Origin of the sequence: Pedobacter cryoconitis (genome assembly GCF_014207135.1) — a bacterium.
Classification (GTDB): Bacteria; Bacteroidota; Bacteroidia; order Sphingobacteriales; family Sphingobacteriaceae; genus Pedobacter; species Pedobacter cryoconitis_D.
Genome location: NZ_JACHCC010000004.1, coordinates 57,672 through 288,357, shown reverse-complemented (window position 1 = coordinate 288,357; position 230,686 = coordinate 57,672). Strand labels below are relative to the sequence as shown.

208 protein-coding genes and 1 tRNA gene (2 of these 209 only partly in view) are annotated in these 230,686 nt (G+C 40.2%); 116 read left to right on the top strand and 93 right to left on the bottom strand.

Annotation, left to right across the window (positions count from 1 at the left end; translation table 11 throughout):
* Nucleotides 1-100, top strand: the final stretch of a protein-coding gene (locus HDF25_RS08900; RefSeq protein ID WP_184624394.1) for a M20/M25/M40 family metallo-hydrolase. The gene continues 1,214 nt to the left of window position 1, outside the view; only the last 100 of its 1,314 coding nucleotides appear in the window; its start codon lies beyond the left edge, outside the window; its stop codon occupies nt 98-100.
* Here HDF25_RS08900 and HDF25_RS08895 read toward each other — a convergent pair.
* Both HDF25_RS08895 and HDF25_RS08890 read right to left on the bottom strand, forming a co-directional pair.
* Entirely contained in the window at nt 97-606 is a 510-nt protein-coding gene (locus HDF25_RS08895) for a GNAT family N-acetyltransferase (RefSeq protein WP_184624393.1), read from the bottom strand. The genes HDF25_RS08900 and HDF25_RS08895 overlap by 4 nt on opposite strands.
* Nucleotides 603-1,166: a thiamine pyrophosphokinase gene (locus HDF25_RS08890; protein ID WP_184624392.1), complete on the bottom strand. Its 564-nt coding sequence runs from the start codon at nt 1,164-1,166 to the stop codon at nt 603-605. The genes HDF25_RS08895 and HDF25_RS08890 overlap by 4 nt, the downstream gene beginning before the upstream one ends.
* A 212-nt stretch (nt 1,167-1,378) precedes the next feature.
* On the opposite strand from HDF25_RS08890, the gene HDF25_RS08885 reads away from it, so the two are divergent.
* The 6 genes from HDF25_RS08885 (at nt 1,379) to HDF25_RS08860 (ending at nt 10,104) form a co-directional block, all read left to right on the top strand.
* Entirely contained in the window at nt 1,379-2,488 is a 1,110-nt protein-coding gene (locus HDF25_RS08885; RefSeq protein ID WP_184624391.1) for a sensor histidine kinase, read from the top strand.
* Between the two features lie 6 nt (nt 2,489-2,494).
* On the top strand, nt 2,495-3,250 hold the full coding sequence (locus tag HDF25_RS08880; protein WP_184624390.1) for a LytR/AlgR family response regulator transcription factor: 756 nt from the start codon (nt 2,495-2,497) through the stop codon (nt 3,248-3,250).
* Between the two features lie 118 nt (nt 3,251-3,368).
* Nucleotides 3,369-4,538, top strand: a complete 1,170-nt coding sequence (locus tag HDF25_RS08875; protein ID WP_184624389.1) for an efflux RND transporter periplasmic adaptor subunit — start codon at nt 3,369-3,371, stop codon at nt 4,536-4,538.
* 51 nt (nt 4,539-4,589) lie between these two features.
* The gene (locus HDF25_RS08870; RefSeq protein WP_184624388.1) at nt 4,590-7,730 is read left to right on the top strand and encodes an efflux RND transporter permease subunit; all 3,141 of its coding nucleotides are present in this window, start codon (nt 4,590-4,592) and stop codon (nt 7,728-7,730) included.
* Nucleotides 7,731-7,740: 10 nt separating this feature from the next.
* On the top strand, nt 7,741-9,153 hold the full coding sequence (locus HDF25_RS08865; protein WP_184624387.1) for an efflux transporter outer membrane subunit: 1,413 nt from the start codon (nt 7,741-7,743) through the stop codon (nt 9,151-9,153).
* Nucleotides 9,154-9,258: 105 nt separating this feature from the next.
* Nucleotides 9,259-10,104, top strand: a complete 846-nt coding sequence (locus HDF25_RS08860) for a YitT family protein (protein WP_184624386.1) — start codon at nt 9,259-9,261, stop codon at nt 10,102-10,104.
* 33 nt (nt 10,105-10,137) lie between these two features.
* Here HDF25_RS08860 and HDF25_RS08855 read toward each other — a convergent pair whose 3' ends face one another.
* Nucleotides 10,138-11,532, bottom strand: coding sequence for a S41 family peptidase (locus HDF25_RS08855; RefSeq protein ID WP_184624385.1), 1,395 nt, complete (start codon nt 11,530-11,532; stop codon nt 10,138-10,140).
* Nucleotides 11,533-11,752: 220 nt separating this feature from the next.
* Here HDF25_RS08855 and HDF25_RS08850 point away from each other — a divergent pair, with 220 nt between their 5' ends.
* From HDF25_RS08850 to HDF25_RS08835, 4 genes are all read left to right on the top strand, one after another.
* A complete protein-coding gene (locus HDF25_RS08850) occupies nt 11,753-12,067 on the top strand; it encodes a hypothetical protein (protein WP_184624384.1) in 315 nt (104 codons plus the stop codon).
* Nucleotide 12,068: 1 nt separating this feature from the next.
* On the top strand, nt 12,069-12,398 hold the full coding sequence (locus tag HDF25_RS08845) for a hypothetical protein (protein WP_184624383.1): 330 nt from the start codon (nt 12,069-12,071) through the stop codon (nt 12,396-12,398).
* Nucleotides 12,398-13,531: a glutathionylspermidine synthase family protein gene (locus HDF25_RS08840; protein WP_184624382.1), complete on the top strand. Its 1,134-nt coding sequence runs from the start codon at nt 12,398-12,400 to the stop codon at nt 13,529-13,531. The genes HDF25_RS08845 and HDF25_RS08840 overlap by 1 nt, the downstream gene beginning before the upstream one ends.
* Nucleotides 13,532-13,636: 105 nt before the next feature.
* The gene (locus HDF25_RS08835) at nt 13,637-14,320 is read left to right on the top strand and encodes a glycoside hydrolase family 25 protein (protein ID WP_184624381.1); all 684 of its coding nucleotides are present in this window, start codon (nt 13,637-13,639) and stop codon (nt 14,318-14,320) included.
* Nucleotides 14,321-14,332: 12 nt separating this feature from the next.
* Here HDF25_RS08835 and HDF25_RS08830 read toward each other — a convergent pair whose 3' ends face one another.
* Nucleotides 14,333-16,330 (bottom strand): ATP-binding protein, encoded by a 1,998-nt coding sequence (locus HDF25_RS08830; RefSeq protein ID WP_184624380.1) that lies wholly within the window; start codon nt 16,328-16,330, stop codon nt 14,333-14,335.
* 83 nt (nt 16,331-16,413) lie between these two features.
* Here HDF25_RS08830 and HDF25_RS08825 point away from each other — a divergent pair, with 83 nt between their 5' ends.
* From HDF25_RS08825 to HDF25_RS08810, 4 genes are all read left to right on the top strand, one after another.
* Nucleotides 16,414-16,800: a hypothetical protein gene (locus HDF25_RS08825; protein ID WP_184624379.1), complete on the top strand. Its 387-nt coding sequence runs from the start codon at nt 16,414-16,416 to the stop codon at nt 16,798-16,800.
* A 298-nt stretch (nt 16,801-17,098) separates the two neighbouring features.
* A complete protein-coding gene (locus tag HDF25_RS25825; RefSeq protein WP_260409344.1) occupies nt 17,099-17,317 on the top strand; it encodes a hypothetical protein in 219 nt (72 codons plus the stop codon).
* Nucleotides 17,318-17,417: 100 nt separating this feature from the next.
* On the top strand, nt 17,418-19,775 hold the full coding sequence (locus tag HDF25_RS08815; RefSeq protein ID WP_184624377.1) for a TonB-dependent receptor: 2,358 nt from the start codon (nt 17,418-17,420) through the stop codon (nt 19,773-19,775).
* Between the two features lie 69 nt (nt 19,776-19,844).
* Nucleotides 19,845-20,345 carry a DUF3347 domain-containing protein gene (locus tag HDF25_RS08810; protein ID WP_184624376.1) on the top strand — a complete coding sequence of 167 codons (501 nt, stop codon included), beginning with the start codon at nt 19,845-19,847 and terminating at the stop codon, nt 20,343-20,345.
* 46 nt (nt 20,346-20,391) lie between these two features.
* Here the strand turns inward: HDF25_RS08810 and HDF25_RS08805 are convergent, their stop codons facing one another.
* Nucleotides 20,392-21,111 carry a DUF6515 family protein gene (locus HDF25_RS08805; protein ID WP_184624375.1) on the bottom strand — a complete coding sequence of 240 codons (720 nt, stop codon included), beginning with the start codon at nt 21,109-21,111 and terminating at the stop codon, nt 20,392-20,394.
* 108 nt (nt 21,112-21,219) lie between these two features.
* On the bottom strand, nt 21,220-22,380 hold the full coding sequence (locus HDF25_RS08800) for a hypothetical protein (RefSeq protein ID WP_184624374.1): 1,161 nt from the start codon (nt 22,378-22,380) through the stop codon (nt 21,220-21,222).
* Between the two features lie 225 nt (nt 22,381-22,605).
* On the opposite strand from HDF25_RS08800, the gene HDF25_RS08795 reads away from it, so the two are divergent.
* Entirely contained in the window at nt 22,606-23,367 is a 762-nt protein-coding gene (locus tag HDF25_RS08795; protein WP_184624373.1) for a hypothetical protein, read from the top strand.
* A 251-nt stretch (nt 23,368-23,618) separates the two neighbouring features.
* Here HDF25_RS08795 and HDF25_RS08790 read toward each other — a convergent pair whose 3' ends face one another.
* From HDF25_RS08790 to metG, 4 genes are all read right to left on the bottom strand, one after another.
* Nucleotides 23,619-23,873: a hypothetical protein gene (locus HDF25_RS08790; RefSeq protein WP_184624372.1), complete on the bottom strand. Its 255-nt coding sequence runs from the start codon at nt 23,871-23,873 to the stop codon at nt 23,619-23,621.
* A 473-nt stretch (nt 23,874-24,346) separates the two neighbouring features.
* Nucleotides 24,347-25,252, bottom strand: coding sequence for a hypothetical protein (locus tag HDF25_RS08785; protein ID WP_184624371.1), 906 nt, complete (start codon nt 25,250-25,252; stop codon nt 24,347-24,349).
* A 395-nt stretch (nt 25,253-25,647) separates the two neighbouring features.
* A tRNA-Arg gene (locus HDF25_RS08780) sits at nt 25,648-25,719 on the bottom strand.
* A 4-nt stretch (nt 25,720-25,723) separates the two neighbouring features.
* A complete protein-coding gene (metG, locus tag HDF25_RS08775) occupies nt 25,724-27,832 on the bottom strand; it encodes a methionine--tRNA ligase (RefSeq protein WP_260409343.1) in 2,109 nt (702 codons plus the stop codon).
* Between the two features lie 40 nt (nt 27,833-27,872).
* Between metG and HDF25_RS08770 the strand changes: the two genes are divergently transcribed.
* Nucleotides 27,873-28,772, top strand: a complete 900-nt coding sequence (locus HDF25_RS08770; RefSeq protein ID WP_184624369.1) for an LD-carboxypeptidase — start codon at nt 27,873-27,875, stop codon at nt 28,770-28,772.
* A 73-nt stretch (nt 28,773-28,845) separates the two neighbouring features.
* Here the strand turns inward: HDF25_RS08770 and HDF25_RS08765 are convergent, their stop codons facing one another.
* The 7 genes from HDF25_RS08765 to HDF25_RS08735 form a co-directional block, all read right to left on the bottom strand.
* Entirely contained in the window at nt 28,846-30,321 is a 1,476-nt protein-coding gene (locus HDF25_RS08765) for a SusD/RagB family nutrient-binding outer membrane lipoprotein (protein ID WP_184624368.1), read from the bottom strand.
* Between the two features lie 18 nt (nt 30,322-30,339).
* The gene (locus HDF25_RS08760; protein ID WP_184624367.1) at nt 30,340-33,573 is read right to left on the bottom strand and encodes a SusC/RagA family TonB-linked outer membrane protein; all 3,234 of its coding nucleotides are present in this window, start codon (nt 33,571-33,573) and stop codon (nt 30,340-30,342) included.
* 421 nt (nt 33,574-33,994) lie between these two features.
* Nucleotides 33,995-34,513 carry a lipid-binding protein gene (locus HDF25_RS08755; RefSeq protein ID WP_184624366.1) on the bottom strand — a complete coding sequence of 173 codons (519 nt, stop codon included), beginning with the start codon at nt 34,511-34,513 and terminating at the stop codon, nt 33,995-33,997.
* A 14-nt stretch (nt 34,514-34,527) separates the two neighbouring features.
* Nucleotides 34,528-35,187, bottom strand: coding sequence for a DUF5011 domain-containing protein (locus HDF25_RS08750; protein WP_184624365.1), 660 nt, complete (start codon nt 35,185-35,187; stop codon nt 34,528-34,530).
* A 21-nt stretch (nt 35,188-35,208) separates the two neighbouring features.
* Nucleotides 35,209-36,699 carry a SusD/RagB family nutrient-binding outer membrane lipoprotein gene (locus HDF25_RS08745; protein ID WP_184624364.1) on the bottom strand — a complete coding sequence of 497 codons (1,491 nt, stop codon included), beginning with the start codon at nt 36,697-36,699 and terminating at the stop codon, nt 35,209-35,211.
* Nucleotides 36,700-36,710: 11 nt separating this feature from the next.
* Entirely contained in the window at nt 36,711-39,893 is a 3,183-nt protein-coding gene (locus HDF25_RS08740; protein ID WP_184624363.1) for a SusC/RagA family TonB-linked outer membrane protein, read from the bottom strand.
* Nucleotides 39,894-40,174: 281 nt separating this feature from the next.
* Nucleotides 40,175-42,658 carry a M14 metallopeptidase family protein gene (locus HDF25_RS08735; RefSeq protein ID WP_184624362.1) on the bottom strand — a complete coding sequence of 828 codons (2,484 nt, stop codon included), beginning with the start codon at nt 42,656-42,658 and terminating at the stop codon, nt 40,175-40,177.
* Nucleotides 42,659-42,795: 137 nt separating this feature from the next.
* Here HDF25_RS08735 and HDF25_RS08730 point away from each other — a divergent pair, with 137 nt between their 5' ends.
* Entirely contained in the window at nt 42,796-44,097 is a 1,302-nt protein-coding gene (locus HDF25_RS08730) for a UDP-N-acetylmuramoyl-tripeptide--D-alanyl-D-alanine ligase (RefSeq protein WP_184624361.1), read from the top strand.
* A 246-nt stretch (nt 44,098-44,343) separates the two neighbouring features.
* Here HDF25_RS08730 and HDF25_RS08725 read toward each other — a convergent pair whose 3' ends face one another.
* The 3 genes from HDF25_RS08725 to HDF25_RS08715 are packed head-to-tail and all read right to left on the bottom strand — an operon-like array spanning nt 44,344 to nt 47,370.
* On the bottom strand, nt 44,344-44,826 hold the full coding sequence (locus HDF25_RS08725; protein ID WP_184624360.1) for a gliding motility lipoprotein GldH: 483 nt from the start codon (nt 44,824-44,826) through the stop codon (nt 44,344-44,346).
* Nucleotides 44,813-46,219 carry a stage 0 sporulation family protein gene (ricT, locus tag HDF25_RS08720; RefSeq protein WP_184624359.1) on the bottom strand — a complete coding sequence of 469 codons (1,407 nt, stop codon included), beginning with the start codon at nt 46,217-46,219 and terminating at the stop codon, nt 44,813-44,815. The genes HDF25_RS08725 and ricT overlap by 14 nt, the downstream gene beginning before the upstream one ends.
* 2 nt (nt 46,220-46,221) lie before the next feature.
* Nucleotides 46,222-47,370 (bottom strand): ATP-binding protein, encoded by a 1,149-nt coding sequence (locus HDF25_RS08715; RefSeq protein WP_184624358.1) that lies wholly within the window; start codon nt 47,368-47,370, stop codon nt 46,222-46,224.
* A gap of 39 nt (nt 47,371-47,409) precedes the next feature.
* Between HDF25_RS08715 and ruvX the strand changes: the two genes are divergently transcribed.
* The 9 genes from ruvX (at nt 47,410) to HDF25_RS08670 (ending at nt 55,316) form a co-directional block, all read left to right on the top strand.
* Nucleotides 47,410-47,826, top strand: a complete 417-nt coding sequence (ruvX, locus tag HDF25_RS08710; RefSeq protein ID WP_184624357.1) for a Holliday junction resolvase RuvX — start codon at nt 47,410-47,412, stop codon at nt 47,824-47,826.
* Between the two features lie 8 nt (nt 47,827-47,834).
* The gene (locus HDF25_RS08705) at nt 47,835-48,470 is read left to right on the top strand and encodes an O-methyltransferase (RefSeq protein WP_184624356.1); all 636 of its coding nucleotides are present in this window, start codon (nt 47,835-47,837) and stop codon (nt 48,468-48,470) included.
* Between the two features lie 2 nt (nt 48,471-48,472).
* Nucleotides 48,473-49,186 carry a glucosaminidase domain-containing protein gene (locus tag HDF25_RS08700; protein WP_260409342.1) on the top strand — a complete coding sequence of 238 codons (714 nt, stop codon included), beginning with the start codon at nt 48,473-48,475 and terminating at the stop codon, nt 49,184-49,186.
* Nucleotides 49,186-50,022, top strand: coding sequence for a glucosaminidase domain-containing protein (locus HDF25_RS08695; RefSeq protein ID WP_184624355.1), 837 nt, complete (start codon nt 49,186-49,188; stop codon nt 50,020-50,022). Before HDF25_RS08700 ends, HDF25_RS08695 begins: the two co-directional genes overlap by 1 nt.
* 49 nt (nt 50,023-50,071) lie before the next feature.
* On the top strand, nt 50,072-50,824 hold the full coding sequence (locus HDF25_RS08690) for a hypothetical protein (protein WP_184624354.1): 753 nt from the start codon (nt 50,072-50,074) through the stop codon (nt 50,822-50,824).
* Nucleotides 50,821-51,144, top strand: coding sequence for a hypothetical protein (locus tag HDF25_RS08685; protein ID WP_184624353.1), 324 nt, complete (start codon nt 50,821-50,823; stop codon nt 51,142-51,144). Before HDF25_RS08690 ends, HDF25_RS08685 begins: the two co-directional genes overlap by 4 nt.
* Nucleotides 51,145-51,191: 47 nt before the next feature.
* Nucleotides 51,192-52,211, top strand: a complete 1,020-nt coding sequence (locus HDF25_RS08680) for a DUF3078 domain-containing protein (protein WP_184624352.1) — start codon at nt 51,192-51,194, stop codon at nt 52,209-52,211.
* A gap of 104 nt (nt 52,212-52,315) precedes the next feature.
* Nucleotides 52,316-53,656 (top strand): signal recognition particle protein, encoded by a 1,341-nt coding sequence (gene ffh / locus HDF25_RS08675; protein ID WP_184624351.1) that lies wholly within the window; start codon nt 52,316-52,318, stop codon nt 53,654-53,656.
* Between the two features lie 121 nt (nt 53,657-53,777).
* Complete coding sequence (locus HDF25_RS08670) at nt 53,778-55,316, top strand: YifB family Mg chelatase-like AAA ATPase (protein ID WP_184624350.1); 1,539 nt, start codon at nt 53,778-53,780, stop codon at nt 55,314-55,316.
* A gap of 76 nt (nt 55,317-55,392) precedes the next feature.
* Here HDF25_RS08670 and HDF25_RS08665 read toward each other — a convergent pair whose 3' ends face one another.
* Nucleotides 55,393-56,235, bottom strand: a complete 843-nt coding sequence (locus HDF25_RS08665) for a M57 family metalloprotease (RefSeq protein WP_221450880.1) — start codon at nt 56,233-56,235, stop codon at nt 55,393-55,395.
* 238 nt (nt 56,236-56,473) lie between these two features.
* Nucleotides 56,474-57,310, bottom strand: a complete 837-nt coding sequence (locus HDF25_RS08660) for a M57 family metalloprotease (RefSeq protein ID WP_184624349.1) — start codon at nt 57,308-57,310, stop codon at nt 56,474-56,476.
* Between the two features lie 97 nt (nt 57,311-57,407).
* Here HDF25_RS08660 and HDF25_RS08655 point away from each other — a divergent pair, with 97 nt between their 5' ends.
* Entirely contained in the window at nt 57,408-60,248 is a 2,841-nt protein-coding gene (locus tag HDF25_RS08655) for a S8 family peptidase (RefSeq protein ID WP_184624348.1), read from the top strand.
* A gap of 34 nt (nt 60,249-60,282) precedes the next feature.
* Here HDF25_RS08655 and HDF25_RS08650 read toward each other — a convergent pair whose 3' ends face one another.
* Together HDF25_RS08650 and HDF25_RS08645 are read right to left on the bottom strand one after the other, a co-directional pair.
* Nucleotides 60,283-60,543, bottom strand: coding sequence for a hypothetical protein (locus tag HDF25_RS08650; protein WP_184624347.1), 261 nt, complete (start codon nt 60,541-60,543; stop codon nt 60,283-60,285).
* Nucleotides 60,544-60,593: 50 nt separating this feature from the next.
* Nucleotides 60,594-61,178 carry a TlpA family protein disulfide reductase gene (locus HDF25_RS08645; protein WP_184624346.1) on the bottom strand — a complete coding sequence of 195 codons (585 nt, stop codon included), beginning with the start codon at nt 61,176-61,178 and terminating at the stop codon, nt 60,594-60,596.
* 109 nt (nt 61,179-61,287) lie between these two features.
* Here HDF25_RS08645 and HDF25_RS08640 point away from each other — a divergent pair, with 109 nt between their 5' ends.
* The gene (locus tag HDF25_RS08640) at nt 61,288-63,366 is read left to right on the top strand and encodes a S9 family peptidase (RefSeq protein WP_184624345.1); all 2,079 of its coding nucleotides are present in this window, start codon (nt 61,288-61,290) and stop codon (nt 63,364-63,366) included.
* Between the two features lie 70 nt (nt 63,367-63,436).
* Here the strand turns inward: HDF25_RS08640 and htpG are convergent, their stop codons facing one another.
* Nucleotides 63,437-65,326 carry a molecular chaperone HtpG gene (htpG, locus tag HDF25_RS08635; RefSeq protein ID WP_221450879.1) on the bottom strand — a complete coding sequence of 630 codons (1,890 nt, stop codon included), beginning with the start codon at nt 65,324-65,326 and terminating at the stop codon, nt 63,437-63,439.
* A gap of 131 nt (nt 65,327-65,457) precedes the next feature.
* On the opposite strand from htpG, the gene HDF25_RS08630 reads away from it, so the two are divergent.
* The 4 genes from HDF25_RS08630 to def all read left to right on the top strand — a co-directional run bounded on the left by HDF25_RS08630 (nt 65,458) and on the right by def (nt 69,569).
* Nucleotides 65,458-66,438, top strand: coding sequence for a DUF2157 domain-containing protein (locus HDF25_RS08630; RefSeq protein ID WP_184624344.1), 981 nt, complete (start codon nt 65,458-65,460; stop codon nt 66,436-66,438).
* Nucleotides 66,435-67,628, top strand: a complete 1,194-nt coding sequence (locus HDF25_RS08625) for a hypothetical protein (RefSeq protein ID WP_184624343.1) — start codon at nt 66,435-66,437, stop codon at nt 67,626-67,628. The genes HDF25_RS08630 and HDF25_RS08625 overlap by 4 nt, the downstream gene beginning before the upstream one ends.
* A 50-nt stretch (nt 67,629-67,678) precedes the next feature.
* Nucleotides 67,679-68,908: a M16 family metallopeptidase gene (locus HDF25_RS08620; RefSeq protein WP_184624342.1), complete on the top strand. Its 1,230-nt coding sequence runs from the start codon at nt 67,679-67,681 to the stop codon at nt 68,906-68,908.
* Nucleotides 68,909-69,005: 97 nt separating this feature from the next.
* On the top strand, nt 69,006-69,569 hold the full coding sequence (def, locus tag HDF25_RS08615) for a peptide deformylase (RefSeq protein WP_184624341.1): 564 nt from the start codon (nt 69,006-69,008) through the stop codon (nt 69,567-69,569).
* Here the strand turns inward: def and HDF25_RS08610 are convergent.
* The 3 genes from HDF25_RS08610 to HDF25_RS08600 are packed head-to-tail and all read right to left on the bottom strand — an operon-like array spanning nt 69,566 to nt 71,623.
* Complete coding sequence (locus HDF25_RS08610) at nt 69,566-70,213, bottom strand: hypothetical protein (protein WP_184624340.1); 648 nt, start codon at nt 70,211-70,213, stop codon at nt 69,566-69,568. The genes def and HDF25_RS08610 overlap by 4 nt on opposite strands.
* A 54-nt stretch (nt 70,214-70,267) precedes the next feature.
* On the bottom strand, nt 70,268-70,513 hold the full coding sequence (locus tag HDF25_RS08605) for a NifU family protein (protein WP_184624339.1): 246 nt from the start codon (nt 70,511-70,513) through the stop codon (nt 70,268-70,270).
* Nucleotides 70,514-70,546: 33 nt separating this feature from the next.
* Entirely contained in the window at nt 70,547-71,623 is a 1,077-nt protein-coding gene (locus HDF25_RS08600; protein WP_184624338.1) for an Mrp/NBP35 family ATP-binding protein, read from the bottom strand.
* A 118-nt stretch (nt 71,624-71,741) separates the two neighbouring features.
* On the opposite strand from HDF25_RS08600, the gene HDF25_RS08595 reads away from it, so the two are divergent.
* From HDF25_RS08595 to HDF25_RS08585, 3 genes are all read left to right on the top strand, one after another.
* On the top strand, nt 71,742-73,907 hold the full coding sequence (locus HDF25_RS08595) for a transglycosylase domain-containing protein (RefSeq protein ID WP_184624337.1): 2,166 nt from the start codon (nt 71,742-71,744) through the stop codon (nt 73,905-73,907).
* Nucleotides 73,908-73,911: 4 nt separating this feature from the next.
* Nucleotides 73,912-74,454: a hypoxanthine phosphoribosyltransferase gene (gene hpt / locus HDF25_RS08590; protein ID WP_317618192.1), complete on the top strand. Its 543-nt coding sequence runs from the start codon at nt 73,912-73,914 to the stop codon at nt 74,452-74,454.
* 79 nt (nt 74,455-74,533) lie between these two features.
* On the top strand, nt 74,534-75,193 hold the full coding sequence (locus HDF25_RS08585) for a phosphatidylserine decarboxylase family protein (RefSeq protein ID WP_184624336.1): 660 nt from the start codon (nt 74,534-74,536) through the stop codon (nt 75,191-75,193).
* Nucleotides 75,194-75,266: 73 nt separating this feature from the next.
* Here the strand turns inward: HDF25_RS08585 and HDF25_RS08580 are convergent, their stop codons facing one another.
* From HDF25_RS08580 to HDF25_RS08535, 10 genes are all read right to left on the bottom strand, one after another.
* Nucleotides 75,267-77,144, bottom strand: coding sequence for a beta-N-acetylhexosaminidase (locus HDF25_RS08580; RefSeq protein WP_317618191.1), 1,878 nt, complete (start codon nt 77,142-77,144; stop codon nt 75,267-75,269).
* Between the two features lie 158 nt (nt 77,145-77,302).
* Nucleotides 77,303-77,650 (bottom strand): 50S ribosomal protein L19, encoded by a 348-nt coding sequence (gene rplS / locus HDF25_RS08575; RefSeq protein ID WP_041883657.1) that lies wholly within the window; start codon nt 77,648-77,650, stop codon nt 77,303-77,305.
* A gap of 164 nt (nt 77,651-77,814) precedes the next feature.
* Nucleotides 77,815-78,087: a hypothetical protein gene (locus HDF25_RS08570; protein WP_184624334.1), complete on the bottom strand. Its 273-nt coding sequence runs from the start codon at nt 78,085-78,087 to the stop codon at nt 77,815-77,817.
* A 164-nt stretch (nt 78,088-78,251) separates the two neighbouring features.
* Entirely contained in the window at nt 78,252-78,929 is a 678-nt protein-coding gene (trmD, locus tag HDF25_RS08565; RefSeq protein WP_184624333.1) for a tRNA (guanosine(37)-N1)-methyltransferase TrmD, read from the bottom strand.
* Between the two features lie 11 nt (nt 78,930-78,940).
* Nucleotides 78,941-79,468, bottom strand: a complete 528-nt coding sequence (gene rimM, locus HDF25_RS08560; RefSeq protein WP_184624332.1) for a ribosome maturation factor RimM — start codon at nt 79,466-79,468, stop codon at nt 78,941-78,943.
* Between the two features lie 89 nt (nt 79,469-79,557).
* Nucleotides 79,558-80,112 carry a 30S ribosomal protein S16 gene (locus HDF25_RS08555; RefSeq protein ID WP_184624331.1) on the bottom strand — a complete coding sequence of 185 codons (555 nt, stop codon included), beginning with the start codon at nt 80,110-80,112 and terminating at the stop codon, nt 79,558-79,560.
* Between the two features lie 118 nt (nt 80,113-80,230).
* The gene (pfkA, locus tag HDF25_RS08550) at nt 80,231-81,214 is read right to left on the bottom strand and encodes a 6-phosphofructokinase (protein ID WP_184624330.1); all 984 of its coding nucleotides are present in this window, start codon (nt 81,212-81,214) and stop codon (nt 80,231-80,233) included.
* Nucleotides 81,214-82,914, bottom strand: a complete 1,701-nt coding sequence (locus HDF25_RS08545) for a protein-disulfide reductase DsbD family protein (RefSeq protein WP_184624329.1) — start codon at nt 82,912-82,914, stop codon at nt 81,214-81,216. Before HDF25_RS08545 ends, pfkA begins: the two co-directional genes overlap by 1 nt.
* Nucleotides 82,915-83,116: 202 nt before the next feature.
* Nucleotides 83,117-83,566 carry a protein-disulfide reductase DsbD N-terminal domain-containing protein gene (locus tag HDF25_RS08540; RefSeq protein WP_184624328.1) on the bottom strand — a complete coding sequence of 150 codons (450 nt, stop codon included), beginning with the start codon at nt 83,564-83,566 and terminating at the stop codon, nt 83,117-83,119.
* A gap of 40 nt (nt 83,567-83,606) precedes the next feature.
* On the bottom strand, nt 83,607-84,380 hold the full coding sequence (locus HDF25_RS08535; protein ID WP_184624327.1) for a biotin--[acetyl-CoA-carboxylase] ligase: 774 nt from the start codon (nt 84,378-84,380) through the stop codon (nt 83,607-83,609).
* A 44-nt stretch (nt 84,381-84,424) separates the two neighbouring features.
* Here HDF25_RS08535 and rsfS point away from each other — a divergent pair, with 44 nt between their 5' ends.
* The 4 genes from rsfS to HDF25_RS08515 all read left to right on the top strand — a co-directional run bounded on the left by rsfS (nt 84,425) and on the right by HDF25_RS08515 (nt 88,777).
* Nucleotides 84,425-84,799 (top strand): ribosome silencing factor, encoded by a 375-nt coding sequence (gene rsfS, locus HDF25_RS08530; protein ID WP_184624326.1) that lies wholly within the window; start codon nt 84,425-84,427, stop codon nt 84,797-84,799.
* A 35-nt stretch (nt 84,800-84,834) separates the two neighbouring features.
* The gene (gene ftsH / locus HDF25_RS08525) at nt 84,835-86,928 is read left to right on the top strand and encodes an ATP-dependent zinc metalloprotease FtsH (protein ID WP_184624325.1); all 2,094 of its coding nucleotides are present in this window, start codon (nt 84,835-84,837) and stop codon (nt 86,926-86,928) included.
* Between the two features lie 57 nt (nt 86,929-86,985).
* A complete protein-coding gene (locus tag HDF25_RS08520) occupies nt 86,986-87,630 on the top strand; it encodes a lactate utilization protein C (RefSeq protein ID WP_184624324.1) in 645 nt (214 codons plus the stop codon).
* Between the two features lie 64 nt (nt 87,631-87,694).
* Nucleotides 87,695-88,777, top strand: a complete 1,083-nt coding sequence (locus HDF25_RS08515) for a 3-oxoacyl-ACP synthase III family protein (protein WP_184624323.1) — start codon at nt 87,695-87,697, stop codon at nt 88,775-88,777.
* On the opposite strand, the gene HDF25_RS08510 is transcribed toward HDF25_RS08515, so the two are convergent.
* From HDF25_RS08510 to HDF25_RS08470, 9 genes are all read right to left on the bottom strand, one after another.
* On the bottom strand, nt 88,774-90,279 hold the full coding sequence (locus HDF25_RS08510; protein ID WP_184624322.1) for a tetratricopeptide repeat protein: 1,506 nt from the start codon (nt 90,277-90,279) through the stop codon (nt 88,774-88,776). The genes HDF25_RS08515 and HDF25_RS08510 overlap by 4 nt on opposite strands.
* A gap of 130 nt (nt 90,280-90,409) precedes the next feature.
* Nucleotides 90,410-91,153: a zinc ribbon domain-containing protein gene (locus HDF25_RS08505; RefSeq protein ID WP_184624321.1), complete on the bottom strand. Its 744-nt coding sequence runs from the start codon at nt 91,151-91,153 to the stop codon at nt 90,410-90,412.
* Nucleotides 91,154-91,397: 244 nt separating this feature from the next.
* Nucleotides 91,398-93,806 (bottom strand): outer membrane beta-barrel family protein, encoded by a 2,409-nt coding sequence (locus HDF25_RS08500; protein WP_184624320.1) that lies wholly within the window; start codon nt 93,804-93,806, stop codon nt 91,398-91,400.
* Nucleotides 93,781-94,905 (bottom strand): PepSY-associated TM helix domain-containing protein, encoded by a 1,125-nt coding sequence (locus HDF25_RS08495; RefSeq protein WP_184624319.1) that lies wholly within the window; start codon nt 94,903-94,905, stop codon nt 93,781-93,783. Before HDF25_RS08495 ends, HDF25_RS08500 begins: the two co-directional genes overlap by 26 nt.
* 63 nt (nt 94,906-94,968) lie before the next feature.
* Nucleotides 94,969-96,216, bottom strand: a complete 1,248-nt coding sequence (locus HDF25_RS08490) for a DUF4374 domain-containing protein (protein ID WP_184624318.1) — start codon at nt 96,214-96,216, stop codon at nt 94,969-94,971.
* 57 nt (nt 96,217-96,273) lie between these two features.
* Nucleotides 96,274-98,718 carry a TonB-dependent receptor gene (locus tag HDF25_RS08485; RefSeq protein WP_184624317.1) on the bottom strand — a complete coding sequence of 815 codons (2,445 nt, stop codon included), beginning with the start codon at nt 98,716-98,718 and terminating at the stop codon, nt 96,274-96,276.
* Nucleotides 98,719-98,925: 207 nt separating this feature from the next.
* Complete coding sequence (locus tag HDF25_RS08480; RefSeq protein ID WP_184624316.1) at nt 98,926-100,125, bottom strand: hypothetical protein; 1,200 nt, start codon at nt 100,123-100,125, stop codon at nt 98,926-98,928.
* A gap of 9 nt (nt 100,126-100,134) precedes the next feature.
* Nucleotides 100,135-100,788 carry a hypothetical protein gene (locus HDF25_RS08475; RefSeq protein WP_184624315.1) on the bottom strand — a complete coding sequence of 218 codons (654 nt, stop codon included), beginning with the start codon at nt 100,786-100,788 and terminating at the stop codon, nt 100,135-100,137.
* Between the two features lie 67 nt (nt 100,789-100,855).
* Nucleotides 100,856-101,410 carry an RNA polymerase sigma-70 factor gene (locus HDF25_RS08470; RefSeq protein WP_184624314.1) on the bottom strand — a complete coding sequence of 185 codons (555 nt, stop codon included), beginning with the start codon at nt 101,408-101,410 and terminating at the stop codon, nt 100,856-100,858.
* A 208-nt stretch (nt 101,411-101,618) separates the two neighbouring features.
* Here HDF25_RS08470 and HDF25_RS08465 point away from each other — a divergent pair, with 208 nt between their 5' ends.
* Both HDF25_RS08465 and HDF25_RS08460 read left to right on the top strand, forming a co-directional pair.
* Nucleotides 101,619-104,051, top strand: a complete 2,433-nt coding sequence (locus tag HDF25_RS08465; RefSeq protein ID WP_184624313.1) for a phosphocholine-specific phospholipase C — start codon at nt 101,619-101,621, stop codon at nt 104,049-104,051.
* A gap of 22 nt (nt 104,052-104,073) precedes the next feature.
* Nucleotides 104,074-105,696, top strand: coding sequence for a beta-N-acetylhexosaminidase (locus tag HDF25_RS08460; RefSeq protein WP_184624312.1), 1,623 nt, complete (start codon nt 104,074-104,076; stop codon nt 105,694-105,696).
* Nucleotides 105,697-105,838: 142 nt separating this feature from the next.
* On the opposite strand, the gene HDF25_RS08455 is transcribed toward HDF25_RS08460, so the two are convergent.
* From HDF25_RS08455 to HDF25_RS08445, 3 genes are read right to left on the bottom strand one after another with little or no spacing between them, the layout of a single operon-like run.
* Nucleotides 105,839-106,936, bottom strand: coding sequence for a Nif3-like dinuclear metal center hexameric protein (locus HDF25_RS08455; RefSeq protein WP_184624311.1), 1,098 nt, complete (start codon nt 106,934-106,936; stop codon nt 105,839-105,841).
* Nucleotides 106,933-107,295, bottom strand: a complete 363-nt coding sequence (locus HDF25_RS08450) for a TM2 domain-containing protein (RefSeq protein ID WP_184624310.1) — start codon at nt 107,293-107,295, stop codon at nt 106,933-106,935. The genes HDF25_RS08455 and HDF25_RS08450 overlap by 4 nt, the downstream gene beginning before the upstream one ends.
* Nucleotides 107,288-107,641 carry a DUF2752 domain-containing protein gene (locus tag HDF25_RS08445; RefSeq protein ID WP_184624309.1) on the bottom strand — a complete coding sequence of 118 codons (354 nt, stop codon included), beginning with the start codon at nt 107,639-107,641 and terminating at the stop codon, nt 107,288-107,290. Before HDF25_RS08445 ends, HDF25_RS08450 begins: the two co-directional genes overlap by 8 nt.
* A gap of 51 nt (nt 107,642-107,692) precedes the next feature.
* Between HDF25_RS08445 and mfd the strand changes: the two genes are divergently transcribed.
* Nucleotides 107,693-111,034: a transcription-repair coupling factor gene (mfd, locus tag HDF25_RS08440; RefSeq protein ID WP_184624308.1), complete on the top strand. Its 3,342-nt coding sequence runs from the start codon at nt 107,693-107,695 to the stop codon at nt 111,032-111,034.
* A 10-nt stretch (nt 111,035-111,044) separates the two neighbouring features.
* Nucleotides 111,045-111,257, top strand: coding sequence for a DUF3820 family protein (locus tag HDF25_RS08435; RefSeq protein WP_184624307.1), 213 nt, complete (start codon nt 111,045-111,047; stop codon nt 111,255-111,257).
* A gap of 8 nt (nt 111,258-111,265) precedes the next feature.
* Here HDF25_RS08435 and HDF25_RS08430 read toward each other — a convergent pair whose 3' ends face one another.
* Genes HDF25_RS08430 through HDF25_RS08415 form a run of 4 tightly spaced genes read right to left on the bottom strand, consistent with a single transcriptional unit; the run spans nt 111,266 to nt 113,844 of the window.
* A complete protein-coding gene (locus HDF25_RS08430; RefSeq protein ID WP_184624306.1) occupies nt 111,266-111,913 on the bottom strand; it encodes a hypothetical protein in 648 nt (215 codons plus the stop codon).
* A gap of 5 nt (nt 111,914-111,918) precedes the next feature.
* Entirely contained in the window at nt 111,919-112,728 is an 810-nt protein-coding gene (locus tag HDF25_RS08425; RefSeq protein ID WP_184624305.1) for a phosphatidate cytidylyltransferase, read from the bottom strand.
* Nucleotides 112,725-112,934 carry a DUF2007 domain-containing protein gene (locus HDF25_RS08420; protein WP_184624304.1) on the bottom strand — a complete coding sequence of 70 codons (210 nt, stop codon included), beginning with the start codon at nt 112,932-112,934 and terminating at the stop codon, nt 112,725-112,727. The genes HDF25_RS08425 and HDF25_RS08420 overlap by 4 nt, the downstream gene beginning before the upstream one ends.
* Nucleotides 112,915-113,844: a CPBP family intramembrane glutamic endopeptidase gene (locus tag HDF25_RS08415; RefSeq protein ID WP_184624303.1), complete on the bottom strand. Its 930-nt coding sequence runs from the start codon at nt 113,842-113,844 to the stop codon at nt 112,915-112,917. The genes HDF25_RS08420 and HDF25_RS08415 overlap by 20 nt, the downstream gene beginning before the upstream one ends.
* A gap of 54 nt (nt 113,845-113,898) precedes the next feature.
* On the opposite strand from HDF25_RS08415, the gene dusB reads away from it, so the two are divergent.
* Together dusB and apaG are read left to right on the top strand one after the other, a co-directional pair.
* On the top strand, nt 113,899-114,906 hold the full coding sequence (gene dusB, locus HDF25_RS08410; RefSeq protein ID WP_184624302.1) for a tRNA dihydrouridine synthase DusB: 1,008 nt from the start codon (nt 113,899-113,901) through the stop codon (nt 114,904-114,906).
* Nucleotides 114,907-114,939: 33 nt separating this feature from the next.
* Complete coding sequence (gene apaG / locus HDF25_RS08405; protein WP_184624301.1) at nt 114,940-115,326, top strand: Co2+/Mg2+ efflux protein ApaG; 387 nt, start codon at nt 114,940-114,942, stop codon at nt 115,324-115,326.
* Here the strand turns inward: apaG and HDF25_RS08400 are convergent.
* A complete protein-coding gene (locus HDF25_RS08400) occupies nt 115,323-116,018 on the bottom strand; it encodes a zinc metallopeptidase (protein WP_184624300.1) in 696 nt (231 codons plus the stop codon). The two genes, apaG and HDF25_RS08400, sit on opposite strands and share 4 nt — an antisense overlap.
* Nucleotides 116,019-116,325: 307 nt before the next feature.
* On the opposite strand from HDF25_RS08400, the gene HDF25_RS08395 reads away from it, so the two are divergent.
* Nucleotides 116,326-117,648 (top strand): DNA recombination protein RmuC, encoded by a 1,323-nt coding sequence (locus tag HDF25_RS08395; RefSeq protein ID WP_184624299.1) that lies wholly within the window; start codon nt 116,326-116,328, stop codon nt 117,646-117,648.
* On the opposite strand, the gene thiL is transcribed toward HDF25_RS08395, so the two are convergent.
* A complete protein-coding gene (gene thiL, locus HDF25_RS08390; protein ID WP_184624298.1) occupies nt 117,643-118,683 on the bottom strand; it encodes a thiamine-phosphate kinase in 1,041 nt (346 codons plus the stop codon). The two genes, HDF25_RS08395 and thiL, sit on opposite strands and share 6 nt — an antisense overlap.
* A gap of 40 nt (nt 118,684-118,723) precedes the next feature.
* Nucleotides 118,724-119,716: a quinolinate synthase NadA gene (nadA, locus tag HDF25_RS08385; protein WP_184624297.1), complete on the bottom strand. Its 993-nt coding sequence runs from the start codon at nt 119,714-119,716 to the stop codon at nt 118,724-118,726.
* A 398-nt stretch (nt 119,717-120,114) separates the two neighbouring features.
* Between nadA and nadB the strand changes: the two genes are divergently transcribed.
* Both nadB and HDF25_RS08375 read left to right on the top strand, forming a co-directional pair.
* On the top strand, nt 120,115-121,701 hold the full coding sequence (gene nadB, locus HDF25_RS08380) for an L-aspartate oxidase (protein WP_184624296.1): 1,587 nt from the start codon (nt 120,115-120,117) through the stop codon (nt 121,699-121,701).
* A gap of 10 nt (nt 121,702-121,711) precedes the next feature.
* Nucleotides 121,712-122,221, top strand: coding sequence for a gamma carbonic anhydrase family protein (locus HDF25_RS08375; protein ID WP_184624295.1), 510 nt, complete (start codon nt 121,712-121,714; stop codon nt 122,219-122,221).
* Between the two features lies 1 nt (nt 122,222).
* On the opposite strand, the gene HDF25_RS08370 is transcribed toward HDF25_RS08375, so the two are convergent.
* From HDF25_RS08370 to HDF25_RS08335, 8 genes are all read right to left on the bottom strand, one after another.
* A complete protein-coding gene (locus HDF25_RS08370) occupies nt 122,223-123,863 on the bottom strand; it encodes an Ig-like domain-containing protein (RefSeq protein WP_184624294.1) in 1,641 nt (546 codons plus the stop codon).
* A gap of 143 nt (nt 123,864-124,006) precedes the next feature.
* Complete coding sequence (mnmG, locus tag HDF25_RS08365; protein WP_184624293.1) at nt 124,007-125,869, bottom strand: tRNA uridine-5-carboxymethylaminomethyl(34) synthesis enzyme MnmG; 1,863 nt, start codon at nt 125,867-125,869, stop codon at nt 124,007-124,009.
* 139 nt (nt 125,870-126,008) lie between these two features.
* Nucleotides 126,009-127,883 (bottom strand): ABC-F family ATP-binding cassette domain-containing protein, encoded by a 1,875-nt coding sequence (locus HDF25_RS08360; protein ID WP_184624292.1) that lies wholly within the window; start codon nt 127,881-127,883, stop codon nt 126,009-126,011.
* A 545-nt stretch (nt 127,884-128,428) separates the two neighbouring features.
* Nucleotides 128,429-128,881 (bottom strand): rRNA maturation RNase YbeY, encoded by a 453-nt coding sequence (gene ybeY / locus HDF25_RS08355; protein ID WP_184624291.1) that lies wholly within the window; start codon nt 128,879-128,881, stop codon nt 128,429-128,431.
* Between the two features lie 10 nt (nt 128,882-128,891).
* Entirely contained in the window at nt 128,892-132,206 is a 3,315-nt protein-coding gene (locus HDF25_RS08350; protein WP_184624290.1) for a hypothetical protein, read from the bottom strand.
* Between the two features lie 159 nt (nt 132,207-132,365).
* Nucleotides 132,366-132,557 carry a cold-shock protein gene (locus HDF25_RS08345; RefSeq protein WP_037441187.1) on the bottom strand — a complete coding sequence of 64 codons (192 nt, stop codon included), beginning with the start codon at nt 132,555-132,557 and terminating at the stop codon, nt 132,366-132,368.
* A 95-nt stretch (nt 132,558-132,652) separates the two neighbouring features.
* On the bottom strand, nt 132,653-133,594 hold the full coding sequence (locus HDF25_RS08340) for a hypothetical protein (RefSeq protein ID WP_184624289.1): 942 nt from the start codon (nt 133,592-133,594) through the stop codon (nt 132,653-132,655).
* Between the two features lie 128 nt (nt 133,595-133,722).
* Complete coding sequence (locus tag HDF25_RS08335) at nt 133,723-136,239, bottom strand: zinc-dependent metalloprotease (protein ID WP_184624288.1); 2,517 nt, start codon at nt 136,237-136,239, stop codon at nt 133,723-133,725.
* Between the two features lie 166 nt (nt 136,240-136,405).
* On the opposite strand from HDF25_RS08335, the gene HDF25_RS08330 reads away from it, so the two are divergent.
* Both HDF25_RS08330 and HDF25_RS08325 read left to right on the top strand, forming a co-directional pair.
* Nucleotides 136,406-137,731 (top strand): D-alanyl-D-alanine carboxypeptidase/D-alanyl-D-alanine-endopeptidase, encoded by a 1,326-nt coding sequence (locus HDF25_RS08330; RefSeq protein ID WP_184624287.1) that lies wholly within the window; start codon nt 136,406-136,408, stop codon nt 137,729-137,731.
* A gap of 101 nt (nt 137,732-137,832) precedes the next feature.
* A complete protein-coding gene (locus tag HDF25_RS08325) occupies nt 137,833-139,011 on the top strand; it encodes an MFS transporter (RefSeq protein WP_184624286.1) in 1,179 nt (392 codons plus the stop codon).
* Nucleotides 139,012-139,015: 4 nt separating this feature from the next.
* Here the strand turns inward: HDF25_RS08325 and HDF25_RS08320 are convergent, their stop codons facing one another.
* The 3 genes from HDF25_RS08320 to HDF25_RS08310 are packed head-to-tail and all read right to left on the bottom strand — an operon-like array spanning nt 139,016 to nt 142,277.
* Nucleotides 139,016-140,242: an alanine dehydrogenase gene (locus HDF25_RS08320; protein ID WP_184624285.1), complete on the bottom strand. Its 1,227-nt coding sequence runs from the start codon at nt 140,240-140,242 to the stop codon at nt 139,016-139,018.
* A gap of 53 nt (nt 140,243-140,295) precedes the next feature.
* Entirely contained in the window at nt 140,296-140,712 is a 417-nt protein-coding gene (tsaE, locus tag HDF25_RS08315; RefSeq protein ID WP_184624284.1) for a tRNA (adenosine(37)-N6)-threonylcarbamoyltransferase complex ATPase subunit type 1 TsaE, read from the bottom strand.
* 11 nt (nt 140,713-140,723) lie between these two features.
* The gene (locus HDF25_RS08310; protein ID WP_184624283.1) at nt 140,724-142,277 is read right to left on the bottom strand and encodes a bifunctional response regulator/alkaline phosphatase family protein; all 1,554 of its coding nucleotides are present in this window, start codon (nt 142,275-142,277) and stop codon (nt 140,724-140,726) included.
* A 105-nt stretch (nt 142,278-142,382) separates the two neighbouring features.
* Between HDF25_RS08310 and HDF25_RS08305 the strand changes: the two genes are divergently transcribed.
* From HDF25_RS08305 to HDF25_RS08275, 7 genes are all read left to right on the top strand, one after another.
* Nucleotides 142,383-143,612, top strand: a complete 1,230-nt coding sequence (locus HDF25_RS08305) for an HD domain-containing protein (protein ID WP_184624282.1) — start codon at nt 142,383-142,385, stop codon at nt 143,610-143,612.
* 136 nt (nt 143,613-143,748) lie between these two features.
* Nucleotides 143,749-144,795, top strand: a complete 1,047-nt coding sequence (gene lpxD, locus HDF25_RS08300) for a UDP-3-O-(3-hydroxymyristoyl)glucosamine N-acyltransferase (RefSeq protein ID WP_184624281.1) — start codon at nt 143,749-143,751, stop codon at nt 144,793-144,795.
* A 26-nt stretch (nt 144,796-144,821) separates the two neighbouring features.
* Nucleotides 144,822-146,234, top strand: a complete 1,413-nt coding sequence (locus HDF25_RS08295) for a bifunctional UDP-3-O-[3-hydroxymyristoyl] N-acetylglucosamine deacetylase/3-hydroxyacyl-ACP dehydratase (RefSeq protein WP_184624280.1) — start codon at nt 144,822-144,824, stop codon at nt 146,232-146,234.
* A complete protein-coding gene (gene lpxA / locus HDF25_RS08290; RefSeq protein ID WP_184624279.1) occupies nt 146,231-147,016 on the top strand; it encodes an acyl-ACP--UDP-N-acetylglucosamine O-acyltransferase in 786 nt (261 codons plus the stop codon). Before HDF25_RS08295 ends, lpxA begins: the two co-directional genes overlap by 4 nt.
* Nucleotides 147,017-147,024: 8 nt before the next feature.
* Complete coding sequence (locus HDF25_RS08285) at nt 147,025-147,639, top strand: ATP-binding cassette domain-containing protein (RefSeq protein ID WP_184624278.1); 615 nt, start codon at nt 147,025-147,027, stop codon at nt 147,637-147,639.
* A gap of 155 nt (nt 147,640-147,794) precedes the next feature.
* Entirely contained in the window at nt 147,795-148,355 is a 561-nt protein-coding gene (gene efp / locus HDF25_RS08280; RefSeq protein ID WP_184624277.1) for an elongation factor P, read from the top strand.
* 111 nt (nt 148,356-148,466) lie between these two features.
* Nucleotides 148,467-149,027, top strand: coding sequence for a 5-formyltetrahydrofolate cyclo-ligase (locus HDF25_RS08275; RefSeq protein ID WP_184624276.1), 561 nt, complete (start codon nt 148,467-148,469; stop codon nt 149,025-149,027).
* Here the strand turns inward: HDF25_RS08275 and HDF25_RS08270 are convergent.
* Both HDF25_RS08270 and HDF25_RS08265 read right to left on the bottom strand, forming a co-directional pair.
* Nucleotides 149,024-149,794 carry an exodeoxyribonuclease III gene (locus tag HDF25_RS08270; protein WP_184624275.1) on the bottom strand — a complete coding sequence of 257 codons (771 nt, stop codon included), beginning with the start codon at nt 149,792-149,794 and terminating at the stop codon, nt 149,024-149,026. The genes HDF25_RS08275 and HDF25_RS08270 overlap by 4 nt on opposite strands.
* Nucleotides 149,795-149,823: 29 nt before the next feature.
* Nucleotides 149,824-150,546, bottom strand: a complete 723-nt coding sequence (locus HDF25_RS08265) for a peptidylprolyl isomerase (protein ID WP_184624274.1) — start codon at nt 150,544-150,546, stop codon at nt 149,824-149,826.
* A 170-nt stretch (nt 150,547-150,716) separates the two neighbouring features.
* Here HDF25_RS08265 and HDF25_RS08260 point away from each other — a divergent pair, with 170 nt between their 5' ends.
* The 13 genes from HDF25_RS08260 (at nt 150,717) to HDF25_RS08200 (ending at nt 164,709) form a co-directional block, all read left to right on the top strand.
* Nucleotides 150,717-151,118: an HYC_CC_PP family protein gene (locus HDF25_RS08260; protein ID WP_184624273.1), complete on the top strand. Its 402-nt coding sequence runs from the start codon at nt 150,717-150,719 to the stop codon at nt 151,116-151,118.
* A gap of 83 nt (nt 151,119-151,201) precedes the next feature.
* On the top strand, nt 151,202-151,738 hold the full coding sequence (locus HDF25_RS08255; protein ID WP_184624272.1) for a heavy-metal-associated domain-containing protein: 537 nt from the start codon (nt 151,202-151,204) through the stop codon (nt 151,736-151,738).
* A 6-nt stretch (nt 151,739-151,744) separates the two neighbouring features.
* Complete coding sequence (locus tag HDF25_RS08250) at nt 151,745-152,557, top strand: hypothetical protein (protein WP_184624271.1); 813 nt, start codon at nt 151,745-151,747, stop codon at nt 152,555-152,557.
* Between the two features lie 4 nt (nt 152,558-152,561).
* Nucleotides 152,562-153,071, top strand: a complete 510-nt coding sequence (locus HDF25_RS08245) for a DUF3347 domain-containing protein (RefSeq protein WP_184624270.1) — start codon at nt 152,562-152,564, stop codon at nt 153,069-153,071.
* 73 nt (nt 153,072-153,144) lie between these two features.
* Nucleotides 153,145-153,717, top strand: coding sequence for a YceI family protein (locus HDF25_RS08240; RefSeq protein WP_184624269.1), 573 nt, complete (start codon nt 153,145-153,147; stop codon nt 153,715-153,717).
* A 78-nt stretch (nt 153,718-153,795) separates the two neighbouring features.
* A complete protein-coding gene (gene ygiD, locus HDF25_RS08235) occupies nt 153,796-154,623 on the top strand; it encodes a 4,5-DOPA dioxygenase extradiol (RefSeq protein WP_184624268.1) in 828 nt (275 codons plus the stop codon).
* Between the two features lie 83 nt (nt 154,624-154,706).
* Complete coding sequence (locus HDF25_RS08230) at nt 154,707-157,061, top strand: S9 family peptidase (protein WP_184624267.1); 2,355 nt, start codon at nt 154,707-154,709, stop codon at nt 157,059-157,061.
* Nucleotides 157,062-157,198: 137 nt separating this feature from the next.
* Nucleotides 157,199-157,744, top strand: coding sequence for a peroxiredoxin (locus tag HDF25_RS08225; RefSeq protein ID WP_184624543.1), 546 nt, complete (start codon nt 157,199-157,201; stop codon nt 157,742-157,744).
* A gap of 72 nt (nt 157,745-157,816) precedes the next feature.
* On the top strand, nt 157,817-158,401 hold the full coding sequence (locus HDF25_RS08220; RefSeq protein WP_184624266.1) for a carboxymuconolactone decarboxylase family protein: 585 nt from the start codon (nt 157,817-157,819) through the stop codon (nt 158,399-158,401).
* A gap of 137 nt (nt 158,402-158,538) precedes the next feature.
* Nucleotides 158,539-159,150 carry a TetR/AcrR family transcriptional regulator gene (locus HDF25_RS08215; RefSeq protein ID WP_184624265.1) on the top strand — a complete coding sequence of 204 codons (612 nt, stop codon included), beginning with the start codon at nt 158,539-158,541 and terminating at the stop codon, nt 159,148-159,150.
* A 35-nt stretch (nt 159,151-159,185) separates the two neighbouring features.
* The gene (locus HDF25_RS08210) at nt 159,186-160,559 is read left to right on the top strand and encodes a TolC family protein (RefSeq protein WP_184624264.1); all 1,374 of its coding nucleotides are present in this window, start codon (nt 159,186-159,188) and stop codon (nt 160,557-160,559) included.
* A gap of 17 nt (nt 160,560-160,576) precedes the next feature.
* Nucleotides 160,577-161,650, top strand: a complete 1,074-nt coding sequence (locus HDF25_RS08205) for an efflux RND transporter periplasmic adaptor subunit (protein ID WP_184624263.1) — start codon at nt 160,577-160,579, stop codon at nt 161,648-161,650.
* Nucleotides 161,647-164,709, top strand: coding sequence for an efflux RND transporter permease subunit (locus HDF25_RS08200; RefSeq protein WP_184624262.1), 3,063 nt, complete (start codon nt 161,647-161,649; stop codon nt 164,707-164,709). Before HDF25_RS08205 ends, HDF25_RS08200 begins: the two co-directional genes overlap by 4 nt.
* A gap of 40 nt (nt 164,710-164,749) precedes the next feature.
* On the opposite strand, the gene HDF25_RS08195 is transcribed toward HDF25_RS08200, so the two are convergent.
* The 5 genes from HDF25_RS08195 to HDF25_RS08175 form a co-directional block, all read right to left on the bottom strand.
* Entirely contained in the window at nt 164,750-167,338 is a 2,589-nt protein-coding gene (locus HDF25_RS08195) for a phosphoenolpyruvate carboxylase (protein ID WP_184624261.1), read from the bottom strand.
* A 232-nt stretch (nt 167,339-167,570) separates the two neighbouring features.
* Nucleotides 167,571-169,118 carry a DHA2 family efflux MFS transporter permease subunit gene (locus HDF25_RS08190; RefSeq protein WP_184624260.1) on the bottom strand — a complete coding sequence of 516 codons (1,548 nt, stop codon included), beginning with the start codon at nt 169,116-169,118 and terminating at the stop codon, nt 167,571-167,573.
* 5 nt (nt 169,119-169,123) lie between these two features.
* Nucleotides 169,124-170,188 (bottom strand): HlyD family secretion protein, encoded by a 1,065-nt coding sequence (locus HDF25_RS08185; protein WP_184624259.1) that lies wholly within the window; start codon nt 170,186-170,188, stop codon nt 169,124-169,126.
* A 19-nt stretch (nt 170,189-170,207) separates the two neighbouring features.
* Nucleotides 170,208-171,503, bottom strand: coding sequence for a TolC family protein (locus HDF25_RS08180; protein ID WP_317618190.1), 1,296 nt, complete (start codon nt 171,501-171,503; stop codon nt 170,208-170,210).
* Nucleotides 171,504-171,520: 17 nt separating this feature from the next.
* Nucleotides 171,521-172,141: a TetR/AcrR family transcriptional regulator gene (locus HDF25_RS08175; RefSeq protein ID WP_184624257.1), complete on the bottom strand. Its 621-nt coding sequence runs from the start codon at nt 172,139-172,141 to the stop codon at nt 171,521-171,523.
* A 177-nt stretch (nt 172,142-172,318) separates the two neighbouring features.
* Here HDF25_RS08175 and HDF25_RS08170 point away from each other — a divergent pair, with 177 nt between their 5' ends.
* Both HDF25_RS08170 and HDF25_RS08165 read left to right on the top strand, forming a co-directional pair.
* Nucleotides 172,319-172,501 carry a hypothetical protein gene (locus HDF25_RS08170; protein ID WP_184624256.1) on the top strand — a complete coding sequence of 61 codons (183 nt, stop codon included), beginning with the start codon at nt 172,319-172,321 and terminating at the stop codon, nt 172,499-172,501.
* Between the two features lie 14 nt (nt 172,502-172,515).
* Nucleotides 172,516-173,076 (top strand): DUF2911 domain-containing protein, encoded by a 561-nt coding sequence (locus tag HDF25_RS08165; RefSeq protein WP_184624255.1) that lies wholly within the window; start codon nt 172,516-172,518, stop codon nt 173,074-173,076.
* A gap of 58 nt (nt 173,077-173,134) precedes the next feature.
* On the opposite strand, the gene HDF25_RS08160 is transcribed toward HDF25_RS08165, so the two are convergent.
* The 4 genes from HDF25_RS08160 to HDF25_RS08145 form a co-directional block, all read right to left on the bottom strand.
* A complete protein-coding gene (locus HDF25_RS08160) occupies nt 173,135-173,602 on the bottom strand; it encodes a hypothetical protein (protein ID WP_184624254.1) in 468 nt (155 codons plus the stop codon).
* On the bottom strand, nt 173,599-174,180 hold the full coding sequence (locus HDF25_RS08155; protein ID WP_184624253.1) for an RNA polymerase sigma factor: 582 nt from the start codon (nt 174,178-174,180) through the stop codon (nt 173,599-173,601). The genes HDF25_RS08160 and HDF25_RS08155 overlap by 4 nt, the downstream gene beginning before the upstream one ends.
* 52 nt (nt 174,181-174,232) lie before the next feature.
* Entirely contained in the window at nt 174,233-174,559 is a 327-nt protein-coding gene (locus HDF25_RS08150; RefSeq protein WP_184624252.1) for a DMT family transporter, read from the bottom strand.
* A gap of 73 nt (nt 174,560-174,632) precedes the next feature.
* Entirely contained in the window at nt 174,633-175,199 is a 567-nt protein-coding gene (locus tag HDF25_RS08145) for a Crp/Fnr family transcriptional regulator (protein ID WP_184624251.1), read from the bottom strand.
* 115 nt (nt 175,200-175,314) lie between these two features.
* On the opposite strand from HDF25_RS08145, the gene HDF25_RS08140 reads away from it, so the two are divergent.
* Nucleotides 175,315-175,668, top strand: coding sequence for a DUF6249 domain-containing protein (locus tag HDF25_RS08140; RefSeq protein ID WP_260409340.1), 354 nt, complete (start codon nt 175,315-175,317; stop codon nt 175,666-175,668).
* Nucleotides 175,669-175,671: 3 nt separating this feature from the next.
* On the opposite strand, the gene HDF25_RS08135 is transcribed toward HDF25_RS08140, so the two are convergent.
* From HDF25_RS08135 to HDF25_RS08125, 3 genes are read right to left on the bottom strand one after another with little or no spacing between them, the layout of a single operon-like run.
* Nucleotides 175,672-176,103, bottom strand: a complete 432-nt coding sequence (locus tag HDF25_RS08135; RefSeq protein WP_184624250.1) for a hotdog fold thioesterase — start codon at nt 176,101-176,103, stop codon at nt 175,672-175,674.
* Nucleotides 176,100-176,603 (bottom strand): DinB family protein, encoded by a 504-nt coding sequence (locus HDF25_RS08130; protein WP_184624249.1) that lies wholly within the window; start codon nt 176,601-176,603, stop codon nt 176,100-176,102. Before HDF25_RS08130 ends, HDF25_RS08135 begins: the two co-directional genes overlap by 4 nt.
* Nucleotides 176,584-177,798: a sensor histidine kinase gene (locus tag HDF25_RS08125; protein WP_184624248.1), complete on the bottom strand. Its 1,215-nt coding sequence runs from the start codon at nt 177,796-177,798 to the stop codon at nt 176,584-176,586. Before HDF25_RS08125 ends, HDF25_RS08130 begins: the two co-directional genes overlap by 20 nt.
* Nucleotides 177,799-177,887: 89 nt before the next feature.
* Here HDF25_RS08125 and gltX point away from each other — a divergent pair, with 89 nt between their 5' ends.
* The 8 genes from gltX (at nt 177,888) to HDF25_RS08085 (ending at nt 187,328) form a co-directional block, all read left to right on the top strand.
* Complete coding sequence (gene gltX / locus HDF25_RS08120; RefSeq protein ID WP_184624247.1) at nt 177,888-179,396, top strand: glutamate--tRNA ligase; 1,509 nt, start codon at nt 177,888-177,890, stop codon at nt 179,394-179,396.
* A 63-nt stretch (nt 179,397-179,459) separates the two neighbouring features.
* Nucleotides 179,460-180,302 (top strand): neutral zinc metallopeptidase, encoded by an 843-nt coding sequence (locus HDF25_RS08115; protein ID WP_184624246.1) that lies wholly within the window; start codon nt 179,460-179,462, stop codon nt 180,300-180,302.
* 129 nt (nt 180,303-180,431) lie between these two features.
* Nucleotides 180,432-181,556, top strand: a complete 1,125-nt coding sequence (locus tag HDF25_RS08110) for a hybrid sensor histidine kinase/response regulator (RefSeq protein WP_184624245.1) — start codon at nt 180,432-180,434, stop codon at nt 181,554-181,556.
* A gap of 17 nt (nt 181,557-181,573) precedes the next feature.
* Nucleotides 181,574-185,164, top strand: a complete 3,591-nt coding sequence (locus tag HDF25_RS08105; RefSeq protein ID WP_184624541.1) for a response regulator — start codon at nt 181,574-181,576, stop codon at nt 185,162-185,164.
* Between the two features lie 20 nt (nt 185,165-185,184).
* On the top strand, nt 185,185-185,556 hold the full coding sequence (locus tag HDF25_RS08100; protein ID WP_184624244.1) for a two-component system response regulator: 372 nt from the start codon (nt 185,185-185,187) through the stop codon (nt 185,554-185,556).
* Entirely contained in the window at nt 185,557-186,384 is an 828-nt protein-coding gene (locus HDF25_RS08095) for a CheR family methyltransferase (protein ID WP_184624243.1), read from the top strand.
* Nucleotides 186,384-186,947 carry a chemotaxis protein CheB gene (locus HDF25_RS08090; protein ID WP_184624242.1) on the top strand — a complete coding sequence of 188 codons (564 nt, stop codon included), beginning with the start codon at nt 186,384-186,386 and terminating at the stop codon, nt 186,945-186,947. The genes HDF25_RS08095 and HDF25_RS08090 overlap by 1 nt, the downstream gene beginning before the upstream one ends.
* A gap of 12 nt (nt 186,948-186,959) precedes the next feature.
* Nucleotides 186,960-187,328 (top strand): response regulator, encoded by a 369-nt coding sequence (locus tag HDF25_RS08085; protein ID WP_184624241.1) that lies wholly within the window; start codon nt 186,960-186,962, stop codon nt 187,326-187,328.
* A 66-nt stretch (nt 187,329-187,394) separates the two neighbouring features.
* Here the strand turns inward: HDF25_RS08085 and HDF25_RS08080 are convergent, their stop codons facing one another.
* Nucleotides 187,395-189,083 carry a dipeptidyl-peptidase 3 family protein gene (locus tag HDF25_RS08080; protein ID WP_184624240.1) on the bottom strand — a complete coding sequence of 563 codons (1,689 nt, stop codon included), beginning with the start codon at nt 189,081-189,083 and terminating at the stop codon, nt 187,395-187,397.
* Between the two features lie 112 nt (nt 189,084-189,195).
* Here HDF25_RS08080 and HDF25_RS08075 point away from each other — a divergent pair, with 112 nt between their 5' ends.
* Nucleotides 189,196-190,029, top strand: coding sequence for an N-acetylmuramoyl-L-alanine amidase (locus tag HDF25_RS08075; protein ID WP_411267906.1), 834 nt, complete (start codon nt 189,196-189,198; stop codon nt 190,027-190,029).
* Between the two features lie 254 nt (nt 190,030-190,283).
* Here HDF25_RS08075 and HDF25_RS08070 read toward each other — a convergent pair whose 3' ends face one another.
* Nucleotides 190,284-191,945, bottom strand: coding sequence for a glutamine--tRNA ligase/YqeY domain fusion protein (locus tag HDF25_RS08070; RefSeq protein ID WP_184624239.1), 1,662 nt, complete (start codon nt 191,943-191,945; stop codon nt 190,284-190,286).
* Between the two features lie 79 nt (nt 191,946-192,024).
* On the opposite strand from HDF25_RS08070, the gene HDF25_RS08065 reads away from it, so the two are divergent.
* From HDF25_RS08065 to HDF25_RS08030, 8 genes are all read left to right on the top strand, one after another.
* Complete coding sequence (locus tag HDF25_RS08065) at nt 192,025-192,444, top strand: cobalamin B12-binding domain-containing protein (RefSeq protein WP_184624238.1); 420 nt, start codon at nt 192,025-192,027, stop codon at nt 192,442-192,444.
* Nucleotides 192,445-192,447: 3 nt separating this feature from the next.
* Nucleotides 192,448-193,230, top strand: coding sequence for an enoyl-CoA hydratase/isomerase family protein (locus HDF25_RS08060; RefSeq protein ID WP_184624237.1), 783 nt, complete (start codon nt 192,448-192,450; stop codon nt 193,228-193,230).
* Nucleotides 193,231-193,398: 168 nt separating this feature from the next.
* Nucleotides 193,399-194,805, top strand: coding sequence for a sigma-54-dependent transcriptional regulator (locus tag HDF25_RS08055; protein ID WP_184624236.1), 1,407 nt, complete (start codon nt 193,399-193,401; stop codon nt 194,803-194,805).
* A 210-nt stretch (nt 194,806-195,015) separates the two neighbouring features.
* Nucleotides 195,016-195,282 carry a YtxH domain-containing protein gene (locus tag HDF25_RS08050; RefSeq protein ID WP_184624235.1) on the top strand — a complete coding sequence of 89 codons (267 nt, stop codon included), beginning with the start codon at nt 195,016-195,018 and terminating at the stop codon, nt 195,280-195,282.
* A gap of 23 nt (nt 195,283-195,305) precedes the next feature.
* Complete coding sequence (locus HDF25_RS08045) at nt 195,306-195,686, top strand: phage holin family protein (RefSeq protein ID WP_184624234.1); 381 nt, start codon at nt 195,306-195,308, stop codon at nt 195,684-195,686.
* Nucleotides 195,670-196,107 carry a hypothetical protein gene (locus HDF25_RS08040; RefSeq protein WP_184624233.1) on the top strand — a complete coding sequence of 146 codons (438 nt, stop codon included), beginning with the start codon at nt 195,670-195,672 and terminating at the stop codon, nt 196,105-196,107. Before HDF25_RS08045 ends, HDF25_RS08040 begins: the two co-directional genes overlap by 17 nt.
* A 231-nt stretch (nt 196,108-196,338) precedes the next feature.
* The gene (locus HDF25_RS08035; RefSeq protein ID WP_184624232.1) at nt 196,339-196,860 is read left to right on the top strand and encodes a TlpA family protein disulfide reductase; all 522 of its coding nucleotides are present in this window, start codon (nt 196,339-196,341) and stop codon (nt 196,858-196,860) included.
* Between the two features lie 107 nt (nt 196,861-196,967).
* Entirely contained in the window at nt 196,968-197,798 is an 831-nt protein-coding gene (locus tag HDF25_RS08030) for a KilA-N domain-containing protein (RefSeq protein ID WP_184624231.1), read from the top strand.
* Between the two features lie 63 nt (nt 197,799-197,861).
* Here the strand turns inward: HDF25_RS08030 and aspS are convergent, their stop codons facing one another.
* On the bottom strand, nt 197,862-199,607 hold the full coding sequence (aspS, locus tag HDF25_RS08025) for an aspartate--tRNA ligase (RefSeq protein ID WP_184624230.1): 1,746 nt from the start codon (nt 199,605-199,607) through the stop codon (nt 197,862-197,864).
* Between the two features lie 147 nt (nt 199,608-199,754).
* Between aspS and HDF25_RS08020 the strand changes: the two genes are divergently transcribed.
* The 5 genes from HDF25_RS08020 (at nt 199,755) to HDF25_RS08000 (ending at nt 204,048) form a co-directional block, all read left to right on the top strand.
* Complete coding sequence (locus HDF25_RS08020; RefSeq protein WP_184624229.1) at nt 199,755-200,312, top strand: RNA polymerase sigma factor; 558 nt, start codon at nt 199,755-199,757, stop codon at nt 200,310-200,312.
* Nucleotides 200,302-200,844: a hypothetical protein gene (locus tag HDF25_RS08015; protein WP_184624228.1), complete on the top strand. Its 543-nt coding sequence runs from the start codon at nt 200,302-200,304 to the stop codon at nt 200,842-200,844. The genes HDF25_RS08020 and HDF25_RS08015 overlap by 11 nt, the downstream gene beginning before the upstream one ends.
* On the top strand, nt 200,841-202,088 hold the full coding sequence (locus tag HDF25_RS08010) for a hypothetical protein (protein ID WP_184624227.1): 1,248 nt from the start codon (nt 200,841-200,843) through the stop codon (nt 202,086-202,088). The genes HDF25_RS08015 and HDF25_RS08010 overlap by 4 nt, the downstream gene beginning before the upstream one ends.
* Nucleotides 202,089-202,165: 77 nt before the next feature.
* Complete coding sequence (locus HDF25_RS08005; RefSeq protein ID WP_184624226.1) at nt 202,166-202,948, top strand: TerC family protein; 783 nt, start codon at nt 202,166-202,168, stop codon at nt 202,946-202,948.
* Between the two features lie 44 nt (nt 202,949-202,992).
* Nucleotides 202,993-204,048 carry a nucleoid-associated protein gene (locus HDF25_RS08000; RefSeq protein ID WP_184624225.1) on the top strand — a complete coding sequence of 352 codons (1,056 nt, stop codon included), beginning with the start codon at nt 202,993-202,995 and terminating at the stop codon, nt 204,046-204,048.
* 38 nt (nt 204,049-204,086) lie between these two features.
* On the opposite strand, the gene HDF25_RS07995 is transcribed toward HDF25_RS08000, so the two are convergent.
* Both HDF25_RS07995 and HDF25_RS07990 read right to left on the bottom strand, forming a co-directional pair.
* On the bottom strand, nt 204,087-204,998 hold the full coding sequence (locus HDF25_RS07995; RefSeq protein ID WP_184624224.1) for a bestrophin family protein: 912 nt from the start codon (nt 204,996-204,998) through the stop codon (nt 204,087-204,089).
* An 83-nt stretch (nt 204,999-205,081) separates the two neighbouring features.
* Nucleotides 205,082-206,269 (bottom strand): class I SAM-dependent rRNA methyltransferase, encoded by a 1,188-nt coding sequence (locus HDF25_RS07990; RefSeq protein WP_184624223.1) that lies wholly within the window; start codon nt 206,267-206,269, stop codon nt 205,082-205,084.
* A 92-nt stretch (nt 206,270-206,361) separates the two neighbouring features.
* On the opposite strand from HDF25_RS07990, the gene HDF25_RS07985 reads away from it, so the two are divergent.
* From HDF25_RS07985 to HDF25_RS07975, 3 genes are all read left to right on the top strand, one after another.
* Complete coding sequence (locus tag HDF25_RS07985) at nt 206,362-206,697, top strand: tRNA-binding protein (protein WP_184624222.1); 336 nt, start codon at nt 206,362-206,364, stop codon at nt 206,695-206,697.
* 5 nt (nt 206,698-206,702) lie between these two features.
* Nucleotides 206,703-207,176 (top strand): nucleoside deaminase, encoded by a 474-nt coding sequence (locus tag HDF25_RS07980; RefSeq protein ID WP_184624221.1) that lies wholly within the window; start codon nt 206,703-206,705, stop codon nt 207,174-207,176.
* 79 nt (nt 207,177-207,255) lie between these two features.
* Entirely contained in the window at nt 207,256-207,861 is a 606-nt protein-coding gene (locus HDF25_RS07975; protein WP_184624220.1) for a superoxide dismutase, read from the top strand.
* A 68-nt stretch (nt 207,862-207,929) separates the two neighbouring features.
* On the opposite strand, the gene HDF25_RS07970 is transcribed toward HDF25_RS07975, so the two are convergent.
* Nucleotides 207,930-208,862, bottom strand: a complete 933-nt coding sequence (locus tag HDF25_RS07970; RefSeq protein ID WP_184624219.1) for a hydrogen peroxide-inducible genes activator — start codon at nt 208,860-208,862, stop codon at nt 207,930-207,932.
* 58 nt (nt 208,863-208,920) lie between these two features.
* Nucleotides 208,921-209,850, bottom strand: coding sequence for a GDP-L-fucose synthase family protein (locus HDF25_RS07965; RefSeq protein ID WP_184624218.1), 930 nt, complete (start codon nt 209,848-209,850; stop codon nt 208,921-208,923).
* Nucleotides 209,851-209,990: 140 nt separating this feature from the next.
* Between HDF25_RS07965 and trmB the strand changes: the two genes are divergently transcribed.
* From trmB to polA, 6 genes are all read left to right on the top strand, one after another.
* Nucleotides 209,991-210,641: a tRNA (guanosine(46)-N7)-methyltransferase TrmB gene (trmB, locus tag HDF25_RS07960; protein WP_184624217.1), complete on the top strand. Its 651-nt coding sequence runs from the start codon at nt 209,991-209,993 to the stop codon at nt 210,639-210,641.
* Nucleotides 210,641-210,970, top strand: coding sequence for an MGMT family protein (locus HDF25_RS07955; protein WP_184624216.1), 330 nt, complete (start codon nt 210,641-210,643; stop codon nt 210,968-210,970). The genes trmB and HDF25_RS07955 overlap by 1 nt, the downstream gene beginning before the upstream one ends.
* 18 nt (nt 210,971-210,988) lie before the next feature.
* Nucleotides 210,989-211,330, top strand: coding sequence for a carboxymuconolactone decarboxylase family protein (locus tag HDF25_RS07950; RefSeq protein ID WP_184624215.1), 342 nt, complete (start codon nt 210,989-210,991; stop codon nt 211,328-211,330).
* Nucleotides 211,331-211,335: 5 nt separating this feature from the next.
* The gene (locus HDF25_RS07945; protein ID WP_184624214.1) at nt 211,336-211,899 is read left to right on the top strand and encodes a DNA-3-methyladenine glycosylase I; all 564 of its coding nucleotides are present in this window, start codon (nt 211,336-211,338) and stop codon (nt 211,897-211,899) included.
* A complete protein-coding gene (locus HDF25_RS07940; protein ID WP_184624213.1) occupies nt 211,899-212,594 on the top strand; it encodes a type II CAAX prenyl endopeptidase Rce1 family protein in 696 nt (231 codons plus the stop codon). Before HDF25_RS07945 ends, HDF25_RS07940 begins: the two co-directional genes overlap by 1 nt.
* A gap of 106 nt (nt 212,595-212,700) precedes the next feature.
* Complete coding sequence (polA, locus tag HDF25_RS07935; protein ID WP_184624212.1) at nt 212,701-215,514, top strand: DNA polymerase I; 2,814 nt, start codon at nt 212,701-212,703, stop codon at nt 215,512-215,514.
* Nucleotides 215,515-215,584: 70 nt separating this feature from the next.
* Here the strand turns inward: polA and HDF25_RS07930 are convergent, their stop codons facing one another.
* From HDF25_RS07930 to HDF25_RS07915, 4 genes are all read right to left on the bottom strand, one after another.
* Nucleotides 215,585-216,262: a metal-dependent hydrolase gene (locus tag HDF25_RS07930; RefSeq protein ID WP_184624211.1), complete on the bottom strand. Its 678-nt coding sequence runs from the start codon at nt 216,260-216,262 to the stop codon at nt 215,585-215,587.
* An 18-nt stretch (nt 216,263-216,280) separates the two neighbouring features.
* A complete protein-coding gene (locus HDF25_RS07925) occupies nt 216,281-216,586 on the bottom strand; it encodes a YbaB/EbfC family nucleoid-associated protein (RefSeq protein WP_184624210.1) in 306 nt (101 codons plus the stop codon).
* A gap of 64 nt (nt 216,587-216,650) precedes the next feature.
* Nucleotides 216,651-217,730 carry an NADH:flavin oxidoreductase/NADH oxidase gene (locus tag HDF25_RS07920; protein WP_184624209.1) on the bottom strand — a complete coding sequence of 360 codons (1,080 nt, stop codon included), beginning with the start codon at nt 217,728-217,730 and terminating at the stop codon, nt 216,651-216,653.
* A gap of 85 nt (nt 217,731-217,815) precedes the next feature.
* Nucleotides 217,816-218,970, bottom strand: coding sequence for a M28 family metallopeptidase (locus tag HDF25_RS07915; RefSeq protein WP_184624208.1), 1,155 nt, complete (start codon nt 218,968-218,970; stop codon nt 217,816-217,818).
* Nucleotides 218,971-219,397: 427 nt separating this feature from the next.
* On the opposite strand from HDF25_RS07915, the gene HDF25_RS07910 reads away from it, so the two are divergent.
* The 11 genes from HDF25_RS07910 to HDF25_RS07860 all read left to right on the top strand — a co-directional run.
* Nucleotides 219,398-220,102: a GNAT family N-acetyltransferase gene (locus tag HDF25_RS07910; protein WP_184624207.1), complete on the top strand. Its 705-nt coding sequence runs from the start codon at nt 219,398-219,400 to the stop codon at nt 220,100-220,102.
* Between the two features lie 50 nt (nt 220,103-220,152).
* The gene (locus tag HDF25_RS07905) at nt 220,153-221,346 is read left to right on the top strand and encodes an argininosuccinate synthase (protein ID WP_184624206.1); all 1,194 of its coding nucleotides are present in this window, start codon (nt 220,153-220,155) and stop codon (nt 221,344-221,346) included.
* On the top strand, nt 221,336-222,307 hold the full coding sequence (gene argC / locus HDF25_RS07900) for an N-acetyl-gamma-glutamyl-phosphate reductase (protein WP_184624205.1): 972 nt from the start codon (nt 221,336-221,338) through the stop codon (nt 222,305-222,307). Before HDF25_RS07905 ends, argC begins: the two co-directional genes overlap by 11 nt.
* Nucleotides 222,308-222,385: 78 nt before the next feature.
* On the top strand, nt 222,386-223,519 hold the full coding sequence (locus tag HDF25_RS07895) for an aspartate aminotransferase family protein (RefSeq protein WP_184624204.1): 1,134 nt from the start codon (nt 222,386-222,388) through the stop codon (nt 223,517-223,519).
* Entirely contained in the window at nt 223,516-224,481 is a 966-nt protein-coding gene (locus HDF25_RS07890) for an acetylornithine carbamoyltransferase (protein WP_184624203.1), read from the top strand. The genes HDF25_RS07895 and HDF25_RS07890 overlap by 4 nt, the downstream gene beginning before the upstream one ends.
* Before the next feature lie 67 nt (nt 224,482-224,548).
* Nucleotides 224,549-225,508: an alpha/beta fold hydrolase gene (locus HDF25_RS07885; RefSeq protein WP_184624202.1), complete on the top strand. Its 960-nt coding sequence runs from the start codon at nt 224,549-224,551 to the stop codon at nt 225,506-225,508.
* A gap of 3 nt (nt 225,509-225,511) precedes the next feature.
* Nucleotides 225,512-226,300 carry an acetylglutamate kinase gene (argB, locus tag HDF25_RS07880; RefSeq protein ID WP_184624201.1) on the top strand — a complete coding sequence of 263 codons (789 nt, stop codon included), beginning with the start codon at nt 225,512-225,514 and terminating at the stop codon, nt 226,298-226,300.
* Between the two features lies 1 nt (nt 226,301).
* Nucleotides 226,302-227,120 (top strand): pyrroline-5-carboxylate reductase, encoded by an 819-nt coding sequence (gene proC, locus HDF25_RS07875; RefSeq protein ID WP_184624200.1) that lies wholly within the window; start codon nt 226,302-226,304, stop codon nt 227,118-227,120.
* 2 nt (nt 227,121-227,122) lie between these two features.
* A complete protein-coding gene (locus HDF25_RS07870) occupies nt 227,123-228,190 on the top strand; it encodes a M20 family metallo-hydrolase (protein WP_184624199.1) in 1,068 nt (355 codons plus the stop codon).
* Nucleotides 228,191-228,232: 42 nt separating this feature from the next.
* A complete protein-coding gene (gene argH, locus HDF25_RS07865) occupies nt 228,233-229,564 on the top strand; it encodes an argininosuccinate lyase (protein WP_184624198.1) in 1,332 nt (443 codons plus the stop codon).
* A gap of 27 nt (nt 229,565-229,591) precedes the next feature.
* On the top strand, nt 229,592-230,686 hold the 5' portion of the coding sequence (locus HDF25_RS07860) for a pyridoxal phosphate-dependent aminotransferase (protein ID WP_184624197.1). 159 nt of this gene lie beyond the right edge of the window; only the first 1,095 of its 1,254 coding nucleotides appear in the window; it begins with the start codon at nt 229,592-229,594; the stop codon falls past the right edge of the window.

Genomic DNA, 230,686 nt, shown 5'->3' with positions numbered 1-230,686 from the left:
TGAAAATATACTTGCTACAATCAGGGCAATTGCTAAAAGTGCTATTACCATTGTGAAAGGCACAGACACACCAACAAGAATACCTAAATTAAATAACTAGGCAGGATCTTGTGGCGCTAAAGCCAGTGCCATTACATAATCATTCATAAAGAAACCGTTGCCAATTTCAATGTCAACGGTTTCTTTGATTTTGAACCCTGCCTTTTCATAAAAATCCTTTGCCTTATTATACCGGTTTACATTTAATTCGAGGCTTTTTGCCCCCGCCTCAATGGCTTTGTTCCGTACTTCATTGATCAGTAGTTTTCCCAGTCCTTTTCCGTGGGCCTCTGGCAATACATAGAGTTTGTGCAGTTTAATTACACTATCGTGGTCACCAATTGAGTAGGAAGCAAATGCCAGGTCTTTACCTTCTTCCTGGGCAATTAAAAAAGTATGCCCGTCTATCAGCTGCTGTCTCAATGCGAAAATATTATAAAACTTATCCAGCATAAAGTCAACCTGCTCCTGACCAATCAGAGGTGTATAAGTAGGGCCATAAGTTATAGTCCCTATCTGTTGAATAACCGGTAAATCTTCTTCTTTCGCTTTTCTTAAAGTAATCATATCTTCTCTGTTAAAAACACGTATTCGGTCGTAAAGCTGAATTCTACAAATCCATCTTTTACCACTTCAAACTCTCTTTCTCCTTTTTGCATCAGGTTAGTCGCCTCAAAATAAGAAATGACATCTATCAGAAATATACTTCCCGCTGGCTTCCAGACATTAAACCCTGTTTTAATAGCGTATGATTTTTCTGTTGCAGAAAAAAGTACAATATTAATTTTCGGAAGATAAAATGAAAGATCAGTCAGGGATTTCTGGTCATCAATTATGTTCACAGCAGGATATTTCTCTGCAATCAGGAAATTGAATACGGTATTATATTCATCACCAGGACCTATGATAGACTTCGTATTTTCCTGCGGGGCTAATCCATCTACAGTATTTACAATAACATCTACTTTTAGCCCCAGGCTGAGAACTTTCTCGTAAATGGCACTATTGACAATTAACGTAGGGCTCCATTCCAGGATCTGACCGAGGTATTCTTCATCAAAAGAACCCAGATTATGAATGTACAAGGCAGGCTCCTGCTTTTCTCTAACTATATGATGCGACGACATCCTGCTAATATATTAATGATTAGCCGAAAGCCATAAAACATTCATCTGCTTTTACTGTTAAATTATAGAAGTATGCTACCCGGATTTTTAGTTGAGCCATTCAAAAGACTGCTTCAGCTACAGAAATATGACATTCATTCAATTAATTTTCCCCTTCTTCTGTATTTGGCTGTAAATTTACCGGCTCTTAGTTTGGGATAAACCATGATGATATGGCCAATAGTGAAAAAATAGTTAGCGAGCGTGCCTTTTACCGGAATTTCAGGTTTTTTATCTTACCTGTTGTCTTTCTTTGTTTTTATATTTTCATCTACCTGCTCAATCCTTTCGATCCTTTCTGGAAGGTTTATTTTGATCAGAACATATATGCCTTATTGGTAGAATGGCTGGGTGTAATGGTCATCTGTTTGCTCGTTACCGAGTCAAGTTTACTCATTGCCAGATTGCTTGACCGTCATATTCCATGGCTGGAAGCACCGACACTCCGTTTTTTCTGCCAGTTCTTTTTACAGATCTTAAGTGCAGGTATTATCATTAGTCTGCTACTTTATATCGATCATCTTATTCATCCGGAATACACCTATCATACAGACAATGATAAAGCACAGGGCTGGCAGGTATTCCTGGTCAGTATCATTATCAGTACGCTGATCAGTGCCATTTATACCGGTGATTTCTTTCTCCGGAAATGGAAAATTTCGATGCTTGAAACCTCTGCGCTGGAGCTCAAAACCTATGAACTGAACCAGGTGGCCATGCAAGCCGAGCTACAATCGCTTAAAGCCCAGCTCGACCCGCATTTCATGTTCAATAACTTCAGTACATTATCGAGTCTGATCATTGAAAACCCAGATCTGGCACGTCTTTTCCTGGATAATCTTTCGAAGGTTTACCGGTATATGATCATCAATCTTAGCAAGGATGTCATTTCTCTGAAGGAAGAAATCAAATTTATCCATTCTTATATCTATCTGATCAAAATACGGGTATCGGATAATCTTCAGATTAATATAGATATACCTGAAGACTACGAACAGAAGGGTGTACCGCCTATTACTTTGCAATTGCTGATAGAAAACGCAATTAAACACAATATTGCTTCGCGTTCCCGCCCTTTGTATATCGACATCCATATCAATGAAGCGGGCTATCTGGAAGTATCCAATAACCTCCAGCTGGTAAATTTTCATATCCCTTCTACCAGGGTTGGACTGAAAAATATTATCAGCCGTTACAAACTTTTGTCGGATGCCAGTCCTCAGATCACAGAAAATGAAACAACCTTCACTGTTCAATTACCTTTATTGCAAATCACTGAATAATAATATATGAATGTACTGATCATAGAAGATGAAAAACTGAATGCTTTGCGTCTGCAAAAGTTACTGCTTGAAATCGATACGCAGCTGACTGTAATCGCCATCCTGGATACTATTGCCGATAGTGTACAATGGCTGCGTTCTCATCCTTTTCCAGATCTTATACTCATGGATGTACGGCTGGCGGACGGCATCTGCTTTGAAATATTCAGCAAAATTGAAATCACCAGTCCGGTTATTTTCACTACGGCCTATGATGAATATGCCCTCCGTGCTTTTAAGGTAAACAGCATAGATTATTTGCTGAAGCCAGTAGACATTGATGAATTAAGAGGCAGTCTTTCCAAATTTAAACAACAGGTACAAAAAATATCCCCGGGAACTATTGAGGAAGTCGTAGCGATCATTAAAAAACAAAGCCCCAATTACCGCTCCCGCTTTCTGATCCCTTACAGGGATGGTTATAAAACGATTATGGTCAACGACATAGCCTATTTCTACTATGAAAATAAAATGACCTATATTGTGATGCGGGATGCCAGAGAACAGGCTGTTTCCTACGCCATGGATGAACTGGAAGAACAACTCGATCCGGCAGTATTCTTCAGGGTAAACAGACAATACCTGATCAGTATCAGAAGCCTGGAAAGCATCCATAATTATTTTAACGGCAAATTAAAATTGCTGCTCAATCCCCCCGCAACAGCTGATATCCATATCAGTAAAGAAAAAGCTGGCCAGTTTAAAAAATGGATTGACAGCTGATTCAAGTCGGCTGAAAGTCGTTTCATCTGCCAATAATTCGTACTCAGCAACTTCTCTCCTCTGTTTATGTGTCATTAGTCCTAAAATTGCATCGTTGAAATTTTATCTAATTACACCCATGAGAGTTCAAAACAAATCTCGTCTGCTACGGAAATCCGGCTTTTCATTCTGTACTGCCTTATTCTTATTTGCTACCCTGTCCAGCTGTAGTTCAGCTGATCAAAATGCGGATGCAGCAGCTGCCCCCCCAACCATTCCTGTGATGACACTGGCTGAAAGGACCGCCACAACTACTAAAGATTATACCAGTACACTGGAAGGAAAAGTAAACGTTGAAATAAGGCCTCAGGTAGATGGCTATCTCGACAAGGTTTATATTGATGAAGGGGCTTATGTTCAGGCGGGTACTCTCTTATTTAAAATCAAAGATCAACCTTATCAGCAGCAACTGAATAATGCCCTCGCGGTAATGCATGCTGCTGAAGCAACATTAGGTAATACGCAGCTGGAGATTGATAAAGTTATCCCGCTGGTTAAAAGTAATGTGGTATCAGGTATCCAATTAAAAACGGTTCAGGCAGCACACCAGGTAGCAAAAGCCAATCTTGAGCAGGCGAAAGCCGCTGTAGCCTCTGCTCGTATTAATATCGGTTTTACTACGATCAAAGCACCAGTAAGTGGTTTTATCGGAAGAATTCCAAGACGTCTGGGAAGTTTAGTTGGCCGAAATGACCAGCAGCCTCTGACTGTACTTTCGGATGTACACGAAATTTATGCCTATTTCTCTATGAGTGAAAATGATTTCATCAATTTCAAAGCGCAATACTCAGGTAAAACGCTGACAGAGAAAATAAAACAGATCCCGCCGGTTTCATTACTGCTCGCAGACAATACGGTCTATACACAAAAAGGACGGATCAATATGGTTGACGGACAATTCGATAAAAACACCGGATCAATTATGTTAAGAGCAGCATTTCCGAATGCAGATGGTTTGCTGCGTGCCGGCAATACAGGGAAAATCAGAATAAACCAGGTTCATGAAGCCTCGATTCTGATCCCGCAGTCGGCAACAATGGAATTGCAGAATAAGGTTTTTGTCTACAAACTGGCTGATAGTAATAAACTGAGCAGAACAGGAATTGAAATTACCGGTAAAAGCGGCAAGGACTATATCATACAAACCGGGCTGAAAGTTGGAGACAGAATTGTCCTTACCGGACTGGACCGTTTGCAGGAGGGAATGAAAATCAACCCGGGACCAGCATCTGCCACCGCCAAAAAATAATCATAACATCAACCGGAGAATTCATTCCCGGTATCATAATACGATGACCTCATGTTTAAGAAATTTATAGAAAGACCCGTATTGGCTACGGTTATATCCATTTTATTGTTAATACTTGGTATCCTGAGTATGACAAAACTCCCGGTTACCCAGTTTCCGGATATTGCACCACCAAGTGTATTTGTCACTGCGGTTTATCCGGGTGCAAACGCTGAAACCGTGGCACGTACAGTAGCACCGTCCATAGAAGACGCGATTAACGGCGTGGAGAACATGACCTATATCAAGTCAACCTCGAGCAATGATGGTTCACTCAGTACACAGGTATATTTTAAATTGGGAACAGATCCGGATCAGGCAGCAGTAAATGTTCAGAACAGGGTCTCTCAGGCTATCAGTCAGCTACCTGCTGAGGTGGTCCAGATTGGTGTAACTACACAGAAGCAGCAGAACAGTATGATTATGTTTATGTCAATCTATGACGACAGTAAAAAATATGACGCTGCATTTATTGAGAATTTTGCTAAAATTAATGTCATTCCTGTAATCAAAAGGATCTCTGGTATTGGTAATGTAACCGTTTTTGGAAATAAGGATTACGCGATGCGGATCTGGCTCAATCCTGAACAAATGGCCGCTTATGGTTTGAGTCCGCAGGAAGTCATGGCTGCCATCCAGGACCAGAACATTGAAGCCGCACCTGGTAAATTCGGAGAAGGCAGTAAAGAATCATTTGAGTATGTACTGAAGTATAAAGGAAAATCCAATCAGCCACTCGAATTTGAAGAAATGATTATCCGCGCTAATGCGGACGGCTCAGTCCTGCGGGTAAAAGATGTAGCTAAAGTGGAATTCGGATCTTATACCTATAGTGGTGATACCTGGGTAGATGGAAAATTCGGTGCAGGAATGGCCATTTATCAAACAGCAGGATCTAATGCAAATAAGGTACAGGAAGAGATCAATGCCACCATGTTGAAGCTCTCGAAAACCTTTCCTAAAGGCCTTAAATATGAAGCTCCTTTTAGTACAAAAGTTCAGCTGGACCAGTCCATCACGCAAGTAATTCATACCCTGATAGAGGCTTTTATACTGGTATTCATCGTTGTATTTATCTTCCTTCAGGATTTCAGATCTACGCTTATTCCTGCGATTGCGGTACCCGTAGCAATTATTGGAACCTTCTTTTTCATGCAGTTATTTGGCTTCTCTATCAACCTGCTAACGCTGTTCGCACTGGTACTGGCTATTGGGATTGTAGTCGATGATGCTATTGTGGTGGTAGAGGCTGTGCATGCCAAGATGGAACACACGCATCTTGCGGCACGTCCGGCGACTTTATCTGCAATGCATGATATAACCGGAGCGGTTATATCTATTACCCTGGTTATGTCAGCGGTATTCCTTCCTGTAGGGTTTATGGAAGGGCCAACGGGGGTTTTCTACAGACAGTTCGCTTTTACACTGGCCATCGCAATTGTAATTTCAGCAGTAAATGCATTGACTCTTAGTCCGGCATTGTGTGCCTTATTTTTAAAGAACAACCATGCTGAAACTGGTCTTGAAGAGAAAAAACCTGGTTTTAGTACCCGGTTTTTTACTGCCTTTAACACTGGTTTTACAGCTATGACCAACAGGTATATCAATAGTATCAAAGTATTAATCCGTTTTAAATGGGCAAGTTTTGGTGCACTGGCTTTATTGTTCGTGGTTACCTTCTGGATGCTGCGTACGACACCTAAAGGCTTTATCCCGGATGAGGATGGCAGCTTTATTGTTTTCTCTTTAGCCATGCCGGCCGGCTCATCGCTGGACAGAACAGGAATCGCTTTAAAAAAAGCAGACAGTGTAATTAAGACTATACCAGCTGCTCAGGGAATCACCAGTATCTCTGGCTTTGACATGTTAAGCAATGCCACAAGCCCATCTTTTGGGGTTGGCTTCGTTAAACTCAAGGACCTGAATAAAAGGGGAGAAGTGAAGAATATCAATGAGATCATTGGTATCATGAACCAGAAACTGTCGACTATCCTGGAAGGAAACATTTTTGTTTTCACCATGCCCACTGTACCTGGTTTTGGTAATGTCAGTGGATTGGAGCTGGTCTTGCAGGACCGTACCGGGGCAAAACTGGATAAGTTCAGCGGGATCGCACAGGGCTTTACCCAGGAGCTGATGAAACGCAAAGAGATCGAAGCTGCCTTTACCACTTTCAGAACTGACTATCCGCAGCTGGAAATGCAGGTTGATGCTGTCAAGGCCAAACAACTAGGGGTAAATATCAAAGATCTGATGGGTGTAATGCAAGCTTATTACGGTAGTATTCAAACTTCCGACTTCAATCGTTTTGGTAAGTATTACCGGGTAGTCGTTCAGGCTAATGTCAATGCCAGAGCGACCCCTGAATCACTTAATGGCATATTTGTAAAGAACACCGGAGGGCAGATGGTCCCGGTAAATACGCTGATCAAACTCAGCCGTGTTTACGGCCCTGAAACCGTGTCCCGTTATAATCTTTTCAATGCAATCAGTATCAATGCTTCTGCTAAAGCAGGATTTAGCTCTGGTGATGCCATTAAAGCCACTGAAGAGGTTGCAGCGAAATATCTTCCGGAGGGTTATAGTTATGAATGGACAGGGATGTCACTGGAAGAAAAAACATCTGGCGGACAAGCCGCTACTGTATTTGGTTTGTGTCTGTTATTCGTCTATTTCCTGCTGGCTGCACAATATGAAAGTTATATTTTACCACTTGCAGTTATCCTCTCTGTTCCGGTAGGTATTCTGGGTGTATTACTGGCTGTTAACCTGGCAGGTCTGGAAAACAATATTTATGTCCAGGTAGCTATGGTCATGCTGATCGGTTTACTGGCAAAAAATGCGATCCTGATTATCGAATATGCAGTGCAACGCCGGAAAGCAGGAATGACATTACTGGAATCGGCATTGGAAGCTTCCAGACTCAGACTTCGTCCGATCATTATGACCTCTCTGGCCTTTGTAGTAGGCTTAATCCCATTGATGGGGGCTGTCGGTCCATCAGCATTAGGTAACCGTTCTATTGGAACAGGGGCCGCAGGCGGCATGGTACTGGGTGTAATCCTGGGTGTGTTTATTATCCCGGTACTGTATGTCGCTTTCCAGTATTTACATGAAATGGTAAGTGGTAAACCGGTTGTAACAGAACAATAAATTTAAACAGATGAAACTCCATAAATATATATACCTGGGGGCTATAACCCTGGCACTATCAGCTTGTAAAACCGGAAAAAACTATGTCCGCCCTCAAGTTCAGCTGCCTGATCAGTTTAACCAGCAGACCTCAAAAAATGCCGGACCGGGTATTGCAAATATTGCTTATAAGGACTTCTTTAAGGAGCCCTTACTAAAACAATTGATAGATAGCGCAGTACGGCACAATTTCGATCTGCAATTTGCGGTTAAAAATATAGAGAGCGCAAAACTAAGTCTTAAACAGGCAAATTTAGGCCAGCTGCCAGATCTTAACCTGCAGGTAAATGCGACGAGTAACAGACCTTCTGATAACAGTATAAACGGCATGAGCACAGCGATGTTCGCCGGGTCAAAACATATAGAAGACTATACCACTGGTTTAGGCTTATCCTGGGAAGCAGATATATGGGGAAAAATAAGACGGCAGAAAGAAGCTGCACTGGGAACTTATCTGCAAACTGAAGCCGCAGCCAGAGCTGTACAAACACAGGTTGTAGCCAACGTAGCACAGGGTTTCTTTAACTTACTGATGTTGGATGCACAGCTGGAAATAGCCCGCCGTAATGTTTTGCTGAATGATAGCACGCTGCTAGTCATTCGTCTGCAGAAAGAGGCAGGACAAGTGAGCCTCCTGGCCGTACAACAGGCAGAAGCACAGCGGCTTCAGGCGGCTTTAATTGTTCCTCAGTTAGAACAATCAATTGCTATTCAGGAAAATGCACTGAGAACACTGGCTGGAGCATTACCCTCAAAAATAGAACGGACGGTTAAATTAAATGCCTTTACTGTACCGGAACATTTAACTACAGGCATACCTTCTTCAATCCTGGGGATAAGACCGGATGTGAGAGCTGCGGAAATGGCAGTAATGGCCGCCAATGCTAAAATGGGCGCCGCGCAGGCGAATATGTATCCTGCATTAACCATTACAGCAAGCGGAGGTATTAATGCTTTTAAAGCGAGCAACTGGTTTAGTATTCCAGGTTCTCTGTTTGGAACAGTAGCTGGTGGCTTAACACAACCCTTATTCCAACGTGGTCAGTTAAAGACACAACTGGAGCTGGCCAGGATAGAAAAAGATAAGTCGGTCATCGAATTTAAACGGTCTGTCCTGAATGCTGTGACTGAGGTGACTGATGCCCTGGTCAAACTGGATAAACTCAAGGAGCAGCGCGAACTGCAGCAAACAAGAGTTCAAACCCTAAAAATGGCAATAAAAAATGCAGACATGCTATTTAAAAATGGGATGGCCAATTATCTGGAGGTAATTACGGCTCAAAGTAACGTACTCCAAAGTGAACTGAACCTGATGGATCTGGACCGTCAGCAGCTTAGTGCGATGGTAGATCTTTACCGTTCTCTTGGAGGCGGTTGGAATTAGTTGGTAAAAACCCGGATTTCTTTTAGATATTTGCAAAATGATATCGTTAGGAGCCTTTTTAACGATCGCTCTGTCTATTTCATCTTCATTATCTAAAAGAATATCATGGCAACTCCTGCGACAAAAGAACATGCAAAAAATATCGCACTGATAATTTTAGGCACCCTTATTTTTGCTTTAGGTATCAATTATTTTGCGATACCGAATAAATTATCTGAAGGTGGTGTAATCGGACTGACCATTGTTGCCTTTTATTACTTTCACTGGTCACCTGGTATTTTAAATCTGATCCTGAATGTCATCCTGATGACTATCGGTTATAAATTACTGGATAAGAGAACAATTATCTACACTGTGTTTGGCATATTTTTCTCCTCTCTTTTTCTCTATTTCACAGAAAACACACATCCACCCCTGACTACCGACCCCTTACTGGCGGCCATATTTGCAGGTTTGTTTGTGGGAGGGGGCATAGGGCTTGTATTTCTTTCGGGAGGTACAACGGGTGGCTCGGCTATTATTGCCCGGCTTTTTCAGAAGCTCTGGGGATGGAAATTAGGCACAGCCATGCTTGTGGTTGATATAGTCGTTATTGGTCTTTCGACTTTTATCATTGGTCCGGAAAAGACAATGTATACGCTGGTTGCTGTTTATATTGGTGCCAGAGTCGTTGATTTTATTGTAGAAGGATTTAATACAAAGAAAGCAGTAACCATTATTTCCAATGAATCGGTTGCTATTGCAGAAAAGATCACCTTAGGAATGGTGAGAGGGGCTACAGTATTACATGGTCATGGTGCATATACCAAAGAGCGTAAAGAGGTTATTTATGTTGTCATCAGCAAACCGGAACTCATCGAATTAAAAACAATGGTCCACGAAACAGATCCTGATGCCTTTGTGGTCATTCACGATGTACATGACGTTTTTGGTAAAGGTTTTACGATTTAACTCTGACAGATAGAATTTGGAAATTATAATTCATTATTTTTCCAGGTATTCCTGTGCTGCAGTGACCCAGTTCTGTCCGGCCTTCAGCGGACGGTCTGGTTTAATACCTACATTATCTATTCCTTTGCCCATATCGACTCTTCTACTCCGGCTTGTTGCGTAATGCAGTGCGTAAGGCATACAACTCAAAGCAATATCACGGACATTGGCATAATCCAGCACACCGGCAGAGTTTTCACCCATAATAATTACTTTTTTACTCTGTTTTGCAGCCAGTAAAAATTGTTCTGTGGTAGAACCAGAACCTTTATTGATTAATATCACAATCTTTTTAGGAAACAATAAGCCTTTATCTAATACCAGGTCCTTATCAGCCCCCAAGCTAATAAACTCGTCCTTATGCTGTTCCATTGCAGCGATTTTTTCTCTGATAAAATTTTTCTGATCTTCAGGAAGGTCGTTCTTGATTAACAAGCCTGCCCACCCTGCTATATTGTCGGCCGATGATAGGATATCCGGCCCAACGGTTTTGATAGGATTGGTATACAGATAAGGAATAAGTGGCCTGTAAGCAAAGTCAGCTCCCCCGCCATTACCCCGCAGGTCTAGAATTAAATTAGGTGTTTTATCGAGGACATCCTTATTAAACAGGATTAAGGAATCTATTCCTTTTGCGTTTCGCTGGTTAAATGTACCAATCCGGATGTAAAATGTCTGGGCTGAGAGCAGTTTACCGGACACATCGGCATCTGGTATCTTTTCTATCCTATCGTTTACAGTTCCGTCTCTTTGCCACTCCCCTAATCTGTTCTGTCCGATTTTAAGCGTCACATTTTCGGGGGTATAATACTGATCATATACGATCCCCTTTAAAGCCCCTTGTTGTTGCTTTAGCTCCATTATTACGTCACCCGCTTTCCAGGCCTTAATTCTGGATTCCAGTATTATTCCTGCATAATCCCTGAAGCTATTTTTATTGGCTATAACAGCGACTTTATAGGTGGAATCTTTACTCCAGTATATCCCGCTGATATCCTTTGAATTTTTAAGTCTGGTCAGATCATCTTCTTCGAGTGCTAATTTCTCTACATCCTGAACTAATTTTTCCTGATCTTTTACAAATTTATAATCTGAAAGCCGGTTACGTCCTATCTCAATATGCCCATCTTTAAAAAAACCAATCCATTCATTAATCAGAGAGATACAATAAGGTGATGAAGTAACCTGTCTGGCTTTGGCTAATATCTCGATTGAGGATTGCTGATAAGCCGCTCTGGTTTTTGGATTCACCTTATCTCTGAAACCAGCATAGTTTTTTTCTATTTTATCTTTCACATACTGAAATTCTTCTGCACAATTACAGGTTTGAGCCGAGGCATTCACACTGCATAAAATCAGAAGAAAGAGAGAGGCAACAGTGACTTTCATAATCAATTTAATTAAGGGCCGCAGATAGATAGGCTACGAGCAATTTCAGGGATCAAAGATACGGCATTCATCAGGACAACGACCGTGAGCTAACGTTAAAAATAGTTAAACCTCCCTGTAAACCAGCCTTAATCATGAATTTCATCTAGTTTAAAAAGACTGGCTGATTTTTTTCTGGAACTTTTCTTATATTCCGGTCTTAATTGCTCAAATTCGATCCATGAAAAAATTGGCTCTCTTCATCCTTGTCCTGTCACTTACGGCTTGCCAGGAGCAAAATGATGACAAAGTTAAAACTGTAGACAAAAGTGGCTCTGTAGAAACAAAAGTTCATATCACACATCTTAATGACTCGGTTGACGTCATGAAAACTGAAAATATATTCTGGGTCAAATTCAAAGACGTCAAAAGAGTAGTAAGGCTCGATACAATTCCTTCGCTGGACTTATCAAAAGAACAGGGAGAAAATAGTGCGGGTGAAGACACGACCCTGATGATCAAAAAGAATTACCAGATTTTTATCACAGTCAACTAGCATGAAGAAATCAAAAGTTGTAAACCTTGTGCTCATTACCGCAGCGCTGGCTTCCTGTAGTAAACCTAAACCAGACTGGGACTCGAACGAAGTATACCTGCGTTCAGATACCACAGCTAATTATACGCATACCCAGGGCAGTCATATCTCTCCGTTTTTGTGGTATTATGCCTTCAGGCCATATGGAATGTATTATGGAGGCGGTTATCATCATTCGGGCTATTATTCTTCTGCACTTACTGAACGGTCAAATATTGGCAGATCGGCCATGAAGGGGGCAGTGATAAGAGGCGGTTTTGGGGGCTCACATTCATTTTCTGTTTCATCTTAATGCAAAGACATACAATATCACCCAGAAATAACTGGCAATCTGCTGTAGAAAAGTTAGGTTTTGGTTTCCATACAGCCGATGTCCCTTACTGGAATGAAAGTGCTTATTATGAATTTTCAATGGCTGAAATCACAAAAATAGAATCTGCTACAGCGGAGCTCTGGGGAATGTGCCTGGAGGCTGTACAATATGTGATCAACAACAAGCTTTATGCCCGGTTCGCCATTCCGGAAAAAGCAATTGCACTCATTGAAAAAAGCTGGAATGACGATGATCCGGCCATTTACGGACGTTTTGATTTTGGATTTGACGGAAATAATCTAAAATTATTTGAATTTAATGCCGATACGCCTACCTCCTTATTTGAAACGGGTATTGTTCAATGGTTCTGGTTACAGGACTTTGCTTCGCATAAAGATCAGTTTAATTCGGTCCACGAGCGTCTGGTAGATTACTGGAAATATTTGAAACCTTATCTCTATGAAGGAATCTTGCATTTTACCTGCGTCAAACAATCTCTTGAGGATTTAACTACGGTAGAATATATGAGGGACTGTGCTATACAGGCAGGAATCCCTTCCAAACTGGTATTCATTGATGACATAGGCTGGGACCAGGAAAAAAGGGAGTTTGTAGATCTTGAAGATGAAGAAATCAAAAACATATTCAAGCTTTACCCCTGGGAATGGCTGGTCAATGAGCCTTTCTTTGAACAGCTTCTGTCTAATCCAAAAGCCTACTGGATCGAACCGGCCTGGAAAATGATCCTGTCAAATAAAGCGATATTACCTGTTTTATGGAAGTTATACCCGAACTGCCCTTATATCCTGGAATGTTATTTTGAGGAGGAGAACAGCCTAAAGGATTACGTAAAAAAACCTGTTTATTCCAGAGAGGGGGCAAATATCAGTATCATTAAAAATGGACAGGTAATTGAAAAAACTGAAGGCATTTATGGTAAGGAAGGTTTCATCTGTCAGCAGCTATTTAATATCCCGCAAGCTGAAAAGAAAATTCCGGTTATTGGCTCCTGGGTTATCGGACAACAACCTGCCGGGATGAGCATCCGTGAAGATGATAGTTTAATTACTGGCAACACTTCTTGTTTTATTCCGCATCTGATCAATAATTAATACACTGGTATTAAAATACTTATCAGAACTAACAGTTTCTTAATTTCTATATTCTTACTTTGCCTTAGCTAAAACTATTTTTTGGCCGAAACAAGGTAAATTAAAATGACAGATACTATTCAGTCAACACAACAACAGCCCGCTTCAACCGCTTTAAAGGGAATAGATATCTCTCATTACAATGGTAAAATTACCTGGCCGACTCTCAGCAATGAGATCAGTTTTGTCTATTGCAAAGCCAGCCAGGGTATTACCTTCAAAGACCCTATGTTTAAGGAATATTTCGGCCAGTTAACCAATGCAGGGATAATCAGAGGGGCCTATCATTTTTTAACCTTTCAAAATGCACCGGCAGACCAGCAGATAGCAAATTTTCTGGGCAACGGAATTAATTTTTCCACTCCGGGCACCTTACCGCCTGTGCTGGATATTGAATGGCAGGTTCCTGATTCACTTAATGCATATATCATTGCAAACAGGACAATCTGTATTCAGCTGATCAAAGACTGGTTGAATGGTGTGGAGGCAAAAACAGGAAGAACACCTATGATCTATACGAATACTAACTTCTGGCATGACTACCTGGGCAACCCATCAGGATTTGGCAATTACCCTTTATGGATAGCATCATACCAGACAAAACCACCTGTTTTACCTCCGGACTGGACAGCATATACTTTCTGGCAAAACAGTGATAAAGGAACTTTTAATGGTATAACAGGTCCGGTAGATACAAATCTATTTAATGGTAACCTGGCTGACCTGAAAAAACTTGGTCTATCCTTATAAACTATATTAATTTTAATTACCTGTGGGTAGATTAAATATGAATTTAGATCCGCTTCCGTACTGACTCTCTACCCGAATTTGCCCACCATGACGCTGTATAATCTCGGCACTTAAGTAAAGTCCGATACCAAAGCCGGATATTGCATGGGTCTGCTCACTTTCTACCCGGTAATACCGTTCAAACAAATTTGGCAGGTCTTGTAACTTGATTCCCATACCCTGATCTTCCACGACAACCTCAACAGTACCTCCTGTTACTGTACAGGTAATTTTGATTTCCTTTTCTTTCGGCGAATACTTAATCGCATTGGAAACTAAATTATTGATCACATTACCTATTTTATCGCGGTCAGCAGAAATCATAATCTGCGGACAGGGTTCGAATGTAATAGGCTGCTCGGGAGACAACAGTTGAAATTCTTCAATACTCTCTTTAATTAAGGTATCCAGTTCAAATTCATCTTTAACCAGGAGTATTTTACCTGCCTCCAGTCTGGATACATTTAAAAATCCATTGATCAGGCTGCCCATCTTTTTAACCTGAATTCCAGCTTTATGTAGTGCACTGGCGGCGAATGTGTCGCCGGATTTTTCAGCCTTACCATGCAAAATCTGTACATAAGCACTCAAAGAAGTAAGCGGGGTCTTGAGTTCGTGGCTAACCATACCAATAAAGTCATTTTTGCGATGTTCGTCTTTTTTCTGCTCGGTAATATCCATGACCAGTCCAGAAAACAGGGAATAGTCACCGCTACTGTCCTGGGTTATTTTACCCATGGATCTCATCCAGACAATTTCGCCGTCATTAAACCGCCTCTGGGAATAAGTAATATCGTAATCTCCACCGGTACTAATGGCCTGATTAATCTCTTCTTGTATCCGCTCCCTGTAATCTTCCGTAACCTGTCCAATGGCCTGGTCAAAGGTCATCGGTTCGACACCTTCATAACCAAACAACTTGGCTAATGTAGGATTGTATACCAATGTCATCGTTTTGGGTGCTATATTCCAGGTACCAATATTCGCTGCTTCTACAGCCATGCGCATTTTGGTTTCCACTCTTTGCAGCTCCAATCTGGTAATCATCTGCTCAGTAACATTATTTGCAACAATCATTACGCTGATCGTTTCTTCTTTGTCGTTTTTTACCGGGAAAAATATATAATTATGGTAAAGTGTTTTACGGAACCCCAGGTCTTCTGTTAACCGCTTCACATCATTGCTGTAAACAGGCTGGCCACTTATTTTGATCTGATCCACCAGTTTAATTAATAAAGTAGCCTCTTCGCCCCCTAATACCTGATCTATGGGTTTCCCTATGACATCATGCCCAACTCCCCAGAGCTGCATGAGTTTATCATTAACCGATTCAATAAGATAGCGATTACATGCTAAGACGCCAACCGCAACGGGTGCACTATCTAACAGCAGACGTGATGTATGCTCAGCGATAATTAACTGGTTATGGAGCAAAGCTAACTGATCATAAGACTTTCTAACCTCATCACTGGTGCTTCTTAATTCTTCATTAATAGCAGATAGTTCTTCATTAGACTCAGCAAGTTCATCAGACAATACCTTCTCCGCCCTTTTCAGTTCCTTCAGCTGTATACTTGCCTTTACCTGCGCAGTAACATCTGTTGCCGTATGCAGGATACAACGGGTCTTTCCACTTTCATCCAGAATAGCCCGGTATTCAAAATCGAAATAGAAATCCTGCAATTTACCATCAACTCTGAGTGTTGATAGTGTATCCTTTGCATGATAAGTTCTCCCGCTATGCCAGACTTCTTTTAATAAACTAATAAATGGCTGTCCTTTTAATTCGGGTACGGCCTTCTCTAAAGACAGACCGATAATACTACGATCTTTACCCCAAAAGGCAATCATTGCGTCATTTGCTGATTGTATAATAATATCAGCATTCTTATATATCGCAGTTGCATGCTTAGACAGGGACAGAACTTCCAACAACTCGTCACTGGTCATTAGACCGGCTTTTTTACTCATTATAAATCAAAAGGATTAAACCCTGAATAAAAATAATTAAAAATGTTGAATCTATGCCGGTTCAATAGTTTAATTTTACCGCGATGTTTCGCCGGGCCACCATATTTAGTTTGATTCTGATCACGCTTTTAGCGAATTTTTCGCGCTGTTTTGTCTTTGCCGGATTTGAACTCAATCAAAAATACATCGCTGAAAATCTTTGTGTAAACAAAAACCGTCCCTGGATGCATTGTGATGGTCATTGCTACCTGATGAAAAAGATGAAACAAGCTGAAGAACACGAGAAGAAACAGGCTACAAGAAACAATCTCAGTCATTTGAACATCTCATTTTTCCAGGAGCCTTTCTGCTTAACTTTTATTTCTCCTGTGATTTTAGAAAACAATAAAGGATCCTTTCCTGCATATCAATCACAATATATTCACCGCTATACCGGAACGATCTTCCAACCGCCCAAACAGATCGCTTAAATTTTCTTATTTCCAGGCTAATTATGATTAGCTCAAGCCGGACTATGGCCCGGTCAAAAACCTGTATTCCGGTATATGGATGCGTCTTCGTATCTGATTACCAAAACTTAGAGTCTGTATAAAATTTTAAATGTTCAACCGCTTCGTGACGTACCTGCTTTTGCTGGCCTTGATAAGTATAAACTTATCAAGGTTTTTCACCTGCATGGGATTTGAGCTCAACAGAAACTATATCGCAGCCAACCTCTGTGAGAATAAGGCGAAACCTTATTTGCATTGTAATGGAAAATGTTACTTGATGAAGAAGATCAGGCAGGCCGAAGAAAATGAAAAAAAACAAAACAACAAAGATCGTTTCAACCGTCTTGTAGTCTCATTTTTTCAGGAACATATCGGGTTAACTTTTCTTCCCCCGGTATCAGCCCCTAAGCTGAAGAACAAATTCCCCACTGATATGGTCCGGTATTCGAGCCGCTGTAAGGGGGCAATTTTTAAACCACCCCGGTTATTGATTTAATGCAGTTTCTATTTGCCTGAAATACGCAGGCAATCTCATTCAATTACTTATTAATGATCATTTTTCACTGATTTATGGATCAGTGAAACAAGGTATTTACATGAAAAAAATTTCTATTACGCTATATTTCTTACTGGCGGCATTCACTGTTTTTGCTCAGCAAGCGCTGAAAGGCAAAATCACCGACCAGGAAACCGGCGCGGGCATTCCGGGCGCGACAATTACATTAAACGGCACGACAATTTCTACACAAAGCAATGGGAATGGGGGTTTTGAATTGAAATCAGAAAGCCCGGTTACTGCCATCACAATCTACTTTATAGGTTATGAAACCAGAACAATTAAAGTTTCCAACCCCACGCGATTTATCAATGTGCAGCTGGCCACCTCATCGAACAATCTGAACACAGTCACTGTAACGGGTTATGAAAGTAACCGTAAGCTGATTGAAACAGCAGGTGCAGTAGCGCTGATCACAGCCAGGGATATGCACCGCAATAGTCAAAGTGACCTCCTACCTATACTAAACACTGTTCCTGGTGTAAAAATGGAAGAAGAAGCACCAGGCGACTTTAAGATTTCATTACGTGGCAGTGCCCTCCGTGATCCTTATGGGTTACGAAACATCAAGGTTTACTGGAACGATATTCCGCTGACTTCACCAGATAACTCTGCTTCGCATTCCCTGAGTTTTGATCCTGGACAGATCGGTACCATCGAGATTATCAAAGGCCCGGCAGGAAGTATCTATGGCGCAGGTACAGGCGGTGTTGTATTACTGAAGAATGATAAACCAAAATTTGATGAGAACAGCCTGGCTGCAGGTTTTACTGGTGGTTCCTTTGGTCTGGCCCGCTCGAGTGTGACTTACAAGACCAATAGTGACAATTTTAGCCTTTCTGCTAATTATGTGCACCAGACCTATGATGGTTACCGCCAGAATGAATGGAGCAACAAAGATGCGATCAATCTTTTCGGACAGTTCTATGTCAGCCCAAAAAGAACGATAACGGTAATAGCCAATCATGATGAGGGGAACTTTGGCATTGCGGGTAGTGTAGATAGTACCTGGGCAATGAATACACCTAAAAAGGCTGTCCAGTTCTGTATTGATAATAAGACTGGGGTAGCTAAGTATACTTACACACTGGCGGGGATTGCCCAGGATTATAAATTCAACGACTTGTTCAGCAATACAACCAGTATTTATACTAATTCACAAACACTCAGTCATCCTTATGGTCAGAGTATTTACTATAATGGTTATCTGAAACAATCCACAGGCGGTTATGGCGGCAGAACAAAGTTTACCTTTGCCCCTCAGTTAGGAGAGATCAAAAGCCGCTTTACGATTGGTGATGAGCTTCAGATCGAGAATTTATTAAATGGAACGTATAATATCGTCAATGACAGCCCGGGAACACCAGCTGAAACGGGGGCCTTGCAAAGCAGTAACCAGATTACTTCAAAATCTAATATCTTATTTGCGCAGGCCGAATTCGACTTACCTGCTCATTTCCTGTTGACCCTTGGAAGCAGTATCAATAGCCTGTCCTATAATGTAACTGACCTGGTGCCGCAAAGCGCTACGCATAATAATTATTCCGGCATACAGAATTTTTCATCGACAGTGTCACCAAGAGTGGCTCTCGTTAAAACATTTAATCATAATGTAGCTGCCCATGCGAGTGTCAGCTATGGCTTTTCTCCTCCTTCACTTTCGGAAATTAATAATGGTGACGGCAGTTTTAACAAAGACCTGAAAGCCGAGAAAGGGATCAATTACGAGCTGGGCTTCCGCGGCACAATACTCAATGATGCGCTGAATTTTGATGCGTCTGTGTACCAGATGAATCTGACGAATGCCATCCTGCCATATTACCTGGCCAATGGCCGTTCAAATTATCGCAACGCGGGAGCTACGGATCAGAAAGGACTGGAACTGTCTCTGAACTATCTTTTGGTTCATGATCCGAACCAGACTATCAGTTTGTTAAAACCATGGGTCACTTATACCCACAGTGATTATAAGTTTAAAAACTATATTGAGGAATCTTTTAACAGTACGACCAATGCCATTGTCAAGACTGATAACAGTGGTAAAAAAGTTACCGGTGTATCTCCTGATATGTTTAATGCAGGAATTGATCTGGAAACCAAAGCTGGAATCTATTTTAACACTGTACTGAACTATATAGGCCGTACACCGATCAATGACAGTAATACACATTTTCAAAAAGCATATACTTTACTGGCTGGAAAAATCGGTTACCGTATCCCGCTGAACCAGTTCAGCCTGGATGTATTCGGTGGGGGCAATAACCTGCTGAACACCAAATATTCTTCCTGGATCAACTTTAATGCGGACGCCTCCAGCAACCCGGCGACATTTTATAATCCGGCACCAGGTATTAATTTTTATGGAGGCCTGACACTGAAGTATAACTTTAGGAAATAGAAAAATTGTCATTAAGCCAGCGTTTCCGACATCAGAATAATTAAATTAGAAACCATAATTAATCAACACATGAGAACTTTAAAAACAACTGCTTTAAGCATTTTAACTGTACTGCTGTTCACCATGAATATTAACGCTCAGAACAAAGCAATAAGCGGGCCTGTTAACACAGTAATTACTAATTACCTGGCTTTAAAGGATGCGCTGATCAGCGGTAATGGAACTGTTGCAGAGGGCAAAGCAAAAATATTGCTGGCTTCTATTGGCACTGTCCCTAAAGCAGATCTTACAACCGATGAAGCTGTCTTGTTGCCTAAGTTGGAATTTGATAGCAGACATATCAGCGAAGTCAATAAAATTGATCATCAGCGCGAACACTTTGCCAATCTGTCGAATAACCTTTACACATTACTCAAAAAGCTGAAAGTTAACAATAACATACTGTATCGTCAGTATTGTACCATGACCAAACGTTACTTTTTAAGTGAATCAGACAAAGGTAAAGATCCTTATATGGGGATGGCTGGTTGTAGCAAAGTCACCGAGACTTTATCAATAGCGAAAAAATAAAACTCGTAAATATTAAAAAGGCCACATAAAGTGGCCTTTTTAATATTTATAAACTGTTATGGGGGGTGTCAGCAGCACTTGGAACGCTTGAAACCCGATAAACAGTTTTATCATCCATTTTAACTTTTTCCAGGTAAACACCTGTAGGTGTAACCCAATACTTTTTACCATTGCTGGTCACTTTGTGGCTGTTCTCAGGTAATTGATCAGCTACATCACCAACTACAGGGTTTTGATGATAGACAGCGTCATCCTGGCCGGTATTCAGAACACCATTTTTTCCGGCAACCAAATAAGCGGTTGTTCCATTATCTTTAGTGATCTGAGTATAATAAACACCATTGTATTCAAAATACTGTTCTCCGTCTATAACAACCTGACTTGCTTTCGCAGGTATGGAAGGTAACTCGGCACCTACAGGTGGAGTTGCCACCTGATAGCCATCATTAACACCTGGCTGATAAAATACTCCATTATAGTAATAATAAGGATCAAGTCCCCAGTAAAATGGATAATAACCAAAAGGCAGGGCGTCAATCCACAAGCCGACATTAGCGTAAATATATGGTTGATAAAAACCACGAAAACCAAATACAGTACCTGTTCGTAGTGAAGACCCGCCATAAAAGCCAGCACCACCTCTGTAACTGACATGACTGAAACCTCCTCGAAATCCACCACGCTGTGCGCTGGCAACACTTACAGAACCAATAATCAGCAAACCAGCCAACGAAAGGTTTGCTATAGATTTACTTAATGTTTTCATGACCTTATAAATTAATTAACTCAAGAACATTTCAATTTTTATCTCTAAAAATCTATTTATTGGACTTGACTGAACAGTATAGGATTAAAGCTGCACTGTTAAAAATTGTTAATTATTTTTAGAGCCTGGATCTCTCTTTTTTAGTTCATTGATCTGTTGCTGCAGGATCTTATTCTGTTTATCAGCATCTTCTTTTTGCTGAATAAGGTACAAGGTGAGTTCCTCTATTTTTTTGACCAGTAATTTATTTAGCTCACCCAGTTTAATACCTTCCTTTGCAACTTCCTGCTCTGTTGGCATTTCTGGCAAATGATGGTTTTCGTTGATATAGGTCTTTATTTCGGCCAATGAAGGTAATACATAGTTCGATTTAAACACATAATCCGGCCAACCTTGTGTGTTAACTTTCACTTCTCTTGAATGGATAGTACCATTAACCGCCAGCTTTGCATCAGGTGTATTCGTTCCTATACCAACATTACCATTATCAGAGATTGTCATCAACCTGGTAAAGGTAGAGCCATCTGTCGTTTTATCAAATGCAAATCCTCCCGTATTCCCACCTGCAATATTGTTTACAAAATTTGCTTCCCCGCCACCGCCAGATTTATTCCAGCCTATATAAGTACCGCCAGTAGAAGAATAATTTAAAATCCCAGGATAGGCTATATGGAGGATCCCACTGAGATCTAATTTGGACACTGGGGTTATTGTCCCAATTCCGACATTACCATTATCAGCGATTGTCATCAATCTGGTAAAAGTTGAGCCATCTGTTGTTTTATCAAATGTAAATCCACCCATATTCCCTCCTGCAATGTTGTTTACAAAATTCGCTTCTCCGCCGCCACCGGATTTATTCCAGCCTATGTAAGTACCACCGGTAGAAGAATAATTTAAAATCCCAGGATAGGCTATATGGAGGATCCCACTGAGATCTAGTTTGGACACTGGGGTTACTGTCCCAATTCCGACATTACCGGTGTTAAGCATGGTTAAAATAGGCGCACTGGAAGTCCCCTGAAACTGGTGAAACATATTTGCCTGATAATAGGATTCTCCCGAACCTACGTTATCAATCAGCAGAGCACCATTAGATCCTACAGCCCTGAGAGGAGTAATACCTGAAGTAGCATTTATTTCAAGTTTTGCATTTGGATTCAGTGTACCAATCCCAACGCTCCCATTTTGTGGCAAGCAATTGGTTGGTTGAGTCTGTGCTAATACAGAATAACCCGTAAATGTTATAATAAGAAATAGATTTTTCATTTAAATTTAATTAGATCGCTCAAAGATACTTTTCTATAACTGTTTAAGATATTTAACTCTCTACGCTTTCGCGAATCGAAGTAACAGAAGCCGGGATTAAACTTTTCATGCCTCTATTAATTGTCATTAGACTATCAGAGCCTAATTTAACTCTGTCGTACAAATAATTTCAACCTAGATAAAAGTATCGCGATTAATAGATTATTTGTTTCTATTTTTGCTCACATGAAAAATATAAAACGTTACTCAGTGTTAGCCATAGCACTGATTTCCATCGTCGCTTGTAAAAAAACCAATAATGAGACTACACCTAATCCGGTTGATAAAAAAATTGCGTATTACAATGACAGCGTTTCCTTTACTATAAATGAAAAACAATATGTATTAAATAATCGATATAGCTCTGGGATAGGCAACCAACCCTTAAATATAAAGTCCTCCCCAACAGTTATCGAAGGAGGAAAATTAGCTTATCAGACTGGTGGATATTATTGGTACGGAGCAAAAGACTCGACTCTGTATTCTGTATCCCGTGGCTTTCAGTCCAGTAAAGGGGGAGATGATTTTGAGATCTTATTCACAAAGAAGTTTAACGACAGCCAACTTCAGGGTGGCCCTGTGATGTTAACCCCAAAAGATTATTACAACCTTTTTAAATTGGGCAAACAATCATTTGCTGTCGACCTCGAAAAGGAAAACACAATGGATGGAATTTCAATTAAGTTCCGTGGAAATGACATGAAAGATGGGTTAACTTCCAACATCCCAGGTTTTTCAATATTAATCAGATCGGGATTAAAAAAAGATATTCAGGATAATTCAAATTTTGAAATTACCAGAGTTGAAAAACTGGGAGACAACCGGTATTTAGTAGAAGCCAAATTTGAGATAAATCTATTTAACAACGATGCGAAGCTTTACCGGCTTAAAGAAGGGTTTTTACGAATTACAACAAGGATGACAGCTCCTTTCGGCATCACTGGTTAAAGCTTCAAACCTTGGTCCCTTTTAATTTAATCACAGAGGGGCAATCGTCTAAAGGCTTTGTTGAATGGATGAGACCACAATCGAATTCTTTATACGCATTAAAAATGTATTGGATAATAATTATTCGCATCATTAATTATTGCTACAAATTACATAATTAATATTGTTACTACATGTCGGTAAGTGAAACCCCTTTAAACAAAAAAGCAGCAGTTATATACACCAACTGGCTAAATCTGTAGCCCCGATGCTTAATCTTCCTGGTTGAACTTACTTGCTATTTCAATTTGAATTACCGACAAGCGATCGTTTATCTTACTTTCAATATTTTTATGCAATGATAATTTATCAGCCATATCTCTACCACCCTGCAGTTCAATTTGTAAACCAAGTAAAGCCTCTATCATTGCTTGATTTTTAATAGAGATATTCAGAATAGCTTGCAATACTTGTTGGTATTCTGCCGGAAATTGATTTAATCCTTTTTCAATCTCGTCAATGTTCATATCATTATAGAATTTAAGAAGTAAAGTTATTTAATAAATAATATTAAATAACTTTTTAAAATAAACACGCCTTTTTATTGAATGTAAAGTGTAAATGCATCGTTGCAGTTACAGCATGCTATAGCCATTTCTCGCTGTCAATTTCACCAAAATCTGGCACATAATAGGGTGAGTGCCGTTAGTATAAGTATTATGTATATAGAGTAATACCTAAAACCGGCCGTAAATACAAACAGCGGAAGTTCCGTTAGGAACTTCCGCTGTGTTTGATGTCAATGTGGAGTGGACGAGACCACAATCGAACTTTTAATGCCCCTTTTAACATTTCTGGACAGCAAAAACAAGTTAGGAATGTAGCCATTTATTCGCTTAACAAGCCTTCAATATCAGCTTTATGGAAAGGAAGGTGTTGAAAAACTAAAAGACAATTACTACTAAGTAGAGTACGCTCTCAAAAAATCAACAATTCAGAATTATTCTGCCTTTGTTTTCGGATTCATAATGTTATTAAGTTGATCCTGCATTGTCTTAAGCTGTTCTTGTAACTTCTGATCTTTTGCATCTTGGGTCCGTTGTTTTTCATTGATCTCGTTTATCTGCTGCTCCTTCTCAATCAAGTAAAGTGTTAACTCTTCAATCTTCTTGGTTTGTAGCTTAACTATCTCACCTAAGTTGATACCTTCCTTGGTAACTTCTTGTTCAGATGGCATATCCGGTAAACGTTGATTATGATCAATATAGGCTTTGACTTCGGTTAGCAACGGGAGGTGATAGGTTGGTTTAAAGACATAATCTGGCCAATTCCCATATAATTTCACGATCACAGAGGTCGCAATAATATCTCCGTTGACTGCAAGCTTATGACCTTGTGGATTCGATGTCCCAATACCTACATTCCCACCTTCAGCTTGTAAAGAGATATCTGTACGACCAACGCCTACTTGCGAACCTTGAATATTTACAGGATTAGTGTTGACAGTGGGACGACTTAAGTACAGGCCTTTTGCATTGATGATATTATTTGCTCCAAAGTACGCAATGACATTGGTTCCATTACCATCATACACGTCAAACTTTCCTTGTGGATTTATTGTTCCAATGCCGACATTGGCTCCTGTTAAAGCTATGCTGCTTGCATTATCGGCACCTAAAATAATCGAACCACCCGGGTTAAATTGCAAATACCCTGTCCTTAGCACATTTACATAATCAAAAGCTGACAAGTAGACATTGTTACCGCTAAGCCTAATGGCTTCCACGTTGTTAGAGAATAGAGTCCCAGTCAAAGGATAATTACTTCCTGCAGTTAACGGCAAATACTGCGCATATGTTGAATAACCAGCTATTATTATAGCAAGTGTTAATAATATCTTCTTCATAGGATAAAGTTAAGACTTGTTGCCGTTAAAAGATCATTTACTTACATATTACCATACTATAATTCATCATTTCCCCACTTGGCGAGTAAATGAAGGGACCTTTAAGGTCTCGAATTGAACACTGCTTACATAAAAACCACCAATTCCTACGGCGTCAAAGAATTATGCTCAAAAAAATATTTAAAATAAATTCTGGCTATACCTGGATTCCCTTTCTTTGAGATCTGGAGGTCATCTTTGATGATTGAGAAAACCTCTTTGATGAAAGCAAAAAACTGGAGATGAAATTCTGATACTGATCATCTCAAATCAAACCTCCTCAAATTTACTTGCCCCTTTTCAAACCCCTTGAAGCAAAAAAACCAGCAGTTATATACAACTGCTGGCTAAATCCGTGGTCCCGACGAGAATCGAACTCATATCTAAAGTTTAGGAAACTTCTATTCTATCCGTTGAACTACGGGACCTGTATTACCTGATTACGCTTCCATTCGCATGGTTTTGTAAAGGCGACACAAAAGTAAGTTTTCCATCTGAATTTTCAGACATTAAAATCATTCCCTGAGATAAAATTCCTTTAATTTCTCTTGGTGCAAGATTAATAAGTAAGCTAACCTGCTGACCAACTACCTCTTCAGGAGTAAAATACTCTGCTATTCCTGAAACAACCGTACGCTCATCTATACCAGTATCCAATGTCAGTTTCAGTAATTTTTTAGTCTTTTCTACCTTTTCGGCTGCAATGATCGTAGCGACACGGATATCTACTGCGCTAAACTGATCAAAATCTATATTCTCTTTAGCAGGGGTAACTACGATGTTAGCTTTGATATTTTCTTCCTTGCTTTGATTCAATTTATCAATCTGCGCCTGAACCTCCGTATCTTCTACTTTTTCGAATAATAAAGCCGGTTCGTTCAACTGGTGACCTTCTGGCAATAAATCCATTTTACCAGCATCTGCCCATAAATGACCAGGAGAATTCAGCATCTTCACCAATTTATCAGCCGTGAAAGGTAAAAATGGTTCTACCAGGATCTCCAGACTGGCTACAATCTGTAAACTGATATTCAGGATTGTTTTCACCCTGTCTTCATCAGTTTTTATAACTTTCCATGGCTCAGTTTCTGCCAGATATTTATTACCCAGGCGCGCCACATTCATCACTTCGGTTAAAGCCTCTCTGAAACGATAAGCTTCGATAGAAGCTGATATTTTATCCGGATAGGATGCAAGTTCATCAATGACCTGCTGATCCTGTTCATTCAGCGCTGTTATAGCCGGCACCTGACCACCAAAATACTTCTGGGTCAAGACAACTACCCTGTTAATGAAATTACCTAATACGGCAACTAATTCATTGTTATTTCTGGCTTGGAAATCTTTCCAGGTAAAGTCATTATCCTTAGTTTCAGGAGCAGTTGCAGTTAATACATAACGCAACACATCCTGTTTATCCTTAAACTCAGTCAGATATTCATGCAACCATACTGCCCAGTTTTTAGACGTGGAGATTTTCTGTCCTTCCAGGTTCAGGAATTCGTTTGCAGGAACATTATCAGCAAGGATATAATCGCCATGAGCCATTAACATCGCCGGGAAAATTATACAGTGGAATACGATATTGTCTTTTCCGATGAAATGGACCAGCTTAGTTGACTCATCCTTCCAATAGTCTTCCCAGTTTCCTTTTACGACCTTATCTTTTTGCAGATAATACTCGTCTGCTCTTGGATTTACACCTTCTACTCCTCCAAAGGCAAATAATTCTTTGGTAGCAGAGATATAACCGATAGGTGCGTCAAACCAAACATATAATACCTTGCCTTCAGCATCTTTCACAGGGACTTTGATACCCCAATCCAGATCTCTTGTCATCGCCCTTGGCTGCAAACCAGCATTCAGCCAGCTCTGACACTGACCATAAACATTTGGTTTCCATTCCTGATGTCCTTCTATATAAGTTCTTAACTGCGCTTCGTACTTCTCTAAAGGCAGGAACCAGTTTTTTGTCTCTTTACGTATCGGAGGCTCTCCTGATAAAGTAGATTTTGGATTAATCAGGTCAGTTGCATTTAAAGTACTTCCGCAATTCTCACACTGATCACCATACGCATTTTCATTACCGCATTTCGGACATGTTCCGGTGATATAACGATCGGCAAGAAAAGTCTGAGCCTTCTCGTCATAATACTGTTCAGTCACTTCTTCTGTAAAAACACCCTTATCATAAAGTGTTTTGAAAAAATCCGAAGCAGTTTGATGATGCATTTCGGAAGAAGTCCGGTGATAGATGTCAAAAGACACACCGAATTCTTTAAATGAATCACCTATAATTTTGTGGTATTTATCCACGACAACTTGTGGACTAACACCTTCCTTTTTAGCCTTTAAAGTAATAGGAACTCCATTTTCATCCGAACCACAAACAAATTTAACATCTCTTTTATTGGAACGGAGATAACGCACGTAAGTATCCGCAGGTAAATAAACACCAGCTAAATGTCCGATATGTACAGGACCATTCGTATAAGGCAATGCTGCCGTAACGGTATATCTTTTTATTTTACTGTTATCCAAAACTATTTTTATTATTTTGTCAAAGATAAGTGTTTTACCTATGATTAAACAGCCGGCCCACCTAAAAAAGGGAGACAAAATTGCTATTGTTTGTCCCGCAAATAAATTAAAGAATTCTATAGCTCCGGCAATAGCCATATTAGAAGGATGGGGGCTCCAGGTGATTACAGGTAAAAGTGTTTCTGCTGCTCATTATCAATTTGCAGGAGATGATAATCTAAGGGCGGCTGATATACAATCTTTCCTGGATGATGATAGTATCAAGGCTATTCTTGCCGCCAGGGGAGGATATGGTGGTATCCGGATTATTGATAAACTGGACTTCACGAAGTTTAATGACAATCCCAAGTGGATCTCGGGATTCAGCGATACGACTGCACTACTTTCTCATTTGATGGGGGCATTACAAACTCAAAGTATTCACGGCCAAATGCCGGTCTCTTTTGAAAAGGCAACCACTGGGTCTTTGGAAAGTCTGAGAAGAGCCCTTTTCGGGGAGGAAATTAGTTATAGCTATACGAGTTCTTTTCCAAACCGGTCAGGCCAGGCTGAAGGTATAATAATCGGCGGAAATCTGTCTTTGCTGGTCGCGATGGAAGGTTCGGTATCTGCTATGGATTACAGCAATAAAATCCTGTTTTTAGAGGATGTAGGGGAATATGAATACACGATTGACCGGATGTTAAGAATGCTGAAACGCAGTGGAAAACTAGCTGGTCTGAAGGGTCTGATTGTAGGGGCCTTCAATGAGATCAAGCCTGAAGACACGCCTTTCGGACAAACTCCAGAAGAGGTCGTTATGGAGATAGTAAAAGAATATGACTATCCGGTTTGTTATAATTTCCCGGTTGGCCATATTGAAGATAACAGGGCAATGATAATCGGGAGGACGGCAGTTCTTAAAGTCGGTGATGCCGATGTCAGCTTATCTTATAAATAAAGAGCTGAAAATACAGACATAAAAAAAGAGGTCATCGTAACGATGACCTCTTTTTTTATGTTACAACCTAAAATTAGTTTCCAGTAGTTGCCCACCACATCGGAGTAGATGCAGGAACTGTACCTGGGTAATTTCCGTTTGAAAGTGCTTCGCTACTTGCATATAAAAATCTTTGTGGCATCTGTCCTGCTCCCTGAGCAACAGAAGGCACAAGGAAATCAGGATATCCTGTTCTGCGATATTCAGTCCATGCCTCAAAACCCTGGAAACCACACATTGCGTAGTATTTTTGGGTAATGATCGCCTTAACTTTTGCATCCACAGTACCAGCAGCAGTTAATGCAGCTTGTCCGTCCGGAGCGTTTGCAATATAAGCAGGAGCATCCGCAGGGTTACCTGTAGCTGTGAAACTAGCAGTAATTCCCTGAGTATACAATCCGTTTACATCACCAGCTGCCCATCCTCTGGCTACAGCTTCAGCCTGAAGGAAAGCACTCTCTGCAGCAGAGATTAACTTTACTGGTGCGATTGCCGAAGCATCGATGTTTGGACTTGCACCTACTAAAGCCGAAGGCAGAGAAACTACTTTACCTGAGTTTTGAAGATAACTTCCCTGATCAATTGCTGTAATCACACCTGGTGCTGATGCAATCGGATCATAGAATTTAAATAACCTTGTATCATTGTTTTTCACAAATGCTTTAACAGCAGTATTACTTGCAACTAAGTTTTCTACACGCTTTAATGCAACCATTTCATTATAAAGTGGGTTTTCATTTCCACCGATTGCAATATATTTAAGTGAAGCATCAGCCGTAACAAAAGCAGGAGTGGTAGCATATAATGCAGCAATACCAGCGCTAGCTTTAGCAGGGTTAACTTTAGAAAGGCGCAAATACGCTTTTAATTTTAAAGTGTTAGCAAATGCTTTCCACTTAGCTGTACTACCCTGGAATAAAATATCCTGTGCTCCCGGATTAACAGCACCAGTAGTAGAAAGTAAAGCCATACCTTTGTCAATGTAGTTAAAAACACTATCATAAACTACAGACTGAGCCTGGTATCTAGGTGCATTTACAGCAGCACCTTGTAAAGCATCAGCAACAGGAATATCACCAAATGCATCAGTAGCTACCTGGAAAGTATATGCTTTTAAAATATAAGCCATACCTTGAGTATACTGAATACCGCTAATCTTGCTGTTGATAATTAATTGAGCATTTTGTAATGCGTTACGGTAGATAATTAACCAGGTACGGTCAAAATCTGTATTTCTCAGATTGTACTGATCAATTAATTTATACTGTGACGAGTTAGGGCTTTGTGTCCAGTATTGGCTGAACATACCACCATAAACCTGGAATCCATTACCCATCAATTGACCAAGAGATGCTTCTACAGTAGGTAAAAGCAAGTTCGGGTCTGCCGTCTCCGGGTTATTGGGGTTTTGGTTAATGTCTAAAAACTTCTTGCAACCCGAAAATCCAATGACTCCTATAAAGAGCAGAAGCATTAACTTCTTTGGATTAAAAATATTTTTTGTTCTCATAATACTATAATACTTTTATTAGAATGTAACTTTTAGATTAACACCGTAGTTACGTACTGATGGCTGTGCTGTAAAGTCAAAACCTTGTACGTTACCTGCTCCGGCAGAGTTAACCTCTGGATCGGCATATTTATTAGACGATGGAGTCCAGATAAATAAGTTGTTTCCATAAAGACCGATTGATAACGCTCCGAATGGAGTACGTCTTAACTGATCTTTAGTAAATGCATAGTTAAGACTTGCTGTACGCAACTTAATGTAAGAAGCATCAACTATGTTAGTTCCAGGATTTGGACTTCCGTTCCAGTAATCTTGTTTGTTGTAAGTTGTTGTATTTGGAACACTGTTACCATTGGCATCCAGAACTACTGAATTAGGCCAGATCTGATTGAACCTGTCACCACCAGTTTCAGCAGAAGCTCCTACGAAACCTAAAGTACCTTTAGTTCTTGAGTAGAATACACCACCTTGTTTAGTATCAAATAAAACTCCTAAAGTCAATTGCTTGTAACGGAAAGTAGTTCCGAATGAAGCCTGATATTTTGGATTATAACTTCCTAAATACTGTGGTTTACTTGTTGGAAGAGGCATACCTGTTTTTGGATCTACAATAGTTCTGCCTTGTGCATCTTTTGCATCTGTTATAGCATAAAACTCACCATAAGGTCTTCCTTTAGCTGCCACAATTGATGCACCTACAGGTCCGCCTAAACTGATCTGCTCGATACCTGGCATAAGGTCTACAACTAAGTTTGTGTTTTTAGTGTAAGTTCCGGTAAGCTCCCAGGTAATATCTGTAGTTTTCAAAACAGTACCTCTTAAGCTTAGCTCGATCCCTTTATTTTGGATTTCACCAGCATTGATCAACTGGAAACTATAACCCGTTGAATTAGGAACAGGGATACTTATAATTTGATTTGTAGATTTGTTTTTGTAATAACTAACATCAGCAGAAAGTCTTCCACCGAAGAAACCCAGTTCTGTTCCGATTTCGAAAGAAGCTGTTTTTTCTGGCTTAAGATTAAAGTTTCCGATAGTTGTGTTAGCCATTAATCCTGGAACACCAGCTAAAGGAAAGATCGTACTACCAAAGTTTCCATTGATCTGACCTCTTGCAAAAGTAGTAGCTAACTGATAAGGATCAGTATCGTTACCTACCTGAGCCCAGCTAGATCTGATTTTACCATAACTTAACCAATCAGCTATTGAAGAGTTTTTCAACAATTCAGAGAACACGAATGAACCACTTACACTTGGATAAAAGAATGAGTTATTCTGAACAGGTAAAGTTGAAGACCAGTCATTTCTCGCAGTAGCTTCAACAAACAGGAAGTTTTTATAAGATAAGTTTAAATCTGCATACAGACCAACTAATCTTCTTCTGCTCATATTATCCTGAACAACATTCAAAGGACCATTACTATTCGCAAGATTGTACCATCCTGGTGCAACTAAACCACCTGATGTATTGGTAGAAATCTGAGTTGAAGTAGCAGATCTTTGACGAACGTTATTACCCAACATGAATGATCCTTCAAAATCTTCATTGAATTTATGACGAGCAGTAACCATTAAATCGTGTACCAGTTCGGTAACGTTAAACTGATCGATTTCATAACCACCATTACTTGAAACTCTGTTTGAAGTAGTATATGGAGCATTGTTAACACTTGCAGGAACATAGTTAAACTTTGGAGCCTGACTTCTGCGTCTGTCAGAATAGGTATCAATACCAACTCTTTCAGTTACATCAAGCCATGAAAGCGGCTTATAGGCAAGGTTAAAGTTTCCTGTTACACGGCTAACATCATCAAAGTTATCATAGTTCTGAAGTACCCAGTATGGATTTTGAGTATAAGCTCCGTAATAACCATATGTATTTGGCTGAACTACACCATTAGCGTCTGTATAACCGTAACCGTTGTATTTATTATTTAAGTCTTTTAACCCAACGATATTGATATCTCTCGGCGTTTGAAGAACATTGTTAAATACGGATGAAGAACCTTGTCCACCAGCAACCTGGTTACTTCCGATTTTATTGTAGTTAAAATTGATACCAGCAGTGAATTTTTTGCTCAATTCTGCTGTACCGTTAAATCTTACACCATATTTGTTGAACACATCTTTATCACCTGGAAAAACACCATTAGAGTTCAAAGAGTTCAGGCCTAAGTAAAATGTTGTTTTATCACCACCACCTGCAAAGCTAATGTTGTTATCAGAAGCAAATCCAGTTGAGAAAAAGTCACGAACATTGTTTTTTACTGCTGAATAAGGTTTTTGCTGACGAACACCGTCAATCATTTGTCCCCATGGCTGTACTACACCAGTAAAAGGGGCACCCCAGCTACCGTTTTCTCTAAAATCACCGTTATAAACAGGAGTTCCATCCGGATTTTGTTTAGTATAGTAACCTTGTCCGTATTCATTCTGGAAATCTGGTAACTTTAAAACTGATGAAAATGTATTTGAAGTGTTAAATGTGATTGCTGTCTTCGCGTTTTTAGAACCACCTTTAGTGGTAATAATCAAGGCTCCGTTAGAAGCACGTGATCCGTAAAGTGCAGCCGCAGCCGGGCCTTTCAATACTGTAACTGAAGCGATATCATCAGGAGCAATATCATTTCCTCTGTTACCAAAGTCAACACTGTTTAAGCTGGATGAACCACCAGTGATACTTGAGTTATCTACCGGAACACCATCAACAACGATCAGAGCCTGGTTAGATCCTGAGATTGAAGATCCTCCACGAAGTACAACTCTCGATGAACTACCTGGTGTATTAGAAGATGTTGAAATGTTCACACCTGCTACTTTACCTACTAAAGAGTTGATTGCACTAGGGTTACCACCCTCTGTCAATTCAGAGTTTTTAATAGTTGGTGCAGAATATCCTAATGTTCTTTTTTCTCTTTTAATTGCGTTCGCAGTTACAACTACCTCTCCAAGAGCCTTAGAGTCTGCTAATAAACTAACGTTAATGATAGTCCCTTTAATCGCAACTGATTGCGAAACGTAGCCAATTGAGCTGAATTCTATTGCTGTTGCTCCAGAAGCTACCTTAATTGCATACTTACCATCGATTCCAGTTTGAGCACCGCCCTGTGCTCCTTTGATTTTTACGCTGACACCAGGAAGAGGTTGCCCATCATCCTTTCCGGTAACAGTACCAGTTATCGTTCTATCTTGCGCAGATGCAGTCCCTGCAACGCACAAAAATATGAACAAACTTAGTATAAGTCGTTTCATAAATTAAATTGTCTAGGTTATAAATAATAGTTAATTGGCGGCTAATTTAATACTAAATATCATCATTTTGAGCATTTTAGCTCAAATTTCGATGTTGGAACATAAAAAATAAAGCAAACTAACTCTTTAGCAACACCTTACGCCAAAAACAAACTGTTCTGCATTATCTTTCTTATCAATTATTCAATTTCACTCAAGAAAAGGCCTTATTTATGCTTAATCATGCTAATATCAACGTCGGTTAAACTAAAAAGCTCTGTGCAACCCAAAATCACACAGAGCTTTAACATTTGTTAACATTTATTTTATGTTATTATCATTTTTCAGTGAAAAATCAACGATAAATGATGCGCCTTAAACTAAAAAATCCCCGTATGATCTGAGAATCACACGGGGATTTAATATGAGTTAAATTTAATGCCTAGTGGTCATCACCGACAAATCTTGTCCTTGCATAACCAGTAAATCTATAAATAACCGGAGTGACATCAGAAGCAAGGGTAACATCATAAGAAATTGCATCTGTAACAGCTTTAGAGGATGGACCAACTGCTCCATTTGGAATGATCTTACCATTAGCTACACTCACTGTACCCGGTGCAGGAATATTTCCAGAGACATCAGCTGCATTTGTAACAGAGAAGGTCAGGCTGGATTGAACAACATTAACTTTAATTTTCTCTCCATTGTAACCTTTAGCGTCACTATCATCAAACCACATCATAGTTGATGAATTATCAGAGGTATTATAAGTAGATAACTTATAATAATGTTTATCCGTATTATCAATAACAGCACCTGTCGTTGGATTAACAGTCTGGACCTGAACCCACCATTCATTCGCCATATTCTGTACTGCCGTCCCTCCTGGCCCCGCATCTTTTTTACAAGATGAGAGCGCAAACACACATAGTGTCAATATATATAAGTATTTTTTCATCTTAAATAGTTTAATTATTGTTTAACAAAAGAACGAAGCGACCCACCATAACCAGGATTAATAATTACCCATGAATAACTTGATGTTGCAATGTTATAAGTTTCATTTGCCGACGCAGTTGACGTCCCATCACTCGCGTTTTGCTGAGGGATGTTTATAGTTGATCCAGTTTGATTGAATGCAATTACACTCAATGTTGCACCCGCTGCCCCGCCTGGGTTCAAAACTGAATAAACACCAGGAGCAAGCTTTGTCCATACCGCCGACGCTTTGGTAGCTGCTCTCAGATAGGAACCTGAAAAATCATTGGCTACTGCGTCCGGCTTAGTATCATAAATAGCTACTGTTCTCGCTATAGAAGCAGGAAAACCATCCCTATTGGTTGCTGTATAGGTTATGGTATAAACACCCGCAACATTCACATTCACTGAACCCGTAACTACAGGAGTCAATGGATTTGTTCCTTCCAGAGCCGTCGCCCCCGGATCCGTAAATGCCGCACCTATAGGTTGTACTATTACCCTAGTTCCTTTGAGTGTCAAAATAGGATATTGTGTTACTTTTGAAATTCCGACTGTCCCCGCAGGATAATTAAATGAAGGCTCCTTTCTACAAGAGCTGAATGTCAGACCCAGGATACCCAGGCCGAGAATTGCTATATATTTTTTCATCATTTTCTTTAAAATTAAAACTGATTATTTACCCCACCAAACTTTAGTTGTGATCGGAACTGGTGCCGGAGCATTTATATTCCTGTCTGTTGAAACAGCCGGGAATACCAGTCGTCTTGGAAACTGTTTTCCAGGAGTTACCCCATTTATGGCATACACCAGCTTACCTGGTACATAATTCGGGTCTGTAGAATAAACAGGACTAACACTTGGATATCCCGTACGTTGTTGCTCAAAGAATGCTTCTAAGTCATGTGTTCCAGGAAACGAAGCCCATTTCTGCGTAACAATAGCCTCTATTTTATTTTCCAACGTTCCTCCAACAGGATAAGCATAAGTAGTCCACAGCGGATCAGTACTACCTGCCGTTAAGACGTAACCTGCTTGTGCAAATGCCGCAATTAAACCTGCATTATAAGCTGCCTGTGCGCCAGTACCACCAAAGTAACGCTCCAAAGCTTCAGCCTGCATAAAATAAGACTCTGCTGCTGTGAAAAACCAAACCGGATCTTTAGCTGTTTGCGCAAACACTGTTGCGTTTGCATAAGTTGGCTGATCAGTTGCAGAAGCAGAGTAATCTCCCTGATTCATAGGAACAGGATTAGCTGTACCAAAATAATTAACCACCCTTGGATCATTATTTCCCGTTAACCAACTTGTAAAAGTTTTACTTGCTTTTAAATTAGTTTGTACATTTAAACGTCTGATATTATATTCATAAAAAGGATTACTGTTATTCGCGGTACCATCCCAGGTAGCGATCCCAGCATTTATAGTTAAAAACTTAGCTCCGGATTGGTACAGTTTAGCAATCCCTGCCTGCGCGGCTGACGGATTTGCATTTACCATACGCAGGTACATCTTTAATTTCAGCGTATTGGCAAATTGAGTCCAAAGCCCCATATCCCCTTTAAAAATAAAATCAGTTGCCTGCTGGGTAGCAGTTAAACTACCAGACGTATAATCTTTAGCTAGGGCTGCGTCTATTTCCGCAATTAAGCCTGTATAAATTTTGTCCCCATCATCAAATTTTGGCTGCAGATTAGCCAAACCCTGAAAAGCTTCGGTGTAGGGAACTTTATCATACAAATCAACCAATACCTCATAAGTATAAGCTTTCATCGCTGTACACATCAGATTATACTTCCAGTCATTACGCGCCTGCGCTTTTGATAAAGCCAGCTGATAATCCATCAAAGCTCCAGAGAACAATTCCTGATAATCTCCATTTAGATCATTTTTCGTCAAATTATAGGAGTCAATGTTCTTATATTGATTCGAGGAATTCGCCTGTGTGAAATATTGAGACCACATTCCACCAAGAATAGTTAATTCACCTCCAACTCTACCGGCAGTAGACATTACTGCAGAAGGGAACAAAACCTCAGGTGTAGCCTTCTCAATCAGGGGATTATTTGGGTCTGTATTAACATCCAGCGTTTTTTTACATCCGAATGAAAGCAGCAGAACTGCTGAAAGTATCAGCGTATTATATTTTAAATTAGTCTTTTTCATCTTTCAGTTTTTTAGAATGTAACCTTTAATGTAGCTCCGAAGAACCTTACAGGAGGAGCTGTTCTGAACTCACCAAACTCACTTGCTAAATCAGTACCAAAGTTGGAAACCTCCGGGTCAATCGTCTTGTTTGAAGCCGGCAACCAAGTGATGAGGTTTCTTCCAAATACTGACACGGTAACATGTTGAGCAAGGATCTTATTAGCTACAGATTTTGGTAAGGAGTAACTCAAAGTAGCCTCTCTCAGTTTCAGGAATGATTTACTTAAAATCCTGTCTTGATAAGCTAATGCCCTATTGGTTGTTGGATAGTAATAATCCTGTATTTTAGCCTCTGGAATTTGTGTTGAGTTTTCAACATAAGTTACTGCCCCATTTGCACCTGTCACCTGTTGAACGGAATTAGGTACGACAAATGGTCTACGGTCATTGTATAATGTTTTCGGGTCAGAGCCTACAAAGAGTAAATCATCAGCCGTTCCAGAATAAAATACCCCACCTTTTTGCCAGTCCAGTGTAAATCCAAGAGTCCAGTTTTTGTAGGTGAATGTATTACTCAATCCCATACTGAAATCGCGTTGCATATTTCCATAAGTACCATTTGTTGCTGACTGAACAGGAAAACCATTGCCATCCACAATAATATGTCCCTGTGGATCATAAGAAGCCACCGGTGCCTGAATAACCCCTAATGGCTGCCCTACAATCGCCACAAACTGAGCGTCATAAGCCGAATTCAGGACTACCTTATCTAATCCTGCTGGCAACGAAAGAACTTTGTTTCTGTCCCTGGCGAAAGTATAGTTCAAGTTCCATTGGAAGTCTTTTGACAGGATTGGTTTTATATTCAAAGCAATCTCAATTCCTTTGTTTTGTACTTTACCAAAATTCTGCAAAGTAAAGTTATATCCTGAAGCAGGATCAGCAGGTACTGGTAAGATCTGATCTTTTCTGATTTTATTATAGTAAGTCGCATCCAGACTAATTCTGTCTTTTAAGAATCTGATCTCACCTCCAAATTCAGTTTCACTAACCTTTTCAGGTTTCAGATTTGGATTGTTCAATATTTTTGAGACAGTAAATCCTGGTACACCAGCCACCGGGAAAGTAATGTTTCCAAAACCAAGAGGTATATTTGTTGCATTTAAGACGTCATTGATCCTGTATGGATTTGTATCACTACCTGTTTGTCCATAACTGGCTCTTAATTTCAAAAAGCTGATCGGCGTATTACTCAGATCAAATGCTTCTGAGGCCAGATACGCTAAACTTGCGCCAGGATAGATGTAACTATTTTTACCTGGTGCCAGGGTTGAGGTCCAGTCATTTCTTGCAGTTACAGTTAAGTACAGATACTTATTGTATCCTAAAGTTGCCTGACCATAAAGACCGAACAATCTCCTGTGGGTTTCTACTTCAAAACTAGTAGGCTTATTAGAACTGTTACTGATGTCAAAGAAACCAGGGATAGCCAGGCCTTCAATTCCTGTACTTAGATCTCTTACTCCTCTGTCATTATAGTTCACTCCGATTAATCCATCCAAATCAAATTTAGAATTTAGCTGTTTATTGAAAATAGCATTTAACTTGGTATCGTATTCATAACTTTTATAAGATTGTTCAATTACGTTACCAACGTCAGGAGCTCTTACAGCACCTTCAATATTTCCTCCCGCATTATAACTACCAAGCGATGGGGCATTTATATTATGCCAGATCTTCACCTGTGAATTACTGATATCTGCGCCTTGCTGTAATTGAATATTCAGCCAGTCAGCAACTTTATAATTCATATTTACGTTACCATAAACACGATCAGCTACGTTTCTACTCCCATTTTGGTAAATCGAATAATATGGGTTTTCAGCGTATGGCGTAAAGTAGTTATCAACGTTGAAAAATTTATTTTGATAATCTCTCAGGTCCTTGATCGGGATATCATTAGGAATTTGCAAAATATCTGAATAAAAAGATGAACCTACACCCGAAGCCCCATCACCAGTGGTAACAAACCTTTGAGTTTTAGCCACGTAGTTAATTGACCCGTCAATACTGAAATTCTTATATTTCGTAGATCCCTTTAAAGAGACGTTATTTCTTTTATAAGAGTCGGCATTTGTTGGCAAATACCCATCACTATTAATATTACCATAAGCGAAGTAAAAAGTAGAGACGTCATTTCCACCGCTAAATGCAATGTTATTGTTTAACTCCAAACCATTAGTTAAAGCGTCACGCACATTGTTTTTGATAAATGAAAAAGGTTTTAACAACTGCGAGTTATCTACAACAGCGCCCCAGACTCTCATTTGTCCATCATATTTCGGACCCCAGTTTCCATTTTCTGAAGGAATAAATGATCCGTTCCAGCCTTGTCCAAATGTACTTTGTGGTGTAAAAAGTGTGGCTACCTGAGTAATTGTTGCTGCCGATGAGAAGTCTATTTTAAAACCACCAGCTTTACCAGTTTTAGTAGTAATTAAGATTACACCATTCGATCCTCTGGATCCGTATAATGCTGAAGCCGCAGATCCTTTTAATACACTCATGCTCTCAATATTGTTTGGATCAATATCATTTGCATTATTTCCAAAGTCATAATTATCTGTGGAAGCTGATGAAGAGTTATCCAGAGGAACACCATCAATAACATATAAAGGTTGATTACTTCCGGTAATTGAAGAATAACCTCTCAGAATAATTTTAGTAGATCCACCTGGCGAACCCGAAGTATTAGAGATTGTAGCTCCTGCAATTTTACCTTGCAGACCACCCGCTAAACTTACAGCTGCCGATTTGTTGATCTCTTCAGACTTCACTGTAGTCTCTGCATAACCGATTGTCTTCTTCGCTTTATTAATACCAAGAGCGGTAACCACAACTTCTCCAAGAGATTGTGAATCCTGGGCTAATAAAACGTTAAAAACACTACCTGATGTAATTAAGACTGTCTGTCTGGTATAACCAATAGAAGAAAATTCTAAAGCTGTAGTTCCAGAAGGGACTTTAATGGAATATCTACCGTCAGATCCGGTTGCAGCCCCATTGGCTGTGCCTTTTACCTTCACTGATACGCCAGGGATAGGAAGGCCGTCATCTTTCCCCTTCACAGTACCAGTTACTATTCGATCCTGTGCAATTGCTGCTCCCGCAACAACCAGAAACACGAATAAACTTAGTATAAGTTTTTTCATAAAAAATAAGAATTTAGGTTAGTTAATAATTGATAACCTAAATATAGATCAATGGAGAGATCGTTTTGTTAGGGCACTAAAAAGATTAAGCAATATGACAATAAGATGACTTTTGTTATATAGGACCTAATTATTAAGATGTTATCGCCAAAGAATAAAATCATAAAAATTTTGCATGTTACCCATATTAACGCGCAAATATTCTGTAAATCAGCAGATAATATAGGTTTTATAACGACAACGCCAAAAAATGACACGTATTACATTTAGAATTGATATAATTAAAAAACAAGAAAAATCGTGTTCACAAAAAGTTGCTTCCCACTTTCCCAAAATGAGCGGAATAACAAATCACCTGAAAGATATACGATATTTCCTTTACCGACGGGCTGCACACCAAAGAGCAATCCCTGATCAAGTTTTGCCTGTACATTCTTTCCCGCGATCCCCGTCACGTAAGCGTTTGGCTTAAGAACTCCGACATTCCAGCCTTTTTGCAACGGCTCATAAACCTTATCATCTGTCTTCAAAGTATAATAGAACTCTCCCAGACCTATTGCAAATGGATGGCTTTTATCCAGTGTCACTTTATAAATAGCTCCGGGAATAGCGTCTGCCAGGTTCTCTTTATCTTTATCTGTATAACTACGCGAAAAATTCTCTTTCCCGGCATCAGCAGGCAGCTCTTTCCTTTTAATATCAAATGGCTTTATACCCGCAACACTCGAAATTGCATCCTCCATCAAAATAACTTTCCCTCCAAGATTAATCCAATCTTCTAACCTTTCCAAATTTCTACGCATATAGGCTCCATCTGGCAGAATCAGCACGTTAATCGTTGCAAGGTCAATCTGTCCCAAACTCTGCTCGTTTATAATGTTCAATGGATAATTTAATTCCTGTTCAAAAAAATGCCAGATCTCACCAGCGCTCTGCGAGGAAATATCATTCCCTGTCACCATAGCCACTTTCGGCAGAGGCAACGGAGGATAAACTGAAGAACCGAAATCCTTTCCCTTTTCGACATAACTGCTGGCAATCGGCACAAAATATTTCCCTGATTTTTTCGAAATCTCATTAATCTGTGCTTCTGCAAATTTATTGAGCTTCTCATTCTCCGCTCTGTAGATTAATAATGATCCTGCCGGACGGATTTTCCCTCCAACTGTAAATGCCTGCTCGGCAATACGGACCTTAATATTTGCTTTCTGCAGGGCGATTAAAACCTGCGCGTCTTCGACTCCTTCCCAGGACAAAATCCATCCATATGGTTTACTTATCGTAACTACGCTATCCTTTTTATATTCAATATCAGTATAAGCGCCATTTAATAATTCCTTGACCGCATAGGCGTTCAACCCGTAAGCATAAGGTAATGCCCAGGCTGTAATATCATAGGTATTAGAATCGGTCACAACCGTATGGGGTTCAAAAAGTACATTGGCTAAAACCGATGCTGGCTGTCTGAGGTTAACCACCAGGTCATTTCTTCCCATTCTGAAAAGAACAGTCTTTTTTGTCCCAAAATTAAAACCAGCTAATGTTTTATCCCCACCAAAGCTGTACTTGATCCGATTCTTCTTTAGTAATTCAGACATCTTCTTTAACCTGCTCAGATTATCTGCTTTTACAATATATGTTTTATACATCCCTGGAGGAGCGGACACTGCCTGCAGAAAATATTTTTTAAACTCAGCCACCAGCTTATAAGCATTTTCAGAAACTGTTTCCAGCGTAGCCAATCCCGTCGTCAGGTGATGATTAATTCTGTCTTTAAGTGTAAGCGTATCCCCACTGGAAGTAATGACAGTCAAACCTGCCCCAATTCCTCCCTGCTCGTAGGTCATTCCAATTGCGCCATTATATAGCGGATAAGTATCCCCATAAGAAGGGTACAACAAGTCAAACCGCTCCTTGGTAAAATACTGCCAGCCATTCTGATCAAAATATCTGGCGTTATTCTTTCCGGCTATAATCTGAAATTCCCGTTGAAATGCAGTTATATCCTGATGTAGAGGCTCTGCAGCTGGCGCAAAATAATAAGGCTCGTTATAATTCTGTTCATGAAAATCAATATGTACTTCGGGCATCCACTGATGATACAGAGCAAGGCGCTGCCGGGTCTCAATTTGTGACTGCCAGGCCCAGTCCCTGTTGAGGTCAAAATAATAATGGTTGACCCTACCTCCCGGCCAGGGTTCGGTATGCTCTCTGGAAATCGGATTCGGATCGGGCGAAAGGCCAGCAACAGAATTATAATAATTCACAAACCGTTCTCTTCCATCTGGATTTAAACATGGGTCAATTATAACAACCGTATTCTTTAACCAATCCTTAGCCTGTCTGTTAACCCCATCTGCCAGGTTGTATAGCATTTTCATCGCTGTTTCAGAAGAACTAGCCTCATTTCCATGCACATTGTAACTTAACCATAGAATTGCAGGCTGTTTACTGATATTCACCTTCCCATCAGCCTCACTCAAACCCAGATTATTCTTCCGGATCTGCTCCAGATGTTTCATATTATCCTTTGATGAGACTACAGCGACCAGCAGCTCTCTGTTTTCATAAGTTTTACCATAACTAATCAGCTGAATATTATTATCTGCATCGGCCAGATACCGAAAATAGGCCATGATTTGATAATGAGGGGTAAATCGTGTCCCCAGAGGATAACCTAAAAAAGCATCGGGGGACTTTACCTGCGCCTGTACAGCAAATAAACTCAAGACCAGCCATAAAAATGAGAGGATAATTGTTTTCATCAGGTCAGGTAATTAAAAATAGCCTTAATTAAGCAAATTACTGTAAACAAGTTAATTTAACACCAAAGTACTAAAAGAATATTTTTTGTTTGTAATTCATAATGTAATTTTACCTTCTATTATTTCAACAAGCCCATATGTCTCAAATTCAATCTATTTATCAGCATTATCTGTCGAACCCGGTTATTTGTACTGACACCAGAAATATAAGTCCGGGTTGCCTGTTCTTCGCTTTAAAAGGGGAAAATTTCGACGCTAACACCTTTGCTGAAAATGCTTTGAATCAGGGTGCTGCCTTTGTAATAATTGATAATGAGGCTTATCATATTAATGAATCCTGTATTCTGGTAGAAGATGTATTAACTACATTACAGGAGCTGGCCCGTTATCACCGTACACTCCTAAATATCCCTGTTATTGGCTTGACAGGTAGTAATGGAAAAACAACTACAAAAGAGTTGATTCATGCAGTACTTGCCGAGAAGTACCGGACTTTTGCAACGAAAGGAAACCTGAATAACCATATCGGGGTTCCTTTATCTATATTATCCATTACAAAGGATACTGAGATCGCAGTTATTGAAATGGGCGCCAATCACCAGAAGGAAATCGAATTTCTATGTTCTATCGCACAACCAACCCATGGAATGATCACCAATATCGGGATGGCTCATTTAGACGGTTTTGGTGGATTTGAAGGTGTAAAAAAGGGTAAAGCAGAATTATTCACTTACCTGAAAAATATAAATGGCATTTCCTTTATCAATCGCGACAATCCACATATCGTTGAGATGAGCAAGGTTGCCGGATTAACAAACCTGGTTTATTATGGAACCGAAGGAGAAAACCTGGTCACCGGGCAACTCCTGAAATCAGATCCGTTGATAGAGCTGCGCTGGGAAAATAAAAAGGGAGCTTACCAGGTTAAAGCAAATCTCACCGGAGCCTATAATTTTGAAAATATACTGGCAGCTATAACTATTGCGTCTTTCTTTGATCTTAGCCCGGCACAGATTAATAAGGGGCTTTCTGGTTATTACCCTAACAACAATCGATCTCAGTTAACTAAAACAGAGACCAATACGGTAATATGCGATTTTTATAATGCCAACCCGAGTAGCATGACGGCCGCTTTAAACAATATTTCTATCCTTGAAGCTGAACATAAAGTAGCCATCATAGGTGATATGTTTGAGCTTGGACCAGAAACAGAAAAACAACACCATGAAATTGCTGCACTGGCTGAAAAATCAGGGCTCAATAGTATTTTGTTAATCGGCAAACATTTCTATGCTTTAAAGGATCAACATAAGGGAATATTTTTCCAAACTCCGAAAGATGCCGCCACCTGGCTGGAAAGCCATCCTATAAAAGACAGCCTGGTCCTGTTAAAAGGCTCCAGAGGTATGGCACTGGAACAATTGTTACCCATCTTATAATTACCTCTTTAGGACAAGTTGTAACCAGGTTTAGTTTCTAATCTCTGCTCTAGCGGGTTTGAACTGGGTTTGAAGCGGGGTTGATCCAGGTTTAGGCAGTTCAAACCCACTTCAAACCCGCTTCAAACCCAGTTCAACATAAAACAGAAACCGACCTGAACTATAACTTGGTGTACCCTCGATAGCAATCACAAAAAAATCCAGCTATTCTTATAACTGGATTCCTTTTAAAATAGCAATAAAAAATTATTTCTCTGGTATTCCAGAAACCAAAATGCCAACATCGCTTATCTCCTTTAAAGGATTATCACGCATATTCTGTTCAATTTCCACGGTATATTTCCCTGAAGCCGGAAAATGATAGTTTCCTAACAGCGGTAGTGTATAGGTATATAAGTTTCCTGATCCTGTTCCTAACCATTGTCCGTCTGATTCGGCCAGCTTATATTCGTAACGTCTGGTGACTTTAGCTAACCCCGGTCCACTTAAATTCATCAGAATATAAATGTTGGAATACCTGTAATCAGAGGTATGTCTTAGCTTAAACTTAAGCATAAAAGGTTTTGTATGATCTTTAATGTCCACAATTGCTTTTATACGGTTTACATAACTCCAGTTGCGCTGGGGCATTTCTTCATTAGTGTCAACCAGGTTATTTGTATTACATCCGGTTACTCCTACAGAAAGTATACAGCAACATATGAATACAAAAAGCTTAATTCTCTTCATTTTTTGGCTTATCCGATGGTTTGTTACGTCTGCGGTTATTCCTGCTCCTGTTATTTCTGCTTGCCGAAGGTGCTTTAGCTCCTGTTCCATCTTCAGTTTTAACCGGCTCAGCTGCCTGAGATTTTTTAGGTTCCTGAGGCTTTTTAGGTTCCTGGCTTTTTTTATTTTCAGCAGGTTTCTGATTAGACTGAGGCGCCTTTGGCACAGGCTGTCCCTGTTTTAAACTCCGTTCAGGTCTGTTAGATCCGTTATTTTTATTCCTGTTATTACTTCTTGAATTTTTATTCTTAGGCTTGTCATCCAGACGAGTTAAACTATCCTGACCAACAACATTTTCATAATCAGGTGTTTTCTCCACGATAACGGTTGTTGTCAGCTCAACGGCTTCATCTTTCAGGTTAACAGGTTTCTGTCCCTTTTTATTCATAGCCATGATCTCTTTCACACGGTCTACTTTCAAAGGAATCCAGTCTTCCTGATTTGGATAACTAAACCACATTAACTTCTTAAAGATATCTGTTTTCTGATGACGGGCAGTTCCGATTTCTGTCTGGAGATTTTCTACACGGTCTGGAATGTCTTTTAAAGCATCCAGATAAGTATCCAGCTCATAATTCAGACAGCATTTTAATTTACCACACTGTCCGGCGAGTTTAAGGGTGTTCAGAGAAAGGTTCTGATACCTTGCTGCAGCTGTAGATACTGTTTTAAAGTTAGTCAGCCAGGTAGAACAACACAATTCACGTCCGCATGAACCAATTCCACCTAATCTTCCGGCTTCCTGACGCATTCCGATCTGTCTCATCTCGATCCTTATACGGAATGTTTCAGCCATTTTTTTAATCAGCTCCCTGAAATCAACACGTCCTTCAGCTGTATAAAAGAAAGTCGCCTTGGTTTTATCACCCTGATAATCAACATCACTGATTTTCATAGACAAACGCAGATCAAGTGCCAGTGTACGGGCCTTGTGCATGGTTTCCCATTCCAGATCCTTAGCCAGTTTCCATTTATCTACATCAGCCTCTGTGGCTTTTCTGTAAACTTTACGGGTAACCTGATCCATTGGCGTTTTCCGGCGTTTCATCTGCATTCGCACCAATTCTCCTGTTAAGGAAACATGGCCAATATCATATCCGCCCGTAGATCCCTCTACGGCAATCAGTTCCCCGATCTCCAGATAAATATTATCATTATTCAGATAGAACTCCTTCCTGGCCCCTTTGAATTTAACTTCAATAACCTCGAAAGGTCTATAATTTGTAGGCATATCCAAATTAGACAGCCAATCGTAAACTTCCATTTTCTGACAACCTCCGGTAAGGCATGAGCCATTACTTTTGCAGCCTGAGGGGGCGCAACCGCCACCTGTAGAACAACTTCCACATCCCATAACTAATTGTATATATATTGAGTCCCTTTCGGGAGCGTTTTAAACTTTATTATTTTTACCAACTGTAAAGATACATCTAAAAATAGTATTTTAGGATTAGCATTCCTTTCTATATGGTAATGTGCCTGTTCCAGTTCCGAAATAATTGCAGAGGCCATATTCAGATCCAGCACGTGTTTACTTAGCTTTTGTGCCGTATCCATTGTCCTGGCGGGCAATTTAACCAGACTATCAGCTCCACTCATCAGCAAACTGCACTCTCTTAAAAAACTGATTCCGTATTTTAAAAAATTCTTTTGGTTCTCTCTTCCCCAGCTTGCGGCCTGATCTACAAAGTTAATCAGATCCGGCACACGGTTTCCATATCCCATCCTGAGCCATTCTGCAAAAACTTCTGCATTATCGTTATGAGCTTGTGCAGCCAGCGATTTTGCTTCAATCAGATTACCGTCGGCAAGAAAACTATAGGTCGAGGCCTGTTCTTCTGACAAACTATGGTTAGTCATCAGATAATTTTCTATTGTTTTGGAAGAAAGCTTAGGAATCTTAACAATCTGGGTACGAGACAATAAGGTAGAAAGAATTTGCTCCTGGTTGCTGGCCACTAAGAGGAACAGGGTATTAGCCGGTGGCTCTTCAATAATCTTCAACAATGAGTTCCCTTCTTTTTCCAGGTATTCGGGCAGCCACATGATCAGCACTTTGGTATTTGCTTCAAAAGCCTTGTAGCTTAATTTCTTAATAATATCATGACATTCGGCTATATTAATATTAGCCTGCTTATTTTCTGCACTGAGTTGTGACCTCCAGATATCCAGATCTGTATAAGGATCTGATAACATCATTACTCTCCACTCCTCCAGCACATCAACAGCTATTTTAACATCCTTTGAGGCAAAAAAAGGATAGGAGAAATGCAGGTCAGGATGAATATATCTTTCATACTTCCGGCAGGAAGAACAGGTACCGCAACTATCTGAAGGACTTCGATCTAAACAATTGATATACTGCGCATAAGCGATTGCAAGAGGAAGAGCCCCGCTACCTTCGGCAGAAAGAAATAACTGCGCATGGCTCACCCTGTTCTCTGCAACTGTCTGTATCAGCTGATGCTTAATTTCCTCTTGTCCGACGATGTCTTTAAACTGCATTTGGTGCAAAATAGTAAATTTATAACAATCTTTGCAGCTATGTCCCGTATTATCGCATTTGATTATGGTACCAAACGTATCGGCATTGCCGTTACAGATCCGTTGCAAATTATTGCTACAGGACTGGATACTGTACACCCGAAAGATATTATCGATTATTTGAAAAAATATCTACTGACCGAACAGGTGGAAGCCTTTGTGATCGGGGAACCCAAACAGATGGATGGCTCTCCATCTGATTCTGCACAGCATGTAAAGGGGTTTTCTACTTTACTTAAAAAGAATTTCCCAGCAATTCCACAGCATTGGATTGACGAGCGTTTTACCTCAAAACTGGCCCATCAGACTATCCTTCAAAGCGGACTGAAAAAACATGACCGCCAGAACAAAGAAAGGGTAGACACCATAGCTGCCACAATAATTTTACAATATTTTATGGAAGAACACCGTTTATAGAGCATTATATGGGCCTGATTAAAGACGACTTATCAAATTTACTGCTAAAATTCTGCGAGCCTGAGTCTGCATTATTACAACAGATTGACAGGGAAACCAATCTGAAGGTTTTAATGCCAAGAATGCTTTCCGGGCATTATCAGGGCCGCGTTTTGAGCATGCTCAGCAAATTGATTACACCCAGACGTATTCTTGAAATCGGCACATTTACCGGCTATGCTACCCTCTGTCTTGCAGAAGGTCTTGCAGACGACGGATTACTTTATACTTTAGATATTAATGTAGAACTGGAAGACAGGGTACGAGGTTATTTTGAAGCCTCTGCCTATCAGTCAAAAATAAATTATATACTGGGTGATGCCACTCAGACCGTCAATGATTTAAAAGAGACTTTTGATCTTGTATTTATCGATGCGGATAAAAAAAATAATGGAACTTATTACGATCTGATCTTTGACAGGGTTAGACCGGGTGGGTTAATTATAGTAGACAATGTCCTGTGGAGCGGAAAAGTACTAACGAACCAGCAGGATAAAGACACCGTTAATATTAGTACTTTTAATGATAAGGTTGCAGCAGATGACAGGGTAGAGAAATTAATCCTGCCTGTCAGGGATGGCTTGTTTATCATCAGAAAAAAATAAATATGATTACAAAAAAACTAATGCTGATTTGGCTGGCCCTGATTTTACTGGGTTCAACTGCCCAAAGCCAGACTGTTACCCAATACGTGGAAGAGCACACGGATCATGCTCAGGAATTAATGAGAGCATCTGATGTTCCTGCAAGTGTGATTTTAGCTGTTGCAATTCATGAATCTGCCGCAGGCAAAAGTAAAGTTGCCCGCCATCTGAATAATCACTTCGGCATCAAAGGATCAAACAGTAATTCAGCAATCAACTCTTCCTACCGGGATTATGAAAATGCAGATGAATCCTATGATAATTTTGTAGAAGTCTTACAGAACAATTCATCTTTCAGCAAATTATTTGACCGGTGTGATCAGTACGATTATGCCGCATGGGCAAAAGGGATACAGCGTGGGGGTTATGCCAGCAGCAGAACCTGGGCAAACCAGGTTATCGCCATCATCAATAAATATGAGCTGTACCAGTATGATGAAAGACCTGATGATTATGTAGAGCCGGTTAAGGTTGCTCCGGTAAGCACAAGAAAAAAACATCACCGCAGCAGTCACAGGACAAAACACCATCGCTCTTCTGCTAAATTTTATACTATAAAAAAAGGAGACAACCTGAACAGGATTGCCGAATCACACGGTACCTCTTCAAAAGTGCTGATGCGTAAAAATGGATTGAAAAAATCGGCGCTTAAACCAGGGCAAAAAATCAAGCTTTAATGAAACATAAACTTTTACTCTTCGCCTTAGCAGTTATTCTCTTTTCTTCGTGTAAATCGAGGAAGTACCACCGTAATAATGTGCAGATAGAAAAAGCTGCCAACAAAGCCAATCCAAATTTTACGGACTATAACACTTTAAGTTATATCGAAGCTTTTAAGGGGGTCGCAATTGAAGAAATGAATACTTATGGAATTCCAGCCAGTATCACGCTGGCCCAGGGTATTATCGAGTCTGGCAGCGGAAACAGCAGCCTTGCCAAATATGCAAACAATCATTTCGGAATCAAATGCACTGCAGAGTGGAAAGGAAAAGCTTATTATAAAGACGATGATAAAAGTAATGATTGTTTCAGAGTGTATAAAGACGCCAGGGAGTCTTATAAAGATCACTCAGAATTTCTAAAGAGAAAACGCTACAGCGCTTTATTTCAACTGGATAAAAATGATTATATCAATTGGGCAAAGGGTTTAAAACAAGCCGGATATGCCACGAATCCAAAATATCCGGATATGGTAATCAATACCATTGAGAAATATCAGTTACATCAATATGACCAGTCTGAATCTGAACCGGATAAGATCAAAAGAGAAGACCGGGTATTTACAGAAATCAATGCCAATATTCCTAAGGAAACAAAAAAATTCACGCCTGTAGAAACTCCGCCATCCAAACAGATTATCAATACAACTGATCCGAATTATACCGTTCAGAAAGGAGATACGCTGTATAATATATCCAAAAGATATAACATGACAGTTGATGAATTAAAGTCGCTGAACAACCTTACTGATCAGGGAATAAAGATCGGTCAGAAGCTTGTGGTAGTTAAATAATGTTAATATAAACACTACAGCTTCGTCTTATTTGTACTTTTGCTGCTCAATGAAACCATTTATTTTATTCTTCTTTTGTAGTTTCTTTTGCAGTATTGCATTTGCTCAGAAAAAACCTATACAGGGCTTTGTCATAGACAAGGTATCCAAACAGCGTCTGGCTAAAGTATATATTTACAACTCGCACAATGATGATGGTATTTATAACAATAGTAAAGGTGAGTTTGTAACAGAGGCCATCGCAGGAGATACATTATTTGCTGTCAGACAGGGATATGGGGTTGATACTGTCGTTTACAAAGGCAACAACACCATCTATTTTCAGCTGAAGCCGCTGGCCATTCAGTTAAGGGAAGTAGCTATCATTGGCAGCTCTCTTACACCTAAGCAGCGTTATGATCAGGTTACCAGGGAGTATAAATATGCCACTGATCTGGGAAGTTCCCGGGACCTGCTTAATTTAAATTCAAGAGGTGTCGGTTTGGGTATTGATGCTATTTATAACCTGTTAAGCAGAAAAGGTAAAAATGCAAGACATTTACAGGCTATTCTGGAAAGAGATTATAAGGAAGAAATTATAGATTACAAGTATAATCCTGCTTTTGTAAGCCGGGTTTTAAGGATCAAAGATTTCGAGCTGAAAGACTACATGCAGCAATACAGACCGAGTTATGATTTTGTCCTCACGGCCTCTGATTATGCTTTTATTGTCTTCCTGAAAAACAATTATGCTTCCTATAAACGTAACCCGAAGGCATTCCGTTTACAGCCACTGCCAGATATTAAGATTGCTAAACCATGAAGTACTGGTCCGTGACATGGAAAGGACTCCCTGCTAATGCAATGGCTATTTTTCCATTCATGGTATTTAAGCATGCTGAACAAAAAAAAGATCCCCTGCTGATCAACCACGAAAAGGTTCATTTTTACCAGCAACTGGAACTGCTTGTCCTGCCGTTTTATGCTTTATATCTGGTGAATTACCTGATTAACCTGACCCGGTTCAGGAATCATGACCGGGCTTATTTTAATATCTGTTTTGAAAAAGAGGCCTATGCGAATGAACAGGACCTGAATTATCTGAAAAAGAGGAAGCTATATGCGTGGCTAAAATATTTATAATAAATTCTGAGCCCCCATTAGGAACATTTTTCTTTTCTTTGTATTCAATGAGAGGTATATATGCATGTTTACTATTTGTATTTGCGGTTTCGGCACAAGTAAGTGCACAAGAGATAGATACAATTCCTACAAATATCAAGGATTTTGACCTTAAACTTAAAAAAAGCCCGATGCCGGTGCTAAAAGGTATTATCGTCTTTAAGCCTGTCGACATTACTCCGTTGATCGTTAGTTCTAAAGTAAATTACTGGAAAACTAAAACATCTATCGGAATCAATGTCAACCAATCCTCGTTCAGTAATAACTGGAGTGGTGGTGGTGTAAATTCACTGGCGGTAGAAGGTCTGGTTAACTATAAAGCTGAATACAAAAAGGAGAACTATAGTTATCTGACGGAGCTCGACCTGCGTTATGGAAAGATCAGAAACAAAAACCAGTTGCAAAAGAAAACCAATGACCGTATTTTCTGGAATAATGTCGGTTCATTTAAAATCGGTAAGGACTGGAATCTGTTTACTTCCCTAACTTTTGAATCTCAGTTTGATAACGGATATTCTTACAGTACAGTGAATGGAGTGGAAACAGCCACCTTGATTTCCAAATTTATGTCTCCGGGATATTTAACAGAATCATTCGGTTTTGAGTACAAGCCAAATAAATATTTTTCTACGCAATTTGGTACAGGGGCCGCGAAACAAACCTTTGTATTGGATAATAAAGACCTTACAGCTGCCTATCTCAATGCAAACCCGGGAAGTACTAAAACTGATAACTATGGTGTCCCGGTAGGTGATACTTTCAGAAATGACCTGGCTTTTCAGATCACCAGCAATTTTGAAAAAGAAGTATTTCAGAATATAACACTGAAAACCAGGTATAACATTTTTGTTCCTTACGATCATTTCGAAAATCTGACTCAAAGACTGGATGTGACTGTCACAGCTAAAGTCAACCGGTTTATGAATGTTACCCTGAACGGCGTCGGTATATATGACAAAAGCATAAGTGCCAGAATTCAGGGCAGTCAGTCGCTGGCTATGGGCGTCATGTTTATATTCCCCCGCTAAATACTTCTGCATCATATTTTAATGTTGATTGTTATTAAAAATGTTTGCAACTTTGTACTCTTCTACCACTATACAATAACTAATTGACTATCAATTAATAAAACATGTTTGAAAATTTACAGGATAAACTAGACCGGGCGTTTAAAGTTCTAAAGGGTCAGGGAAGCATTTCAGAGATCAACGTGGCAGAGACCATGAAGGAAATTCGTAAAGCTTTACTGGATGCCGACGTAAATTTTAAAACTGCTAAAAGCTTCACTGACGAAGTTAAGGAAAAGGCTTTAGGTCTGAATGTACTGACTGCTGTTTCGCCGGGACAATTACTAACCAAAGTAATGAACGACGAACTGACGGCCCTAATGGGTGGTGAGGTCAAGGAACTGGACTTAAAAACAAATCCAACGATTATATTAATTGCTGGTCTGAACGGTGCGGGTAAAACAACCTTCTCCGGAAAACTGGCAAACTACCTGAAAAGTAAAGGTAAAAAGCCCTTACTGGTTGCAGGTGACGTATATCGTCCTGCTGCTATAGACCAGTTGCAAATATTAGGGGAACAGATTGGCGTTCCTGTTTATGCAAACAAGGATTCTAAAGATCCTGTAGCTATTGCGCTTGAAGGGATTGAACAAGGAAAAAGAGAACATCATAACGTAATCATCATTGATACTGCCGGTCGTTTAGCAATAGACGAAGAGATGATGAATGAGATCGCGGATGTGAAGTTGCATACTAAACCGCATGAAATCCTGTTCGTAGTTGATGCCATGACCGGACAGGATGCGGTTAATACAGCCAAAGCATTTAACGACCGTCTGGATTTTACCGGGGTTGTTTTGACAAAACTGGATGGCGATACCCGTGGTGGTGCCGCTTTATCTATCAAATCTGTCGTTAACAAACCGATTAAATTTGTTGGTACGGGTGAAAAAATGGAAGCGCTTGACGTCTTCTATCCGGACAGGATGGCCTCCCGTATTTTAGGGATGGGTGATGTTGTTTCCCTTGTTGAACGTGCTCAGGAGCAATTCGACGAGAAAGAGGCAGCTGAACTTCAAAAGAAAATCCGTAAAAATAAATTTGACTTCAACGATTTCTACAACCAGATTCAGCAGATCAAGAAGATGGGTAACATGAAAGACCTGATGGGCATGATTCCGGGAGTCAGTAAAATGATGAAAAACGTAGAGATTGAAGATGATGCTTTCAAAAATGTAGAAGCCATCATTCAATCAATGACGAAATATGAAAGAGAAAATCCGGATAGTATCCAGCAAAGCAGAAGACTGCGTATAGCAAAGGGTTCCGGTAATAAAATTGAAGAAGTAACCAAACTGATCAAACAGTTTGAGGATATGCGTAAAGTAATGAAACAGTTTTCAAATCCTGCTGCTGCTGCCAAAATGATGCGCGGTATGCCTAAGATGCCTCAGGGAAGAATGTAAATCTGTTCAATTTTTTAAAAACCGGAATTTTCATTCCGGTTTTTTTTATGCAAAAAAAACACACCTGATCATTAACACCTAAAGTCAATACCGGATTAATTTAGCATACAATTCAAAGATTATGCTGATTAAAACTTACGGCAGTGCCATATCCGGTGTAGATGCTAAAATCATTACCATTGAAGTCAGTATCAGCAGCGGGAATAAATATCATATTGTCGGATTACCCGATAATGCGGTAAAGGAAAGTCTGAAAAGAATAGAAAGCGCCATCCAGTCGTCGGGTTTAAAGATGCCCAGACAAAAAATAGTGATCAACCTCTCTCCGGCAAACCTTAGAAAAGAGGGAACAGCTTATGACCTACCCATTGCACTAGGTATTTTAATCGCCTCAGGACAATTAAGTACCGAAAAGGAAGCAGAGTTCCTTCTTGCCGGAGAACTCTCGCTTGACGGCAGTATACAGCCCGTGAAGGGGGCGTTGTCTATTGCCATACAGGCGGCTAAATCCGGATTTAAGGGATTTGTACTCCCGGCAGATAATTCAAGAGAAGCTGCAGTACCTGATGGCTTGCAGGTTTATGGCATGTGCCATTTAAAAGAGCTCATCGCTTTTTTTAGTGGGAATACTATATTTGAGCCCGTACAGGTAAATACAGCACAGGAGTTTTTAAAAAACAGAGGCTTGTATGGTTATGACTTTTCTGATGTTAAAGGGCAGGAAAGTACCAAGCGCGCTTTGGAAATCGCAGCGGCGGGCGGTCACAACCTGATTCTTATTGGGCCACCGGGGGCAGGAAAGACTATGCTGGCTAAACGTTTACCAACGATTTTACCTCCGTTAAGCTTAGACGAAGCACTGGAAACTACTAAAATTCATTCTGTAGCAGGAAAATTGAAAGCTGCAAATTCGTTAATGACGGAACGGCCATTTCGTAACCCACATCACAGTATTTCTGATGCTGCACTGGTTGGAGGAGGGAGTAATCCGCAGCCAGGAGAAATCTCTCTTGCCCATAATGGTGTTTTATTCCTGGATGAATTACCTGAATTTAAAAGGGCTGTACTGGAAGTCATGCGTCAGCCGCTCGAAGACAGGAAGGTAACTATAGCAAGAGCCCGTCTAAGTGTTGACTATCCGGCTAGCTTTATGCTCATTGCCTCGATGAACCCATGTCCCTGCGGATTTTATAATCATCCTGAAAAGGAATGCAGCTGTTCACCAGGGGTGGTAAAAAAATACCTGAGTAAAATTTCGGGCCCTTTAATGGACCGGATTGACCTTCATGTGGAAATCACCCCGGTTGATTTCAATGAACTGGTTTCTCAGTATCTTTCTGAGAAAAGCATGCTTATCAGAAAAAGGGTAATTAAGGCAAGAGCAAAACAGCAAATGCGTTTCAATACATTTACTGGGATACATTATAATGCCCAGATGAGTCCAAATATGGTCAGACAGCTATGTGTGATCAACAATCAGGGATTAGCCCTGATCAGACAGGCAATGGAAAAACTGGGCCTCTCTGCCCGTGCCTACGACAGGATATTAAAAGTTTCCCGCACCATAGCGGACCTGGCTGGCAGCAAGGAGATACAACTGGAACATCTGGCTGAAGCGATACATTATCGTAGTCTTGACAGAAATAACTGGGCAGGTTAGCCTTTTATTAAAGCCCGGTAAAATTTACCGGACTTTAAGGCCCTGATCCATAAATTAGCTATGGTTTGTTCGTTAATTATTTATATAAATAGTTCAGTGCAATTTTATCATTTGCATTAAAAGTCCTGTCAGAACCATTTGAACAGGCTAACATGAATGATGCTGCATTTGGTCCTGATGGTGTACCTGGAATTCTGATCGCACCAACATCACTCTGACCTTCATTTGCATAAGAACCACCACAGCTATAAGCTCTGTTGGCATAGTCAGTATGACGAAAACCAATACAATGTCCTACTTCATGCTGAATTACTGAAGTAAGGTATCCCTGGTCTGGATTAGCACCGTAGGCATCAACATTGGTGTTCATTTGAATCTGGTTGAAAGGATCGCCTCCAGAAGTAGGGAAACCAGATGAACCTAAGGTAATATACCCGTCAGGTCCAACCCCTTCATCAAATCCAAAGATGTCGATATCACCTGTATTACCAGGAGCTGCACGTTGAAAAGTAACACGCAGACCCAAATTGTTATATCTGGTAATCATTGCATCAGTAGCATCACTATAAACCTGTGGTAGGTTAGTTACAGATACTGTAATTACTCTTGGCAATGCATTAACCAGGTTTGTGGTCCGGTATTGTTCTGTTTCAGCAATACTTAAATGGCTGCTTACTGCTTTTTCATTGAGATTTTTGTCAGTTAAAAGGATATCCCCTTCAACAAGATAGCCCCCTTTTACTTTACGGGCATTCTCAGTGCTGAATCCCATCTTGTTAATCTGGGATTTTGTAGCTGCAGAAATTTTGTCCTGGCTGGAAGCAGCTGTTGTTGTCGCTGCATCTTTTTTCTGGCATCCATAGAAAGACAGAGCCATTGTGCCCATAAGGGCAAACGATAATAAATTCAGTTTTTTCATTAAGTTAATTTTAGGTAGATGATTAATGAATCATAGGTTAATCTAAAATTATATATAATTTTTTATTAAAAACGAATTTATTTTTACCCAAACTGTTGATATTCAATAGATAATTCTATTATGATAACAATTTATGCCCTAAAGCGCAAAATTTAGTCATAAAAAGACTAAGCCCGGCAATAAAAATTGCCGGGCTTAAAGCCACTAATCCACAAAACTCTAGTAGTTAGTGATTAAATTATTTGTATAAGTAGTTCAATGCAATTACATCATTTGCATTAAAGGTTCTGTCAGAACCGTTTGAACAAGCTAACATGAATGATGCTGCATCTGGTCCTGATGGTGTACCAGGAATCTGAACTGCACCAACACCAGCGGTACCTTCATTAGACGCACTTCCACCACAGCTATAAGCTCTGTTTTTGTAGTCAGTATGACGGAAACCAATACAGTGTCCAACTTCATGTTGTAAAACAGAAGTTAAATAACCCAGGTTAGGGTTAGAACCATAAGCTGCAGGGTTAGTATTCATCTGGATCTGGTTGAAAGGATTACCTCCAGAAGTTGGGAACCCTGAAGAACCTAAAGTGATATAACCACCTGAAGGACCTTCATTGAAACCTACTACATCGATTTGACCAGTAGTTCCTGCTGCTGCACGCTGGAAAGTGAAGCGTAGACCCAAATTGTTATATCTGGTGATCATAGCGTTAACTGCATCACTATATACCGTAGGTAAGTTAGTTACTGAAATAGTAATTACTCTTGGCAAAGCTTTCACCACATTAGTGGTTCTGTATTGTTCGGTGGAAGCTATTGTCAGATTTGGAGAAGAAGATTTCTCTGTAAGATTTGCCTCACTTAAAAGGATGTCATTTTCAACAAGATAACCTCCGTTTACTTTTCTGGCATTTTCTGTACTGAACCCAAGGGCAGTAATCTGAGCTTTAGTGGTAGCAGAAATTTCATTCTGATTTGAACCAGTTGTAGTTGCTGCATCTTTTTTTTGGCAGCCAAAAACGCAAAGTGCAAGCGTGCCGGCAATGGCAAGCGAGAATAAGTTAAATTTTTTCATTAAGTTAGTTTTTTAGGTAGAATGTTTGTGGGTTAGATGGTTAAACTAAAATTATATATAATTTTAACCATAAACAAATTTTTAAATTTAAAATATTGTGGAAATCAAAATAAAATATGCTCTCATTATAATTTTTCTTTTCAGCACAGCTGTAAAAGGGCAGAATTTATCGGTTGCAGAAAAAAAGAATATTTTCAACAAATACAGCTCTACGACAGTAAATTCGAAGATAAATGGCGAAAATCTTTTGCTTGTAGAATTAAGCCGGCCCCTGACCAGCAAAGAAATTGAAGAACTAAAACCATTGCGCAATTTTTCTTTGAATCATCTCATAATCAGAGAAGATATGGCTGCTAAAGTCAGTAACATCATTTTAGCACAGGCAAAAGCTAACTCATGGTGGAAGGCAAGTGACAAGTTAAACCGGTTATATGAACAATATAATACTCAGAATAAGCAATTTATTATAAGAATTGCGATAAACCCAAAGACCCTGGTGATATCCAGACAACTTCAGTCCTTAAAAGATTACACTTTAGATCAGCAGCACTATGTGATTACTGCAAGTATTCAGATGAATGAGCTGATGGCAATTTTACAACTGGACGAAGTTTTATTTGCAGATATCATTCAAACTCCAAAAGATGAAATTGTAATCAATGACACAGATCTATCTGATAACGAGATTGCAGCTGTGCATCTCCGTTATCCGGATATCAATGGGAAAGGTATCACATTATCCTTAAAAGAGCAGATGTTCGCTAAAGAAGATATAGATCTGACTGGAAATATTGTTGCTTCTCCTTCTAATGCTCCTGTAGTAGATGATCATGCCACCATCATGGCAACACTTGCTCTGGGTAGAGGAAATTCTTTCATCCGCGGACTGGGCGCAGCTCCTTTTGCCAGTCTGACTGCTTCGGATTATACCAAAAATAATTTTGACCTGATGCCCGATGATATTAAAGAGCTTAATCAATATAAGGTAAATGTACAGAATCATTCTTATGGCACTTCTACCATAGATAATCTCTATGGTATCCAGGCTGTAGCATACGACAAACAGGTATATGAAGCTGATACTATAGTTCATGTCTTCTCTGCCGGGAACTCGGGATTAGTTATCGCGACTGATGGCATCTATAAGAATATTCCAAATACAGCTAATTTAACGGGGAACTTTAAGACTGCTAAAAATGTAATTGTAGTTGGAGGAATAGGCTTGGAAAATTTATCGGAAGCTATGAGCAGCAAAGGACCGGCTTATGACGGAAGAGTAAAACCGGAGATCGTTGCGTTGGGCCAAGATGGTACATCAGGCGCAGCCGCATTAACTTCGGGCACAGTCGCCCTTTTTCAGCAGAAATACAAAAGTCTTTTCGGAAAACAACCCCCTGTTGCCGTAGTCAAGAGTATTTTGGTTAATTCTGCAGATGATATCGGAACACCACAGGTAGATTATGCAACAGGGTTTGGGAAACTGAATGCTTATCAGGCTATCCTTACACTTCAGGAAAACAGGTTCCAGACCGGGAGCGTAACGGACCAGCAGGATTATACTTTCCCTTTGCAGGTACCGGTTAATCAGCAGACCATTAAAGTGACACTGGCCTGGACTGACCCTCCTGCAGTAGTCAACAGTGTTCAGGCCATAGTGAATCATCTTGATTTATCTATGCAAACACCAGCAGGAACGGTTATTTTACCCTGGGCACTGAGCACATACCCTAGTGCTGACTCATTAGCTTTACCTGCCACAAGAAAAATAGACAATATTAACACAGTACAACAGCTTAGTCTGGATAACGTACCCCCTGGTAATTACATCATCCATGTAAAAGGCCGCTCGGTTACTCAGGGAAAACAGAATTTCAGTATCGCCTATCAGATAAAACCAGCCAATGATTTTACCTGGACCTTTCCTGCGAAAGATGCCTCCATTTTTGCCACTGAAGACAATTATGTAAGATGGGGGACTACTTTATCAGGGCAAGGCGGAAAACTCTCTGTAAGCTACGATAATGGTGTTAACTGGACGGTTTTAAGCAGCAATATAAATTTCAGTTCTACATTCTTTAAATGGACAGCCCCCAATTTATTTACACGCGCGCTATTAAAGATGGAAAGTGGTGGGAAAGAATTTATCAGTGAATCTTTTGTTATCTCAGCGCCGGAGAAGCTCAAGGTTGGTTATAATTGCGCAGATAAAATCTTATTTCACTGGCCTACCCAGCCTTTAGCAACGGGCTATACCCTCTATAATCTGAAAAACAATATATTAACTTCTTTTAAACAGCTTACGGATACAATTGCTATCATTGATAAGGCTTCAATATCATCACCTTATTTTGCTGTTTCTGCTAATGGAACAGATTTTAACGGACTGAAAAGCTATACTCTTGATTATACCACGCAAGGAGTTGCTTGTTATATCCGGACATTTCTGGCCAGCGTAGTTAATGATGCAGGTAAACTTGACCTCGCCATTGCTACAACTTATAATCTGAAAACAATTACCTGGGAAAAACAGACTTCTCCGGGTATTTTTGTTCCACTTGCAGTTGTTCCGGTAACCTCCGGTTTATTGAACTACAGTCAGCCTGACCCTAATCTCATTCGCGGTGTACAATTTTACCGGGTAACACTCGAAACCAATGATGGTCTTAAGATTCTCTCTGACATCCTGCCACTCAACTTCCTCAAAGCAAATGATTTTGTAACCTATCCTAATCCAGTAACAGACTTACTATCAGTACGTAGTGGGGATTTTGACCCCTATACACTTTCGCTTTATAACCTTTCCGGCCAGAAAGTCTATCTTAAAGATGGAAGTGGATTGTATCAGTTTGACCTTTCTTCTTTATCTACAGGCTTATATATTGGTGTGATATCAAGAAACGGGAACACCCTGAAAAAGATAAAGGTTATAAAAAGATAAACCCCTTAACGGGGTTCAGAGCCTGTTAAGGGGTTTATGCTTCTTCCGATTCGTTGTCTTCCTCTTCTTCTTCAGGAACATAAGCTATAATTTCCTGACCTATAGCATTTACCTCTTCATCTTCTCCGAAGAGCGGCAGTGCTGTATCAGGATCTAATTTCAGCCACTGGGATTCTGTGTCTTTAAGAATATGCAGATACTCCTTTCCGTCTTTATAAACAACGTAGGTATCATTTCCCTCCGGAAATATAGCATAGTCAACATCTCTTATAGTAATATCAAATGGTTCTTGCATGATTATTTTCTTAAAACTCCCTTTAAGACGGGTTTATAAATTGATGATAATTAATTTGCGGCCTTTAATTTATTGATAAATGTGATGAATTTGGGATCTGCATAATTAGCTGCACCTGACTCATTATAGGAAATTCTTCCTTCTCTGTCAAAAACTACCGTAGTAGGCAATGATCCTTTAAAAAGGTTCTCTGGTATATCGCTGGCAACAGCATATACTGGTAAACCGTAGCCTTTTTTATCCATGAATTGCTGCGCCTTGGGCAGCTGACTGTCTGCATCTACTAAAATGAAAACGACATCCTTATCTGTCTTAAATTTTTCATACAGCGCATTTACACTCGGCATCTCTGCCAGGCAGGGTGGACACCAGGTCGCCCAGAAATTCAGGAATACAACTTTACCTTTCAGTTCCCCGAGATCAACTTCTTTTCCACTGATATCTTTAAATTTAACGCCCGAAAACTCTCCGGATTTACTATTAGCCTGAACAGTTGTCGTGTCTGGCCTGAAGAACCCTATTTTCATCAATCCTTCTAATACCAGGGCTTTAGCCGGAGGGACAAACAAAAGAACAAGGAAAAGAGCTATCAAAACAGCATTAAATATATTCTTACGGTTAAGTATCTTATTCATGATGACATTCAGTTTATAAAATAAATCCTAATTTGCATGAGGCAGAGCAGAACATCAGTTGATATCGCTGCCTCGTTCAGCTTTAGCCGGTAAAAACAAAGATACAAAAATGGAAACTTATAAATGGCCCCTGGCTAGTCCTCCGATAGCCGGTATTAAACCAAAACAACGGATTTTACATGGTGATTCAGTAACAGATAATTATTACTGGATGATCGATTATTTTAAAAAGGGACCTCATAGTAACGAGACAATCAATTATCTCGAAGCAGAGAATAGTTATCTGGAGACCATGATGAGTGGTACAAAAACGTTACAAAAGAACTTATTTAAAGAACTTAAAGGCCGGATTAAGGAAAAGGATGAGTCTGTCCCAGTATTCAGAAATGGTTATTTTTATTACTCGAGAACCGAGGAAGGGAAACAGTATTCTAAGTTTTGCCGGAAGAAGGAGAGTTTAACCGCAGACGAAGAGATTTTACTGGACATTGATGAACTGGCTAAAGGCCATGCCTATTATAATGCGACCGGATATAGTGTCAGCCCGGATAATAAATTATTGGCCTATGGTGTCGATAAGGTTTCCAGACGTCAGTATACTATATTAATCAAAAACCTGGAAACAGGAGAGTTACTGGAAGACGAAATTTTAAATACCGAAGGAGACCCTTGCTGGGCAGCAGATAACCAAAATCTGTTTTATACAGCAAAGCATCCGGAGACCCTGCTAAGTGAGAAGATTAAAAAACACAAACTAGGAAGCAATGCAAATCTGGACCCTGTTGTTTATGAAGAAAAGGATAAATCAAATTATATTGGAGTAGAAAAATCCAAATCTGGTAAATATATCGTCATCACCTCTCAGGCAACACTTTCTTCCGAGGAAAGAATAATCCCGGCAGATCAGCCTGATGCAGAATTCAGGGTATTTCAATCCAGAATGGAAGATGTTTTGTACAATGTTATCCCAGTAGCAGATAAGTTTCTGATACTGACCAACTGGAACGCGCAGAACTTCCGTCTAATGGAATGCCCGCTGGATAAAACAGGGAAGGAAAACTGGAAAGAAGTAATTCCCCATCGTCAGGATGTCTTACTGGAAGATATAGAGGGTTTCAAAGACTTCCTGGTTATCTCTGAACGTAAAAATGGACTCATGCAATTGCGTATCCTTAGTTTTAATGGTACCGAACATTACATTGACTTTGGTGAACCTGCATATAATGCTTTTGTAGGTTACAATCCCGAATATAACAGTGAGAAAGTCCGTTTTATTTATACCTCACTGACTACACCTTCATCTGTTTATGACTATCATATGAAGACAAGGGAAAAACAACTGATGAAACAGCAGGAGGTTGTTGGAGGTTATAATCCGGGTGATTATACAACAGAGCGTTTGTATGCTACAGCCACAGACGGCACCAAAATTCCGATTTCACTGGTATATAAGAATGGCCTTAAAATGGATGGAAAAGCTCCCCTTCTGTTATATGCCTATGGTTCTTATGGCCACAGTATTGATGCTTCATTCTCTACAAATACCCTCAGCCTGCTAAACAGAGGATTTGTCTATGCCATTGCTCATATCCGGGGAGGCCAGGAAATGGGCCGCCAATGGTACGAAGACGGAAAACTGATGAAAAAGATGAATACTTTTACCGATTTTATCGATTGCGGTAAATTCCTGATCGGAAAGAAATTTACAAGTCCCGAACATCTATATGCACAGGGAGGCAGTGCCGGAGGATTATTGATGGGTGCAATAGTTAATCTTGCTCCTGAACTCTGGCACGGTGTGATTGCGCAGGTACCTTTTGTAGATGTGGTTAATACGATGCTTGACGAGAGTATTCCATTGACAACAAATGAGTTCGATGAATGGGGAAATCCGCAGAACGCAGATGCATACCATTATATGAAGAGTTATTCTCCTTATGAAAATATTGAACAAAAGGCTTATCCGAATTTATTGGTGGTTACAGGACTTCACGACAGCCAGGTACAGTATTTTGAACCTGCAAAATGGATCGCGAAATTAAGAGTGACAAAAACGGACCAGAATCTGTTATTACTTAAAACGGATATGGATTTTGGACATGGAGGTGCATCCGGAAGATTTGATTACCTGAAAGACATTGCCCTGAATTATTCATTCCTCTTAAGCCTGGAAAATATCACGGAATAAAAAAATAACTACATAAAAAAGCGGGCCTGCAAAATTGCGGGCCCGCTTTTTTATCAGAAAGAATAGCAGCTTAGATTAACTCTACACTACGATTAACAAAGGCAGTTAATTCTGCTCCTGTTAACATTCCCTGAGAAAGTAAGGCTAAATCAACTGCTTGTTTTGCCAATGCATTTTGCTCTTCTGCATTTTCAGTCTGCAAAATCCGGTTAACCAGTTTATGGTTACCATTGATTGCAACTTTATAATTATCAGGCATATTTCCATAGAAACTCATTCCGCCACCCATCTGTGCCATATCTTTCATACGACGCATAAATTCATCCATGGTTACGGTTACCGGGAACTCTTCCGGGTGAAGACCTACGATTTCTACCTGGAAACCTGGTTTGACAATCGCTTTTTCGAAAACACCTTTCACCGTTGCAGATTGTTCCTCTGTCAATACTGATTCTATAACCTCATCTTTTTCAATCAGCTTACTCGCCACACTGGAATCAACACGTTTTAACAATGTTTTTTCCAGTTTTTGTTCTAATGAGCTTACAAAGTGATTATCAATGGCCGAATTCATCAGCAATACATCATAATCCTTTTTACCCGCAGACTGGATGAAACTATCCTGTTTAGCCGGATCATTAGTATAGATATAAACAACCTGGCCATTTTTATCAGTCTGGATGTCTTTTACCTTATCATGGTATTCTTCTAAAGTAAAGTGCTCATTCTTTGTATTAGTCAATAAGGCAAAGCTTTTTGCTTTATCATAGAATTTCTCTTCACTCACCATTCCGTATTTCACAAAAAGACCGATATCGCCCCATTTCTCTTCGTAAGCCTTGCGGTCTTTATTGAAGAGTTCAGCTAATTTATCAGCCACTTTCTTAGTGATATAACTGTTAATTTTTTTCACATTGCTGTCTGCCTGAAGGAAACTTCTGGAAACATTCAGAGGAATATCCGGTGAATCAATTACCCCGTGCAATAACATCAGGAACTCAGGTACAATGTCCTTAACCTCATCTGTGATAAATACCTGGCGGCTGAATAATTTGATTTTGTTGCGTTGCATATCAAAATCATTTTTCACTTTCGGGAAATATAATACTCCTGTCAGGTTGAAAGGGTAGTCTACATTCAGGTGGATCCAGAATAAGGGATCTTCTGAGAATGGATATAATTGTTTGTAGAAATCCAGATAATCCTGGTCTGACAAATCTGCAGGTGCCTTAGTCCAGATCGGATCAGTGGTATTGATAATATTATCAGTTTCAACAGCTACCGTTTTTGGCTTTCCTTCTTCATCCTCACCGTCAGGGATCTGCTCGGTTTTTGTACCGAATTTAATTGGTACAGGTAAGAATTTACCATATTTATCAAGGATCTCTCCTAATTTCTGTTTACTCAGGAATTCAGCTGATTCTTCGTTAATATGAAGGATAATTTCGGTTCCCCGTGTGGTACGTGTGCCTTCAGTAATCTCATAAGAAGTACTTCCGTCACAAACCCAACGTGCTGGCTCAGCACCGTCCTGGTAAGATAAAGTCTGAATTTCGACTAAATCTGATACCATAAAAGCAGAATAAAACCCTAATCCGAATTTACCGATGATCTCGTTAGCGTCTTTAGCATCCTTGAACTTCTCAACAAATTCACTCGCTCCTGAAAAAGCTACCTGATTAATGTATTTTTTAATCTCTTCGGCAGTCATTCCCAAGCCATTATCACTGATCGTGATAGTCTTTTTTTCCTCATCAAGTGCAACTTCAACCAAAGGATTGCCCAACTCACCGTTGTATTGTCCTAAGGCAGCTAACCGTTTGATTTTTTGTACAGCATCAACCGCATTTGAAACCAGCTCTCGCAGGAATATCTCATTATCTGAGTACAGGAATTTCTTAATAATAGGAAAGATGTTTTCGGTATGTATGGAAATACTCCCTTTTTCTTCTATGCTCATATGTTAACTCATTTTTAAGTACATAACGGCTTTATCAAGGGATGTTCCAATTTGATTTTAGTTGTCAAATTGACAGTAAATTATTTATAAAGTTATTTTTTTCTTAGTTTACTATAGAATTAAACTATTGTATGAATATCGAGCTGTATAAAAAGCTGCATGATGAAGGCCTTATTACTGAGGAAACACTCAAAAAAGCAGTTTATAAACATAACAATCCATTACTTTCACTGCACTGGGAACTGAAAACATTATTGTACCTGGGTGTTACGCTGTTAAGTACAGGGTTGGGCATTTTGATTTACAAAAATATAGATACCATTGGTCATCAGTTTATCTTATTGTTTATTGCGGCAATCAGTACCGGATGTTTTTATTACTGTATTAAAAACAGAAAACCATTTAACAGGGAACAGGTTAAGTCTCCAGGTTCACTTTACGACTATGTCCTGCTGCTTGGCTGTCTGAGCATGCTGAGTTTTTTAGGTTATCTTCAATTCCAGTATTTAATTTTCGGTACACATTACGGAATGGCAACCCTTATCCCTATGTTAATTCTGTTTTATATCGCTTATGAATTTGATCATTTAGGCGTACTGAGCATGGCAATTACCAATCTGGCAATCTGGATGGGTATAACAGTTTCCCCAATCGGAATGGTGGCCGATAGCTTTAAAAATACTACTCCACTTATTTATACGGGTCTTTTCCTGGGACTGCTCCTGTTAGTCGCTGGTTATTGCGCTGAACATTATAATTTCAAAAAACATTTTAAATTCACTTACCAGAATTTTGGTTTAAATATTTCGTTTATCTCCTTGCTTTCAGGATATTTCAACGATTCTTCCTATTTATTGGGTTATCTGTGGCTGATTGGCGTACCAATACTGGGTTTTATTTTATATCGGGATGCCCTGAAGAATAAATCATTCTATTTCCTGCTGATGATTATTTTATATGTCTACATCGCTGCCAGCACATTTGTTATAAGCTGGCTTATAAAGTCGGATTCATCATCGGCCTTTGTGCTCTGCTTACTATACCTTATCGGTTCCGCTATATATTTTGTGACATTACTGATTAGCTTAAATAAAAAAATAAAGGCATTATGATTATTTATAATAAAATATGGCTGGCTAATCTGTCTGTACAACAACAGCTTCGTCCGGCACTTGATTCTGGTGAACTGTCAAAAGATGAATTTAAAAATATAGAAGCTGCCTATCCTGTCGGATTTTATTCTCCGAATATCTTCGTAAGGGTTGGGTTGTTTATTCTAACCAATATTATTGCGGTTGTTTTTGGATGTTTACTGACCTATATGTTACTGGACTCTGATCTCATCAAAAGCCCTGTGTGGTACTTTTTTCTAGGTCTCTTCTGCTATATTGTACTTGAATTTGTTGTCAGAAGAGAAAATCATTTCAGATCAGGTGCTGATGACGCCCTGACCTGGATTTCAGCAGGTCTGATCCTTGCCGGCTTTTTAATCCTTTTGGCCAATCGGTTTCCACTTTATGACTCAAATTCGATAACCAAACTTTACTGGACAGCTGGAATTGTTTTCCTATTGAGTAGCTATTATACCATCCGTTTTACGGATAGCCTGATGGCTATAATGAGTTTCCTTTCTTTGGTATTCTTTGCTGCTGTATTATGGTACAATTCCAGTGCTTTTGGAGCCGCTACGCTACCTTTCCTGGTCATTCTACTCTCTGGTATAATCTATTATTTTTCATTGACTAAAACGAAGCAGCCCGCACTCATTTATTACCAGCATTGTATTAGTCTTGTGCAAATAACAAGCCTGGTTACCTTATACCTGTCGGGTAATTATTATGTCGTACAGAAACTGGGAACAGAATTATACGGGTATACTACAATTGGTCCTTATAAAGTCCCTTACCCCGTTTTCTTCTGGCCATGGACAATTTTGGTCCCTTTTATTTATACCGGAGCAGGCGTTTACAGAAAAAATGTAATTTTATTACGTACAGGATTGATTTTGATTGCCATAGCAGCCGTCACTTTTAAAAGTTATTACCATGTATTGCCTATTGAAGGGACTCTGGTCCTGATTGGGATAGTTACTCTGGGTGGATCTTACTGGCTGATCAGATACCTCAAAATGCCTAAACATGGGTTTACTTATGAAGAACTGGCAGCAGAAACTATTCCTGGTGGAATTAATGTCGAATCCCTGATTATTGCTTCAACCCAACTGGAAGATACCCCTAAGGGTACACAAAGTCCGTTTGGAGGCGGCGATTTTGGAGGAGGAGGATCCTCATCTGATTTTTAAGAGAGAATATTACAATTTGGTAGCAATGTTCTTCTGTATCTTTGCAAAGAATGGAATATAACGTACACACTTTGCCGAATGGCATTCGTCTTCTTCACGTACCCTCTGCATCAGCAATTTCTCATGCCTGCATTATCGTTAACAGCGGGTCCCGCGATGAAAATGAAAATCAGGCTGGCCTTGCCCACTTCATTGAGCATTTAATCTTTAAACGCACAGAAAAACGCAATACCAATCAAATTCTGAACAGGCTGGAAAGTGTTGGAGCTGACCTGAATGCCTATACCACAAAAGAATATACTTGTATCCATGCTTCTTTTCTGCATCCTTACCTGGACAGAACACTGGAATTATTTAATGATATCGTATTTCACTCCACCTTCCCTGAAGAAGAAATGGAAAAGGAAAAAGGAGTTATTCTGGATGAGATTGCTTCTTATCTTGATCAGCCAGAAGAGGCCATATATGATGATTTTGAAGATCTTGTTTTTGCAAATCATCCTTTAGGACGTAATATTTTAGGAACTACAGAAAGTGTAAACAAACTTTCTCAGCAGGATATCAAAAATTTTATTGCGGCCAATTATCATACTGATAAAATTGTTGTTGCTGTATTAGGTAATTACAGCCTAGCCAAAGCAGTTAAAATTTTCACAAAGTATTATGAAGAGATTCCTGAGAATTTGCATCAGGAGAGCAGAAAGGCGCCTGCTTCATCCCCGGTAATTACCAGAATAGACCAGAAACCAATTATGCAGGCGCATACAATGATAGGCTCTACTGCCTATTCGCTGCACCACCCGTTCAAAACCGGATTGTTATTGCTGAATAACCTGCTATGTGGTACAGGGATGAGTTCTATTCTGAATCTGCAGATCCGCGAAAAACATGGTATTGCCTACAGCATAGAATCTGGGTACAGCCCTTTAAGCGACACTGGTATTTTTACTTTATACTTTGGTACAGATAAAGAAAAAGTTGATCGTGCCCAGTCTCTGATTTATAAAGAATTCCGTAAAATCAGAGAAAACCCACTGACGGAAGTTCAGTTACAGAAAGCAAAAAATAAGTTCATTGGTCAGATTGCGCTGGGAGAAGAAAACAGGATCGGATTAATTGTTTCTATGGCAAAAAGTCTGATTGATTACAATAAAATTGATAGTCTGGAAACTGTTTTTGAAAAAATAGAGGCTGTAAGAACCAGTGAAATGGCAACTATCGCCAATGAAATTCTGGATGAAAAAAATCTTAGCGTCCTAACCTTTTACCCTTTAGGGTAATATTCGTACTTTTGTATCTTAATTAGTGCAATAGATATATTGCAGAGCGAACAAATACACAGTTCGTGTATTAAAAGTGTTAATAAAAATTATACAGATGAAATTACCAATTGTAGCATACGGAGATCCCGTTTTAAGGAAAGTATGCCAGAACATAGATGAAAATTATCCGGATTTAACAAAACTGATCAGCAATATGTTCGATACGATGTATGCAGCATATGGTGTTGGTCTTGCCGCTCCGCAAATAGGGTTGCCAATCAGGCTTTTTATTGTAGATACAGGTGCAGACGAAGACGGAAATCCAGGATTCAAAAGAGTATTTATCAATGCTGTTATACTCGAAGAATCAGGTGAGCCATGGGCTTTTACTGAAGGCTGTCTGAGTATTCCTGAAATCAGGGAAGACGTAATGCGTAAACCAAATGTTCTGGTCCAATACTATGATGAGAATTGGGTAATGCATGAAGAAGCCTTATCTGCCATGCCTGCACGTGTAGTACAGCATGAATATGATCATATTGAAGGAAAGTTATTTACCGACACGCTGAGCTTACTGCGTAAAAGAATGCTGAAATCTAAACTGGATTCTATTTCCAGGGGAGATGTTCGCGCAGACTACAAAATGAAATTCCCGCAACAACGCAATAAGAAGCGCTAGTTACTGCTACTTGTCTGCCTGCTTTTATCTCCGTTAAAAATCTGTTGCATTAATTTACCCCAGGCAAATGGATTTAACAAAGGGTTGCTTTGAACCATATTTCTATTCAACGCCCTTTCCTGGTCTATACGGAAATTCGTAGACGATATCTCTCCGGCATCCCTGGGGAGATATTGAATTTTTCCATTAATTGAGCGTGCAGACATATTCTTCCTTGCAATTTCCATATCATCATCAGCTACTTTCATAGAGAGAAAATCCTTGGTAAACTCCTCCACAGTGGCCCATGGATAAACACGTACAGCCGGAAGATAAACAATCTCAGATTTCATCTTAACCATCTCAGTGTACTTCGCATCTTTAACTGACAATGGAATAATAACCGTTTTATCAGTATATCCGATTGCGTTGTAAACTAAAGTATCACCTGGATGGGCAACAAATGAAAAGTAACCTTTATAATTGGCAGCATAGCGCTGTTCCTGGTTGGATTTATTAGTTATAGTGACATAAGGGACAACAAAACTACTGTCCCGGTCTGTTATAATACCCGAAAATTGAATCAGTCTTTTTCCCGCAGGTACCTGTTGCGCAAACAGCCCCGCCGTAAAAAAGACAAAAATCAACGTGAAAATGTATTTCATCGTACAAAAATAACTGTAATTCCCTAGCTGGCTAGTTAAATTATGTTAAATGGATTAAACCGACTCGGTTAAGTTAATCGCCTCAACTCCTGTTATTTGTGGTACGGCTTTCATAATAGCCTGCTCAATTCCTGCTTTCATAGTCATAAAGCTCATTTTGCAAGATCCGCAATTACCTAATAACTTCAATTTAACCACATTATCCGTTGTAATTTCTTCAACAGCCACATCTCCGCCATCAGCCTTAAGATAAGGACGGATCGTTTCTAATGCCTGTTCTACTTGTTCTAATAATTCCATGATATATTTTAAAAATATAAATTTACTAATTTTTTAGCTATCTGTCCGCAATGCATTATTAATTGCAATCTGTTGTGCAATCTTTCCAGCCATAACCGAGAAGGCTAAGGCTGTCTGGCTTTCTCTATCCATTGCAATTGGCGTACCACTATCCCCTCCTTCAGTGATCCCCTGAACCAAAGGCAATTCGCCTAAAAACGGAACATCAAAAGATGCTGCCAGCGCTTTACCACCGTCTTTACCGAAAATGTAATATTTGTTTTCAGGCAATTCTTCCGGCGTAAAATAAGCCATATTTTCAATTACTCCTAATACCGGAATGTTAATTGATGGCATCCTGAACATGGCAAGCCCTTTTCTTGTATCAGCCAGGGCAACCTGCTGAGGGGTAGTTACAATTACCGCGCCTGCAATCGGAAAACTCTGAGTAATCGTGATATGAATATCTCCGGTTCCCGGAGGAAGATCCACAATCAGGTAGTCAAGCTCACCCCAGTCTGCGTCATTGAATAACTGTTTAATTGCATTCGAAGCCATCGGGCCACGCCATGGCACAGGCTGATCGGGATCTGCAAAGAAACCTAAAGATAACAATTTGATCCCATACTTTTCGATAGGCAATATTAACGTTTTTCCATCAGCCGTTTCCCTCGCACTGGGCTTAGCACCTAGCAAACCAAACATCGTAGGGACAGAAGGCCCATAGATATCTGCGTCGATTAAACCTACTTTAGCGCCATCAGCAGCCAATGTGACTGCCAGATTACTGGCAACCGTTGATTTTCCAACCCCACCTTTACCTGAAGACACCAGAATAATATTTTTAATATCTTTCAACTGGTTTGTATCATTTGGCTTGGTTACCCTCGAGGTTATTTTGATCTCTATTTCAGCCTCCTTATCAACAAAATGCCTGATTGCATTCAGACAAGCATTTTTCAGCATATCTTTCATCGGACACGCAGGAGTGGTGAGTTCTAAAGTGAAAGTAATTTTTTTATCTTCGATGCTCAGCTCTTTGATCATGTTCAAAGTCACCAGATCTTTTTTAAGATCAGGGTCTTCGACATTTCTCAAAGCTGCTAAAACTTGTTCCTTGCTAATATTCATTGCCCAAAATTAACAAAAGGACGGTACAATTAATTGATTTTAGGCTTTTTAAGTGTAATTTTAACACGAAATAAACATTTGCATTTAACGTTAAGCAATTAAACACCTATTTTACAGCATGCATCTTCCAAAAATTAACATTCCTAAAAAATACATCAAAGTTGGTGCATGGGTTCTGGGAATATTTCTTGTATTAATCGCTATCGTGGGGACCATTGCTTACAGCAAAAGAGAGGCTCTACTCAAACAAATGATAGCCAAGGCTATAAAAAAAGCAGATACTGATTATGGACTTAAGATAAAAATAAGTGAAGCAGGCTTCAACGGACTGAGTACAGTGCATATGAAAAATATTTCAGTAGTCCCAAAAGACCGGGATACTTTATCTACTGTAGCAGATCTGACTGTAGGCGTTAAATTATTCCCTTTGCTTTTTGGTGATGTAAAACTGGCTGAAGTTGTATTGAATTCTGGTAAAGTAAGTGTTGTACTCAAAGACAGCCTCACCAATCTTGACTTTATCCTGAAACGGAAAAAGAAAGATAAAACAGATAATAAATCAAAAATTGATCTGAGTGATATTGCCCATGACATACTCAACCAGGTATTAAATAAGATCCCTGATGACATGGAGATGAAAAATCTGTTGTTTACCCTGAATGATAACGATACGGCAAAACTGAATTTTCTTACAACAACGGCAACTATAGACGGGGGTGATCTGAAATCTACTATACTGGTCAATGATCATGAGGCAACCTGGCATATTAACGGTAAACTAAAGCCGGGTAAAAAGCAAATGGACGTCCTTTTCTTTGCCGATGGTAAAAAAGTGGAACTACCTTATCTCGAAAATAAATTGCATGCGAAACTTAGTTTTGACACTGTCCGGACTGAAATGAAAAGTGCGGAATACAGTGGGGACAATTTCAAAATATCAGGTTCCTGGTCAGTTAAAAATCTATTGATCAACCATGCTAAAATCGCTTCTAATGACATAATTGTAAAGGATGCAAAGATCAATGCAGACATGCTGATCGGCCCAAACTTTGTTGCTCTTGACAGCACATCCACTGTGTTTCTGAAAGACGCTGCGATACATCCTTATTTAAAATATACTTTGTCACCAAACAAAATTTATGAAGTAAAACTTCATGCTGATGAACAGGATGCTCAGGCTGTTTTAAATGCTTTTCCCGAGGGGTTATTTGAATCGCTGGATGGATTACAGGTTAAAGGAAAAATTAAGTATGACCTTAATTTTTACCTCGACAGTAAAACACCAGATAGTCTGAAATTCAATTCTACACTTACTCCATTTGGGTTCAAAATTGTAAAATGGGGCAAATTAAATCTGCAGAAGATCAACGAGCCCTTCATTTATACTCCTTATGAGTATGGAAAGCCTATGCGCGATATTATGATCGGGCCTTCCAATCCAAATTACACCCCGCTTTCACAGATTTCCAGCAACTTTAAAAATGCACTGCTAACCTCTGAAGATCCTTCTTTTTATACACACAAAGGTTTTGTGGAAGAATCAATCCGTAAGTCATTTGTGATCAATTTCAAGGAGAAAAAATTCGTCAGAGGAGGAAGTACAATTTCTATGCAGCTGGTAAAAAATGTATTTCTAAGCCGTCAAAAGACACTTGCACGTAAAGCCGAAGAGATCCTGATTGTATGGTTAATTGAAAATAATCACCTGGTGAGTAAACAAAGGATGCTGGAGGTCTATTTCAACATCATTGAGATGGGTAAAAACATCTATGGAATCGGAGAGGCATCTAGACAATACTTTGGTAAAAGCCCGGCAGAACTGAACATTGGCGAAGGGATATTTCTGGCTAATATTGTTCCCCGTCCTAAAATAGCTATGTTCAAATTCCGCGGAGATGGCGGACTGAAAGACTATATGCTGCCATATTTCAGATATATGGGAAGAATAATGGCCAGGCGTGGTCTGACGCCTGCGGATACCAGCGGTTATGGTTTTTACAATGTAAGACTGAGACCAGGACTACGTCAATACCTGCTACCAGACTCGGCAAAGGTTGATACTGCGGCGGCGGCCTTTGATGTCGATACAGATTCACCGGTTAAAATGCAGGACGAATCAAAAAATCTTTTTGACAGGTTATTTGGTCGTTCCAAAAAAGAGAAGAAAGACACAACGGCAAGACAATTATCAGTACAGGATACAGTAAAAAAAACAAAAAAAGAATTGCGAAGAGAGCGGAGAGAACAACGCCGCAAAGAAAAGGAAGCAAATCCTTCGTTATAAAGAAATGATGAACACGATAGAAGTTGGAGACAGAAAATTCGAGATATCGATCACGAATGAGCGCATTAATGAGCGCATCAAATTAATAGCGGCACAGATCAATGCTGAATATGAAGATAAACGCCCAATTTTTGTTGGGGTATTAAACGGAAGTTTTCTGTTTATGGCTGATTTACTGAAGGAAGTAAATATTCCTTGCGAGGTAGCTTTTATGAAAGTTTCGAGCTATAAGGGCACGACAAGCAGCGGCGAAATGAAAGAAGTATTCGGACTTCCGGAAAATCTTAAAGACCGGAACCTGATTTTAGTAGAAGACATTGTAGATACCGGTTTTACTTTAAAATATATATTGGAAAAAGTTTATCTGCAACAGCCGGCCTCTGTCCGTGTATGCAGCCTTTTATTCAAACCTGAGGCTATCCTTTCACCTATTCAAGAACTGGAATACATCGGGTTTGAAATTCCTAATGAATTTGTAGTTGGCTATGGTCTGGATTATGATGAACTGGGCAGAAACCTTAAACATATTTACCGCACAATTTCCTGATCTCGATTCTTTAGCCCGATTCTTTAGCCCGATTTCCGTAAATTTTTCACAATTTTGCATCAAACATATTTATAACTAAATGACAATACATAAAGAAGGTTATACAACCATCGCACTCTCAATCCTTTTTATCTTTATATTAAATGCCATTATCGACTATAGATTTGCTGATGTCACCTGGTTAAGATGGATTGTATATATCGCTTCATTCGCTTTATTTATCATAGTACTACAGTTTTTCAGAAACCCATCCAGACCATTTGTAACTGGCAATAATCTGGTCATCTGCCCTGCTGATGGTAAAGTTGTAGTTATTGAAGAAACTCAGGAAGGTGAATATTTTAAAGACAAAAGATTACAGGTATCTATTTTTATGTCACCTGTAAATGTGCATATTAACAGAAACCCAATTGCCGGAGTGGTTAAATTTTTCAAATATCATCCCGGAAAATATTTAGCAGCCTGGAATCCTAAATCATCTACAGAAAATGAGCGTACAACCGTTGTCGTAGAACATGCAAATGGCACTCCTGTATTATTCAGACAGATTGCCGGAGCTTTGGCCAGAAGAATTGTATGGTATGTTAAAGAGGGTGACGTAGTAGAACAAAGTAAAGAATTTGGTTTCATTAAGTTCGGCTCGAGAGTAGATATATTTCTGCCGTTAGGAACCAAAGTTAATCTGGAATTAAATCAGGTCGTTAAAGGCGGTATTACTGTTTTAGCGGAACTGGCATAGGCTGGAATAAAGCATAAATTAAAGGCGGTTAAATATGTTCACTTACGCAAGTGAACATATTTAACCGCCTTTTTTATTTCTTTTCCCCGGCTCTTTTAAGCAATTCGGCAATTGGCATACTAATTTCATGCCCTACCAACTCTCCATTCCTGTAAGTAATGACTTTGAGGTTTCTCGCATTTTTAGGAACATGTAGCGGCTGTTCATATTTTGCAGAAAAATTATCCGGCCTGGTATTATCAAAAGTATAATAGGTTATCAATCCAGGTACTTCAGTACTGAGGGTAATCAGCAGCCCGTTTTCCGTCTCCTGAACAGCCTTAAAAGCCGGATCATACAAACTAGTAGCGTAGTTCACCCTGGCGGCGTCATATCGCCTGGTTTGCGCTTCCGCTCTTTTGACAAACCCTGGCCAGTCTCTCATTTCTTTTGGAGACCAGAAAACTTCCGCCAGCGCAAAACTACGTGGCCAGGTCATATATTCAGCATGGCGTAACGTAGGTACAGATTCTGTCCACAAATTTCCTTGCCCTCCAAGAACCAATGCTGCATCAATCCCTTCTGGTACAGGATCAAATTCATAACATGTCTTCAAACGCAGCATAGAATACGTCTCCGGCTCAGTAACCGGGTCACCCTGATAAAGATCAAGATAACAATACTGTGTTGGGGTCATAATAATCTGGTGTCCGGCTTTCGCTGCCGTAATGCCTCCTTCCATACCTCTCCAGCTCATCACTGTCGCAGACGGAGCCAGACCGCCTTCTAATATCTCGTCCCATCCAATTAATTTCTTTCCCTTAGACAGAATGATTTGCTCTACACGCCTGACAAAATAACTTTGGAGCTCCTCTGCCGAATTTAATTTTTCGGTCAGCATTCTCTGCTGGCATTTCGGACACTTCTTCCAGAAAGCTTTATTGCACTCGTCACCCCCCATATGGATATAAGGAGAAGGGAATAAGTCTGCAACTTCACCAATCACCTTATCTAAAAAAACAAATGTAGAATCATTTCCCGCGCACAGCGAGTTTTCGCCCTGGAACTTACTCCCGGGATTTACATTGAACGGCCCTCCGGTACAGGAATACTCTGGGTAAGCAGCCAATGCCGCCATACTATGTCCCGGGACATCAATTTCAGGAATAATCATAATGTGACGGTCCTGTGCATATTGCACAACTTCCCTGATATCTTCCTGCGTGTAATACCCTCCGTCGGTTGCCGGCTCTCCTGGTTGTGGTTCATCAAACTGCCACCAGGTACCCGTACGCGGAACACGCCAGGCGCCTGTGCTGGTCAGCTTCGGAAAGCTCTTTATTTCTATACGCCACCCCTGATCATCAGTCAGGTGCCAGTGAAATACATTAAATTTATACTTTGCCATTTGATCGATGTACCGCTTTACATCTTCTTTCGGGAAGAAATGACGACTGACATCAAGCATCAGTCCTCTCCAGCCAAAACGCGGATAATCGAGAATCGTCACACAGGGCAGACTCCATTTAAGCTCTTTGGCTATAGTCTTTGATTCTATAGCTGCAGGTAATAACTGCATCAGTGTCTGCATCCCATAAAACAATCCTGCCGGCTCATTAGCAGAAAGACTAACTTCCTGATTTGTGACGTTCAAGGTATAACCTTCTTTTCCAAGCCGGGAATCGGCCTGATCGTTAAGTTTTAGCAGAATATATCTGGATATCTTATTATCCTTGCTGTATCGCAGGGATAACTGCATTCCGGTCGGCCTGGCAATCCTTTGCTGCAAACTAAGCGCAATATCTCTTAGTTCTGATTTATCTCTCTGATAAACAATGGTGACCTGGGGACTGAGGATAAAAACACCTGCCTGCTGGTGTAATGATACAGGCTGAGGGAGTAAATTAATCTCCTGGGCTACTCCTTGTTGAATACCATAGAGGCTAAGTAGTAAAAATAAATATTTTCTCACAATTTTCATTTTGGTTCCGTTAAAGAAACCAAATTATGAGCAATATTAATACTGGGATAATGCTATAATATTAAGTGATTTAGCATATCATTGAGCCCGGGATAAACTAAAAAACCTCCCCGACAGAATCGGGAAGGCCTATATGTTTTTTCAGAGAATTAAACTCTCTTAGACTTGATACGAGCTGCTTTACCAGTCAGTTCACGAAGATAGAACAACTTAGCTCTACGCACTTTACCGTGACTGTTAACTTCAATTTTAGCGATGTTTGGAGAATTGATTGGGAAGATACGCTCTACACCAACTCCATTAGACATTTTACGAACAGTAAACGTCTCATTAGCACCTACGCTGTTACGTTGTAAGACTACACCTTGGTAAATTTGAACACGTTCTTTATTACCTTCGCGAATTTTATAGTGAACACTCACTGTATCTCCTGATTTGAATGCAGGAAACTCGTTCTTTGCGATTACCTGCTCTTCAACAAATTTTACTAAATCCATGATTTTAAGCTATTAAGCCGACTTTTTGTTGTTTAAAATCGGACTGCAATATTAGGAATTTTATTTTATAAAAAAAAGTGATTCCTGATTTTTTTCAACATTCTTTACGAAATCCACAATAATTCGATCCGTTTTATTTTAGAATGTTTATAAAAATAGTCATGTCACTGCCCTTTAAGCAATTGTACAAGGCTTTTTCCATTCATTTTAACATTTTCAAGCGCTCCGCTTTCTGTATCAAATAAAATTTCCATCAACTTGACTTTCTCATAGGGTATGTCCTGTGGTTGCCCGATCTTTATTCTGCGATAATTATGAAATGTATTCATCGAAATGTCCAACATTTTGGGAATCATCTTCATCGCAAACTTATACTCCTTGACTGTGAGTTTGTCTAAAAAATAATTGATCTTATACTTATCTGTACTTTCACTCATTTTTGTTGAAATTATTTATACCATCAAGCCATTTCCCATTGCTATGAGCCGGGAAATATTTCGTAAATATATAAATAATTTCATTTATAAATAAAGAACAGGTAAAATAAATTACTTGTTTAAGAAATAAAAGAGTTTATAAAGCATGAAGCTATTGAACTGTATTAGTCCTCCAGCAAATCAGGACGAAGCCGCTGAGTACGCGCCAAAGCCTGCTCATGCCTCCAGTCGTTAATCTTTGCCTCGTGTCCGCTCAACAGGATTTCAGGCACCTGATGCCCTTTATAATCAGCAGGACGGGTATACAATGGAGCATCCAGTAAACCTCCCTGGAAACTATCGGATAAGGCTGATGTCTCATCATTCAATACGCCCGGTATCAACCGCACTATAGCATCCACCAGGACTGCAGCAGGCAATTCTCCACCCGATAATACGTAATCACCAATGGAGATCTCTCTGGTCACATAAATATCTCTGATCCGCTGATCAATTCCCTTATAGTGACCGCATAAAATAATTACATTTTTTACGCCCGACAGCTCATTGGCCATTGTCTGATTAAGTGTCAACCCATCAGGAGTCATAAAGATAATCTCTTCGTAAGTTCTTTGCTCTTTTAACGCCTCTATACAACGCGCAAAGGGCTCGATTGACATCACCATACCACTACCTCCTCCGTATGGATAATCGTCAACGCTCCGTTGTTTATTTGTAGAATAATCTCTCAGACTATGAACCACTATTTCAGCAATTCCTTTGGTTTGTGCACGCTGCAAAATAGAGTGTGCAAAAGGGCTTTGCAACAGATCAGGTAATACGGTAATGATATCGAAACGCATAGAGATAAATTTTAATTAGACAGATAAATATCAAGTAATCCATCAGGAAGATCAACCAGCAATGTACCTGCATCTTCATCGATCTCTACAATCATATCGTCATTTAATGGAAACATGATCTCTTTTTCCTGATATAAAACAGTAGCAACGAACTGCTGAGGGTATTCATTAACCTCCAGAATCTCTCCCAGTTCACCATGGGTCTCGTCAGATACTATAAATCCCTTCAGATCATTATAGTGAAAATCTTCATCATCCCGGTCAGGCATTTTACTTAACGGGAGATAGATCTTTTTTTTCAATAGCTGCTGAGCCTTATCAATATGATCGATATCATCGAGATAAATATTTCCGGTATTATTCGGTTGCATTTTACAGGCCGACACAAAAAAAGGAACCATCTTACCATTCATGTCAGCAAATATAACATCAAGGTCTAGCAACCCTGGTTCATCGTATTCAAAATACAGCTGAATCTCCCCCTTTAATCCTTTTGTTTTGGTAAAATACCCTATATAAAAAGCCTCTTCGTGCGTCATTAAAATCTAAATCAGTTTACATTAAATAAAAATAGCGAAGAAAACCTTCTGGTGAAGGATTCTTCGCTATAATTAAGAATTACAAATTACTATGCTTCTTCTTCTTTTGTTTCTTCTGTCGCAGGAGCTTCTTCAGTTGCAGCTTCAGCTACAGGAGCTTCTTCTTCAACAACTTCTTCTACTACCGGAGCATTTTTCAATGCGATAGCAGCAGCACGGTCTGCGTTTTTCTTAGCTTCAGCAGCAAGAGCAGTTTTTTTAACTTCATCTTTAGATTTAGTTAAGCTGTCTTTTTTGCCTTCGATTTTACTGTCTTTAGCTGAAAGCCATTCAGCAAATTTAGCATCTGCCTGTTCTTCAGTTAAAGCGCCTTTTTTAACACCACCTTGTAAGTGTTTTTTGTACAAAATACCTTTGTGAGATAAAATAGTACGGCAAGTATCCGTAGGCTCAGCACCTTTGTTTACCCAGTCTAATGCTTTTTCGAAATTAATTTCGATGGTTGCAGGATTGGTGTTTGGGTTATATGAACCTAAACGCTCAATGAATTTACCATCTCTCGGTGCACGTGAATCTGCTACCACTACGTGGAAAAAAGGTTTGCTCTTTTTACCGAATCTTTGCAATCTGATTTTAGTTGCCATTTCTTTATAAGTTTATGTATTCAACATAGTTCCCGGAGCTTCATGCTAGCGGGGATGCAAAAGTAAGTAAAATACTAATGATTAGCAAGATGCAGCAATTTTTAATTCCTACTGTCCCTTATAGTGACAATATCTCTACTAATTTCATCCATGCAGGACTCACTTCCACTGCATCAATATGTTTAATCGCATGATCAAAAGGGGTGAACAGGATTTCTTTATTAATCTGACCAACCATACCTCCCGATCTTCCTTCCAGTAAACCTTCAACTGCCGCCACTCCAAAACGACTGGCCAGAACTCTGTCCATACAGCTTGGTTTTCCACCTCTTTGAATGTGGCCTAAAACAGAAACCCTGATATCATAGTTCGGGAAATTCTCCTTCAGAACTTCACCTACATTAAAAGCACCACCAACTTCATCCCCCTCAGCAACGATGATGATTTTAGAAGCCTTATCCTTACGGCCATACTCTAATCGTTTGATTAATCCCTCCACACCCATATTGGCTTCAGGAATCATAATTGCCTCAGCTCCTACGCCAATACCACTTCTTAAAGCGATTAACCCAGAATCCCGGCCCATGACCTCTACGATAAATAACCTGTCATGTGATTCAGCTGTATCCCTGATTTTATCAATTGCATTTACAACGGTATTAATAGCAGTATCGTAACCAATTGTAAAATCCGTACCCGCCAGATCATTATCAATTGTACCTGGCAGACCAATCACAGGAAAATCAAATTCACTGGTAAATAAATTAGCCCCTGTAAAGGTTCCGTCACCACCAATAACGATCATTGCATCCATATTATGCTTCTTTAACTGATCATAAGCTAGTTTCCGACCTTCTTTAGTCCGGAAATCATCACTCCTGGCAGTTTTAAGAATAGTTCCGCCCCGCTGGATAATATTTGCCACGGACTTGCGGTCCATTGGAATAAAATCTCCATTTATTAATCCTTCGTATCCTCTAAGTACTCCTGAAACATTTAAATCATAATATATACCAGCTCTGACCACTGCCCTTATGGCAGCATTCATCCCCGGTGCGTCTCCCCCTGATGTTAATACAGCTATGTTTTTAATTTTATTCATTATTTCTTGGATGATTTAAATTTATCAAGACCGCTCTGCAGGTAAGCGGCATATTCTTTAGCGTCAAAAATTGCTCCCTGAGGGGCAACAAGAGGAACCAGGTCATGCCCTCCCAATACATAGAATGGTTGTGAATTAGAATTGTAATTAGTTGCCTGAAAATCCCCGTTCCATCTGCCGAGATCATCGGTAGTGGTCCGTAATATCTTAGAATAGTGTACTTTTTCCGGCGGCATTTTTACCGAGCGCTCATCTACATATAATTGTATCAGCACATATTCATCTTTAATTAAATGACCTACCTGCGGATCTATCCAGACCTTATCTTCCATTTTGCGGCAATTCACACAGGCATGCCCGGTAAAATCTATCAGCACTGGTTTATTTACTTTCTTAGCGTATGCCAACCCTTCATCAAGATCAAAAAAAGCACGAAACCCATGTGGCGGATGCAATACATCATTGTATTTTACTGATGCAGGAAAATCAGCAGACCCCTGCGGGCTTCCAATACTATTTCCGCCCAGGATAAAATCCTGTGTATTTAAAGGCGGGGCTATTCCACTTAAAATATTTACCGGGGCTCCCCATAATCCAGGAACCAGGTACATCGCAAAAGAGAAAGAGAATATAGCGAAAAATAATCTGGGAACTGACACATACGGGAGATCACTGTCGTGTGAAAACTTAATCTTTCCAAGAATATAAACTCCCATCAGGAAGAAAATCACTATCCATAATACCAGGAAGATCTCTCTGTCAAACCACTCCCAGTGCCATACCAGATCTGCCGCAGATAAGAATTTCAATGCCAGGGCAAGCTCTAAAAAGCCAAGACAAACCTTTACACTATTTAACCAGCCACCTGATTTAGGCATACTGCTCAGAAAACCAGGGAATATCGCTGACAAGGTAAAAGGAAGCGCTAAAGCAAGCGCAAAACCAAACATTCCGATTGCCGGAGCAAGGATTTCACCTTTAGAACTTGCCTGAACCAGCAGTGTTCCTATAATAGGACCGGTACAGGAAAATGAAACCAGTGCCAGCGAAGCAGCCATAAAAAATATTCCACCCAAACCTTTACTGTCATCTGCCTTCTGATCTATTTTATTGACAAAAGAGCTTGGCAATGTAATTTCAAAAGCGCCGAAGAAAGAAACTGCAAAAACTATCAGTAAAATGAAAAACGAAAAGTTAAACCAGCCACTACTACTTAATTCGTTGAGTCTTGTAGAACCAAAAAGTAAAGTGATCAGCAATCCAAAGGCAACGTAAATGACGATAATAGAAATCCCATAAATAACTGCCTGTCCTATTCCTTTTTTCCTACTACCTGCTCTTTTGGTAAAATAACTTACTGTAAGTGGCACCATTGGAAAAATACAAGGCATTAAAAATGCGATAAACCCTCCCAGAAGACCTTGAATAAAGGTTTGCCACAATGTTTTTTCCTTTTCTGTCTGTTGGTGCAACACCTGGGTAACAGGTTTCGCTGCAACTGTCGCTTTGACCGTGTCTTTCTTTACGCTGTCTTTTACGACAGCATTTGCAGCACTGTCTGCTGCTGAACCTATTTCGGTAAATTGTATATCATCACTAACTACAGTTGAATCCTGTTTCTGAGTAAAGGCAAAACTTTGACTGGATTGCAGCAAAAACACTGACAGAGCCAAAGCAAACATTAAAATTAACTTCTTCATTAGTTTTTATTTTTTATCTGATCTCCTGAAGGATCATTTGATTCCATAAGGCCGTGAAATTACTTATAATTTCTTGTTTAAAAAGTTTTGGGACAAAGCATAGCCAATATTTTACTGTACATCCATATTCCTTCGGAAGGAATAGAAATAGAAAAGGGTGACAGCCCGATAGCTATCACCCTTTTTATTGTATAATTTTGATCTACTTAACCTGAACCGAGAACTTTACTTCATCTGGAGGAAGGCATTTTGAGGCATCACAAACCATAAATTCTATTGTTCCGGTAACTATTGTACCCGGCTTATTCAATTTGATTTTTTGCTGAAAAACCACTTGCTTTTCAAAATAGCCAACATTCATATCAAAAACCTTTTCAAATTTAGTAAGTGGTTTTGGTTCTATAGTTGCACCTACCTTAACAAAATCCTTTGACGGATTAAATTTAATGGTTGTTTTAACTGGCCCTCCTGGCTTTACAGTTTGTGAATAGATATGCCATCCATCCTGAATAGTTGCTTTAAGATAGACTATTGCTTCAGTGTTACTGATCTTCTTTTGCGCATAAGACCAGGTTACCGGGGTCTCGATCTGAGCAGAAGCTCCAAGAACAGTAAACAATAACAATGTAAATACTAAGGTTATTTTCTTCATGGTTATAAATTATATTGATTTTTATGAGTGATATTTTTATTTATGGGCGGATAAATTCTATTTCTTTAAAATTATACGTTTTTAATCCCTGACTGGTTTCTAAACTTAGAAAGCCGTGTTCACTAACATCGACAATTTTCCCTTCAAATATCTCGCCATTTTGTCGGTAACACGCTTTTACGTTGTATTGGTAAAGATAAGTCAGATATTCCAGCCGTAAGTTTGTATAATTTCCAGCCTTTAATTTTAAATACCCTGCTTCTATATGACTGCAAATCTCTGCTAAAAGTGTTATTAAATCAACATGACGATGTAAAATTTGGCCGATCGAACCAGCACGATGCTGTATCTCAGATTCAAAATTTTCCTGGTTTACATTCAAGCCTACACCAACGATACAGGCCTTTATACGGCTTCCTGACACGATATTCTCCAAAAGCATCCCACCTATTTTCTGATGTCCGAAATATATATCATTCGGCCACTTAATCGCTAAACCTGTCCCCATAATCCCTCCTAATGCTTTTTGTAAAGCAACGCTGATGGTCATATTCAAGTTAAATTGTGCGGTAAGCGGTAGGAACGAAGGAGATAAAAGTATACTGAAAGTAAGGTTTTTCCCGGGTTCAGCATGCCATTTACTACCTACCTGTCCCCGGCCTGCATATTGATTCTCTGCCATAATAACAGTTCCTTCGGGTAATGGCTCGGAATTTGACACCATCCTTTTCAAAAAATTATTGGTAGAATCAACTGCTAATAATTTGATAAGATTTTGACCAACAAATAGTGTTGAAAAAGTGTTATTTTGCAATAGTTGATTTTATAGTTGTTATTTATCAAAAATAAAACATTTTAATGGTAAAAAAGAAATTAGTAAACCTTTCTACCTACCTTTCAGAAATAGCCGTTCATGGCATGCAGGAAAAAAAGGGACATGATATCGTCCGTCTGGACTTAAGAAATTTAAACAGCTCCGTATCAGATTATTTTATAGTTTGCAACGCAGATTCTTCTACTCAGGTGAAGGCTATCGCCGATAGTGTGGAGGACGAAATTTATAAAAACACAGAAGCTACTCCGTGGAGAAAAGAGGGATTAGAAAACGCAGAGTGGATAATCCTGGATTATTTTGATATTGTTGTTCATATCTTCAAAACAGAAAAAAGAGATTTTTACGGGATTGAAGATTTATGGGGCGATGCTCAAACTACATCTTATCAAAGCGCTTAACCAGTTACAACCTTATACATTTTTTTGAATCAACGATGAAAGAGAAAGAAAATACTAAGCCCAAGTTAATTAAGAGAATACCTAATATTCCAAAAAAACCTCAAAAGGGCTCAAACTTTAATATATTCTGGGTTTACGCTGCTATTATTTTAGGACTTGTCCTTGTTTCCGTTCTGTTTACCAATGATACCAACAAAACGATTACTTACAAGGAATTTGAAAAGGACATGCTTGCTCCGGGAGATGTTCAGAAAATTGTTGCTTACAAATATGAAGACCTGGTCAGGGCTGATGTATTTATCAAACCAGACCGTCTGAACCAGGAGAAGTATAAAAAATACCAGACAAAAAGCAATTTCGGTTCAACCGGAGGCCCTACAGTATCTTTTACTGCCGGATCAATGGATGCACTGGATAAACAATTGTCAGAATCTCAGAAAAGTATTCCAACTGATGCTCAGGTTCAGGCTGATAAAGAAACCAGACAAAGTACCTTCAATTCATGGTTCTTTACGGTCATTATTCCTGTGCTTTTATTTATTGGATTCTGGATATTTATCATGCGCAAAATGGGCGGTGGCGCCGGCGGTGGTGGCGGACAGATTTTCAATATCGGAAAATCCAAAGCAACCTTATTTGATAAGGAAAGCCAGGTAAATGTAACATTTAATGATGTTGCCGGTCTTGAAGAAGCTAAACAGGAGGTCATGGAAATTGTAGATTTCCTTAAAAATCCTAAAAAATACACGAATCTGGGAGGTAAAATCCCTAAAGGTGCATTATTGGTTGGTTCTCCTGGTACGGGTAAAACGTTATTGGCTAAAGCTGTTGCCGGTGAGGCTCAGGTTCCGTTCTTCTCTCTTTCAGGTTCTGATTTCGTAGAGATGTTTGTAGGAGTTGGTGCATCCCGTGTGCGTGACTTATTTAAACAGGCTAAAGACAAAGCACCATGTATTATCTTTATTGATGAGGTTGATGCTATCGGTCGTGCCCGTGGTAAAAACAGCATGATGGGTGGTAATGACGAGCGTGAAAACACCTTAAACCAGTTACTGGTTGAAATGGATGGATTCGGAACAGACTCAGGAATTATTATTCTGGCGGCAACAAACCGTCCGGATGTACTGGATAGTGCATTACTTCGTCCGGGAAGATTTGACAGACAGATTTCTATTGATAAACCCGATTTAGTAGGCAGAGAGCAGATCTTTAAGGTTCACTTAAAACCAATCAAAACAGATGTGGTTGTAGATGCTAAAAAGCTTTCTGCACAGACTCCTGGTTTTGCTGGGGCTGAAATTGCAAACGTTTGTAATGAAGCCGCGTTAATCGCAGCCAGAAGAAATAAAGAATCTGTGGATATGCAGGATTTCCAGGATGCGATCGACCGTGTTATCGGTGGTTTAGAGAAAAAGAATAAAATTATCTCACCAGAAGAGAAACGCATAGTTGCTTATCACGAAGCTGGCCATGCCATCGCAGGATGGTTCCTTGAACATGCAGATCCATTGGTAAAAGTTTCTATCGTACCACGTGGTGTAGCTGCCTTAGGTTATGCACAGTACTTGCCTAAAGAGCAATTCCTGTATACTACCGAACAGCTTACTGACGGTATGTGTATGACTATGGGCGGACGTGTTGCAGAAGATCTTGTCTTTGGTAAAATATCTACAGGAGCACAAAATGACCTGGAAAGAATTACTAAGCTGTCTTATGCAATGGTTACTATTTATGGTATGAACAGTACTATTGGTAATGTTTCCTTCCATGATCCACAGAATGAATACAATTTTAACAAGCCATATTCAGAAAAGACTTCTGAACTGATTGACGTCGAAGTGCGTAAACTGATCAGTGAAGTTTATGTTAGAACAATGCAGTTATTAGTTGATAAAAGAGAAGGTCTGGAAAAACTTGCAGAAAAATTACTGGAAAAAGAAATTCTTTTCCAGGCAGATCTGGAAGAAATTTTAGGCAAACGCCCATTTGATAACCGTACTACTTACGATGAATTTGTAAATGGTACCGGAGATCAGAAGCCAGCAGCTGAAGGTTTACTTCATGAAGGTGTCGGAGAAACAACAGATCCTTCTTCACCAGTAGTAACTCCTTTACATTCTGAATCGTAATTATTAGCTTTATGGAGCTGTCATCAGGTGTACTGATGACAGCAAATCCATTTTTATATGCAAGAGAATATTTCTTCAAAGGAGTTGATGCTAAAAAAGATACGGAAAGCTCTGCTTGAAAAAAGAGATAATCCCTATCCTAATTTAGAGGAAAGCCCGCTTTACAAACCCAATACAGAGATTCCAGAGGTCCTATTTGCCGAACAGTTAACGGCTGTTTCCGGCAATTTTATTTTTTGTGAGGATGGTGTTGAATTTATTGAAAACATCCTGGAGCTGGCCGACAAGTATAAATGGAGAAAAATCTATTGCTGGGAACCCGAGCTTCAGCGATTGCTTTCCACCTATGAATTTCCTTTTTATAAGACCGACAAGGACTTTGAAATGGCCGAAGTCGGCATTACCACCTGTGAAGCACTAATTGCCAGAAACGGCTCCATTCTACTTAGTAACCAAAATGAATCGGGGAGAAGACTAAGTATTTTTCCACATCATCACATCGTGATTGCAAGAACCGGTCAGTTGGTTATGGATCTTAAAGATGGGTTCAAGCTGATTAAAAATAAATACGGATCGCAAATTCCATCTATGATCAGCACAATTACCGGCCCCAGCAGGACCGCTGATATTGAAAAAACATTGGTTCTTGGTGCACATGGACCAAAAGAGTTAATCGTTTTTTTAATTGATGATTTCTCTTAAATTTTTGTTTTCAATAAATTAATCCTAGTTTTATACTAAAGACTAAAACAGTATACGGTTCAGAATGGGTAATAAAAAGCATATATCGTCAGTAATTGCAGGTACTGGAAGTTACATTCCGGACAATATTGTTTCAGGAGATTCATTCCTGAATTCTACATTTTATGAAAATGGGCTTATTCTTGAAAAGGATAACGCCGATATTATCAGTAAATTCTCAGAAATTACAGAAATCATCGAACGACGTTATGTAGATAATGATCTGATGAATAGTAATATTGCTGCCATTGCCGCACAAAGGGCTCTGGATGATGCTTCAATTGATAAAGAAACCTTAGATCACATTATTTTCTGTCATAACTTTGGTGATATTCAGCATGGCAGTAACCGTATGGATATCCTGCCGGCACTTGCTGCCAAAGTAAAACAACAATTGGATATAGTTAATCCTGACTGCGTTGCCTATGATATCATTTTTGGCTGTCCGGGCTGGGTACAGGGTGCAATACAAGCCAATTATCTGATTCAGAGTGGTGATGCAAAACGCGTGCTTGTGATCGGCTCAGAAACATTATCCCGCATCATTGATCCGCATGACCGTGATAGCATGATATTCTCAGATGGGGCAGGAGCAGTTGTTTTTCAGGCTGTCGAAGACGAGCAGCCAACAGGTATCATTGCCCATAAAACCCAATCATTTGCAGGAAAATTTGCTTCCCTTCTCTATATGTCCAAAAGTTGTAATCCCGCTGCTACAGATGGGAATACCTATATGAAAATGAACGGACGTAAATTATATGAGTTTGCCGTTGTAAATGTTCCTCATGTAGTCAAAATCGCTATTGATAAGGCAGGGTTAAGCATTGAAGATATCAAAACCGTCTTTATCCATCAGGCCAATGGCAAAATGGATAATGCGATTATGAAACGTCTATTTAAATTATATCACCTGGATTCTGTTCCGGAAAATCTGGTTCCGATGACAATTTCATGGCTGGGAAACAGCTCTGTTGCTACTATCCCAACCCTGCTTGATCTTGTCCTGAAGGAAAAAGTTGCCGGCTACAAAGTGAAGGCAGGAGAATATGCAGTATTCGCCTCTGTCGGTGCCGGAATGCATATCAATGCTTTTGTATATAGATTTTAATTAGACAGCTTCTTCAGGCCATCTTTGGCCTGAGCTTCAATACTATTCTCATATTCATGATTTTTCATATTGATAGCCTGGTTAAACCAGGCTTTTGCTTTTGCATCGTTTCTCTTTTTCGCATATATCCTGCCCATATTCAAAGCAGAGGTCGCCGCGTAATAATATTTTAGGTTCCTTCCGGAGGTCACAGCATTCTGATAATATTGCAATGCATTGTCATCCTTATCCAGCGCATCATAAATCCTGCCCATTCGATAATAATACTCTACCTTGTCCTTGATAGATTTATAACTGTCTGCATTTTCTCCTGACAGCATGTCCAGTGCTTTGGTATAATACCCTCCGTCAAACAGCAGCCTGCTTTTTAATAATCCAGGATCCGGAGCAGGAGCGGCTACTTCGTTCATTGCCTGCTTATCTTTTTCGCCATAAGTATATCCAGCACTTCTGACTTTATTATTATAAGCCCTGTAAGCCCCTGTGTCGCCATTTAGCAAAGCAACCCACGACAAGTGAAGGTTGGCATCCTTAATGTAATTAACGCCTTTATTTAGCTGCAGAAACCGCTTAAAATTAGTTGCCCCGGAATAGTCCAGTTTATTCAGTTTCGCAGTCCCCATTAAAAGCTCAAGATAAGGGAAAGCCTGATAGCCTTCGCCCGAAGGTCTTTTGCCCAGAATGGAGATCGCCTCATCGTTATGCCCGTTCCTGGCACACACATAAGCCTGTAAATAGGCTTTCAACAGACTATTATCAGAAATTCTGGCCGTATATTTCATAGTTTTAGCGTAAGCATCCGGAGAGTGGATGACATCAGATAAAACATAGACGTAATAAAATACCACTTCTTCATAAAATGGTTCAAAAGCAGATTTAGGAAGATTCTGAGCAAGCTTATCTAACATTGAAAGCCCTTTCTGAACATCTCCTTTTACTCCGAATGTAGAAAGTGTACTTTTCAGCACTCCGTCAGGCAGATTTCCCAAAAACACATTGATCAGCCCCAGTCCCTTACCATTCAGATGAAAACCTGGAAATTTCTTTGCATTATCCTGTAGCTGACCGTTTGCTTTTTTAATTTCCCTTGCTGCGGTAAAGTATTCTCCGTACCGGCTCCTCAGTAACGCCCATTGCAGGTTGATTTCAGCCTGTGCGTACAGATAATAAGGGGATTGTGCATCATCATCATCTATCTGGCTAAGCCTGCGCGATTTCTCTTCTTTAAGCCTGTCGAAATCCTGTTTACTCTCTACAGTAATCAGATAAAAATAATCTGCATAATTCTCTAATAAAGGAACTATTGAGTTTTTAGGATGCGCGTTCTTTTCGGCAGCAATCAGCTGTTTTGCCGCGTTAATTTTAAGCTCAAAGATCAGCTGGTAGGCTTTCAGACAGTTGGCATTAAAATCGAAATTGGCATGAACAGTACCTGGTAACAGGAATAAAAACGGAAAAAAACAGAATTTAAACAGGAGGATAAGTTTCCTTTTGGCGGACATAATGAAAAACAATTCTATAGGGTAAATTCTTAAAAACGATCAAAATTGAATTATTGTTTCATTCTCCATAAAAAAAACGGTCAGATGATAATCCGACCGTTTTTTTTATGGAGAATGAAAAACTACTTAATTACGCAGTTACATTTTCTAATGTCAATGCCTCATCAACTAAAATTCTACCGCAATGCTCACATACGATGATTTTTTTACGCTGACGAATATCTAACTGGCGCTGAGGTGGGATCTGATTGAAACATCCTGAACAAGAGTCGCGATCGATAGTAACAACAGCAAGACCGTTGTTTGCATTTCCTCTTAATCTTCTGTAAGCAACCAATAATCTCTCTTCAATACCCGCTTCGGCTTTCTCTGCTTTTTTACTTAAGCTTAATTCGTCCTTTTCAGTCTCAGAAGTAATGGTCTGTAATTCACCTTTTTTGATTTCCAAATCATTCTTTCTGGAATCGAGGTCACCTAAAGCTTTTTCATAAACCTCAGTTTTTGTAGAGATATCAAATCCGAATTCTCTGATTTTTTTCTCGCAAACCTGAATTTCAAGAGATTGAATTTCAACTTCTTTTGTTAAAGCATCATACTCACGATTGTTTTTTACCTCTTTTAACTGAGTATCATATTTTTTGATCAGGGCCTGAGATTCCTTGATCATATTTTTACGTGTTACAATAGCATCTTCGGTATCATCCAATTCAGCCTTGAATTTTTGTATACGTGTTTCCAATCCCGCTACCTCATCTTCTAAGTCAGCCACTTCCATTGGCAATTCACCACGAATCTGACGTATTTTATCAATTTTTGTATGAAGGGTTTGTAATTCGTATAAAGCTTTCAGCTTTTGCTCTACAGTTTGTTCCATTAAATGAAATAATTTATGGGTATGGGTATAATTATATTTAACTAATTATCAGTTCTTTAACTTTCGCACAGACTCAAAACAATACTTATTTCCATAAATAACAAGAAATAATTGTCTTATATACTATTGCTAAAGCTTGCAAAGATAAGTATTATATTTTCTTTCAGCCATACAATTTGCTATTAATCTGCTGATTGGCATTTCTTTAAATATTCCATCCCCCCTTTAAGCTCCTTATTCTTCCTTATTTCAGCCTTCCTTTGAGCTCCTCACTTGCCGTACTCCGTTGTCTGCCACTGGCTCCGTCTCCGCCAAAGCGGTAACTCAAGGAGAGAACTACTGCCCGGCTATCAGGTCGGCTATGACTATAAGTTGAAATATTTCCATAAGCAGCAACCTGTCGGATCTGTGCACTTTGGAAAATATCATTAACCAGCAGCTTTACAGTTGCCCTATCATTTAATAATGCCTTTTGAGTCCCTGCAGAAACCATATAATATCCTTTTGTAGTAAATACCCCTGAAATTACTTTCGATTTATACAATCCACTCAGTTCCGTTTTCCAGCCATTTCCCAGTTTGAAAGTATTCTGCGTATCGAATGAGAAACTGGTTCTTTTCATTTTGATTTCCCCCGTTTCTGCGGCTATGGAAAAATCATTGCGAAAAAGATTCACAAATTGTGTCCCTGACCACCATTTCGTAAAATCTGTTGATGCTGTAAAACTAACCCCATAGTTTTTAAATTTAGCCAGGTTTTCAGGCCTCTGAAAAGTTAGTCCACTATTCCCTCCAACTAAACTACTGATTACATCTGTACTGGAATTATAGGTCAATGTAGTATAATACCTGGATTGGAAACCATGGCTCAATTCAAAAGCATTAACAAAAGACGGAAGCAGGTATGGATTTCCTTCCTCATAGGAAAATGGATCATTATATACCCTGAAAGGATTCATATCCCAGTACCCCGGGCGATCTATACGTCTGCTGTAGCTTAGCTGCAAACGATTTTTATCATTAATTTCCCGGGTGATAAACAAACTTGGAAATAGTTTAAAATAACTTCTTTTGACTAAAGAGTCTGTGGTTAGCTGATGCCCCTGGGTATAAGTATATTCCCCACGAAGGCCCGCCTGGATACTAAATTTTCCTATATCCTTTTTCAGATTAAGATATCCTGCCTGGATCTGCTCCCGGTAAATAAAATCATTGCTTGTGAAGTGATCCGGCACATATACCTTATTTTGCAAAGTATCATATTTGAGGTGATTAGCCATCCGGACAAAACTTCCTTTCCATCCGGTTTCTATCTTTACTAAACTCCCTGCCGGCAAAATATAATCCACTTTTCCAACGTAAATATCATTATCAGAAGGCAGATCACCTTTTCTTGATTTTTCTGTAATCATTCCATTTCCATCGGCAAAACGTGTATCCAGTTGCTGATCCATTTTGGAGAAATGGGTCACATAATCCAGATCAACAGTCAGCTCATGCCCTTTGTCATTAAAAAGGTGCTTGTAATTCATATTGTAAAGCATATCTGACCAGCGCTCTTTACCAGTCGTATGCGTCCGGGCCTCCCATAACAGCCTTCCGGTTTCATCATCTTGCAGGCGATTACGCGTAGGCTGAACCGTTGGATACTTCCCGGTTCCTCCGTTTACAAGGAACCCAAGTGTGTTTTTTTCATTGAGGAACAAATCCAGTCCCGCCTGAAAATTATGTGCACGCAGATTTGCCTTTTCGTTCATTTGCTGGAATGAGCTGCTGTAAGGAATCCCATGATGGTAAAAATCCCGTTTAACTTCCGCTGAACTTTCCAGGTCCTGATAGAAGTAATTATAATTTCCAAAAAGGTTTACCTTTTCAGACCTGTAATTAAGACTGGTACCACCACCCAGCCGGGCAGCTCGTCCTGCACCGCCATTAGCCGATACAGTTCCGTTTAAGCCCGTTTTAACACTTTTTTTGAGCACAATATTAACTATCCCTCCATTACCCGCAGCATCAAATTTAGAAGACGGATTTGCCATAATCTCAATCCTGGAAATCGTATTAGAGGCTGTTCCCCTTAGCAAATTTGCCAGCTGATTCCCTGATAAATAAGTGGGTTTTCCATTAATCATCACCATAGTTCCAGGTCTTCCTTTTAAACTAAGCTCCCCATTTTCAGTAATAGCGACACCAGGAGCTTTATTAAGCAGCTCCAGAGCAGTCCCACCTTCGGCCATTACACTCTGCTCCACATTCATTACCATCCGGTCAAAGCGCTGTACGATTACAGCTTTATTCGCTTTAATTTCTACGGTATTCAGTGACATCTGCTCTGCAATAAGCCGAATGACACCCAGATTAGAGATAACTGATTCCCCATCCAATACAAGTTGCTGACTGAAATAATGCTGATAACCAACAAAGCTGATCTTTACTAAATATCTGCCCTTTGGAATATCCTGCAACTTAAAATAACCTCCTGAATCACTCACTACGGCCTTCACCTGACTGGAGTCTGCAGCCTTAAGCAAATAAATACCTGCATAACTGACAGGTCTTTCTGCCTCATCCATTAAATTTCCTCTTACCTGGTGCGTCTGGGCATGTAACTGAGCAAACAGGAAGAAACTAAATATGGTCAGAAGTATTTTCATGCGTTATTTTTTTTATTTTCTTTCTTTTACCCCACCAGACATAAAAACCCGTGACCGGTAAAGTGGCACAGATCAGGCTGGTGATAAAGGCAATAATTTTAGTAAAAAGGCCTCCGATAGCTCCCACATGTAAAGCGTAGTTTGATTTTCGCAACCAGTCAGCAAAAGCAAGGTCCGACAAGCGTTTTCCTGAAAAGGGTAGTGGTTTGATTGTCGCAGGATCAAAATAAATATCCCTCCAGCTGCCATTATACATATCTGTGCAGGCATAAATCGCTTCATCATCATGATCAGGAACAGAGACAATGACAGCATTTTTTTCATGCACAGCCATTTCTTTTCTCACCTTATACCAAACTTTATCTGCGCTGTAAATTATCGGACCAGCTGGCGGTGACAATTTAACCTCCTGCTGTTTTCCCCGCTTAGCCATATTCGTCCCGCCACTTAACCAGTAAACACTTTTGGAGAACCAGGAAAAACTCATGATCAATCCGGTACACGCCAGGACTACAGCGATCAGAAGGGCATAAAATCCGAGAACATTATGGAGATCATAATTGAGCCTTTTAAACTTTGCCTTCCATTTTATTTTAAAACTCTTATTGATATTGGTTTTACTCCATTTTTTTGGATACCACAAAATCAGTCCGCTGATTAACAGCAGAAAGAAAATAAAGGTGCCCCAACCCACAACAGCTTTACCTATTTTTCTTCCCATCCATAGATTACGGTGCCCCTGGTCTACAAAATGAAAAAAGGCATCGTGATCAGCAACAGCCAGCACTTCACCACTAAAAGGGTTCATATAAACCGTTGAATCAGAGTCGATGGTCACATGAGCTGATTTATCCAACCCATGATACCAGATACTCCTGATTTTTTTTCCGGGCATATGCTCCTCCAGGCGGGTATAAAGCTGAGAAGGAGGGAGATATTTACTTTCAGCTTCGGCCTTTACAGTAAGATAAGGATAAAGTAAATTGTTTATTTCCTGCTCAAATACTAATATGCAGCCAGTCAGACTTACAATGACGACAATAATACCCGAGGCAAGCCCCAGCCACAAATGGAGCCAGGCATTTATTTTTTTGAACATCAGAAATACAGTTAAAAAAGGGCCACTTACACCTGGTAATGCGGCCCGTCAAAACACAATAGTTTAATATTTTAATTTCGAGAAGGCAGTTACAACCTCTGCGCCTTCAATATGAAGGCCTCTCGTTGCTGTAGCGGTCTCACCATTAATGATATACACATAATACTCCCCACTATCATCCTGCATTACATAATCGATTGTTTTACCATCAGACTCGGCATAAACCACCATTTTAAACCTGACTGCGTCATGGCTCGGAATCCCTTTAACTTCAGTAACCTTATTGTTAAATACATCAGCAATGATCATTTTAACCTTCCCTTCGTTTTCTTTTGGTACAGTGTAAACCGACATCAGGAATTTACCGTTACCGATATATTCTCCTCTTGAAATTTTCGCCCCTGTAGCAGCCTCTATATTGAAGAAATACGATTTATCAAATTGTTCTGCTCCTTTTTTGATCCGGACGATCCCTGATGGCCTGGCAGATCTGCGCTGTTCTCCATCGCCCATCGCTGTAGACCAGGCATAAACATCTCCATTTTCAATTTGCTGTACCCCTTGCTGACTGCTCCAGTCTCCGATAAAACCAGTCCGGTCATCTCCGATTGTTTTTTCATATTTAAGCTCAGGATAACTGAAAACAGCCACCCAGGTACTATCCAGACTTCCGTATTCCCCTTCATAAACTCTTCCACCCGGTGTATGCTTAAATTTATAATAAGGCATATATAATTTATTATTTACCTGGAATAAGCCTGTCCAGACTGCATTAAAGCCTGTTCCAGTGATCTTTTTAAGATCTGTAGTTGTTCTCCCTGCAAGCTGAAGGTTTACAGCGTCAAAACGGAATAATTCACCAACACCACTTGAACGCGGGTCACCACCACCAACCCAGGAATCATTATTTACCTTACCATATACACCTGTACGAAAGGTTGTTACTGTTCTTCCGGCAACACCGATTTTTCCATCATCATAAATACGATAAGGGGTAACAGGTCCCTGTTCATTATAAGCCTGTGCGAATACAGTATTATTCTGAACAACAAAAGAATAGGCATCGACCTCAACCCCATTTTTTGTGGAGGATATCCCTCCTTTAGTGATGTCATCCGCACCTACGATATAAGTCGCAGCATTATCTCCTTTACCAGTATATACAAATACATATTTTGAGCGGGTAAGTTTCCCGGGGTCCGGGTTTCCGGTACCAGAACCATCTGAAGTATTTTTATCCTTACTGCACGCGCCTAAAAGCACAGCCATCCCTAACATTCCTGTCAGTAAAAAATTAGTCGTCTTTTTCATTGTTCTATTTGTTTGATTATTAAAAGCTTAAAAATGAGCTGAGGTAGTCATCCTGGATCAGATGCCTGTTTTTTTAGAGAAATAATAACGAAGCTTGAGATTGAAAGCCCTGCTGGGTTTTTGCAGCGCAAAATTGTCGTATAATTTAGCGTCTGTTAAATTCAGACATTCTACTGCCACATTATATTTTCCACCAGCCATTGCATAGATCATACTGATATCATGCGCCCATTGTGTCGGGATATCCAGCTTTCCGGTCTTATCTCCCTGACTTGGCCAGAACAGATAAAATTTATTGACAAATAATAAATTATACCCCAATGTAAGCTGATTCCCTTTTTTCAGCACATTATCGAAATAAAGACTGGCATTGGCATTCCCAAAAAGATAGGGCGTATTTGGTATACGGTCCCGGTAAAGAACACTCCTGACCGTAGATTTTTCCCCGCTTTTCAGCGTTTCAAACTCAGTATCATTCCTTAAACTCTGATAAGTGACATTGGTATTGAGCGTAAACAAGTTCTTATAGGTATAACGCAGCTCGGCATCTATACCACGGTTAGTTACTTTAGCTTCATTGATACTCTTTTGCAAATATCTTCCGTTACTCCCTCCAGGCTGAGCAAGCTGCCTGATATAGTCATTGGCATTGCGGAAGATGTAATTCGCCTGAATCTGGAAAAAATGTATCTGATTAATTTTAGCCGTATAAACAGCTCCAAGATTAAAATTGTTACTGTTTTCAGGCTTCAGGTCCATATTTCCGACTGTAGTGTATACATCCCCGAACAATTCATTATTGCCTGGCAAACGGTAAGCCTTTTCGAAAGAAACTTTAAGCTGGAGATTATCCCTTAAAAAATATGACCCCGCAAATCCATAACCCAGCTTTGATAAATCCGAATTGCGGGAAAGAATAGTATAGGTTGTTTCTTTAGTTGAATTATCAAAAAATCTCAAGACATCATTACTGATCACATGCTGATTGTATTGTTTGACAAAAGCTGTAAAATTCAGTTTTTCATTCAGGTTCAGCCGATAGCCCAGCCCAAGAATATTTTTACGGGTAATCTGTGGCTGTTTATCCTGAAGATTATCCAGGTCAAAATGGTTAACTCCTTTTCTGTTAAAAGAAGAAAACTGTTCATTCAGTGAAAAAGAATGATGCTCATTGAGCGCATAGTTTAGTGCCGCATTGGCCAGCCCGTTGTTATTTTTGAACCTATAGTCACTTAAACTTACTTCTCCTCCCTGACGATCCGGGTTAGCCGGGTCCCTGTAAACAAAACTTCCGTCCCAGGTATAGGTCTTAAAAGCAGTATCCACATTACGTTCTTCCCCAAAATTAAAATTACCATTAACCCTTAAATCCAGTCCTTTGACCAGCAGGTTCTTTTTCAGATATTTCAAAGTGGGCTGTACAGTATTTCCCGATTTCCATCTTGCACCAAATACATCATGCATTCTGGTTCCCGTCTGTATATCCGCCCTGTTCTGTCCCAGCGTAATCCCCACTAAAAACTGATCAGCAAACTTTTTACCCGATAAACCAATATTCGCTATCATCGTTTCATTGTGGTACTGGTCATGAAAACGACGGACCCTTGTCGGTGTATTCAGTCCGGTTTCCCTGTCGACAACATCTCCGGTGACCCAGTAATTATTATCAGAATAATTTTGGAAGGCACTTATTTGTGCTGTAAAACCGGATTTAGCTGTATAACCCGCATTAACCGAACTTTTATGTGTATTGAAAGAACCGTACGAATAAGAGGCGTCGAGATAAGTTCGCGGATCAGTATTAGTCACAATATTCACTGCACCACCTAGTGCATCCCCGCCAAGCCATACAGGAACCACTCCCTTGTAAACTTCTATACGGTCAGCAAAATTTACCGGGATATTATTCAGCTGGAAAGAAGATCCAAAATTATCCATTGGCATTCCGTCCAGGAAAAACTTCACCTGGTTACCCGAAAAACCATTCAGACTAAAAGTAAGATCCGATCCGACTCCTCCCGATTCACGGACGCGGGCCCCGGAAACCCTGTTCAACACCTGTCCAAGGTCCATAGTCGTATTGTAGAGCGTTTTTGCGTCTATCGATATGACATTATAGGCCTGTCTGTTTGTCTTTTGATTTTTGCTGAAACCATGAATAGCAACTTCATCGATCTCTCTCACATCCTGCTTCAATCTGAAACTAACATTCAGCTCTTTTCCAGCGGTAATGATGACCTCTCTTTCTGATTTCACATGGCCCAGCGCATGGATTTTCAGTTGATAAGTCCCCGCGGCCAGACCTGTAAAATGAAACTCTCCTTTTACATCACTAACAACAGATTTATTAGCAGGTAATAACCGGATAATTGCGCCTGGAATGGCCTCTGACTGCTCATTATATACGCTCCCTTTGATTGTAATGTGCGGTACACTTTGTGCCCGGACATAAAACAGAAGGGCGCACAGTGTACCCGTCAGAAAAATTTTCTTAATTTGCATTGCTTTTAAATGATAAACGATTTAGAGGTAACCCCATTTGGGGATGAGTCATACAGGTACGAACTGTATGGCTCTTTTTTTTAAAATTTATTTCATTTTTTATTCTTTCACAGCCGGTTTCCCTGCTTCTACTTATACTATTATCATAAACCGGGTTTTACCCCTACATCTATTTAGAATAATTTTAAATAAAATGAAATAAAGATTTTAATCGCTTAACTTATCGATGCGCATTACCCTGCCATCCACTTGTATACCACGTTTAAGAACTCCCGAGCGGAGATCATAGATCCAGAGCTGAGTTTTATCATTTTGTTGATATACCGACAAATAAGCAAAATTTTCATCGGCACTGACATCCATATTAAAATCCAGAAAGATTGCCGGTGTGGCTAATGTGGTTCTTTTCTGCCTGCGGAGATCCAGTAGTTCATACCGTGCTATCCTTTTTGTCAGATAATCATCAAACCGGCTGATCCTGGCAGACTCCACAATCTTTGTCAATGCCAGACCGTGTCCGAGATTAAAAAGCGTATAAGCCTCCTGAGCGCCATGACTTCCCAGCTTAAACAAGTAATTTGGATCAAATGCATTTGCCCCTTTATTCAGCCTTAAAACAGCTGATGGGGCAACAGGGTGATTACCTGTCCTGCCACCAGGTTGTCCCAACACATAAATTGTGTCATTCAACAGGACTGAATTTGAACTCCATCCATTGTAACTTCCGGGCCAGGTGGTTCTTTTATCTTCAAAACTATTTTGCATCTGCAGTTCCGGATAACTGAATATACTTGTATGCACTGCATCATCAGGAGGGTTGACATGCTCACGCATAAAGCCTTTCTGAAAGGTATAAAACACGAAAAGTCGGTTATTTAGCAGCTTAGCAAAGATTCCTGTATAATTCAGCCCTTTTGGAGCCAGGGGAACGGCTAAAGTTCCGCTACGTTGTACTTTCATCTCTTTCAGCTCAATTTCTATGTATTGAAACTTTTCATTGACTACACTACCCATTAAAACAGTATGTTCATTGACCCAATTGACCCAACTGGAATAAGGCTCCCAGGCAAAGGGCTTCATATCTATTGTTCCTTCCAGGACTAACCCTTCCGGAGTTGCCCTGTACTTCAGCAGACTTTGATCTTTCCTGTCCATCAACAAATAATGCTGATCATAAACAGCGATAGTCATCCCCGGCACATCAATTCCTTTGGCTACCGGTTTGCCATCCCATAATGAAGAAGCCGGCATAAAAACAGCCGCATCCTGATGCTGATCATAAACAATCAACCCATACTTATGGTTATTTTCCACGTGATCAACAGCACAGGAATTCAGAAAAATTAAAATAAATAAAATTCTGAAGTCAAAAAAAGATTTGAGATTTACAGATTGAAATTGGCTCATTCAGCTTCGTTAGAGGTTAAAATCTCTCTTCATATTCATCGCCAGAGCAGGCGGCATATTCATCAGGTTGCGATTCTCAGCCACGACCAGTTCATCCGCTTTATAAAGATAATAGCCCAGCAAATAAGAACGGCCTTTTCGTAAATTCAGTTTTTTAGACCAGGTCTGTCCGTCAGTACTTTTTGACACAACAAGAATCTCCTTATCACTGGAAGTGGTATTGCTTAGCATCATATTTCCCGAGAAACTGATATCCAGTGGTTCATTTGCCTGCTGAGCCAGCTTTACTTTGCCATTTTGTCCAAGACGGATACGTAATCCATCAAATTCTTTCTCCTGTGAAGGCTTTGACCGGTCATAACGAAAGACCAGCTGATGGCCGGCTGGCTCATTCCGCTGAAAACCAAAGAAATAAAATATAGCCAGCAAACTTGCTGCAATAGCTAGCTTAAATACCCGGTTTTTATAGAGTTGCGAATGATCGTGCTTTAAATTCTGAGCCTTAATCCGGGCCCAGACCTCACCCTGCAAAGGAATATTTCCGGCAGTAATATCTTCTGCATCCGATTCGTCATCGTCCCCTTCCATCCATTTTGAATAGATTTCCAGCTCTTCCTCAGAAGCATTGCCCGATAAACATTTTTTTAATAATTCCGGATTCATATACTTGGCCTGCTGATTATAATTATCATAATCCTCCTTTATCCCCTATGTCAGCCTGAATAAAAATTTATGACAACGGATATTTTTCAAGTCCTTTCCGGATAACCTTTAGCGCTTTCGTCAATTGATTTTCAACGGTTTTTTCTGAAATCAACAGATTCACTGCAATCTCCCGGTTATTTAATCCTTTTTCCCTGCTCAGCAGATAAACCATTTTACATCGCTCAGGCAGACTACTGACCAGTTTATCTACGTCTTCCCTTAAAAACCGGTAAAGAACTTCCTGCTCTGTATGATTATTATCCTTAGCCGCCTGTCTTTGCTGCAATTCGTCCATCTTTTTCACTTTCCGGACTTCATCACTATAGATCCGGCTGATCCGGAAACGGACGGCACGGACGAGATAATTTTCTATCGTATCCTCGTTCAGCAATAAACTATCCCTGCGTTGCCATAAAGAAGTAAAGACCTCCTGTATAAGCCCTTCAGCCTGATACACATCGCCCAGATATTTATAGCCCAGCTGATAGAGTTTCTTCCAGTAGCATTCATAAAGATGAAGAAATGATTCTTCGTCAATTCTAAACAGGTTGATTTTGTTATCAGAGGATTGTTCAGACACGATATTTTTTGTTTGATGTGTCAAAGGTAATATAATTTAGAACCATTCAAAACTGATGCAATTCAGGAAGATGATTTATCCTAACCGGCTATCCCGATAATTTATAATCTAATAATATTAAGCAGACCGTGTAACGATTTTATTTAAAACGATATTAAATCCCCTGGACGGCTTGTTTGTTAAATTATTTTTAAGACTTTTAGATGACATGGACAACAGAAGAGATTTTATCAAAAAGGCCTCCTTATTAACCGGAGCCCTGAGTCTTTCATCAATTTTACCGGGATCTATACAAAGGGCACTAGCCATTGATCCTGAGCTGGGCACAACCTTTCTTGACGCAGAGCATATTGTTTTCCTGATGCAGGAAAACAGATCTTTTGATCACGCTTTCGGCTCCTTAAAAGGAGTACGTGGTTTTAACGATCCAAGGGCGATCCGTTTGCCTAATGATTATCCTGTCTGGTTGCAAAGTAATAAAAAAGGGGAGACCTATGCTCCTTTCAGACTCGATCTTAAAGACAGCAGGGCTACCTGGATGAATTCTTTACCACATTCCTGGGAAAACCAGGTAGATGCCCGTAATAACGGAGATTTTAATGGCTGGCTTGAAGCTAAAAAATCAGGCAATAAAGCCTATGCGGATATGCCATTGACCATGGGTTATTATAACCGCGAAGATATCCCGTTTTATTACGCACTGGCGGATGCTTTTACGGTTTGTGACCATAGCTTCTGTTCTTCCCTGACAGGGACGAGCCCTAACCGATCTTTCTTCTGGACTGGGAAAATCAAAGAAGAACAAAATGAGAAGAGCAAAGCCCATTTATCAAATGATGATATAGATGGTTCAGAAAATTTAAGCTGGAGCACCTTTCCGGAACGATTATCCGCAAATGGCGTAGACTGGAGAATATACCAGAATGAATTAAGTGTCGGGGTAGGTTTTGAAGGCGAACAGGATGACTGGCTGGGAAATTTCACAGACAATCCCATTGAATTTTTCAAACAGTATCATGTAAAAAGACATCCTGAATACATAGCCTGGCTGAAAAAGGCAAAAGCTAAATTAACTGGTAAACTTCAGGAAAAACCTGATCCCAAACTCCGGAAATCACTGGATGCAATCGAAAAAGACCTGGATTTCCTGGAAAATAACCCTTTGGAATCTTTAACCCAAGAACAACAGGACCTACACCGCAGAGCCTTTACAACCAACAGAAATGACCCCGATTTCCACCAGCTGGAATCCATCACTTATGATGACCACGGCAAAGAAAGAACTACCGCAATTCCAAAAGGAGATGTATTACATCAGTTCCGTTCGGATGTAGATACTGGTAAACTACCAGCTGTTTCCTGGCTGGTCGCCCCATGTAATTTCTCTGATCATCCGGGCGCACCCTGGTATGGTGCCTGGTATCTGTCAGAAGCCATAGATATTTTAACCAAAAACCCAGAGGTATGGAAAAAAACAATTTTCATCCTGACCTACGATGAGAACGACGGCTATTTTGACCATATCCCTCCTTTCGTCGCTCCTAATCCAAAAGATCCGTCTACCGGGATTGTGTCTAAAAACCTGGATATAACTGCCGAATTCGTACAGAAAGGACAGAGTAAAAGAGAAAGCTCGATAGGTTTGGGTTTCAGAGTCCCTATGGTGGTTGTTTCACCATGGACAAGAGGAGGTTATGTAAACTCTCAGGTCTTTGACCATACCTCTTCAATCCAGTTCCTTGAACATTTTTTAAGCCATAAAACAGGCAAAAAGATCCATGAAGAAAACCTGACCTCCTGGCGAAGAAGTTTATGCGGAGACCTGACTTCTGTTTTCAGGCCTTATAATGGTGAAAAAATACCCCTCCCAAAAACTATAGAGAAAAAGCCGTTTATAGAGAGTATACATAAAGCCCAGTTTGCTAAACTACCAGATAATTTCAAAAAACTGGACCAGCAGGAAATTGCTGCGGTAATTAAAAATCCCAAAGGCTCCCAGCATCTTCCGGAGCAGGAAAAAGGAATTAAGCCTGCTAACGCCATCCCTTATGAAATCTATGCTCAGGGAGGCTTAAATCCTGCTAAAAACCAATTTAAAATTACTTTCACTGCCGGAAATAAGTATTTTGGAAAAATAGCAAGCGGCGCTGGTTTCAATGTCTATGCAAAAACCAGGAACTGGTCATTTACCGCCGAAGCAGGAGATACCCTCAGCTATTTATGGCCATTAGACACTTTCGGAAATCAGCAATATGACCTGAAGGTATATAGCATAAATGGCTTTTTCAGGCAATTTGCTGGGAATGCTCACGATCCCGAAATTACAATTGCGCTGGTTTATCAGAATGAAAAAGGAAAGATCAATCAATTGAATGGAAACGTATTACTGCATATTAAACGCACCGGTAAAAAAGGACTGATAAAACTGACACTGACAGATAATGCTTATCAGACCAAAACTCTTGATATTTTACTCGCTGAAAAAGAAGAAGAAAAATTTATCCCTGTTGATCTGACTGGTAGCCATCACTGGTATGATTTCACCATTACGGCAAAAGGACATCCGGCCTTCAGCCAGCAATTTGCAGGCCACGTAGAACATGCAAAAGAAAGCTATACAGATCCTTTAATGGCTAAATAACCCCCTTTAACCAAAGAACCACATGAAAAAACGTTTTTTAATCCTGGTAACTGCCTGCCTGCTGCTCAGTTACTATCCTGTCTCTGCGCAGACCGAGCCATTGATCTCGCCGCGTCCTTTAGCTATTCAAATGGAAAAAGGAAGTTTCCGGCTGGACGCATCCACGCAAATAATCGCGTCAAAACAATTAAAGACAGAAGCTGATTATTTAAAAACAAAACTGCAAACCTCTGCTGGTTTAACCCTGTCAGTTAATAATGCATCACCAACGGGCAAAAATAAACTCGCCCTGCTTGTAGATGCTAAACAGCTTCCTGAATTTGGGAAAGAAGGCTATCAGCTGATCGTAAACACAGGAGGGATCAAAATAACCGCAGCAGATAAAGCTGGATTATTTTATGGTATGCAAAGTCTTTTGCAGTTAATCAATCAGGGCGATAACAAATTGGAAATCCCCCTGCTGACTATCAAGGATAAACCCCGTTTTAGCTGGAGAGCTTTAATGCTGGATGAAGGCCGTCATTTTAAAGGAGAAAAAGCCGTTAAACAACTGCTCGATGATATGGCCATGCTTAAAATGAACGTATTTCACTGGCATCTGACCGACGATCAGGGCTGGAGAATTGAAATCAAAAAATATCCTGAATTAACTAAAGTTGGTTCTAAACGTAAAGATTCACAGACTGCCTGGAGGAGTGAAAAACGCGAAGGACAACCACATGAAGGCTTTTATACTCAGGCACAGATTAAAAACATTGTTCAGTATGCAGCCGAAAGACATATTACTGTCGTTCCTGAAATTGAAATGCCCGGTCATGCCAGTGCAGCAATTGCATCTTATCCCTGGCTAGGAACAACCGGTGAAAAGATAGAAGTTCCAGTTACTTTCGGCAAGTTTAAAGATACTTACAATGTAGCTGATCCAAAGGTATATACCTTTCTGGAAGACGTCCTGACCGAAGTCATGGCTTTATTCCCTTCCAAAGTAATCCATATTGGCGGAGATGAGGTTTTATATGATCAATGGAAAGCTTCTCCCCAGGTGAAAGCACTAATGGTTAAAGAAAATCTGAAAACGCCAGCCGATGTACAAATCTGGTTTACCAATAAAATTTCAAAATTTATTGCTTCAAAAGGCCGCAGAATGATGGGCTGGAACGAAATTATGGGAGGTAAAGTCCATGAATTTACAGACGATAAAGAAACAGCAGCCAAAGAAAAGCTGGATCAGGGAACTATTGTTCATTTCTGGAAAGGAACTACAGAAATGGTAACCGATGCAGCTTCAAAGGGCTACGACGTGGTGAATTCCTACCATATCTATACTTATCTGGATTACGATTATAAAGAAATTCCGATCCGTAAAGCTTACGAATTCAATCCTATTCCCGAAGGACTGGACCCTAAATATGACAAACATGTATTAGGTCTGGGTTGCCAGATGTGGGGTGAATTTATTCCGACAGAGGCATCTATGCAGGCTATGATTTACCCGCGTTTAGCTGCCTATGCAGAAGTTGGCTGGACTGATTTATCACGCAAAGATTACACCTATTTCAAAAACACGATGAAACTGATTGAAAACCATTGGAAAGCCGAAGGTATTCAGGTCGAGTCAGCCGATTACGACGCTCTGGCTAAATAGTATAAAACCCCATCTTTAAGCCAGGATAGAAGTAGCATGAGGCCACGTTTTGCCTAAGGGAAAACGTGGCCTCAACGTGGGGTAATGTTGGCCTCATGTTGGCCTCATCCCGACCAGTATCCGGAGAAGACCAGGATAACTGTTAAATAAAGTAATGAATTGGGTTTGTCTTTTGTTCTGTTAAATGCGTAGTCAGTTCAGGAAATTTTGCCCTTAGCAAATCCGTCAGCAGATCAGAAGTAAACTGCTCACTTTCAAAATGTCCGATATCTGCGATGACCAGTTTACCATCTGCATCAAAAAACTCATGATATTTGAAATCGGCAGTAATAAAAGCATCCGCACCTGCAGCAATGGCATTGCCCAGTAAAAAGCTCCCTGAACCACCGCAAACTGCTACTTTTTTAATTTTTCTGCCAATCTCCCTGGTATGTCTGATTACCGTAACATTCATTCTGGACTTCAGAAATCTTAAAAAATCCACCATGTCCATTTCTTCTTCCAGCCATCCGACCATACCAGAACCAACCGTGTTTAATTTATTCTCCAACGGATAAATATCATAGGCAATCTCCTCGTAAGGATGATTTTCCAGCAAGGCAAGCAGTACTTTTCTCTCGTCCTGAATAAGAAATACGGTTTCTATCCTTACTTCCTGTTCCTGATGCTGTATTCCCTGCTGACCTACAAATGGCTGTGTACCGGCCGAAGCTTTAAATGTTCCTATACCTTCAGTATTAAAGCTGCATTCACTGTAATTTGCAATATCTCCGGCTCCGGCAGCGAAAAGAGCTTCTCTTAACCGTGCAGCATGTGCTACAGGACAAAAAGTAATCAGCTTTTTCAAAACGCCTGCTTTGGGTACCAGTGTCCGGGATTGCTGTAAACCCAAACGCTTACAGATAACCCCGTTTACTCCGTTCTGCACACTATCCAGATTAGTATGGATCGCATACAGGGCGATATTGTTCCGGATTGCCTTAATAATTACGCGTTCTACATAATTTTTACCTGTCAGCTTTTTTAAGCCTTTAAAAACAATCGGATGATGTGTAATAATGAGATTGCAATTTTTTGCGATAGCCTCATCTACAATATCCTCTGTACAGTCCAGTGCAACCAGGGCCCCGGTTATTTCCTGATTTGTATCCCCCGTCAGCAAGCCTGAATTATCGTAATCTTCCTGATAGTTCAAGGGCGCATAGGTCTCCAGATATTTTGTAATTGCTGCTAATCTCATTGTCTGATCGCCCCCATTTTCGCCATTTGCAAACTTTCAAAGGCCATTTTCTGATTAAACTCAAAGGCCAGGCTCTTGTAATTGATCAAATCTATAATCGTTCCGATCATACATAAACCGTAGGTGAAAAAGTAAAGGATTCCCATCCCTATCTGATTCACTAAAAATCTGGATAATCCCGGCACAAAAAATCCTAAAACACAATAAAGTACCATATCGTCAGGATTTCTTCTTTTACTGTGATATATCATCAAAAATCCATTAAGCTGCTGTTCATTAAACCCTGTAGTTACCGATTGCAGGTAAGAAAATTCTTCGGGTGTGATGCCCGGAAGCATCATAAAAGGTGAGTTATACATAATATTTCTCCTTACTAATTAAATTCTTTTTCTTTTTCCATTCGTTACGGCCAAGTTTCACAATTCTGAAACAGATGATCAGTAGAGCCGGCAGGCCAAGCCAGTGCTGATGAAAACTCTCCTCCAGATTCCCGTGGAACAACTGCGTAATGGATCTTCCCAGTCCGCAGCCCGGACACCAGTCCAGTCCCAGGTTAGCAAGAGGGCAAAAAGTAAAATGATGTACCTTACTATGTCCCTGTGGTTCAGCTACTGCCAGTAAAGTTAAACCCGTCACCCAGCAGATCAGCTCCAGTGGAAAACGGCTCAACCAATTGGTCAGGCTGGTTTTGAATTTTAGAGTCATAAATGGTTGCATTGTTACATTTTAGCAAATCATAAGTATTATCTTTGCGAAGTGAACATCCGTGACCTGATCAACAGATATAAAACTGATGAGCGTATCGAAGCGCTTGCAAAGACCCTCAATTCGGGTAAAGGTAATAAACTTCAATTAAAAGGTTTAGTGGGATCTGCTGATGCCACAGTTGCCGTAACAACCTATTTTCTGTTACATAAACCTCAGTTATTTATTCTTCCTGACAGGGAGGAAGCAGCTTATTTCATGGCAGACCTGGAAAATATTCTTGAAAAAGAAGTATTGATCTTTCCTTCTTCCTTCCGTAAAGCCTTCGATTTTACCCAGGTGGATACTGCAAATGTATTGGCCAGGGCAGAAGTACTCAATGAACTCAATCACAATTCCACTTACGGAAAAATTGTAGTTACCTATCCCGAAGCACTGGCAGAAAAAGTAATCAACAGGGCTGTTCTCGAAAAAAACACCCTTGAAATCAGTCTGGGCGTTAAACTTGGCATAGATTTCATTAACGAATTTCTGGTTGATTACGATTTTAACCGGACAGATTTCGTCTATGAGCCTGGCCAGTTTTCTATTCGTGGCGGTATCGTGGATATTTTCTCTTTTTCACATGACCTTCCTTACAGGATTGAGTTTTTTGGAGATGAAGTAGAAAGCATCAGAACTTTCGAAATTGACAGTCAGTTATCAGTAGAGGATGTCAAAACCTTCACTATTATTCCCAATGTACAATCCAAATATCTGACTGAAAGCAATATTAACCTGCTTGACTATGTCGAAAATGACACACAGCTCTGGTTTAAAGACGTAGAATTTACCCTTGATGTCATCAAAACCGGTTATAAAAAGGCTGTCGAATTATGGAAAGCCCTGCCTGCAAAAGAAAAACAGGAGAATCTGGACTGGATTGACCCTAAATTTGCTTTTTCTGACGAACGGATGATTGGTGATATCCTTCAGGATTTCACACTGATAGAATTTGGAAAACAGTTTTTTTATAAAACGGACAATGTATTTCTGTTTGATACCAAACCGCAACCATCATTCAACAAAGATTTCAATCTGCTGATCCATAATTTAAAGGAAAACGAAAAAAACGGCATCCATAATTTTATCTCCAGTTCTTCGCCAAAACAGACGGAACGGCTTTATGCTATTCTCGATGATATTGATAAAACTGCCAAATTCGTCCCCGTTAATATTCAGTTAAGGGAAGGATTTATCGATCCGCAGCAGCAGATTGCCTTTTATACTGATCACCAAATCTTTGACAGGTTCTATAAGTACAAATTAAGAAGAGGGTACCAGCGCAGCCAGGCTATCACCATGAAAGACCTGCGTGATCTGAAACCGGGAGATTTTGTCACCCATATAGATCATGGTATCGGGAAGTATGCCGGACTGGAAAAGGTTGAAGTCAATGGTAAAACGCAGGAAATGATCCGTCTGGTTTATGCCGACAATGACCTCCTGTACGTAAATATCAACTCACTGAACCGCATTGCAAAATATAGCGGAAAAGATGGGACACCACCCAAAATGAATAAACTGGGCACAGAGGCCTGGGATAAACTCAAAAAAAACACAAAAAAAAAAGTTAAAGACATTGCCCGGGACCTGATCAAACTCTATGCATTGAGAAAATCACAGGTAGGTACCGCATTTGATCCAGATAGCTATCTGGAGACCGAACTGGAAGCTTCATTTATTTATGAAGATACGCCCGATCAGGTAAAAGCAACATCCGATGTCAAAAAAGATATGGAAGCCCCACATCCGATGGACAGACTGGTTTGCGGAGATGTAGGTTTCGGAAAGACAGAAATAGCTATCAGAGCTGCTTTTAAGGCTGTAGCCAATGGAAAACAGGCTGCGGTCCTGGTACCGACAACTATTCTGGCCTTACAACATTTTAAAACTTTTTCAGGCAGACTGAAAGAATTTCCGTGCAGGGTAGATTATATCAACCGTTTTAAAACCAATAAACAAATTAAAGAAACACTTGCCCAGGTAGAAGAGGGTAAAATCGATATTATTATTGGTACTCACCGCCTGCTGAGCAAGGATGTGAAATTTAAGTCTCTCGGTATTATGATTATCGATGAAGAACAAAAATTCGGTGTATCTGCCAAAGAAAAGCTACGCGCACTTCGTGTCAATGTAGACACTTTAACGCTTACAGCCACGCCAATACCAAGAACCCTTCATTTTTCATTAATGGGTGCAAGGGATTTATCAATTATGAGCACCCCTCCACCCAATCGTCAGCCGGTAAATACGGAATTACATGTTTTTAACGACAAACTGATACAGGAAGCTGTACAATTTGAACTGGATCGTGGCGGACAGGTCTTTTTTATTCATAACCGCGTTAACGACCTGCCACAACTGGGTGGGCTGATCCAGACCCTGGTTCCCAAGGCCCGTATTGGTATCGCACATGGCCAGCTGGACGGTGATGCGCTTGAAGATGTCATGCTTGATTTTATCAATGGGGAAAAAGATGTTTTGGTAGCGACTACGATTATAGAAGCCGGACTGGATATCCCGAATGCCAATACGATCATTATCAATCATGCCCATATGTTTGGTCTGAGTGATTTACACCAGATGCGCGGACGTGTCGGCAGATCCAATAAAAAAGCATTTTGTTATCTGTTAAGCCCTCCCTTATCTACCCTGACTTCCGAAGCCAGGAAACGGCTGAGTGCGATTGAAGAATTTTCTGATCTGGGTAGTGGTTTCAATATTGCGATGCGCGATCTGGATATTCGCGGGAGCGGGAACCTTCTGGGTGCAGAACAAAGCGGGTTTATTGCAGAAATTGGTTTTGAGATGTACCATAAGATCCTCGATGAAGCTATACAGGAACTGAAGTCAGACGAGTTTAAAGATTTATTCAAAGATGATAAAGAGCGTCCTTTCGTCACTTTTACTCAGATTGATACGGATCTGGAGTTACACATCCCTGACGATTATGTAACTAACATTACAGAGCGTTACAACCTCTATACGGAACTTTCTAAGCTGGACAACGAAATACAGCTAACCGCCTTTGAAACGTCGTTAAAAGACCGCTTTGGTACCATTCCGAAGCCTGTGAAAACCATGTTGAATGTTTTGAGGCTGCAATGGGCCGCTAAAAAGCTGGGATTTGAAAAATTAAGTTTTAAAAAGGGTGTTTTAAGAGGTTATTTTATTGCTGACAAACAATCTAATTTCTTTGATTCTCCGGTATTCCATAAAATCCTGTCATTTGCACAGCAACATCCACGGATGTGTAACCTGAAAGAGGTTAAAAACACACTGCGTATTGCTTTTGAAGATCTTAAAAACGTAGACGAGGCCATACAAATGCTGGAAATGGCCGGTCAATAAATCTTATCCGATGAACCCACAAATATTAAACGAACTGGTTACCTTTAAAATGCCTTTTGGTAAGTATAAAGACAAAAAGATCTGTGATTTACCAGAATCATACCTCATCTGGTTCAATAATCAGGGTCTTCCTCCAGGCAAACTGGGGGAGCTGATCGGTACGATGTATGAAATCAGGCTAAATGGTTTGGAATATCTCCTGAAACCGCTAAAAAACAAGTAGAACAGCCTTTATCCGGCGGTCAGCTCCCTGACCAGACGGAGCTGTTTTCCTTCCAGTTTAAAAGTCCATTCAAAAGAAGACTCACTACAAACTTCCTCTTCATCGGGATGGGCTGCTCTGAAGGCCTGATCTGAATTTGTTCCGTATTGTAACTTTACTGTATCTCCTTCAATTTTGAGATGGTATAAAGAATAACAACCTTCGTCCTCTGTATGATTTTCACTGCTCAATTCATTTTTATGCTTTAAATCATCCAGTTTAACAGCCTTAAATAAGTCATTAAAGCTTCCCATCTGGAAATAATCATAGATATCATTAAAGTTTCTGATAAACAGTTCTTTGCTGATTTTATTCCCGTTAGCTTTTCTGGCCTGGTCAAAATCCTCATTGAGATCATAAATTGACAAGGTACTTTCGGCCAGCGGAAAATTAAAATATTTTTCAATCAGGTTGATATCCTTATCCCCAAAAGCCTCCTGCATTTGTTTAAGTTCAGCTATGATCAGTTTCTTCTGGTCAGCCGCCAGGGTTCCGCTCCGGAACTTATTATTTCCTTTACCGCTAGATCCTGCACTGCCTTCATCTTTACCAGACCGCTCCGTACAGGCCGAAAAAGCGAGTATAAACACCAAAATTATATAACAGAACTTACTCATCTTCACTAGTTTAAAACCAGGTATAAATAGGCAAACACTACTGGGGCAGCAATTAATAATCCATCAAATCTATCCAGTAAACCACCATGTCCTGGTAAAAGTGTACCTGAATCCTTCGCATCCAGACTTCTTTTAAGCATGGACTCTACCAAATCCCCTAGTGTACCAAAACTCACAATTAAAACAGCCATTCCTGCCCAAACGAGCATAGGAATTTCAGTAAAAAACAACGAAATCAGGAACGAAACCAGCAAACTGGTGAACATCCCGCCAAAGAAACCTTCCCATGTTTTTTTAGGGGAATGGCGTTCAAATAATTTATGGCTTCCCAGTTTCCTGCCAAACAGATAGGCTCCTGTATCACTTGCCCATAACAATAATAAAAATGCCAACGGTAAATGAAAATTATGTGTCTTCCAATCCTGTATAAAAGCCAGAGAGTAGAAAAAACAGAAAGGAACTGTCACATAGACGAACCCTACAAATGTGTAGGCAATATTCGCAAACGGAATCTTATCCTTTTTATATAATTCTCCTAAAAAGACAGCCGATACCATCGGAATCAGCAGCAATAAATATTTCGTTTCAAACTGGTATAAATGATATGCCGCAGTAATCAGAAATAGCATTGCACTAACCACCAATCCAATATTACGATGTGGTCTGATCCCACCAATTTTAATCAGCTTGTAAAATTCTGCCAGTGAAAATACACTTAAAAGCAGATAAAAAACTGTAAATGTATATGCCCCCAGGAAAATGGAACCTAACATCACGATAGTAAAAAAGAATGCCGTTATTGCTCTGGTCTTCATTCCGTTTCTGTAGATTTTATATAAGCTTCTGCAGTATCGAAATCCTTTTGGCTAACCAATACTTCTATAACACCGAAAGTCTGGTAAGATGAATCTTTTTTATTCATAATCACCGCTGCTATGTCGTTTTCTATTAATCCCTGTTTAATGATCTCTGCTGTGATAGGATCTTCTGTGGTATAAACCTTAACCCAATTGTTCTCCATTGTGCGCTGTGGTTTTGTGTTTTAAATAATAAAATAAAAGTACGCTCAAAATTAAGCTAATAATAGAGGCATACCATGGAAAATATGAAGAATTATCTGCTTCACTTAAAGGAATGTGATGTTTTTGTAAATACCAGGCTAAACTAACCGCGTAAGCATTATTGAGGAAATGCGCAAACATGGCGTACCATAAACTCCCCGTCCACAGATAAATGTATCCAAATGCGGCCCCCAGGAACATTCTTGGAAAAAATCCAAAAAACTGAACATGTATAGCACTGAAAATAAATGCAGAAATCCATATCGCTACATGCGGGTTATTAAACATCCTGGTAAATATACGCTGAACACCACCCCTGAACATCAATTCCTCACCTATAGCCGGCAATAGTGCTATCACTACTATATTGATCAAAAAATCAAATCCATTCTTTGTCTTCAATAATAATTCTGTCATTTTTGTAGCTTCATCCTCGGCATTCCGCATCCAGTTTTCTATGGGTTTAAGAAAATCGGGAAATGACATTTTCTGATTAGCCATCGCAATCATCTCCATCAGCGGCATAGAACAGAGCATAATTAAAAATACCAGGAGAAAGATAAAAGCTTTTGGTCTTTTAAATCCGTAAAAATCCTTTATTCTTATTTTTTCTGTCTTTGCAAGCCACAGAGGGGGTAAAATGAATAAAAAACCGGTAGTTAGTGCCTGGGAAATTTTCAATACAGTTACATAATAAGGATTTCCCATGAAGTCTGTGAAATTACCAAATGCACCGCTTCCGAAAACCAGAAGCATCACTATAAAACTTAAAATAGTTCCAAAGCTGATACCCGCAATGGCATAACAGAGAATCATAAGTAGCTGTAAATAAGCACCCCTTTCCTCTCGCTCTTTGTAAATGAAATTCATTATTGGGAATAGTTTGTACCTTTGTCTTTTTAATTTTGGATTGAAGATAGAAAAATGTCTGTAAAGATAGGAAATATTGACCTGGGAGAATTCCCTTTATTGCTTGCACCAATGGAAGATGTAAGTGATCCTCCTTTTCGTTTTGTATGTAAACAAAGCGGGGTGGATATGATGTACACTGAATTTATCTCTTCCGAAGGACTGATACGTGATGCAGCAAAAAGCAGGCAGAAACTGGATATTTTTGAATACGAAAGACCTATAGGTATCCAGATTTTCGGCAGTGAAATATCCACTATGCAGGAAGCTACAGAAATAGCAACCCTGGCCAAACCAGATCTGATTGATATCAATTATGGCTGCCCGGTTAAACAGGTAGCCTGTAAAGGAGCTGGTTCAGCCCTTTTGCAGGATATAGATAAAATGGTAAAAATGACCGAAGCTGTAGTGAAAGCTACGCATCTTCCGGTTACTGTTAAAACCAGATTAGGCTGGGATGATAATACTAAAAACGTTGATGAAGTAGCTGAAAGGCTCCAGGATATAGGCATACAGGCCTTAACTATTCATGGAAGGACCAGATCGCAGATGTATAAGGGAGAAGCTGACTGGCGGATGATCAGGGATATCAAAAGAAATCCGAGAATCAAAATACCTGTTTTTGGTAATGGTGATGTAGACAGTCCGCAAAAGGCATTTGAGTGGCGCAGAGAATTTGAAGTGGACGGGATTATGATCGGCAGGGCTGCTATTGGTTATCCATGGATTTTCAGAGAAATTGCTCATTATTTTAAAACCGGGGAAAAACTTGCCGGTCCTACTGTAGCAGAGAGAGTTAGCGTTTGCCGTGTACATTTAGATAAATCTATTGCATGGAAAGGCCCTAAAGTTGGTATATTCGAAATGAGACGCCATTATGCAAACTATTTTAAGGGTTTACCTGATTTTAAAAACTATAGAATGTTATTGGTTAAAGAAGATAATATTGAAATAATTCATGCTATTTTAGACGAAGTGGCAGATAAATATCATCATATTCTCCTTGAAGGAGAAATGGCTTGATTTTTGAAAAACACTTGTTAAATATAGATTACAATGGTCACAGCAATAACACAGGGCGTTAAGATTTCGGTAGATACGGTGTATCAGGAAGAATATTCCAATCCAGAGAAAGAGCATTTTATGTTTGCCTACCAGATTACCGTAGAAAATCTTTCAGATTATTCCATACAGCTGATGCGCCGTCAATGGTTCATCTTCGATTCTAACGGAACACAGCGCGAAGTTGAAGGAGAAGGTGTGGTTGGTATACAGCCTGTTATAGAACCCGGAGAAAGTTATTCTTATGTCTCAGGATGCAATCTTACTACTGATATGGGCTCTATGTCTGGTAACTATACCATGCACCGTATACCTGATTCTACAGATTTTACCGTAGATATTCCGGAATTCCAGTTAATCGTTCCGTATCGCTTAAATTAGTTTCTGTTCCTTCCAAATAGCATGGAAGCATAATATAGTAAATTAGCCAGTGCACCTATTGCTGCTACAACATAGGTCATGGCTGCCCACCATAAGGCATCCTTGGCCTGCACATTTTCTTCCTTGCTGTGCATCACCACCTGATTATTTTTTAACCAGATTAATGCTCTTTTACTCGCATCGAATTCTACAGGGAGGGTGATAAAGCTAAAAATAGTAACTAATGCCAGTCCGGCAACGCCAATTCCCAGAACTATTGGGTTTCCGGTAAATCCTATTAATAAAATACCTATAATCAGCACCCACTGTAAGAGATTGGACGATATACTTACCACAGGGACCATATCTGTCCTGAACTGGAGCCAGTGATAGGATTTAGCATGCTGAACCGCATGTCCGCATTCATGTGCAGCCACTGCTGCTGCGGCTACGCTTCTTCCATAATAAACATCAGTACTCAGATTAACAGTTTTCTCAGCGGGATTATAATGATCAGTCAGCTGCCCGTCTGTATTCATAACGCGCACATCATATATCCCATTATCATGTAACATTTTTTCAGCTACCTCATGTCCCGAAAATCCAGAATTTAACTGCATTTCTGCATATCTGGAAAATTTATCTCTGAATTTCCATTGCACAAAAACACTTAAAATGAGCATTGGAATTATAAAAAATAAATAGGTTCCCATCTCTTAATATATCATTACTAAATATGTAAATCAAAAATTGTTCCTATAATCATTTCATTCTTTGTTTTTTTTTGTAAAAAATAAAAATCCCGATCCAAACCATCCTTTTTATAAAAAAAAAGAACATGCTGGTTAAAAAATTATTTACCAATAAAAAAAAGACTCAATATTTAACGCAAAAAACAAGTGTTATTTTTTAGTAAAAAAAGAAGCTGTCTTTAAAAAACTTCATTAAAACCACAAGACACATACTAATATATTTGCTAAAATCGTTTATAATAATGATTTTTGATAAAAATATTAGCAAATGAATATCCTGATCATTGTATTACTTATTCTCGTTCTTTCCGCACTCATTTTTCTTTTATTAAAAAAGCCGGTTACTGATAAAAATCAGCTGGACTTATTATCTCTAAAAGATACTGAGCATGAAAAAATTATTGCCTATTATAAAGAGGAAAAACAAATTCTGGAAGATGAGCTGGTTGATTTACGTACTGGTTTTATGGACGAACGGAGCCGTGCTGTAAAAGCAGAGGAAATGCTGAAAGCCCAGTTAAATAAGCAAACTGAACAGGAAAAATACATACTGGAACTGCAACAGCAGTTTAAAATGGAGTTCGAGCACATTGCCAATAAAATTCTGGAAGAAAAAACCTCCAGATTTACGGCTAATAACAAAGCAAATATGGACCTCATTTTAAGCCCGCTGAAGGAAAATATTAAGGCATTCGAGGAAAAGGTCGAAAGGGTCTACAAAGCGGAGTCAGACGAGCGGAATATACTCAAGGGGGTAATTTCACAGCTCATGGATCAGAGCAGACAAATACAGGAAGATGCAAATAACCTGACAAAAGCCCTTAAAGGCGATAATAAAAAACAAGGTAACTGGGGTGAAGTTATTCTGGAGCGTGTACTGGAACGCTCAGGACTGGTCAGAGATCAGGAATACAGAATACAATCAAGTTTTAATACTTCTACTGGAACCAGAGTACAGCCTGATGTAATTATCGATCTTCCGGAAGACAAACACATAGTTGTAGATTCCAAGGTTTCCCTGATCGCCTATGAAAAATATGTGACTGCAGAAAGTGAAGAAGAAAGGGAAATCTACGTGAAACAACATCTTTTATCTCTTAAAAATCACGTTCAGGATCTGTCTGGTAAAAATTATCAGGCTCTTTATCAGATCAATTCACCCGATTTTGTATTACTTTTTATTCCTATAGAATCCTCTTTCGGTGTAGCAGTTCAAAAAGATGCAGAATTGTTCAATTATGCCTGGGAAAGAAAGGTCGTTATCGTAAGCCCGTCAACCTTACTAGCTACCCTCCGTACAATTTCCAGTATATGGAAACAGGAAAGACAAAATAGAAATGTACTCGAAATAGCGCGTTTAAGTGGTAGTATGTATGATAAATTTGTTGGTTTTCTAACTGATATGGAAAGTATCGGCAGGAATATCAGGCAAAGTCAGGACGCTTATGATAAAGCATTGGGTAAACTTTCAACAGGATCAGGAAATCTTGCAAATACTGCCGATAAAATTAAAAAGCTGGGTGCAAAAACAACTAAACAGATTGATCAGAAGTTTTTGGACCCAGCCTTACTGGATGATGAAATCCTATAATTTAAAGGCGTTCCAGCCCTGCGCTTTTAACTCATGGACTACATTTGATTTTGAAACCATTTTACAACCTGATGGTTTATCCGTAATATGACCAATTACGGTTATATCTACATCATGTTTAAGTTTAGTATAATCATCCTGTTTGATCGTAAATAACAGTTCATAATCCTCACCACCATTTAATGCACAAACTGTAGGATCCAATCCCAGTTCTCTTGCAGTTTCATAAGTCATCGGATCAATTGGAAATTTATCTTCATATAAAGTACATCCCTTATCAGATTGTTTACAGATATGCATGATATCCGAAGCCAGACCATCTGATACATCAATCATAGCTGTTGGTACAATTTTCATTTGTGCCAGCAGATCTACAATATCTCTTCTTCCTTCTGGTTTAAGCTGACGTTCAATAATATAATCTTTTCCTTCCAGATCAGGCTGAATATTAGGGTTTTCCAGAAAAATCTGTTTTTCTCTTTCCAGTATCTGTAAACCTACATAGGCACCTCCCAGGTCGCCGGAAACACAAATTAAATCTCCTTCGTTAGCCCCGTTTCTGTAACAGATATCTTTTTTATCAGCATAACCTATACTCGTCACGCTCAATACTAATCCCTGTTTACTCGAAGAAGTATCCCCGCCAATCAGATCAATATTGAATTTATTACAGGCAAGTTCTATTCCTTTATAAATTTCTTCCACAGCTTCTAGTGGAAATTTACTCGATACACCTATCGAAACTGTAATCTGAGTCGCAACACCATTCATCGCATAAATATCGCTCAGATTAACCTGTACAGCTTTATAACCTAAATGCATCAGGGGTACATAGGCCAGGTCAAAGTGAATTCCTTCCAGCAGTAGATCTGTAGAAATTAAAACTTCTTTATCACCTGCATGAAGTACCGCTGCATCGTCACCGATACCTTTTACGCTACTTTCATGTCTTATTTTAAAATTATTTGTCAGATGCTCAATTAAGCCAAATTCACCTAATTCTGACAGATCTGTACGTTCTTTATTTTCAAACATATTTTATTATATAAATCTCAAGAGCGGATTTCCCGTCTTTTTATAATCCAAGACTTGCTGATATTTCCAGCATTCTTTCTATTGGTTTTCTCGCTTCCCTGATAATATTTTCCGGTACAGTTACTTCTGGTGATCCGTTTTTCAAACACAGATATAATTTTTCCAGTGTATTTCTTTTCATATACGGACAATCATTGCAGGCACAGTTATTATTCGGCGGCGCAGGTATAAAAGTTTTAGATGGATTTGCCTTTTCCATCTGGTGAATAATACCGCTTTCTGTAGCAACAATAAACTCTTTTGCATCACTTTTGATGGAATAATTTAACAGACCTGTAGTAGATCCTATATAATCTGCCATCTGCAATACTGCTTCTTCACATTCCGGGTGTGCAATAAATTTCGCATTGGGATGACGCTCTTTAAGTTTTGTTATTTTCTCTCTCGAAAATATCTCATGAACCATACAGGCACCATTCCATAATACCAAATCCCTTCCGGTTTTTTTAGCCACCCAGGCACCCAGATTTTTATCCGGACCAAAAATAATTTTCTGCTCTTTTGGCAGACTTTCTACAATCTGAACAGCATTTGTTGAAGTACAAACGATATCACTCATCGCTTTCAGTTCAGCTGTACAATTTACATAAGTAATAACCAGGTGATCCGGGTATTTCTCTTTAAATTTTTTAAACAAATGTGGAGGACAACTATCTGCTAATGAGCATCCTGCCTTCAAATCTGGTAATAACACTTTTTTATCAGGAGAAAGGATTTTAGCCGTTTCTGCCATAAAATGCACACCTGCAAACACAATTACATCTGCCTCAGTTCTGGCTGCTTCCTGAGAAAGTCCCAAACTATCCCCAATATAGTCAGCAACATCCTGTATATCAGGTTCTTGATAGTAATGTGCTAAAATGATCGCATTTTTCTCTTTTTTTAGTTTTTCAATTTCTTCAAAAAGATCAAGTGTTGGATCGATACTTTCCTCTACAAATCCTCTTCTGTTCAATTCTTCTAAGGTATCCATTTTCAACGTTTCAATAATTAATAATTATTTAATATAAATAGACTTCTATTGTTTATTAGTGTGTTAGTAATGTTTGTAACTCCGGAATATTTATTCGTTTATATAACTTGTTCTATAGTTACTAACAAATAAATCACTTTTTTTCTGGAAATATCTGCTGATTTACAATTAGATATTTTTGAGATTAAAAACTTATCCATACTCAGATGTTTATTAGTTGTTTGGTAGTAAAAAGTTAATAACTCATGCAAAGTTGCTGAAAAATAACTTAAAATATTGTGTCTAATTCTCATTTTAGCTTAGCTTTAAACATTCTTAAATAGTTACTCTATTTATTTAGACATGTAATTAACATTTTTCTAACGTTGTTAACAACAACGCAGAATCAGCACAATTCAATGAAGAATACAGATTTTTTAGTAATAGGATCGGGGATTGCGGGCTTGAGCTTCGCTTTAAAGGCCGCCAGACATGGTAAAGTACTTATCATCACAAAATCAAATGAAGACGAATCAAATACAAAATATGCCCAGGGTGGTGTAGCTGTTGTTGTAGATAAAGATGATTCTTTCGAAAAACATATTCAGGATACTTTAATTGCGGGCGATGGGCTTTGTGATCCGGAAATTGTGGAAATCGTTGTTAAGGAAGGGCCTCAGCGTATCCAGGAGATCATAGATTACGGTATAAACTTCGATAAAGATCCTGCAGGGGTTTATGATCTGGCCAAGGAAGGGGGGCATTCGGAGCACCGCGTTTTGCACTATAAAGACGTTACAGGGTACGAAATTGAGAGTGTTTTATTGAAGCAAATTCACGAAAATCCGAATATAGAGATATTAACACATTACTTCTGTTTGGAGTTAATTACCCAACATCACCTCGGTGAGTTTGTTGACAAGAGCACCAAAGTTATTAACTGTTTTGGTGTATATGCCTTTAACACAGAGCTTAACGATGTGGAAAAGATACTAGCAAAGGTAACTGTTCTGGCTTCTGGAGGAGCTGGTCATGTGTATTCCAGTACTACAAATCCGGTAATTGCGACAGGAGATGGAATGGCAATGGTGTACCGCGCAAAAGGGAAATTGAGGAATATGGAATTTATTCAGTTCCATCCTACGGCTCTTTATAACCCTGGAGAGTATCCATCCTTCTTAATTTCGGAAGCTGTGAGGGGCTTTGGAGGCGTTCTAAAGCGTAAGAATGGGGATGAATTTATGTATGAATATGATGAAAGAGGGTCATTGGCACCACGTGATATTGTGGCCCGTGCGATAGATTCTGAAATGAAAAAATCGGGTGAAGATTTCGTTTATCTGGATATCAGGCATCGTTCAAAAGCTGACATATTGACACATTTTCCAAATATTTATGCGAAGTGTTTATCTATAGGAATAGACATGACCAAAGATTTGATACCGGTTACTCCAGCTGCACATTATATGTGCGGAGGAATTTTAGTGGATGAATTTGGAAGATCTTCTATCAATAATTTATATGCCTGTGGTGAATGTTCATCAACTGGTCTGCACGGGGCAAACCGTCTGGCTTCAAATTCACTGTTAGAAGCTCCCGTATTTGCACATCGTATTTATCTCGATGCTATAGAGAAATTTAAAAATAGTGTGATTCCCGGCAATATTCCTGAATGGAATGATGATGGAGTTGTACAGTCAGATGAAGATATTCTGGTTACACATAATTTAAGAGAGACTCAGAAACTGATGAGTGATTATGTAGGAATAGTAAGATCTGATTTCAGGTTGGACAGAGCAATGCGCCGGTTATTTTTATTGCATGAAGAGACAGAAGAATTTTATAAAGCCAATAAGGTTTCAGTTAAGCTTTGTGAACTGAGAAATGTAATACAGGTTGCTTTTACTGTAATTAAATCGGCGATGGCAAGAAAAGAGAGCAGGGGATTGCATTTTACTACAGATTACCCTGGTCATGCTGAAGAATTAACTGATACTATTTTTTAATATATATAATATGCCTGTTATTTTACCGGTTTTAGATAAAAATCCCAAATGGGGTGAGAATTGTTTTATTGCGCCAAATGCGACTATAGTAGGGGATGTGACTATGGGAACTAATTGTTCTGTTTGGTTCAATGCTGTAATCAGGGGTGATGTGAATACGATTACGATAGGAAATGACAGCAATATCCAGGATGGGGCGGTAATACACGCTACCTATCTTAAAGCTGCTACAACGATTGGTAACCGCGTGTCAGTGGGACATAATGCGATTGTCCATGGCTGTGTACTGAAAGATCATGTACTGGTTGGTATGGGCGCTATAATTATGGACAATGCAGTAGTTAATGAGTACTGTATTATAGGCGCTGGTTCGGTTGTACTGGAAAACACAATTTGTGAATCTGGGTTTCTGTATGCGGGTACCCCGGCGAAAAAAATAAAGCCCATTACTGAAGAGCAACGGGCTTTATTAAATAAGTTACCTGATAATTATATCATGTACGCAGACTGGTTTAAATAGTCTACTGGGGTTCTTTTGGCAGGGTGATAGTTTCATTTCTATCCCAGTTTGCACGTATAGAAAGTTCTTTAGGTTCGTTCCATATTTTCTCTGGTTGTATACCTAATTTGACATTACCTGTATCCCATACACCATTTTTGTTGGTATCATAAATGATCCTGATGAAATATTTTCCGGCCCTGTAATTATTAAAACTAACGGTAGTATCTTTTGATACTACCAGGCTGTTGACTATAGCCTTGTTCTCATTGGTTACTTCCAGCAAATATTGTTTGTTAGGTTCGGGGGTGACTATTTTTACTTTTAAGGTACCATAATCATCACTTTTCGCCAGCTGGAATTTCTTGGTAAACTCTTTATTTTTGGTATTGAATATGGCAGTAAATGCCCCTTCCTTGAATTTGAGTTCATAGATTCTGTTGGGTTTCCAGGGGTACAGTATATGGTAGGAAAGGAAGTCTAAGCTGTCTTTTTTAACTTTGAAATTAGTGTTTGCTACAGAATCTTCCATGAAGACAATTTTTGCAGGATCTACAGTTTCTACTGGTATACCGAAAGTTAAAGTGAATGGTTTATTCGGATTGAGCAGATTGGCTTCAATATTATCTGTAGCAGTAACCACACGCTTATAGGTATCCTTCTTACCGCGGTTAAAATTAACTGTCTGCAATAATTTTCCGTTGTTGGTGATGCTTACTTTAGTAGAATCGAAGTTCATATCATTCAGCCATATCTTGACTGAGTCACCGGTTTTATTGAATTTGACTTCTTTATTCAGATCAAGATTTTTAGGTTCAATGATTGTAATTCCGGGATGCTGTAGTTTCTGATTAAAAAGAAGGGTTATACTTCCATCAGCATTCAGTCTCCTGTCATTTACCCTGAAGACAGTAGCATCTTCTTTAAAGATGACCATGTTCACATTCTGAGTGTCTTTTTTCAGGACTAGTGGTTCTTTAACAAAACCTATTTCATCAGAACTTTGCTGATATATTTTATCACTGTTTTGCTCTTTCAGGGCATAAACTTTATAGGTATTACTTCTTAAATTGTTGATTTTGTAATTCCCGCTGCTGTCGGTAAGTGTATATATTGAGGCTTTCTTTTTACCAAAGATGGCCGTGTCTTTAGCCAGGGGAAGAACGAATGCCACACCTTCAATTAATGGTTTACCGGTTATTGCATCTTTGATATGACCCGATATACTCAGAGAGTCCATAGAAGAACCCGTAGAAAAAACATAACTGAAATTTTTCAGTACGTTTCCTTCATTAACATCAGCAATCGCTTTACCGAAGTTGAGGGTATAGGTTGTATTTTTTTCAAGAGAATCTGTAAAAGTAATTTCCAGTGATTTGTTTTTTACTTTCAGGGTCGGCATGACCGCAAGGTCCGGAGAGATTGAAAATTGCTTATACTGGTCAACTAATTTAAAATATTCATCAAACTGGATTACGATTTTTTTAGCAGTAAAATTTCTGGTTAAATTTTTCGGAACCATGGAAAGTATTTTTGGCGGAGTTTTATCCTTTGGACCTCCCTGTGGACCCGGACCAATACTTGCGCAGCCATAAATCAGTGATATTCCTGAAAATGTATAGATTAAATTCCGCGCTATCTTTAATAAGCTGTTTTTGACCATTTAGATGCGATATAATAAACTTCTTAACCTTTTTATATAATATGTCTAAGAAAATCTGAAAGTGGCTTATATCGCTTTAAATCAAGCTGCTTTCAGATTCACTTATTTTTGTTGTAATCGATTGTAAATCAATTAATTGTGTTTTATTTGCTGATATGTACCATTAAAACTGAAATATCGGACGGTGAAACGCCTGAAATTCTCGAAGCCTGTCCCAAAGTACGGGGTTTTATCTTCAATAATTTTTCGCGTGCTTCTTTTGACAGTGACCCTAAAGTAGAATAATCAAAATCAGGATTGATGTCTTTGTCTTCCATCTTCTGCATTTTATTCACGATCTCCTGTTCTTTCAGAAAATAGCTTTCATACTTGATTTTAATTTCAGCCTGCTCAATAGTTTCCTGATCGTAGGCATTTAAGTATTCATCAAAACTTTTACTAACCTTTCTGAGATCCTCAATTCCTACCTGTGGTCTGCTCAGTACGCTGAACAGTTTTACATTTTGTGCAAGTGGAGTTGAATTTAAATTTTCAAGCATCTCATTTGCCTCCGTCATTTCGATTCCCTGTTTTCTGGTGAAGGCAACGATATGGTCAGAGTTAGCAATTTTCTGATGTACGATTTCCAGACGTTCATCACTGATCAATCCTAAAGCGTGGGCAATAGGGGAGAGCCTGATATCTGCATTGTCCTGACGAAGCAATAGTCTGTGTTCAGCTCTGGAGGTAAACATACGATAAGGTTCTTCGGTACCTTTTGTGACTAAGTCGTCAATCAGTACGCCAATATAAGATTCGGAACGCTTCATAATTAAAGGAGCTTTCTCATTAATCTTTAAATGTGCATTAATTCCGGCTATAAAACCCTGACTAGCAGCCTCTTCGTATCCAGTTGTGCCATTAATCTGACCCGCAAAGTACAGATTCTCAATGAGTTTGGTTTCGAGAGTCAGGGATAACTGGGTAGGTGGAAAATAATCGTATTCAATGGCATAACCTGGTCTGAACATTTTAGCATTTTCGAAACCTGGTATCTGGATCAGTGCCCTGTATTGTACATCCTCAGGTAATGAAGTTGAAAATCCATTCACATAAATTTCACAGGTATTCCATCCTTCAGGTTCTACAAAAATCTGGTGTCTGTCACGTTCCGCAAAGCGGTTTATTTTATCTTCGATAGAAGGACAATATCTTGGACCGAGACCTTTGATTCTGCCAGTGAACATTGGAGATTTTTCGAATCCTTCTTTCAGAGTCTCGTGAACGTTACTGTTGGTATAAGTGATCCAGCAACATCTTTTTTCGGTAGGACGCTCTACGTTTGTGTAAGAAAAACGTCCTGGATTTTCATCACCCCATTGCTCTTCCATCAGGGAATAATTTAACGATCTTCCATCCACGCGTGGGGGAGTACCCGTCTTCATTCTGCCGGCTTCGAAACCCAGGGAAGTTAATTGTTCGGTAATTCCGGTCGCTGCTTTTTCACCTGTTCTTCCTCCGCCAAATTTTTTCTCTCCGATATGGATTAAACCATTTAGGAAAGTTCCGTTTGTCAGTACAACACTTTTGGCTTTTATCTCTACACCAATAGAAGTTTTTACACCTGTTACTTTATTGTTTTCAATGATCAGGCTACTTACCATGTCCTGCCAGAAATCTACATTTGGTGTACGCTCTAAAGCAAGTCTCCATTCTTCTGCAAATCTCTTTCTGTCGTTCTGTGCGCGTGGGCTCCACATCGCTGGCCCCTTAGACAAATTGAGCATTCTGAATTGTAAAGTTGTCTTATCACTGATGATACCAGAGTATCCACCCATAGCATCAATCTCCCTTACGATTTGTCCTTTTGCTACACCGCCCATAGCAGGGTTGCAGCTCATCTGCGCAATTGTCTCCATGTTCATGGTGACCAATAAAACGGAAGATCCCATGTTTGCTGCTGCCGCTGCTGCTTCGCAACCTGCGTGTCCGGCACCGACAACAATCACATCATATTCTTTAAACATCTTATTTTGTGTTTATGTTCCACGTGAAACAAGGTCTGTATTTCTTCTCTTGAAGACCAGGCGTTCCACGTGGAACGTTAATTTTTAATTTAGCTCAACGGGCTTGTTTGCTTTTGCTGAGGCATCAGAAAGCCTAAAATTAGCTTGTTTTATTTGTTTTTTCTGATAATTCTAACCAGCGCTCCATGGTCTTCTCTAAACCTTCAGTTAACTTTTCGATGGTTTTAGTGACTTCCTGGATTTCCATATACTTCGTGCTGTCTATAGCTAAAAGGGAATTGGTCAGCTTTTCAATTTCTGCTTCTGTCTCCGAAACCTTTAATTCCAGGTCTTCTAATTCTTTCTGTTCTTTATAGGTTAATTTAGCAGGAGGGACACTGTTCGCTTTCTGTTCCGTCTTTGTTGTTTTGTTCTCTGTCTTTTCTTTAGGAACGTCCAGGCTCAAACGGTATTCAGAATAATTTCCATTGTAGATATTTACTACGCCATTGCCTTCCATGATAAATAATTGTTCGCTCATTTTATCCAGCAGATATCTGTCGTGAGAAACCAGAATTAAAACACCAGGAAAGTTTTCAAGGAATTCTTCCAGGACATTCAGCGTGTCAATATCCAAATCATTCGTCGGCTCATCCAGAATAAGGAAGTTAGGGTTCTGCATTAAAACCTTCATCAGGTGTAAACGCTTTTTCTCCCCGCCGCTTAATTTCTCTACCATGCCGTGTTGTTTCTTGGGAGGGAAGAGGAATAAGGTTAATAACTGGGAAGCTGAGATCATTGAACCATCAGCCATTTTAATATATTCGGCATCCGATTTTACAATATCGATTACTCTTTCTTTTTCGTTGAAAGCTAAACCACCTTGTTTGTAGTAACCATATACTGTAGTTTCACCAGTACTTACTTTCCCCTTTTCAGGAGTTAAGAAACCAGTGATAATATTTAACAAAGTTGATTTGCCGGTACCATTCTTTCCTGCTAAACCTATTCGGTCTGCACGTTTGAAAGTATAGCTAAAATCATTGATGATTTTTTTCTCGTCAAACGACTGACCAATATGATCCAGTTCAAGGATCTTATTTCCCTGGCGGGCCATTTTCACATTCAGTGTTACACTTTGCGTATCTGAACGTTGTTTGGTTTTGCTTTCCAGATCATAAAAAGCATCTATTCTGGACTGGGATTTAGTCGTTCTTGCCTGTGGCATTCTGCGCATCCACTCCAGTTCTTTTTTCAGGAGGTTCTTATTTTTTTGAAAAGTACTTTCATCAGCTGCTTCACGTTCCGATTTCTTTTCCAGGAAATAGGCGTAGTTTCCATTGTAGTTGTAAATTTTACCTCTGTCCAGTTCTACAATAGTATTACATACGTTATCCAGGAAATACCTGTCGTGCGTAACTAATAAAATTGTTTTGTTTCCGGAAGTCAGCAATTTTTCCAACCATTCAATCGTATCAATATCCAGGTGATTGGTTGGCTCATCCAGGACATAAATTTCCGGATCTTCGATTAATAATTTTGCCAGTGCCAGACGTTTTTTCTGGCCACCTGATAAAGTTGAGATTTTTTGCTGCAAATGATTAATTCCCATACGGCTTAAAATCGTTTTGATTTCATGCTCATATTCCCAGGCATTATGCTCGCTCAATTCCTCGTATAAACGGTTGAGTGTTTTTTCGTCCGGGTTTGGATCTTCAATCAGTTCTTCATATTCCTTGATTAACTGTTGCTGCTTATTTTCTGTAGAAAAAATAAAATCACTGATAGAATAACCATCAGGGAAGGAGGGTTCCTGATCCAGGAAACCAATCTTAACGAATTTATTTTTTACTATTTTCCCTTCCAGTGGAGTAAACCGCTCGGCAAGTAATTTTAAGAGGGTACTTTTTCCGGCGCCATTTATCCCAACAAGCGCTACACGCTGTCCGGTCTGGATGCCTAGGGTTAGATTTTTGAATAACCATTCATCATGGTAGGCATGGCCTAAATTTTCTGCTGCAATTAATGTGCTCAAAGTATATTTTTAACGAATTATCAGATAAGAAATTACCTGCAAAAGTAAGCAATATTTGTGGGTATAATATTCATGTGTTTAAACATCTAAATATTTAATTACAATTCCTTAACTCTTGGAGGTATCAATATGTATAAGAGAAGATTAGCACCGGTTACAGGTAGCTTTCGGAGCTTATAAATGATCTTCTGAAAATCTATGCCGGATCAGCTGAATTCGTGCAGAGTTTGCTATGGAAAGAAAACGTTTTTATTTAAGGGAGCAGGATAAAAAGTATGTTGCACAAAAAAAATGGGAGATTTGATTGAAGAAAGGAGCATAAATCAGAATATTTTGTAAAACGGATGAAAAGGGCTCAAGGCAAACATTGACGTTCCGTTTTACCAGCTTTTTAAGCGATACAAACGATTTTTTGATATTTTGAAGTAATATGGTTCGAAGATTTTAAAAACGGCTTAAATCTCTTATAAATAACCCAGTGTTAAATCGATGTGTTTGTGTTTGTAACCGACTGATAATCAGCAATTAGTGTTTTTGATGGGTGATTAAATACCCGTTAAGCCCAACGCTGAGTCAATTAATGACAAATAATGGTCTTCTTTTTGGGTCATCAATGTTTTCGCAGCTTTGCTCTTATCCTTGTAGCCCAGCAAATGAAGAGTGCCATGAATCATGACGCGGCAAAGTTCATGAGCGACAGTCCCCTTAAATTTTTTTGCGTTTTCCTGGATACGTTCAATACTGATGAAAATATCTCCAGTAATTGTTTTGGCTTTCTCTGAATTATCAAAAGTAATCACGTCAGTATAATCATCGTGATTAAGATATTGCTGGTTTATACCCAGTAAATATTCGTCACTGCATAAAATGAAAGTTAATTCATCCAGCTCATAACCTTCAGTAACGACCGCTTCACTGATCCAGTTCCTGATCAGGGTTTTGTTTTTGAGGGTGTACTTAACGTCTTCTAAAAAAAAATATATGGCTGGTTTACTCATGGATGCTTATTTACTGCTGCAAATTTAGCAATTTAAAATAGTCTGCTATTTTATTTTTATAATAGTAGTTTAATGAAGGGGGTAATTTTTGCAATAACTCATTTTCGCCGGATTGTTTCTTTTTGAATTCTTCCAGTAATTTAGGATAAGAAGGAGGGAAATCTTTTCCAGCCTTACTCTCGCGTTTTCCATCTTCATTCTGTTCGCGGCTGGCTTTATCTGCATCCAGTAATTTGGTTAATACTTCCTGCTGACGTCTGATCGTAGCCTCTTCGATTCTTTTATTGATCAGTTCAGTTTCCGTAAGTTTCATTTCCTTAATCACCTGATTCAGGTTACCCTGATTTCCATTGCCGCCTTTATTTTCATCTGCGTTAATGCGTTGAAGTGCTTCACGGATCATCTGTTGCTGCTGGGCCATTTTCGCAAAGTTTTCACTCATTTCCCCTTTTGGGACATTTCCTTGTTTACCTTCTTTCTGCAATTGCTGACGGGCTTGCTGCATGTTTTTATTCAGTTGGTCCTGCATCTTTTGCAGCTGCTGCATGGATTGTTTACCCTTGCCTTTTCCTCCCTGTTTTGTATTTCTTTTGTTTTTCTCCAGCTGTTCCAGCGCCTCGTTAAGCATTAGTGCCAGGTTATTAATAGAGGTCATGGTATACTGCTGATTTTTTACAGCCTCATAGGTACGTCTGTCCGCGAGGTTTTCCAGGCTTTTATCCAGATTAAAATTGATCTGCTGCATTTCGGATGTAACCGTACTTTCTATTTGAGGAACCCTTTTGCTCAGTGAGGAAAGGCTGTCCGAAATCGTCCGCATATTATCCTTAATACCACGTTGCAGCTGAACGTTGCGGATATAGGAAGGATCATTGAAGGCCATTTTACTAAGGCTTACCATTACTTTTTCCTGATCAAAGGAAGTCTGAAGGAGATGTTGCAGTAAAGTCCTTAGTTCTTCTGTCTGGAGACTGTTTTCCAGCTCTGACGCCTGTTGCTGATCATCCTCCATTTTCTTTGCCATCTCACGCATATTATCAGCAGCTTTCTGTTGCTGGTCTGCTGCTTTTTGTCTTTGATTCTGCTGCAGTTTCTCCAGACTCTGCTGTTGCTGGTTCTGAACTAGCTGTGCTGTTTTCTCTTGTGTTTCGAAGTTATTCGGCCGTTCCAATGCCTGGTTTTTGTCCTGTAATTGCTTGATTTCCTTTTTCAGCTCATTAAATTCCTGTTGCTGTTTCTCCTGGCTTTTTTGCAGTTCATTCAGCGGTGCGTTTTTATTCTGGGTCTGCCTGGCCAGATCCTGCTGTGTTTTCGCCATGCTGGATAAACGGGTTATTTTTTCCTGCAGGTTTTGCTCAAATTCCAACTGTTTATAGAGCTCTAAAATACGGTCAAGCTCATTTTTTAACGATTTATTATCCATTGTCATCTTCGACAATTCCTGCTGTGTCTGGTCTTTATTATTCTGCGAAATCATGTTCTGAAGTTTTTCCAGTAACTCCTTTGTTTTAGGATCAAGCACATTATTGAAAAGATTATCTATTTGTTTTTGCTGTTCAGCCAGCTGATCTTTCAGTGGCTGATTTTCATTCATCTTGTAAGTGTTTTTCTTTTTTTCTTCCTGAATTTCGCGGACTGCGGCTTCCAGTTTCTGCTGTTTTTCCAGAAGCTGACTGATTTCTTTTTTATCTTCAAAGGTGAGCGTCTTTTTATCGAGCAGGGTTTCCCCTAGTTTTTTACTTTCTCTTTCTACCTGGCCAGCCAGTTTGATGGCAGACTCCATTTGCTGTTTCAGCTGATTGCTCTCCGTATTGATTTGTTTTTGCAGTTGCTGGGTAGAAGGAGGGGCGTAGGTTCTGACGGCGGTACGGCTTTTCTTAGGGCCGTTTACGCCATCATTATCGGCTACTTCTATGTAGTATTCCAGCGTCTGACCCGGGTTTAGGTCAATATTTCTGAGGTTCCAGAAATAAAAAAAAGCATTTTGCTGCTGATTTGCTTTAAAAGGTATATTGGTTTGCACAGTCTTTTTAGCAATACCATTTTCCCTGAGGGTATAGATAAACCGGAGCGAACTGAAGCCATGGTCATCCTGGATATTTCCGGTAAAGTAGAGTGCTTTACGACTTAGGGAATCGGCTGTCTCTTTGCTGTCAATCACAGGCGGGAGGTCAGTAATAACCTCTATTTTATGTGTGATTGAGTCTTTTTGCAAAGAAAAATCATTTTTAGGAACGAGCTGATATTGCTGACTTTTTCTAAGTACAGCCTTCATGCTGGCGAGGTTATCAGTCACAGGAAGTATACTACTCAGTCCTCCGGATTTAAATAAGATTTGCTTTGTGTTTGCTGTTGAAATTTTCCAGGTAACGGCAGTGCCTTCTGGTATAATCAGGTCTGTGGCATTAGCTATATGTTCTTTCTTCTTTTTGAGATAAGAAGGATATTCCAGATCTGCATTTATTGTTAGTACCGCAGGTCTTGGTTTGATCGTCACCGTATAGGCTCTGGAGTCAAATCCCCCGGCGCTGAAACGAAGTATTTGTGTTTTCTGAAGATTTTTTAGGGTATAATGAAAAAGACTCTTCGTTTTTTTTTCGAGTTTAAAAGTATTCAGGCCCTCTTTCAGATAAACTTCCTGTGGAAGCTGATCGCCTTCCAGTTTTAAATCGAGTTGGATATCATCACCCTGAGTTGCAGTCAAATCATTGTTTTTCAATACAAAACTGAAAGGTGCAGCGGGTAGTATTTCTTTGTCATATTGTACAAGACTATGCGTTCCTTCTCTCAGAATGACAGGCGCCAGCAAGCCAATAATGACAATAATCAATAAAGGAACAGCGAAATACCGGATAAGTTTCCTGTTATCGCCCAGATTAATGGCTTTACTGAATGGCACAGGGCTTAGCTCCACTATTTTTTGTTCTATGCCAGCCAGAATCAGCTGATTATGCTGTGGGGATAAATCTGCCAGCGCTTTAAGCTGTATTGTATTCAGTAATTTATCTCTTACCGGCTGAAAATGGTTCCCGATAATCTCAGCCGATTCTTCCAGGCTAAGACTTTTGCTCAGTTTGAAATAAGCCAGCGCAGGTTTGACGATACCCAATACTATTGAAACTACTAAAATCAATAGATAGGAAAAGAAAAGGATGGTTTTGATCAGCGGGACTGGCTGCAGATAATAAACCAGGACAAACAGTAGAAGGTACAGTGCAAACAGCAGTGCCAGGGTATAAATAAGGCCTTTCAGCAGTTTATTGAGATAAAACCTCTGCTTAAATTCATTAATCTTTGAAATTAAAAGTTCGTAGTTGTTATCCATTGCTGCAGCATAAAGGGCTGTTCAGGCTTAAAGATAAAAAAGCCAGGGAGAGAGAACGAATGTAAGAGCTGTTTTTTTATTTCAGACAGCAAAAAAGGGCATAAAAAAAGCTTCCCGATATCTCATCAGGAAGCTTGTACGAATTATGGTTATAATAATCTAGATTACTTTAACATTGATCGCATTCAAACCTTTTTTACCGCTTTCAACATCGTATTCTACTTTGTCGTTTTCACGGATTTCATCGATAAGGCCTGTTGAATGTACAAAAATTTCGCTATCGCCATTTGCTGGTACGATAAATCCAAAACCTTTAGTTACATTGAAAAATTTTACTGTTCCTTCTTGCATTGTATTATGTATTAATAATTAAGTCTGCAATGTAGTAATTATTTTTTTATAATCTGCAAATGCTTCATTTTTTGATAAATATAATTTTGAACGATTTATTTTGTTCGTTTTCTGCCAGTTACGGTTACAGTAATTTCGCTTGCATGAGGTATCCCCAGCGTACTGCCTGGTTTAATTAATAGTAAATTTTGCAGGTATACACTGGTGATCCCAGCCAGTACTTTTTTGCGCGTTTCGCGGAATTCAGGGAGATTTGTAAAGAAATAACTCAGGGTTAGCTTACCTTTTTCATCAACCAGTACATTGAATTCATAAGCAAAATCTTTGTAGGCATCGGGAATAACCAGTTTATAACGTGGATATAAATAATCATAGGATTCTGTGATGCCATTTAACTTATCCACGCCGCTTAGACGTTCTACAGTAATGCGGTTATCGCGCGGCCGGAGTAAGGCAGGCTGTCTGCCGGCAAAAACACTGTCCCTGTTATCAGGATATTTGTTCGCCCTGGCTACCATTTGCTGAATAAACAAAGTATCAGCCCTGCTTGGCCGCTGTAGCTTTTCTGCAGTGGTTTTCAGTTTGTTTTTAATATAATCATCAGCATAAAAAGTCATATTCACATCCGAACGGATATCGTCAGCAATCTCTTTATTGGTGACCTGAAGCCGCTGAAAAACAAGACTGTCCTTGCTGATCAGTTTAAACCTGAACCATTCTTTGGCAAAATTGAACACGTTCGAATGATCATGATGAAGGTGAAAACCCTGCATGATTTTCTGTCCGGGATCATAAGCCAGGACAGTATCGGCCGATTTGAACTGGATTATCCAGCTTGGTTGCTGCTGAAAACCAGCCGTGTCAAAAGATAAACCATTACTGAAACGGCGTTTTACTTCTGTATATCTGATTCCTTTCACCTTGGTTACGTCCAGCTTATTCTCCGGTGTATGTTTTTCTTTTTTAGACCCGGAACTACAGGCAGTCAGGAGTATACTGAAACCGAAGGCAATGGACAGGGAGGAAATAGCTCTCATATAGACAGACAACGCTTTTTTGTTCAAATATATCAGAATTCTCTGCTAATCATAACTGGTCTGAAAAACAAATTCCCAAAGCCTTAGATTTTTTAAAGCTTTGGGAATGAACCTGAGAGATACCAGGTTTACTTTTTAGGGTTCAGGATATTATTGATTCTGACCACAAGATCATCATAATGTGCTTTGGTCAGACTGTCACCAGCTACAGCCCTTGATTTAGCCAGCGTTAAAAGTGATTTTAATTCCGCTCTGACCAGGGGCCTTATATCGGACAGGGAAATCGTTACAGGTGTCAGCCCCGAGTTGGCAAGTCTATCGCTCAAAGAAGAGGGTACAGGATCAGTTTCTTTTGTCATCAATGCTTCCAGCCTGTCTACATAAGAACGCTGTAGATTGCGTTTAAAGGCGTCAGGTCTCGTTGCGGGGAATATTCCTGTATTTAAATCTTTAAATAGCTCAGGAAGGGTATAGGCTGCTGCTACGCCATTTTTAGATTCATTATCTAATAACCTTGCCATACGCGATGGGTTCAGGATATTATTCAGGGTCCCAGTCTGAACACTTTTAATTTTGTTCAGGATAGTGCCATTATCAAATTTGTTCAGTTCAGCATTATCAATCATCCACAGCGGGGTAGTAAATAATTGTGTGTTAAAAAATGCTATTGCCTCTTTTTGTCTGGATTTTTGCAGATAAACATAGACCGGCCCACTTTGATCGTAAGTCTTGAAGTTTTCGCTCATTCCGCCAACATTTGCTGTTACATGACCCATATAGCGGTTATATTGTGCAATAACCTCGGTATAAATATCCTTCAGGTCACTGTAATTTTTTCCCTTCTCATAAGTCCATTTTTCTATATTAGGCAGGATACGTTTCAGGTTAGCAATACCATAAGTGCTTGCTTTCATCGCATTGTCCCCTAAATCCTCGCTTTGCAGACGCGGATCAATACTGGTGCCTTGTCTGCCGTAATAATATAGCGGATTGCCGGCTTTTGCGACCGTCCAGACATCCAGTTTCTCTCTTTCCTGCTTCGGACTTAAATTACCAGGAAACCAGGTATACCCCCATTTAATAGCCCATTTATCATATTCTCCGATTTCGGGATGTAATTTGGTCACGCCATCACCTGGCTGGGCGATATAATTGAAACGCGCATAATCCATAATAGAAGGGGCTGTTCCATGTGTATCTGTAAAGGATTTTGAACGCAATGAATCTACCGGGTAGGCATAACTTGATCCAAAATTATGGGGAAGTCCAAGTGTATGTCCTATCTCATGAGAAGAAACGAAGCGAATCAGTTCTCCCATTTGTTTATCATCAAATTTTGCTTTCCTTGCAGCCGGATTAACTGCTGCCGTTTGTACAAAATACCAGTCTCTTAGTAAGCTCATCACATTATGGTACCAGCCGATATGTGTTTCCAGTATTTGTCCGGTGCGTGGATCAGAGATATGAGGGCCATAAGCATTGGCAATATCAGAAGCAAAATAGCGGACCACAGAATACCTTGAATCCTCTACACTAAAATCAGGATCCTGTGCTGGTGTAGGAGCCTCTTTTCCAATAATTGCATTTTTAAAACCTGCTGCCTCAAAAGCAACTTGCCAGTCGTTGATTCCTGCAATCAGGTATGGGACCCATTTTTTTGGGGTAGCAGGGTCGATATAAATCACAATAGGTTTTACAGGCTCTACCAGTTCACCGCGGATATAGGCCGCAGTGTCTTTAGGAACCAGGTTCCAGCGATGAATATAGGCCGTACGTTCTGCTTTCTGTGCGTCAGTACCATAATCAATCTGGGATTGCCCGAAAAAACCGATCCTGGGATCAGTTAATCTTGCCTTAACCGGTTTTTTGGGTAAAAGTAACATAGAAGTATTAAATTCAAAGGTCACTGCCCCGATACTGTTATCGATAGGAGATTCCATTGATTTATAGGTTTTACTGGTTACAATCTCAATATTTAAGGGGAAGGTTTTAATGGTATCTACGTAAGAACGGCCTGCGTCTAAAGAACTGGCCTTATAGGCTTTTCTCAAAGCATCCGTAGCTCCGATGGCCACAATATCGCCGTTATAAAAATCAGTTACATCAATAACCACTCCGGAGGTATCTTTATTATAAGCCTTAATCTCAAAATTAGCCAGGATAGTAGACAGGTTGGAGTTTTTCACTGACTGGTACATATCCGAAGTACTATCGGCCTTTACGGAATAGCTGGGTACTCTTATAAAAACCTGCTTTCCACGACGTTCCCATTTCCATACCTGGTCATTCAATGCTTCACCGCCATATTGCTGGTTACCCACTGATACTCCAGAAGGAACTTTATTCAGACGGGTAACGACCAGCATTTCCCGGTTGAATAAACTATCCGGAATTTCAAAGTACCATTTATCATCCTGTTTATAGGTTTTGAAAAGTCCGGTCTTTAGTTTTGCTTTGGATGTAATGACATCAGCAAATGGCTTCATTCCTTCTTTTTTTTGGGCCGGGATAACGGCGGAGGGCGCGGCAGTTGCTGTAGCCGGAGTCATTTTTTTTGATTTTTTCTGGGCAGAAACGTTTTTGCTGCTAAGCACCTGAAAAAAACATATACTGGCAATGGCCAGTAACTTAGTCTTATCGTTCATGGAGGGTTAAATATTTTTTAGATTAGGATTCAGCGGCTAAATTATTCATTGCAAAATGAAATCAATTCATCGTAATTGTATCGTTACACCATCAGGATACTAAATATAATGTCGTTTTCTCCAAAAAAGCGATACTTTAGGGTGGAATCCGAATAAGATAAAGGCTATGAAATTCAAAATTGTGAGAGGTGTTTCTCTTCTTTTCGCTTTACTATTAATGATGCTCTTTGAAAGGTGCACTGTCAATCAGCAGATGGCCAAAAGAATCGATCATTTTTTGAGAGAATCTCCTGTTTTGAGTGATCACCATATTGGTTTCGCCTTGTCGGCCTCCGACGGGAAGGAAATGATTTATCAGAGAGACGCAGATAAATACTTCATCCCTGCCTCCAATATGAAATTGTTTACTTTTTATGCGGGATTGAAACTGATCCCGGATTCTATTCCCTCCCTCCGTTATATTGAACGTGGTGATTCCCTTATCTTCTGGGGTACGGGTGATCCATCCCTGCTCGAATGGAACCTGAAAGGAGACAGAGCCCTGAAATTTTTGAAAACAAGCCACAAACAGTTGTTTTTTGCACCGGGAAGATATAATGGAAATACTTATGGATTGGGCTGGGCATGGGATGACTATAACGATTATTTCCAGGCAGAGATCAGTGAACTGCCCCTGCAGGATAACCTGCTTTTATTTAGTAAAGAGAAGGGAAAAATAAGTGTTGTGCCTGGTTATTTTAATGATTGCCTGCGCAGGGACAGTCAGGTTAGGAGTAAGGATTTTCTGGTTACCAGAAAGGTTGAAGATAATGAGTTTAGTTATCCGGTGGGTTTAATCCCCGAAGGGTTCAGACAACTGGTGCCCTATAAAACAAGTACACAGGTTACTTTAAATTTACTGAGAGACACGCTGGGGCTTCCGGTTCAGCTTATTGATCTCCGGATGCCTCCGGATGCAAAAACCATATACAATATGAAATCAGAAGATGTTTTCAGGGCGATGTTGTTACCCAGCGACAACTTCATCGCTGAACAGTTGTTGCTGGTTTATGCCAATCAGTTCCAGCAGCAGCTCAACAGTACCGAAGCGATCCATTATATCCTGGATAAATACCTTAAAATGCTGCCTGATCGCCCGCGCTGGGTGGACGGGTCAGGATTGTCCCGGATGAACCTGATCACCCCAAGAGATATGGTGCTGCTGTTACAGCTGATTGACAGGGAAATGAATAACAGGGAGAAATTGTTCAGTATGCTTCCGGCAGGGGGCCAGAGAGGGACTTTAAAAAATGCTTACCCACAAACAGACCATCCTTTTGTCTTTGGTAAAACGGGCACTTTCTCCAATAATTATAATCAGAGCGGGTATATCCAGACTAAAAAAGGGAGGACACTGGTCTTCTCTTTCATGAATAATAATTTTATGGACCCGATCCGGGATGTCAGGGCAGAGATGGCAGTACTGATGACATATATTCACGATAACTTCTAGTTTTACATACCGAAAATTAACAGAACAGATAGGATAATTTAATCTGCCCGGCCTTCAAATCAGACCGGTATTCCCGATTTAATATTTACTTTTGCGGGGACATGAAAAACACCGATCAACCGATTTATACCCTGCAATTTGGCCTGGTTTGTTTAAGTTCCTTCCTTTTTTCGGCCAGTTTTAACATGTTGATCCCTGAGTTACCAGCCTACCTGAGTGGGATGGGGGGAGCCTCTTATAAAGGATTGATTGTCGCGCTGTTTACACTGACCGCGGGAATCTCCAGGCCTTTTAGTGGCAAGCTGACAGATACAGTCGGCCGGGTACCTGTAATGGCTGTAGGATCGATCGTTTGTTTTGTCTGCGGGTTCTTATATCCTGTATTGACTACAGTTGCCGGTTTTTTGTTTCTCAGGCTGATCCATGGGTTTTCAACCGGCTTTAAGCCAACAGCTACGGCAGCTTACGTAGCTGACCTGGTACCTGAAAACAGATGGGGAGAAGCAATGGGGATCCATGGGATCTGTTTTAGTACCGGTATGGCTATCGGACCGGCAATAGGGAGCACAATTACTGATCATTTCTCGATTAATGTGCTGTTTTACTGCTCGTCAGTATTTGCATTGTCCTCTATTGTCATTCTGGGGAATATGAAAGAGACCCTGAAAGCGAAAAGGAAGTTCAGTTTTTCTTTACTCAAAATTAAAAGACAGGACATTATTGAAGGGAGAGTTATACCCGCTGCCCTGATTACCTTACTGAGTTATGTCAGTTATGGTGCGATACTAACTGTCGTTGGAGATTGGAGCAAATGCCTGGGAACCAGTAATAAAGGTTTGTTTTTTATGGTGTTTACCCTGGCTTCTTTACTGATCAGGTTTGTTGCCGGTAAAGCGTCAGATCAATACGGACGGGTGGTGATCCTGAAAATATCACTGGTATTACTGGCAATTTCCCTGTTCTGTGTAGGCATAGCGAATTCATCATTTACATTAATGGCTTCATCCGCGTTATACGGGGTGGCTACAGGAATGCTTTCACCAGCAGTGAATGCCTGGACAATTGATTTGAGCGATCCTAAACACCGCGGAAAAGCGATGGCAACGATGTACATTGCCCTGGAGGTCGGAATTGGTCTGGGGGCATTACTCGCTGGCTGGTTATTCGTCGATGATATCAAAACCATCCCCTATATCTTTTTTATCAATACCGTGATTGCGGCAGGTGCATTGCTTTACCTGCAATTTATCTGGAAGCCAAAGACGGCAATTACAGTTTAATTACCTATTGATTGGCCGCCAGAAGCAGTTCAATATCCTTATAAGGAAGATTAAACCTGGTGGATAGGTCTTTACTGGTCAGATGTCCTTTGTAAATGTAAAGGGCTTCCCTGATCCCTGGTTTATTCCAGATGACATTCATTAATCCGCCCATCTCGCCTATATCTACAAGAATTGGGGTAAAGATATTGGTTAATGCGTAAGAAGCTGTCCTGGGTACTCTGGATGCGATATTTGGGACACAATAATGGATGACATCATGTTTGCGGAAGACCGGATCTTTGTGATTGGTCACTTCCGAAGTTTCAAAACAGCCACCCTGATCTATACTGACATCAATCACCACAGAATCGCGTTTCATTCTGCTCACTGTTTCTTCCATAATTAAACAAGGGCTTCTGCCATTTGTGGCCCGTATAGCGCCAATAACCACATCGCAGGTGGTCACTGCCTTTCCCAGTACGATAGGCTGCATGACAGAGGTAAAAACCCTGCTGCCCAAATTATTCTGCAGGCGGCGCAAACGATAGATTGAGCTGTCAAATACTTTGACTTCCGCTCCCAGGGAAAGTGCTGTCCTGGCTGCATATTCTCCTACAGTCCCTGCGCCAAGAATAACGATTTCAGTGGGAGGGACTCCGGTAAACCCGCCCAGCATGAGACCTTTACCTCCTGTTACACTGCTTAGATATTCTGCGGCGATAAAGATGGAGGTAGCTCCTACAATCTCACTCATCGCACGGACAACGGTTAAAACGTTACCCTCATCCCGCAGATTTTCAAAACATAAGGCATTGATTTTTTTGCTCAGTAATGCTTTCAGATAACCTTCTTTCAATGCGCCCATCTGCAATGCAGAAATCAGCGTCTGACCCTTATGCATCAGTTCAATTTCTTCCAGCGTAGGGGGAGCGATTTTAACTATAATATCAGCATCATAGACATCCTTTTTATTGAAAGTAATCTGTGCACCCTGTTCGCTGTAGTCATTATCAGAGAAATTGGCTCCGGTACCAGCGCCGCTTTCCAGTAAAACTTTATGGCCGTGATTGATTAAAAGGGCGACAGACAACGGTGTCAATGCGATCCTGGTTTCCTGAAAAGAGATCTCTTTTGGAATACCAATATAAAGACTATTGCTTTTATGTTTAATTTCTGACAAGGTCTCTTTGGGTTGTAGCAACCCTTTTTGAGCAATTGAGGCCATTTCTTCCCGTAATCCTGTAGCCATTTTATCTAACGATTTTTTGATTGAAATTAAGAAAAATTACCTGAATCTATATATTATATTTTCGTGAAAGAGAATGACCTCTTATCTGGTGAAAGGGTCTTAATCTCCACCTCTGTATAGTTTTCGGGCAGTAGTTCCCTGATCCGCTCAGGCCATTCTATCAGGCAGATATTGCCGGAATAGAAGTATTCTTCGTAACCGATGTCAAATACCTCCTGCAGATTTTTAATCCTGTAAAAGTCAAAGTGGTAAATGACCTGGTTTGCTGCGGCATATTCATTAACTATAGAAAATGTAGGGCTGCTGACCACATCCCTGACACCTAATTTTTCACAGAGTACTTTAATAAATGTAGTTTTCCCTGCGCCCATTTCACCTTCAAAGGCGAATATTTTGTCGTTTCCGGCAAAACCAAGCAATGCTTCTGCGGCATTGCCCAGTTCGTCCAGGTGATTTATTTCAATGTTCATTTAATTCGATACTATCTTGTACTATAAGTTGCAACCGGGATCATCATCTCTTCGAGAGAAATCCCGCCATGCTGGAACGTTTCATTATAATAGTTCACAAACTGGTTGTAATTATTCTGATAAACAAAATAACGGTCTTCCTTAGCGAAAATATAATTAGAGCTGATATTGATCTTCGGTAACATCGCTTCATGCGGATTCTTAATCAGAAAGACCTCTTTTGGATTGAAATTAAGATTTCTACCCTGTTTATAGCGCAGATTTGTGTTCGTATTTCTATCTCCGATTACTTTACTCGGATGTTTGACTCTGATGGTACCGTGATCGGTAGTAATAATCACTTTCACCTGTTTCTGGGCAAGCTTTTTAAGTAATTCAAGCAGCGGCGAATGCTCGAACCAGGAAAGCGTCAGTGAACGGTATGCTGCATCATCATTTGCCAGCTCTCTGATCATAGCCATGTCTGTGCGGGCATGAGAAAGCATATCTACAAAGTTGTAAACAATAGCGTTAAACTCATTCTGCATCAGGTTATTCATTTGCTCATTAAGTGCCTTTCCATCATCATAAGTAAGAATTTTATGATAACTGAATTTACAGTCTTTACGGACGCTGCGTTTAATCTGGTCTGCAAGAAAAGCTTCTTCGTGCATGTTTTTTCCACCTTCATCATCATCATTCTGCCATAACGACGGGAAACGTTTTTCCATTTCCAGCGGCATTAAGCCCGAAAAGATAGAATTCCTTGCATATTGTGTTGCTGTCGGCAGGATACTGGTGTACATATCTTCTTCATCCAGTCTGAAATGTTCAGTAATTAAAGGATTGATGATCTTCCACTGGTCATATCTCAGATTGTCGATCAGGATAAAAAATACGGGAGTAGTGGAATTGATATGTGGGAAAGCTTTCTTTTTGAGTAATTCATTTGACAGGAGGGGTGTTTTTCCTCTTTTGTTCACCCAGTCAATGTAATTATCCTCAATAAACTTCGAAAACTGAGTGTTTGCTTCAGACTTCTGCATGGTTAAAATTTCATGCATTTGTGGATCATCCAGTTTTTCCAGCTCCAGTTCCCAGAAAATAAGTTTTTTATAGACCTCAGTCCATTCTTCGTAACTGAGTTTATCATTCAGTGTCATCCCCAGGCGTCTGAAATCCTGCTGATAAGCCATAGAAGTTTTTGCGCTGATCAGTCTTTTGTTATCTATGATTTTTTTGATGGTCAGCAATACCTGTTTAGGATTTACCGGCTTTATCAGATAATCGTCAATTTTTGATCCGATGGCATCCTCCATCAGATTTTCCTCTTCACTTTTAGTAATCAGGACAACCGGGACATCACTTTTTATATTTTTAATTGCAGAGAGGGTTTCCAGTCCACTCATGCCGGGCATGTTTTCATCCAGGAATACCAGGTCAAAATGCTCTTTGCCAAAAGCCTCCAATGCATCGTTTCCATTCGTAAATGTAGTCACGTGGTACCCTTTTTCGTTCAATAGTAATATATGTGGTTTTAATAAGTTTATCTCATCATCGGCCCATAGAATCTTGGTTTCCTGCATTATTGTAAGTATATGGTGTAAATAAATCTTCAAAAAGAGACATCTCTTTCTTAAGTACGGATAAAAATAGCAATTTTTGTACCGTATAATTTATTTTGCCTGGATTTGAACAAAAAGAAAATAATAAATGACCCGGTATACGGATTTATCAATATACCTTCAGAATTGATCTTTGATCTGATCTCGCATCCCTTTTTTCAGCGTTTGCGCTATATCAAGCAATTGGGAATGACCCATCTGGTTTATCCCGGAGCATTGCATACGCGTTTCCATCATGCGCTGGGTGCGATGCACCTGATGAGCCTGGCAATTGATATTTTAAGGAGTAAGGGACATGAGATCAACAATGAGGAGGAAGAAGGTGCAACGATAGCCATTTTACTTCACGACATTGGTCACGGGCCTTTTTCACACGCGCTGGAGTATTCGTTGGTTAAGGAAATTCAGCATGAGGAGATCTCAATGCTGATGATGGAACGTCTGAACAGGGAGTTTGAAGGGCGTTTAAGTACAGCTATTGCTATATTCACCGGGAAATACCCTAAGAAATTTCTTCATCAGCTGATTTCAAGTCAGCTTGATCTGGACCGGATGGATTATTTAAACAGGGACAGCTTCTTTACGGGAGTGAGTGAAGGCGTGATCAGTTTCGACAGGATTATCAAGATGTTCAATATCGCCGATGATCAGCTGGTGATTGAAGAGAAGGGTATTTATTCCATCGAAAAATTTCTGATAGCCAGGAGGCTGATGTACTGGCAGGTTTATCTGCATAAAACAGTCATTTCAGGGGAGCAGTTGCTGGTCAAGATTTTGAAAAGAGCCAAAGAGCTGGCGGTTAAGGGAGCAGAATTATTTGCAACCCCTGCTTTACAGCACTTTCTGAAGCAGGAAATTGCGCAGAAAGACTTTTTTGAGACAGATATACATTTACTGCAATTTGCAAAACTGGATGATCAGGATATTTTCGCCTCGGTAAAGGTCTGGTGCGGGGACCAGGACAGAATCCTTTCCTTATTATGCAATATGCTGGTCAATCGTAACCTCTATAAGATTGAAATCAGTAATGAGCCCCCTGTGGAGAGTAGAGTTGAGATGATCAGGGAGAATGCGGCTTTTAGTCTTGGCATTGATCTGAATGATGTATCTTACTTTGTTTTTACGGATGTAATCAGCAACAGAGCATATAATACAGGGGCAGGAAATAGTACAATTAACATATTAATGAAGAATAATACGACCACGGATATTGCGAAGGCGTCTGATTTATCTAACCTGGAATCGCTTGACAGGACGGTTAGAAAGCACATCCTTTGCTATCCCCGAATTATTTAGCATTATTTAACATATAAATTCAATAATTATCCCGTTTTTTATCCGATTATAAAAGAGCGTATGAAACGTCAAATGGTTGAAAAAATAGGGAGTTGGGATTATTTGTTCATATCAATTTAACATTTAACTTTGTAGAATGCAATTTACTGCCAAGCAGATAAGCGACTTTTTAAGTGGAACAGTTGAAGGTGATGAAACTATAACGGTTACTGAGCTTTCAAAAATAGAAGAGGGGAAAAAAGGAACCTTATGTTTTCTATCTAACCGAAAGTACGAGAACTACATCTATTCAACGAACGCATCAGTGGTCATTGTTGGATTGGATTTTGTTCCGGCTCAAGCAATTACCTGTACGCTCGTAAAGGTGAAGGATCCATATAGTGCCTTTTCGGTTTTACTCGAAAAGTATAATGAAGTACTGAATCAGACTTCAGAAAAAACAGGGATTGAACAGCCTTCTTTTGTTCATCCATCAGCAAAAATTGGTAAAAACGTATTTATAGGTGCTTTTACCTATATAGATGCTGATGTAGTGATTGGCGATAATACCAAGGTTTTGCAGCAGGTCCATATCGGATCGGACTCAAAAATTGGCACCGGATGTACTTTTCATCCCGGGGTTAAAATTTATAACCGCTCGGTCATAGGGAATGGCGTCGTTATCCATTCCAATACAGTGATCGGGAGTGATGGTTTTGGTTTTGCTCCGCAACCTGACGGAACTTATTCTAAAATTGCGCAGATTGGAAATGTTGTGATTGAGAATAACGTGGAAATCGGGGCTAATACGGCAATAGACCGCGCGACAATGGGTTCGACTTTTATCAGAAAGGGTTCAAAACTGGATAATCTTATCCAGATTGCACATAATGTCGAAATCGGAGAGAATACCGTTGTGGCTGCGCAGGCAGGGATTTCGGGTAGCAGTAAAATAGGCGAAAGATCTGTAGTCGGTGGGCAGGTAGGTATCGCCGGGCATTTATCTCTGGCAAGAGGTACCCAGATCGGGGCTCAGGCCGGAATTAATTTCAATATAACTGAAGAAAATAAACAATGGCATGGAACACCAGCACAGCCTCTCAGAGACTGGATGCGCGCATCGGTGCTTTTTAAACACCTGCCAGGAATTGAAAAAAGGATTACAAAATTAGAGGCTGAAATTACAGCAAAACTTCAGTCATAAATATATTAGTACCACACAAAACAATAATGAACGTTAAACAAAAAACCATAAAACGCGAAGTTTCTGTACACGGGGTCGGCTTGCATACAGGGGCAAGTGTCACTTTAACTTTTTGTCCGGCTCCAGAGAACCACGGGTTTAAATTTCAAAGAACAGATTTACCGGGAGAACCAATTGTAGATGCTGATTGTGACAATGTTACGGATACGGCAAGAGGAACTACAATTACGCAGAATGGCGCTAGTATCAGCACTGTTGAGCATGTAATGGCTTCGTTGGTTGGAATGGACCTGGATAATATACTGATGAAACTGGATGGCCCTGAAACTCCGATTATGGATGGAAGTGCAATTCTTTTTGTGGAAGCGCTGGAGGGTGCAGGTGTGGTACAGCAAAGTATTGATCGCGAATATTATCAGATCCCTCATAATATCACTTATACTGATGCAGAAAGAAAAGTGGAGATAGTAGCAATGCCGCTTGAAGATTACAGGTTTACCTGTATGATTGACTATAACTCACCTGTTTTAGGCAGTCAGCATGCTGTAATTTCAACGATAGCAGAATTTAAAAGTGATATCGCTTCCTGTCGTACTTTCTGTTTCCTGCATGAGCTGGAATATCAGCTGCAGAACAATCTGATTAAAGGCGGTGATTTAAATAATGCAATTGTTATCGTTGATAAAGAAGTGACACGTGATGAACTGGATCACCTGGCTAAAATATTTAACAGAGAGAAGATAGAAGTTGCTCCTCAGGGGATCCTGAACAATATGGAGTTGCGTTATCAGAATGAGCCTGCAAGACACAAATTATTAGATATGATTGGTGATCTGGCTTTAGTTGGAATGCATATTAAAGGACATATCATGGCTGCAAGGCCAGGACATGCTGCAAATATTGCATTTGCCAAAAAGATAAAGGCAGCAATCAAAAAAGAGAAAAACAAGAAAGTTCAGCACGTTTATGATCCGGCAGCTAAACCACTTTACGACGTGGTTCAGATTATGGATATTTTGCCACACAGACAGCCATTTTTATTTATTGATAAAATCCTGGAATTGTCTAAAACTCACGTGGTTGGTGTGAAAAATGTGACCATGAATGAAGAATTTTTCAAAGGTCATTTCCCTGGGGCCCCTGTTTTTCCAGGGGTAATACAGATTGAAGCAATGGCACAAACCGGTGGGATCCTGGTATTAAGTACAGTCCCGGATCCGAGAAATTATCTTACGTATTTTCTTAAAATCGATAAAGTAAGATTCAGGGCACAAGTGTTACCTGGAGATACTATCGTTTTCAGATGCGACCTGATGGAGCCTATCCGCAGGGGTATAGCACAGATGAAAGGCGTGGGCATGGTAGGAGAGAAAATAGTAGTTGAGGCAGAGATGATGGCCCAAATTTCAAAAGTTAAAGATAGCGAACGCGCATCATGATACAACCTTTAGCATATATACATCCTGATGCCGTAATAGCGGACAATGTAGTAATAGAACCTTTTTCTGTTATACATAAAGACGTTGTCATTGGTGAAGGAACATGGATTGCCTCGAATGTGGTGATCATGGACGGAGCAAGAATTGGAAAGAATTGCCGGATTTTTCCGGGATCTGTTATATCTGGTGTTCCTCAGGACCTGAAATTTGCAGGTGAGGTAACTACCGCTGAGATAGGTGATAACACGACCATCAGGGAGTGTGTAACCATCAACAGGGGTACCAAAGATAAATGGAAAACTGTAATTGGAAGTAACTGCCTGATTCAGGCTTATTCACATATCGCACATGACTGTGAGGTAGGGAATAACTGTATATTTTCAAACAGCACTACACTGGCAGGACATATCACCATTGGTGATTACGTTGTTCTTGCAGGCCTGGTAGCTATACATCAGTTTGTAAACGTAGGGTCGCATGCTTTTATTACCGGTGGTTCACTGGTGCGTAAAGACGTTCCTCCATATGTTAAAGCAGCCAGAGAACCTTTGTCTTATGCAGGGATTAACTCTGTCGGTTTAAGAAGGCGTGGGTTTTCTTCAGAAAAAATCAATGAAATACAGGAGATCTACAGGGTGTTGTTTGTGAAACACAACAATGTGACCAAAGCACTCGATAAGATAGAAGCAGAATTCGCGCCGACTGAAATTCGTGATGAAATCGTTGATTTTATCAGAAATTCCAACAGAGGGGTGATGAAGGGCTTTGGTTCAGGGAGCTAGCTATTTTCATGAAGATCGAGTTAAAAGATGCCGGCAGACGGTTTAACCAGGAATGGATATTCAGAAATTTCACTTATGAATTCAGTGATTCTGGTAAGTATGCCATCCTGGGCCCTAATGGTTCTGGTAAGTCGACTCTTTTAAGTGTGGTTATGGGCAATCTGGAGCCTTCTGAAGGAACCGTTGTCTATACAGATACTCACATCATCCCTACGGATAAATGGTACAGGCAGGTGAGCGTAGCCGCTCCCTATCTGGATCTGGTGGAAGAGTTCACACTTCAGGAAATTATCGATTTTCATTTTAAGTTTAAGGGATTTTATCCAGGGATGAGTTCAGTCCGGTTAATGGATCTTCTGGGCTTGGTCAGGTCTCAGGACAAGCCATTAAAGTATTTTTCTTCAGGAATGAAGCAAAGAACTAAACTGGCTTTGGCTTGTTGTACTGATACACCGTTGCTGTTACTTGATGAACCAACTTCTAACCTTGATAAACAGGGAATTGAGTGGTATCACGACTTAATCAGAGATTTTACTGCCAACAAACTGGTATTAGTGGGGTCGAACCAGGAAACAGAGTATTCTTTTTGCGATAATTTTATAAAGATTACCGACTATAAGTAACGTAGAACGTGTTGAATTGCAAGGCTAATGTCAAGAAATCCATTAAAAATTAGCTATATAAATAATATTTAAAATAACTATTGTAGAACCAATAATTGTTTTTACCTTTGCGGCACGAAATGGCGCTGTGGTTAAGGCATAAATTTCAGAAAAAAATGGCAAAAGCATCAGAAGTAAAAAGTGGTAATATCCTTCGCTTCAGCGGAGAATTAGTACAGGTTGAAGAGTTTCTTCACCGTACCCCTGGAAACTTAAGAGCTTTCTACCAGGCAAAAATGAGGAATATTAAAAGCGGCAAATTAGTCGAATATAGATTCCGTACTGATGAAGAGGTAACGATTTGCCGGGTAGAGACAAATGATTATCAATATTTATACGAAGACGGAGATTTCCTCGTTGTTATGGATATCAATTCTTTTGAACAGTTTAACATCCCAAAATCATTATTTGGTGATTCTGTTAAATTCTTAAAAGAAGGCATGAATGTTGTAATAGCATTCGAGAGTGATGAGCCGATTGTGGCGCAGATTCCTTCTCATGTTGAGTTGGAGGTCACTTACACAGAGCCCGCTGTTAAAGGGGACACTTCTACAAATGCATTGAAATATGCAACTGTCGGAGCAGATGTTGAGATTAAAGTGCCAATGTTTATCAATCAGGGCGATAAAGTTAAGGTTGATACACGTACAGGCGAATATATAGAAAGAGTAAAATAAGAATTTTCATAGTTTAGTTTTAGGTTTAGGTTGATTTTGGCTTCGGAGTGGTTCCCGAAGCCATATTTTTTTATGGCCTTTTTTTTAACTTGCAGCCCCAGCAGGTTAAACATGAATAAAATAGCGATAAGGAAACAGGAGACAGCCCGCAGAAAGGCTTTAAGTAGGGATGAAGTCAGTGTACTCAGTAAGAAATTGCTTGGGCAGTTTACTAAACTTGATTTTAAAGGAGTTAGTGCGATCCATATTTTTTTGCCTATAGCCGAAAAAAATGAACCTGATACCTTTTTGATGATTTCCTGGTTGCAGGAGCATTACCCTTTGATTAAAATTATAGTCCCCCGTGCTGATTTCCAGACATCCTTAATGACCAGTCACCTTTATGCAGGTGCAGACGTCCTGCAAAAAAGTGCATTTAATATACTGGAGCCTGTTCAGAATGAAATTTATACCGGGAATATAGAGATGGTTATTGTCCCACTGCTGGCATTCGATGATCAGGGATACCGTGTAGGTTATGGGAAAGGGTTTTACGATCGTTTCCTGGAGGGGAAAATTATCCGTAAGGTTGGATTATCCTTTTTTAACAGTGTGGGAATCATTGCTGATCCCCACGAGAATGATGTCCGTCTCGATCTGTGTATTACACCAGACCAGATTGTTTATTTTTAAGCCTCTATCTCGAGCAATATAGGACAGTGATCAGAATGTATCGCATCGGGTAAGATCATCACGTTTTTAAGCCTTTCTAGCATTGGTGCGGTCGCCAGGTGATAATCAATACGCCAGCCCAGGTTCTTGCCTCTTGAGCCAGCTCTGTAGCTCCACCAGGTATAATGGTGCGGGTCTTTGTTAAAGTGTCTGAAAGTATCAATGAATCCGGCTTCCAGGAATAAACTCATCCACTCTCTTTCCTGTGGCAGGAAACCAGAAGAATTAGCATTGGACTTAGGGTTGTGTATATCGATTGCGGTATGACAGATGTTATAATCGCCTGAGATGATCAGGTTCGGGATAGACTCACGAAGTTTAGTGATATAGTTCTCAAAGAAAGCCATAAATTCATACTTTTTAACCTGTCTGTCGTCTCCTGAAGAGCCAGATGGAAGATAGACACTCATCAAAGAGAAAGTGTCAAAATCAGCCCTTAAAATGCGCCCTTCCTTGTCTATCCATTCCTCACCACAGCCATACTCTACATGATTGGGTTTAATCTTTGTCAGTAATGCAACTCCGCTGTATCCTTTTTTCTCGGCAGCAAACCAGTAATGATGATAACCAAGATTTTCAATCAGGGCAATAATCTCTGGAATCTGTATTGGAAGGGCTTTCACTTCCTGAAGACAAATCATATCTGCATCAGTTGATTGCAACCAGCCAAAGAGATTTTTTGTAGAAGCGGAGCGGATTCCGTTTACGTTATAAGAAAGTATTTTCATCGGTATATGGTATATATTGTTTTATAGGATTATTGATTCAGTAAAAAGGCAATCTGCTCACCTCCCGACTTTCTCAGTTCTTTTTCCAGTTTACGTGCTTTTCTGCGTTTTAATAAAGTGACATTCATTTTGATATCTGCCAGGGGGCGGTCGTTAGCATCTTTTTGTACGGATGCTATAGTATCGATCATAGCCAAACCACTGATCACCTGTCCGTAAACAGTATATTTTTTGTCCAGATGCGGGGTTCCGCCAACAGTTTTATACACTTCACGTTCCCACAGGGGGATTTTAAAATGCAGTCTTTTGACTTCCATGCTGTCCAGCTGCGGATCGGTTAATTTTTTACCCTGTACCAGGTAAAACTGGCAGCCACTCGAAGCCATTTTAGGATTATCATCTCTTGCCGCGGCCAATGCACCCTTCTGATGAAACAGGCTGTCACGGAATTCTGCAGGAATGGTATAATTGACATCACCATTGCCCAGTTCTTTGCCTGCAGGCGCATTTTTAGAATCCGGATCACCACCCTGGATCATGAAAGAATTAATGACCCGGTGAAATAACGTCCCGTTATAAAACCCTTGCTTTACCAGCTTAACAAAGTTATCACGATGCAGGGGTGTTTTATTATATAATAAGATAATACATTCACCCTGAGCCGTTGTTATCTTTACATACTGGTGTCTCGGCCCGGAAGCAAAAACAGAATTTAAACAAAGACAGAGCAGGAGGGTAAAGAGTTGTTTCATTTTAAAGGCTATTTTTGGCTAAGTTAAGAGAGAATTTTGATTTAAAAACAGGTATGGCATAATCTTGTAATCTTTCTGTTTCCAAAACAGCGTCCTGTGTTTTTTTAATAAATTTATACTTAGTTTTGTCAATTGATATCCTTATATCAAAAAACAGATTACAACAGCAGATGAAACTGAGACAAAAGATAGCTTTAGGATTATGTGCCTTTTACCTGATAAGTGTAATTGGTGTTGCCCTGAGTCTGCATTTTTGCGGAGGCCAGCTTTCTGGTGTTCATTTGACTGAGGTTGCTCACTGTGGTGGCTGTGAAGAAGCTGCAAAACCAGTTAAAAGCGAGAAATCCTGCTGTAAGAACACAACTGTTGATGCAAAAATAAAGGATAGTCATCAGACAGGACAGAAAGTTAGTGTCCCTGATAGTCATACCCTTTTCATCCTTGTTTCTCCATTCTTTTCTGAAATTTTTAAGGCAGTTCTACCTGCACTATTCAGTAAAGTAGAAGATAAAGTTCCCCCCTTATCCGCCAGGCTTGCGCTGCATGCCTATAATTGTGTTTTCAGGAATTAGACCAGGAATAAATTGAACCGGATCAATGTCTTTGACTTGACCGCAGAATTCTATTTAATTTATTTCAGTTTATTAAAAACATCATGAAAACGATTCGTTATTTCATCATATTATCCGTTTTATTTATCAGCGGAGGTGCTTTTGCGCAACAAATTTCCAAAGCAGAATTACAAGTGAACGGACTGACCTGTTCTATGTGCTCCAGGGCTACTGAAACCTCTTTAAAAAGCCTGGGTTTCATTGAGAATGTAACCCCCGACCTGAACAGAAATGTATTTGTCATCACTTTCAAACCAGATCAGAAAGTAAACCTGGATCAGATCAGAGACAAGGTTCAGGATGCTGGTTTTTCTATAGGGGATCTTTCTGCAACCATTAATTTTAAAAATACGTCTTTGGATGCTTCCGGACTGGCGCAGCTCGATGGTACGGTTTATCAGTTTCTAAATGCCAGAAGTAAAACACTGGATGGCCCGGTTACTGCCCGTGTGATGGATAAGGACTTTATTAGTTCTTCCGCTTTTAAGAAAAAAGCTGCTGAACTGAAATCCGATAGTTATCAGCATGGAAAAGGGATTGTACAGGGAAGAGAGACGCGTATTTTCCATTTAAGCATATAAACCAGCATGAGATATTTTCAATTAGCAGTCGTCCTCTTTCTGCTTGGTGGCGGCTTGCGTGCAGCTGCGCAGGAATTATACGTTTTTACCGAGCCGGCAAGTAATATGGCCGCCAAATCAATTGGGGTAAGAATAACTAATGAGGGCTTCTTTAAAGGCGGGGCTGGCAACAGAACTATGCCCGAGGTTATGTTTAGCTTCAATAAAAACCTGATGACACATTTCCAGGGTTTTTTATCAGATATGGACGGAAAATACAGGCTGGAAGGTGGAAGTGTGTATGCTAAATACCGTTTTCTCTCTATAGACGATACACAGCGTCATTTGCGGGCGGCGGTATTTGGCAGGTTAAGTACAAGCAAACGCCCCACCTATACAGAAGATATTAATCTGGAAGGAGATAACAGTGGTGCACAGGGAGGGATTGTTGTGACTCAGCTCTTGCATAAGCTTGCTTTATCAGGTACACTGAGTTATACCAAAGCCTTTGATCAGGAAAGCAAAAGAGTGGCAGGAATGCCGCAGCCAGATCAGCTGATCGGTTATAGTTTATCTTCGGGATATCTGGTGCTCCCTATAGTTTATAAGAACTACAATCAGCCCAACTTTAATGTTTACTTCGAGATGCTGGGTAAAACTAATCCTGTAAACGGAAAATCCTATCTCGATCTGGCTCCTGCAATTCAGGTAATCCTGAACAGCAGAACGCGTATTGATCTGGGCTACAGGTTCCAGGTTGCGGGTGATATGCCAGGCAGATATAATAAAAATATGTACCTGGTACGTGCAGAGTTTAATTTTTTTAACGTTTTAAAATAAAGTCATGAATAAAATAATCTTAGGTCTAGCCTTGTTTATAGGCGCTTTTGTACAGCCTGTCTATGCGCAGAAAGTAGAATTATCTACTAAATTTAATCAGAGTCTGAAAAGCTATTATGCTTTAAAAAATGCCCTGGCTACCGATAAAGCCGCAGAAGCAGGCCAACTGGCGAATGTGCTTCAGCAGGCTGTGAAGGAGGTTCCTCACAAAGGTTTTGCAAACGAAAAAATGCATCAGCTCTGGATGAAAGAATCGGGAATCATTGTACAGCAGGCGGCCGAACTGGCTAAAAGCAAGGATTTGAAAAGTCAGCGTAAAAATTTCGAAGGAATCAGCGTTGCGTTTATTAAACTGAGCACTGAATTGAAGCTGAACAGCCAGGAGGCTTTCGTTCAGTATTGCCCGATGGGGAAATTCAGCTGGCTGAATGAAGTGAAGGAAATACAGAACCCTTATTATGGTAGCCAGATGTATGACTGTGGTACTGTGAAGGATACGCTTCCAAAAAACTAGTTTTTCTTACCATACATCAATAGCCGGGGACTAAATCCCCGGTATCTTTGAATTGTTATTTAAAACCAGGTTTATGAAAAAGATATTTTTATTTTTTCTTGTCATTTCGGTCAGCACGGCCTCATTTGCACAGACAAAATGGGCAGTAGATCCTATGCATACCTTTATCAATTTTGAGGTCAGACATTTAGGTATATCCTTCGTCGATGGCTCATTTAAAAAATTTGAAGGAACAATCGATGCTGCTAAACCGGATTTAACAGATGCTAAAATCGATTTTACAATTGACGTCAACAGTATCTCAACGGGTGTGGAAATGAGAGATAATCATTTGAAGACAGATGACTTCTTTAATGCAGTTAAATACCCGGTGATGACCTTTACAGGGACTTCTTTCAAAAAACTGAAGGATAATAATTATGAACTGACCGGTAAACTGACCATTCGCGATGTAACCAGAGACGTTAAATTCAGTGTAGTTTACGGAGGTACGGCCAAAGATCAGCAATCAAATACCAGGGCTGGTTTTAAAGCAACAACAACCGTTAACCGGTTTGATTATAACCTTAAATATGATCCGACAGGACAAATGGTTGGTAAAGACATCAAAATTAATCTGAACCTGGAATTTGTACAGGCTAAATAAAGAGATCGCTTAAAATAGACAAGGGGGTTGTTTAAGCATTTCAAAGGCTTAAACAACCCCTTTTTAATGATATTAGTTATGGCAAACTTAGCACAACTTAAAAATCTAACGGGAAACCTACCTATTCAGGGAGAACTTATGCCTGTTTTATTTATTGGACATGGTTCACCAATGAATGGGATTGAAGACAATGAATTTAGTCAGAAATGGGCTGAAACAGGTAAAACGATTCCAGTTCCCAAAGCAGTTATAGTAGTCTCTGCACACTGGTTTACCAGAGGAACAGCAGTTACAGCGATGAATTTTCCCAAAACGATCCATGATTTCGGCGGGTTTCCCCAGGCCTTGTTTGATGTAAACTACCCGGCACCCGGAAACCCTGTTCTGGCAGCAGAAACTGCTAAACTGATTACCAGTACAGATGTCGTACTGGATCATGACTGGGGGCTGGATCATGGAGCCTGGACTGTTTTGCAGCATATGTTTCCAGCCGCAGATATTCCTGTTCTTCAGCTGAGCATTGATTATACAAAAGATCCCCGGGCACACTATGAAATAGCCGCCGAATTATATCAGTTGCGCCGTAAAGGCGTATTGATTCTGGGAAGTGGAAATATGGTTCATAATCTGCGCATGATGAGCTGGGAAATGATGGATGGGGGCGGATATGACTGGGCTGTCGAAATGAATGAACAGTTCAAGACCCTGATTTTAAACAGAGAACATCAGCCATTAATGAACTATCAGCAAATGGGTAAAGCTGCTATGCTGGCCATTCCGACTCCTGAACATTACTTGCCGTTAATCTATACCCTGGGACTTCAACAAGATCACGAAGAAGTTTCCATATTCAATGATAAAGCTGTAGGAGGCTCTTTAACGATGACTTCTGTCCGGATAGGTTAGTCTGTAACATTTGCAAAACCTTGTTTTGTTTGCGGACAGGCGCGTCTTTTTTTTTCATAAATTGCGTGCATAACCTAAACAAAATGAAGAAATTCTGCCTTTTATTCTTATTGGGTACAACCATTGCCAGGGCACAGGAACGGCCGGTTTTAACTGTTGAAAAAATTATGCGTGACCAGAAATGGCTGGGTGTTTCTCCTTCCGCTTACCGCTGGTCGGCAGATAGTAAAACAGTCTATTTTAACTGGAATCCGGAAGGAAAAGACAATGATCAGCTATACCAGGTAAATATTTCGTCCGGTAAACCTGTGAAAGCCAATGAACCACTGGCTGAACAGCAAATTCTGCCTGATTTTAGCTATAACAAAGACCATAGCCTGGCTTTGAGTGAGAAATCCGGGGATTTGTATCTCTATACTTTCAAAACCGGTCAGCGGGCACGGCTCACCAACACCGAAGAGCGGGAAAGTAACGCAAGGTTCCTGAATAACGGAGACATCGTTTTTCAGCGGGGAAATAATCTGTTTGCCCAAAACCTCCATACGAATGAATTAAAGCAGCTGACAAACTTTATTCCCGGGAAAAAACCGGTTTCAGCGGATAAAAAAATACATAATACTCAGGACAGCTGGCTGATTACAGAGCAGAATGAACTTTTTGAAGTACTTAAGGATAAGAAAAAAAAGGAAGCCTTCAGACGCGCTAAAAGAGAAAAGCTGAAAGGTTCCCGTCCTTTAAAAGACATAGAACTGGATGACCGTGAATTAAGCGATCTGATGATCAGCCCGGATGGTCGTTATATTAATTATCAGTTGGTCAGAGAGTCTTCGGCTAGTAAAACTACCGTAGTTCCGTCCTTTGTTACAGCTTCGGGTTATACTGAAGACATTCGGGGAAGGACTAAAGTTGGTGAGACTCTACCCGTTTATGAGAGTTTTATTTATGATACAGTAAGGGACACTGTTTATCAGGTTCAAACGTCACGAATTCCAGGAATCAAAGATTTACCAGATTACCTGAAAGACTATCCTAAACAGCAGGAGACCGCAAGAAAGAAAAATGAAGACCGGGCAGTACATTTGTCAGGCCCCTTCTGGAACCAGGCAGGCAGCGCTGCGGTTGTTATTGCAGAAGCCCAGGATAATAAAGATCTCTGGATTTTAAAATTAGATCCGGCTACCGGAAGCCTGACCCTTCTGGACCGTCAGCGCGATGAGGCATGGATCGGCGGTCCCGGTATCGGTGCCGAAGGAATTGGCTGGATCGATAACCAGAAAATTTATTTTCAGAGCGAGGCCAGCGGTTATTCTCATTTATATACTGCCGACGTCAGTACAGGCGTAAAGAAACAACTGACTAGCGGTAAATGGGAAGTTAAAAACCTTTCTTTATCGAAGGATAAACACACTTTCTATTTTAGTGGCAATATTGAACACCCTGGAATTACCCATTTTTACAGCTTGAATGTCAACGGCGGAACACCGGTAAAACTCACCACTATGAAGGGTGGAAATGAGGTGACGTTATCTCCTGATGAACAATGGCTGGCCATCAATTATTCTTATATGAATAAACCCTGGGAGCTGTATATCCAGCCTAATAAACCAGGAGCCAAAGCAATACAGGTTACCTCTTCTTCTTCAGCAGAATTTAAAGCTTATCCCTGGAGACAGCCCGACCTGGTTTCTTTCAAAAACAGATATGGTGCGGATGTTTATGCCAGGATTTATCCTGCGCTGAACCCACCTGCAAATCGTCCCGCAGTTGTTTTTGTACATGGGGCAGGTTATCTGCAAAACGTACATTACTGGTGGAGCCAGTATTCCAGAGAATATATGTTCCATAATCTGCTGGCTGATCATGGTTATACTGTAATTGATATCGATTATACAGGCAGCGCCGGCTATGGCAGAGATCATCGTACCGGTATTTACCGTCATATGGGAGGCAAAGACCTGACTGATCAGGCAGATGGTGTAAAGCTGCTGGTCGAAAAATATAATGTAGATCCTAAACACGTTGGTATTTACGGAGGTTCATATGGCGGGTTTATCACACTGATGGCCCTGTTTAAAGAAGCAGATGTATTTGCTTCGGGTGCAGCTTTAAGGTCTGTAACAGATTGGGCGCATTATAACCACGGTTATACTTCTAATATCCTGAATGAACCATTCACAGATGAGCTTGCCTATAAACGCAGCTCACCTATTTATTTTGCGGACGGACTGAAAGGAAACCTGCTGATGTGCCATGGAATGGTAGACGAAAATGTACATTTCCAGGATATCGTCAGATTAAGCCAGCGCTTTATTGAATTAGGTAAAAATAACTGGGAGCTGGCTGTTTATCCGGTCGAGGACCATGGTTTTGTACAGCCTTCCAGCTGGACTGATGAATACAAGCGCATCTTTAAATTATTTGAAACCACTTTGAAATAGAGAGGGGTTAATTTGCCCTTTTTGGTATATAGGTTTTGTCTATGGGGGCATCAATATTAAGTATCTATTATCTTTTCAACGGGGTTGGTTATGAAGCGATATTGATGTATTTTTGCACCAAGAAAAAAAAGAACATTATGATAAATATAGGTGAACAATTCCCGTCGTATTCGAAAACAGCTGTCGTTAGTATCGAGAAAGGTAAAGAGTTTGAAACATTAACTTCTGAGTCTTTAGTCAATGAAAATAACCAATGGACTTGTATGTTCTGGTGGCCGAAAGATTTTACTTTTGTTTGCCCAACTGAAATCGCTGAATTCAATGCGAATTTTGGTGAATTCCGTGACCGTGATACTACTTTAATCGGTGCATCTACAGATTCAGAGAATGTGCATTTAGCCTGGAGACATAACCATGATGATTTACGTGGTTTAAAATTCCCTATGCTTGCTGATACTTCTAAATCATTGGCAGAAGCATTAGACATTTTAGAGCCAACTGAAAAAATCGCTTACCGTGCAACTTTCATCATTGATCCACAAGGAATTATCCGTTGGGCAAGTGTGAATGACTTAAGCGTTGGACGTAATGTTAAAGAAGTATTAAGAGTACTTGATGCTTTACAGACTGACGAACTTTGTCCTTGTAACTGGGAAAAAGGCGAAGCTACTTTAACTGTTTAATCTTTTTTAATATAGAAATCCCTGTAAATGCATTTTGCAGGGATTTTTTGTACCCTATAAATTACAAACATCATGAGTGAAATCACTGAAACTATACAGGAATTATTAAATATTGTGGGCTTAAACCCCGACTACAGAAATGAAAGTATCCATTTGCTGGAGAAAGGTAACTCAAGATATGTACGTGACCTTAAACTTAATTTTTCGAGTACATTAACTTCAGCACATATGACTGAAAAGGAATGTGCTTTATTAGCTTTAAGCATCGCAGTAAATAACAACAATAAAGTATTGACTGAGTTCTTCGAGAAACATGCCCTGGCAAAAGAAGCTACAGTTGAAGAAATTGCTGAAGCGGCAGGATGTGCCTCTTTATTAGCTTTAAATAATGTATTCTACCGTTTCCGTCACTTTACTGGTAAAGAGAAATATACACAGATCCCTGCACGTGTAAGAATGCAGTTAATGAGCAGCCCGGTAACTGGTAAAGAATTTTTCGAACTGATGAGTTTAGCGGTTTCTGCTGTCAACGGGTGTGAAATGTGTGTGAATGCACATGAGAAATCTATCCTTGGCCTTGGAGCTACTGAAGAACGTGTTTTTGATGCAGTACGTATTGCTTCAATCGTTACATCTGCGGGTAAAATCCTTTACTAGATCTCTAATATCCTTATAAAAAGGGAGATGCCTGACCAGGTATCTCCCTTTTTTTTGACCCGTTTAAAATAAAAACTGTCAAATATTTGCATTTACTGAACACCGTTCATTATATTTGCGCTGTATAATCTAATAATATGGGGATAGCTGAAAGAAAAGAGCGTGTAAGAGAAGAGATGAAGCAGATGATCACGACCGCGGCCATGAAAATGTTCCTGGAAGAGGGTTATGCAAAAACCTCGATCCGCAATATTGCAGATTCTATTGAATACAGTCCTGGTACCATCTATCTTTATTATAAAGATAAAGACGAATTGCTTTATGAAGTTCAGCGTCAGGCCTATGGCAAACTGCTGGAGGCATTTAAGGCAGGAGCGGTCAGTAAAGACCCGTTGGAAAGATTAGAGCAGTTAGGTAAGCTCTATGTCGCTTTTGGGCTGGATAACCCTGAATTATACGATCTGATGTTTATCATCAGGGCGCCCATGAATGTTGATGAAAAATTGCACCAGAGCAACGGAGGAGATACATTTGCCTTCCTTGTTCAGTGCCTTGAAGAATGCATGAAGGGTAATCTGTTGATTTTTAAAGATATACAGCTCGCTGCCTTACAGATCTGGTCTATGGTACACGGGCTCGTGTCATTGAACCTCCGCTGTCGTTTAAAGATTATGGTCCCTGTAGATGAAGATATTCGTTTTACGCTATTCAGGGCTGTGGAAGAATACTTAGAAGCAATAAGGGCGTAGCCCTTTTTTTGAACCTACACTAAACACTGTTTATTATGTATACCTCGTTTATTAAATCATTTGTAATCCTTGCCGGAGGAATGCTCATGAGCTGGAACACCGTTTCGGCACAACAAAAAAACAGGCAGCTCGATGATTATATCACATCGGCTTTTGCACAGAACCTGGGGTTAAAGCAGCAAAATTTTGACCTTGAACGCTCTATGTTTGCCTTGAAAGAAGCTAAAGCGATGTATATGCCAACAGTGAGCCTGTTGGGCAGCTATACCAAAGCAGCTGGTGGCCGGACCATCGATGTACCGGTAGGTGATCTGGTGAATCCGATTTACACAGCTTTAAATCAGCTTACCTCTTCAAATAAATATCCGCAGCTGCCAAATCAGTCATTCTTATTGAATCCAGACAATTTTTATGATGTGAAGATGAGAACCTCATTGCCACTGATTAATGCTGAGATCCGGTATAACAGCCTGATCAAAAAACAATTGATAAGTAGTCAGCAAGCTGCGGTAAATGTCTATAAAAGGGCATTGGTCAAAGATGTGAAGACGGCCTATTATCAATATTATCAGGCAATGCAGGGCGTTGAAGCGTATAAAAGTGCAATGATCCTGATTGATGAAAATATAAGGGTTAATACCAGTCTGTTAAAAAATGGAGTAAGAAACGGTACAGCTTTACTACGGGCACAGACGGAACAGCAAAAGACAAGTTCAGCTTTAATCAATGCCCAAAAAAACGTAGAAAATGCACGTGCCTATTTTAATTTTTTATTAAACCGGTCTTTAACGGATTCTATCCATACAGAGGGTTTGGCTATTGCCGATGTCTCGCTGGTACCTGATACGACCGGTGGCAGCGGTAACCGCGAGGAACTGAAGCAACTACACTTTATGAAAGAGGTCAATAACCTGGATTATAAATTACAGCGCTCCAATATCATCCCCAAGCTGAGTACTTTCATTGATCTGGGCTCTCAGGGAACAGCTTTTCAGGTTAATGATAAAACCCGCTATTACCTTTGGGGTGTAAACCTTCAGTGGGATATTTTTACAGGAGGTAAAAACAAATTTCGTGCGGCGCAGGCACAATCCAATATCCGTTCTGCTGAAGCAAAAATAGAGGAGACGGAAAAGGCATTTCAATTGCAGCTGACGCAGTCCTATAACAATTACCGCTCTGCACAGGCAGCCTGCAGCAGTGCTACAGCAGGTTTATCCTTTGCCGGGAAATATTACAGAGATCAGCTTAAAGCCTATCATGCCGGACAGTTACTGTACCTCGAGCTCATTGATGCCCAGGATCAGCTGACCAGTGCCAGGCTGCGAATGGCTGACGCGCAGGCAGCCTTGCAGATTGCCCTCGCAGAACTGGAACGTAACCAGGCTTCTTATCCATTATCCAATTAACACTAAAACATAAACACATGAAAGCTTTTCATTATGTAACCTTATTGCTGTGTGCATCGACACTATTTGCCTGCAAAAATTCGGCTCCGGTTACCCATAAAACGGATAGAGATACTATTCCCGTTCAGCTGATGAAACTGGATCAGCAAAACAATACTACTGCTATCGCAGTGTCAGGTCAGTTTACCACTGATGACGAAGTTTTATTATCCTTCAAAACCGGGGGGATTATAAACAGCCTTTTGGTTAAAGAGGGAGATGCAGTGAAAAAAGGACAGTTACTGGCCACACTGAACCTTACAGAGATTAATGCCCAGGTACAGCAGGCACAATTGGGACAGGAAAAGGCAAAACGTGATTATCAGCGTACCTTAAATCTTTACAAAGATAGCGTAGCTACACTCGAGCAATTACAGAATAGCAAAACCGCCCTTCAGGTTTCTCAGCAGCAGTTCAATCTGGTGGCTTTTAACAGGAAATACTCTGAAATCCATGCCCCTGAAAACGGATTTATCTTAAAAAAACTGGCTGATGTTGGTCAGCAGGTGTCTTCAGGTACAGCAGTCTTGCAGACTAATGGTGCGCAGAATGGGAAATGGCAGCTGAAAGTAGGGATCAGTGACCACGAATGGGCTCAGTTGAAATTGAATGACCATGCCAGGATAGAAACGACAGCCGCTCCCGGACAGTTTCTGGAAGGCGTAGTGAGCCGTAAATCAGAAGGTGTGGATGCTGCTACAGGTACTTTTACAGCTTATATCAGCCTGACAGGAAAGAAGCCACAGGCGATAGCTGCCGGAATGTTTGGCAAGGCCACCATTACACCCTCGGCCCATGCAGCGCATAAAGGAACCTGGCAGATCCCTTATGAGGCCTTACTGGACGGAGACGGGAACAGCGGTTATGTATTTATCACCAATGATAACAAAACAGCACATAAAGTGAAGGTCACTATCGCAGGGATTGAAAAAAACACAGTGACTATCAGCGACGGTTTACAGGATGCTTCAGCATTAATTATTTCCGGATCAGCTTATCTGACTGATAATAGCGCCATTACTATCCATTCATCATTAACTGCTGCAAGATGAAAATATCAGATTATGCTGTAAAAAACAGCCAGTTTACCCTGGTGATTTTTCTGATGATTATCGTCCTCGGAATTACCACTATGTTGAGCATGCCCCGTTCCGAAGACCCGGAAATGCATGCCCCCTCATTTTCTGTGGTGATTGTTTATCCCGGAACCAGTCCGAGAGATATCGAGGACAGAGTAGTGACCCCATTGGAAAAAACGATTTCAGGGCTGGATGATATTAAAAGAATTAGGACCAGCATCTCTAACGGCGTGGCTGTTTTGCGTGTTGACTACAAATACAGCAGTAGTGTAGAAGGGAAATACCAGGAAATTGTAAGAGAAGTTAACAGTAAGAGGAGTGAGTTGCCAGCGGATATTTATAGTATAGAGATCCAGAAACAGCAACCATCTGATGTCAATATTTTGCAGGTTGCCCTGGTTTCGGAGAATGCTGCACGCAGTAAAATGCAGTACTATGCAGAGAAACTTCAGGATGAACTGGAAAAAGTGGCTGCACTCAAAAAGGTGTCCATTTTTGGCTTGCCCAGACAACAGGTCAGAATAGAACTTGATCTTGAAAAAATGGCGCAGATGAACTTACCGGTCAGTGCCGTAACCAATAGCCTTCAAAGTGAAATGGCGAGTATTCCAGGCGGTAGTGTAGATGCTTCACATCAGACATTTAATATTATTACCAATGAATACCGTACCCTGGAGGCCGTTCAGAATACAATTGTATATGCAGCCGGAGGGAAAAATATTATTCTGAAAAACATAGCCCGGGTATATTATGGCTATGAAGAAGAAAAACATATTACCCGTTTAAACGGGCACAGGTGTTTATTTGTGACCGCGGCGCAGAAAGAAGGAGAGAACATCAGTAAAACACAAAAAGTTTATGAGCCTGTGCTGGCCAGTTTCAAAAAAACGCTGCCTGCAAATATTGACCTGGTTCAGAATTTTGATCAGGCTGATAATGTAAACAGGAGGTTAACAGGCCTGGGACACGATTTTATCATTGCAATTTTACTGGTCGCAGTTACTTTATTACCACTGGGGATGCGACCCGCTATCATTGTGATGATTTCTATTCCGCTTTCACTCGCTATCGGGATTGTGCTTTTACAGCTATTCGGATTTAACCTGAACCAGCTGAGTATTGTTGGTCTGGTGGTTGCTTTGGGACTGCTTGTCGATGATAGTATTGTCGTGGTGGAGAATATAGAACGCTGGATGCTCGAAGGTCATAGCCGTCTGGAATCTACGCTTAAAGCAACAAAACAGATTGGGATGGCCGTAGTAGGTTGTACCATTACCCTGATTATTGCTTTTATGCCACTGGTGTTTTTACCCGAAGGCTCAGGAGACTTTATCAGGTCACTGCCGCTGGCTGTTATTTTCTGTGTAATGGCTTCAATGCTGGTGTCTTTAACCATTATCCCTTTTTTATCCAGCCGTCTGCTGAAATCCCATGTCGGAAACCCCGAAGGAAATCTGCTGATGAGAGGCTTAAAAAAGCTGATTCATGGTAGTTATGCCCGTTTGCTGGATAAAGCCTTGCAAAAACCCTTACTGACAATCTCAGTAGCTGTGGTACTTTTTGCTTCTTCTGTCTTTTTGTTTAAGGTGATTGGGTTCAGTTTATTCCCTGCTTCAGAAAAACCACAGTTCCTGGTTAATATTACCACGCCTAATCAATCCAATCTGTCTTATACAGATACCATTGCCAGAGCGATAGAAAAAGAGCTTAAAAAAGAGCCTGAGGTGAAATATTATTCGACGAATGTTGGCAAAGGAAACCCGAGGATTTATTATAACGTGATACCAGAGAATGACCGGAGTGATTTTGCACAGTTGTTTGTACAGCTCGATGATGATACTTCGCCTGACAAGAAACTCAGGCTGATTCAACGATTACAGCAGCACTGGGCACACTATCCCGGGGCTAAAATTGAGGTGAAAAATTTCCAGCAGGGGCCGCCGGTCATTGCACCTGTAGAAGTACGTCTTTTCGGCGATAATCTGGATACTTTGCGGGCACTCTCTATCCAGGTGGAGAAACTGTTGCATGAAGTGCCAGGCAATATGTATATCAATAACCCTGTTAACCTGTTAAAGAGCGATATCCGTGTAGTTGTGAATAAAGAAAAAGCACAACTGGCAGGTGTATCAACAGTGAATATTGACCGGACTGCCAGACTTGCAGTAACGGGGCTCAGCTTGGGTACCTTTTACAATAATGATAATAAAAATGGCTACGGTGTTTTACTCACCCGGACCAAAGAGGGCAGGCCAGGGATGGATGCTTTCCGGAATTTATATGTCGATAACGCAAAAGGAGTGGCATTGCCGATGAACCAGATTGCCGACCTGAAACTCGAAGCTTCACCGGCAGTGATTAATCACCAGGAGAAAAAGCGGGTTGTATCCGTACAGGCGAATGTACAGGAAGGTTTTCTGGTCAACAGAGTGATCGATGATGTGGTTCTGAAAATGAATAAACTGAAGCTGCCTGCCGGTTACAGTTATGAGATGGGCGGAGAAGTTGAGTCGCGGAATAATTCATTCGGTGGCTTCTTAAGCATTATCCTGGTAACCGTATTCCTGTTTATCGCAGTATTGATCCTGCTCTTCAAGACCTTCAAAAGTACACTGATTGTACTATCAGTGATACCTTTAGGCGTAGTAGGGGCAGCTGTGGCATTATGGCTTACAGGTAATTCCTTATCTTTTGTAGCGATTATCGGGCTGATTGCGCTGGCAGGAATAGAAGTGAAAAATACGATCCTGCTGGTTGATTTTACCAATCAGCTGAGACAGCAGGGCAAGAGCCTTCAGGAGGCAATACGGGAGGCTGGTGAGGTTCGTTTCTTACCTATTGTACTGACTTCACTGACCGCTATCGGAGGATTGATCCCGATTGCAATATCTACCAATCCTTTAATTGCTCCGCTTGCGATTGTTTTAATCGGCGGGTTGATCAGTTCTACTTTATTATCCAGAATTGTTACCCCGATTATTTACGAGTTGATTCCACCTGCCATTGAGGTGGATGAAAAAACAGAGATTTAAACAAAAAAAGGGACCTGACAAGGTCCCTTTTTTTTAATGATCAGGCAGAGTTCCTGCCCGCATTGACAATCCCGTAAACGGTTCTTATCGCTAGTTTCTCATAGGCCTGATGTGCCTGTTCAGTTAGTTCATGCTGCAGTTTCTCTAAAGCATAATGCTGGATCAGCACCAGAGGAAGTACAATTTTTTCGCGCACAGCGATAGATCTCTTCTCTACCGGATAGTTTTCCATCAGCACGGTATGACCTGCCAGTTTTAACAGCATTTCTTTCGAACGCTCATATTCGTCACGAAGCATATTCCAGAAATCACCAAATACAGGGTCTTTGCCAAAATAAGCCGTAATAGAAAAATCAGTTTTGCTCATTGACATCATACAGTTGTCAATGATAGTTTTAAAATAACCTGATTCCTGATAGGTTTTACGGATTTTCTCCCAGTTACCCGAGGCTTCCTGGTTTTTTAAAGCCGTACCGATTCCATAAAAACCAGGGATATTCTGTTTAAGCTGGCCCCAGGCAGTTACAAAACTGATCGCCCGGAGATCTTCCAGGCGTAATTTTTCACCCGAACTTCTTTTGACCGGCCTGCTGCTGATCGTGATTTTAGATAATAAACTCAATGGAGAGAAACGCTCCAGGTATTCTAAAAACAGCGGGTGTTTACGCAGGCTTACAAAAGCATCAAAACTATCTTTGGCCATTACATTTAAGACTTCCTGGTGCACTGTATCGAGTAAAATATTATGTTTTTCCTTCAGTCCCGAAGAAATACCGGCATTGATCAGCTGCTCCATGTTAAAGCTCGCACTGTCAATAGAGCCGTACTGTGAGCTGATAGTTTGCCCCTGTATGGTCAGCTGGATATTTTTGTTTGCGATTTCCTTACCCATAGAAGCATAAAAACGATGCGTTTTACCGCCTCCTCTTGAAGGGGGGCCTCCACGGCCGTCGAAAAATGCCAGGCGGATATGATGTGCCGTCGAGGTAGCCGTTAAGGCCACCTTGGCGTTAAAAATAGACCAGTTGGCCATTAAATAACCACCATCCTTTGTACTATCCGAGAAACCGAGCATAATATCCTGCTTATTCCCCCTGCTTTCGAGGTGCTTCCTGTAAAAAGGATGCGTATACAATCGTTCCATGATTTCCGAAGCACCTTCCAGATCGTTCACTGTTTCGAATAATGGGACAAAATCTATGTTCAGTTCTTTCTCATCCCACCCGTTCCATAAAAACAATTCCATTAGCTGGAGGATATCACTTGCCTGCTGACAATTACTGATAATATAGCGGTGGCAGGCCAGTTCACCATTCTGCTGTTGTATTTCCCTGAGTTCTGCAATCGTCTGTAAAGTATCATCAGTGAGCGAATCAGCATCCCCCGGATAATTAACCCTGGCGTTCTTGAAAGAAAGATGTTGTATTTTTTCTTCTTCACTTAAGGAGTCATAGTTCTCAGGAAAAAGAGAGTTGATTGGTTTAAATTTTCTGCAGTAAGCATGGACATCGCGCAGTACCCTGCTGTCCTGCCTGATATCCAGAGAAGCAAAATGGCAGCCAAACAGCCCGACCTTACGCAGCAGATCATCCACCAGGCCGGCAAACAGACCATCGTGGAATTCTATCAGCGTATCTTTAATTTTATTCAGGTTTTCGATCAGGAAAGAAGAAATATTCTCAGGGGTGATATTCGTATCAAAGGCATTTTTATACAGGATATCCTGTACTTTATAGACCGTTTCTTCAACTCCTCTGAAAGTAATCCTGCGTTTCAGGTTCCGGAAATCCCGGTAATAACAGCGGAACAGGATCTGACGCAGCATTTTGGAAACCTGTACGGTATCCTTTGCATGTACATTAGGATTGCCGTCCCTGTCACCTCCAGGCCAGAAACCCAGTTCTATGACTTTTTTAGTTGGGATATTATATTCTTCAAGGCTGCTGTCTATTTCGGACTGTATGTTGGCTGCAGCGAAATAAAATACATTTTCCAGGTACCAGGTCAGACTGAGAGCCTCATCTACCGGTGTCGGCGATTTTTTATTAAAGAAAGGCGTTTTCCCGAGTTGCTGGAGTAGCTGATTGATCGTGTTGATGTCATTGATTTTTATCGCTGAGGTCAGATCGTTAATAATCGACAATACACTGCCAGGATAAAACTGTGTAGGGTGTGCGGTCAGGACCAGGCGGAGAGAAAAATCTTCTATCAGCTGAGCTGTTTTTTCATGCAGTTCCGTATTAAATTCACTCTTTCTCAGCAGAGATCTCAGTGAACTCTGATCTTCTGCAGTATTTAATTTGTTAAAAGAGGCATCTTCTACGGCGTCAAATAAAACAACCTGACGTTCAATGTATTGAATAAACCGGAACAATAAGTCAACAATATCCTTGGGATCCGTCGCCTGGGTATACCGGTCAAAAAAGGTCTTAATAATCTCTGCCGGAGTTTCAAGGTTTTTCACTCCATCATCACAATGTTTAATAAAAAGGGGTAACAATGTACCGGTATCCTTGATTTTATAAAAAGGGAGGGTTAGGAACAGGCTGTTGTAAAGCTCAAATCTGGAGACAACTTCATTGTTGAAAATTGATTCTCGCTGTCCTGTAACTCTTAGTTTCTGCGTCATATCAAAGGGGGCTTTTTTCGAGCTTAAGCTACGGAAAAATGACGGGAAGAGCTATACAATAATGTTAATAAATTTATTTTGCATTTAATAACAAATAACTATAAATTGCTTTCATTAAGGTTTTTTAACTCTTTTAAAAGTATAAGCATTTGTTGTGTGTAGCGACATTGTCTTTTTTGTAAACAAAACAGGCTGCCCGGGAGGACAGCCTGTTTTTGTTTTACAGTAATTTTTAGTGAACATCCACCGGTACATTCACGTTCTTTTTGAATTTTTGCAGGTAAAGAAGCGGAATAGAACATAACAGAACCAGACCAACTAACCAGTAAGCATCGCTATAAGTTAATAACAGCGCTTGCTTGGTTACAGTACCATCAATAGCTTTCATTGCCATTGTCTTAGCGTCAAGTAAACTATACCCTTTGGACATGAAATTCCTGATAAAAGCATTCAGTCTGTCTGTAAATGCCGGGTTATATTCATTGACATTAGCCAGTAAATTACTTCTGTGGAAGCCCTGACGGGTATGGATCATGGTTGTTAAAGCCGCAATACCAAATGACCCGCCCAGTTGTCTCATCATGTTGTTTAATCCTGAACCTTGCCCTACTTCTGCACCTTTCAGATCCTGAATAGCCAGTGTTGTTAACGGAACAAACAACAGGGCCATACCAATACCCCTGATGACCAGAGGCAGGAAGAAATCTCCGGTTCCCGAAGAAAGGGTTGATTTACTTAACATATTACAGAACACAAAGAACAGGAACATACCGATTGTGGCCATAAACTGTGCAGGGATTCCTTTTTTGAGGAATATACCAATAAATGGCATCATCAGAATGGTACAGATCCCGCCCGGGAACAACAGCTCTCCGGTTTGAAGAGGAGAGAAGCCCAGTAAATTCTGACAGAATACAGGGAATACGAATACAGATCCATATAATCCGAAACCAAGGATAAATGAAGTGAACATCCCGATAGAGAAACTTCTGTGACGCATAATCTTGAAGTTTACAATCGGGTGGTCTGTAGACATTTCACGCCAGATAAACAGCAGCAGACCAATTACAGAAGCTACCGCTAAGAACGTGATATATCCTGTTGCGAACCAGTCTTCGCTTTCTCCTTTTTCCAGTACTGTCTGTAAACTTCCTACAGCAATCGCCAGTAATGCAATACCCCACCAGTCGACAGGTAGACCCTGCCCGTCCCTCGGCGTCTTTCGAATGTACGTTATAGTACAGTACGCGGCGAGAATTCCGACCGGAATGTTTACATAAAATATCCATGGCCATGAACTGATATCCAGAATATACCCCCCGATAGTAGGACCCACAGTCGGGCCTACTACGGCACCTAATCCAAATAAAGCGGTGGCTATACCAATATCTTCACGGGGCCAGGTTTCTATCAGAATTGCCTGTGCAGTAGAGATTAATCCACCACCTGCTATCCCTTGTAAAATACGGAACATGACCAGTTCACCTAATGAAGTTGCGTTACCGCAGAGAAAAGAGGCTATTGTAAAGACAATGATGGAAGTAAGAAAATAATTTTTACGCCCGAAACGGCTGCCCAGCCAGCCCGACATGGGCAGGACAATTACATTCGCAACGGCATATCCGGTTGATAACCAGGCTACATCCTCGAGGGTTGCACCCAGGTTACCCTGAATTTGTGGTAAAGCCACGTTCACAATAGTGGTATCAATCAGCTCCAGTAGAGAAGCTGTGATCACTGTGAACGTGATTATCCATTTTTTAAAACCATGCTCGGCCATTTTTTTTAATCTTTTGTAGTTACAGAAACTTTCACACTCATACCCGGACGTAGTTTATCCAACATTTCTTTTGAGGCTTTAAGTTTGATTTTAACAGGTACGCGCTGAACAACTTTAACGAAGTTACCTGTAGCATTGTCAGGAGGCAGTAATGAACCTTTAGCACCAGTTACGGGAGAGAAGTTATAAACTTCACCTGCAATTTTCTGGTCAGGGAAAGCATCCACTTCAACCTCAACTTTTAAACCAGCACGGATATCTTCTAATTGTGTTTCTTTAAAGTTTGCAGTTACATAAAGGCTGTTTTCATTCACAATAGAGAATAAAGACTGTCCTGCCTGGATTAACTGTCCTTTTTGTATACTTTTCTTAGAAACGATACCAGTTGCAGGTGCTTTGATGTCTGTATAAGATAACTGCAGTTTAGCGAAGTCAACATCCGACTGATGTTGTGATACACTGTTGCTGCTTACTGCAAGCTGCGATTTCGTTGTGCCGATTTGTTTCAGGGCAACAGTATATTGATCCTGAGCTGCGTTGTAAGCTGCCTGTGCAACATCTCTTGTCGCTTTAGCCTGGTCAAACTGTTGTTGTGTAATAGATCCGTCTTTAATCAGGTTAGCATAACGGTCAAAGTCTTTCTGTGCCTGCCATAATTTTACTTTTGCAGATTCAATATTTGCTTTAGCTGTTCCTGTGTTGGCAGAAGTTGCAATGATTTGTGATTCAGAAACGCCAACGCCAGCATCCGCACCTTTCTGGCCCGCCATAGCTTGTTCCAGTTTCACTTTAAAGTCTCTGTCATCTAAAGTAACCAGCGTCTGGCCTTCAGTTACTTTTGTGTTTTCTTCAAATTTGATCTCATTTACATAACCACCAACACGTGCAACTACCGGACTGATATCTCCATCAATCTGTGCATCATCGGTATCTACATGGTTACGGTAATACATATATTCTTTTACGCCAAAGATGGCGCCTATAACTATCAGCACGGCTAATATTATAGGGACAATTTTACTTTTCTTTTTAGTTTCGATTGTCGGTTCCGTTGTCGATTCTGTTGTCATTACTAGATGGATTATGATATTATTGAGAAATTTTTCCTGTTGATTTTAATAAAGTATAGTAGGCGAGGCCTGCATCGGCTTTTGCCAGTTCCAGATTGATTTTGGCCTGGTATAAAAGCGTTTCAGCATCAATTCTGTCAATCGCAGAAGCTACATTGTTTTTGTATTTTGATTCGAGTAACCTGTCGTTTTCAGTAGCCTGGTCGATAGAGGTTTCCAGTACCTTAATTTTGTTTTTGGCTACAATGTAAGTCTGGTAATTTTTGTTAATCTCAGTTTTCACATTATCTGACTGAATATCTTTCTGGAGAACAATACTCTTCTGCTGAACTCTTGCCTCGGTTATCTTATGTTTATTGGTCCATAATGTGCCGATGTTCCATGAAAGGGTCGCGCTTGCAGTCATAGGCAGGATATAGTCATGAGACTTAGGAAGCAAACTTCCGTTAGGGTTGATGTAATATACATCTGCACCTATACCAAATGTTGGCGTAGCATTCGCTTTAACCGTTTTAATGTCTATTTCGGCAACTTGATTACGGAGGTCAAGTTCTCTTAATTCCTGACGGGAAGCTAAAGCCTGATCAATATAAGTATTCAATGAGGCTACCTCTTTCTGACCGGTTGACGGATCAGTGATATCAATTTCAGTATCTTCAGGTAAGCCTAAAAGGATATCAAGATTGTAATTGATGATCTTACGATTGCTTTCGATATCCAGGTCAGTCAGGGTGATATTTGCCTGTTGAAGCTGGAATCTCAGTACATCATTTTTCGTCACAATCCCCTGTTCAAAAAAGCGTTGAGATTGTTTTAGCTGACTGGCTACAGCGGCTAAATTTTGCGCAACAACCTTTTTACTCTGGGCCACTTTATATAATGAATAATAAGTGTCGATAACTGCATACGTTACTTCTTCCTGGTTTTTATCTGCATCCAGACGGGCAACATCAGCGAGTAATTTAGTGCTCTGTCTTGCATACCTCATCTTGCCACCACCATAAACCAGCTGTTGTACCGATGCGGTACCTACAAAGGCATCAGCACGTTTAGGAAGGAAAATAGGACTGCCACCGTCTAAAACCAATTGGTTAGCCGGAATTTCAGCATGATTGTACATCACACTTGCTTTGGCGGTTGGGAGAGCGTTGTCTTTAGTGACATCCAGCTTAGCCATCGCCTCGTCAATTTTATTCTGAGAAAGCTTTAAGTTCTTGCTGTTTTCTATCCCTAACTGAATCGCCTCCTGCAACGTCAGTTTTTTGATGTTCTGTGCATAGAGCATGCCTGGCAGCAGGAGAGCGAAGCAACTCATTTTAATTGTTTTGTGTATCATTTTTGGGGTGTTAAATAGGTGGTGACCAGATCTTTCAGATGTGTGATGAGGCGGTCGGTTAAAATCTCTTTGTCTTTTGGAATGGTAATGTCTAAAATAGATCCTTCAGTTATTTTAGAAGGCATAGTGGCAACACTGCTGATTGTCCCCATAATAGTGGCGATCAGCATTCGGATGTCAACAGGTTTAAATGCACCGGATGCAATCCCATCGAGGATGATGGTTTCAATCAGCTGCATATTTCCTGACATCGCGTCTTTTAATTTGAAACACATTTCCGGGCGCTGTGCTAACGAAAGCTCCCTGTGCATCATCTTATGAAAGGGGATGTCAGAGAGAATACGTCTGGTATATCCTTCAATTACTTTAATTAATTTTTCCAATGGCTGAATATTATCCTCATTGATACTAATTAACTGTGCTTTGAAACCTGTAATTCTCTCGTTGATTACTTCCAGGAAGACACCTTCTTTCGACCCGAAGTAATAATTGATCATAGACATATTAGCACCTGATTCCCTTGCAATCAGGCGGGTAGAAGTACCTTCATATCCCAGCTCAGAAAATAGTTCCTGGGCAGCGATTAAAATGCTATTTCTTTTATCTGGCTTTTCCATTTTTGATTTGATGGGTCAAAATTAATCAATCGATTGATTGATTTTGAAAAGAAATAATGATTTTAATCACAATTTACACATTTCTGACAATAAGAAGAGTACATTATTTTTGATAAAAGGCTGAATCCTTTCTATTTTAAAATAAATCAATACCTTTGGTTCATCAATTTTTTTAACATGACTAAAGTAGAAAACAAGAAAAGTTTTGATTGGGTTTATGGCGTTTTAGGCCTTGTATGTGGAATTGCAACAGCAGCAGTGATCTCAGGTAGTTTCTTATGGTCACTATTTGGTGGAGTCCTGGGACTGATTACAGGCGCTGTTTTTGTTAACTCTGTTGTCAAAGGACGTAAATACTAATAATTTCATTATATATGAAAAAGCTCAATCTGTTAATTGTAATGGCATTATTTGCCTTTGCCGTTCAGGCCCAGGAAGTTAAATTCCCGGCTTTGGATACCAGCCCTGCGGATATTTCTTATTATCCTGTTAATGCAGCCAAGGTAAAAAAGGGGGATAACTCTTCTCCGCTGATTAAAGTCGTTTATTCAAGACCTTCCCTTAAAGGACGTGAGATCTTTGGTAAACTGGAGCCTTTCGGGCAGGTATGGAGAGCAGGAGCAAATGAAAGTACAGAGATCAGGTTTTTTAAACCGGTAACTATCGGAAAACAGGAAATTCCTGCCGGTACCTACAGTTTATTTGCGATCCCGGAAAAAGATAGCTGGACTGTGATTATCAATAAACAGACTGACCGTTGGGGAGCTTATACCTATGACCAGAGTAAAGACGTAGTACGGGTAACTGTACCAGTTAAACCTTTGTCATCTGTTGTAGAAGCCCTGGCGATTACTTTTACACCAAATGCATCCGGAGCTAACTTAATTATTGCATGGGACAAAACTTCGGTTGAAGTTCCGGTAACGATAAAATAATATTTACGCTGTAAATTGGATTATAAAAAAGAGGGAGACTTATTAGTCTCCCTCTTTTTTATGCCCGTTTTTTTCTGAATATGCTATCTATACAAATGAGGCCTATCAGGAGATCTATAAATAGAAATATTCTGATTGAAAAAGGGGTAATGAAAGGTTCTATATTTAATGTGGGCAGGGTCCATTTAGCGACTGTAAACTGAACATTAGAAACCGCATAAACCAGAACAGAAACCAATGCCAGGATAAAGAACGAGGCAATGCCCAGGATAATCTTATGGTCTATCTTTGTTTTTAAGGAAACGGGTTGTATTTCCAGTTTCACCTGTTCCATGACATTTCTGGTAAAAGACATGGAGGGTTCTTCCAGCTCTATCGTTTCCATTTGCTGATGAACCGCAAACAGTTCCTGATAAACTGACTGATATGTCGCATCCGTAGCTATTTTATGCCCGATAGCGGCTTTCTGACCAGAATCAAGGTTCCCGTCAATATAATCCCAAATTTGTTCCTCTATACTCATCATATCAATTCTTTAACTTCATCCTTTAACAAATATTGCAGTTTTTCTTTTAACCTGGCTCTTGCCCGATGGAGTTTTACTTTAATGGTTTTTGCCTCTATACTTAAAACTCCGGCCATTTCTTCCAGACTCTGTTCTCCTTTATAGAATAACGTAATAATCATAGCATCATCAGGTGACAAAAGTGAAATTGCCTGATTTAAATACACATGACCTGATTTCTTTTCTATAGACTCAGCAGTATAACTGGAAATATGGTTTTCGGGCTGGATCGGGCTTTCGTCTTCATCTAAAGATAAGGTAGCCAGCTTTTTCTTCCTTAGATGAGTCATCGCCGTTGTATAAGTTATGGTATACAACCAGGTCGAGAATTTAGAAGTCTGCCTGAATGTGCCTAAAGCACGATAGGCTTTCACAAAACAATCCTGTGCGACTTCCTCAGCATCTTCCCTGTTTTTAGTGAAACGTAAAGCTAAAGTAAAGACAAAGCGCTGATGACGCTTTACCAGTTCGGTATAAACCGCGGTATTGCCTTCCAGTACTGCCGTAATTAAAGCTAAATCTGTTTCTTGCTGCTGCATCTGTAGCTAGGACGCCTGCCTGCAGGAATAGGTTACAGCAATTTTAAAATAATTAGTGACTGCCTCCGGCAAAGAACTTTAAGCCCAGAATAGAACCAATCAGCGTTGCAATGAAAAAGATACGCCAGAAGTTGGCTGGCTCATCAAAATAGAGGATTCCTATAATAACTGTTCCTACCGCTCCTATACCTGTCCATACGGCGTAAGCAGTACCCATAGGTAAAGACTGGGTGGCTTTATTCAGAAATAAAAAGCTTAAAGTGATACAAATAAAAAAGGCAACACTCCATTTGAGGTTGGTAAAGTTATTGGAAAGTTTAAGGCTGGTTGTAAAGCCAACTTCAAATAATCCCGCGATAATCAAAATGATCCAGTTCATAATTTATTAATTTGAGACAAAAGTACGGCTTGTGACCGGGGCGTCTTTTTACAAATGTTAAAAAATGAAATTGTTATCTGACTTCGGCCCTGATTCTGCTTAAGGTAACTTGTGTAACCCCTAAATAAGACGCAATATGGCCCAGAGGGATTCGCTGAATAAGTAGTGGATCGGTTTGCAGGAGATCAATATAACGTTCCTTGGCGGGCTTAAACAAGCGGCCAATATAAGATTCTTCGGTTTTGATCAGAATGAGTTCGGCCAGTTTTCTTCCCCAGTTAGCCAGTTCGGTATGTGTATTATACAATTGTTCCAGCGCCTCAGTTTTAAGTTCGTATAACAGGCAGTCTTCCAGCAGTTCTATCGATTCATAACCGGGCTTATTATTCACATAACTATGGTAAGAAAGAATAATATCCCCTTCCATACCGAACCAGAAGGTGATACGGTTATCTCGTCCATCAACATAAGCACGCGCTACACCTGTTTCAATAAAATACAAAGAACGTTCTACCTTATCAGCTTTAATAATCAAATGGTTTTTGGGCAATTCAACAACTGACAGTTCCTGAAGAAGCAGGTTTAAATGCTGTTCTTTTAAAGGATAGATGTTTTTTATAGTTTCAAGCGTGTTTTGCAAAGTGATGTTGGTTTAAGAAAAAAAATGCTGGCTGGTGTAACCTGATTGTAAATCATGTTGTCGTAGTATCATAACACATATAAAACAGCGTATTCACATTTAAAATTATAAAAATATGGAATTTTTAGTCCCAATTACCTTATTCATTTGCGGATTCGCGATGATTTTTGGAATCAGATATTTAATGAGCAAAGAAAGAATGGCCTTAATAGAGCGTGGCATCAATCCAAATGAAGGTGCTTCTGCCCCAAAACCTTTTCTTAGTCTCAAGTTCGGTTTATTACTGGTCGGTCTGGGTTTAGGTTTTCTGGTCTCTTTAATAGGCACTATTAGTTTCAACCTGCATTCAGATCAGGAAGTGGCCGTATATTTTGGCTGTATCGCCATCTTTGGCGGATTGGGTTTGATCTGTTCTTATGCCATTGAGAAGAAATGGCTCGATCAGCAGGAACTAAAACAAAAACACTGATCTTCAGCTGGCAGGGGACTTGGGAATGATAGCTACAGTTAAACGGCTGATACAATTCATTTTTCCTCTGTCATCGTAAATTTTGATCTCCCAGACATGGGTTTTTGCGCCCTTGTGCAGAGATTTACAGATTCCGGTTACTTTTCCACTTTTAACCGGACGTAAATGATTGGCATTAATTTCGAGCCCTACTGCCTGAAAAGATTCGGGATCTATACACATATAGGAAGCAATACTTCCCAGGGTCTCTGCAAGCACAACAGAGGCCCCTCCGTGTAATATGCCGGCTGGCTGATGTGTGCGCTCATCCACAGGCATCGTTCCAGTTACCCAGTCTTCACCAATTTCGGTGAATTGGATATCCAGTAAGCCGCCCAGATGATTTTTAGGCCTGTTATTAAGTTGTTCGGGAGTAAATTCGGTAAACCAGATCATAGGTATCTGTCTTTAATGATTTGAGTATGATGGGCAACATGGCCTGCAATGACATACAGCAGGGCACGAACAGAGATTTGTCTCTCAGAAGCTGTTCCGCTGCGGTTTAATTCGTGCTCATTCAGCGACTGGAATAAATAGAGGTTTGCTTTTCTCAGCAATCTGAACTCTCCGGTAAGACTCTCGAGGTCGCGGTCTGCAAAATGTGCATTGGCTACATAGTCATCTTCCTCAAAACCAGGGAGCTCACTTTTTTCTCCGCGGGCAAAACAGGTCAGGCGGTAAACCAAGATCCTTTCGGTATCGATGATATGACCAGTCATCTCTTTGATGGTCCATTTTCCCGGCGCATAAGTATAATCTGCTTTTGCGGTCAGTCCAGAGACGAAATCAGGGAATTCATCAGACTGGCGATGTAATACGTCCATCACATCACCACTTATCTTTTCAATGTAGTTTACTGCCCATACAGGGTACTCGTTAGGTTGAGGTCGGTTCATAAGTAATACTGCTTTTCAGGATGATACGAAAAGTGGTGCCTTTGCCTAATTCAGAGTCTTTGACAAAGATCTGACCACTATGATAATTTTCAACAATACGTTTAGTCAAAGATAATCCTAATCCCCAGCCCCTTTTTCTGGTGGTATATCCCGGCTGAAAAACAGCATCGAATTTAGATCTGGGAATACCTTTTCCTGTATCAGAGACGTCAATATATACTTCTTCCTTAGCTAAATGTTCAATAATGTTAACGGTAATGTTGCCTTCATTTTCAATCGCATTTGCGGCATTTTTAAGCAGGTTTTCAATCACCCAGTCAAACAGCGGGATATTCAGTAAGGCACGGACCTGATCATCGCCCGTAATCTTAAAGACAACCTTGTCCGATGTTCTCAGCTGGAAATACTGAATGAAGTTGCTGATTACCGTATAGACCACATGATCTTCCAGTACAGGTTTGGACCCAATTTTAGAAAACCTGTCAGTAATAACCTCCAGTCTTTTAATATCATTTTCCATTTCTGCGATCAGCGGATCGTCTTCTGCATTAAAACGCGATTTCATCAGCTCAACCCAGGCCATTAAAGATGAAATGGGGGTACCCAGCTGGTGCGCGGTTTCTTTGGCCATTCCGACCCATACCTGATCCTGTTCGGCCCTCCTGGCCGAGCTGAAAGCAACATAAGCCGTCAGTAAAAACAGGGCGATAACTCCCAGTTGTATAAAAGGGAAATACCTGAGCTGTGTTAAAATAAAAGAGTCCTTGTGATAAATATGCCAGATTTTACCATCCATACCAATGATAGGCGTGCCTGGGTGCTGTAACTTCATCTGTCGCAGTTCCCTTTCAAAATAGGCAGGATCGTATCTTTTTGTCGGCTGTTTATCCAGTACGTAGTTGGTTTTAGTTGAGTCGAGGCCCTGATAGGCAGTAATAGTCCCGTCCCCCCCGGTGATGATAACCGGAAGTTTGGTGTTTTGTATAATCGTACCGATCAGGTCGGTAAAACGTTCATCATCATACATCACCAGAGATTGTTCGGTTACTTTTACATATAACTGAAACTGAACCTGTTCTTCCCGTTCCATTTTTTTTACAAAAAAATCACTGTAGAACACCGATGCGGTCCCGATTACAATCGCAAAAATAAGTAGGAAGAACTTCCAGCGGCGCTTTTTTTCGTATGGATTCATAGAATATGGAGGCAAAATACAAAATAGCATTCAAAAAGATATCAATTGAACGGCAAGCGTTTAAAAAATATATCTTTGTGGATCATAATATGGAAAAGAAAGTTAGAGTAAGATTTGCGCCCAGTCCGACAGGGGGCCTTCATTTAGGTGGTGTACGCACGGCCTTATTTAATTATTTATTTGCCAAAAAACACAATGGTACTTTCATCCTGCGTGTCGAAGATACCGATCAGACCCGTTTTGTTGAAGGTGCAGAAGAATATATTGTCTCCTGCCTGGCCTGGTGTGGCATTCAGGCAGATGAAAGTCCTCAGGTTGGTGGTGAGTATGCTCCATACCGTCAGAGTGAACGTAAATCTACCTATAAACAATATGCAGAGCAGCTGATCAATGACGGTTTTGCTTATTATGCTTTTGATACCCCCGAAGAACTGGATGTGAAACGGAAAGAAATTCCTAATTTCCTGTACGGACAGACATCGAGAATGGGTATGAGAAACTCACTGACCCTTTCTTCTGAAGAAGTAGATGCGCTCCTTAAAAATAATACTCCCCATGTTGTCCGTATCAAAATGCCTGAAAACGAGCATGTCTCATTTGTGGACATGATCCGTGGACTGGTTAGTTTTGACACGAATCTGGTAGATGATAAAGTGCTTTTAAAAGCAGATGGAATGCCGACCTATCACCTGGCTGTAGTTGCCGATGACAGGGCGATGAAAATCAGTCATATTTTCAGGGGAGAAGAATGGTTGCCTTCGGCACCTGTTCATATCTTATTATGGAAATATCTGGGATGGGAAGATGAAATGCCAAACTGGGCACACTTACCCCTTATCTTAAAACCGGATGGAAATGGAAAACTGAGCAAACGTGATGGTGACCGTTTAGGTTTTCCGGTTTATGCACAGAACTGGACAGACCCTAAAACCGGTGATATGACCAAAGGTTTCAGAGAGTTAGGTTTTATGCCTGAGGCTTTTGTAAACCTGCTGGCTATGTTGGGCTGGAATGACGGGACAGATCAGGAGCTTTTCTCTATGGCCGAACTGATCGATAAATTTTCTGTGGAAAGAATCAGTAAAGCTGGGGCCAAATTTGATTTTGAAAAGGCCAAATGGTATAACCATGAATGGATTAAACATACAGATGCAGCAGATTTGCTGGATATAGTAAAACAGGAGTTTTCAGCTAAAGGAATTGATTTAACGGATGATAATTTTGCATTAAAAGTTATCGGTCTGATCAAAGACAGATGTAACCTGCTGACTGATTTCGTGGCGCAGAGTGAATATTTCTTTAAGGCACCGGTCGAATATGATCTTCCGGCTGTAAAAAGTAAATGGACTGCTGAGAAAGCAGATTTTTTCAACGCCTATCTGCCGGCAATCGAAGACGGGTTTACGACTTTGGAACTGGAAGAGAAATTTAAGTCCCTGGCAACTGAACACAATCTGAAACCGGGAGAACTGATGTTGCCTTTCCGCATCATGCTGGTTGGTGGCAAATTTGGTCCTGGGGTATTTGATATTGCGGTAACCTTAGGCTCGGCCGAGACTAAAGAGCGGATTTTAGCGGCATTAGCTGCTTTTGCATAGCTATTTCTAATCCGGTACAACAATCGGATTAGAAATTTGTTATAAAGATCAACGCAAAAAAATATGAAGTGGTTCGGTAAGACTAGTGATAATGTAGAAGACGCAAGGGGTGTCCCGGCCGGCAGAACGATGCTGGGTGGGGGTATTGGCCTGATTGTAATTATAGTAGGTCTGTTTTTTGGTACTGATCTTACCGGATTGGTTTCACAGCTGCCATTGGATAACCAGGCTCAGACCCAGGTGGTTAAAAGTAACCCCAATGACCCTGGAATCAAATTTGTCGGAGATGTTCTTGCTTCTACCGAGCAGGTCTGGGATGATCAGTTCAGTAAAATGGGCAGAACATATGAGCATCCTAAACTCCATGTTTTTACAGGCAGTACCACATCTGCCTGTGGTGGTGCTGACGCAGCCGTAGGACCCTTTTACTGTCCCGGAGATCACAAAGTATATATAGACCTGAGTTTTTATCAGGAACTGAAAGACCGTTTTGGTGCTGCCGGCGAGTTTGCCCAGGCTTATGTCATTGCCCACGAGGTAGGTCATCATGTCCAGAATTTACTGGGTATATCAGAAAAGTTACAACGTGCCCGTGGATCTTTATCTGAAAAGGAATACAATAAACTTTCTGTAAAACTGGAGCTGCAGGCAGATTTTTTCGCCGGTCTGTGGGCTAATCGTGCACAGAAATTTAAAGATTTTCTACTTGAACCAGGAGATCTGGAAGAAGCCCTGAATGCTGCTAATGCAATCGGAGATGATAAACTGCAGAAACAGACCCGGGGAGAAGTTGTTCCGGATGCCTTTACCCATGGGACTTCTGCACAGCGGGTCTATTGGTTTAAAAAAGGATTTGATACCGGGGATATTAACCAGGGTGATACTTTTAATAGTTCCCAGCTTTAGCGGTAAACCCGTGATATCGCCGCAATACCCGGCTTAAGCAAAATAAATTCTCTATTTTGCATAAATTTTGAATGCTATTGCCCCCCAGAATGGGAATAGCGAATAGTTGATTCTTATTTATTCATTATAATGATCCTGATAGTAGATGATACACCAGAGAATCTGATCTCTTTAAAAAAGGTTCTCGAAAGACATAATTTTGAAGTAGATACAGCCTCCTCGGGCGAGGAAGCACTCAGAAAAGTCCTTAAAACAGCTTATGTATTAATCATTCTGGATGTTCAGATGCCGGGTATGGATGGATTTGAGGTTGCAGAAGCAATCGCAGGATATAGCAAAGCTAAAGAAACTGCTATTATATTTTTATCAGCAGCGAATACTGAACTGAACTTTATAACCAAAGGTTACTCTTCCGGAGGACTGGACTATATTACCAAACCCGTAGATATTAATATTCTCTTGTTGAAAGTGAAGACGTTTTACCGGATTTACGAGCAGAGCAGGAAATTAATAGAAATCCAGAAAACACTGCTGGAGGAGATAGAAACCAGGAAAAGAGCTGAAAGAAAAAAAGACGAATTTATCAGTATTGCCAGTCACGAATTAAAAACACCGCTGACCAGTGTCAAGGGCTATGTACAGTTATTGGAAAGAAGTGTAGATAAAGGGGATATTCCAACAGTTAAGAAACACCTGGTAAAGGCCCAGTTACAACTGGATAAATTAAATGACCTGATTGCCGATCTGCTGGATATTTCTAAAATTGAAAGCGGTAAACTGAAATTCAATAAAAAATACTTTAACCTGAATGTGCTGCTGGACAGCATTATAGAAATTATCCATCAATCTAACCCGGAATTTAAGATTACCAAAACGGGCCATGTTCCTGAAGAGATTTTTGCAGATGAAATGCGTATTGAGCAGGTTGTGGTGAATTTCCTGACCAATGCAATCAAATATGCCCCGGGAACCAATGAAGTACACCTGACTGTAAAAGCAGAAGATGCCCGGGTAACTGTGGCTGTACGGGATTTTGGTATTGGGATTCAGCCCGAGCAGCAAAAGAGCGTTTTCGATAAATTCTACAGAGTAGAAGAGACATCTATCCATTTCCAGGGCTTGGGGATCGGTTTGTATATTTCGGCCGAGATTATAGAGCGGCATGGCGGAACTGTAGGGGTGAATAGTACTTTAGGAGAAGGGTCTGAATTTTATTTCAATATCCCTGTAATTTCAATAACTGAAACAGATTAACATATTTCCTTTTTATGATGCAAAGAACATTGAAAAATAACCTGCGTTTTGGTCTGGGGTTATCTTTATTACTGCTTTTTATCAGTTCTGCGGCTTCTTATGTCAGTATCAGTAACCTGATTAAAAACTCAAAACTGGTTTCACATAGTCATTCCATTATTACGAATACCGATGGCATTTTATCTACTCTGAAGGACGCAGAAACAGGACAGCGTGGTTTTCTGTTGACGGGAGATGAGGTTTTTCTGGATCCCTATAAAGGAGCTAAAGCGGCTGCTATTTTATTGCTGGATACCGTACAGGAACAGACTACAGATAATCCTGAACAACTGGCCAATATCAGTAAACTGCGGGAAATTATTGAAGGAAGGTTAAATATCCTGGAGAAAACTATTGAGATTAAAAGGAGAGGTGGATCTGTGAGTACCGGTGAGTTACTGATTGGCAAAGAATATATGGATAAGGCCAGGAAAGTGATTAAAAGGATGCAGATCGAAGAACAGAATTTATTGGACGTGCGTACTGCGAATCAGAATAAACTGGCTGGTTATACCCCCGTTTTAATTCTCTTTGCTGCTTTGATGGCCTTTTTAATTACCATATTCTTTTACCGGAGAGTATCATCCGATTTCAATGTCAGAGTTAAGCTACAATTACAACAGGAAGAGACAAATAAAGAAATTGAACGAAGAATACAGGTGATCCAGGATCTTGCAGGACAGATTTCAAAGGGGAACTATGAGATCAGGCTGGATGAAGAGGCGAAAGATGATTTAGGCCGCTTAGGTGGATCATTAAACGCAATGGCCGAATCTTTGAATTACTCCTTTACCTTACTGGGAGATAAGGAATGGCTTCAGACTGGCATTGCCAATCTGAATGATCAAATGGTTGGGGAAAAGAATCTGGATACCTTAGCCCATGACGTTTTAGAGACTATAATTCAACATACTGGTGCACAGGTAGCGGCCTTTTATTTGCTGGAAGAAGACCGTTTGCTGCATCTGACCGGAAGTTATGCCCTGGAGGAAGACCAGAGGAAACAAATTCTGAAACAGGGAGAGGGATTAGTGGGGCAGGTATTGAAATCTGGTAAACAGATTCTGCTGAATGATATCCCTGAAGGAGAGATGACCATCAGTTATGCCGCAGGAAACACCAGACCAAAAAATATTGTTGCTGTTCCGGTGATCAGAAACAAGCGTGTTGTTGGGGTGATGGAACTTGGTTCCATGAATACCTTCAGTCCTTTACAGTTAGATTTCTTTAATACAATATCTGAGAATATTGGGGTAGCTGTGTATGCTGCCCAGAACCGGAAGAGGTTACAGGATTTTCTGGAAGAAACGCAGGCACAGGCTGAAGAACTTCAGGCACAACATAGTGAGCTGGAAGGCCTGAATGCAGAGCTGGAAGCCCAGACACAAAAAATACAGACTTCTGAAGAAGAGCTCCGCGTACAGCAGGAAGAACTTTTGCAGAGTAATCAGGAGCTGGAAGAAAGAACAACCTTACTGGAAGAGAAAAACCAGCTGATTCATGAACATAACCTCGAAATCCAGCAAAAATCAGAGCAACTGGAACAGAGTACAAAATATAAATCCGAATTCCTGGCTAACATGTCCCATGAGTTAAGGACGCCATTGAATTCTATCCTGCTGCTTTCTAAATTAATGTCAGAAAATGAAAGCCTTGACCCCGAATATGTAGAGTACGCAGAAGTCATCCAGAGTTCCGGTCAGGGATTGTTAGGCCTGATTGATGAAATTTTAGATCTATCGAAGATTGAGGCCGGTAAGATGAAGCTGGAACTAACGGATGTCAGCCTGAACGAGGTGTCTTCAGATATGCGTTCCCTGTTTAATCCGATTGCGAAAAACAAAAATCTGGACTTGCGAATTAACATAGAAGGGGATAACCTTACCCTTTATACAGATAAAATGCGTCTGGAGCAGATTTTGAAGAATCTGCTTTCCAATGCGATTAAGTTTACCAGTAAAGGAAGTGTAACACTGGATATCAGTAACGACAGTAAACAAAGATTGCTGCTTTTCAAAGTGACAGATACGGGCATTGGTATTCCGGCGGCTAAACAGGGACTGGTATTTGAGGCCTTTCAACAGGCAGATGGCTCTACCAGGAGAAAGTTTGGCGGTACAGGACTGGGGCTGTCCATCAGCCGTGAGCTTGCAAAATTACTGGGTGGTGAAATTGAACTGACCAGCACCGAGCATAAAGGCAGTACTTTTCTGCTTTCCCTGCCTGTAGACGGTATTGCTGCCGAGTTGGAAGAGGAGATTTACGCGACTGCAGATTACAAAGCCGAGCCGGTAAAAGAGCCTGCTTTAACGATATTACCAGAGCGGTTTACGGTTGACCGTATCCCACAGGAAATTGAAGATGACCGTGAAAATATTGTTAAGGGGGATAAAGTTATCCTGATCATTGAAGACGACACAGCATTTGCGAAAACACTGCTGAGTTTTACCCGTAAGCGGAATTATAAAGGCATTGTAGCAGTCAGAGGTGATATCGGCATTGATATGGCCAACCACTTTAAGCCATTAGCCATATTGCTGGATATACAATTACCCATTAAAGATGGATGGCAGGTCATGGAGGAGCTGAAAGCGAATCCGGCAACCAGACCTATTCCGGTTCATATTATGTCTTCTCTGGAGGTGAAAAAAGAGAGTTTGTTAAAGGGTGCTGTTGATTTTATCAATAAACCGGTAGCCCTGGAGCATATGAAACAGATCTTCCAGAAACTGGAAGATGCACTGAGCCGCCATCCTAAAAAAGTATTGATTGTTGAGGAAAACGAACAGCATGCCAAGGCACTCAGTTATTTTCTGAGTAACCATGATATACAGACCGAGGTAGTCAATAATGTATCCCAGAGTGTAGATGCCCTGCATAAAAAAGAAGTGGACTGTGTCATTCTGGATATGGGTATCCCGGATAAAAACGCCTATCTGACTCTCGAGACGATTAAAAAAAGCGAGGGACTGGAGAACCTTCCTATTATCATTTTTACAGGAAAGAATCTGTCTCAGGGAGAAGAGCGCAGAATTAAACAATATGCAGATTCTATCGTAGTCAAAACGGCACATTCGTATCAGCGGATTCTGGATGAAGCAGGTTTGTTCCTGCATCTGGTGGAGGAGAAATCGGGGGAAAGCAAGTCTAAAAAGGCAAGCGAAGGTCTGGGTGGTTTATATGAAGTGCTGAATAATAAGACCGTATTGATTGCGGATGACGATGTAAGAAACATCTTTTCCTTAACCAAAGCCCTGGAGCAGCATAAGATGAAAGTACTGGCTGCTACAGACGGTAAAGAAGCATTACAATTGCTGAAAGAGAACCCATCTGTAGATATTGTACTAATGGATATGATGATGCCGGAGATGGACGGATATGAAAGTACCAAAGAGATTAGAAAAATAAATGCGTTGAAACATTTGCCTGTATTGGCTGTTACTGCGAAGGCAATGATGGGAGACAGAGAAAAATGTATAGCTGCGGGTGCATCTGACTATATTTCCAAGCCAGTTGATGTAGACCAGCTGATTTCTCTATTGCGGGTATGGCTCTATGATAAAAATTAAAAAGGAATACGTTTTAAGGTATGGAAACGCAAAAAAAAATATTGATCATCGATGACGATAACAGGAATATCTTTGCTTTAAAAGCAGTCCTGAAAGCTAAAGGGTATCAATGTCTTTCTGCCATCAGTGGAGAGGATGGTTTACAGCTGTTAGAAGAACAGAAAGATATCGCAGTAGTGCTGATGGATATGATGATGCCTGGTATGGATGGCTATGAAGCAATGGCTAAAATGAATATACATCCGGTTTTAAAAGAAATTCCGGTAATTGCAGTTACTGCACAGGCTATGCTGGGTGACCGGGAGCGCTGTCTGGATGCAGGTGCAGTAGGTTATGTCTCTAAACCAATTAATGTAGATAGCTTAACAGATTTACTGATGAAATATATTTAAATGAATCAGGAACTGGTTGTGATTAGTGATGAGCAAGTTGAAATTTTACTGGGAGACCTGCTGGAATATTATGGGTATGATTTTACCGGTTATTCCAAGGCTTCTATCAAACGGAGAATACTCCGGTTATACGGATTGGATAAACAACTTAGTTTCGCCGAATTCAGGTATAAGATAAATAACGATACGGCTTATTTTAAAAGGTTTGTAGAGCAAATTACGGTAAATGTAACAGAGATGTTCAGAGACCCGGGTTTCTTTAAGACATTGCGGGATACGGTGCTTCCAAAGCTGGGTACTTATCCTTTAATCAGGATATGGCTGGCCGGCTGTTCAACAGGAGAGGAAGCCTATTCTGTCTCTATTATCCTGAAAGAACTGAACTTGCTGCATAAATCACTTATTTATGCCACAGATATCAATCCGGCAGTACTGGAAAAGGCAGGACAGGGTATGTTTGCGATGAGCCAGATGAAACAATATTCTGAAAACTATATTCAGTCGGGAGGCACCAAAGATTTCTCCAGTTATTATACGGCAAATTATTCGCTGGCAAAATTCAGTGATGAATTAAAAAGCAGGATTATCTTTTCTACACATAATCTGGTCTCAGATCATTCGTTTAATGAATTTCAGCTCATTCTTTGTCGCAATGTACTGATCTATTTTGACCGTGACCTGCAGCATAAAGTGCTCAGTCTTTTTGATGAAAGTCTGGAAGGTTTGGGTTATCTTGCTCTCGGAAGTAAAGAAACACTTGACTTTTCCCCGCTGGCACGTAATTATAAAAGGGTTCCCGGAGAAAAAATCTGGAGAAAGGTAAGCTAATGAATAAATGTGATGCGCTCATTATCGGAGGATCGGCCGGAAGCCTGGATGTACTGTTGAAAGTATTGCCAGAGCTTAATCCTGCGCTCAGTTTTCCGATAATTATTGTAGTTCACAGAAAACATGGGGCAGATTCCCTGTTGCCCGAATTACTGGCCGGAAGAACCAGTCTGATTGTTAAGGAAATAGATGAGAAAGAGCCGATCCTGGCCGGAACAATCTATGTGGCTCCTTCAGATTATCATACATTAATTGAAAAGGACAGGAGTTTTTCGCTGGATTGTTCAGAAAAAATAAATTACTCCCGGCCGGCAATCGATGCTACTTTTCAGACTGCAGCCGAAGTTTACCGTGACAAATTAGTCTGTTTATTGCTCTCAGGGTCAAATGCAGACGGGGTAAACGGATTAATCAGTGTTAAAGCCTGGGGTGGAACAACGGTCATCCAGGACCCGCAGACAGCGCAGGTCGCCTATATGCCTCAGCAGGCAGCTAACTTTGCTAAAATAGATTACACTTTAGCCATAGAAGCTATGGCAGAATTCATAAATTTGCTCTCTTAAACTTTACTGGTAATGCCCCAACAAAAAAAAGTCTTCATTTTTGATGATAACACTGACATCCTTGAGTTATGTACCTTTATCCTGGAAGACGCAGGTTATGAAATCAAAACCTCTTCTACTTCAAATAATATTATAGAACAGGTTATGGCGTATATACCAGACATTATTTTCATGGATAACTGGTTACCTGATGTAGGTGGTATTGATGCCACCAGGGCACTGAAAAGTGATGAAACACTGAAAAATATTCCTGTTATCTATTTCTCTGCAAATAACGACGTGATGTCACTGGCAGATCAGGCTGGTGCTGATGGTTATTTATCCAAACCTTTTGATATCCAGGAACTGGAAAATATTATTCTGAAACATTTACCAGCATAAAAATGCCCCCAATAAGTGTCTAACTTTTTGGGGGCACTTCAATGAAGGGCTTTTTTGTGGGTTTTCTTATTTTACACCCAGTACGTCAACTCCCTGTTCGAAGATTACATCTACCGGAATGCCTTTTTTACCTAAGCGGTCTAAGTCAGCCTGTAATTCAGGACTGATAACAGCATTGGTTTTCTGTACTTTTTCTACAGCAGCTCTGTCCCCGTTACCCTGAAGGGTAAGGATCATGCTGCTCAGTTCGTTCATCGCAGTATGGAATTTGTCGAAATCTACTTTATAAGTTCCTTCCGGCGTTCTTACAAATGCGGCTTTCTCCTTGAAGAAGTTGAAACACTGCATATTGGCCTGACCATGAGCGCTTGATGCACCAAATCTTACAGAGCGTAATAAACCGGCCATAAAAGTGGTGTAATAGGTTTTGATATCACCTGTCAGTTCACCCTTTTTCAATAGCCCTGTTACCATGTATAAGCCCAGAATATCTGCTTTACCTTCTTCCAGCCAGCCTGATTGTTCCTTCAGTGCTTCTTTAACAAAGCCTTTGCCTGTAACTGTCTTTTTGATACCCAGGCCATGTGCAACTTCATGGAACATCACATTGGCAAAGAACGAATCAAAATTGATATATTTCTGCTGGTCCTTGTCGATCAGTTCATTGGCAATAGGAACCAGGATCTTATCGAATTTGGCTTTCATTGCATTCTTCAACTGTGATCTGCGTGTTCCTTTTTTCTGCTGAATGACTTCGTCATTAGGTAAATTCACTGCTATGGTTTTAGAGCCTGAATTACAGTCCCCTGCGTAATAAACTACGTCATAAGCATTCAGTTCTGAATCAGTACCTGGTTTCTCTGTTTTGTATTTTTCAGCTACTGGTAGTCCTTTTTGTAACTCAGGCAGCATGCTTACGTATTTTGCAAGACGTTTGCTCCATACTTTATCTTTGACTAAAACATAAGCCTCATAAGAGGTACGGGCATTAAACATTTTGTCTTCGTAGTTCTCAATAGGGCCGATGATGATATCCAGAATGTTGGTTTTCATATCCAGCCAGGCATAATCACTGGCCGTGAAATTATCATTCATTAAGGCGTCTGCTCTAAGGTTCAGGTACTTTTTAAATCCTGCATCTTCAGTCATCAGCGCTGCTTGTTTTAACAGGCTGGAAGCCCTCTGCAATTCTGCTGCATAGACAATATGGTAGGGAACCAGGGTTAATTTACCTGTAGAGTCTTTTTGTATAACTGAATAAGGGTTGAATTTATCTTTCAGTGCAGACTTTTCGATTTCTGCTTTAGTAATTCCGGCCGGATAAAATGAGGCTCCTGCAGGTTTGCTTCCGATGCCGGTAATAAATGGTTTATCGCCATTTAACCTGTCCCAGGGACCATAGTTTATTTTTACAAATTCTTTGGTTTTTTCGTCTTTCAGTGCTGCCAGTAAGCTATCGCGTTGCGGATAAGCCTGTTTCCAGAATAACTCGTCCATAATCTGGGCGGCCTGAATCAGCAGAGGAAGTATTTTTCGTTCATTAGCACTTAATGCATTGAGGTTTGTGGTGAGTTTAACGGTTTCGTAAATATTCAGTCTGTTGTGAACATATTCCTGTAAACTGTCTTTAACGGTTACACCTGTTTTTTCTGTAGAGGCAGCAGTTTTGGTGCCGGCTGTATGGGTACAGGAACCCATTCCTGCAATGATGGAGCATCCAGTTAAAAATAAGGCTGCTTTAGTAAGTTTGTTCATGGTAATTTTTTATAACGCACCTAAATTAGGAAAAATAATAAGCAGGGCATAAAGTTTAGCGCATTCTCCTGCATTTATGTAAATATTAGTAATTTCACCGTTATAATTACCTATGATGAGACAAACCGCACGAAGTAAAAACACCATACTGCTAAGTATCCCTTTGTTTTTTCTTGCCGCCTGTTCTGCAAATAAATACGCGGCGACCAATAAAATATATAAAAATCAGGCTAAAGAGTTTGGTAAGACCTTAACAGAAATGCCGCCCTTAAATCAAAATATAGAAACTCTTCCTCCTGATCAGCAGTCTTTTATAGGCTCGGTGAATTTCGGGATCCGGAAGCCTAATTTTATTATTCTGCATCATACGGCACAGACTTCCACAGAGCTTACGGTTAAGGCTTTTACTTTAAAGAAGACTCAAACCAGTGCACATTATGTGGTCGGCAGAGATGGTAAGGTTGTACAAATGGTCAATGACTATCTGCGGGCAAATCATGCGGGGGTTGCTAAATGGGGGAATGAATATGACCTGAACTCTTGTTCATTGGGGATTGAGCTTGATAATAATGGTGATGAACCGTATTCTGATGCACAGATTAACAGTTTACTGGCGCTGTTGACCACACTGAAGAAAAAATATAATATCCCGGCATCTAATATTATTGGTCATTCTGATATTGCGCCTAAACGTAAGATAGACCCGAATAAATTTCCATGGAAACAATTAGCTGATAAAGGATTTGGTTTATGGTATGATGATGTTTTACAGATCCCGCCAGTTGAATTTGATCCCGCAATCGCACTGCGTATTATTGGTTATGATGTCAGTAACCTACCTGCGGCAATTATAGCTTTTAAACGTCATTTTGTACAGACTGATATTAGTCCGGTGCTTAGTTTGCAGGATAAAATGATCCTGTTTAATCTTTATAAAAAGTATTAACCGTCCTGAGATGGTTGTGGTCGGGTCAGGTAGTAGTACTGGTTGGGACTGAACCAATGTCTGACTAATCCCGGTCTATGGCAAGTCCATGGATTTTAACTAGTTGAAAAGACATGGAGGAAGCACGTGGTAAGATCCTTTCAGTAGTGGTGTTTTCCTAAGCAGTACCCGACTTTAACCGGAAGCTGACCCAGAAGTACTTAAACAAAAAGAGCCCGCCTGATTTTGGTCAGACGGGCTCTTCAGTATCAGAATTATTTTTTCGCTTTTGCCCAGGCATCTTTCAGACCTACTGTCTGATTAAAAACAAGGTGATCAGCTGTAGAGTCCTTGTCCAGGCAATAATATCCTTTACGGATAAACTGGTATCTTGATTCCAGGTCGGCACCGGCAAGATAGGGCTCGATATAAGCTTTCTTAATTACTTTAACGCTGTCAGGATGAAGGTAATCTTTAAAGTCTCCCTCTTCACTATCTGGTGATTCTACAGAGAACAGACGGTCATAAACCCTTATCTCTGCTGTTTTAGCATGTTTAGTGCTTACCCAATGGATAGTTCCTTTTACATGGATTTCACTGGTATCTTCACCGCTTTTTGACTCAGGAATATAGGTACAATGGATTTCAGTAACATTTCCGTCAGCATCCTTTTTGAAATCTTCACATTTTACAATGTAAGCGTTTTTCAGTCTTACCATCGCACCGGGAGCCAGTCTGAACCATTTTTTTGCGGGTTCTTCCATAAAATCTTCCCGCTCAATCCAAAGTTCTTTACTGAAAGGAATTTCTCTCAGGCCGCCTTTATCTTCAGCCTCAGGGTTGTTTTCACCAATAAGAACTTCTTCTTTTTCATCAGGATAGTTCGTGATGATCAGTTTAATCGGATCGAGAACAGCCATGACGCGGTTAGCTGTTTTATTTAAATGTTCACGGATACAGAATTCCAGTAAACTCAGTTCAATCAGGTTCTCTCTTTTTGCAATCCCGATTCTTTCACAAAATTCACGGATACTTTCAGGGGTATAACCTCTTCTTCTTAAACCGCTGATGGTAGGCATGCGCGGATCATCCCATCCGGTTACAACGTTTTCATTCACCAATTGTAAGAGTTTACGCTTGCTCATTACTGTATAAGTAAGGTTCAGGCGGGCAAACTCATACTGGTGGGAAGGGAAAATACCCAGTTGTGCGATAAACCAGTCGTATAGTTCACGGTGTGAAACATATTCCAGGGTACAGATAGAGTGTGTGATTTCTTCAATACTGTCACTCTGGCCATGCGCAAAATCGTACATCGGATAAATACACCAGGTATTACCGGTACGGTGATGTTCAGCATGTTTGATACGATAGATAATCGGATCACGCATCAGCATGTTAGGACTGGACATATCGATCTTAGCACGAAGAATACAGGCACCATCTTCAAACTCACCAGCTTTCATACTGCTGAACAGGCTCAGGTTTTCTTCAATACTGCGGCTTCTGTAAGGACTGTCGGTTCCTGGTTCAGTAGGTGTACCTTTAAGGGCAGCAATTTCATCTGCAGTACCATGATCTACATAAGCTAGTCCGTTTTCTATGAGTTTAACAGCAAAATCATACAGCGTATCAAAATAATCCGAAGTATATAACTCGTGTTTCCATTCAAAACCAAGCCACCTGATATCTTCCTGCTGGCTGTCCACATATTCGGTTTTTTCCGTTACCGGATTTGTATCATCAAATCTCAGGTTGGTATAGCCACCGTATTTCTGTGTTAATCCAAAATTCAGGCAGATTGCCTTCGCATGACCGATATGTAAATATCCATTGGGCTCAGGTGGAAAACGTGTAACTAAAGTTTTGTACTTTCCACTATTTAAATCGTTTTCAATGATCTCTTCAATAAAGTTCAATGATCTTTCCTCACTCATAAAAACTGTAAATTTATATTCAAAGTTAATATAAAAGAGCTAATTTACTTACATTTACGATGGATTATCGGTATAATTTATGAGCAAAACATTAAACAGGCCTATTCGTATTTTAGTGGCTAAAGTTGGCCTGGACGGACATGACCGGGGTGCCAAAGTGATTGCAACCTCCCTGCGTGATGCAGGTATGGAAGTGATTTATACGGGGTTACGACAAACACCAGAGATGGTTGTGAATACTGCTTTGCAGGAAGATGTCGATGCGATAGGTGTTTCTATCTTATCTGGGGCACATATGACTGTTTTTCCTAAAATTATTGAGTTTATGAAGCAAAAACAACTGACCAATGTCCTGTTAACCGGGGGCGGGATTATTCCTGAGTCAGATATGCGGAAACTTAAAGAAATAGGCGTAGGTGAATTATTTGCGCCGGGAACAACAATGGAATCAATTGTTAATTATATCCGTGACTGGGCTACTGAACACAGAAATTTTTAAATTATGACTTATCAGAACATATTATCAGAAATTAAGGCAAATATTCTTTACATCACGATTAACCGGGAGGCTAAATTAAACGCCTTGAATAAAGCGACCCTGCTTGAACTGGCCGACGTAATTGCTTATGCTTCAAGAACTGAAGAGGTAAGAGGTGTGCTTTTAACCGGGGCAGGAGAAAAGGCCTTTGTTGCCGGGGCGGATATTTCAGAGTTTTCATCTTATAATACTGAGCAGGGCGAAGCACTGGCCAGAAACGGGCAGGTAAATGTTTTTGATGCGATAGAAAAGTGTAATAAGCCATTTGTGGCGGCAATTAACGGATTTGCATTGGGAGGAGGACTGGAACTGGCTATGGCGTGTCATATCCGTGTAGCCGCAGATACAGCTAAAATGGGGCTTCCCGAGGTTACTTTAGGTCTGATTCCGGGTTATGGGGGGACGCAGAGACTGACCAGATTGGTTGGGAAAGGAAGAGCTACAGAAATGATCACTACCGCGGATATGATCACCGCAGAAAGGGCTGAGAAAATAGGATTGGTCAATCATGTTGTGCCTCTTGCTGAACTGATCGGCAAAGCAGAAGAAATTCTGAATAAAATTAAACAGCGTGCCCCTCTGGCAATTGCCAGTGCAATCAGGACAGTAAATGCCGCTGTAACTGAGGGAGTAAACGGTTTTGAAGTTGAAATTGAAGAGTTCGGGAACTGTTTTGGAACAGCTGATTTCAAAGAGGGGGTCGGTGCCTTTCTGGAAAAGCGAAAGGCTGATTTTAAAGGAAGGTAACGACCTTTAAATAAGTGGATTAAATTTTGATCATATAATTTTCTTGGAGTGTCAGGCACGCTAAAAAGCGATTGAGGGGAATATTAATATATAAGTGTAGAAAATATTTCCCATATAAAATATTTCTTTATATTTATCATCAAATTAGTTTAGAATTTGTTGGTAGATATGAAAAGAATACTAATAGTAGATGATGAAATAAATATAGGGCTGTTATTGTCAAAATTCTTAACCAGAAATGGTTTTAGCGTGAACACAGCTACGAGTGGTGTTTCTGCACAAGACTATCTGAGTAAAGATCATTATGACCTGGTTCTATGCGATTACAGGCTGGAAGATACCGATGGAAAGGAGATGCTCATCAAGATTAAAGAGAGTTATCCGCAGACTGGTGTGATTATCATTACTGGTTACTCGGACATCAAACTTGCTGTTGAACTGATCAAATTAGGGGCCTACGACTATATTACCAAGCCTCTTTATCCGGATGAAATTTTAAATACAATAAATAAAGCTATTGATACCCAGATCGCGCTGAATGATACTACAGCAGAAGGCGCAAGGTCAGAGGTACAGAAAGCAAAGGTTTCAAAGCCGGTGTACAATCAGGTAGAAAATTTTGTAGCAGGGCAGAGCCAGGCATCAAAAGAATTACTGAAACAGATCCAGCTGGTAGCCCCGACTTCATATAGTGTAATCCTGACTGGTGAAAGTGGAACCGGAAAAGAATCTGTAGCGAAAGCTATTCATTTAAACAGCCCGAGAAGAGATAATCCTTTTGTCGCCATGGACTGTGGTTCTTTAACCAAAGAGCTTGCAGGAAGTGAATTTTTTGGGCATGAAAAAGGATCCTTCACTGGTGCTTTAAATACCAAGATTGGTCATTTTGAAATGGCTAATGGCGGAACACTTTTCCTGGATGAAGTAGGAAACTTATCCTATGATTTGCAGGCTGCCTTATTAAGGACAGTTCAGGAAAGAAAAATTAAAAGGATAGGTAGTACTAAAGAAATTGATCTGGACGTGAGAATTATTGTGGCCACGAATGAAAACCTGGCAACAGCAATACAAAAAGGACGTTTCAGAGAAGATTTATACCACCGTTTTAATGAATTTGCGATTAACCTTCCACCGCTGAGTCACAGGGGGAAAGATATTATGATTTTTGCCAAAACTTTTCTTGACTTTGCTAATGAAGAACTGGGCAGAAATGTACTTGGTTTTTCTAAGGATGTAGAAGAGTGTTTCTTAAGTTATAACTGGCCTGGAAATGTCAGGGAGCTGAAGAATGTAGTCCGCAGGGCAACATTACTGACCGAATCTGATGAAATCCAGCTCAAAGCATTACCACTTGAGATCTCAACGTATGCTAAAGTAACGGCTATTGAAAATACAATTCACAGAAATCATGAGAAATCAAGGGATTTGAAAAACGCAGCTTCAGAAGCCGAATACGAGGCCATTCTGAAGGTTTTGCGGGAAGTGAATTTCAACAAAACCAAAGCGGCAAAGATTTTAAATATAGACAGAAAAACGCTGTATAATAAAATGAAGGCCATCAACCTGGATAGCTGATCAGATAAAACCCTTTTCTTATTTTAAACCTGGAAAGGACGATGTTGAACATTGACTCCCTGGACCTGTCTTTGCGGAGCGGCCGGAGAGGTCTGCCTTAATTCGAAAGATTTAAAACAATTTCTGACAACGGGGAGTTATTACAAGCAATATCGATGATGAGCACTAATAACGTTACAAAATCAATTATAAAACATAAATATTAAAGTCATGAATGATAACTCAAAAGTGCTAGTTGGATTATTAACGGGTTTGGCTGCTGGTGCAGCATTAGGATTGTTATTTGCTCCTGAAAAAGGAAGCGAAACACGTGACAGGTTAAACCAGTCTTTAAAAGATCTTGGGGATGCATTAAAAGAAAGGGCAGCAGATGAAATTAATCATCTTGCCGGACTGAAAGATAAAGTGGTCAGTTCGGTGAAAAGTAAGCTGAATGAGGCTGAAGAAGAATTTGTTGACGATACGGAACACGCTTAGGCAAAATTTTATTGAAGATACCAATGGAGGAGAAGAAAGAAAAGAATATTGAGGATCTGTTCTCAGAAGCTAAAAAATACGTGGATACACGTCTGGAATATGCACGCCTTGTACTGATTAAACGGTCGGCTAAGGTATTCGCTGATTTAGTGACAAATGCAATAGTTGGAATTTGTTTCATGTTGGCTTTTATCCTGGGAACAATTACTCTGGCACTCTTCTTATCTACGGTATTTGCGAGTTTCACAGCCGGATTTGGTTGTGTGGCCTTACTTTATCTCTTCCTGGCAGTCATTGTTTATATGACAAAGGAAAAATACATTGAAAAAGCTATCGTCAACTTCACGATCAGTAAATATTTTAAAAAATTACAGGAGGACGAGGAAGATGAGCAAAAATTATGATATCAAAAACCTGCAGGACCTTAATATCAGATTGATTAGTCTCAAGGCTGATTATAGAATGCAGGAAGAGACGATAAAGGGTGATGTAAAAGAATATCTGCATCAGTTTACGTTAGGCAGCCTGATTAAGAAATATGCTACACCTTCTGCCTTTTTAAAGGTTGATGATAAGCTGAACATCAGCAGCAAACTGATGTCTATGATACTACCGGTTATCATGAACAGCACGCTTTTCAGGGGCTCGGGGTTTATTACTAAAGCACTGGTAGGACTGGCAACAAGCAAGGTGGGCAAAACTATGGACGCGGAACATATTTCTGCGATATTTAATTCGATCAAGGGATTATTTACAGGGAAAAAGAAAAAAGAGAAACCGGGGTTTGTGGATTATGGAATCCCGGCCGACAGTGAGACCTTTTAGTTCGGGAATCCGGTTCGGATATAAAAACAAAGATGCTATTTTTGCGCTACGCCTCTTGAAACAGCGGCTGATGCGCAAAAATAGCATCTTTGTTTTTATATATACCCAGCTTGTTTCACCATTGCGTTGAACAAAGAAGGTTATCAGGACATGGTGTATATACAGCAAAGTATATAGTTGCAAAATTGATTCTGAAATTGCTATTTTAGTATGAACCCTTATTCGTTTTTTATGAAGCTAAAATATTTTATCGCGCTGTTTGTTTTATTGCCTTTTGTGTCCTTCTCGCAGGATAGTCAGGGAACTCTGACTAAAGTAGGGGATGCTGTCCCGGTATTTAATTTTGAAATAGAGAAAGGAAAGACGGTTTCGATTAGTGATTATAAAGGGAAACTTGTCCTGATCAACCTCTTTGCTACCTGGTGCCCGCCTTGTAATGAAGAACTACCGGAAGTGCAGAAAAGGATCTGGGAGAAATATAAAGGCAATCCTAAATTCGCTTTTTTTGTCTTCGGCAGAGAAGAAGGCTGGGATAAACTGATCCCTTTTAAAGCAAAGAAGGGATTTACATTCCCTATTCTTCCTGATGCAGACAGAGGGATCTTCAAACTGTTTGCCACACAGTCAATCCCAAGAAATATTATTGTGGATGAAACAGGAAAGATAATCTATCAGTCAATCGGATATACCCCTGAGGAATTTGATGGATTGGTGAAGTTCATCGATAAACATCTGAAAACTTCAACTAAATAAGAAGACATCTTTTTTTATAAAAAAAACAAATTCTGGAATAATCCGCAGAATAAATTTTACCAGTTTACCCTGAAACAGGAGTACGTTAGCTGGAAAGATTTAACTGTATGAGTAAGATATATGTAAAAGACATCGCAGTAACTATACTCCGTAAGGATGGAGAAGATTTTGTCTGTTTAACGGATATGTTAAAGGCGAAAGATGGTGGTTTCTTCGTTAGTGATTGGTTGCGTAACAGAAATACGCTTGAGTACTTATCAGTATGGGAACGTTTAAATAACCCGGATTTTAATTATGGCGAATTTGCCATAATATGTTCCAAATCGGGTTTAAATAACTATAAATTAAGCGTTAAAGAATGGATACAGAAAACAAGGGCAATAGGTATCAAAGCAACTTCTGGCAGATATGGCGGGACGTATGCGCATAGGGATATAGCATTTGAGTTTGGCATGTGGATTAGTGCTGAGTTCAAGTTATTACTTATAACTGAATATCAAAGGCTAAAGAACGAAGAAGCTGAGAGATTGAATTCTGGTTGGGACTACAGACGCTTTTTATCCAAAACGAATCAGGTGATACATACTGATGCCATCAATGAATGTCTGATCCCTGAACTTACCCCTGAACAGGCTAAACAGGTCTATGCAAATGAAGCCGATCTGCTGAATGTAGCGTTGTTTGGAATGTCAGCCGGACAATGGCAGAGAGAGAACCAGAAACTCTGTTCACAGGGGCTGAATATCCGTGATACAGCCGATATACATCAGTTAATTGTATTGAGCAATCTGGAAAGCGGTAATGCCTATCTGATTGGAAAAGGTATTTCTCAGCGGGACCGCTTACCGGAACTTAGAAAGATGGCCGTGTCTCAATTACTGTCATTAAGACGTTCCGCATATACTATAGAAAAAATACAAGGCCTGTTTGAAACTTAGTGTGATTAAACAAAAAACGCCGGTTTTCTAGAGAAAACCGGCGTTTTGATCAACAATTTGTGATTACAAATCGGTTTTTATTTTAAGCTCTTTAAGCTGTTTTTCATCAATAGTTGATGGACTGTCAATCATGACATCCCTTCCCGAATTATTTTTAGGGAAAGCTATAACGTCACGGATACTATCCAGGCCTGCGAAGATCGAACATAACCTGTCAAAGCCGAAAGCGATACCACCGTGTGGAGGCGCGCCAAATTCAAAAGCATCCATCAGGAACCCGAATTGTTTCTGAGCTTCTTCTGGAGTGAATCCTAAGTGTTTAAACATTAAGGCCTGTAAGGTACGGTCATGGATACGAATTGATCCACCGCCGATTTCAGTCCCGTTAACAACCATATCATAAGCATTTGCTCTTACTTCACCAGGATTGGTATCCAGTAAAGCAATATCCTCAGGCTTAGGAGAGGTGAAAGGGTGGTGCATCGCGTGGAAACGTTCAGATTCTTCATCCCACTCTAATAACGGGAAGTCAAGTACCCAAAGTGCACTGAATACATTTTTATCACGCAGACCTAATCTTGTACCCATTTCCAGACGAAGTTCGCTGAGTTGTTTGCGCACTTTATCTTTCGTTCCGGCCATCAATAGCATTAAATCGCCAGGTTGTGTCTGAAGGGCTTCAGCCCATTGTTTCAGGTCTTCCTCAGTATAAAACTTATCAACGGAAGATTTGATAGAACCATCCTCACCATGTCTTGCGTAAATCAGGCCGGTAGCGCCGATCTGAGGGCGTTTAATGAAGTCGGTTAACTCATCCAGCTGTTTACGTGTATAATGGGCGCAGCCTTTCGCATTGATCCCGATAACTAATTCTGCATTATCGAAAACCGGGAAGTTTTTTCCTTTAACCTGGTCGTTCAGTTCTACAAAACGCATTTCAAAACGGGTATCCGGCTTATCTGAACCATACCAGCGCATGGCATCTGCATATTGCATTCTCGGAACTTCCGGCAAATCAAAGTTTTTAACCTCCTTGAAAAGTGTACGGATCAGGCCTTCAAAAGTATTCAGGATATCTTCCTGCTCTATAAATGACATCTCACAGTCAATCTGGGTAAATTCAGGTTGTCTGTCAGCACGCAAATCTTCATCTCTGAAACATTTTACGATCTGGAAATATCTGTCAAAACCCGAAACCATCAGCAATTGCTTAAAGGTCTGGGGAGACTGAGGCAAAGCATAGAACTCCCCTGCATTCATCCGGCTTGGAACTACAAAGTCCCTTGCGCCTTCAGGTGTGGATTTAATCAATACTGGCGTCTCCACCTCAATAAATTCCAGTGCATCCAGATATCTTCTTGTCGTTTGTGCCATTTTATGACGCAAAACCATATTATTTCTTACCGGATTTCTTCTCAGGTCCAGGTAACGGTATTTCATACGTAAATCATCACCACCATCTGTCTCATCATCAATCAGAAATGGCGGGATTTTCGAAGCATTCAATATCTCAAGATCAGTGATTTTAATCTCCACTTCTCCTGTAGGCATCTTAAGGTTTTTATTGGAACGCTCAACAACCAGTCCGCTTGCTTTGATCACGAATTCACGACCTAAAGTACGGGCTTGTTCACATAGCTGAGTGTTATCATCCATATTAAAAACCAATTGGGTGATGCCATAGCGATCTCGAATGTCAATAAAAGTCATTCCTCCCAAGTCTCTGGATTTCTGTACCCAACCGCACAGAATTACGTTCTCGCCTAGATTCTCAATCGTAAGCGCTCCGCAAGTTGTTGTTCTTAACATTTTTAATCGGATTAAGCCGCAAAAATATTCATTTTGAGCCATATATTACAAATGCTTATTCAATTAGCATGAGTATATTGAAAAGTTTTTTCATAATGATGCAACGTTTGGAAAATCACCCTGTCATTTATAGCGAATACGAAAACATTGGAAGCAGTATATATAGATAAAAATATTGATCTGGTAAATGCTTGCAGAAAAGGCAGCAGAACCGCACAATTTGAATTATACAAGTTGTATGAGAGAGCTATGTACAGCGCTGCCCTGCGAATTGTGAATCATGAGGCTGAAGCTGAGGATATTTTGCAGGAAGCTTTTCTGGATGCTTTTTTACGGATAGGTGATTTCAGAGGAGATACAACATTTGGTTTATGGTTGAAACAAATCATTGTCAATAAATCAATTAACTGTCTCCGCAAAAGAAAAATGGAGTTTACCGATCTGGATGGCCTGGAGATTGCAGCTGAAGAACCATTTGACCAGGAGGAACTGGAATGGAAGGTGGAGGAAGTGAAAGCGGCAGTTAGCAAACTGGCAGACGGATACAGGGTCGTGCTTACGTTATACCTGTTTGAAGGGTATGACCATGAGGAAATTTCGCATATTCTTAAAATATCGGAAGTAACTTCCCGATCACAATTGATGCGTGCAAAAATGAAGTTGAGAAATATATTAGAAAAGAAAGGAGCAAGAGATGAGTACTAAACTGGAAGATTTTATCAGGGAAAACAAGAGGGAGTTTGATACAGACAGGCCTTCTGCCGGACTCTGGAAAAAAATCGAAGGGGAGCTGGATAAGAAGGACCAGCAGAAAAAAAAGCATAGGTATAATTTTAATATTCAGCTATGGATGGGTATTGCCTCCTCAATAATCATATTGTTGGGGGTTACCTTTATGTATATTCTACCGGCTAAAAAGGGCCGTATAAGTGTCGCCGATATTAATCCGGCTTATGGACAGAAACAAGTCCAGTTTGTGGGAATGATTGAGCAGAAGAGAGATAGTCTGCAGGCCTTTGCAGCAACGGACCCTGAATTATACAACAAATTCAAAACAGATTTTCAGGTCCTTAATGCTACTTATGAGAAGCTGAGGAAAGAAATGGCTGGAAGTCCTAATCAGCAAATGGTTGCGAAAGCCATGATCCGGAACCTGGAAATTCAGATCCAGCTACTGAACCAGCAGTTGTCAATTATTAACGAAGTCAGTCAATATAAAAAGGAAAACAGTATATGAAAAAGTTGATTCTCTCCATTGCTCTTTTAGGCTCATTAAGTTTGTCTTATGCACAGGATGAACCAGAGCGAAAAGCACCTCTATATGCTGCAAATAACGTGAATACATCAATGGTTGCTGCTGTACAGGGTGCAGATCCGCAGAATGATGATCCCATGCGGTCAAAAAATTTCAGCAAAACATTTCCTTTAGGTTCAGGGGATAAAATCAGTCTGCATAATCAGTATGGTGGCATGGTGATCAAACTATGGGATAAAAAGGAAATTAAAATTGATGTTTCTGTCAAAGCCTTTAGCAATGATGAGAGAGAAGTACAAAAGTTAATTGACCAGGTAACTATTTCAGCCGAAAAAAATGGGGATATGGTAGGTTGCAAAACTATCATTGAACAGCCTGGTAATCGGTCAGGACGTGGTAGAAGAAGAGAAATTAAAGTGAATTATGTGGTTTATATGCCTTCTTCAAATGCTTTGACCTTAACACAGGAATTCGGTAACGTAAACCTCGAAGGCTGCTCAGGACCACTATATGCAAAAGTTCAGTATGGGGACTTTATTGCGGGAAACCTTTCGGGAACAAACAATTATATTTCTGTTCAATATGGTAAAACGTCAATTACTGAATTAAATAAAGGAGTTGTTAAACAGCAGTATGGTTCGGGTTTAACAATCGGAACAGTGGGTACACTTGACCTGGATGCACAATATGCTCCAGTGTCGATTAATACCATCCGGGGAAATGCAGTGATCAAGCAGCAATATGGTTCTGGACTTACGGTTAACAGCGTTAATAATCTTGATCTGAATGTACAGTATGCAAATGTGCGGGTGGATAATATTAAAGGCAATGCGATTATCAGACAAGAGTACAACTCGCTGAAGATCGGTAATGTCGGAAAATTAAGCCTGCGGTCAGAATATGCTGGGGTGAATATTGGTAACCTGAGAGGAGATGGTAATCTCAAAATGAGCTATAACAATCTGGATATTAATGAAATTGGTTCTGGATGTAAAAATCTGTTGATTGATAATGAGTATGTAGATACAAAACTGAATTTTGCTGGTGGTTATAATGGAGATTTTACCGTAAAAAGCAGTTATAGCGGATTCAGACATGGTGACAGAGTAAGTGTGAGTCAGACAGGTGAAGACGATGAGAACAAAAATTATTCTGGGAAAATTGGTAGTGGCGGCGGAGCAGTAATCCGTATGAAATCAGAGTACGGATCTGTGTCTTTCAGATAAGATTATAAAAATGGAATTGAAGCTTGCTGGTTAAATCAGCAAGCTTTTTTTTATAGCTTTACGGCAAACGATAATATATGGAATTCTTAAGTACGCCCGAAACCTGGATCTCTTTGCTGACCCTTACCATTTTAGAAATTGTTCTGGGTATAGATAACATTGTGTTTATCTCTATTCTTTCAGGAAAACTGCCTGTACATCAACAAAAGAAAGGAAGACAACTGGGGCTTGGCCTGGCCATGATTACCAGGGTATTGCTGCTTTTATCTTTAAGCTGGGTAATGAGTTTAACGGCGACTTTATTTAATATCGGTGAATGGATTAACCTGGAGAACAAAGAATGGCTGGAAAAACTGGCTATTTCCGGAAGGGACCTGATTCTGATATTGGGTGGTTTGTTCTTAATCTATAAAAGTACACATGAGATTCATCTGAAACTGGAAGGGGAAGAGGAAGAAGAAGGGAAAGTCAAAGTACATTCGTTTGCGGGTGTAATTGCACAGATCCTTGTGCTGGATATTGTATTTTCTCTGGACTCTGTAATTACAGCTATTGGAATGGCTGACCATGTTCAGATTATGATTGCTGCGGTAATTATTGCAGTATTGATTATGATGGTTTCTGCAAACGCAATCAGCGATTTTGTCAATAACCATCCTACTGTTAAAATGCTGGCACTTTCTTTCCTTTTGTTAATCGGTGTCTCTTTACTGGCAGAGGGACTGGATCAGCATATTCCTAAAGGTTATATCTATTTTGCCATGGCTTTCTCTGTATTGGTAGAATTGCTGAATCTGAAAATGAAGAAGAAATCCAGCAAACCGGTACAGCTGAGAAATAATGCAAAAGAGGAAAAATAAAGTATTTTTGCGACCCGTTAAACCCGTTAAAATTTACAGCACATATGATTTATTTTCCTGAAGCCTCTCTGGCAGAGCTCTCTATCCATCGAATAGGCAATAAAGCACAAGATGAGTTTTATGTCTTATCCGAAGCTTCTATGCAAATTCAGGATGAGCAGCTTAAGAATCTGCTGTTGCAGTATTTTTTAAGTCCTTACGAAAAGGTGAATGAGATCTTTCGTTTTTTTCATCCTAATGATGATTTAAATCTGAATGAAGTTTTTCATTTTATTGCGCAGGTATTTGAAAATGGAACTCTTTTCCATGAGCATAGTCAGCAACTGGCAAAATATCTTTATGAAACTTCCAATCATCCCAAAATCAAGGCAGGCGAATTATATGTCGCTTATTTTGAAAATGTACAGATCGAAGGAGAGCTGCATGATGCAATCGGGATCTTTAAATCGGAAACTAAAGAGTCTTATATCAAAGTTTATCCTGAACAGGCTGGTTTTGGCCTGAGTTACGAGGAAGAGGCAATCAATATCAATAAACTGGATAAAGGTTGTCTGATCTTTAATACAGAAAAGGAGGAAGGTTATAAGGTGGCTGTCATAGATCAGACCAACCGGAGTAATGAGGCCGTTTACTGGAAAGACGAATTCCTGAAACTGAAAATCAGGAATGATAATTATAACCAGACAAATAATGTATTAGGCGTATATAAAAGCTTTGTAACAGATAAACTGGACCAGGAGTATGATATCAGTAAGGCTGATAAAATAGACCTGCTGAACCGCTCTATGAAATATTTCAAAGAGAAGGAAAGCTTTGATATGGATGAATTCTCGAATGAGGTGATCGGGAATAAAGAGGGAATTGAATCTTTCAAAAACTATAAAAAGAGTTACGAGGAAGAGTTTGAGACTCCTATCGCCGATAGTTTTGATATCTCGGGGGCAGCAGTTAAAAAGCAGGCCAAATCATTTAAAAGTGTATTGAAGCTGGATAAAAACTTCCATATCTATATTCATGGGAATAAAGAACTCATTGAAAAGGGCTTCGATGATGATAAATCCATGAATTACTACAAAGTGTATTTTAAAGAAGAAGAATAACCACCTGTTGTTTAAAAAACAGGTGGTTATATCCTGATTTACAAAATGTATTCGTTATTGATGGGTTTAACAGGTGCGGGAATTTTGTCTGCGCCTATCATTTCCAGTAAGTTTATTTCTATCGTTCTTGTAATCTGATTGAGCGGGACAGAAGAGGAGTTGTTTTCAAAAGGATCAATGAGACTCATTCCGTTAATTTGTGTAGAGACGAAAACAAAACCGACCATCCACCCGATGAAGATTGCCCAGATACCTGCTGCATGACTGATTACCAGCGTTAGAGAGACTATAAAAAGCCAGATAAATACCTTGGTTAAGTAATTGTAAGTTGTCGGGAATACAGTGTTTTTAATCCGCTCAGACCTGCCCATTTCATCCGAAAATCTGATCAGGAGCTGATCCATTTCCATAAAACGAAATCCATCGATCATTCCGTCTTTACTTAATTGCTGCAGGTCTCTTGACTGCAGGGTGAGAATCGCATTGTGCACATTCGTATGCAGATTGATCTCCCTGAGGTCTGCTTCGTCCAGATATTGCTGATAATTCTCATCGACTGCGCCTCTGAGTTTAGCTTTTAAGGCGTAGAGAAAGCCAATATGCCTGCGTACCATCCTGTCTTTGATGACCTTGAATTCGACATCGCTTTTCTCATTTTGTGAAATATAGCAGACCACACTTCTTGCCCATGACCTTGAATCATTGACCAGTGCACCCCATATTTTACGGGCTTCCCACCACCGGTCATAAGCCTGGTTATTGTTAAAGCCAATAAAAAAAGCGATGGCTGTCCCCAGAACAGCAGGAATAATAGGGGGGATCTCAAAATTGTGCTTTATTAAAAACTCTCTGGTGAGATAAGCAACTGTGCAGGAAAAAATCATAATGAGATCAACCTGCCAGGTGTTTCTGAGGATGCGGCTAAACCGGATGTTGTGGACTATTAGCATTTGATAAATTTGCGTTTTCTAAAATTACAATTAAAACGCAGATTTGTTTGCCGCCCCCTATGATCGCTTCTATTTTTATTTTACTATAATACTCTTAGTAATAATCCTTTAAGATATTCACCTTCGGGAAAGGATATCCTTACAGGATGGTCTTCTGGCTGGTGGAACTGTTTGATGATTTGTACTTCTCTGCCTGCATCAAGTGCTGCCCAGGCTATAATCTGTTTAAAGGTCTCGAGGTCAACGGCACCAGAGCAGGAATAGGTAGCTAGAATACCACCGCTTTTAAGCAATAGCATACCTAACCGGTTGAGGTCTTTATAAGCTCTTGCAGCTCTGTCCAGAGCGGACCTTGAGGGCGCGTATTTTGGCGGATCAAGGATGATCACATCGAAAGTTTTTCCTTCTTCTTTAAACACGCGCAGTTGTTTGTTAACGTCCGACTGTATGCTGGTTTGCTGATGCTCCATAAAGCCGTTCAGGCCCAGGTTATGATTTAGTGTTTCTATAGCTAAAGCTGAACTGTCTACACTGGTTACATGTTTCGCCCCATGTTTTAAGCTGTTCAGGGTAAAACCGCCACTGTAACAGAAACAATCCAGTACCTCTTTGTCTTTGGTGTAAGCAGCCAGTATCTCGCGGTTATCGCGTTGATCACAATAGAACCCGGATTTCTGTCCGTCAGCAATATTAATGTGATAACGGACCCCGTTTTCTTTTACTTCAATAAATTCAGGTGGGTTTTCCCCCCATAATAAACCTTGCGAAAGTTCGAGGTTCTCATGCGTACGGGCGCTGGCGTCACTTTTATCGAAAATTCCTAAAGGATTTAATTCTGCAATTAAAATTTCAATCAGATCTGCTTTGATGTTCTCCATTCCCGCACTCAGGATCTGAAGGGAAAGAAAATCAGCATATTTATCAACGATTAACCCAGGCAGATAATCAGCTTCGCTGAATACCAGACGGCAGGTGTTGGTTTCGGTGTTACCAAGTACGTGGGCACGTGAAGCAATTGCATTTTTTAGCCTGTGTCTGTACCACTGGGTATCAATGATGTTGTCTTCTTCCCATTCCAGCAGACGTACTGCAACACGCGATTGTGCATTGTAATAACCATAAGCTAAGAATGATTGATCAGCCGCAAGGACTTTGATCACTTCTCCGTTTACCGGACTACCTTTTACTTTGTCTATAGCTCCTGAAAATACCCAGGGGTGTTTTTGATGGACAGCTTTTTCTTTGCCCTTTTTAAGTACAACATCAATCATGGTACAAAGGTAGTAAAAAGCAGTAGGCAATATAGGGCATTATAAGGTTAAGATTCGTAATTTTATCGGTGTACAAGAAGATAATATCAAATATGGAACATATAGACTGGAATGATTTTGAAAAGGTCGAATTAAGAGCAGGCACAATTTTAGAAGTCCTGGAGTTTCCTGAAGCCAGAAAACCGGCGTATAAAGTCAGGGTTGATTTTGGTGAATTTGGCGAAAAAATGAGTAGTGCACAGATTACCGCTCACTATACTAAAGAAGAACTGGTCGGGAAACAGATTGTAGGTGTGGTTAACTTCCCTAAAAAACAGATAGGAAAATTTATGTCAGAGTTTTTAGTGACCGGATTTGCAGATGAGAGCGGGAGTATTGTATTGACAACGCTGATGGGCAAAGTACCCAATGGCAGTAAATTGTGCTAAACAGGATGAGTTACTACAATTTTTCTGAAGAAAAGGATCTGTCCAAAGAGGATGAACATTACATGCGCCTTGCGCTCGAAGAGGCACAAAAAGCATTTGATCAGCAAGAGATTCCTATAGGTGCAATCGTGGTCTGCAAAGGAAGGATTGTCGGACGCGGGCATAATCTTACAGAGCAGCTGAATGATGTTACCGCACATGCGGAAATGCAGGCGTTTACCGCAGCCAGTTTAACGCTTGGGGGCAAGTATCTGAAAGACTGTACGCTTTATGTTACGGTTGAACCTTGTGTCATGTGTGCAGGAGCAGCTTACTGGACTCAGATCAGCAGACTGGTCTATGGCGCATCAGAAGAGAAAAGAGGTTTTTCTGGCAAAAATGCGAATTTACTGCATCCGAAAACAGTAACCGAAAAAGGGGTGCTGGCAGAAGAATGTGCACAGCTCATGAAGCAGTTTTTTAAAAACAAGCGGGGCTAAATGACAATAATCTGAACAATACTTAACCTCGAATGTTATATTTGTGGTTGTAAAATTTTAAACTTAAATATACAATAATATGGCTTTTGAATTACCTGCGTTACCTTACGCAACAGATGCACTAGAACCGCATATCGATAAACAAACCATGGAAATTCACCATGACAAACATCACCAGGCTTATGTGACTAATTTAAATAAAGCTTTAGAAGGAAAACCTGAAGCTTCACACAGCCTGAATGATATCATCAAAAACATTTCTAAATTTCCTGCAGCTGTAAGAAACAATGGTGGTGGTCACTTTAACCACTCTTTGTTCTGGGAAGTTATGGGACACAATAAAGGTGGTGAGCCAACAGGAGAATTAGCTGATGCAATCAAAGCAGCTTTTGGTTCTTTCGCTGAGTTCAAAACTAAATTTGCTGAAGCTGGTGCAACCCGTTTCGGTTCAGGATGGGCTTGGTTAAGCGTTGGTGCTGACCGTAAATTAGTTGTTTCTTCTACGCCTAACCAGGATAATCCATTAATGGATATCGCTGAGGTTAAAGGTACACCAATCTTAGGAATGGACGTATGGGAACATGCTTACTACCTGAAATATCAAAACAAACGTCCTGATTATATTGCTGCGTTCTGGAATGTAGTAAACTGGGATGCTGTTGCTGAGCGTTTCAAAAAAGCGTAAGCTTTAGAAAATATATGATATAAATAACCCCTGTTTACTGGACTCAGCAGACAGGGGTTGTTTTTTGGTTACATCCCGACAATGTCCTTTTTCTTTTTCTGTTTCATCGCCTTAGGTATAATTGCAAGAATCTCTTCTTTCAGGGCGTTTAACATTCTCTTCTTGATATAGTTCTTGTGTGTAACCAGACTGATTTCGCGGACAGGCTCCGGAGATTTAAATGTACGGACCTTGCTTAGTTGTTTGGCCGTAAGTTCTGCTAAAGCCAGCTCTGGTAACAATGTGGCCCCGTTATTCATATCTACCATCCGGATCAGTGTTTCCACGCTACCGGTATTGTATGTAAGTCCCTGTAAACGGTTATCTTTTGTCGATCTGCAAATGTTCAATACCTGGGAACGCATGCAGTGACCTTCGTTCAGTAACCAGATGTTTTCATCTTCCAGGTCATTTGCATCAATATTTTTCTTCTTGAACAATTTGCTGTTCTTGCTGATATAAGTCACGAAATTCTCGTAGTACATCGGAATCTCAGTAATTGAATTATCTCCCAGCGGAGTCGCGAGAATTCCGCAGTCCAGTACACCGGTTTTAAGGTGATGAATGATATCTTCAGTAGTATATTCCCAGATCAGTAATTTAAGATCAGGGTATTTTTCCATCATAGAAGCGATAACCTGTGGTAAAAGATATGGCGCAACAGTCGGGATGATCCCAACTTTAAGTTCGCCGACTATATCCTGCTGCTGGCTGCTGATGATTTCTTTGATTTTCTGGCTTTCCTGGAGCACCAGTCGGGCCTGCTCGATAATCTGGGAGCCAATTTCTGTAGGGATAACAGGTTGTTTGCTTCTGTCAAATATCTTCACATTTAACATTTCTTCGAGTTTTTGTACCTGCATACTTAAAGTGGGCTGGGTTACAAAACACTTTTCTGCCGCACCGACAAAACTTCTGTAGGTATCTACCGCAACAATATATTCCAGTTGAACTAAGGTCATATAGCTAAAGTTTATTTTTACTGAACAAATATATAAACTTTAGCTATATGAAGATTGCCTAAATATGTTTAGACAGAAAATCCTGGTAAGCCAGCTGAATACCAGCCTCTAATTCTACCTGATGTTTCCATCCAAGCTTATGTAATTTTGATACATCCATTAGTTTACGGGGTGTCCCATCTGGTTTACTGCTGTCAAAAGTAAGTGCACCTTCAAAACCGGTTACTTTTTTGATCAGTAAAGCCAGGTCTTTTATAGTCAGATCTACACCAGTTCCGATATTGATCAGATGTGGCTCGTTATAATTTTGCATTAAGAAATAGCAGGCATCTGCAAGGTCATCCGCAAATAAAAATTCACGCATAGGTGAGCCTGATCCCCAGATAACCACTTCTGCGGTTCCGTTTACTTTAGCCTCATGAAATTTACGGATCAATGCAGGAAGTACATGTGAATTCTGAGGATGATAGTTGTCATTATAACCGTACAGATTGGTCGGCATAACGGAAATGAAATTACAGTTGTACTGTGCCCTGTAAGCATCACAAAGTTTAATACCAGCGATTTTTGCAATTGCATAGGGTTCGTTGGTCTCTTCCAGTAAACCGGTTAGCAGGTAATCTTCTTTTAAAGGCTGTGGTGCAAGTTTTGGATAGATACAGCTTGAGCCCAGGAACATTAATTTCTTAACGCCAGTCTCATAAGACTGGTGGATTACATTATTCTGAATGGCCAGGTTTTCGTAAAGGAAGTCTGCTCTGTAGGTATTATTAGCAATAATACCACCAACTTTTGCAGCAGCAAGAAATACGTATTCTGGTTTTTCAGTGTTGAAAAAATCTGTAACTGCCTGCTGGTTTCTCAGGTCCAGTTCTGTTGAAGTCCTTGTAACCAGATTTGAATAGCCCTCGTTAAGCAGTTTACGGTGAATAGCTGATCCAACCATTCCACGGTGCCCAGCGATATAAATTTTTGCGTTCTTTTCCAATTTGTTCAGATGTATATTTTATACAAAAATACGAATTAGAAACGGGCATGCCTATGAGAGCCTGTTTAAAATTCATCTGATAAAATTGTTTACAGGCTCTGAGAAGATTAAATTGTATTTTTGCATAAAAAATAATAATAGTGGGTAAAGATAAGTTAAGAAAATTTGCTGAAATTGATACCTTTCCTAATGTCTATCAGATGGAAGAGGGAATGGCACTTCAAGGCAAATGGGCCAGTGAACATTTTAAAAATAACAATCCGGTTGTATTGGAGCTGGCTTGTGGTAAAGGAGAATACTCAGTCAATATGGCTAAGTTTTTCCCCGAAAAGAATTTTATAGGTATAGATTTGAAAGGTAACCGTATCTGGCGGGGAGCAAGAACAGGGGTAGATGAAAACATCAGTAACCTGGCTTTTCTGAGAATACAGATTGAAGACATCGCAGCATATTTTGGCGAGAACGAAGTAGATGAAATCTGGATCACTTTTCCAGATCCTCAACCACAGGACAGCAGGGAAAAAAAACGATTGACCTTCCCTGGGTTCCTGAATAAATACAAAGGGTTTTTAAAACCAGGCGGTAAAATTAACCTGAAAACAGATAATGATGGTTTATACGCTTATACAGTAGAAAAAGTAGAAGAACTGAATTTACCATGTTATAAAAAAACGGATCATTTATATACTTCTGAGTTCTATGATGAAGTGTTGAAGATCAAAACACATTACGAAAGAATTTACCTGAAACAGGATAAAAATATAAATTACATACAATTTTCGCTTGACTAATGGAGCAGCAATCATTTTATGAGCAGGTTTACGAAATAGTGAAGTTAATCCCGAAAGGTAGGGTTACTTCTTATGGCGCAATTGCCAAAAGTCTTGGGGCTGGGAAATCATCCCGCCTGGTTGGTTATGCAATGAACAATGCACATGGAATGTCTCCTCCGATACCGGCTCACAGGGTAGTAAACCATAAAGGGTTACTCACTGGCAAATTTCATTTTGCTACCCCGGAGCTGATGCAGGAATTACTGGAAAATGAAGGAGTAGTCATTGAGCAGGATAAAGTACAAAACTTTAAAACCCTTTTCTGGAATCCGGCAGAAGAACTGTAAACAGCTATTTATTATAATATGGGCAAACTAGTAGAAGAATTTAATGACTATCGTTCAAAAATGAATGACAGGATAATGGAAACTGCCAATACCAATATCAAACGTTTTTTTGCACTGGACACCACAACTTATGCAGCAGGTGCCCTCGATGTAAAAAGCAAAGAGATGATGGGGCTAGTTGCATCGATGGTTTTACGTTGTGATGATTGTATTAAATATCACCTGGAAAAATGCTTTGACGAAGGAGTGACTGATGCCGAAATTAATGAGGTATTTATGATTGCAAACCTGGTTGGTGGTTCGATTGTAATTCCGCATTATCGTCGCGCTGTAGAATACTGGGATGAATTAAGTATGTAATTCATATGGCAGCAGAACTCAACAGGTGTGGCTGGTGTGGCACCGACCCGCTATATACGAAATATCATGATGAAGAGTGGGGCAAACCCGTTTATGATGATCAGACTTTATTTGAATTCCTGATCCTGGAAGGAGCGCAGGCTGGTTTGAGCTGGATCACAATTCTGCGCAGGCGGGAGGGATACCGGAAGGCATTTGCTGATTTCGATGTACAACGCGTTGCGGCGTTTACAGAGGCTGATGCAGAACGTTTAATGAATGACCCAGGCATTATCAGGAACAAACTGAAGGTGAATGCAGCAATCAGTAATGCCAGGCTTTTCATTGCTGTGCAAAAAGAATTTGGCTCTTTTTCAAATTATGTATGGGGATTTTTACCTGGCGGGCAACCAATTGTTAACCATTTTAAGGGATTGGGTGAAGTGCCTGCGCGTACTGAAATATCCGATGCAATCAGTAAGGACATGAAAAAACGAGGGTTCAAGTTCTTTGGAACAACAATCTGTTATGCACATATGCAGGCAACAGGTATGGTAAATGATCATATTGAAGGCTGTATAGCGAGGTAATGTCCAATCTGAATTTTGAGCTGATAGCTTATCTGAAGAATCCCTATTTGACCAGGATACCTGAGAAGGTAGAACATCCGTTCCTGCTGGTATTCCGGCTGGGACTGATCTGTCTGGTAGTAGGTATAACAGGCGGATTAATCCTGGGTGGACTGATCGGCCTGAAGTTAATTCCGGATCCGGGGCAGTCCTCTATATCGAGAACTTCGATGTCCAGACCTGTACTTTTTATTTTTGCAGTATTTATAGGCCCTCTGGTTGAAGAACTTGTTTTCAGGGCACAGTTGAGACGTTTATCAGCAAGTATTGCATTCGTTGCTTTTATCTGCGGTGCAATTCTGACGACTATTCTTCAAACAAACTGGGCTTTTATGATCAGTCCTTTTGTCTTTGTTCTTCTCTACCTGATATACCGCTACAGATTAGCCGGAAGTGTGACGGTTAAATTCCAGTTCTGGGAGCGTATTTTTCCGTGGCATTTTCATCTGACAGCCATCTGTTTTGCATTGGTTCACCTGAGTAATTTCGAAAATGGAACAGGGATGTTATCCTTAGGATTATTATATACCCTGCCCCAGCTGGGAGTAGGCCTGATTTTAGGTTATACCAGAATGAACTATGGTCTTAAATACTCCTATGCCCTTCATGCCCTGTATAATCTGGGGCCCATGCTTTTGTTCCTTTATAAGCCTTAAAAATTTCAGCTGATTAGGTTAGCTCAGCTACAGATGTTAACTTTGAACGAATATGCTGCTGGTCATCAGCGGCTGGCAATACTGATAAAATATAAACAGTTATATAATGAAAAAACTTTTCCTGCTTGACGGTATGGCGCTGATTTACAGAGCGCATTTTGCATTAAGTAAAAACCCCAGGTTTACTTCTACTGGTATTAATACTTCTGCAGTTATGGGTTTCGCCAATACCTTAATGGAAGTCCTTAAGAAGGAAAAACCAAGCCATATCGCAGTAGTTTTTGATACTGAAGCCCCAACAGAAAGACATACAGATTTCGTAGCCTATAAAGCACACCGGGAGAGTATGCCTGAAGATCTGTCTGCGGCTTTGCCCTATATATTTAAACTGATTGAAGGGTTTAATATCCCGGTTATTACCAAAGATGGTTTTGAGGCGGATGATATTATCGGAACCCTGGCAAAAGAAGGGGAGAAAGCGGGGTTTACCGTATTCTGTATGACTCCTGATAAAGACTTCGCACAATTGGTTTCAGAGAATATCTTTATCTATAAACCGGCCAGAATGGGGAATGAGATGGAGATTATGGGTGTTCCGGAAGTTCTGGCTAAATGGGAGATCGAAAATGTAGAACAGGTCATTGATATCCTTGGTTTATGGGGAGATGCAGTTGATAATATTCCTGGTATCCCGGGCATCGGAGAGAAAACAGCAAAAGCGTTAATCAAGCAATATGGCTCAATGGAGAATATCATTGCGAATGCTGATCAGCTTAAAGGGAAACAACGTGAAAACGTGATTGCCTTTGCTGACCAGGGAATGATTTCTAAAAAGCTGGCCACGATTATTCTGAATGTGCCGGTTGAATTTGATGAACAGTCATTACTTTTAGAAGAGCCTAGCAGAGAATTGCTGGAGCCTCTTTTTGCGGAACTCGAATTCAGGACTTTAGGTAAAAGAGTATTTGGGGATGGATTCAGTGTGAGTGATGCAAAAGCAAATGTTTCACAGCAGACTGATCTGTTCGGCAATACAGTGGATCAGCCTGAAAGTAAAACCAAAACTTTTGAGCAGCTCCCCAATTTATTTGAACAACCTCCGGTAGGAAAAACTATTGCGGATACCAAACCAGAATATCTGTTGGTGGATACTGCCGAAAAACGTAATGAATTAATTGAGCTGCTGCTTCAGCAGGAAAATATAACCGTTGATACAGAAACAACAGGTATAGATGCTAACCAGGCAGAACTGGTTGGTCTTTCTTTTTGTATCGAACCCGGAAAGGCATGGTATGTTCCGGTTCCGGCAGATGCTGTGCAGGCTCAGCAGATCGTGGATGAATTCAGACCAGTACTGGAAAATGGGAAAATCGGCAAGACCGGTCAGAATATTAAATATGATATTTTAGTACTGAAATGGTACGGGATTAACATGCAGGGGATACTCTTTGATACTATGCTGGCGCATTATCTGATTGATCCTGATACACGGCATAATATGGATGTGCTTTCAGAGAACTATTTGGGTTATACGCCTATCTCTATTACAACCTTAATTGGCCCTAAAGGGAAAAATCAGGGGAATATGAGAGATGTACCTGTAGAAACTGTGGTAGATTATGCTGCTGAAGACGCTGACGTAACCTTACAGCTTGCGAATATATTCAGGCCAATACTGAAAGACCTGAATGCAGAGGAACTGATCACCAATATTGAAAATCCACTGGTTTATGTACTGGCGGATATGGAAAAAGAAGGGGTCAGAATTGATATGGATACCCTGATCAGTTATTCTAAAGAGCTGGAAACTGATATCAGAAGATTTGAACAAAGTGTTTATGACAAAGCAGGTGTAGTATTCAACCTGGCTTCTCCAAAACAACTGGGAGAAGTTCTTTTCGATAAACTACAGCTTGACCCTAAAGCTAAAAAAACTAAAACAGGTCAGTATCAGACTGGTGAAGATGTATTATTGGCCCTGGCCCATAAGAGTGATATCGTAAAAGATATTCTTGATTTCCGCCAGCTGCAGAAATTGAAATCTACTTATGTAGATGCACTTCCATTGCTGGTTAATCCTAAAACTGGACGTGTACATACGAGTTATAACCAGGCTGTAGCTGCTACAGGAAGGTTAAGCTCAAATAATCCGAACCTGCAGAATATCCCGATCCGTACAGAACGTGGCAGGGAAGTCCGTAAAGCGTTTATTGCAAGAGATGCGGATCATGTATTGCTTTCGGCGGATTATTCGCAGATAGAGCTCAGGATAATCGCTGACATCAGTAAAGAGGAGAATATGCTTGAGGCTTTCAATAAGGGAATTGATATTCATACGGCTACTGCAGCCAAAGTATATGGAGTTGCTATTGAAGAAGTGAGTTCAACACAGCGCCGTAATGCCAAAGCAGTGAATTTTGGAATTATTTACGGACAGTCTGCTTTTGGTTTATCTCAGAACTTAGGTATTCCAAGAAAAGAAGCGGCCGAGATGATCGAACAGTATTTCGCACAGTACCCCGGGATTAAGAGATATATGACCGATACGATGAATTTTGCCCGTGAAAATGGTTTTGTGCAGACGATGATGGGCAGAAGAAGATATCTGAGAGATATTAACTCTGCTAACCAGACTGTGCGTGGTTTTGCAGAACGAAATGCAATTAATGCACCTATACAGGGTTCTGCGGCAGATATGATTAAAATAGCGATGATCCATATCCATCAGGATATCAAGGACCAGAAATTACAGTCAAAGATGACTATGCAGGTACATGATGAGTTGGTGTTCGACGTTCTGAAAACGGAAGTCGAAGCCATGAAAAAAATCATTACTCACCGGATGAAAACAGCTATTCAGACTGTTGTGCCAATCGAGATTGAGATAGGAGAGGGTAATACCTGGTTAGAGGCACACTAAGGTTTTGTGATTTAAACAAAGGCCTTCCTGGTTATCTGAATTTGTCAGTAATCAGGAAGGCTTTTTGTTTTTATAAGTCTATTGTTTCTCCGATAGCAGGAAGTAATAATGTCTTTCCTTCTCTTTCGAACTTAGCCAGTGCAGCTTCGGTATCTATTTCAATAGCAGGGAATGTATTGTAGTGTACCCCGATTACTTTATCACAGTCAATGTAACCAGTCGCTATCAGCGCATCGTTAACATCCATCGTGTAATTGCCACCAATAGGTAGGATCGCATAATCCAGGGTATATAAATCTGCCAGGATCTTCATATCCAGGTTCAATGAAGTATCACCCGCGAAATAGATTGTTTTACCACCGGTTTCCAGTACAAAACCCGCAGGGTTACCACCATAACTTCCATCAGGCATGGAGCTGGAATGTGTAGCCCAAACCATACGCAATCTGCCGAATCCGAATTTCTTAATTCCGTAATTCATCTGGTGTATGTTCGTTAGTCCCTGTTTTTCTGCCCATGCGGCAACTTCAGGCATAGCAATGATCAATGCACCTGTTTGTTTCCCTAAAAGGGCAAGATCAGCCACGTGATCACCATGACCATGACTTACCAGGATATAATCTGCCTCGATTTTAGAGGTATCGATAGCCTTAGCCTGTGGGTTTGGTGTAATGAATGGATCAAAAAGAAACTTTTTTCCGTCTGCTTCCAAAAGAAAACAAGACTGCCCGTAATATGTAAATTTCATTTTTTTATGAATTAAGATTTATTGGCCGAACATGCCGCCTAAACCACCAAGCATATCCTGCGTGGCAGCCTGCATTTCATTGGTGTTTACCACCTCAGCCTGTTGTAATACTTTATTGATCGCTGTTAAAAGCAACTCTTCCAGTTCTTCTCTGTCAGCTTGTTTGAAGAAATCTTCATTGATATCGATAGCTGTAATAGTTTTATTTGCGGTTGAAGTTATCTTGATCGCACCGCTTTCAACTTCTGCAAAAACAGAAACAGTATCTAAACGTTTTTTTATCTCGTCAGCCTTTTGCTGAGCAGCCATTAATTTCTCGAACATAGTTGTAGTTTTTATTAAAGAACGAAAATAAGACAAATTGGTTTAACAGAATGTTTAAAATTCATCAAATAATCTTTTTCCTTGGTTTAGCTCTTACATACTGATCCGGCCAGTTGATGTCGTCATCCAGTTCAAATGCGGCACGCAGAGGGAAATAAGGATCCCTCAATAATTCTCTGGCCAGAATAATCAGGTCGGCATCTCCTGCCTGAAGAATCTTTTCAGCTTGTACTGCCTCGGTAATGAGTCCGACAGCACCGGTTAAGATGCCGGTTTCTTTACGGATCGCCGCCGAAAATTGTACTTGATAACCCGGGGAAAGAGGAATTTCCTGATAATGTACATTACCACCCGAAGAACAGTCAATCAGATCTACATCTTTTTTCTTAAGGATCGCAGCCAGTCTGATGGAATCTTCTGGTGACCAGCCGCCTTCTGCCCAGTCTGTTGCTGAAATACGGACAAAGAGTGGTTTTTCGGTCGTCCATAGTTCGCGGGTCTGGTCAACAACTTCGAGTAAGAGACGGATCCTGTTCTCAAAACTTCCACCGTACTGATCTGTACGCTGGTTGCTGAGCGGAGAAAAGAACTGATGGAAAAGATAGCCATGTGCGGCATGGATTTCAATCAGTTTATATCCTGCGGCGATACTTCTTAGTGTTGCAGCTTTAAAATCAGCTTTTATCTTTTTAATCCCGATGAGGTCTAAAGCTACCGGTGGAATATCATGATCATGAAAAGGAATAGCACTTGGAGCAACGGTTGCCCAGCCTCCCTGTTCTACTGTGACCTGCTTTCCGCCGTTCCAGGGTACATCGAAGCTGGATTTTCTACCGGCATGAGCCAGCTGAATACCCGCGACCGAACCATGCTGATGGATAAAATCAGTCATCCGTTTAAGAAATGGAATATGATCATCAGACCAGATGCCCAGGTCTCCGGCCGAAATCCTTCCCTCGGGAGAAACTGAAGTAGCCTCCTGAATAATCAGTGCAGATCCACCGACAGCACGACTACCTAAATGAACTAAGTGCCAGTCATTAGCGTACCCGTCCTGAGCTGAATACTGGCACATCGGAGAAACGACAATTCTGTTTTTCAGACTGACGTTTTTTATCGTTAACGGAGATAATAGAATTGACATAGAGAATTGTTTTATACAAATAAACGATGGATGTACGGATTTGTTCGCGGCAAAAAAGTATATGACAGAAAATAGATGAAGGCAGCTAGGAAGAGGGTTTCATTAATGCATTGTTGAAATCGATGAGCAGGTGGAACAGATCGGCAAATTTAGTGAGGGGCAGAGTTGAGGCACGGTCGTAAATATCGTGATAGGCACTGATGCCACCCTGGGTATAAATGAAGAAAGCAGGGACCCCGTTTTCGGTGAAATAATAATGGTCACTGTTAGCGGCCTTACCTCTCGGATTAATTTTAGACAGATATTGATGCTGATCATTAATCTGGTTGAGCAGGGCAAATTCTTTCGGATGTAAGGTGGCATTGACTACAGTAATTCCTTTTTCACCAGTACCAACCATATCCATATTGATGAGGAACCTGATCTCGTTTAATGGAATCAATGGGGTTTTTGTGAAATAAGAAGAACCTTTCAGTCCGGCTTCTTCTCCGGCAAAACAGACAAATGCGATGCTGTAAGGTGCTGGATTTGCGGCGTAATATCTGGCAAGGCTTAATAAAAGGGCTGTCCCACTGGCATTATCATTTGCTCCGGGAAAATAAGTTTGCTCACCCATACCACCCAGATGATCATAGTGTGCAGTGATCATCAGGATTGAATCGGGGTATTTTGTCCCTTTAACCAGGCCACAGATATTACTGGCCTGAAATTCGGGGATCAACTGCTGTTCAATATCAACGTCAATTGTCTCAGGGGTGCTTTTCAGCGAATTCTTACTGACCAGAACTGCTGTATAATCTCCAACTGCGGGCGCGACACTCCAGGTCAGTTTATTTTGTAATACAACAAACAGCCTTTCCGAAGGGTTCAGAAATGTGATGCTGTCTTTTTGTTCCAGTTTCAGGTGATTCCGCAGGCTTCTGCTCGATGGCTCAATGATAAAGTCTTGTCCGGGAATGAGCTTCTTCCCATTAATCGTCACCTCCATTTTGCCAGGAAAGATATTTGCCGGATAAGAAAAATTTTGCCTGAAATCAGTGCCTTTCATAGGCTGGAGACCGGCAGCTTTAAATTCATTGCAAAGATAGGTTGCTGCCCTGGCCATTCCATTCTTTGTATAGCCTCTTCCCCAGAGGGTTGCCGAAGTCAATGTGTCGAGTGTCTTTCTGGCCGCCGGAAGATCCTGAGCAGAAACTACTGTGGCCAATGCGATAAATAAGGGAAGTAAAATTCTTTTCATAAAAGATGGTTCAGCTTACAGGGATAAATTAACGGAAATTTAATCTTTAGCTTCCGGGATTCTCTTAAATATCTCTTATTTTTGTCGGGACAAGATGAGAGCCAGGGAGTTGATTAAATGTAAAAAAATAAAAAACCTGTTGCACAACTCAATATTTATTCAAACCTTTACACCATTAGTAATTTAAAGCGGGAATTTATACAGAAAATGATAAAGCAGACAGTACATAAACTTTCAATCGTAACAGCAAAGAACATTGCTGCGAGAAGTTTATATATAGAACGTCTGGAACCTGTCATTTATGTAACAACCAGCCGGCAAAACTATACACCCCGTATTTGAGTTAATTCTAACTCAATCTGAAGAGGATTTTATCTCCTCTAAATCAATTAATAAAAATATTTTATCTTTTTTTCGTTAACTATTAATGAATATAAACGATTTTATAGTGCAGGTTGCACTTCCTGAACATCGTGTTTTTGCAGAAGAAATCTGTGAAGAAATGGCTGAGTCTGCTAAGGCACGAGGTACAGGTATCGCTAAACGCTCTCCTGATTATGTAGCAGGAAAGATGGCTGAGGGGAAATCAGTCATAGCTTTTCATAAAGACGGCTCATGGGCTGGATTTTGTTATATTGAAACCTGGAGCCACGGACAATTTGTGGCTAATTCGGGTTTGGTAGTCAGTCCGAAATTCAGAAAAATGGGGCTGGCCAATATGATCAAACACAAGATTTTTGAACTATCCCGTCTGAACTATCCAAAAGCTAAAATATTTGGATTGACTACAGGTTTGGCCGTGATGAAAATCAACTCTGACCTGGGTTATGAACCTGTTACTTACTCGGAACTGACTCAGGATGAAGAATTCTGGAAAGGATGCCAGAGCTGTGTAAACTTTGAGATTCTGAAAAGTAAAGACCGTAAGAACTGTATGTGTACGGCTATGCTTTATGATCCTGCAACGCAAAAGCATGATGTGGCTAAGAAGTTTGCTGAAGAATTACAGCGAAAACCCAAATTATACGAACGTTTTATGCGTATCAAGCAAAGACTGGTGCTCAAACCTAAATCTGAAGATAAAGGGGGGCTGAAATCGCTGTTATATTCGTCTGTTCTGTTTTTTAAATAATAAAATTATACTGATGATAGTTTCATCACCATTAAAATAAATTTACACTAATGAAAAAGAAAGTAGTTTTAGCTTTTAGCGGAGGTTTAGATACTTCATTTTGCTGTATTCACCTGGCACAGGACCGTGGTCTGGAAGTCCATTCAGTAATTGTCAATACAGGTGGTTTTTCTGATGAAGAATTACAGGAAATTGAAAAAAGAGCTTATGCTTTAGGGGTGGCTTCTCATGCTGTAGTTGATGAAACTGCAAATTATTATGATGGCTGTATTAAATACCTGGTATTTGGTAATGTATTGAAAAATGCAACTTATCCGCTTTCTGTAAGTGCGGAGCGTGTAAGCCAGGCTACAGCAATTGCAAACTATGTAAAGAAAATAGGTGCTGACTATGTAGCACATGGCAGTACTGGTGCAGGTAATGATCAGGTTCGTTTTGATATGATCTTTAATATCATCATTCCTAATGTAGAAATTATCACACCAATCAGAGATTTGAAATTATCCCGCGAAGCGGAAATAGAATATTTAAGTAAACATGGTGTAGTATATAGTGCTGAGAAAGCAAGATATTCTATCAACAAAGGTTTATGGGGTACTTCGGTAGGTGGAAAAGAAACACTGACTTCTAACGAAACTCTACCTGAAGAAGCATGGCCAACTCAGGTTTCTGAAACACAGAGCCGTAAAATTGAACTTACTTTTGAAAAAGGAGAACTGGTTGGTATTGATGGAGAGGTTTTAGAACCGGTGAAAGCAATTCAAAAATTACAGGCCATTGCACAGCCTTACGGAATCGGACGTGATATCCACGTTGGAGATACGATTATTGGAATTAAAGGACGTGTTGGTTTTGAAGCTGCTGCTCCGATGGTGATCATCAAAGCGCATCATACTTTAGAAAAACATACTTTAACCAAATGGCAGCTGTCATGGAAAGAACAATTAGCTTCTTTTTATGGAAACTGGCTGCATGAAGGTCAGTTCCACGATCCGATCATGCGTAATATAGAAGCTTTCCTGGCTGACACACAACATACCGTAAGCGGCAAAGTATTTGTAGAGTTATTGCCTTACAGATTCCAGATTATCGGAATCGAATCTAAGCATGACCTGATGAGTAATAAATTTGGCAGCTACGGCGAAATGAATAATGCCTGGAGTGGTGAGGATGTGAAAGGATTCTCAAAAATATTTGGCAACCAGGTTATGATCTGGCATAAAGTGAACGGAAATGAAGATTAAAGCGGGTATCGTTGGCGGTGCCGGATATACCGGTGGTGAAATGTTACGTCTGCTGGTCAATCATGATGGTGTGGAGATCGTATTCGTACATAGCAACAGTAATGCAGGTAACCTGATTTCTGATGTGCACACTGATCTTTTAGGCGATACAGACCTGCGTTTCACAGCTGAACTTTCGGATGCGATAGATGTCCTTTTTCTATGCGTTGGCCACGGAGATGCTAAAAAATTCCTTGCAGCGAACCCAATTGCTGCGGGTATTAAAATCATTGACCTGAGCCAGGATTTCAGATTGGCTGAAGCAGCAGGAAATGACTGGGTTTATGGCTTACCTGAACTGAACAGGGAACGTATTCAAACGGCTGGGTTTATTGCTAACCCGGGCTGTTTTGCAACCTGTATTCAGCTGGCATTGTTACCTCTGGCGGCTAAAGGATTACTGAAAAATGAAGTTCATATCAATGCAACGACTGGTTCAACTGGTGCGGGGCAGGGTCTTGCTGCAACTTCTCATTTTAGCTGGAGAAATAATAACCTTTCGGTGTATAAGGCTTTTGAACATCAGCATCTGAATGAAATAGGACAAAGTCTGTTGCAACTGGATCAGGCATTTGATCAGGAGCTGAATTTTATTCCTCAGCGCGGAGATTTTACCAGGGGGATTCTGGCTGCTGTTTATGTTGAGAGTGAGCTAACTGCTGAAGAAGCACAGCTGATTTATGAAACGTATTACAGTGGACATCCTTTTACGCAGGTAAGTAAAAAGAATATAGATCTGAAACAAGTGGTGAATACAAACAAAGGTTTGGTTCATGTCGAAAAACATGGAAACAAACTATTGATCATCAGTATTATAGATAATCTGTTGAAAGGGGCCAGTGGCCAGGCAGTACAGAATATGAACCTGATGTTTGGGCTGGACGAGCGGCAAGGCTTAAGGCTTAAGGCAGCAGCTTTTTAAATTAAGGCAGGCTTAGGAAATCAATTTATTATTTATGAACCATCATAGGTTTTCACCTATGGTAAAAGCTTTAAAAAGATGAACTTATTCGATGTATACCCTTTAAATGATATAGAAATTGTAAAAGCTTCAGGCAGTACCGTTTGGGATGCCCAGGGGCAGGAATACCTGGACCTTTATGGCGGACATGCTGTAATTTCCATTGGTCATACACACCCGCACTATGTGAAACGTCTGACCGATCAGTTGAATAAGGTAGGTTTTTACTCCAATTCAGTAAAAATACCTTTGCAGGTACAGCTGGCAGAGAAACTGGGGGAGGTATCCGGAAAAACGGATTACCAGTTATTTCTTTGTAACTCTGGTGCTGAGGCTAATGAAAATGCATTAAAACTGGCTTCTTTCTATAACGGAAGAAAAAAGGTGATTGCTTTTACAGGTGCTTTCCATGGCAGAACATCATTAGCAGTTTCAGCAACTGATAATCCTAAAATTATTGCTCCGGTAAATAGTACGGATCATATTGTCTTCCTTCCATTTAATGATGAGGATGCACTGAAAAAGGCATTTGCTGATTTTGGAGGAGAAATCAGTTCTGTGATTATTGAAGGTATACAGGGTGTCGGCGGGATTAGAGAAGCTTCAGTTAGCTTCCTTCAGCTTATCCGTACTTTATGTGATCAGTATGATGCTGTTTACATTGCTGACAGTGTACAGTGTGGTTATGGCAGAACGGGCCAGTTTTATTCACATGATTATGCTGGTGTAAATGCTGATGTGTATACTATGGCCAAAGGGATGGGGAATGGGTTCCCGGTAGCGGGTATTTCTATTTCACCCAAATTTAAACCATGGCATTCTATGCTGGGTACTACTTTCGGTGGAAATCACCTGGCCTGTGCAGCAGCTTTGGCTGTACTGGAAATCATGGAGCAGGATCACCTGATGGAGAATGCAAAAAACATAGGTGATTACCTGATCGCAGAACTGCGTAAGATTGAAGAGATCCGTGAGGTAAGGGGACGAGGTTTGATGATTGGTATTGATTTACCGGAAGAGTTGGCTCAGGTGAAAAAGAACTTGTTATTTAAGCAACATATTTTTACCGGCGAGGCTAAACCGAATGTGATCAGATTATTGCCTGCGCTCAATCTGTCGAAGGAACAAGCAGATCAATTTTTAGAAAACTTCAAAATTGCTATAAAAGGATGAACCAGTTTACTTCAGTAAATGATGTTGAAGACATCAGCCAGTTGGTTAAAGATGCCCTCACATTAAAAAGTAATCCCTATGCGGATCAGCAGCTGGGAAAAAATAAAACGCTTGGCCTGGTTTTCCTGAATCCAAGTCTGCGCACGCGTCTGAGTACCCAGAAAGCGGCTATTAACTTAGGAATGAGTGTAATGGTCATGAATATGGACAAAGAGGGCTGGGCACTGGAAACTGAAGATGGGGTAGTCATGAATGGCAGTACTGTAGAACATATCCGTGAGGCAGCAGCTGTAATGGGACAGTATTGTGATATTCTGGGACTTCGTTCTTTTCCAAAATTATTGAACAGAGAGGAAGATTATAACGAAGACTTCTTTAATAAATTTATTGCCTACTGCGGTGTGCCTGTAGTGAGCCTGGAAAGTGCCACGCGTCATCCGCTGCAAAGTCTGGCTGACCTGGTCACGATCAGAGAAACCTGGAAAGGTCAGGCAAAACCTAAAGTAGTCATGGCCTGGGCACCTCATATCAAGGCTTTACCGCAGGCTGTACCTAACTCTTTCGCAGAATGGATGTGCAGGGCACAGCAGGAAGATATGCTTGACTTTACTATTGTTCAACCTGAAGGATATGAGCTGTCCGAGGATTTTACACCTGGTGCTAAAATCAGTCATAATCTGGAAGAGGCATTATCAGGTGCGGATTATATTTATGTGAAAAACTGGTCGAGCTATCAGGAATATGGAAAAATTCTTCCTTATCCGGAAGGATGGATGCTGACAACTGAGCTTTTAAAAGGAACAAATGAAGCTAAAGTAATGCACTGTTTACCTGTCAGAAGGGACCTTGAACTGTCTTCTGAAGTACTGGACGGGCCAAACTCTTTAGTAATTCATGAAGCAGGAAACAGACTATGGGCTGCTCAGGCAGTTTTGAAAGGTCTGTTACAAAAGCTATCTTAGGGAAATGCAGGGCGGAGAATCTCATCGCTCTGCAAAATTCACAACCTTTTAATAATCAATGTTTTGTATGAAAAGAGTAAGCCTTTTATTTTGTGCGTTATTACTGACAACATTGTCTTTTGCACAACAAAAAACTGTAGATAGCTGGACGGACGGAAAGTTTGTCACCGTAAACGGAGCTAAACTCTGGGTTGTTACTGTCGGTGAAGGTGATCCCATCATTTTTATTGCAGGTGGCCCGGGTGGTGCGCATCCCGGCCTGAGAAGTTTTGATCCTCTGGCTACGGCAAATCATCAGCTGATTTATTTTGATGGCTTTGGAAGGGGTAAATCAGATACAGCCAAGGTGGTTTCAGATTACAGCCTGCAAAGGGACATTGAAGATATAGAAGGTTTAAGAAAAGCATTAAAATTAACTAAAGTGTCGCTTTTAGGACATTCTTATGGTGGTTTGGTTGCACAGGGCTATGCGATTAAGTACCCGGCAAATGTAAGCCACCTGATCCTGGCCAATACCTTTCACAGTTATGTGATGTGGCAGGAAAATGATGATAACTCCAATCACGAAATTAAAACGAATTACCCGGAAGTCTGGGCCGATCTGATGAAAATCAGAGAGCAGGGAGCTGTCTCAAGTGATGCATTGCATCAGGAGATCTATGGCAAGGTGCCTTATGGATTTTTATATGCTTATAACCCAGGACAGTTTGTGGCCAGGGGGAAAAAGCCATACCCCAACAGTATGAATACTAAACTGTATTACCAGATGGTAGGCAGGGATGGTGATTTCTACGTGGGAAGCGACATCGGTACTTTTGATTTCAGAAAACAGCTGAAGGACTTAAAAATGCCCATTTTAATTATTGGGGGCCGTTTCGACAGAGTAGCGACCCCATGGATGATGGTGAAGTATAAAGAATACTGTCCGCAGGCGCAATTTGTAATGTTCGAAAAATCAGGACATAATCCACAGGTTGAAGAACCAGAAAAAGAATTCCCAATCATCAATGATTTCCTTAAGAGATAAATAATGAAGCAGTTAACGGTTATAAAAATTGGTGGAAATGTAATTGATAATTCGGAGAAATTACATCAGTTCCTGATTGATTTTACAGCCCTGCCCGGCGAAAAGATCCTGATCCATGGTGGAGGTAAAATAGCAACAGAATTAGGAAGTTCCCTGGGAATTGAGCCTAAACTGGTAGATGGCAGGCGGATTACGGATATTGAAACCCTTCGGGTGGTCACCATGGTTTATGCCGGACTGATCAATAAAAATATGGTCGCTCAGCTACAAACCAGAGGATGTAATGCCATCGGATTAAGTGGCGCTGATGGAAATGTAATTCAGGCGGTAAAACGTCCGGTTAAAGAGATAGACTTTGGTTTTGTGGGTGATCTGGATGATACATCGGTATCGGTTGACACCTTAGACAGCTTATTGAAAAGTAAACTGATCCCTGTTTTATGTGCGATTACGCATAATGGTGAGGGGCAGTTGCTGAATACGAATGCAGATACCATCGCTTCGGCAGTGGCTGTGGCCCTATCTGCAGTTTATGATACCCGCCTGGTTTACTGTTTTGAAAAAAAAGGAGTGCTGCGTGATGTGGAAGATGAAGAATCGCTGGTCTCAGAAATCAAAAGAAATGATTTTGAGCGGCTACAGGCAGAAGGTGTTGTCTCGGGAGGGATGATTCCTAAGTTACACAATGCATTTGAAGCGATCAGACAAGGGGTCAAAGCTGTTTATATTGGCAAGGCCGATGAATTACCACAGATAGATACACAGGGTTTTGGAACCCGGTTAATAAATTAATATGGGACAGTTTACAGGAAAAATAGCCATCCTCGGCAGTGGGAATATTGGAATTTCACTGGCAAAAGGATTAGTTAAAGCAAATTATGTTCAGGCTGACCAGATTACCCTGACCAGGCGGACATTGAGCCATCTGACAGGATTTGCCAGTCTGGGATATATGATCGGTACAGATAATGCAGCAGCAGTAGCCAATGCTGATGTCATTGTTCTTGCTGTTCTGCCCCAGCAGCTTAATCAGTTAATGGAACAGATCGCCGGTTCGATAGATGTCAACAGGCATTTAGTGATATCTGTGGCTTCGGGAGTAAGCTGTGCAGCAATCCGTGAGAAACTGAGTGAAGGACTGGAAGTCATCCGGGCGATGCCGAATACGGCGATTGCTATCGGTCAGTCAATGACTTGTGTGGCTACGGATAATGCTTCGGCACCGCATGTGACTGAAGTGACCAGAATGTTTGAAACAGTTGGTGCTGTAGTTAAAATCAATGAGGATCTGATGACTGCTGCAACGGCTCTTTGTGCCTGTGGTATCGCCTTTTTCCTGCGTGGTATCCGCGCTGCTTCACAAGGTGGGGTAGAGATTGGTTTTCATGCTGATGAAGCACTTAAAATGGCTGTTCAAACGGCTAAAGGTGCAGCAGACCTGCTCCTGCAAATGCAATCGCATCCTGAGCAGGAAATTGATAAGGTAACTTCGCCAAAGGGATGTACCATTGCGGGCCTGAATGAAATGGAACATAATGGATTCAGTTCATCCCTGATTAAAGGCATTAAGCTTTCGGCTGTAAAAGCCGGGGCATTATATACAAAAGAATAATTATGATAGAGACGCTGCAAAAGGATAGTTTAGAATTGTTAAAGAAATTGATCAGTATTCAATCCTTCAGTAAGGAAGAAGAGAAGACTGCCGATCAGATTGGACAATTTTTGCAGGAACGACAAATTAAAGTACACCGTAAACTGAATAATATATGGGCTTACAATAAGCATTTTGATGCAGCTAAGCCTACTTTGCTCTTAAATTCACATCACGATACAGTAAAACCAAATTCAGGTTATACAAGAGATCCTTATGAGCCTAAAATAGAAGACGGTAAGTTATATGGGCTGGGAAGTAATGATGCCGGGGGATGCCTGGTTTCACTAATCGCGACTTTTCTTTATTTCTATGAACAGGAAGGGCTGACCTACAATATTTGTCTGGCTGCTACAGCTGAAGAAGAGATATCAGGAAATAACGGGTTGGAATTAGTTATTCCGGATCTTGGAGAGCTGGAATTTGCTATCGTAGGTGAGCCTACAGAAATGAACCTGGCTATTGCCGAAAGAGGACTGCTGGTACTGGACTGTACGGTTACCGGAAAAGCAGGCCATGCCGCCAGAGAAGAAGGTGACAATGCTATTTATAAAGCACTGAAGGATATAGACTGGTTCAGAAATTACCGGTTTTCAAAGGTCTCTGAAGTATTCGGGCCTTTAAAGATGTCAGTGACGATTATCAATGCCGGATCTCAGCATAATGTCGTTCCGGCTACCTGTACGTTTACAGTAGACGTCAGGGTAACGGATGCATACACGAACGAAGAGGTGCTTAAGATTATCCGGACAAATGTTGATTGTGAGGTAAAACCACGGTCTGTAAGGCTAAAACCTTCATCCATAGATAAAGGACATCCACTGGTTCAGTCGGGCATCGCTATGGGCAGGACTACCTATGGTTCTCCGACAACCTCTGATCAGGCCTTATTGAGTATCCCTTCGGTGAAAGTAGGTCCTGGAGACTCTGCACGTTCACATATGGCTGATGAATATGTATTTGTGAAGGAAGTAGCTGAAGGAATAGAACTATATATTGAGATGCTTAAGCCGGTTATTAACGGTAAATAGCGCAAAACATCTGCTTCTGAGGAGGCATTATAATTTAATTACATGAAGATCTGGCAAAAAAATATAGAAGTAAATAAAAGTATAGAGAGTTTCACTGTCGGAAAAGACAGAGAGCTGGACTTACAAATGGCAGCCTTTGATGTGCTGGGTTCACTGGCTCATGTAGAGATGCTGGAAAGCATCGGTTTACTGACAGCAGCTGAGCTGGCAGAAATTCAAAAAGAGCTTAAAAATATTTACAAGGAAATTGAAACCGGTGAATTTAAGATAGAAGATACGGTTGAGGATGTGCATTCACAGGTAGAATGGCTATTGACCCAGCGTATCGGGGATGCAGGTAAAAAGATCCATAGCGGACGTTCCCGTAACGACCAGGTTTTAGTAGATCTGAAATTATTTTTCAGAGACAGGATCGAGGAAATGGTTCATCATTCGGTGGTATTGTTTCAGCAGCTGATCACATTGAGCAACACACATAAAGATAAATTATTACCTGGTTATACGCATTTACAGATTGCAATGCCATCTTCATTTGGTTTGTGGTTTGGTGCTTATGCCGAGAGCCTGGTCGATGATATGGAGATGATGCTGGCAGCCTGGAAGATCTGTAATAAGAATCCTTTAGGTTCGGCTGCGGGTTACGGTTCTTCATTTCCATTAAACAGAACTATGACGACCAGTCTTCTGGGTTTCGACAATCTGAACTACAATGTGGTTTATGCACAGATGGGCAGAGGTAAAACTGAGCGTATATTGGCTCAGGCGATGTCTTCTGTAGCGGCAACGCTGGCAAAAATGGCGATGGATGTATGTTTGTTTATCAATCAGAACTTCGGTTTTATCAAGTTCCCTGATGAACTGACAACCGGTTCCAGTATTATGCCGCATAAAAAGAACCCGGACGTATTTGAGCTGATCCGTTCAAGATGTAATAAAATTCAGGCATTGCCTAATGAGATTGCCATGATGACAACTAATCTGCCTTCAGGATATCACCGCGATTTGCAACTGTTAAAAGAAAACCTGTTTCCGGCTATAACATCTTTAAATGAATGTCTTGAAATAACGGCGTATATGTTCGATCATATCACGATCAAAGAAGATATTTTAGCGGATAAAAAATATGATTATTTGTTTAGTGTAGAGGTTGTTAATGACCTGGCTTTAAAGGGAGTTCCTTTTAGAGAAGCTTACCAGATAGTAGGAGAGACGATTGAAAATGGTACCTTTGTGCCAGGGGTAAAGGTGAATCATACGCACGAAGGCAGTATAGGAAATCTTTGTAATCCGCAGATAGAAGAGATGATGGAGACTATTCTCGACCAGTTTAATTTTGAAAAAACCAAGTTAGCTATTCAACAGTTGCTGGCTTAATTCTAACCATTAATAAAATTATAGAACATGAATGTATCGGTATTAGCAAACTCACTTATTGGATCAGAAATCATTAAAATTGGTAATGAAGTCAATGAGCTGAAGAGCAAAGGTGCTAAGATTGCCAATTTAACTATAGGTGACTTTGATCCTTCAATTTTTCCTATTCCTGCTGGGTTGAAGGCTGAAATTGTTGAAGCTTATAATCATAATCATACAAATTATCCTCCTGCCGATGGTATTTTAGCCTTAAGGGAAACAATTGTAGATGTATTAAAGGATAGATACGACCTTGACTTTAAGAGCAATGAAATATTGGTTTCCGGTGGTTCCCGTCCGTTAATTTATGCAACTTACCTGGCATTGATCGATCCGGGAGATAAAGTAATTTATCCTGCACCATCATGGAATAATAATCACTACTGTCACCTTTCTTCAGCGCAGGGTGTTGCTGTGGAAACGACTGCGGAAAGTAACTTCATGCCTACTGCAGAATTGTTAAAACCACATCTTAAAGGTGCGACTCTATTGGCTTTATGTTCTCCGTTAAACCCTACGGGTACTATGTTTACCCAGCAGCAGCTGGAAGAAATCTGTGACCTGGTTATTGCAGAAAACAAATCAAGAGCTGAAGGGGAGAAACCATTGTATATCATGTACGATCAGATTTACTCTTTACTTACTTTTGGAAAAGAGCATATCAACCCGGTTAGTTTACGTCCTGAATTAAAAGATTATACGATTTATATTGATGGGATCTCTAAATGTCTTGCAAGTACAGGTGTACGTGTAGGATGGGCATTCGGACCAGAAAAAGTAATCGGCAAAATGAAAGCTTTCCTGACGCATATCGGTGCATGGGCACCTAAAGCTGAACAGGTAGCAGTAGGTAAATATTTTGCAGATAAAGTACAGGTAGATGAATTCCTTGTTTCATTCAAGGCACAGATCCAGGATAGCCTGAATGCTTTATATAAAGGCTTCAGCGGATTGAAAAACGAAGGCTTTGCTGTAGATGCAATTGAGCCAATGGGCGCAATTTATCTGACACTTAAAATCGATTATATTGGTAAAACTACGGCTGACGGAGATTTATTGAAAGATAGTACGGATGTAAATTCT

Excerpts from the sequence above, each read along its gene's own strand:
- HDF25_RS08860 (WP_184624386.1), top strand. The coding sequence starts at position 9,259 with ATGGCAACTCCTGCGACAAAAGAACATGCAAAAAATATCGCACTGATA.
- HDF25_RS08265 (WP_184624274.1), bottom strand. The coding sequence starts at position 150,546 with ATGAAACAACTCTTTACCCTCCTGCTCTGTCTTTGTTTAAATTCTGTT.
- HDF25_RS08765 (WP_184624368.1), bottom strand. The coding sequence starts at position 30,321 with ATGAGAACAAAAAATATTTTTAATCCAAAGAAGTTAATGCTTCTGCTC.
- HDF25_RS08715 (WP_184624358.1), bottom strand. The coding sequence starts at position 47,370 with ATGCAGTTTAAAGACATCGTCGGACAAGAGGAAATTAAGCATCAGCTG.
- polA (WP_184624212.1), top strand. The coding sequence starts at position 212,701 with ATGAAAAAACTTTTCCTGCTTGACGGTATGGCGCTGATTTACAGAGCG.
- HDF25_RS08885 (WP_184624391.1), top strand. The coding sequence starts at position 1,379 with ATGGCCAATAGTGAAAAAATAGTTAGCGAGCGTGCCTTTTACCGGAAT.
- HDF25_RS08050 (WP_184624235.1), top strand. The coding sequence starts at position 195,016 with ATGAATGATAACTCAAAAGTGCTAGTTGGATTATTAACGGGTTTGGCT.
- HDF25_RS08465 (WP_184624313.1), top strand. The coding sequence starts at position 101,619 with ATGGACAACAGAAGAGATTTTATCAAAAAGGCCTCCTTATTAACCGGA.
- HDF25_RS08075 (WP_411267906.1), top strand. The coding sequence starts at position 189,196 with ATGATGAGACAAACCGCACGAAGTAAAAACACCATACTGCTAAGTATC.
- HDF25_RS08395 (WP_184624299.1), top strand. The coding sequence starts at position 116,326 with ATGAATATCCTGATCATTGTATTACTTATTCTCGTTCTTTCCGCACTC.
- HDF25_RS08670 (WP_184624350.1), top strand. The coding sequence starts at position 53,778 with ATGCTGATTAAAACTTACGGCAGTGCCATATCCGGTGTAGATGCTAAA.
- HDF25_RS08085 (WP_184624241.1), top strand. The coding sequence starts at position 186,960 with ATGCCCCAACAAAAAAAAGTCTTCATTTTTGATGATAACACTGACATC.
- HDF25_RS08205 (WP_184624263.1), top strand. The coding sequence starts at position 160,577 with ATGAAAGCTTTTCATTATGTAACCTTATTGCTGTGTGCATCGACACTA.
- HDF25_RS08585 (WP_184624336.1), top strand. The coding sequence starts at position 74,534 with ATGACAATACATAAAGAAGGTTATACAACCATCGCACTCTCAATCCTT.
- HDF25_RS08630 (WP_184624344.1), top strand. The coding sequence starts at position 65,458 with ATGAATATCGAGCTGTATAAAAAGCTGCATGATGAAGGCCTTATTACT.
- HDF25_RS08095 (WP_184624243.1), top strand. The coding sequence starts at position 185,557 with ATGAATCAGGAACTGGTTGTGATTAGTGATGAGCAAGTTGAAATTTTA.
- HDF25_RS08105 (WP_184624541.1), top strand. The coding sequence starts at position 181,574 with ATGCAAAGAACATTGAAAAATAACCTGCGTTTTGGTCTGGGGTTATCT.
- HDF25_RS08400 (WP_184624300.1), bottom strand. The coding sequence starts at position 116,018 with ATGGGAACCTATTTATTTTTTATAATTCCAATGCTCATTTTAAGTGTT.
- rimM (WP_184624332.1), bottom strand. The coding sequence starts at position 79,468 with ATGACGCACGAAGAGGCTTTTTATATAGGGTATTTTACCAAAACAAAA.
- HDF25_RS08450 (WP_184624310.1), bottom strand. The coding sequence starts at position 107,295 with ATGTATAACTCACCTTTTATGATGCTTCCGGGCATCACACCCGAAGAA.
- HDF25_RS08240 (WP_184624269.1), top strand. The coding sequence starts at position 153,145 with ATGAAAAAGATATTTTTATTTTTTCTTGTCATTTCGGTCAGCACGGCC.
- HDF25_RS08700 (WP_260409342.1), top strand. The coding sequence starts at position 48,473 with ATGATTACAAAAAAACTAATGCTGATTTGGCTGGCCCTGATTTTACTG.
- HDF25_RS08275 (WP_184624276.1), top strand. The coding sequence starts at position 148,467 with ATGAATAAAATAGCGATAAGGAAACAGGAGACAGCCCGCAGAAAGGCT.
- HDF25_RS08015 (WP_184624228.1), top strand. The coding sequence starts at position 200,302 with ATGAGTACTAAACTGGAAGATTTTATCAGGGAAAACAAGAGGGAGTTT.
- HDF25_RS08255 (WP_184624272.1), top strand. The coding sequence starts at position 151,202 with ATGAAAACGATTCGTTATTTCATCATATTATCCGTTTTATTTATCAGC.
- mnmG (WP_184624293.1), bottom strand. The coding sequence starts at position 125,869 with ATGTTTAAAGAATATGATGTGATTGTTGTCGGTGCCGGACACGCAGGT.
- HDF25_RS08065 (WP_184624238.1), top strand. The coding sequence starts at position 192,025 with ATGAGCAAAACATTAAACAGGCCTATTCGTATTTTAGTGGCTAAAGTT.
- HDF25_RS07930 (WP_184624211.1), bottom strand. The coding sequence starts at position 216,262 with ATGAAATTTACATATTACGGGCAGTCTTGTTTTCTTTTGGAAGCAGAC.
- HDF25_RS08045 (WP_184624234.1), top strand. The coding sequence starts at position 195,306 with ATGGAGGAGAAGAAAGAAAAGAATATTGAGGATCTGTTCTCAGAAGCT.
- tsaE (WP_184624284.1), bottom strand. The coding sequence starts at position 140,712 with ATGAACATTGAAATAAATCACCTGGACGAACTGGGCAATGCCGCAGAA.
- HDF25_RS08445 (WP_184624309.1), bottom strand. The coding sequence starts at position 107,641 with ATGACTCTAAAATTCAAAACCAGCCTGACCAATTGGTTGAGCCGTTTT.
- HDF25_RS07970 (WP_184624219.1), bottom strand. The coding sequence starts at position 208,862 with ATGACCTTAGTTCAACTGGAATATATTGTTGCGGTAGATACCTACAGA.
- HDF25_RS08330 (WP_184624287.1), top strand. The coding sequence starts at position 136,406 with ATGAAATTCAAAATTGTGAGAGGTGTTTCTCTTCTTTTCGCTTTACTA.
- HDF25_RS08645 (WP_184624346.1), bottom strand. The coding sequence starts at position 61,178 with ATGAATAAGATACTTAACCGTAAGAATATATTTAATGCTGTTTTGATA.
- ruvX (WP_184624357.1), top strand. The coding sequence starts at position 47,410 with ATGTCCCGTATTATCGCATTTGATTATGGTACCAAACGTATCGGCATT.
- HDF25_RS08805 (WP_184624375.1), bottom strand. The coding sequence starts at position 21,111 with ATGAAAACATTAAGTAAATCTATAGCAAACCTTTCGTTGGCTGGTTTG.
- HDF25_RS08870 (WP_184624388.1), top strand. The coding sequence starts at position 4,590 with ATGTTTAAGAAATTTATAGAAAGACCCGTATTGGCTACGGTTATATCC.
- HDF25_RS07925 (WP_184624210.1), bottom strand. The coding sequence starts at position 216,586 with ATGTTCGAGAAATTAATGGCTGCTCAGCAAAAGGCTGACGAGATAAAA.
- HDF25_RS07890 (WP_184624203.1), top strand. The coding sequence starts at position 223,516 with ATGAACCAGTTTACTTCAGTAAATGATGTTGAAGACATCAGCCAGTTG.
- HDF25_RS08875 (WP_184624389.1), top strand. The coding sequence starts at position 3,369 with ATGAGAGTTCAAAACAAATCTCGTCTGCTACGGAAATCCGGCTTTTCA.
- thiL (WP_184624298.1), bottom strand. The coding sequence starts at position 118,683 with ATGTTTGAAAATAAAGAACGTACAGATCTGTCAGAATTAGGTGAATTT.
- HDF25_RS08285 (WP_184624278.1), top strand. The coding sequence starts at position 147,025 with ATGAAGATCGAGTTAAAAGATGCCGGCAGACGGTTTAACCAGGAATGG.
- HDF25_RS08485 (WP_184624317.1), bottom strand. The coding sequence starts at position 98,718 with ATGCAAATTAAGAAAATTTTTCTGACGGGTACACTGTGCGCCCTTCTG.
- HDF25_RS08835 (WP_184624381.1), top strand. The coding sequence starts at position 13,637 with ATGACAGATACTATTCAGTCAACACAACAACAGCCCGCTTCAACCGCT.
- lpxA (WP_184624279.1), top strand. The coding sequence starts at position 146,231 with ATGATACAACCTTTAGCATATATACATCCTGATGCCGTAATAGCGGAC.
- hpt (WP_317618192.1), top strand. The coding sequence starts at position 73,912 with ATGATGAACACGATAGAAGTTGGAGACAGAAAATTCGAGATATCGATC.
- HDF25_RS08190 (WP_184624260.1), bottom strand. The coding sequence starts at position 169,118 with ATGGCCGAGCATGGTTTTAAAAAATGGATAATCACGTTCACAGTGATC.
- HDF25_RS08135 (WP_184624250.1), bottom strand. The coding sequence starts at position 176,103 with ATGATCTGGTTTACCGAATTTACTCCCGAACAACTTAATAACAGGCCT.
- HDF25_RS08370 (WP_184624294.1), bottom strand. The coding sequence starts at position 123,863 with ATGGTCAAAAACAGCTTATTAAAGATAGCGCGGAATTTAATCTATACA.
- HDF25_RS07885 (WP_184624202.1), top strand. The coding sequence starts at position 224,549 with ATGAAAAGAGTAAGCCTTTTATTTTGTGCGTTATTACTGACAACATTG.
- apaG (WP_184624301.1), top strand. The coding sequence starts at position 114,940 with ATGGTCACAGCAATAACACAGGGCGTTAAGATTTCGGTAGATACGGTG.
- HDF25_RS08195 (WP_184624261.1), bottom strand. The coding sequence starts at position 167,338 with ATGACGCAGAAACTAAGAGTTACAGGACAGCGAGAATCAATTTTCAAC.
- HDF25_RS08740 (WP_184624363.1), bottom strand. The coding sequence starts at position 39,893 with ATGAAAAAACTTATACTAAGTTTATTCGTGTTTCTGGTTGTTGCGGGA.
- nadB (WP_184624296.1), top strand. The coding sequence starts at position 120,115 with ATGAAGAATACAGATTTTTTAGTAATAGGATCGGGGATTGCGGGCTTG.
- HDF25_RS07910 (WP_184624207.1), top strand. The coding sequence starts at position 219,398 with ATGAATATAAACGATTTTATAGTGCAGGTTGCACTTCCTGAACATCGT.
- HDF25_RS07870 (WP_184624199.1), top strand. The coding sequence starts at position 227,123 with ATGATAGAGACGCTGCAAAAGGATAGTTTAGAATTGTTAAAGAAATTG.
- HDF25_RS08415 (WP_184624303.1), bottom strand. The coding sequence starts at position 113,844 with ATGAATTTCATTTACAAAGAGCGAGAGGAAAGGGGTGCTTATTTACAG.
- HDF25_RS08185 (WP_184624259.1), bottom strand. The coding sequence starts at position 170,188 with ATGACAACAGAATCGACAACGGAACCGACAATCGAAACTAAAAAGAAA.
- HDF25_RS08815 (WP_184624377.1), top strand. The coding sequence starts at position 17,418 with ATGAAAAAAATTTCTATTACGCTATATTTCTTACTGGCGGCATTCACT.
- HDF25_RS08840 (WP_184624382.1), top strand. The coding sequence starts at position 12,398 with ATGCAAAGACATACAATATCACCCAGAAATAACTGGCAATCTGCTGTA.
- HDF25_RS08555 (WP_184624331.1), bottom strand. The coding sequence starts at position 80,112 with ATGGCAACTAAAATCAGATTGCAAAGATTCGGTAAAAAGAGCAAACCT.
- HDF25_RS08005 (WP_184624226.1), top strand. The coding sequence starts at position 202,166 with ATGGAATTCTTAAGTACGCCCGAAACCTGGATCTCTTTGCTGACCCTT.
- HDF25_RS08680 (WP_184624352.1), top strand. The coding sequence starts at position 51,192 with ATGAGAGGTATATATGCATGTTTACTATTTGTATTTGCGGTTTCGGCA.
- HDF25_RS08165 (WP_184624255.1), top strand. The coding sequence starts at position 172,516 with ATGAAAAAGCTCAATCTGTTAATTGTAATGGCATTATTTGCCTTTGCC.
- HDF25_RS08060 (WP_184624237.1), top strand. The coding sequence starts at position 192,448 with ATGACTTATCAGAACATATTATCAGAAATTAAGGCAAATATTCTTTAC.
- HDF25_RS08010 (WP_184624227.1), top strand. The coding sequence starts at position 200,841 with ATGAAAAAGTTGATTCTCTCCATTGCTCTTTTAGGCTCATTAAGTTTG.
- HDF25_RS08455 (WP_184624311.1), bottom strand. The coding sequence starts at position 106,936 with ATGAGATTAGCAGCAATTACAAAATATCTGGAGACCTATGCGCCCTTG.
- HDF25_RS08730 (WP_184624361.1), top strand. The coding sequence starts at position 42,796 with ATGTCTCAAATTCAATCTATTTATCAGCATTATCTGTCGAACCCGGTT.
- HDF25_RS08420 (WP_184624304.1), bottom strand. The coding sequence starts at position 112,934 with ATGGAGAACAATTGGGTTAAGGTTTATACCACAGAAGATCCTATCACA.
- HDF25_RS07920 (WP_184624209.1), bottom strand. The coding sequence starts at position 217,730 with ATGTCAATTCTATTATCTCCGTTAACGATAAAAAACGTCAGTCTGAAA.
- HDF25_RS08490 (WP_184624318.1), bottom strand. The coding sequence starts at position 96,216 with ATGAAAAAGACGACTAATTTTTTACTGACAGGAATGTTAGGGATGGCT.
- HDF25_RS08745 (WP_184624364.1), bottom strand. The coding sequence starts at position 36,699 with ATGAAAAAGACTAATTTAAAATATAATACGCTGATACTTTCAGCAGTT.
- HDF25_RS08245 (WP_184624270.1), top strand. The coding sequence starts at position 152,562 with ATGAATAAAATAATCTTAGGTCTAGCCTTGTTTATAGGCGCTTTTGTA.
- HDF25_RS08890 (WP_184624392.1), bottom strand. The coding sequence starts at position 1,166 with ATGTCGTCGCATCATATAGTTAGAGAAAAGCAGGAGCCTGCCTTGTAC.
- HDF25_RS08610 (WP_184624340.1), bottom strand. The coding sequence starts at position 70,213 with ATGAAATACATTTTCACGTTGATTTTTGTCTTTTTTACGGCGGGGCTG.
- HDF25_RS08130 (WP_184624249.1), bottom strand. The coding sequence starts at position 176,603 with ATGAACCGACCTCAACCTAACGAGTACCCTGTATGGGCAGTAAACTAC.
- lpxD (WP_184624281.1), top strand. The coding sequence starts at position 143,749 with ATGCAATTTACTGCCAAGCAGATAAGCGACTTTTTAAGTGGAACAGTT.
- HDF25_RS08605 (WP_184624339.1), bottom strand. The coding sequence starts at position 70,513 with ATGGAATTATTAGAACAAGTAGAACAGGCATTAGAAACGATCCGTCCT.
- HDF25_RS08110 (WP_184624245.1), top strand. The coding sequence starts at position 180,432 with ATGATCCTGATAGTAGATGATACACCAGAGAATCTGATCTCTTTAAAA.
- HDF25_RS08260 (WP_184624273.1), top strand. The coding sequence starts at position 150,717 with ATGAAACTGAGACAAAAGATAGCTTTAGGATTATGTGCCTTTTACCTG.
- HDF25_RS08180 (WP_317618190.1), bottom strand. The coding sequence starts at position 171,503 with ATGAGTTGCTTCGCTCTCCTGCTGCCAGGCATGCTCTATGCACAGAAC.
- HDF25_RS08170 (WP_184624256.1), top strand. The coding sequence starts at position 172,319 with ATGACTAAAGTAGAAAACAAGAAAAGTTTTGATTGGGTTTATGGCGTT.
- HDF25_RS08795 (WP_184624373.1), top strand. The coding sequence starts at position 22,606 with ATGAAAAATATAAAACGTTACTCAGTGTTAGCCATAGCACTGATTTCC.
- HDF25_RS08825 (WP_184624379.1), top strand. The coding sequence starts at position 16,414 with ATGTTTCGCCGGGCCACCATATTTAGTTTGATTCTGATCACGCTTTTA.
- HDF25_RS08210 (WP_184624264.1), top strand. The coding sequence starts at position 159,186 with ATGTATACCTCGTTTATTAAATCATTTGTAATCCTTGCCGGAGGAATG.
- HDF25_RS08790 (WP_184624372.1), bottom strand. The coding sequence starts at position 23,873 with ATGAACATTGACGAGATTGAAAAAGGATTAAATCAATTTCCGGCAGAA.
- HDF25_RS08810 (WP_184624376.1), top strand. The coding sequence starts at position 19,845 with ATGAGAACTTTAAAAACAACTGCTTTAAGCATTTTAACTGTACTGCTG.
- HDF25_RS08475 (WP_184624315.1), bottom strand. The coding sequence starts at position 100,788 with ATGAATCCGGAATTATTAAAAAAATGTTTATCGGGCAATGCTTCTGAG.
- HDF25_RS08755 (WP_184624366.1), bottom strand. The coding sequence starts at position 34,513 with ATGAAAAAATACTTATATATATTGACACTATGTGTGTTTGCGCTCTCA.
- HDF25_RS08660 (WP_184624349.1), bottom strand. The coding sequence starts at position 57,310 with ATGAAAAAATTTAACTTATTCTCGCTTGCCATTGCCGGCACGCTTGCA.
- pfkA (WP_184624330.1), bottom strand. The coding sequence starts at position 81,214 with ATGAATAAAATTAAAAACATAGCTGTATTAACATCAGGGGGAGACGCA.
- HDF25_RS08100 (WP_184624244.1), top strand. The coding sequence starts at position 185,185 with ATGGAAACGCAAAAAAAAATATTGATCATCGATGACGATAACAGGAAT.
- HDF25_RS07955 (WP_184624216.1), top strand. The coding sequence starts at position 210,641 with ATGGAGCAGCAATCATTTTATGAGCAGGTTTACGAAATAGTGAAGTTA.
- HDF25_RS07990 (WP_184624223.1), bottom strand. The coding sequence starts at position 206,269 with ATGATTGATGTTGTACTTAAAAAGGGCAAAGAAAAAGCTGTCCATCAA.
- HDF25_RS08310 (WP_184624283.1), bottom strand. The coding sequence starts at position 142,277 with ATGCAGGAAACCAAGATTCTATGGGCCGATGATGAGATAAACTTATTA.
- HDF25_RS08520 (WP_184624324.1), top strand. The coding sequence starts at position 86,986 with ATGCAAGAGAATATTTCTTCAAAGGAGTTGATGCTAAAAAAGATACGG.
- HDF25_RS08220 (WP_184624266.1), top strand. The coding sequence starts at position 157,817 with ATGAGTGAAATCACTGAAACTATACAGGAATTATTAAATATTGTGGGC.
- HDF25_RS08460 (WP_184624312.1), top strand. The coding sequence starts at position 104,074 with ATGAAAAAACGTTTTTTAATCCTGGTAACTGCCTGCCTGCTGCTCAGT.
- HDF25_RS08030 (WP_184624231.1), top strand. The coding sequence starts at position 196,968 with ATGAGTAAGATATATGTAAAAGACATCGCAGTAACTATACTCCGTAAG.
- HDF25_RS07975 (WP_184624220.1), top strand. The coding sequence starts at position 207,256 with ATGGCTTTTGAATTACCTGCGTTACCTTACGCAACAGATGCACTAGAA.
- HDF25_RS08545 (WP_184624329.1), bottom strand. The coding sequence starts at position 82,914 with ATGAAGAAGTTAATTTTAATGTTTGCTTTGGCTCTGTCAGTGTTTTTG.
- HDF25_RS08845 (WP_184624383.1), top strand. The coding sequence starts at position 12,069 with ATGAAGAAATCAAAAGTTGTAAACCTTGTGCTCATTACCGCAGCGCTG.
- HDF25_RS08150 (WP_184624252.1), bottom strand. The coding sequence starts at position 174,559 with ATGAACTGGATCATTTTGATTATCGCGGGATTATTTGAAGTTGGCTTT.
- HDF25_RS08040 (WP_184624233.1), top strand. The coding sequence starts at position 195,670 with ATGAGCAAAAATTATGATATCAAAAACCTGCAGGACCTTAATATCAGA.
- HDF25_RS08425 (WP_184624305.1), bottom strand. The coding sequence starts at position 112,728 with ATGAAGACCAGAGCAATAACGGCATTCTTTTTTACTATCGTGATGTTA.
- HDF25_RS07995 (WP_184624224.1), bottom strand. The coding sequence starts at position 204,998 with ATGCTAATAGTCCACAACATCCGGTTTAGCCGCATCCTCAGAAACACC.
- rplS (WP_041883657.1), bottom strand. The coding sequence starts at position 77,650 with ATGGATTTAGTAAAATTTGTTGAAGAGCAGGTAATCGCAAAGAACGAG.
- HDF25_RS08705 (WP_184624356.1), top strand. The coding sequence starts at position 47,835 with ATGGGCCTGATTAAAGACGACTTATCAAATTTACTGCTAAAATTCTGC.
- HDF25_RS08850 (WP_184624384.1), top strand. The coding sequence starts at position 11,753 with ATGAAAAAATTGGCTCTCTTCATCCTTGTCCTGTCACTTACGGCTTGC.
- HDF25_RS08600 (WP_184624338.1), bottom strand. The coding sequence starts at position 71,623 with ATGAATATTAGCAAGGAACAAGTTTTAGCAGCTTTGAGAAATGTCGAA.
- argC (WP_184624205.1), top strand. The coding sequence starts at position 221,336 with ATGAAGATTAAAGCGGGTATCGTTGGCGGTGCCGGATATACCGGTGGT.
- HDF25_RS08640 (WP_184624345.1), top strand. The coding sequence starts at position 61,288 with ATGGAAACTTATAAATGGCCCCTGGCTAGTCCTCCGATAGCCGGTATT.
- HDF25_RS08295 (WP_184624280.1), top strand. The coding sequence starts at position 144,822 with ATGAACGTTAAACAAAAAACCATAAAACGCGAAGTTTCTGTACACGGG.
- trmD (WP_184624333.1), bottom strand. The coding sequence starts at position 78,929 with ATGCGTTTCGATATCATTACCGTATTACCTGATCTGTTGCAAAGCCCT.
- HDF25_RS08320 (WP_184624285.1), bottom strand. The coding sequence starts at position 140,242 with ATGGCTACAGGATTACGGGAAGAAATGGCCTCAATTGCTCAAAAAGGG.
- HDF25_RS08325 (WP_184624286.1), top strand. The coding sequence starts at position 137,833 with ATGAAAAACACCGATCAACCGATTTATACCCTGCAATTTGGCCTGGTT.
- HDF25_RS08770 (WP_184624369.1), top strand. The coding sequence starts at position 27,873 with ATGATTAAACAGCCGGCCCACCTAAAAAAGGGAGACAAAATTGCTATT.
- gltX (WP_184624247.1), top strand. The coding sequence starts at position 177,888 with ATGGAAAAGAAAGTTAGAGTAAGATTTGCGCCCAGTCCGACAGGGGGC.
- HDF25_RS08690 (WP_184624354.1), top strand. The coding sequence starts at position 50,072 with ATGAAACCATTTATTTTATTCTTCTTTTGTAGTTTCTTTTGCAGTATT.
- HDF25_RS08750 (WP_184624365.1), bottom strand. The coding sequence starts at position 35,187 with ATGATGAAAAAATATATAGCAATTCTCGGCCTGGGTATCCTGGGTCTG.
- HDF25_RS08495 (WP_184624319.1), bottom strand. The coding sequence starts at position 94,905 with ATGTTCAAAAAAATAAATGCCTGGCTCCATTTGTGGCTGGGGCTTGCC.
- HDF25_RS08375 (WP_184624295.1), top strand. The coding sequence starts at position 121,712 with ATGCCTGTTATTTTACCGGTTTTAGATAAAAATCCCAAATGGGGTGAG.
- HDF25_RS08055 (WP_184624236.1), top strand. The coding sequence starts at position 193,399 with ATGAAAAGAATACTAATAGTAGATGATGAAATAAATATAGGGCTGTTA.
- HDF25_RS08435 (WP_184624307.1), top strand. The coding sequence starts at position 111,045 with ATGAACCCACAAATATTAAACGAACTGGTTACCTTTAAAATGCCTTTT.
- HDF25_RS08620 (WP_184624342.1), top strand. The coding sequence starts at position 67,679 with ATGGAATATAACGTACACACTTTGCCGAATGGCATTCGTCTTCTTCAC.
- HDF25_RS08515 (WP_184624323.1), top strand. The coding sequence starts at position 87,695 with ATGGGTAATAAAAAGCATATATCGTCAGTAATTGCAGGTACTGGAAGT.
- HDF25_RS07980 (WP_184624221.1), top strand. The coding sequence starts at position 206,703 with ATGAGTTACTACAATTTTTCTGAAGAAAAGGATCTGTCCAAAGAGGAT.
- HDF25_RS25825 (WP_260409344.1), top strand. The coding sequence starts at position 17,099 with ATGAAGAAGATCAGGCAGGCCGAAGAAAATGAAAAAAAACAAAACAAC.
- HDF25_RS08115 (WP_184624246.1), top strand. The coding sequence starts at position 179,460 with ATGAAGTGGTTCGGTAAGACTAGTGATAATGTAGAAGACGCAAGGGGT.
- HDF25_RS08800 (WP_184624374.1), bottom strand. The coding sequence starts at position 22,380 with ATGAAAAATCTATTTCTTATTATAACATTTACGGGTTATTCTGTATTA.
- HDF25_RS08200 (WP_184624262.1), top strand. The coding sequence starts at position 161,647 with ATGAAAATATCAGATTATGCTGTAAAAAACAGCCAGTTTACCCTGGTG.
- ricT (WP_184624359.1), bottom strand. The coding sequence starts at position 46,219 with ATGGGATGTGGAAGTTGTTCTACAGGTGGCGGTTGCGCCCCCTCAGGC.
- aspS (WP_184624230.1), bottom strand. The coding sequence starts at position 199,607 with ATGTTAAGAACAACAACTTGCGGAGCGCTTACGATTGAGAATCTAGGC.
- HDF25_RS08595 (WP_184624337.1), top strand. The coding sequence starts at position 71,742 with ATGCATCTTCCAAAAATTAACATTCCTAAAAAATACATCAAAGTTGGT.
- ffh (WP_184624351.1), top strand. The coding sequence starts at position 52,316 with ATGTTTGAAAATTTACAGGATAAACTAGACCGGGCGTTTAAAGTTCTA.
- HDF25_RS08695 (WP_184624355.1), top strand. The coding sequence starts at position 49,186 with ATGAAACATAAACTTTTACTCTTCGCCTTAGCAGTTATTCTCTTTTCT.
- HDF25_RS08665 (WP_221450880.1), bottom strand. The coding sequence starts at position 56,235 with ATGAAAAAACTGAATTTATTATCGTTTGCCCTTATGGGCACAATGGCT.
- HDF25_RS08650 (WP_184624347.1), bottom strand. The coding sequence starts at position 60,543 with ATGCAAGAACCATTTGATATTACTATAAGAGATGTTGACTATGCTATA.
- HDF25_RS08725 (WP_184624360.1), bottom strand. The coding sequence starts at position 44,826 with ATGAAGAGAATTAAGCTTTTTGTATTCATATGTTGCTGTATACTTTCT.
- HDF25_RS07945 (WP_184624214.1), top strand. The coding sequence starts at position 211,336 with ATGGCAGCAGAACTCAACAGGTGTGGCTGGTGTGGCACCGACCCGCTA.
- HDF25_RS07940 (WP_184624213.1), top strand. The coding sequence starts at position 211,899 with ATGTCCAATCTGAATTTTGAGCTGATAGCTTATCTGAAGAATCCCTAT.
- HDF25_RS08155 (WP_184624253.1), bottom strand. The coding sequence starts at position 174,180 with ATGCAGCAGCAAGAAACAGATTTAGCTTTAATTACGGCAGTACTGGAA.
- HDF25_RS08250 (WP_184624271.1), top strand. The coding sequence starts at position 151,745 with ATGAGATATTTTCAATTAGCAGTCGTCCTCTTTCTGCTTGGTGGCGGC.
- HDF25_RS07950 (WP_184624215.1), top strand. The coding sequence starts at position 210,989 with ATGGGCAAACTAGTAGAAGAATTTAATGACTATCGTTCAAAAATGAAT.
- HDF25_RS08080 (WP_184624240.1), bottom strand. The coding sequence starts at position 189,083 with ATGAACAAACTTACTAAAGCAGCCTTATTTTTAACTGGATGCTCCATC.
- HDF25_RS08855 (WP_184624385.1), bottom strand. The coding sequence starts at position 11,532 with ATGAAAGTCACTGTTGCCTCTCTCTTTCTTCTGATTTTATGCAGTGTG.
- HDF25_RS08880 (WP_184624390.1), top strand. The coding sequence starts at position 2,495 with ATGAATGTACTGATCATAGAAGATGAAAAACTGAATGCTTTGCGTCTG.
- HDF25_RS08785 (WP_184624371.1), bottom strand. The coding sequence starts at position 25,252 with ATGAAGAAGATATTATTAACACTTGCTATAATAATAGCTGGTTATTCA.
- HDF25_RS08270 (WP_184624275.1), bottom strand. The coding sequence starts at position 149,794 with ATGAAAATACTTTCTTATAACGTAAACGGAATCCGCTCCGCTTCTACA.
- HDF25_RS08350 (WP_184624290.1), bottom strand. The coding sequence starts at position 132,206 with ATGGATAACAACTACGAACTTTTAATTTCAAAGATTAATGAATTTAAG.
- argH (WP_184624198.1), top strand. The coding sequence starts at position 228,233 with ATGAAGATCTGGCAAAAAAATATAGAAGTAAATAAAAGTATAGAGAGT.
- HDF25_RS07985 (WP_184624222.1), top strand. The coding sequence starts at position 206,362 with ATGGAACATATAGACTGGAATGATTTTGAAAAGGTCGAATTAAGAGCA.
- ygiD (WP_184624268.1), top strand. The coding sequence starts at position 153,796 with ATGGCAAACTTAGCACAACTTAAAAATCTAACGGGAAACCTACCTATT.
- HDF25_RS08430 (WP_184624306.1), bottom strand. The coding sequence starts at position 111,913 with ATGAGTAAGTTCTGTTATATAATTTTGGTGTTTATACTCGCTTTTTCG.
- dusB (WP_184624302.1), top strand. The coding sequence starts at position 113,899 with ATGTCTGTAAAGATAGGAAATATTGACCTGGGAGAATTCCCTTTATTG.
- HDF25_RS08570 (WP_184624334.1), bottom strand. The coding sequence starts at position 78,087 with ATGAGTGAAAGTACAGATAAGTATAAGATCAATTATTTTTTAGACAAA.
- HDF25_RS08345 (WP_037441187.1), bottom strand. The coding sequence starts at position 132,557 with ATGCAAGAAGGAACAGTAAAATTTTTCAATGTAACTAAAGGTTTTGGA.
- HDF25_RS08175 (WP_184624257.1), bottom strand. The coding sequence starts at position 172,141 with ATGGAAAAGCCAGATAAAAGAAATAGCATTTTAATCGCTGCCCAGGAA.
- HDF25_RS08140 (WP_260409340.1), top strand. The coding sequence starts at position 175,315 with ATGGAATTTTTAGTCCCAATTACCTTATTCATTTGCGGATTCGCGATG.
- HDF25_RS07905 (WP_184624206.1), top strand. The coding sequence starts at position 220,153 with ATGAAAAAGAAAGTAGTTTTAGCTTTTAGCGGAGGTTTAGATACTTCA.
- HDF25_RS08035 (WP_184624232.1), top strand. The coding sequence starts at position 196,339 with ATGAAGCTAAAATATTTTATCGCGCTGTTTGTTTTATTGCCTTTTGTG.
- HDF25_RS08090 (WP_184624242.1), top strand. The coding sequence starts at position 186,384 with ATGAATAAATGTGATGCGCTCATTATCGGAGGATCGGCCGGAAGCCTG.
- HDF25_RS08340 (WP_184624289.1), bottom strand. The coding sequence starts at position 133,594 with ATGAGAGCTATTTCCTCCCTGTCCATTGCCTTCGGTTTCAGTATACTC.
- HDF25_RS08895 (WP_184624393.1), bottom strand. The coding sequence starts at position 606 with ATGATTACTTTAAGAAAAGCGAAAGAAGAAGATTTACCGGTTATTCAA.
- HDF25_RS08160 (WP_184624254.1), bottom strand. The coding sequence starts at position 173,602 with ATGATGAGTATAGAGGAACAAATTTGGGATTATATTGACGGGAACCTT.
- ybeY (WP_184624291.1), bottom strand. The coding sequence starts at position 128,881 with ATGAGTAAACCAGCCATATATTTTTTTTTAGAAGACGTTAAGTACACC.
- HDF25_RS08685 (WP_184624353.1), top strand. The coding sequence starts at position 50,821 with ATGAAGTACTGGTCCGTGACATGGAAAGGACTCCCTGCTAATGCAATG.
- HDF25_RS07895 (WP_184624204.1), top strand. The coding sequence starts at position 222,386 with ATGAACTTATTCGATGTATACCCTTTAAATGATATAGAAATTGTAAAA.
- HDF25_RS08335 (WP_184624288.1), bottom strand. The coding sequence starts at position 136,239 with ATGAACGATAAGACTAAGTTACTGGCCATTGCCAGTATATGTTTTTTT.
- HDF25_RS08505 (WP_184624321.1), bottom strand. The coding sequence starts at position 91,153 with ATGGAACAAACTGTAGAGCAAAAGCTGAAAGCTTTATACGAATTACAA.
- ftsH (WP_184624325.1), top strand. The coding sequence starts at position 84,835 with ATGAAAGAGAAAGAAAATACTAAGCCCAAGTTAATTAAGAGAATACCT.
- HDF25_RS08480 (WP_184624316.1), bottom strand. The coding sequence starts at position 100,125 with ATGAGCCAATTTCAATCTGTAAATCTCAAATCTTTTTTTGACTTCAGA.
- HDF25_RS08000 (WP_184624225.1), top strand. The coding sequence starts at position 202,993 with ATGATTTATTTTCCTGAAGCCTCTCTGGCAGAGCTCTCTATCCATCGA.
- rsfS (WP_184624326.1), top strand. The coding sequence starts at position 84,425 with ATGGTAAAAAAGAAATTAGTAAACCTTTCTACCTACCTTTCAGAAATA.
- HDF25_RS08510 (WP_184624322.1), bottom strand. The coding sequence starts at position 90,279 with ATGTCCGCCAAAAGGAAACTTATCCTCCTGTTTAAATTCTGTTTTTTT.
- HDF25_RS08230 (WP_184624267.1), top strand. The coding sequence starts at position 154,707 with ATGAAGAAATTCTGCCTTTTATTCTTATTGGGTACAACCATTGCCAGG.
- HDF25_RS07915 (WP_184624208.1), bottom strand. The coding sequence starts at position 218,970 with ATGAAAAGAATTTTACTTCCCTTATTTATCGCATTGGCCACAGTAGTT.
- HDF25_RS08070 (WP_184624239.1), bottom strand. The coding sequence starts at position 191,945 with ATGAGTGAGGAAAGATCATTGAACTTTATTGAAGAGATCATTGAAAAC.
- nadA (WP_184624297.1), bottom strand. The coding sequence starts at position 119,716 with ATGGATACCTTAGAAGAATTGAACAGAAGAGGATTTGTAGAGGAAAGT.
- HDF25_RS08225 (WP_184624543.1), top strand. The coding sequence starts at position 157,199 with ATGATAAATATAGGTGAACAATTCCCGTCGTATTCGAAAACAGCTGTC.
- HDF25_RS08760 (WP_184624367.1), bottom strand. The coding sequence starts at position 33,573 with ATGAAACGACTTATACTAAGTTTGTTCATATTTTTGTGCGTTGCAGGG.
- HDF25_RS08125 (WP_184624248.1), bottom strand. The coding sequence starts at position 177,798 with ATGAATCCATACGAAAAAAAGCGCCGCTGGAAGTTCTTCCTACTTATT.
- argB (WP_184624201.1), top strand. The coding sequence starts at position 225,512 with ATGAAGCAGTTAACGGTTATAAAAATTGGTGGAAATGTAATTGATAAT.
- HDF25_RS08540 (WP_184624328.1), bottom strand. The coding sequence starts at position 83,566 with ATGAAGAAAATAACCTTAGTATTTACATTGTTATTGTTTACTGTTCTT.
- HDF25_RS08215 (WP_184624265.1), top strand. The coding sequence starts at position 158,539 with ATGGGGATAGCTGAAAGAAAAGAGCGTGTAAGAGAAGAGATGAAGCAG.
- proC (WP_184624200.1), top strand. The coding sequence starts at position 226,302 with ATGGGACAGTTTACAGGAAAAATAGCCATCCTCGGCAGTGGGAATATT.
- HDF25_RS08735 (WP_184624362.1), bottom strand. The coding sequence starts at position 42,658 with ATGAAAACAATTATCCTCTCATTTTTATGGCTGGTCTTGAGTTTATTT.
- efp (WP_184624277.1), top strand. The coding sequence starts at position 147,795 with ATGGCAAAAGCATCAGAAGTAAAAAGTGGTAATATCCTTCGCTTCAGC.
- HDF25_RS08500 (WP_184624320.1), bottom strand. The coding sequence starts at position 93,806 with ATGAAAATACTTCTGACCATATTTAGTTTCTTCCTGTTTGCTCAGTTA.
- HDF25_RS08830 (WP_184624380.1), bottom strand. The coding sequence starts at position 16,330 with ATGAGTAAAAAAGCCGGTCTAATGACCAGTGACGAGTTGTTGGAAGTT.
- def (WP_184624341.1), top strand. The coding sequence starts at position 69,006 with ATGAAATTACCAATTGTAGCATACGGAGATCCCGTTTTAAGGAAAGTA.
- htpG (WP_221450879.1), bottom strand. The coding sequence starts at position 65,326 with ATGAGCATAGAAGAAAAAGGGAGTATTTCCATACATACCGAAAACATC.
- HDF25_RS08625 (WP_184624343.1), top strand. The coding sequence starts at position 66,435 with ATGATTATTTATAATAAAATATGGCTGGCTAATCTGTCTGTACAACAA.
- HDF25_RS08865 (WP_184624387.1), top strand. The coding sequence starts at position 7,741 with ATGAAACTCCATAAATATATATACCTGGGGGCTATAACCCTGGCACTA.